Origin of the sequence: Vibrio sp. 99-70-13A1 (assembly GCF_013114625.1) — a bacterium.
In the GTDB taxonomy this organism is placed as follows: Bacteria; Pseudomonadota; Gammaproteobacteria; order Enterobacterales; family Vibrionaceae; genus Vibrio.
Genome location: NZ_VTXD01000001.1, coordinates 115,343 through 346,028 on the forward strand (window position 1 = coordinate 115,343; position 230,686 = coordinate 346,028).

198 protein-coding genes, 1 tRNA gene, 3 pseudogenes and 2 riboswitches (2 of these 204 cut by a window edge) are annotated in these 230,686 nt (G+C 42.0%); of the genes and pseudogenes, 80 read left to right on the forward strand and 122 right to left on the reverse strand.

Annotated elements, in window-relative coordinates:
- From fdhF to cmoM, 5 genes are all read right to left on the reverse strand, one after another.
- A protein-coding gene (gene fdhF / locus F0226_RS00525) for a formate dehydrogenase subunit alpha (protein WP_171733790.1) crosses the window boundary here: on the reverse strand, nucleotides 1-205 show its start. It extends 4,052 nt beyond the left edge of the window; only the first 205 of its 4,257 coding nucleotides appear in the window; the start codon lies at nucleotides 203-205; the stop codon falls past the left edge of the window.
- A 257-nt stretch (nucleotides 206-462) separates the two neighbouring features.
- Nucleotides 463-4,917: a chromosome partition protein MukB gene (gene mukB / locus F0226_RS00530; protein WP_171733791.1), complete on the reverse strand. Its 4,455-nt coding sequence runs from the start codon at nucleotides 4,915-4,917 to the stop codon at nucleotides 463-465.
- Nucleotides 4,914-5,699, reverse strand: a complete 786-nt coding sequence (gene mukE / locus F0226_RS00535) for a chromosome partition protein MukE (protein ID WP_171733792.1) — start codon at nucleotides 5,697-5,699, stop codon at nucleotides 4,914-4,916. Before mukE ends, mukB begins: the two co-directional genes overlap by 4 nt.
- Nucleotides 5,680-7,017, reverse strand: coding sequence for a chromosome partition protein MukF (mukF, locus tag F0226_RS00540; RefSeq protein ID WP_137372483.1), 1,338 nt, complete (start codon nucleotides 7,015-7,017; stop codon nucleotides 5,680-5,682). Before mukF ends, mukE begins: the two co-directional genes overlap by 20 nt.
- Nucleotides 7,018-7,085: 68 nt before the next feature.
- Nucleotides 7,086-7,880 (reverse strand): tRNA uridine 5-oxyacetic acid(34) methyltransferase CmoM, encoded by a 795-nt coding sequence (gene cmoM / locus F0226_RS00545; protein ID WP_171734018.1) that lies wholly within the window; start codon nucleotides 7,878-7,880, stop codon nucleotides 7,086-7,088.
- A gap of 115 nt (nucleotides 7,881-7,995) precedes the next feature.
- Here cmoM and elyC point away from each other — a divergent pair, with 115 nt between their 5' ends.
- Complete coding sequence (elyC, locus tag F0226_RS00550; RefSeq protein ID WP_253820709.1) at nucleotides 7,996-8,832, forward strand: envelope biogenesis factor ElyC; 837 nt, start codon at nucleotides 7,996-7,998, stop codon at nucleotides 8,830-8,832.
- Nucleotides 8,833-8,974: 142 nt separating this feature from the next.
- Here the strand turns inward: elyC and torR are convergent, their stop codons facing one another.
- A complete protein-coding gene (torR, locus tag F0226_RS00555; protein ID WP_171733794.1) occupies nucleotides 8,975-9,688 on the reverse strand; it encodes a two-component system response regulator TorR in 714 nt (237 codons plus the stop codon).
- Between the two features lie 236 nt (nucleotides 9,689-9,924).
- On the opposite strand from torR, the gene torD reads away from it, so the two are divergent.
- The 5 genes from torD to F0226_RS00580 all read left to right on the forward strand — a co-directional run bounded on the left by torD (nucleotide 9,925) and on the right by F0226_RS00580 (nucleotide 13,966).
- Nucleotides 9,925-10,572, forward strand: coding sequence for a molecular chaperone TorD (gene torD / locus F0226_RS00560; protein WP_171733795.1), 648 nt, complete (start codon nucleotides 9,925-9,927; stop codon nucleotides 10,570-10,572).
- A 322-nt stretch (nucleotides 10,573-10,894) separates the two neighbouring features.
- Complete coding sequence (gene purR / locus F0226_RS00565; RefSeq protein WP_171733796.1) at nucleotides 10,895-11,899, forward strand: HTH-type transcriptional repressor PurR; 1,005 nt, start codon at nucleotides 10,895-10,897, stop codon at nucleotides 11,897-11,899.
- A gap of 154 nt (nucleotides 11,900-12,053) precedes the next feature.
- Nucleotides 12,054-12,138, forward strand: a riboswitch (cyclic di-GMP riboswitch).
- Nucleotides 12,139-12,245: 107 nt separating this feature from the next.
- On the forward strand, nucleotides 12,246-12,836 hold the full coding sequence (locus F0226_RS00570) for a TfoX/Sxy family DNA transformation protein (protein WP_171733797.1): 591 nt from the start codon (nucleotides 12,246-12,248) through the stop codon (nucleotides 12,834-12,836).
- 129 nt (nucleotides 12,837-12,965) lie between these two features.
- Nucleotides 12,966-13,646, forward strand: coding sequence for a TVP38/TMEM64 family protein (locus F0226_RS00575; protein WP_171733798.1), 681 nt, complete (start codon nucleotides 12,966-12,968; stop codon nucleotides 13,644-13,646).
- Nucleotides 13,646-13,966: a DUF2007 domain-containing protein gene (locus F0226_RS00580; protein ID WP_171733799.1), complete on the forward strand. Its 321-nt coding sequence runs from the start codon at nucleotides 13,646-13,648 to the stop codon at nucleotides 13,964-13,966. The genes F0226_RS00575 and F0226_RS00580 overlap by 1 nt, the downstream gene beginning before the upstream one ends.
- A gap of 125 nt (nucleotides 13,967-14,091) precedes the next feature.
- On the opposite strand, the gene F0226_RS00585 is transcribed toward F0226_RS00580, so the two are convergent.
- From F0226_RS00585 to topA, 4 genes are all read right to left on the reverse strand, one after another.
- On the reverse strand, nucleotides 14,092-14,889 hold the full coding sequence (locus F0226_RS00585; protein WP_171733800.1) for an alpha/beta hydrolase: 798 nt from the start codon (nucleotides 14,887-14,889) through the stop codon (nucleotides 14,092-14,094).
- A 268-nt stretch (nucleotides 14,890-15,157) separates the two neighbouring features.
- Entirely contained in the window at nucleotides 15,158-16,612 is a 1,455-nt protein-coding gene (glgA, locus tag F0226_RS00590) for a glycogen synthase GlgA (RefSeq protein WP_171733801.1), read from the reverse strand.
- Nucleotides 16,602-17,831, reverse strand: a complete 1,230-nt coding sequence (gene glgC / locus F0226_RS00595) for a glucose-1-phosphate adenylyltransferase (protein ID WP_137372473.1) — start codon at nucleotides 17,829-17,831, stop codon at nucleotides 16,602-16,604. The genes glgA and glgC overlap by 11 nt, the downstream gene beginning before the upstream one ends.
- Nucleotides 17,832-18,351: 520 nt before the next feature.
- Nucleotides 18,352-20,985 carry a type I DNA topoisomerase gene (topA, locus tag F0226_RS00600; protein WP_171733802.1) on the reverse strand — a complete coding sequence of 878 codons (2,634 nt, stop codon included), beginning with the start codon at nucleotides 20,983-20,985 and terminating at the stop codon, nucleotides 18,352-18,354.
- 437 nt (nucleotides 20,986-21,422) lie between these two features.
- Between topA and F0226_RS00605 the strand changes: the two genes are divergently transcribed.
- On the forward strand, nucleotides 21,423-21,677 hold the full coding sequence (locus F0226_RS00605; RefSeq protein ID WP_171733803.1) for a YciN family protein: 255 nt from the start codon (nucleotides 21,423-21,425) through the stop codon (nucleotides 21,675-21,677).
- A gap of 50 nt (nucleotides 21,678-21,727) precedes the next feature.
- On the opposite strand, the gene aroA is transcribed toward F0226_RS00605, so the two are convergent.
- Nucleotides 21,728-23,008, reverse strand: coding sequence for a 3-phosphoshikimate 1-carboxyvinyltransferase (aroA, locus tag F0226_RS00610; RefSeq protein ID WP_171733804.1), 1,281 nt, complete (start codon nucleotides 23,006-23,008; stop codon nucleotides 21,728-21,730).
- 163 nt (nucleotides 23,009-23,171) lie between these two features.
- Complete coding sequence (locus tag F0226_RS00615; protein WP_171733805.1) at nucleotides 23,172-23,627, reverse strand: glycine zipper 2TM domain-containing protein; 456 nt, start codon at nucleotides 23,625-23,627, stop codon at nucleotides 23,172-23,174.
- A gap of 56 nt (nucleotides 23,628-23,683) precedes the next feature.
- On the opposite strand from F0226_RS00615, the gene aat reads away from it, so the two are divergent.
- From aat to infA, 3 genes are all read left to right on the forward strand, one after another.
- Nucleotides 23,684-24,397 carry a leucyl/phenylalanyl-tRNA--protein transferase gene (gene aat / locus F0226_RS00620; RefSeq protein WP_171733806.1) on the forward strand — a complete coding sequence of 238 codons (714 nt, stop codon included), beginning with the start codon at nucleotides 23,684-23,686 and terminating at the stop codon, nucleotides 24,395-24,397.
- Nucleotides 24,394-25,092: an arginyltransferase gene (locus tag F0226_RS00625; protein WP_171733807.1), complete on the forward strand. Its 699-nt coding sequence runs from the start codon at nucleotides 24,394-24,396 to the stop codon at nucleotides 25,090-25,092. The genes aat and F0226_RS00625 overlap by 4 nt, the downstream gene beginning before the upstream one ends.
- Nucleotides 25,093-25,173: 81 nt before the next feature.
- On the forward strand, nucleotides 25,174-25,392 hold the full coding sequence (infA, locus tag F0226_RS00630) for a translation initiation factor IF-1 (RefSeq protein WP_001040192.1): 219 nt from the start codon (nucleotides 25,174-25,176) through the stop codon (nucleotides 25,390-25,392).
- A 272-nt stretch (nucleotides 25,393-25,664) separates the two neighbouring features.
- Here the strand turns inward: infA and clpA are convergent, their stop codons facing one another.
- Together clpA and clpS are read right to left on the reverse strand one after the other, a co-directional pair.
- On the reverse strand, nucleotides 25,665-27,935 hold the full coding sequence (gene clpA / locus F0226_RS00635) for an ATP-dependent Clp protease ATP-binding subunit ClpA (protein WP_171733808.1): 2,271 nt from the start codon (nucleotides 27,933-27,935) through the stop codon (nucleotides 25,665-25,667).
- 42 nt (nucleotides 27,936-27,977) lie between these two features.
- Nucleotides 27,978-28,298, reverse strand: coding sequence for an ATP-dependent Clp protease adapter ClpS (gene clpS / locus F0226_RS00640; protein ID WP_171733809.1), 321 nt, complete (start codon nucleotides 28,296-28,298; stop codon nucleotides 27,978-27,980).
- 508 nt (nucleotides 28,299-28,806) lie between these two features.
- Here clpS and cspD point away from each other — a divergent pair.
- Entirely contained in the window at nucleotides 28,807-29,028 is a 222-nt protein-coding gene (gene cspD / locus F0226_RS00645) for a cold shock domain-containing protein CspD (protein WP_171733810.1), read from the forward strand.
- A gap of 125 nt (nucleotides 29,029-29,153) precedes the next feature.
- On the opposite strand, the gene F0226_RS00650 is transcribed toward cspD, so the two are convergent.
- On the reverse strand, nucleotides 29,154-31,379 hold the full coding sequence (locus F0226_RS00650) for an NADP-dependent isocitrate dehydrogenase (RefSeq protein WP_171733811.1): 2,226 nt from the start codon (nucleotides 31,377-31,379) through the stop codon (nucleotides 29,154-29,156).
- A gap of 340 nt (nucleotides 31,380-31,719) precedes the next feature.
- Between F0226_RS00650 and F0226_RS00655 the strand changes: the two genes are divergently transcribed.
- Entirely contained in the window at nucleotides 31,720-32,400 is a 681-nt protein-coding gene (locus tag F0226_RS00655) for a pseudouridine synthase (protein WP_171733812.1), read from the forward strand.
- A gap of 94 nt (nucleotides 32,401-32,494) precedes the next feature.
- Here F0226_RS00655 and F0226_RS00660 read toward each other — a convergent pair whose 3' ends face one another.
- Together F0226_RS00660 and F0226_RS00665 are read right to left on the reverse strand one after the other, a co-directional pair.
- Nucleotides 32,495-33,193 (reverse strand): DUF2057 family protein, encoded by a 699-nt coding sequence (locus F0226_RS00660; RefSeq protein ID WP_171733813.1) that lies wholly within the window; start codon nucleotides 33,191-33,193, stop codon nucleotides 32,495-32,497.
- 77 nt (nucleotides 33,194-33,270) lie between these two features.
- Entirely contained in the window at nucleotides 33,271-34,263 is a 993-nt protein-coding gene (locus F0226_RS00665; protein WP_171733814.1) for a porin, read from the reverse strand.
- A 506-nt stretch (nucleotides 34,264-34,769) separates the two neighbouring features.
- Between F0226_RS00665 and dinG the strand changes: the two genes are divergently transcribed.
- The 5 genes from dinG to F0226_RS00690 all read left to right on the forward strand — a co-directional run bounded on the left by dinG (nucleotide 34,770) and on the right by F0226_RS00690 (nucleotide 39,587).
- Nucleotides 34,770-36,845, forward strand: coding sequence for an ATP-dependent DNA helicase DinG (gene dinG / locus F0226_RS00670; RefSeq protein WP_171733815.1), 2,076 nt, complete (start codon nucleotides 34,770-34,772; stop codon nucleotides 36,843-36,845).
- A 64-nt stretch (nucleotides 36,846-36,909) separates the two neighbouring features.
- Nucleotides 36,910-37,689, forward strand: a complete 780-nt coding sequence (locus tag F0226_RS00675; RefSeq protein ID WP_171733816.1) for a TSUP family transporter — start codon at nucleotides 36,910-36,912, stop codon at nucleotides 37,687-37,689.
- A gap of 12 nt (nucleotides 37,690-37,701) precedes the next feature.
- Nucleotides 37,702-38,250, forward strand: a complete 549-nt coding sequence (locus F0226_RS00680) for a primosomal replication protein (protein WP_171733817.1) — start codon at nucleotides 37,702-37,704, stop codon at nucleotides 38,248-38,250.
- Nucleotides 38,240-38,410 carry a pleiotropic regulatory protein RsmS gene (rsmS, locus tag F0226_RS00685; protein WP_171733818.1) on the forward strand — a complete coding sequence of 57 codons (171 nt, stop codon included), beginning with the start codon at nucleotides 38,240-38,242 and terminating at the stop codon, nucleotides 38,408-38,410. Before F0226_RS00680 ends, rsmS begins: the two co-directional genes overlap by 11 nt.
- Before the next feature lie 43 nt (nucleotides 38,411-38,453).
- The gene (locus F0226_RS00690; RefSeq protein WP_171733819.1) at nucleotides 38,454-39,587 is read left to right on the forward strand and encodes a cupin domain-containing protein; all 1,134 of its coding nucleotides are present in this window, start codon (nucleotides 38,454-38,456) and stop codon (nucleotides 39,585-39,587) included.
- Nucleotides 39,588-39,747: 160 nt separating this feature from the next.
- Here F0226_RS00690 and F0226_RS00695 read toward each other — a convergent pair whose 3' ends face one another.
- The 24 genes and pseudogenes from F0226_RS00695 to F0226_RS00810 all read right to left on the reverse strand — a co-directional run bounded on the left by F0226_RS00695 (nucleotide 39,748) and on the right by F0226_RS00810 (nucleotide 58,880).
- Nucleotides 39,748-41,865: a methyl-accepting chemotaxis protein gene (locus F0226_RS00695; protein WP_171733820.1), complete on the reverse strand. Its 2,118-nt coding sequence runs from the start codon at nucleotides 41,863-41,865 to the stop codon at nucleotides 39,748-39,750.
- 954 nt (nucleotides 41,866-42,819) lie between these two features.
- Complete coding sequence (locus F0226_RS00700; RefSeq protein WP_171733821.1) at nucleotides 42,820-43,017, reverse strand: hypothetical protein; 198 nt, start codon at nucleotides 43,015-43,017, stop codon at nucleotides 42,820-42,822.
- 1 nt (nucleotide 43,018) lies between these two features.
- A complete protein-coding gene (locus tag F0226_RS00705; protein WP_171733822.1) occupies nucleotides 43,019-43,714 on the reverse strand; it encodes a hypothetical protein in 696 nt (231 codons plus the stop codon).
- Complete coding sequence (locus tag F0226_RS00710) at nucleotides 43,705-44,394, reverse strand: hypothetical protein (protein WP_171733823.1); 690 nt, start codon at nucleotides 44,392-44,394, stop codon at nucleotides 43,705-43,707. The genes F0226_RS00705 and F0226_RS00710 overlap by 10 nt, the downstream gene beginning before the upstream one ends.
- A gap of 13 nt (nucleotides 44,395-44,407) precedes the next feature.
- Complete coding sequence (locus F0226_RS00715; protein WP_171733824.1) at nucleotides 44,408-44,938, reverse strand: adenine glycosylase; 531 nt, start codon at nucleotides 44,936-44,938, stop codon at nucleotides 44,408-44,410.
- Nucleotides 44,939-44,953: 15 nt separating this feature from the next.
- Nucleotides 44,954-47,341 carry a phage tail protein gene (locus F0226_RS00720; RefSeq protein WP_171733825.1) on the reverse strand — a complete coding sequence of 796 codons (2,388 nt, stop codon included), beginning with the start codon at nucleotides 47,339-47,341 and terminating at the stop codon, nucleotides 44,954-44,956.
- A 12-nt stretch (nucleotides 47,342-47,353) separates the two neighbouring features.
- Nucleotides 47,354-47,953, reverse strand: coding sequence for a phage tail protein (locus tag F0226_RS00725; protein WP_171733826.1), 600 nt, complete (start codon nucleotides 47,951-47,953; stop codon nucleotides 47,354-47,356).
- Nucleotides 47,940-49,127, reverse strand: a complete 1,188-nt coding sequence (locus F0226_RS00730) for a baseplate J/gp47 family protein (protein ID WP_171733827.1) — start codon at nucleotides 49,125-49,127, stop codon at nucleotides 47,940-47,942. Before F0226_RS00730 ends, F0226_RS00725 begins: the two co-directional genes overlap by 14 nt.
- Nucleotides 49,120-49,467, reverse strand: a complete 348-nt coding sequence (locus F0226_RS00735; RefSeq protein ID WP_171733828.1) for a DUF2590 family protein — start codon at nucleotides 49,465-49,467, stop codon at nucleotides 49,120-49,122. The genes F0226_RS00730 and F0226_RS00735 overlap by 8 nt, the downstream gene beginning before the upstream one ends.
- Nucleotides 49,467-51,355: pseudogene (locus F0226_RS00740) on the reverse strand (phage tail tape measure protein). The gene F0226_RS00735 and the pseudogene F0226_RS00740 overlap by 1 nt, the downstream one beginning before the upstream one ends.
- A 40-nt stretch (nucleotides 51,356-51,395) precedes the next feature.
- The gene (locus F0226_RS00745; RefSeq protein WP_171733829.1) at nucleotides 51,396-51,539 is read right to left on the reverse strand and encodes a hypothetical protein; all 144 of its coding nucleotides are present in this window, start codon (nucleotides 51,537-51,539) and stop codon (nucleotides 51,396-51,398) included.
- A 41-nt stretch (nucleotides 51,540-51,580) separates the two neighbouring features.
- Nucleotides 51,581-51,844 (reverse strand): putative phage tail assembly chaperone, encoded by a 264-nt coding sequence (locus F0226_RS00750; RefSeq protein ID WP_171733830.1) that lies wholly within the window; start codon nucleotides 51,842-51,844, stop codon nucleotides 51,581-51,583.
- Entirely contained in the window at nucleotides 51,841-52,077 is a 237-nt protein-coding gene (locus tag F0226_RS00755) for a hypothetical protein (RefSeq protein WP_062859693.1), read from the reverse strand. Before F0226_RS00755 ends, F0226_RS00750 begins: the two co-directional genes overlap by 4 nt.
- A 2-nt stretch (nucleotides 52,078-52,079) precedes the next feature.
- Nucleotides 52,080-52,310: a hypothetical protein gene (locus tag F0226_RS00760; RefSeq protein WP_171733831.1), complete on the reverse strand. Its 231-nt coding sequence runs from the start codon at nucleotides 52,308-52,310 to the stop codon at nucleotides 52,080-52,082.
- A gap of 4 nt (nucleotides 52,311-52,314) precedes the next feature.
- Complete coding sequence (locus F0226_RS00765) at nucleotides 52,315-52,737, reverse strand: DUF5675 family protein (RefSeq protein ID WP_171733832.1); 423 nt, start codon at nucleotides 52,735-52,737, stop codon at nucleotides 52,315-52,317.
- Nucleotides 52,734-52,952, reverse strand: coding sequence for a TraR/DksA C4-type zinc finger protein (locus tag F0226_RS00770; protein WP_171734019.1), 219 nt, complete (start codon nucleotides 52,950-52,952; stop codon nucleotides 52,734-52,736). Before F0226_RS00770 ends, F0226_RS00765 begins: the two co-directional genes overlap by 4 nt.
- 26 nt (nucleotides 52,953-52,978) lie before the next feature.
- A complete protein-coding gene (locus tag F0226_RS00775) occupies nucleotides 52,979-53,434 on the reverse strand; it encodes a phage protein (protein ID WP_171733833.1) in 456 nt (151 codons plus the stop codon).
- A 3-nt stretch (nucleotides 53,435-53,437) separates the two neighbouring features.
- Complete coding sequence (locus F0226_RS00780; protein WP_171733834.1) at nucleotides 53,438-54,574, reverse strand: DUF2586 domain-containing protein; 1,137 nt, start codon at nucleotides 54,572-54,574, stop codon at nucleotides 53,438-53,440.
- Between the two features lie 15 nt (nucleotides 54,575-54,589).
- On the reverse strand, nucleotides 54,590-55,246 hold the full coding sequence (locus F0226_RS00785) for a virion morphogenesis protein (RefSeq protein ID WP_171733835.1): 657 nt from the start codon (nucleotides 55,244-55,246) through the stop codon (nucleotides 54,590-54,592).
- Nucleotides 55,230-55,724 carry a phage tail protein gene (locus F0226_RS00790; protein WP_102418081.1) on the reverse strand — a complete coding sequence of 165 codons (495 nt, stop codon included), beginning with the start codon at nucleotides 55,722-55,724 and terminating at the stop codon, nucleotides 55,230-55,232. The genes F0226_RS00785 and F0226_RS00790 overlap by 17 nt, the downstream gene beginning before the upstream one ends.
- Nucleotides 55,721-56,140, reverse strand: a complete 420-nt coding sequence (locus F0226_RS00795) for a head completion/stabilization protein (protein ID WP_171733836.1) — start codon at nucleotides 56,138-56,140, stop codon at nucleotides 55,721-55,723. Before F0226_RS00795 ends, F0226_RS00790 begins: the two co-directional genes overlap by 4 nt.
- A gap of 137 nt (nucleotides 56,141-56,277) precedes the next feature.
- Nucleotides 56,278-56,994 (reverse strand): phage terminase small subunit, encoded by a 717-nt coding sequence (gene gpM / locus F0226_RS00800; RefSeq protein ID WP_171733837.1) that lies wholly within the window; start codon nucleotides 56,992-56,994, stop codon nucleotides 56,278-56,280.
- A 30-nt stretch (nucleotides 56,995-57,024) separates the two neighbouring features.
- Nucleotides 57,025-58,017, reverse strand: coding sequence for a phage major capsid protein, P2 family (locus tag F0226_RS00805; protein WP_171733838.1), 993 nt, complete (start codon nucleotides 58,015-58,017; stop codon nucleotides 57,025-57,027).
- A complete protein-coding gene (locus F0226_RS00810; RefSeq protein WP_171733839.1) occupies nucleotides 58,017-58,880 on the reverse strand; it encodes a GPO family capsid scaffolding protein in 864 nt (287 codons plus the stop codon). The genes F0226_RS00805 and F0226_RS00810 overlap by 1 nt, the downstream gene beginning before the upstream one ends.
- Nucleotides 58,881-59,056: 176 nt before the next feature.
- Here F0226_RS00810 and F0226_RS00815 point away from each other — a divergent pair, with 176 nt between their 5' ends.
- From F0226_RS00815 to F0226_RS22470, 6 genes and pseudogenes are all read left to right on the forward strand, one after another.
- Nucleotides 59,057-60,838: a terminase family protein gene (locus tag F0226_RS00815; protein ID WP_171733840.1), complete on the forward strand. Its 1,782-nt coding sequence runs from the start codon at nucleotides 59,057-59,059 to the stop codon at nucleotides 60,836-60,838.
- Nucleotides 60,835-61,866, forward strand: a complete 1,032-nt coding sequence (locus F0226_RS00820) for a phage portal protein (RefSeq protein ID WP_171733841.1) — start codon at nucleotides 60,835-60,837, stop codon at nucleotides 61,864-61,866. Before F0226_RS00815 ends, F0226_RS00820 begins: the two co-directional genes overlap by 4 nt.
- Before the next feature lie 77 nt (nucleotides 61,867-61,943).
- The gene (locus tag F0226_RS00825; protein ID WP_171733842.1) at nucleotides 61,944-62,507 is read left to right on the forward strand and encodes a hypothetical protein; all 564 of its coding nucleotides are present in this window, start codon (nucleotides 61,944-61,946) and stop codon (nucleotides 62,505-62,507) included.
- Between the two features lie 22 nt (nucleotides 62,508-62,529).
- On the forward strand, nucleotides 62,530-63,474 hold the full coding sequence (locus tag F0226_RS00830; protein ID WP_171733843.1) for a hypothetical protein: 945 nt from the start codon (nucleotides 62,530-62,532) through the stop codon (nucleotides 63,472-63,474).
- A gap of 214 nt (nucleotides 63,475-63,688) precedes the next feature.
- Nucleotides 63,689-63,811: pseudogene (locus F0226_RS22645) on the forward strand (ogr/Delta-like zinc finger family protein); the annotation flags it as partial.
- A 48-nt stretch (nucleotides 63,812-63,859) separates the two neighbouring features.
- The gene (locus F0226_RS22470; RefSeq protein ID WP_253820719.1) at nucleotides 63,860-64,141 is read left to right on the forward strand and encodes an ogr/Delta-like zinc finger family protein; all 282 of its coding nucleotides are present in this window, start codon (nucleotides 63,860-63,862) and stop codon (nucleotides 64,139-64,141) included.
- Here F0226_RS22470 and F0226_RS00840 read toward each other — a convergent pair.
- The 3 genes from F0226_RS00840 to F0226_RS00850 form a co-directional block, all read right to left on the reverse strand.
- A complete protein-coding gene (locus F0226_RS00840; RefSeq protein WP_253820711.1) occupies nucleotides 64,136-64,354 on the reverse strand; it encodes a hypothetical protein in 219 nt (72 codons plus the stop codon). The two genes, F0226_RS22470 and F0226_RS00840, sit on opposite strands and share 6 nt — an antisense overlap.
- A 163-nt stretch (nucleotides 64,355-64,517) precedes the next feature.
- Nucleotides 64,518-64,688, reverse strand: a complete 171-nt coding sequence (locus F0226_RS00845; protein WP_171733845.1) for a hypothetical protein — start codon at nucleotides 64,686-64,688, stop codon at nucleotides 64,518-64,520.
- Nucleotides 64,689-65,130: 442 nt separating this feature from the next.
- Nucleotides 65,131-67,680, reverse strand: a complete 2,550-nt coding sequence (locus F0226_RS00850) for a replication endonuclease (protein WP_171733846.1) — start codon at nucleotides 67,678-67,680, stop codon at nucleotides 65,131-65,133.
- Between the two features lie 40 nt (nucleotides 67,681-67,720).
- Here F0226_RS00850 and F0226_RS00855 point away from each other — a divergent pair, with 40 nt between their 5' ends.
- Nucleotides 67,721-68,101 carry a hypothetical protein gene (locus F0226_RS00855; RefSeq protein ID WP_171733847.1) on the forward strand — a complete coding sequence of 127 codons (381 nt, stop codon included), beginning with the start codon at nucleotides 67,721-67,723 and terminating at the stop codon, nucleotides 68,099-68,101.
- 113 nt (nucleotides 68,102-68,214) lie between these two features.
- On the opposite strand, the gene F0226_RS00860 is transcribed toward F0226_RS00855, so the two are convergent.
- The 7 genes from F0226_RS00860 to F0226_RS00890 all read right to left on the reverse strand — a co-directional run bounded on the left by F0226_RS00860 (nucleotide 68,215) and on the right by F0226_RS00890 (nucleotide 70,667).
- Nucleotides 68,215-68,451 (reverse strand): hypothetical protein, encoded by a 237-nt coding sequence (locus tag F0226_RS00860; protein WP_171733848.1) that lies wholly within the window; start codon nucleotides 68,449-68,451, stop codon nucleotides 68,215-68,217.
- Nucleotides 68,448-68,678: a hypothetical protein gene (locus F0226_RS00865; RefSeq protein ID WP_171733849.1), complete on the reverse strand. Its 231-nt coding sequence runs from the start codon at nucleotides 68,676-68,678 to the stop codon at nucleotides 68,448-68,450. Before F0226_RS00865 ends, F0226_RS00860 begins: the two co-directional genes overlap by 4 nt.
- Nucleotides 68,678-69,079, reverse strand: coding sequence for a hypothetical protein (locus F0226_RS00870; protein ID WP_171733850.1), 402 nt, complete (start codon nucleotides 69,077-69,079; stop codon nucleotides 68,678-68,680). The genes F0226_RS00865 and F0226_RS00870 overlap by 1 nt, the downstream gene beginning before the upstream one ends.
- Entirely contained in the window at nucleotides 69,076-69,393 is a 318-nt protein-coding gene (locus F0226_RS00875) for a hypothetical protein (protein WP_171733851.1), read from the reverse strand. Before F0226_RS00875 ends, F0226_RS00870 begins: the two co-directional genes overlap by 4 nt.
- 109 nt (nucleotides 69,394-69,502) lie before the next feature.
- Complete coding sequence (locus F0226_RS00880; protein WP_171733852.1) at nucleotides 69,503-69,793, reverse strand: hypothetical protein; 291 nt, start codon at nucleotides 69,791-69,793, stop codon at nucleotides 69,503-69,505.
- Nucleotides 69,794-69,804: 11 nt separating this feature from the next.
- Nucleotides 69,805-70,344 carry a phage regulatory CII family protein gene (locus F0226_RS00885; RefSeq protein ID WP_171733853.1) on the reverse strand — a complete coding sequence of 180 codons (540 nt, stop codon included), beginning with the start codon at nucleotides 70,342-70,344 and terminating at the stop codon, nucleotides 69,805-69,807.
- A gap of 110 nt (nucleotides 70,345-70,454) precedes the next feature.
- On the reverse strand, nucleotides 70,455-70,667 hold the full coding sequence (locus F0226_RS00890; RefSeq protein WP_171733854.1) for a hypothetical protein: 213 nt from the start codon (nucleotides 70,665-70,667) through the stop codon (nucleotides 70,455-70,457).
- Between the two features lie 148 nt (nucleotides 70,668-70,815).
- Here F0226_RS00890 and F0226_RS00895 point away from each other — a divergent pair, with 148 nt between their 5' ends.
- From F0226_RS00895 to xthA, 8 genes are all read left to right on the forward strand, one after another.
- Nucleotides 70,816-71,475: a phage repressor protein CI gene (locus F0226_RS00895; protein ID WP_171733855.1), complete on the forward strand. Its 660-nt coding sequence runs from the start codon at nucleotides 70,816-70,818 to the stop codon at nucleotides 71,473-71,475.
- Nucleotides 71,475-71,933 (forward strand): hypothetical protein, encoded by a 459-nt coding sequence (locus tag F0226_RS00900; protein WP_171733856.1) that lies wholly within the window; start codon nucleotides 71,475-71,477, stop codon nucleotides 71,931-71,933. The genes F0226_RS00895 and F0226_RS00900 overlap by 1 nt, the downstream gene beginning before the upstream one ends.
- Nucleotides 71,915-72,106 (forward strand): hypothetical protein, encoded by a 192-nt coding sequence (locus tag F0226_RS00905; RefSeq protein WP_171733857.1) that lies wholly within the window; start codon nucleotides 71,915-71,917, stop codon nucleotides 72,104-72,106. Before F0226_RS00900 ends, F0226_RS00905 begins: the two co-directional genes overlap by 19 nt.
- Nucleotides 72,099-73,013 (forward strand): hypothetical protein, encoded by a 915-nt coding sequence (locus F0226_RS00910; RefSeq protein ID WP_171733858.1) that lies wholly within the window; start codon nucleotides 72,099-72,101, stop codon nucleotides 73,011-73,013. Before F0226_RS00905 ends, F0226_RS00910 begins: the two co-directional genes overlap by 8 nt.
- Nucleotides 73,014-73,222: 209 nt before the next feature.
- Nucleotides 73,223-74,896, forward strand: a complete 1,674-nt coding sequence (locus F0226_RS00915) for a DUF4041 domain-containing protein (RefSeq protein ID WP_171733859.1) — start codon at nucleotides 73,223-73,225, stop codon at nucleotides 74,894-74,896.
- A gap of 105 nt (nucleotides 74,897-75,001) precedes the next feature.
- Nucleotides 75,002-76,726: a hypothetical protein gene (locus F0226_RS00920; RefSeq protein WP_171733860.1), complete on the forward strand. Its 1,725-nt coding sequence runs from the start codon at nucleotides 75,002-75,004 to the stop codon at nucleotides 76,724-76,726.
- A gap of 5 nt (nucleotides 76,727-76,731) precedes the next feature.
- Nucleotides 76,732-77,751 carry a tyrosine-type recombinase/integrase gene (locus F0226_RS00925; protein WP_171733862.1) on the forward strand — a complete coding sequence of 340 codons (1,020 nt, stop codon included), beginning with the start codon at nucleotides 76,732-76,734 and terminating at the stop codon, nucleotides 77,749-77,751.
- 126 nt (nucleotides 77,752-77,877) lie between these two features.
- A complete protein-coding gene (xthA, locus tag F0226_RS00930; protein WP_171733863.1) occupies nucleotides 77,878-78,684 on the forward strand; it encodes an exodeoxyribonuclease III in 807 nt (268 codons plus the stop codon).
- 100 nt (nucleotides 78,685-78,784) lie between these two features.
- Here the strand turns inward: xthA and F0226_RS00935 are convergent, their stop codons facing one another.
- The 6 genes from F0226_RS00935 to F0226_RS00960 form a co-directional block, all read right to left on the reverse strand.
- Nucleotides 78,785-81,505: an ImpA family metalloprotease gene (locus F0226_RS00935; protein ID WP_171733864.1), complete on the reverse strand. Its 2,721-nt coding sequence runs from the start codon at nucleotides 81,503-81,505 to the stop codon at nucleotides 78,785-78,787.
- A 171-nt stretch (nucleotides 81,506-81,676) separates the two neighbouring features.
- Entirely contained in the window at nucleotides 81,677-82,354 is a 678-nt protein-coding gene (locus F0226_RS00940) for an ABC transporter permease (protein ID WP_171733865.1), read from the reverse strand.
- A gap of 2 nt (nucleotides 82,355-82,356) precedes the next feature.
- A complete protein-coding gene (locus F0226_RS00945; protein WP_171733866.1) occupies nucleotides 82,357-83,097 on the reverse strand; it encodes an ABC transporter permease in 741 nt (246 codons plus the stop codon).
- An 89-nt stretch (nucleotides 83,098-83,186) separates the two neighbouring features.
- Nucleotides 83,187-83,957, reverse strand: a complete 771-nt coding sequence (locus tag F0226_RS00950) for an ABC transporter substrate-binding protein (protein WP_171733867.1) — start codon at nucleotides 83,955-83,957, stop codon at nucleotides 83,187-83,189.
- A 122-nt stretch (nucleotides 83,958-84,079) separates the two neighbouring features.
- Nucleotides 84,080-84,850 (reverse strand): ABC transporter ATP-binding protein, encoded by a 771-nt coding sequence (locus F0226_RS00955; protein ID WP_137372448.1) that lies wholly within the window; start codon nucleotides 84,848-84,850, stop codon nucleotides 84,080-84,082.
- Nucleotides 84,851-85,095: 245 nt separating this feature from the next.
- On the reverse strand, nucleotides 85,096-86,580 hold the full coding sequence (locus tag F0226_RS00960; RefSeq protein ID WP_171733868.1) for a flagellar sheath protein A: 1,485 nt from the start codon (nucleotides 86,578-86,580) through the stop codon (nucleotides 85,096-85,098).
- Nucleotides 86,581-87,016: 436 nt separating this feature from the next.
- Here F0226_RS00960 and F0226_RS00965 point away from each other — a divergent pair, with 436 nt between their 5' ends.
- From F0226_RS00965 to F0226_RS00985, 5 genes are all read left to right on the forward strand, one after another.
- A complete protein-coding gene (locus F0226_RS00965; protein ID WP_171733869.1) occupies nucleotides 87,017-88,558 on the forward strand; it encodes a DUF3360 family protein in 1,542 nt (513 codons plus the stop codon).
- Nucleotides 88,559-88,897: 339 nt separating this feature from the next.
- Nucleotides 88,898-91,174: a formate C-acetyltransferase gene (pflB, locus tag F0226_RS00970; RefSeq protein WP_171733870.1), complete on the forward strand. Its 2,277-nt coding sequence runs from the start codon at nucleotides 88,898-88,900 to the stop codon at nucleotides 91,172-91,174.
- A 204-nt stretch (nucleotides 91,175-91,378) separates the two neighbouring features.
- Nucleotides 91,379-92,380 carry a lipid A-modifier LpxR family protein gene (locus F0226_RS00975; protein ID WP_171733871.1) on the forward strand — a complete coding sequence of 334 codons (1,002 nt, stop codon included), beginning with the start codon at nucleotides 91,379-91,381 and terminating at the stop codon, nucleotides 92,378-92,380.
- A gap of 162 nt (nucleotides 92,381-92,542) precedes the next feature.
- Complete coding sequence (gene pflA / locus F0226_RS00980; RefSeq protein WP_171733872.1) at nucleotides 92,543-93,283, forward strand: pyruvate formate lyase 1-activating protein; 741 nt, start codon at nucleotides 92,543-92,545, stop codon at nucleotides 93,281-93,283.
- Nucleotides 93,284-93,557: 274 nt separating this feature from the next.
- Nucleotides 93,558-94,058 (forward strand): YfbU family protein, encoded by a 501-nt coding sequence (locus tag F0226_RS00985; RefSeq protein ID WP_171733873.1) that lies wholly within the window; start codon nucleotides 93,558-93,560, stop codon nucleotides 94,056-94,058.
- A 137-nt stretch (nucleotides 94,059-94,195) separates the two neighbouring features.
- Here F0226_RS00985 and F0226_RS00990 read toward each other — a convergent pair whose 3' ends face one another.
- Nucleotides 94,196-94,969 (reverse strand): MipA/OmpV family protein, encoded by a 774-nt coding sequence (locus F0226_RS00990; RefSeq protein ID WP_171733874.1) that lies wholly within the window; start codon nucleotides 94,967-94,969, stop codon nucleotides 94,196-94,198.
- A 347-nt stretch (nucleotides 94,970-95,316) separates the two neighbouring features.
- On the opposite strand from F0226_RS00990, the gene F0226_RS00995 reads away from it, so the two are divergent.
- Genes F0226_RS00995 through F0226_RS01005 form a run of 3 tightly spaced genes read left to right on the forward strand, consistent with a single transcriptional unit; the run spans nucleotide 95,317 to nucleotide 100,152 of the window.
- The gene (locus tag F0226_RS00995; RefSeq protein WP_171733875.1) at nucleotides 95,317-97,251 is read left to right on the forward strand and encodes a PrkA family serine protein kinase; all 1,935 of its coding nucleotides are present in this window, start codon (nucleotides 95,317-95,319) and stop codon (nucleotides 97,249-97,251) included.
- A gap of 37 nt (nucleotides 97,252-97,288) precedes the next feature.
- Nucleotides 97,289-98,560: a YeaH/YhbH family protein gene (locus tag F0226_RS01000; protein WP_171733876.1), complete on the forward strand. Its 1,272-nt coding sequence runs from the start codon at nucleotides 97,289-97,291 to the stop codon at nucleotides 98,558-98,560.
- An 11-nt stretch (nucleotides 98,561-98,571) separates the two neighbouring features.
- On the forward strand, nucleotides 98,572-100,152 hold the full coding sequence (locus tag F0226_RS01005; protein WP_171733877.1) for a SpoVR family protein: 1,581 nt from the start codon (nucleotides 98,572-98,574) through the stop codon (nucleotides 100,150-100,152).
- Between the two features lie 226 nt (nucleotides 100,153-100,378).
- On the opposite strand, the gene sohB is transcribed toward F0226_RS01005, so the two are convergent.
- Entirely contained in the window at nucleotides 100,379-101,446 is a 1,068-nt protein-coding gene (sohB, locus tag F0226_RS01010) for a protease SohB (RefSeq protein WP_171733878.1), read from the reverse strand.
- A gap of 134 nt (nucleotides 101,447-101,580) precedes the next feature.
- Between sohB and F0226_RS01015 the strand changes: the two genes are divergently transcribed.
- A complete protein-coding gene (locus tag F0226_RS01015) occupies nucleotides 101,581-102,321 on the forward strand; it encodes a YciK family oxidoreductase (RefSeq protein ID WP_171733879.1) in 741 nt (246 codons plus the stop codon).
- A gap of 366 nt (nucleotides 102,322-102,687) precedes the next feature.
- Here F0226_RS01015 and F0226_RS01020 read toward each other — a convergent pair whose 3' ends face one another.
- Together F0226_RS01020 and F0226_RS01025 are read right to left on the reverse strand one after the other, a co-directional pair.
- Entirely contained in the window at nucleotides 102,688-103,629 is a 942-nt protein-coding gene (locus tag F0226_RS01020; protein ID WP_171733880.1) for a chemotaxis protein CheV, read from the reverse strand.
- Nucleotides 103,630-103,798: 169 nt separating this feature from the next.
- Nucleotides 103,799-105,016 (reverse strand): ROK family protein, encoded by a 1,218-nt coding sequence (locus F0226_RS01025; RefSeq protein ID WP_137372435.1) that lies wholly within the window; start codon nucleotides 105,014-105,016, stop codon nucleotides 103,799-103,801.
- 314 nt (nucleotides 105,017-105,330) lie between these two features.
- Between F0226_RS01025 and pyk the strand changes: the two genes are divergently transcribed.
- A complete protein-coding gene (gene pyk, locus F0226_RS01030; RefSeq protein WP_171733881.1) occupies nucleotides 105,331-106,776 on the forward strand; it encodes a pyruvate kinase in 1,446 nt (481 codons plus the stop codon).
- Between the two features lie 197 nt (nucleotides 106,777-106,973).
- Here pyk and F0226_RS01035 read toward each other — a convergent pair whose 3' ends face one another.
- Nucleotides 106,974-108,131, reverse strand: a complete 1,158-nt coding sequence (locus F0226_RS01035; protein WP_171733882.1) for a DUF6363 domain-containing protein — start codon at nucleotides 108,129-108,131, stop codon at nucleotides 106,974-106,976.
- Nucleotides 108,132-108,208: 77 nt separating this feature from the next.
- Nucleotides 108,209-108,298 (reverse strand): YnhF family membrane protein, encoded by a 90-nt coding sequence (locus tag F0226_RS01040; RefSeq protein WP_171733883.1) that lies wholly within the window; start codon nucleotides 108,296-108,298, stop codon nucleotides 108,209-108,211.
- A 145-nt stretch (nucleotides 108,299-108,443) separates the two neighbouring features.
- Between F0226_RS01040 and F0226_RS01045 the strand changes: the two genes are divergently transcribed.
- The 3 genes from F0226_RS01045 to F0226_RS01055 all read left to right on the forward strand — a co-directional run bounded on the left by F0226_RS01045 (nucleotide 108,444) and on the right by F0226_RS01055 (nucleotide 111,251).
- A complete protein-coding gene (locus F0226_RS01045) occupies nucleotides 108,444-109,037 on the forward strand; it encodes an outer membrane beta-barrel protein (RefSeq protein ID WP_171733884.1) in 594 nt (197 codons plus the stop codon).
- A gap of 615 nt (nucleotides 109,038-109,652) precedes the next feature.
- Entirely contained in the window at nucleotides 109,653-111,131 is a 1,479-nt protein-coding gene (locus tag F0226_RS01050) for a sodium-dependent transporter (protein ID WP_171733885.1), read from the forward strand.
- A gap of 18 nt (nucleotides 111,132-111,149) precedes the next feature.
- Nucleotides 111,150-111,251, forward strand: coding sequence for a methionine/alanine import family NSS transporter small subunit (locus tag F0226_RS01055; protein WP_137372429.1), 102 nt, complete (start codon nucleotides 111,150-111,152; stop codon nucleotides 111,249-111,251).
- Between the two features lie 197 nt (nucleotides 111,252-111,448).
- Here the strand turns inward: F0226_RS01055 and F0226_RS01060 are convergent, their stop codons facing one another.
- The 15 genes from F0226_RS01060 to yceD form a co-directional block, all read right to left on the reverse strand.
- Nucleotides 111,449-111,853 carry a hypothetical protein gene (locus F0226_RS01060; RefSeq protein WP_171733886.1) on the reverse strand — a complete coding sequence of 135 codons (405 nt, stop codon included), beginning with the start codon at nucleotides 111,851-111,853 and terminating at the stop codon, nucleotides 111,449-111,451.
- A 173-nt stretch (nucleotides 111,854-112,026) separates the two neighbouring features.
- The gene (ptsG, locus tag F0226_RS01065) at nucleotides 112,027-113,457 is read right to left on the reverse strand and encodes a PTS glucose transporter subunit IIBC (RefSeq protein ID WP_171733887.1); all 1,431 of its coding nucleotides are present in this window, start codon (nucleotides 113,455-113,457) and stop codon (nucleotides 112,027-112,029) included.
- Nucleotides 113,458-113,902: 445 nt separating this feature from the next.
- Complete coding sequence (locus tag F0226_RS01070) at nucleotides 113,903-114,670, reverse strand: YchF/TatD family DNA exonuclease (RefSeq protein WP_171733888.1); 768 nt, start codon at nucleotides 114,668-114,670, stop codon at nucleotides 113,903-113,905.
- Nucleotides 114,661-115,626, reverse strand: a complete 966-nt coding sequence (locus F0226_RS01075; protein WP_171734020.1) for a DNA polymerase III subunit delta' — start codon at nucleotides 115,624-115,626, stop codon at nucleotides 114,661-114,663. The genes F0226_RS01070 and F0226_RS01075 overlap by 10 nt, the downstream gene beginning before the upstream one ends.
- A 6-nt stretch (nucleotides 115,627-115,632) precedes the next feature.
- Complete coding sequence (gene tmk / locus F0226_RS01080; protein WP_171733889.1) at nucleotides 115,633-116,265, reverse strand: dTMP kinase; 633 nt, start codon at nucleotides 116,263-116,265, stop codon at nucleotides 115,633-115,635.
- Between the two features lie 2 nt (nucleotides 116,266-116,267).
- Complete coding sequence (gene mltG, locus F0226_RS01085; RefSeq protein ID WP_171733890.1) at nucleotides 116,268-117,290, reverse strand: endolytic transglycosylase MltG; 1,023 nt, start codon at nucleotides 117,288-117,290, stop codon at nucleotides 116,268-116,270.
- On the reverse strand, nucleotides 117,287-118,105 hold the full coding sequence (pabC, locus tag F0226_RS01090; RefSeq protein WP_171733891.1) for an aminodeoxychorismate lyase: 819 nt from the start codon (nucleotides 118,103-118,105) through the stop codon (nucleotides 117,287-117,289). The genes mltG and pabC overlap by 4 nt, the downstream gene beginning before the upstream one ends.
- 104 nt (nucleotides 118,106-118,209) lie before the next feature.
- Nucleotides 118,210-119,454 carry a beta-ketoacyl-ACP synthase II gene (gene fabF / locus F0226_RS01095; protein ID WP_102486384.1) on the reverse strand — a complete coding sequence of 415 codons (1,245 nt, stop codon included), beginning with the start codon at nucleotides 119,452-119,454 and terminating at the stop codon, nucleotides 118,210-118,212.
- 93 nt (nucleotides 119,455-119,547) lie between these two features.
- Nucleotides 119,548-119,781, reverse strand: a complete 234-nt coding sequence (acpP, locus tag F0226_RS01100; RefSeq protein ID WP_004737381.1) for an acyl carrier protein — start codon at nucleotides 119,779-119,781, stop codon at nucleotides 119,548-119,550.
- Between the two features lie 166 nt (nucleotides 119,782-119,947).
- Entirely contained in the window at nucleotides 119,948-120,682 is a 735-nt protein-coding gene (gene fabG / locus F0226_RS01105; protein WP_167494006.1) for a 3-oxoacyl-ACP reductase FabG, read from the reverse strand.
- A gap of 25 nt (nucleotides 120,683-120,707) precedes the next feature.
- Nucleotides 120,708-121,631 (reverse strand): ACP S-malonyltransferase, encoded by a 924-nt coding sequence (gene fabD / locus F0226_RS01110; RefSeq protein WP_171733892.1) that lies wholly within the window; start codon nucleotides 121,629-121,631, stop codon nucleotides 120,708-120,710.
- A gap of 80 nt (nucleotides 121,632-121,711) precedes the next feature.
- A complete protein-coding gene (locus tag F0226_RS01115; protein ID WP_171733893.1) occupies nucleotides 121,712-122,662 on the reverse strand; it encodes a beta-ketoacyl-ACP synthase III in 951 nt (316 codons plus the stop codon).
- Nucleotides 122,663-122,667: 5 nt separating this feature from the next.
- Nucleotides 122,668-123,693: a phosphate acyltransferase PlsX gene (gene plsX, locus F0226_RS01120; RefSeq protein ID WP_171733894.1), complete on the reverse strand. Its 1,026-nt coding sequence runs from the start codon at nucleotides 123,691-123,693 to the stop codon at nucleotides 122,668-122,670.
- 9 nt (nucleotides 123,694-123,702) lie between these two features.
- A complete protein-coding gene (rpmF, locus tag F0226_RS01125; RefSeq protein ID WP_004737376.1) occupies nucleotides 123,703-123,873 on the reverse strand; it encodes a 50S ribosomal protein L32 in 171 nt (56 codons plus the stop codon).
- A gap of 48 nt (nucleotides 123,874-123,921) precedes the next feature.
- Complete coding sequence (yceD, locus tag F0226_RS01130) at nucleotides 123,922-124,449, reverse strand: 23S rRNA accumulation protein YceD (protein WP_171733895.1); 528 nt, start codon at nucleotides 124,447-124,449, stop codon at nucleotides 123,922-123,924.
- Nucleotides 124,450-124,598: 149 nt separating this feature from the next.
- On the opposite strand from yceD, the gene F0226_RS01135 reads away from it, so the two are divergent.
- A complete protein-coding gene (locus F0226_RS01135; RefSeq protein ID WP_171733896.1) occupies nucleotides 124,599-125,180 on the forward strand; it encodes a nucleoside triphosphate pyrophosphatase in 582 nt (193 codons plus the stop codon).
- A gap of 101 nt (nucleotides 125,181-125,281) precedes the next feature.
- On the opposite strand, the gene rluC is transcribed toward F0226_RS01135, so the two are convergent.
- A complete protein-coding gene (rluC, locus tag F0226_RS01140; RefSeq protein WP_171733897.1) occupies nucleotides 125,282-126,229 on the reverse strand; it encodes a 23S rRNA pseudouridine(955/2504/2580) synthase RluC in 948 nt (315 codons plus the stop codon).
- Between the two features lie 595 nt (nucleotides 126,230-126,824).
- On the opposite strand from rluC, the gene rne reads away from it, so the two are divergent.
- Together rne and F0226_RS01150 are read left to right on the forward strand one after the other, a co-directional pair.
- Nucleotides 126,825-129,962 (forward strand): ribonuclease E, encoded by a 3,138-nt coding sequence (rne, locus tag F0226_RS01145; RefSeq protein ID WP_171733898.1) that lies wholly within the window; start codon nucleotides 126,825-126,827, stop codon nucleotides 129,960-129,962.
- A gap of 254 nt (nucleotides 129,963-130,216) precedes the next feature.
- A complete protein-coding gene (locus tag F0226_RS01150) occupies nucleotides 130,217-131,764 on the forward strand; it encodes a SulP family inorganic anion transporter (protein WP_171733899.1) in 1,548 nt (515 codons plus the stop codon).
- A gap of 60 nt (nucleotides 131,765-131,824) precedes the next feature.
- Here the strand turns inward: F0226_RS01150 and F0226_RS01155 are convergent, their stop codons facing one another.
- The gene (locus tag F0226_RS01155; protein ID WP_171733900.1) at nucleotides 131,825-132,274 is read right to left on the reverse strand and encodes a low molecular weight protein-tyrosine-phosphatase; all 450 of its coding nucleotides are present in this window, start codon (nucleotides 132,272-132,274) and stop codon (nucleotides 131,825-131,827) included.
- A gap of 84 nt (nucleotides 132,275-132,358) precedes the next feature.
- On the opposite strand from F0226_RS01155, the gene cobO reads away from it, so the two are divergent.
- The gene (gene cobO, locus F0226_RS01160; protein ID WP_171733901.1) at nucleotides 132,359-132,964 is read left to right on the forward strand and encodes a cob(I)yrinic acid a,c-diamide adenosyltransferase; all 606 of its coding nucleotides are present in this window, start codon (nucleotides 132,359-132,361) and stop codon (nucleotides 132,962-132,964) included.
- 143 nt (nucleotides 132,965-133,107) lie between these two features.
- Here the strand turns inward: cobO and F0226_RS01165 are convergent, their stop codons facing one another.
- From F0226_RS01165 to apbC, 3 genes are all read right to left on the reverse strand, one after another.
- The gene (locus tag F0226_RS01165; protein WP_171733902.1) at nucleotides 133,108-135,240 is read right to left on the reverse strand and encodes an AsmA family protein; all 2,133 of its coding nucleotides are present in this window, start codon (nucleotides 135,238-135,240) and stop codon (nucleotides 133,108-133,110) included.
- Between the two features lie 107 nt (nucleotides 135,241-135,347).
- Complete coding sequence (gene udk, locus F0226_RS01170) at nucleotides 135,348-135,989, reverse strand: uridine kinase (RefSeq protein WP_137372409.1); 642 nt, start codon at nucleotides 135,987-135,989, stop codon at nucleotides 135,348-135,350.
- A gap of 176 nt (nucleotides 135,990-136,165) precedes the next feature.
- The gene (apbC, locus tag F0226_RS01175; protein WP_171733903.1) at nucleotides 136,166-137,242 is read right to left on the reverse strand and encodes an iron-sulfur cluster carrier protein ApbC; all 1,077 of its coding nucleotides are present in this window, start codon (nucleotides 137,240-137,242) and stop codon (nucleotides 136,166-136,168) included.
- A gap of 155 nt (nucleotides 137,243-137,397) precedes the next feature.
- Between apbC and metG the strand changes: the two genes are divergently transcribed.
- The 4 genes from metG (at nucleotide 137,398) to F0226_RS01195 (ending at nucleotide 143,379) form a co-directional block, all read left to right on the forward strand.
- Nucleotides 137,398-139,473 carry a methionine--tRNA ligase gene (gene metG, locus F0226_RS01180; RefSeq protein ID WP_171733904.1) on the forward strand — a complete coding sequence of 692 codons (2,076 nt, stop codon included), beginning with the start codon at nucleotides 137,398-137,400 and terminating at the stop codon, nucleotides 139,471-139,473.
- Nucleotides 139,474-139,695: 222 nt separating this feature from the next.
- Nucleotides 139,696-140,796 carry a hypothetical protein gene (locus tag F0226_RS01185; RefSeq protein ID WP_171733905.1) on the forward strand — a complete coding sequence of 367 codons (1,101 nt, stop codon included), beginning with the start codon at nucleotides 139,696-139,698 and terminating at the stop codon, nucleotides 140,794-140,796.
- Complete coding sequence (locus F0226_RS01190; protein WP_171733906.1) at nucleotides 140,793-142,697, forward strand: DUF3857 domain-containing protein; 1,905 nt, start codon at nucleotides 140,793-140,795, stop codon at nucleotides 142,695-142,697. Before F0226_RS01185 ends, F0226_RS01190 begins: the two co-directional genes overlap by 4 nt.
- 202 nt (nucleotides 142,698-142,899) lie before the next feature.
- Complete coding sequence (locus tag F0226_RS01195; RefSeq protein ID WP_171733907.1) at nucleotides 142,900-143,379, forward strand: DUF1456 family protein; 480 nt, start codon at nucleotides 142,900-142,902, stop codon at nucleotides 143,377-143,379.
- A 106-nt stretch (nucleotides 143,380-143,485) separates the two neighbouring features.
- Here the strand turns inward: F0226_RS01195 and fadR are convergent, their stop codons facing one another.
- Nucleotides 143,486-144,325 (reverse strand): fatty acid metabolism transcriptional regulator FadR, encoded by an 840-nt coding sequence (gene fadR / locus F0226_RS01200; protein ID WP_171733908.1) that lies wholly within the window; start codon nucleotides 144,323-144,325, stop codon nucleotides 143,486-143,488.
- A 640-nt stretch (nucleotides 144,326-144,965) separates the two neighbouring features.
- Between fadR and nhaB the strand changes: the two genes are divergently transcribed.
- Nucleotides 144,966-146,555, forward strand: coding sequence for a Na(+)/H(+) antiporter NhaB (gene nhaB, locus F0226_RS01205; RefSeq protein WP_171733909.1), 1,590 nt, complete (start codon nucleotides 144,966-144,968; stop codon nucleotides 146,553-146,555).
- Between the two features lie 147 nt (nucleotides 146,556-146,702).
- Nucleotides 146,703-147,221: a disulfide bond formation protein DsbB gene (gene dsbB, locus F0226_RS01210; protein ID WP_171733910.1), complete on the forward strand. Its 519-nt coding sequence runs from the start codon at nucleotides 146,703-146,705 to the stop codon at nucleotides 147,219-147,221.
- Nucleotides 147,222-147,365: 144 nt separating this feature from the next.
- Here dsbB and F0226_RS01215 read toward each other — a convergent pair whose 3' ends face one another.
- Entirely contained in the window at nucleotides 147,366-147,986 is a 621-nt protein-coding gene (locus F0226_RS01215; protein ID WP_171733911.1) for an SEC-C metal-binding domain-containing protein, read from the reverse strand.
- A gap of 221 nt (nucleotides 147,987-148,207) precedes the next feature.
- Here F0226_RS01215 and F0226_RS01220 point away from each other — a divergent pair, with 221 nt between their 5' ends.
- Both F0226_RS01220 and dusC read left to right on the forward strand, forming a co-directional pair.
- Entirely contained in the window at nucleotides 148,208-148,747 is a 540-nt protein-coding gene (locus F0226_RS01220) for a prepilin-type N-terminal cleavage/methylation domain-containing protein (RefSeq protein ID WP_171733912.1), read from the forward strand.
- A gap of 70 nt (nucleotides 148,748-148,817) precedes the next feature.
- Nucleotides 148,818-149,768, forward strand: a complete 951-nt coding sequence (gene dusC, locus F0226_RS01225; protein ID WP_171733913.1) for a tRNA dihydrouridine(16) synthase DusC — start codon at nucleotides 148,818-148,820, stop codon at nucleotides 149,766-149,768.
- A 115-nt stretch (nucleotides 149,769-149,883) separates the two neighbouring features.
- On the opposite strand, the gene F0226_RS01230 is transcribed toward dusC, so the two are convergent.
- The 6 genes from F0226_RS01230 to yfbV all read right to left on the reverse strand — a co-directional run bounded on the left by F0226_RS01230 (nucleotide 149,884) and on the right by yfbV (nucleotide 157,259).
- On the reverse strand, nucleotides 149,884-151,371 hold the full coding sequence (locus tag F0226_RS01230; protein ID WP_171733914.1) for a sensor domain-containing diguanylate cyclase: 1,488 nt from the start codon (nucleotides 151,369-151,371) through the stop codon (nucleotides 149,884-149,886).
- 239 nt (nucleotides 151,372-151,610) lie between these two features.
- On the reverse strand, nucleotides 151,611-153,500 hold the full coding sequence (gene malZ / locus F0226_RS01235; RefSeq protein WP_171733915.1) for a maltodextrin glucosidase: 1,890 nt from the start codon (nucleotides 153,498-153,500) through the stop codon (nucleotides 151,611-151,613).
- A 120-nt stretch (nucleotides 153,501-153,620) separates the two neighbouring features.
- Nucleotides 153,621-154,415: an ABC transporter ATP-binding protein gene (locus F0226_RS01240; protein ID WP_171733916.1), complete on the reverse strand. Its 795-nt coding sequence runs from the start codon at nucleotides 154,413-154,415 to the stop codon at nucleotides 153,621-153,623.
- Nucleotides 154,412-155,410 (reverse strand): ABC transporter permease, encoded by a 999-nt coding sequence (locus F0226_RS01245; protein ID WP_253820712.1) that lies wholly within the window; start codon nucleotides 155,408-155,410, stop codon nucleotides 154,412-154,414. Before F0226_RS01245 ends, F0226_RS01240 begins: the two co-directional genes overlap by 4 nt.
- Before the next feature lie 82 nt (nucleotides 155,411-155,492).
- Nucleotides 155,493-156,458, reverse strand: coding sequence for an ABC transporter substrate-binding protein (locus F0226_RS01250; RefSeq protein WP_171733917.1), 966 nt, complete (start codon nucleotides 156,456-156,458; stop codon nucleotides 155,493-155,495).
- A 348-nt stretch (nucleotides 156,459-156,806) separates the two neighbouring features.
- The gene (gene yfbV / locus F0226_RS01255) at nucleotides 156,807-157,259 is read right to left on the reverse strand and encodes a terminus macrodomain insulation protein YfbV (protein WP_171733918.1); all 453 of its coding nucleotides are present in this window, start codon (nucleotides 157,257-157,259) and stop codon (nucleotides 156,807-156,809) included.
- A gap of 344 nt (nucleotides 157,260-157,603) precedes the next feature.
- On the opposite strand from yfbV, the gene F0226_RS01260 reads away from it, so the two are divergent.
- Both F0226_RS01260 and pta read left to right on the forward strand, forming a co-directional pair.
- Nucleotides 157,604-158,800, forward strand: coding sequence for an acetate kinase (locus F0226_RS01260; protein ID WP_122046999.1), 1,197 nt, complete (start codon nucleotides 157,604-157,606; stop codon nucleotides 158,798-158,800).
- A 147-nt stretch (nucleotides 158,801-158,947) separates the two neighbouring features.
- Entirely contained in the window at nucleotides 158,948-161,113 is a 2,166-nt protein-coding gene (gene pta / locus F0226_RS01265; protein ID WP_171733919.1) for a phosphate acetyltransferase, read from the forward strand.
- 92 nt (nucleotides 161,114-161,205) lie between these two features.
- Here the strand turns inward: pta and F0226_RS01270 are convergent, their stop codons facing one another.
- The 11 genes from F0226_RS01270 to moaA all read right to left on the reverse strand — a co-directional run bounded on the left by F0226_RS01270 (nucleotide 161,206) and on the right by moaA (nucleotide 171,376).
- Nucleotides 161,206-162,144 (reverse strand): glutathione S-transferase family protein, encoded by a 939-nt coding sequence (locus F0226_RS01270; RefSeq protein WP_171733920.1) that lies wholly within the window; start codon nucleotides 162,142-162,144, stop codon nucleotides 161,206-161,208.
- A gap of 215 nt (nucleotides 162,145-162,359) precedes the next feature.
- Nucleotides 162,360-163,352 carry a murein tripeptide/oligopeptide ABC transporter ATP binding protein OppF gene (oppF, locus tag F0226_RS01275; protein WP_301338140.1) on the reverse strand — a complete coding sequence of 331 codons (993 nt, stop codon included), beginning with the start codon at nucleotides 163,350-163,352 and terminating at the stop codon, nucleotides 162,360-162,362.
- On the reverse strand, nucleotides 163,349-164,320 hold the full coding sequence (locus F0226_RS01280; protein ID WP_171733922.1) for an ABC transporter ATP-binding protein: 972 nt from the start codon (nucleotides 164,318-164,320) through the stop codon (nucleotides 163,349-163,351). The genes oppF and F0226_RS01280 overlap by 4 nt, the downstream gene beginning before the upstream one ends.
- Nucleotides 164,321-164,363: 43 nt before the next feature.
- Entirely contained in the window at nucleotides 164,364-165,266 is a 903-nt protein-coding gene (oppC, locus tag F0226_RS01285) for an oligopeptide ABC transporter permease OppC (RefSeq protein WP_171733923.1), read from the reverse strand.
- A gap of 15 nt (nucleotides 165,267-165,281) precedes the next feature.
- On the reverse strand, nucleotides 165,282-166,202 hold the full coding sequence (gene oppB, locus F0226_RS01290; RefSeq protein ID WP_171733924.1) for an oligopeptide ABC transporter permease OppB: 921 nt from the start codon (nucleotides 166,200-166,202) through the stop codon (nucleotides 165,282-165,284).
- A 128-nt stretch (nucleotides 166,203-166,330) separates the two neighbouring features.
- Nucleotides 166,331-167,965 carry an ABC transporter substrate-binding protein gene (locus tag F0226_RS01295; protein WP_171733925.1) on the reverse strand — a complete coding sequence of 545 codons (1,635 nt, stop codon included), beginning with the start codon at nucleotides 167,963-167,965 and terminating at the stop codon, nucleotides 166,331-166,333.
- Between the two features lie 612 nt (nucleotides 167,966-168,577).
- Nucleotides 168,578-169,048 carry a molybdopterin synthase catalytic subunit MoaE gene (moaE, locus tag F0226_RS01300; protein ID WP_171733926.1) on the reverse strand — a complete coding sequence of 157 codons (471 nt, stop codon included), beginning with the start codon at nucleotides 169,046-169,048 and terminating at the stop codon, nucleotides 168,578-168,580.
- Nucleotide 169,049: 1 nt separating this feature from the next.
- The gene (gene moaD, locus F0226_RS01305; protein ID WP_171733927.1) at nucleotides 169,050-169,295 is read right to left on the reverse strand and encodes a molybdopterin synthase sulfur carrier subunit; all 246 of its coding nucleotides are present in this window, start codon (nucleotides 169,293-169,295) and stop codon (nucleotides 169,050-169,052) included.
- Complete coding sequence (gene moaC / locus F0226_RS01310) at nucleotides 169,292-169,771, reverse strand: cyclic pyranopterin monophosphate synthase MoaC (RefSeq protein ID WP_171733928.1); 480 nt, start codon at nucleotides 169,769-169,771, stop codon at nucleotides 169,292-169,294. Before moaC ends, moaD begins: the two co-directional genes overlap by 4 nt.
- A gap of 12 nt (nucleotides 169,772-169,783) precedes the next feature.
- The gene (moaB, locus tag F0226_RS01315; RefSeq protein ID WP_171733929.1) at nucleotides 169,784-170,296 is read right to left on the reverse strand and encodes a molybdenum cofactor biosynthesis protein B; all 513 of its coding nucleotides are present in this window, start codon (nucleotides 170,294-170,296) and stop codon (nucleotides 169,784-169,786) included.
- Between the two features lie 90 nt (nucleotides 170,297-170,386).
- Nucleotides 170,387-171,376, reverse strand: a complete 990-nt coding sequence (moaA, locus tag F0226_RS01320) for a GTP 3',8-cyclase MoaA (RefSeq protein WP_171733930.1) — start codon at nucleotides 171,374-171,376, stop codon at nucleotides 170,387-170,389.
- Nucleotides 171,365-171,517, reverse strand: a riboswitch (molybdenum cofactor riboswitch). (Overlaps the previous gene by 12 nt.)
- A 191-nt stretch (nucleotides 171,518-171,708) precedes the next feature.
- On the opposite strand from moaA, the gene F0226_RS01325 reads away from it, so the two are divergent.
- Nucleotides 171,709-172,593 (forward strand): YvcK family protein, encoded by an 885-nt coding sequence (locus tag F0226_RS01325; RefSeq protein WP_171733931.1) that lies wholly within the window; start codon nucleotides 171,709-171,711, stop codon nucleotides 172,591-172,593.
- A gap of 99 nt (nucleotides 172,594-172,692) precedes the next feature.
- On the opposite strand, the gene luxU is transcribed toward F0226_RS01325, so the two are convergent.
- The 3 genes from luxU to uvrB all read right to left on the reverse strand — a co-directional run bounded on the left by luxU (nucleotide 172,693) and on the right by uvrB (nucleotide 176,673).
- A complete protein-coding gene (gene luxU / locus F0226_RS01330) occupies nucleotides 172,693-173,028 on the reverse strand; it encodes a quorum-sensing phosphorelay protein LuxU (protein WP_171733932.1) in 336 nt (111 codons plus the stop codon).
- 15 nt (nucleotides 173,029-173,043) lie between these two features.
- Entirely contained in the window at nucleotides 173,044-174,441 is a 1,398-nt protein-coding gene (luxO, locus tag F0226_RS01335) for a quorum-sensing sigma-54 dependent transcriptional regulator LuxO (protein ID WP_171733933.1), read from the reverse strand.
- 201 nt (nucleotides 174,442-174,642) lie between these two features.
- Entirely contained in the window at nucleotides 174,643-176,673 is a 2,031-nt protein-coding gene (uvrB, locus tag F0226_RS01340; protein WP_171733934.1) for an excinuclease ABC subunit UvrB, read from the reverse strand.
- 505 nt (nucleotides 176,674-177,178) lie between these two features.
- Between uvrB and F0226_RS01345 the strand changes: the two genes are divergently transcribed.
- From F0226_RS01345 to F0226_RS01390, 10 genes are all read left to right on the forward strand, one after another.
- Nucleotides 177,179-177,254: transfer RNA gene (locus F0226_RS01345), tRNA-Asn, on the forward strand.
- A 277-nt stretch (nucleotides 177,255-177,531) separates the two neighbouring features.
- The gene (rsxA, locus tag F0226_RS01350) at nucleotides 177,532-178,110 is read left to right on the forward strand and encodes an electron transport complex subunit RsxA (RefSeq protein ID WP_137372378.1); all 579 of its coding nucleotides are present in this window, start codon (nucleotides 177,532-177,534) and stop codon (nucleotides 178,108-178,110) included.
- Between the two features lie 2 nt (nucleotides 178,111-178,112).
- A complete protein-coding gene (rsxB, locus tag F0226_RS01355; RefSeq protein WP_171733935.1) occupies nucleotides 178,113-178,706 on the forward strand; it encodes an electron transport complex subunit RsxB in 594 nt (197 codons plus the stop codon).
- Between the two features lie 10 nt (nucleotides 178,707-178,716).
- On the forward strand, nucleotides 178,717-181,551 hold the full coding sequence (gene rsxC / locus F0226_RS01360) for an electron transport complex subunit RsxC (protein WP_171733936.1): 2,835 nt from the start codon (nucleotides 178,717-178,719) through the stop codon (nucleotides 181,549-181,551).
- A complete protein-coding gene (rsxD, locus tag F0226_RS01365; protein WP_171733937.1) occupies nucleotides 181,551-182,597 on the forward strand; it encodes an electron transport complex subunit RsxD in 1,047 nt (348 codons plus the stop codon). The genes rsxC and rsxD overlap by 1 nt, the downstream gene beginning before the upstream one ends.
- 12 nt (nucleotides 182,598-182,609) lie before the next feature.
- Nucleotides 182,610-183,245 carry an electron transport complex subunit RsxG gene (gene rsxG, locus F0226_RS01370; protein ID WP_171733938.1) on the forward strand — a complete coding sequence of 212 codons (636 nt, stop codon included), beginning with the start codon at nucleotides 182,610-182,612 and terminating at the stop codon, nucleotides 183,243-183,245.
- A complete protein-coding gene (locus F0226_RS01375) occupies nucleotides 183,238-183,930 on the forward strand; it encodes an electron transport complex subunit E (RefSeq protein WP_171733939.1) in 693 nt (230 codons plus the stop codon). Before rsxG ends, F0226_RS01375 begins: the two co-directional genes overlap by 8 nt.
- 115 nt (nucleotides 183,931-184,045) lie before the next feature.
- A complete protein-coding gene (nth, locus tag F0226_RS01380; protein ID WP_171733940.1) occupies nucleotides 184,046-184,681 on the forward strand; it encodes an endonuclease III in 636 nt (211 codons plus the stop codon).
- A gap of 32 nt (nucleotides 184,682-184,713) precedes the next feature.
- Complete coding sequence (gene gloA, locus F0226_RS01385; RefSeq protein WP_171733941.1) at nucleotides 184,714-185,130, forward strand: lactoylglutathione lyase; 417 nt, start codon at nucleotides 184,714-184,716, stop codon at nucleotides 185,128-185,130.
- A gap of 170 nt (nucleotides 185,131-185,300) precedes the next feature.
- Complete coding sequence (locus F0226_RS01390; protein WP_137372370.1) at nucleotides 185,301-185,735, forward strand: DUF2753 domain-containing protein; 435 nt, start codon at nucleotides 185,301-185,303, stop codon at nucleotides 185,733-185,735.
- A gap of 115 nt (nucleotides 185,736-185,850) precedes the next feature.
- Here F0226_RS01390 and F0226_RS01395 read toward each other — a convergent pair whose 3' ends face one another.
- Nucleotides 185,851-186,732 (reverse strand): OmpA family protein, encoded by an 882-nt coding sequence (locus F0226_RS01395; protein WP_171733942.1) that lies wholly within the window; start codon nucleotides 186,730-186,732, stop codon nucleotides 185,851-185,853.
- Between the two features lie 187 nt (nucleotides 186,733-186,919).
- Here F0226_RS01395 and rnt point away from each other — a divergent pair, with 187 nt between their 5' ends.
- Together rnt and F0226_RS01405 are read left to right on the forward strand one after the other, a co-directional pair.
- Nucleotides 186,920-187,567: a ribonuclease T gene (gene rnt / locus F0226_RS01400; RefSeq protein WP_171733943.1), complete on the forward strand. Its 648-nt coding sequence runs from the start codon at nucleotides 186,920-186,922 to the stop codon at nucleotides 187,565-187,567.
- 45 nt (nucleotides 187,568-187,612) lie between these two features.
- A complete protein-coding gene (locus F0226_RS01405) occupies nucleotides 187,613-188,938 on the forward strand; it encodes a Na+/H+ antiporter family protein (protein ID WP_171733944.1) in 1,326 nt (441 codons plus the stop codon).
- A 133-nt stretch (nucleotides 188,939-189,071) separates the two neighbouring features.
- Here F0226_RS01405 and F0226_RS01410 read toward each other — a convergent pair whose 3' ends face one another.
- The 8 genes and pseudogenes from F0226_RS01410 to F0226_RS22725 form a co-directional block, all read right to left on the reverse strand.
- Nucleotides 189,072-189,389 carry a helix-hairpin-helix domain-containing protein gene (locus F0226_RS01410; RefSeq protein WP_171733945.1) on the reverse strand — a complete coding sequence of 106 codons (318 nt, stop codon included), beginning with the start codon at nucleotides 189,387-189,389 and terminating at the stop codon, nucleotides 189,072-189,074.
- Between the two features lie 127 nt (nucleotides 189,390-189,516).
- Nucleotides 189,517-191,376: a peptidylprolyl isomerase gene (gene ppiD, locus F0226_RS01415; RefSeq protein ID WP_171733946.1), complete on the reverse strand. Its 1,860-nt coding sequence runs from the start codon at nucleotides 191,374-191,376 to the stop codon at nucleotides 189,517-189,519.
- Nucleotides 191,377-191,601: 225 nt separating this feature from the next.
- Complete coding sequence (locus tag F0226_RS01420) at nucleotides 191,602-191,898, reverse strand: HU family DNA-binding protein (protein WP_171733947.1); 297 nt, start codon at nucleotides 191,896-191,898, stop codon at nucleotides 191,602-191,604.
- A gap of 173 nt (nucleotides 191,899-192,071) precedes the next feature.
- Complete coding sequence (gene lon, locus F0226_RS01425) at nucleotides 192,072-194,423, reverse strand: endopeptidase La (protein WP_171733948.1); 2,352 nt, start codon at nucleotides 194,421-194,423, stop codon at nucleotides 192,072-192,074.
- Between the two features lie 131 nt (nucleotides 194,424-194,554).
- Nucleotides 194,555-195,835 (reverse strand): ATP-dependent protease ATP-binding subunit ClpX, encoded by a 1,281-nt coding sequence (clpX, locus tag F0226_RS01430; RefSeq protein ID WP_171733949.1) that lies wholly within the window; start codon nucleotides 195,833-195,835, stop codon nucleotides 194,555-194,557.
- An 83-nt stretch (nucleotides 195,836-195,918) separates the two neighbouring features.
- Nucleotides 195,919-196,545 carry an ATP-dependent Clp endopeptidase proteolytic subunit ClpP gene (gene clpP / locus F0226_RS01435; protein WP_171733950.1) on the reverse strand — a complete coding sequence of 209 codons (627 nt, stop codon included), beginning with the start codon at nucleotides 196,543-196,545 and terminating at the stop codon, nucleotides 195,919-195,921.
- 104 nt (nucleotides 196,546-196,649) lie between these two features.
- On the reverse strand, nucleotides 196,650-197,948 hold the full coding sequence (gene tig, locus F0226_RS01440) for a trigger factor (protein ID WP_171733951.1): 1,299 nt from the start codon (nucleotides 197,946-197,948) through the stop codon (nucleotides 196,650-196,652).
- A 284-nt stretch (nucleotides 197,949-198,232) separates the two neighbouring features.
- Nucleotides 198,233-198,478, reverse strand: a pseudogene (locus tag F0226_RS22725) (hypothetical protein).
- A 147-nt stretch (nucleotides 198,479-198,625) separates the two neighbouring features.
- On the opposite strand from F0226_RS22725, the gene F0226_RS01445 reads away from it, so the two are divergent.
- Nucleotides 198,626-200,467 (forward strand): ATP-binding protein, encoded by a 1,842-nt coding sequence (locus F0226_RS01445; RefSeq protein ID WP_171733952.1) that lies wholly within the window; start codon nucleotides 198,626-198,628, stop codon nucleotides 200,465-200,467.
- 11 nt (nucleotides 200,468-200,478) lie between these two features.
- Nucleotides 200,479-201,828: a sigma-54 dependent transcriptional regulator gene (locus F0226_RS01450; protein ID WP_171733953.1), complete on the forward strand. Its 1,350-nt coding sequence runs from the start codon at nucleotides 200,479-200,481 to the stop codon at nucleotides 201,826-201,828.
- Between the two features lie 279 nt (nucleotides 201,829-202,107).
- Here the strand turns inward: F0226_RS01450 and F0226_RS01455 are convergent, their stop codons facing one another.
- From F0226_RS01455 to F0226_RS01465, 3 genes are all read right to left on the reverse strand, one after another.
- The gene (locus F0226_RS01455; RefSeq protein WP_137372357.1) at nucleotides 202,108-203,469 is read right to left on the reverse strand and encodes a TRAP transporter large permease; all 1,362 of its coding nucleotides are present in this window, start codon (nucleotides 203,467-203,469) and stop codon (nucleotides 202,108-202,110) included.
- Nucleotides 203,470-203,472: 3 nt separating this feature from the next.
- Complete coding sequence (locus tag F0226_RS01460) at nucleotides 203,473-204,261, reverse strand: TRAP transporter small permease (protein WP_253820714.1); 789 nt, start codon at nucleotides 204,259-204,261, stop codon at nucleotides 203,473-203,475.
- Nucleotides 204,262-204,366: 105 nt separating this feature from the next.
- Nucleotides 204,367-205,362, reverse strand: a complete 996-nt coding sequence (locus F0226_RS01465) for a TRAP transporter substrate-binding protein (RefSeq protein ID WP_171733954.1) — start codon at nucleotides 205,360-205,362, stop codon at nucleotides 204,367-204,369.
- A 345-nt stretch (nucleotides 205,363-205,707) separates the two neighbouring features.
- Here F0226_RS01465 and F0226_RS01470 point away from each other — a divergent pair, with 345 nt between their 5' ends.
- Nucleotides 205,708-206,115 carry a thioesterase family protein gene (locus tag F0226_RS01470; protein ID WP_171733955.1) on the forward strand — a complete coding sequence of 136 codons (408 nt, stop codon included), beginning with the start codon at nucleotides 205,708-205,710 and terminating at the stop codon, nucleotides 206,113-206,115.
- Nucleotides 206,116-206,136: 21 nt separating this feature from the next.
- Here F0226_RS01470 and F0226_RS01475 read toward each other — a convergent pair whose 3' ends face one another.
- Nucleotides 206,137-206,925 (reverse strand): 4'-phosphopantetheinyl transferase superfamily protein, encoded by a 789-nt coding sequence (locus F0226_RS01475; RefSeq protein ID WP_171734021.1) that lies wholly within the window; start codon nucleotides 206,923-206,925, stop codon nucleotides 206,137-206,139.
- A 551-nt stretch (nucleotides 206,926-207,476) separates the two neighbouring features.
- Between F0226_RS01475 and F0226_RS22730 the strand changes: the two genes are divergently transcribed.
- Genes F0226_RS22730 through pfaD form a run of 5 tightly spaced genes read left to right on the forward strand, consistent with a single transcriptional unit; the run spans nucleotide 207,477 to nucleotide 225,176 of the window.
- Nucleotides 207,477-207,668, forward strand: coding sequence for a hypothetical protein (locus F0226_RS22730; RefSeq protein WP_345776498.1), 192 nt, complete (start codon nucleotides 207,477-207,479; stop codon nucleotides 207,666-207,668).
- On the forward strand, nucleotides 207,668-215,488 hold the full coding sequence (locus tag F0226_RS01480; RefSeq protein ID WP_171733956.1) for a type I polyketide synthase: 7,821 nt from the start codon (nucleotides 207,668-207,670) through the stop codon (nucleotides 215,486-215,488). Before F0226_RS22730 ends, F0226_RS01480 begins: the two co-directional genes overlap by 1 nt.
- Complete coding sequence (locus F0226_RS01485; RefSeq protein WP_171733957.1) at nucleotides 215,488-217,545, forward strand: PfaB family protein; 2,058 nt, start codon at nucleotides 215,488-215,490, stop codon at nucleotides 217,543-217,545. Before F0226_RS01480 ends, F0226_RS01485 begins: the two co-directional genes overlap by 1 nt.
- Nucleotides 217,542-223,508 (forward strand): beta-ketoacyl synthase N-terminal-like domain-containing protein, encoded by a 5,967-nt coding sequence (locus F0226_RS01490; protein WP_171733958.1) that lies wholly within the window; start codon nucleotides 217,542-217,544, stop codon nucleotides 223,506-223,508. The genes F0226_RS01485 and F0226_RS01490 overlap by 4 nt, the downstream gene beginning before the upstream one ends.
- 30 nt (nucleotides 223,509-223,538) lie before the next feature.
- Entirely contained in the window at nucleotides 223,539-225,176 is a 1,638-nt protein-coding gene (pfaD, locus tag F0226_RS01495) for an eicosapentaenoate synthase subunit PfaD (protein ID WP_171733959.1), read from the forward strand.
- Nucleotides 225,177-225,273: 97 nt separating this feature from the next.
- On the opposite strand, the gene hflX is transcribed toward pfaD, so the two are convergent.
- From hflX to F0226_RS01515, 4 genes are all read right to left on the reverse strand, one after another.
- Complete coding sequence (gene hflX, locus F0226_RS01500) at nucleotides 225,274-226,641, reverse strand: GTPase HflX (RefSeq protein WP_171733960.1); 1,368 nt, start codon at nucleotides 226,639-226,641, stop codon at nucleotides 225,274-225,276.
- A gap of 197 nt (nucleotides 226,642-226,838) precedes the next feature.
- A complete protein-coding gene (locus F0226_RS01505) occupies nucleotides 226,839-228,011 on the reverse strand; it encodes a PatB family C-S lyase (protein WP_171733961.1) in 1,173 nt (390 codons plus the stop codon).
- A 165-nt stretch (nucleotides 228,012-228,176) separates the two neighbouring features.
- Nucleotides 228,177-229,634 carry a YdiU family protein gene (locus tag F0226_RS01510; RefSeq protein WP_171733962.1) on the reverse strand — a complete coding sequence of 486 codons (1,458 nt, stop codon included), beginning with the start codon at nucleotides 229,632-229,634 and terminating at the stop codon, nucleotides 228,177-228,179.
- A 626-nt stretch (nucleotides 229,635-230,260) separates the two neighbouring features.
- Nucleotides 230,261-230,686, reverse strand: partial view of a LysE family translocator gene (locus F0226_RS01515; RefSeq protein WP_171733963.1) — the 3' portion only. Its footprint extends 207 nt past the window's final position; only the last 426 of its 633 coding nucleotides appear in the window; its start codon lies off the right edge, out of view — the gene reads right to left on this strand; the stop codon is at nucleotides 230,261-230,263.

Below are 230,686 nucleotides of genomic sequence, written 5' to 3' on the forward strand. Positions count from 1 at the left end.
GACCGTTAGATACTTCAATTTCACATGACCTTTGTATCTCGCCATTCTCAAGTTCAACGACGCAAAGATCACAAGGAACTTTATTCGCTGTTTTATTCAAACCACATAGAGATGGGATCTCTAATCCACATGTTTTAGCAGCTTCAAGAACCGTTTGTCCCTGCTCTGCAATTCTAAATTTTCCATCAATAACGATTTGAATCATACCAGCCCCCACCTAACGCAATGACATCACAATGAAGTCAAAATAAAATAGTAATATAATATTATTTATATAATAAGGTGAACTATTAATACCATACAATAATTATGGTTTTGTGCGTGTGACCTCAAACTCGTTCCGTTGATAATACCCATAAAGTATGTGTGACTTTTATTTATGATATTCCGGCATAAAAAAAGCCCCTAACAAGTAGGGGCTTCAATATTTGTGTCTTTTTACTTATTAAGTATCAATAAGTATTACAACTCTTCGATAAGTTCTTGTACCGGTGTCGCAGGTTTATTTTGAGCAAAGCCTCGTAAACCAACCACATGCACATGTTCGTGATCTTTGAAGACCTTACGAACCAACTTATACGTTGTCCCTTTCTCTGGGCTAATGTTTTCAGGCGCTGCAATCAGTAATTGCATTCCTAGTCTGTCACATAGCTCAAACAAGGTTGAGATTGACTTAGAATCCAAACGCGCCGCTTCATCTAAAAACAGTAGACGACAAGGAACAATGTCTTTACTGCGTAATCGGCGTGACTCTTCTTCCCAGCTCTGAATAACCATCAGCAAGATAGATTGACCAGTACCAATCGCTTCACCAGTTGAAAGCGCACCAGATTCAGCTTGTAACCAACCATCAGAGCCACGGTTAACTTCAACACTCAATTCTAGGTAATTACGGTAATCCAGCAACTCTTCACCTAGTACTTGAGGTGAACGTTGCCCCATATCGATATGTGGGTTTACACGTTGGAAAAGTTTCGCCATCGCTTCTGAGAAGGTAAAGCGAGAAGTTTCAAACAAATCTTTATGCTGATCTTGTTGAGAAGCTAGCCCTGTAAGTAAAACTTCGTGACTCTCACGAATCTTCACATTAAGGCGTACACCTTTCACCTGACCAAAGTATATGTTAGACAAACCTTGGTTAAGCATGCGAATGCGGTTTTGCTCTCGCTGAATCGTTTTCTGAATAATACTTGCCACAGATTCAGAACTGATTGCTAAGCGGTTTTCACGCTGAGTCAATTCTTCTGTTAGACGAGCAAGCTCAACTTCCATTTCTTCAATGGCTTCAACAGGATCATCGGTACGGATAATATCCTGGCGAATACGTTCACGAAGATGCTGATAAACCGCGATGTAGAACAAGACTTTACGCTCTGGATGCGCGTTATCTTCAGAGAGTCTTAACGAATCACGTAAATCATCATTACCTGCAACGGCAAGACGAAGTGCACCTAGCGATTTATCCGACATTGAGCGCAGCTCGCCAGCAGATAAATAAGCCAATTCACGTTTGTGTAAACGACGTTCAACGTCATTCTCACGAGCTAAACGTAAAACAGAGCACCAGCCCGCTTTTGCAGCGACCACAAACGTGCGGAGTTCTGCGTATTCTTTCTGAACTTTCTTCAAGCGTTTTGCTAGCCCTTTCATCTCCAATTCAGTCGATGTAATGGTTCGCTCATAACCGCTCTTACGACTACGTGAAGTATGCAAACGTTCTTGAAGTTCATCACGACGACGAACAGCACGCTCTTCTGCACCTTCATCAGCGTTAACACCAAACTCTTGCAGTTCTTGCTTAAACTCTTGAACAGTTTCAAGTTTAGCGTGATGCGAACTCTTAAGTGCAGCCAATACTTGGTTGTACTGGTTCATTTGCTCACGAGCTTGTTTTAAGCCATCACGACCTTTAGTTCTCGCTTGCTCAGCATTAACCAATTTCGCTTTTAACTGCTCACTCAGTTCACTGCTCTTATTAAGAAGAGCCACTGAATCTTCATAAGCAAAGTAATGACGACGTTCAATCAGATCAGATAAAGCAAACAGCTTACCTTTCAATGTTTGAAGCGCTTGATCCGCTTGTTTGTATTCCGCTTCTAACGCTTCAAATTGCTCAGGATCCGCGTCAAGAGCTGAAACAATCTGTTCCAATGCCGTTAGCGCTTTACCATGATTAGATAGGTAAGACTTAGCTTCACCTAAACGCTCAAGTTGAGCTTCAAGATCAGATAAACGTTCTACCAATGTTTCATCTTCGATCATACGAATCATTGGCGCTAATTTATCTAATGTCGCGATTGCTTGCTTGCTTTGTGTAAGCTGGCTGCGTTGCTGCTGTTCTTTAGCTGCGATATCAGTTAATACTCGGCTAACTTGATTACGCTTATCACGTACCGCAACCAAAGCTTGCTCAGGGTCTGCGTCAAAAGCAACTTGCAAATGTTTAGCAACAAACAGGTTATACGCTTGGTATAAACGCTGCAGTTTCTGAGAATCAAACGCCGCTTTAGCGTGGTTTTCTACCACTACATCACGCTCTTCACGCAAATGTTCTAAACGTTGTTCACGAGCAGCACGACCAAACAATGGAATCTCTGGGAAACGCGAGTAACGCATTTGGCGATCATTTAATTGAACGCACACTGCACCTTCCAGTTCGTCGGCATTGAATGAGCTGTCATCGAAGGCATCAACATCGCCTTCAAGGATGTATAAATCTTCAGGGCAATCATCTAAGTCAACTAGCTTCTCTTTGATCCCATCAAGATCTGAAACCACAATCGCATGACGCGCAGGACCATACATTGCACTGAAATACGGAGCATCACCAATGGTAATGTCATCATAAATTTCAGAAAGTAATACGCCGCCTAATGTGTCTGCTAACCCTTTCAATCGAGGATCATTCGAACCACCAGGTGAAGCTAGACGTTCAATTTCTTGATCAAGTTCAGAACGACGTTTTGCTAGCTGTTCTTTCGCGATTGATTGTGATTTCTCGTCTTGCAACACTTGCTGCATTTGAGTCATTACTGCTTGGCTATCTTCTAGCTCAGCATCGCTTTGTTCTCTTAACGCTTCTAATGCATCATTAGCATTAATCCAAGCTGGCGCTACTGCTTCTAGTCTAGAAATTTGTTGAGTATGTTCTTGCTCAATACGGCGCTGTTCACTTTTAGATTCGCGTAACTCTTCTTGAGCAAACTCTAAAGACTCAATTTGCATTGAATGACGTTCACGTTCTTCTTCAAAGATCAGCTCATCAGTCAATTCAGTATTATGTTGCTTCTGATAGTCAGCAGCTAAGCTTTGAGCTTGACGCTGTTGAGCAACATCTCGCTCCATATCACGATGCTGAGCACGCCACTGTTGTTCATTTTGAACAATATGTCTCGACTCTCTGCTTTTCTCAATCGCTTGTTTAGCACTTGCTGACGCATCTTGTCGTTCAACATGACCAACCACACTCTTCACTAATGCCAACGCTTTACCGAACTGTGCAGAAGCCGCTGACGACATATCAAGCTTATGCTTAGTCGCCAGCAATGTTTGAGTGTTGGCTTCTTCTTGAGATTTCAATTCAGAAACCAGCGCCATCGCACTTTCAGGCGTGATCGACTCATCAGCTAATAACTGTTTGGTCTTTTCTAATGCTTGAACAGCTTGTTGATATTGAAGAGCACGAGTTTGCTGAACATCAAGCGCTTGCTGGTAATCCGCAAGTTGCGTTTTCAGGCTATCCACTTCTTCTTCAGTAATGGTTGCCTGCTCTTCAGCTAATAAAACACGTTCTTGTGCTTCTTCAACCACCATCATTTGTTCTTCTAAGCGTTCGCTTAATTCTTCAAGATCATCGCTATAACGGGCGATTTTTTCTTGTTGGCGAAGGGCATTTTGAACAAGCTGTAAATGATCCGAAGCAGCTTGGTAATCCTGCTCAAGCGCAGATTCTTGATCGACTAAGATCTCAAGTTCTTCTTGAACACGGTTCAGTAGGCTATTTTGCTCAACTAAAGTTTCACGAGATCCAAACAACTCACCACGTAGCACCATAGTTTGATCAAGCTTATTACGGCGATCATTCGCATGGCGCATGTAGTCAGCTGCTACGTAATTGGTAGATTCTGTAATCAAGTGTTTGAATAAATCACGATCGGCTTGCGTAGTTTTAATTGCGTCCAATGTCATTCGGTTTTCACGAAGTGCAGATTCCATATCTTGGAACGCTTTCTTCACACCACCATTTTGTGGCAACAAGTAATCACGAAGTGAACGAGTAATTGCGCTTGAAATACCACCGTACAATGATGCTTCGATCAGGCGATAAAACTTAGAACGGTCACTGCTGTTACGCAATTTCTTCGGAACGACACCGTATTCAAACATCTGAGCGTGGTATTCAACAATCGATGAAAACGCTTTAAAGTGAGCGCCTTCATATTGCGCCACAGCTGCTTTTACATCGTTTAATTGACATACGCGCGCGTGGCTATCAGAAACGTTTTCAATTAACACATCGGTTGGTTTCACATGGCTTGGTAAGCCTTGAATAACAAACGGTTTAATATCTACTTTCTTATCACGACCAGCGACTTGTTGAAGCTTAACTGCAAACAGTAAACGCTGATTACGGGAGTTAACAACGTCTAGTGCGGCATAACACGCACCTGGCTGCAACTTACCATAAAGGCCTTTATCTCTTGATGATTGAGAGCTACCCGCTTCCGTTGTATTTCGGAAGTGCAATAAGCTTTGGTCAGGAATAAGGGCTGTGATAAATGCCGCCATTGTGGTCGATTTACCAGCACCATTACCGCCTGAAAGAGTTGTTACCAAACCATCGATATCAAAAGTACGTGCAAAGAAGCCATTCCAGTTGATCATGGTTAATGATTGATACTTACCGCGTTCAATCATAATTCACCTTCCGCAGTTTCTTGCTCGCGGCCATCAGCCTGCTCGCCTAAATTCAGTTGTTCGTTAAAAATGTCTGGCTGTTCATCTTCATGATGATCTTGCTCTGTCTGTTCATTCAGTAAGCTACCTTGGCTCGGTTCAGGTGTGTGTACCACCGCCTCACCATCACGAATAAGACGTAACTGAGCTTCTTTCATGTCATCGCCAATTCGGACATCCGCTCCGAAACGGAAAACCGCTTCACTGATGCGAAACTTACCGGTTTCACCAATAGAGATGATCATACCAATACGACGTAAACGGCGTAATGAAGTTCGAACTTTTTCGAATAGTTTTTCTTTATCTAAATCTGAACCCGAAGCACGGTTAGTCGCCAGCTTCATGAGTTTTGCCTCATCCGCCAGCGCCATTAACTCTTCGTATAGTTCTTGATTCGTAAAAATACCTTCATGAGCTAAACGCTCTGGGCTTAGATATAAGAAACACAATACTTTGCCGACTAGCATATCCAATTCAGATAGCACACTTCGGCTAATCAATGAGGTAGAACGTGGACGCAGATAAAAGAAACCTTCGGGCGCTTTTACAAGTTCAGTATTGTAGCGTTGATAAAACTGTTGAAGCTCTACTTCAAAGTCAGCAAGTAACGCATGGTTATCTAAGTCTTCACTTGATACGTGCTTGCCTGCACGCAACATGCTATCTAACGCAGGGAACAATGGGTTCGCTATCGCTTTTACCAGTTTCTCTGGCATGTAATCATCAGTACTTGTTAATGACATTTGCTTGTACCTTTGCACCAAAATCGTTAATTGCCTGCCAATCAGGTTGAATTGCCTGATAGTCAGATTCGGAATAACCTAAGCGCACGGCTTGGTCGACAACGATTCTAGCTAAATCAAAATGGTGAGTACGAGGGTGTTCTGCGAGATAGTCACGCAGTACAAGTCCAAGATCAATGGCTGCACCCTGCTCTTTATGAACTCTCAACATCGCTGCAATCTTTTCAGAAAGCAGGTCGTTTACTTGTTCGAATTCTTCATATTCAACGTCTAATGGGGCTTGCCCTGTTACTTCGTCATCACGTAAAACCAGAGCTTCATCTCGAAGATCACTTAGTTTCTCTGCATCCGCATAGGTTAAGAACCAAGGTGCATCAAAGTAATCTGTCACAGATTGACGCAGACGCTGACTAAAGGCACGGTTCTTATCCATATCAATAGCCGTTCGAATAAACTTGTGTACATGACGGTCATAACCAATCCACAAGTCTATTGCTTGCTGTCCCCAACTCGTGATTCGGTCGAGCTTCATCTGTAAACCAAACAGGGTTTCACCAACAAACTCTAATTCATCATTCCCGTAAACAACTTCTTGAATATCGAGGATTTGAGTTTGGAGCTCATCACCCGCGGCTTGCAAGGTATCTTGAAGTTCTTTCAACGTAGCTGAGGTTTCTGAAAGTAAAGACTCACAGTTATTAATGGCTTCTCGCCAATCTTTATTTAGTAGATCCGCAATTTGCTGCTTAACCGTTTGCTGCTGCTCGTCCATAACGCGTTGGTTAAGGTCGATTTGGTCGAATATTTCACCGACAGAATACTTCAGCACGCCGTATACGTTTCTCTTCCAGTGTGCTGGCGTTCCGCCTTTTTGGGCAGCTTCTATCGCTTTCGCCATTTCGTCAGCAACCATAGTCAACTGAATCGACAATTTTAGTTTTGAAAATTGGCGGTGGCGTAAATAGTAATCAGTTATGCCAATGGCAAGCGGTGAAAGTCGGTAAATGCTTGCTCCATCTGTCACTTCACTTGTAAAGCGACTGATGAGTTTTTGTTTTACCAATTCATTGATGGCGTTATTCGCGCGAAATGCAGAAGCATCTCCCGTTTCTTCAAACATACGAGTGACAATGATAAATGCATCATGCAGTTCACCTTCACCTAACTCTTCATCAAATCTTTCATTACTCAACACAGCGATAGCAATCAAAAAGGCTAAACGCTCTGGTGAGAGATTCAATGAGAAGTCATGCTGCTTGACCCAGCCCACCAATTCATCAATTGGCTGCTCTTCGGCAGTTTGAGTCATTTCACTCATTGTGGTTCCTGTTATCGTTTCTTATGACATCAATCTAATTTCGATGTCACGCATGATTCTTCGTTATTTTAGCTTTCGCTTTGTGCCGGCTTTTTTGCCCACACATGAATGTATCGTCCTAAAGATAAATACGGCTCTTGGCGACATAATTGTTTTTCAAGCGCGAGTACATCTTCAAATTCATAATCGCCCATGTATTCCATGTTGCCAATGTAATCACTGAATGAACGAATACCAGACTTTCCTTGAATGTCAAAGCCAGCATCTTCAATCCATTGGTAAACATCTTCTGGCTTGAGCCCTTTCTGGGGCTGCAGCTTAAACCGTTTTCTATGTGGCATCCCATCAAGTACGTGAGGAATATTGCCACATATCACATTTTTCAGTACCAAGCCGTGGTGGTTATAAAACATAATCGATGCAATTCCACCGGGCTTGACTTGATCTAGCAAAATATCAAGCGCCTCTTTCGGGTTTGCTAACCACTCCATCACGGCGTGAAACATCACGAAGTCGACCTTATCCTCAAGGTGTTCAGCTATCTTCTGTACTGGAGAATGGATCAGCCGATATTGCTCAAGCAAACCAGCCTTTGCAATATCCTCTTTAGCAAGAGCCAGCATTTCAGAAGATAGATCACACAATGATACATGATGACCTTGTGCAGCTATCTTCTGTGACATTTGAGCAAGACCACCACCCGCATCAAGCACGTGAAGCGGTGCATTTTTATCAGCAAATTCATTAAGAGCAAGCTCTAAATCTTCCCATACGATGATCTGACGGATCTCTCCTTTGTCAGAGCCGTAAATGTTTTTTGCAAATTTGTGGGCAATATCGTCGAAATTACGGTCTTCAGTCACGGTCACTTGAGTTATTATGTCCTATCGTGCCTGCTATTCTGTCACAGGAATTTCAGGAATAAAGAGGCGATGTCTCTTTTTACTACTAAGTGATGTTTTTTCGGACTATTCGGATATGTTTGAGCTGAAAAAAGTCGTGTCATCCCTGTTGATGCCACTACCAGCAATGTTAATTCTCGCTTTTCTAGGCTTAGCCCTAGTGATGTTTACTACAAAAAGAAAGACTGGATGTCTAATTACGTTAACCGCTCTCTGCGGTATTTTCCTTATTGCCTTCCAACCCATCTCTAGTCGCTTACTTATGCCTCTGGAAAGGCAGTACTCTGTATTTTTACCAACCGACAAATCCATAGATTTCGTTATGGTGCTCGGAAGTGGTCACGTGGTCGACGATCAAATCCCGCCGACTTCAGAACTCAGCCGTACAGGTTTGATGCGCTTGAGTGAGGGGATCAGGGTTTTACGTATGTACCCAGGGGCGAAACTGATTCTATCTGGCTACGGTGGCGGCCTAGAAATCAGTAATGCAAGAATGATGGCGAAAGTAGCCTTAGCTTTAGGCGTCTCTAAGCCTGATATTATTTTATTAGAAACGGCAAAAGACACATGGGAAGAAGCACGACAAGCGGCTGCTTTTGTACAAAATAAAAAAGTTGTATTAGTAACTTCTGCAAGCCATATGCAAAGAGCGATTTATGAATTCAATGGCGCGGGTATTCAACCAATTCCTGCACCAACTAATTACTTAGCTCATAAAAACATTGAGCAACCTTGGAATAAATATATGCCCAAGGCGACTTACTTAGAGCAAACAGAACGCTATTGGCATGAAACAATGGGGCTAATGTGGCAGAGATTACGTGACTGGATAGATCATCAAGAAACGACCATCTCTGAAACAACCAACAATGCGGTAGATAAAGTATCAGAAGCTACTAACGAGCTTCTATAACGGAGTACCAGAATACTTCGACCTTACTGGACCAAGCAAACGGCAACAAAATGAACTTATAAAAAAAGCCGAGGTAAACATACCTCGGCTTTTTCATTTCGTCTTTGTGAAGCTTACGAATTATTGTACAAACTAACCGAAATTAGTCTCCAGCAAACATGTAACCTTCACCATGAACCGTCACAAAAATCTGTGGATTCTTAGGGTCAAATTCCATCTTAGCGCGCATACGTCGAATCAAAACATCAATCGTGCGATCATTTGGCGCATCCACTCGGTGACTGATCATATTAAGAATGCGTTCACGGCTTAATACTTGGTTAGGGAACGAAGATAAAGCCACTAATAGCTCATACTCTGCTTTCGTTAGCTTAACTGGCTCACCATTTTTACTTAACGCACGGCGTGGAATATCAAATGTCCATTCTCCGAAACGTACAATAGTCTCATCTTCCGTCTCTTCAACCGCCAACGTGTTTGTCTTACGTGCAGCAGCAATACGCCATAATAAATTTTTCACTCGAACCAATAACTCGCGAAGTTCAAATGGTTTAGTAACATAATCATCAGCCCCCATTTCAAGGCCTACAATTTTGTCGATGCTATCCGTGCGTCCAGTGACTAAAATAATTCCAATGTCTGATTGACTGCGTAATTCGCGAGTTAGCATCAATCCATCTTCGCCTGGTAAGTTGATGTCTAACATAATCAGGTCAACGTTGTTTTGAACCAACACTTCCCTCATCTGAGCGCCACTTTCAGCTTCGCTCACTGTGTAACCTTCATTCTGGAAATAACCTACCAGTTTACTTCGGGTTACCACATCATCTTCAACGACTAATACGTGATAGCTCATCTACACCACTTTTCTTATTTAATAGTTTCATTGACTATTCTATTCATAACTCGTAACAATTCTAGTCGCCAAGAAGATAAAAGCCAGAAACATGGTTTTTTTTTGATGCAAGACAAGCTAAAACCTTGCTATTTACCGCTCAGAGCAATTCAATATAGGCATTACGACTTAAGTTTAAGTCTGTTCACTGAATCTTAGCCGTTTTTGGCGTCACCTTATGAAGGTAGGAATAATTGATGAAAGAAATGAAAGCGTTCAACGAGAAGAGAGCTGAAATTTACTGGTGGCTTTCAAGCTTATTCGCCAGAGAATTAACTGAATCAGAACTAGAGCACTATAAGTCTGTTGAAATTCGTTCATTTCTATCCGGGTTAGGCGAAAACGAAACACTAAAGCCAGCGATAGATAAACTCGTCGATGCCTTGAACCGTTCTCAGAATCGTGACGATGCTCAACTTGAACTTGCCGCTGACTTTTGTGACTTATTCTTAAAGTCAGATAAGTACGCTGCATTGCCTTATGCGTCTTTGTATATTGGTGATACGGGTCTATTAAATGGTCAACCTGCAAAAGATATGGAAACACTGATGGCTGAACATGGTGTTGGAGTTAATGCCGATCTGAATGAACCTGCTGACCATATTGCAATTGAACTCGATTTTCTTGGAAATCTAATCATCCGTTCGAATGAATTAGGGAGCGATGATGAGCTTGAAAGTAGCTTCCTTGAACAAAAGCAGTTCATCGAAAAACACCTGCTTACTTGGATACCAAGATTCCAAGCAAAGTGTACAGAATTCGATAAATTTGGCTTCTATGCAAGTGTTGCAACATTGCTAGTAGCCTTTTGTAAACTTGATCAAGAGTACTTGAGCGGCGAATAAAGCAATATTCTAGTATTGATAGAATATTTAGATGTAAATGTGACAATTCACCCATAATTATGGGTGAATGTTATTGCGGTCATTTTCCAGTCAGTCTAAAATTGTGACCGCAAACGATAAAATATGAAACACCTTCAAAATGTTGTGCTTTACTGATCATGAGCATTTTGAAATTGAAAACAAGCCGCTCTGATTAGCGGTTTTTTGTTTTTTAGCACTTTAATACCATTAGAAAAACTTAACCAGTGCTCTCACTCTGGTAGCTTTACGGCTACTTTGCTGCCCTACTCTCTAGTAAAGTAGCTTTTAACAGGATAAAACCATGGCCACTATAAAAGATGTTGCTCGCTTAGCCGGCGTATCAACAACAACCGTTTCTCATGTCATCAATAAAACTCGCTTTGTTGCAGAAGCGACTCAAGAAAAAGTAAATAAAGCTGTTGATGAATTAAACTACGCACCTAGTGCTGTTGCTCGTAGCTTAAAATGTAATACGACACGTACTATCGGTATGCTAGTTACTCAATCCACCAACTTATTCTTCTCTGAAGTAATTGATGGCGTAGAGAGCTACTGCTACCGCCAAGGTTACACTTTGATCCTTTGTAATACTGGTGGTATTTACGAGAAACAACGCGACTACATTCGCATGCTGGCTGAAAAACGCGTAGATGGCATTTTGGTTATGTGTTCAGATCTAACAGAAGAACTTCGTGGAATGTTAGATCGACACGCAGATATTCCTAAAGTAGTGATGGATTGGGGACCTGAAAGCTCGCAAGCCGATAAGATCATCGATAACTCAGAAGAAGGCGGCTACTTAGCGACAAAATATCTTGTTGAAAAAGGGCACACTAAAATTGCTTGTTTAAGCGGTCATTTAGATAAAGCAGCTTGTACTGAACGTATCGCGGGCTACCGTCGAGCACTAAATGAAGCAAAAATTGAATTGAATGATGACCTAATCATTGAAGGCAACTTTGAATGTGATACTGCCGTAATTGCAGCAGACAAAATTGTAGCGATGGAAGACCGCCCAACAGCAGTATTCTGTTTTAACGATACAATGGCACTTGGTCTAATGAGCCGACTACAACAAAGTGGTCTTAAAATCCCAGATGATATTTCGGTTATTGGTTATGACAACATTGAGTTGGCTGAGTACTTCTCTCCGCCACTCACTACCGTCCACCAACCTAAGCGTCGTGTTGGTAAAAACGCTTTCGAAATATTACTTGAGCGTATTAAAGACAAAGATCATGAAAAACGGGTTTTCGAAATGCACCCAGAGATAGTGGAACGAAGCACAGTTAAATCTCTGAAATAAAGAACATTCATAAAGCGCACATAAAGGTGCGCTTTTTTACAAATCAAACAAATGCACTTAGTTACACATTACGACTATCATTTACTGAATGAATATCACACTTTAAAAATTCAAATGTGAGCTTTGTTCAACAAAATACTTATTCTGTCAAAAGTCACGCACAGGGCAAACCACTTTAAAGAGTGAGACGCAAAGCCTCCGGCCTAAGCCTTTATTGGTATGGTAGCGGGGTTGCCGATGGCAAAATGAAAGATTTACCGCTAACTGACATATTATAGCAACATTTTGCTACTCTCTCGGACCTGCTTATTTGGTGGCATAATTCAAATACACCGAGATAAATAACATGGATAAACCAGTACTAAAGGACTCGATGAAGTTATTTGAGTCCCTAGGAAAAATAAAATCGCGTTCAATGTTTGGTGGATTCGGCCTATTTGCTGACGAAACTATGTTCGCGTTAGTTGTGAATGATCAACTACACATTAGAGCTGATAAAAACTCTGCGGATCAATTCAAACAACAAGGGTTTCAACCGTACGTCTACAAAAAACGAGGGTTTCCTGTTGTTACTAAGTACTTCGCTCTTCCTGATAACATTTTGCAAGATCAGCAACAAACTCTCAATTTAGCAGAAGTTTCCCTAAACTTTGCAAAAGACGAGAAGAAGGAACAATCTTCAGCAAAGCCTGATCGTTTGAAGGATCTCCCAAACCTTCGTCTTGCTACTGAAAGAATGCTTAAAAAAGCTGGTATTGATTCAGTTGAAAGGCTGTATGAATTTGGCTCTGTGAACGCTTACAACGCTATTAGACAGTCTCATTCATCAGATGTAAGTCTTGAGTTGTTATGGGCATTAGAGGGCGCTATAAAGGGCATGCACTGGTCTGTTATTCCTCAACAGCGACGAGAAGAGCTCATCAGCCGTATTAATTAAGTTAATTATTCACTTTCACACCAAAAAGCCACATTCTTTGTGGCTTTTTTTATTTTCATTGAAAGTTAATTGCTTGATTCCCTGTCTAACTATAATAATGAGATGAAGTGACATTTAGAGGAAGTATTCATGAGTAAAAAATTAATTTTAGGAATCGTACTACTGGCAACCATCATCATACTCGGTGTCAATTTTGGTCAGTATTTAACGTTAGAGAATGCTAAAGCTCAGCAAGAGTTATTAAATAACTATATTGAAAGTAACTTCATACTGGCAGCTGCGATATATTTCATTGTTTACGTCATGATTACCGCTTTTTCAATCCCTGGAGCAGCGGTAGTAACTTTATTAGGGGCTGCCTTGTTCGGCTTTTGGGCAAGCCTAGTCTTGGTTTCATTCGCCAGCACCATCGGCGCGACATTAGCTTTTCTAAGTAGCCGATTTTTGTTACGAGATTGGGTACAAAGTAAATTTGGAGACAAACTGGCAACCATTAATCAAGGTGTTGAAAAAGATGGCGCGTTTTACTTATTTTCACTTCGCTTAATACCCGTATTTCCATTCTTCTTAATTAACTTATTGATGGGACTCACTCCTATCTCTATCTCTCGATACTACCTAACAAGCCAACTAGGTATGCTTCCTGGTACTGCTGTCTACTTAAACGCAGGTACACAACTTGCGGAAATTGACTCATTATCAGGAATTGTTTCACCTTCTGTTTTGCTGTCATTTGCATTGCTTGGTTTATTCCCAATTGTGGCAAAATGGGCAATGGCTAAATTTCGTTCAGGTCCGGTGGCTGAATAATGAAAATTTTTATCGCGAACAATCCTGCTGAGGCCCACATCGTATGTGGTCTTCTGCAAAGTGAAAATGTGGAATGTGAAGTAAGAGGTGAAGGTCTATTTGGGCTAAAAGGTGAACTCCCCTTTACCGAAGAAACTGACCCATACGTTTGGCTACCAAACACTGAGTACGCATCTAAAGCTAAAGTTATTGTTGAAGAGTACCGGTTGCAACAGACATCAAGACAATTTGAAGAATGGGTATGCGATAGCTGTGACGAAAATAATGAGCCACAGTTCGGATCTTGCTGGCAATGTGGTGCACTGTCACCACAGGGATAAAATTAACGTCAGACTCTCAAGAAAACTTTCGAATTAGAAGCTCTGAACTGAAGTTTCGCACTCTACACTTCCTTTCGCTTACATATCTCAGGAAACCGATAATAATATATTGAAGCAAATAGCCCCTAAGCTATTTGCTTTTGTATAAAGGCAATAGAACGCTTGTTGAACTCATCAGGTTGCTCAACATTACATACATGTCCACAATTTGGTATTTCCACAAGTTCACTTGCCTTATGCGCCTCAACCATTTCTTTAACCGGCTGAATAAACATATAGTCTCGCTCACCCATCAAATACAATGTTGGGATCGGTAACTCGCGATCTTTAAAGTACTTCATTATAGGGTTTACATCCGCAGTTAGGATGAACCAACGCTTAAACTCTTTTTGACAGAGTTTCTTAGCTTCCCTAATAAATAAATGTCGTGATTCTTTTTGACTTTTCTGCGGCATCACTACATAAGCAAATAAGCTGTATAGCCACATGTAAGGGATAAAATGCTTACTCAGGTTACCGAGCTTAATCAAAATCTGCGATCGAGTATTAAGACGGGTTACAGCTCCTCCTAGAACCATAGAACGAACTCTACTTGCCGCGATTTCAGCGACATTACGTACAATAATCGTCCCTAATGACATTCCCACAAAGTGAGCGGACCGAATTTTTAAATGATCAAGCACCTTCAAAATATCAAGCGTTACAGCTTTGAAGGTATATCGGTTAGCTATCAGCTCTTTTAACAAAGCATTAGATTTACCATGTCCACGTAAGTCGATTAACAGTAAATTAAAGTGCTCTTTGTAAGCTTTTATTTGCTTGAACCAAATAGATGAACTGCCACCAGCTCCATGCACAAAGACCACCCACTCATCGCTGGTCGGGTGTGTGAATGTTTTATGGAATAATAAAGTCTCTGACATATCCTTCGCTTAAATTACTAAAATTATCGTTATGCTCATATTGAGCTTTAAGGGCGCTAGGCTAGCACGCTATTAAACGGGTTAAGTGATGACAATGTCAATCATATCATTAGTTAAATGAATGAATCCGCACTTCATTACTATTAAAAACTAGCTATTTATCAAGCTGTTTGTAATCTTCCGCTATCAGATCTGACCACAAAAAAAGCGCTCTATTAAAGAGCGCCTTAGTTATTCACTATGCTATAAAAAGCCAACAATCAGAAAATCAAAATGCAGTTCTATACATTTCTAGATATTCTTCTGCGGCATGTTCCCAGCTAAAGTTTTGCTGCATTGCATAAAGCTGAACACGCTTGATTTCTTGAGGGTTTTGAGCATAAAGCAATAATGAACGGTGAAGAACGTTAAGCAGTGCTGCTGACGTTGGTTCATTGAACGCAAAGCCTGTGGCTACTTCAGGGTTTTCATCATAATCATTAACACTGTCTTTCAACCCACCAACACTGCGCACAATTGGAAGCGTTCCGTAAGCCATGCTATATATTTGGTTCAAACCGCACGGCTCAAATTCAGAAGGCATTAAGAAAAAGTCCGAACCAGCTTCAACCAAATGAGCAAACTTGTTGCTGTAGGCTTCAATGAAAGAAAACTTATCTGAGTGCTTCGCTTCCAACTCTTTTAATTGACTCGCCAGAACAGGGTCACCCGTACCAACAATGACAATTTGTAGATCATTTTTCAAAAATTGCTCTACGATTGGCAGTAAATAGTGAACACCTTTTTGATGAGTTAAGCGACAAACCATGCCATACACTGCGCAGTTTTTTACAGGTAAGCCAACTTCTTCTTGTAGTTGTTGCTTACAAGCTGACTTTCCTCGAACCATACTATGCTGTGTTGCTTTGAACTTACGAGGTAGAAACTCATCTGTTTCAGGGTTCCAAGCGCTGTAGTCACAACCGTTAAGAATGCCAAATAAATCATCGGAACGATGCTGAAACTCATAAGCCATACCATGGCTGCCAAGTTCAGTTTTCAACTCTTCAGCGTATGTTGGGCTAACCGCATTGATTTTGTCTGCACACAATACACCCGCTTTTAGCATAGTAACGTGAGTGTCACTCACTGCCGCTTCAGCGACATTATAGCTATGCATCTCTGGAAGGTTTTGCAATTCATCATAGGTAAATACACCTTTGAATACCGCATTATGAATTGAAATAACACTTCTAGTTCCAGCAAAGAATTCATGTTCCTGGTAACGAGATTTCAGTAAGAATGGAACAAAACCTGTGTGCCAGTCATTTGCATGAATAATATCAGGCTGAAAGCCTAATTTAGGTAACATGTCTAAGCTAGCTGCACTGAAAAATGAAAACCGCTCACCATTATCACTGTAAGCTTGATTATTTTCTGCGTACATCTCAGGGCGGTCAAAGTACTTAGGGCAATCAATGCCAAAGACTTCAACGCCTTCAACATTTAGCTTCTTAACGCGATAAGCAGTATGAGGCCAATGATCTAATTCTGATTCCAGAATGACTTCGGCAGAATCAACATCAGATATTTTGCTATATGCTGGGATACATACTCGTACATTTTGCTTGAGTGTTTGTAACGCTATAGGCAGTGCCTTGGCTACATCAGCCAAGCCACCACTTTTAATCAAGCCTTCAACTTCAGACGCTACAAAAAGTATTGATAACGACTTAGTAGCCAACACGCGCTCCTTTAGGGATTACTACAATACCTTCGTCTGAAACATGGTAGTGTTTTTTATCTTCTTGCAGGTTTACGCCGATTTGAGTGCCTGGGGCAATATCAGCATCTTTATCGACGATAACACGACGAAGTACACAACCCTCGCCCACTTTTACGTCACCTAAAAGGATACTTTCGCTAATATCACACGTTGATGCGATGTTGCTGCGGAAACCAAGCACACTTTTTTCAATACGGGAACCACGTACGTAACTGCCGCTACAAACCAAACTATCGATGATTTGAACTCGCCCATTATCTGAGTCAGAGAACGTCGCTGGCGGTAGTGGTGGGTAATATGTATGTAAAGGCCACTTACGGTTATATAGCGAGAATGGAGCATCTTTTTTCAAGAGATCCATGTGAGCTTGCCAGTACGCATCAATCGTACCTACATCGCGCCAATACACTTCTTCTTTCTCACCGGTAATGCGGTTGGTGCTGAAGTCATAAACAAAGACATCACCACGAGGAAACATATTAGGGATAATATCTTTACCAAAGTCGTGTGTTGAGCCTTCTTTATCTGCATCTTCAATAAGTTCAGCAAATAAGTCTTTAGCTTCAAAAACATAGTTACCCATTGAAACCAATGCAGATTCAGGGTCACCTGGAATACATTTCGGGTTAGCTGGTTTCTCTTCAAAACCAATCATACGCCCTTCAGCATCAACTTCGATAACACCAAACTCAGATGCTTCTGCAAGTGGCATACGCAACGCCGACACAGTTAATGAAGCTTCTTTTTCTTTATGGAAATCAATCATCTGCTTGATATCCATTTTGTAAATATGATCAGAACCAAAAATACAAACTTGATCAGGCTGCTCCAGCTCCATGAAACCTAAGTTTTGATAGATTGCGTCTGCAGTCCCTTCATACCAACGCTTACCAGTACGCATTTGCGCAGGGATAGGGTCAATGAAGCGGTCTGTAATACCATTAATATTCCAACCCTTTTTCATGTGGTGGAATAAAGATTGAGATTTGAACTGAGTAAGTACGTAGATCTTCATAAGATCAGCGTTTACAAAGTTGTTTAAAGCGAAGTCGATCAGGCGGTAACTACCACCAAAAGGAACAGAAGGTTTACTCCGGGATTCGGTTAAAGGTCTCAAACGTGAACCTTCACCACCAGCAAGAATCATTCCCAATACACCAGCCATTTTATTCTCCATATACTTATAGCTTGTCAAGTTAGTACCCATATATGAGTGACCTCGGGGGTAGGTACTAACAATAGATTTCGGTATTTAGTAAGTATTCATTCATAAATTATGAGAATAACACTAAGCCATACGTTGTTATGTGCGCCCTATTATTGGCACTTTGTTTTTTATAAGGTATCGATTTTCATATCGATTTCAATTTTAAATACAACATTCTGTGTTATGTAACCGATTGCTTTTCTAAGACTTAAACCAGGTCACATTACAATTGTCAGGGGTTACATAAGATTAACAGTAAAAGAACACTTTAAATACAATTATCAATAACCAGTAATGTCATACTAATCAGCATTCATTACAGATACATGAAAATCGAAAATCATTATGCAACAACGATAATAACTCGCTTCTTAGCATTTGCAATTACTCTGCCTATAAAAAGTTCTCTCATTTAATAAATCATACTTTTCATTAAATTTTAGATAAAAAAAAGCAGCGATAGAATCGCTGCTTTTCATTGTTTTAGTGTTTAGTCTTTAGCTTTAGGTTTTTTACGTTTATCCGTAACTTCCCACTTTCCATCTATATACATCGCAGTCCAACCTGAAGGTTTACCATCAGCCTCTGTACGTACATAGTTTTCTTTAGTCTTACGGCTAAAGCGGACAACCGCTGGCTTACCATCTGGATCAGCTTGCGGTGCTGTTGCAAGATATTGGAATTTTGGTGATATACGATCTTTAAAACGAACCAATTCCGACACTAAAGGTGCACGTGTTTCACGTGATTTAGGGAAGTTACTTGCTGCCATAAATAAACCAGAAGCTCCATCACGTAAAACAAAATACGCATCTGAGTTTTCACATGGTAATTCAGGTAAGTGAACAGGGTCTTCTTTAGGTGGTGCAACTTCACCATTTTTTAAAATTTTACGAGTGTTTTTACAGTCTTCACTCGTACAATCCATATATTTACCGAAACGACCATTTTTCAGAACCATATCGCTACCACACTTGTCACATTCAACAAGTGGGCCGTCGTAGCCTTTTACTTTGAACTCGCCGTGCTCAACCACATAACCTTCACAGTTAGGATTATTACCACACACGTGCATCTTACGCTTTTCATCGATAAGGTAAGCGTCCATCGCCGTTTCACAAATTGGACAACGTTTCTTAGCTCGAAGTGCTGCTGTTTCAACGTCTTCTTCAAGAACGTTGATAATGCCGTCTTCATCACCAAGGTTGATTGTTGTTTTACAACGTTCTTTCGGTGGAAGCGCATAACCAGAACAACCTAAGAATACGCCTGTTGAAGCTGTGCGAATACCCATTTTACGACTACAAGTCGGACACTCAATATCGGTTTCAACGATATGGTTTGGCTTCATGCCACCAGCATCTTCATCGAGATCCGCTTGCTCTAAGTCACCAGTGAAGTCTGTAAAGAAGTTATCTAGAACTCCCTTCCAGTTCGCTTCACCTTCTGCGATTTGGTCTAACTTTTGCTCCATACGAGCTGTAAAATCATAGTTCATTAGGTCATTGAAGCTACCGTCTAGACGGTCAGTTACAATTTCACCCATTTTTTCAGCATAGAAACGACGCTGTTCAACTTTCACATAACCACGATCTTGGATCGTCGAAATAATTGATGCGTACGTTGAAGGACGACCAATACCGCGCTTCTCAAGCTCTTTTACTAGCGCCGCTTCTGTGAAACGTGCTGGTGGCTTAGTGAAGTGCTGCTTAGGGTCTAGAGCAATTAGATCAAGCTTATCGCCAATTTGAACTGCAGGAAGAATGGTATCTTCATTCTTACCCATTGGACGTTGAACGCGAGTCCAACCATCAAATTTAAGGATACGACCTTTTGCTTTCAGCGTGTACTCATCCGCTTTAACACTTACTGTTGTTGAATCGTATTGCGCTGGCGTCATTTGACACGCAACGAATTGATTCCAAATCAGTGAGTAAAGCTTGTGAGCATCAGCATCAACACCATTTAAGTCTTCAGACTTCACATCAACACTTGAAGGGCGAATCGCTTCGTGGGCTTCTTGCGCGCCCTCTTTGCTACCATAAACAAGAGCTTTCGGTGGAAGATATTGATCACCGTACTCAGAACCGATGTATTCACGTGCGGCTTCTACAGCCTCTGAACTCAAGTTAGTCGAGTCAGTACGCATATAAGTGATGTAACCCGCTTCATAGAGGCGCTGAGCCAGCATCATGGTTTTCTTTACGCCGTAGCCAAGACGCGTACTCGCAGCTTGTTGCAACGTTGACGTGATGTAAGGGGCAGACGGCTTACTCTTCGTTGGGCGGTCTTCACGTTTACATACTTCGTATTGAGCTTTATCTAAAACACTAACGGCAGCCAAAGTTTGCGCTTCGTTTACTGGTCTGAAAGCAACACCATCTTTTTGTGCAACTTGCAGTCTGAAATCTGTTTTATCTGCTGTTTTCGTATCAGCATGCACATCCCAGAACTCTTCAGGAATAAACGCATTGATTTCACGTTCACGCTCAACCAATAGCTTAACCGCTACCGACTGAACACGACCTGCCGATAAACCACGAGCAACTTTCTTCCAGAGTAATGGTGATACCATAAAGCCAACTACACGGTCCATAAAGCGACGTGCCTGTTGTGCGTTCACACCATCAATATTTAGCTCACCAGGAGTTTCAAAAGCTTGTTGAATGGCATTTTTTGTAATTTCATTAAAAACTACACGTTTGTATCGCGATTCATCACCACCGATGATCTCACGAAGATGCCATGCGATAGCTTCTCCTTCGCGGTCCAAATCGGTTGCGAGATAAACGTGGTCAGCGTCTTTGGCAAGTTTTTGTAGTTCAGCAACCACTTTTTCTTTACCAGGTAGAATCTGATAGTTCGCTTCCCATTCTTGGTATGGGTTAATGCCCATCTTCTTGATTAGAGCTTTACGATCTTTTTCTTTTTTAACACGAGCCTTATCTTCAGGGCTCATATCCTTTGTTGAAACTGCAGCCGCTTTTTTACCAGTACTTTGACCAGCAGTTGGTAAATCACGTACGTGACCCACACTAGATTTAACGACAAAGTCCTTGCCAAGATATTTATTGATAGTTTTGGCCTTGGCTGGCGACTCCACTATAACGAGCGATTTACCCATATTGACTCTAATGTCCTTAATCACGATGCTTCAGCTCCAAGAATTCTATTTGGGCTTTTACGCATGATATTCTAAATTCATTGCTTCTTTTTTTACTATTGTGCGAGATTACTAGAAGATCAACCGCTTTTTTCAAAATTAGATCTGATTGGTCGACAATTCGACGACTCAGCTAAGAAAGGCACACAATAGATGAATGTAACGACATATGCCTGAAAATACAGGGCTAGCCTTTATTGATAAGGCTTTACTGACAAAACGAGCACATACTATGCGCGTAGTTTGCTTGAACGCGAACTTCATGCAATTATTTTTGTCATAAATCACAAAATAATTTACTGATATTAGAAAACTCTCACATCATGTGTAGTTAAATCATTGAAATTATGCGTTCGGTCAATAAACTAGTTTTATTAATTGCCTATCGAGATTAAACCATGAGCACTAAAAACGTTATTGCTGAATTTGACCTATTACTTATCGCCAACCAAGTCATTCAATCTCACGCTGATTACATTGAAGGAATGCGAGCGACAAGCGTTACAGAAAAAGACGAAGTCTTAGTATTTCAAGGTGACTACTTTCTAGACGATAATGGCTTGCCGACACCGAATACAACTGCAGTATTTAATATGTTCAAATACTTAGCTCATCATCTATCTAAAGAATTTACTTTAGAAGATTCAAAATAAAGGCTGAAGAACAAAGAAAAAAGCTTGCCAACTAGGCAAGCTTTTTTACATTACTGACTAAGCATTTTTAGCTTGTCAAAGTAATTAGGAAATGTCTTGGATGTACAACCAGGATCATTAATTGTTACTGGCGTATTACTTAGCGCGACAAGTGAGAAGCACATTGCCATGCGATGGTCATCATATGTATCAATTTCAGCATGCTTTAGCTGCGAAACAGGCTTCACTATAATGTAGTCTTCACCCTCTTCAACTTCAGCCCCGACTTTACGTAATTCTGTCGCCATTGCTGCCAATCGATCTGTTTCTTTCACTCGCCAGTTATATACATTTCGAATAGCGGTTGTACCGGTCGCAAAAAGAGCGGTTGTCGCAATAGTCATTGCAGCATCAGGAATATGGTTGTAGTCCATGTCGATGCCTTTCAGCTCTCCACAACGAGAAATCACATAGTCGTCTCCCCACTCAATTTCAGCGCCCATTTTTTCTAACGCATCAGCAAATTGAATATCGCCTTGAATACTATTCTTACCAATTCCGGTAACTTTAATTTCACCACCTTTAATCGCTGCAGCCGCTAGGAAATATGAAGCAGAAGAGGCATCACCTTCGACAAGGAAATCACCTGGTGCAACATACTTTTGACCCGTAGGGATAACAAACTCTTGATAGTCGTTATTAATCACTTCAACACCAAATTGTTTCATGATGTGCAGAGTGATATCAATATAAGGTTTAGAAACTAATTCACCTTCAATATTGATACGAATTTCGCCTTCAGCCAAAGGAGCAGCCATTAAAAATGCAGTTAAGAACTGGCTGGAGATTGAACCATCAATTGAAACTCGACCGCTTTTTAAACCGGTACCTTTAATTTTCAAAGGTGGGAAATTTTCATTTTCTAAATATTCGACTTCTGCACCTGCGGTACGAAGTGCAGCCACTAAATGTCCAATAGGTCGCTCTTTCATACGAGGTTCGCCAGTCAATACGAACTCACCTTTACCAAGGCACAAAGCTGCAGCAAGCGGGCGCATTGCTGTACCAGCATTACCTAAAAATAGTTCTAATGTTTTATCTGCTTCAAAAACGCCACCTAAACCTTCCACTTCACATACTGTTTTATCTGAAGATAATTGGTAGTTAACACCTAACTGAGTGAGTGCATTCAGCATATGACGAATATCATCACTATCAAGTAGGTTAGTCAGCCTTGTTTTGCCCGAAGCTAGTGCGGCAAGCAACAATGCTCGATTAGAAACACTTTTTGAACCCGGTAGATTGACTTCACCATCCACTTTCTGAATTGGTTGTAACGTTAGGCTTTCCATTAAATTTATTAGTCCTTGTATCACTTGAACATGCGAGTAAGCGCTGAGTTCTCAAGCAATGAATAATTCTTCGTACTAGCAGACTATCGAAATTTAACACCGAACTCCAGAGCTAATCACACCTTTAAAGGTGAATATTTAATCAACTAAACCCACTTTAAATTTAGTAAGCTAAATCTACCCTTACTCCATCTGTAAAATACAAAATTCTAACCGAATCCCCGCGCTCAAATAGCATTGCGCTGTCGACATCTTGAATAATATTAATGAGTTTCCCTTTATCAGTCTCAACCAAAAGTTCTACCAGTTTATATTCAACTTTATATTGCGTATTACCACGATTACGAGCAACACCCGCGCCAGCAACAGCACCAACTGCAGTCGCGACTTCCTTCCCAGTACCGCCCCCAAATTGGTTACCAATTAAGCCACCAACGGCAGCCCCAAGCAGTGTTTCCCAACCGCTACTTTTCGATTGCACAACCTCTTGCTGAGTAATATATCTAACTGAATCAACCTTGCCGTAAACCACTTCGTTCACTTGCTTAGCTTGATTACGGCTGTAACCAGCATTTGCCAACATGGGTAAAACAAGTAAAATCCACAAAAAATTCTTCATTGTTATTCTCCTAAACGCCATTTGAAGATTCGGTAATAATTCTTAACGCGACTATTATGACTATATATTTAACTGAGCTTGATACCAACAATCTAGAATTCCCATCTCCTTTTGATGCATTAGACGACCCAAATGGCTTGTTAGCTTTTGGTGGCGACCTATCCCCGGCAAGGATCTTAAAAGCCTATAGCCAAGGCATATTTCCTTGGTATGGTCCTGGAGAACCCATCCTATGGTGGAGCCCTGCTCCGCGAGCCCTTTTTTATCCTAAGACCTTCAAACCAGCAAAAAGTCTTAAAAAATTTCAAAAAAAGAACCAATATAAAGTCAGCATCAATCAAGCCACTGATAAAGTGATTCATCTTTGTTCTGCATTGCGCCCAGCAGAAGAGACATGGCTGAATAAAGATATGCAAAAATCTTACATTGAGCTTGCCAAACAAAAATATTGTCACTCTGTTGAAGTATGGCAAAACGATCAACTTATTGGTGGGCTTTATGGTCTTATTCAAGGTCATGTTTTTTGTGGTGAGTCGATGTTTAGCACCCAAACCAACGCCTCAAAAATTGCATTGTGGTATTTTTGCCAACATTTTTCTAAGTTTGGCGGTCAGATTATCGATTGCCAAGTCATGAACCCTCACCTTGAATCTCTAGGAGCAATTAAAGTGGACCGTGAAGAGTTTCTCGATTCTTTACTACAATTAAAGGGAAATAAGTTAGAAGATGGTTGTTTTACTCCTCAATGGTTAGAGGCTTCACCTGCATGAATTCAGATTTACAACAAATAAAAATTGGTCTAACAGATAATCACGCATGCAGTTACTTACCTGATTATGAAGAAAGAGTCGCGGTTGCACTTGATGAACACATGCATACACCTGAGAATTATGAAGTTCTATTAGCCAATGGATTTCGTCGAAGTGGGTCTACTATGTATAAACCCCACTGTGATAAATGTAATTCCTGTAACGCGATTCGCCTGTCAATCCCTAACTTTTCTTTCTCAAAAAGTCAGAGGCGACTTCTCAATAAAGCGAAGTCTTTTCATTGGATTTTAAAGGACACGATGGATGAACAATGGTTTGATTTATATAGCCGTTACATAAAAGCTCGTCATCGTACCGGAAGCATGTTTCCACCTAAAAAAAACGAATTTTTTCAATTTTCTAAAAACCACTGGCTTACTACGAAATTTCTACATGTCTACGATCAAGACAAGCTGATTGCAATCGCCGTTACTGATATTATGAGTAAATGTACCAGTGCTTTTTATACCTTCTTTGACCCTGACATTGAGTTATCTTTAGGAACTCTAGGAGTCCTTTACCAGATTCAGCACGCTCAAAAACACCAAAAACAGTGGCTCTATTTGGGGTATCAGATAGATGAATGTCCAGCGATGAACTACAAAGTACGATTTCAAGGGCATCAAAGGCTAGTAAATCAGCTGTGGCAAGGGTAGAATACGCGACAACTTTACATATTTTGATTTTAGCGGCTAATCGAGTCCGTTAAAAACAGCCAAGTTTCGAAAGAGGATTAGATGGCTAAAGAAGACGTAATCGAGATGCAAGGCACCGTCCTTGATACTCTACCAAACACAATGTTCCGTGTTGAGCTTGAAAATGGTCACGTAGTGACAGCTCACATCTCTGGTAAAATGCGTAAGAACTACATTCGTATTCTTACGGGTGACAAAGTAACTGTTGAGATGACTCCATACGACCTTTCTAAAGGCCGCATCGTCTTCCGTGCTCGTTAATTTTTAATTAGCGAATGCAATAAAAAACGGAGCTTATAGCTCCGTTTTTTATTGCTGTTACAAGCACAAACTTGGAATCAAAAACCAGCCTAACTATTTGATTAAAATTAGATTTAAACTTAATTTATAAATCACTAGAAAAAACAGAACCAACACAGTAAATGTCTATTCTCACAACCCTTCAATTAATCTAGATATATAAAAAAACGCCCAGTATGCTTAAGCACCTGGACGTTCCTCATATCAAAAAATCAATCCTACATTAAGTGTATTTAATGCATGACTTCTTCTTTTGCACCTAAGTAATCGAAGTGCAATTTATCTTTCTTAAGTGACACTTTTACAGTACCACCGTCAACCAAACTTCCGAATAACAGCTCATTCGCTAAAGGCTTCTTCAGCTTGTCTTGGATAACACGACCCATTGGGCGTGCACCCATGGTTTTATCGTAACCTTTAGCCGCTAACCAATGACGAGCATCCTCAGCAACCTCTAACGACACGCCACGAGCATCCAGCTGAACCTGAAGCTCTACGATGAATTTATCAACAACTTGATGGATTACCGTTTGATCTAAGTTATTAAACCAAATGATATTATCTAGGCGATTTCTAAATTCAGGTGTAAAAAGCTTTTTAATTTCACCCATCGCATCTGGAGCATGATCTTGCTGAATAAGACCAATAGATTTTTTCTCAGTTTCAGCCACACCCGCATTGGTTGTCATTACTAAAATCACATTACGGAAATCAGCTTTACGTCCGTTATTATCTGTCAAAGTACCGTTATCCATCACTTGTAACAGCAAGTTAAAGATATCAGGATGAGCTTTCTCAATTTCATCAAGAAGTACAACAGAATGAGGATGCTTGATAACCGAATCTGTTAGTAAACCACCTTGGTCATAACCCACATAGCCAGGAGGAGCACCGATTAAACGACTTACCGAATGTCTTTCACCATATTCAGACATATCAAAACGCAGTAGCTCGATACCAAGCAGTTTTGAAAGCTGAACAGTAACTTCCGTTTTACCAACACCAGTAGGACCCGCAAATAAGAAAGAACCAACAGGTTTATTCTCTGCACCTAAACCAGCACGAGTAAGTTTGATAGCTTCGCTTAATACATCAATTGCAGGATCTTGTCCGAATACCAACATCTTCATCTTGTTATCAAGCTTTTGCAGGATATCCTTATCTGATGAAGAAACAGACTTTTCTGGAATTCGAGCCATTTTAGCAACCATAGCTTCAATATCTGCAACGCCAACCGTTTTCTTTCTACGGCTTGCTGGTGCTAAACGACTACGAGCACCGGCTTCATCTATAACATCGATGGCTTTATCAGGGAGGTGACGTTCATTGATGTACTTAGCCGAAAGCTCTACAGCTGCGCGAAGTGCTTTATTTGTATAACGTACTTCGTGATGCGCTTCATACTTAGGTTTCAAGCCAATTAATATTTTGGTTGTGTCATCCAGTGATGGCTCAACAATATCAATCTTTTGGAACCGGCGAGAAAGTGCACGTTCTTTTTCGAAGATAGAATTATATTCTTGGTAAGTAGTAGAACCAATACAACGAAGTTTTCCGCTACTCAGTAAAGGTTTAATAAGGTTAGCCGCATCAACTTGACCGCCAGAAGCTGCCCCCGCACCAATAATAGTGTGGATTTCATCAATGAATAGAATCGCTTCTTCTTCTTTCTCTAGTTGTTTGAGAATCGCTTTAAAACGTTTCTCAAAGTCGCCACGGTATTTAGTACCAGCTAATAAAGAGCCAATATCTAAAGAATAGATAACGCTATCTTTGATGACATCTGGAACTTGTCCTTCAACAATACGCCAGGCTAAACCTTCAGCAATTGCAGTTTTACCAACTCCGGCTTCACCTACAAGTAGTGGGTTATTTTTACGGCGGCGGCACAGTACTTGAATAGTACGCTCTAGCTCTTTATCGCGGCCGATTAGCGGGTCAATATTGCCTTGTTTAGCTACTTCATTCAGGTTTGTAGCAAAGCTTTCAAGACGATCTTCAGAGCCTACTTCTTCTGCACTTTCGGAACCAAAAGAATCAGATGAAGAAAGATCCTCGCTATCACTTCCTGATTTAGTAATGCCATGTGAAATAAAGTTAACAATATCTAAACGACTAATGTCATTCTTTTTAAGTAGATAAGCGGCGTGAGATTCTTGTTCACTAAAGATAGCAACAAGCACGTTTGCTCCAGTAACTTCACTACGACCTGAAGATTGAACATGAAAAACTGCACGTTGAAGCACGCGTTGAAAGCTCAATGTAGGTTGAGTCTCACGAGTCTCATCATTTTCGGGAATAAGGGGAGTGGTTTGATCGATAAAAATATCGAGTTCATGACGCAAGGCGTCTAAATCAGCCTGACAGGCTTGAAGAGTTTCCTTCGCTGCATCATTTTCTAATAATGCGAGTAGGAGGTGTTCGACAGTCATAAACTCATGACGCTTGTCACGCGCGCGAGCAAATGCGCCATTTAAGCTCGATTCTAGTTCTTTATTTAGCATAAGTACCTCCTAAGGGAACAACTTTGTTGTCCAAGCAATTCTTTACGCTTGCTCCATTGTACATAGTAGCGGATGCTCATTTTCCTTTGAGTACATCGTTACCTGCGCTACCTTTGTTTCCGCAATTTCTGCACTAAAAGTGCCACAAATCGCTTTACCTTCATAATGAACCTTAAGCATCACATCCGTTGCTTTTTCGATGTCTAGAGAGAAAAAGCGCTCAAGTATCTCAATTACGAAATCCATCGGCGTGTAATCATCGTTATTCAGTACAACATTGTACAGAGCCGGCGGTTTAACTTTAGTCGTTTCTTTCTCCAGTAAATCTGAGCCTGGAGATGCCCATTCAAAATTTTTGCTCATGTTAGTTTTGCTAGGTTCTTTCTCGGGAAATTACGAAGAGTGTTTAAACTAATTTATCACATCCCTGCAATGCGGTGTACTAAGAAAGGTGCTCAAAAATGCATTCCCTACTAATGAGCCTAATCCACCATTTGCATCGCTGCAAATAAAACCTGTCTATTAACAAGATTAACATATGTGATTGATTAAAAAGACACCGCCACCATTCAAGAAAGCTATGATTCAATAGCTCAGTTATGTACACATTGATGAAAAGTTATCTTTCTCAAGGTTGATTTGTTAGCAATTTTGTTAATTTTTATACCATTTAACTATTGACTGTGCCCGCTCATTAGCTACATTGGTGCTAAGTGGTTTTTTATTCACCACATTGCTCACTAAATATAATACGTTTCGCGACAGGAAAGTCGCTAACTGAGAAGCAATGGGCAACGAAATTCATACCACTAACCTAGTGTTAGTAGAGTAAACACAACATCAGTAACAGAATGCATGAGGGATGTATAGCATGGCTACAGGTACAGTAAAATGGTTTAATAACGCCAAAGGGTTTGGTTTCATTTGCCCTGAAGGTGAAGAGGGTGACATCTTCGCACACTACTCAACAATTCAAATGGACGGTTATCGTACTTTGAAAGCAGGTCAACAAGTTGACTATGAGATTGAGAAAGGTCCAAAAGGCTCTCATGCAAGTTCTGTAGTGCCCGTCGAAGGAAGCGCTGCCAAATAAAAATACAGTAAAATAGATGAACTAGTCATTTTCATCTATTCGTTAGCAAAAGCTTAAAAATAAAAACCCGCCATTTGGCGGGTTTTTATACTCAGTCATTAACGTAATAATTACGCAGAATGAACTTACGCATCAATAAATGCATTCAACGTTGCACTTGGACGCATAAGAGCTGATGTAAGGTTATCATCTAATGAGTAATAGCCACCTAAGTCACCAGCGACTCCTTGAGCACTATTTAACTCAGCAACAATCACTTCTTCATTTTCAGCAAGTTTAGAAGCAATTTCCGTAAATTCAGCAGAAAGCTCGCTATCTACAGACTGTTCAGCCAAAGCTTTAGCCCAGTAAGCTGCCAAGAAGTAATGGCTACCGCGGTTATCAAGCTCACCCACACGGCGAGAAGGCGATTTATTATTATCTAAAAACTCACCTGTTGCTTTATCTAATGCGTCTGCAAGTACTTTCGCTTTAGCATTACCCGTTACAACACTTAGGTGCTCTAAAGATGCAGCTAATGCCAAAAACTCACCTAGCGAATCCCAACGCAGGTGGTTTTCTTTTTCCACTTGTTGTACGTGCTTAGGTGCAGAACCACCAGCGCCAGTTTCAAATAAACCACCGCCATTCATAAGAGGGACAATTGACAACATTTTAGCGGATGTACCAAGCTCTAAAATTGGGAATAAATCCGTTAGGTAATCACGTAAAACGTTACCTGTAACAGAAATTGTATCCAGACCTTCTTTGATACGGACTAAAGAAAATTGCGTCGCTTCTAATGGAGCAAGAATTTTAATCTCTAGACCATCAGTATCGTAGTTTGGTAAGTAAGCCTCAACTTTCTTAATCAGTTCAGCATCATGCGCACGGGCACTATCTAGCCAAAATACAGCTGGAACACCGGATGCACGAGCACGTGTAACGGCTAATTTAACCCAATCTTGAATTGGCGCGTCTTTAACCTGACACATGCGGAAGATATCACCCTCTTCTACTGCTTGTTCAAGCAAAACAGCACCAGAAGCATCAACAACTTGCACTTTACCGGCAGCATCTAAAACAAATGTTTTATCATGAGAACCGTATTCTTCTGCTTTCTGAGCCATCAAGCCAACATTTGGAACGCTGCCCATAGTTGTTGGATCAAATGCACCATTTTCTTTACAAAAATCAATAACAGCTTGGTATACGCTTGCATAGCTGCGATCTGGGATCAGTGCCTTCGTGTCTTTCTGCTTGCCGTCTGGTCCCCACATTTGACCTGAAGAACGTAGCATTGCAGGCATAGAGGCATCAACAATGATATCACTTGGTACATGTAGGTTAGTAATACCTCGATCAGAATCTACCATTGCTAAAGCTGGTTGAGTTTCATATACCGCTAATAAAGCAGCTTCAATTTCTTCTTTCTTCGCTTGAGGTAGAGAGGCAATTTTTGCATATACATCGCCAAGACCGTTGTTCACATCAACACCAAGCTCTTCAAATAGCTCGCCATATTTAGCAAACACGTCTTTGTAGTAAACTTTAACTGCGTGCCCAAAGATGATCGGATCTGAAACCTTCATCATTGTCGCTTTAAGGTGTAATGAAAGTAGAACGTCTTCTTCTTTAGCCGCAGCAATTTCTTTTTCAAAAAACTCAACTAAAGCAGCTTTGTTCAATACAGACGTATCAATGATCTCATTTTCCAACAAACCGAATGCTGGCTTAAGAGTTTTCGACGTTCCATCTGCACCAACGAATTCAATGCTTACTGCTGTCTCGCTACCAATTGTTGTGGATTTCTCACTTCCAAAGAAGTCTTTACCTTCCATGCTTGAAACATGAGACTTAGAATCTGCCGCCCATGCACCCATTGAATGCGGGTTTTTCTTTGCATAGTTCTTAACAGAAAGAGGAGCACGACGGTCAGAATTACCTTCACGTAACACAGGGTTAACTGCACTACCTTTGATTTTGTCATACGTCGTTTTAATTGCTTTTTCTTCGTATGTATTTGCTTCTTCTGGATAATTAGGTAATGCATACCCTTTAGCTTGTAATTCTTTAATTACCGCTTGAAGCTGTGGCACAGAGGCAGAAATGTTAGGAAGCTTAATGATATTTGCTTCAGGCGTTTTCGCCAATTCGCCAAGCTCAGCAAGAGCATCCCCAATGCGTTGTTCTTCTTTTAGGTGCTCTGGGAAGTTTGCAATAATACGCCCAGCAAGTGAGATATCACGAGTATCAACATTGATACCAGAAGAAGCAGTAAAAGACTGAATAATTGGCAGCAAAGAGTAAGTGGCTAATGCTGGAGCTTCATCTGTAATGGTATAGATGATGGTTGGTTTTTCAGTAGGCATGAAATTTCCCTATAGTTCTAACAAGCTCACTCCAAATAGTGAGACCGTGTAAATTGACCGGTAAGTGACGATAACGCCAATGGTATTGTGATATTCGCCATAAAGTACTTACGCGATTATCGCACTCTATCTTATTTTCCATGCTGCCTATTTAAAGCCACATGAACTAAATCCATGAGTGCGTTGTTATAATGAAACACGTTATACTTAAACAAATTTGGCTCGATAGTCCAATAACTTGTTATGTTTTGTGTCTTTTAGGCGCGCAAATGATAGCTCAATTCTGTTTCCGTTAAAACTTTTCGGTACACTTCATTTACATTTTTGCAAGGTAGTTAACATGTCTACTCGCTCACGCAGCGTAAACAACTCTGACAAACCATCACGTACTCGTTCGACTTTCAAACAGGGTGATTCCAAAAGAAAAGCCTCATCAAGTAAGCACAGAGTCAAGAAAGCAAACACCAAACCAAAAGTGTCCTTAGAAGATAGAAAAGTAATCCTTTTTAATAAACCTTTCGATACATTGAGCCAGTTCACTGACGGTGAAGGTAGAAAAACACTGGCTGACTTTATCCCTGTAAAAGATGTTTATGCTGCCGGTAGGCTTGATAGAGACAGCGAAGGCTTAATGGTTTTGACTAACGATGGTATTTTCCAAGCAAAATTAACTGACCCTAAATCAAGATCACCTAAGACTTACTGGGCGCAGGTTGAAGGTAGCCCTTCTGAGGAAGATTTAGAAAAATTGAGAAAGGGTGTCGAGCTAAAAGATGGTATGACGCTACCTGCTGAAATAGAAATGATGGCAGAACCAAAAGTTTGGGATAGAACACCTCCAGTTCGTTTCAGAGCTGCTATTCCAACAACTTGGCTATCTATCACTATTATTGAAGGGCGCAACCGTCAAGTTCGTCGAATGACAGCCAATATCGGTTTCCCTACCCTAAGGCTTATTCGCTTTTCGATGGGAGATATGAATGTTGGAGATTTGCAACCAGGCGAATGGAAAGAGATTTGATCAAGCCTGAATAATATTGCGGAAACATAAAGCAAAAAAGCGAAGTCACTTTAAAGTAGACCTCGCTTTTCTCATTTATGGACGACCGATGCAATTAATCTTGGTCAATCATCCACTTACGGAATTCTTTACGATCTTCTTTTGAAGTCTTTAGATACCAAGCTTTAAGCTGTTCTAAAGATTCAGATTTATCAGTAGCTATAGGCTTTGCAATTACGGCAACTGGCTCTACTTTAGCAACTTCTGTACTCACTGCGTTAGTAACGACTTCTGTACGTGTTTGGTTAGCAACTACTAGGTAACTCATAGCGACAGCCGCCGGGCCACCAACTTTATTATATTCTGTTGCTTCTTCAGAATAACTTCTATTTAGTTGAATACCTTCACCATCTAACACATCTTCAGTTTTAGGCAATGCTTGCCCTTGTTCATCTTTAATTTCCCACTGAAGGTTTTTAATACCTTCTTGAGCAGTACGGAAGTTCTTAAATTTAGGCATAGACAAAGTAAGTTCCTCATCATTAGCCTCAAACTTAGCAATAATGACAGAACTATAAGCTTTTCTTTGATTATCTCTTTCATCAAAAACAGGTTCATATTGAAAAACGATTTGGTTCACACCATCGGGTAAGACTACTGTTTTCTCAGCAGAGAATAACCCTTGCTCAAAATCAGGGCTACTCATGTTAACAGAGAGTAGATCCACATTTTCAGGAACATCGAGTGTGACTTCAGCATTAACAACGGAAGCCGTAACTAACAGCCCCAAAAGAGAATATTTCAAACTTTGCATTATTGTATCCATCCTAATAAACAATAGACAAAAAAAAGCCCAGCACTATGCTGGGCTTTCATTAACAATACTTTAAATTACCAGTAAACGCGAGCACCGATACCAAAGTTGCTTGCTCCGTCTACACTTTGTGGTGCAACTACAGCGTCAGTACCTTGGCGGTTGAAGCCTAGAGTATCACCGTCTGCGTAACCGTATTCTGCGTAAACGCGAGCCCAGCTAGCGTATTTGTATTCAACACCAACGTAAATTACGTCACTGTCTTCAAGAGCGCTGTGATCTTGAGATACGAATTCGTAACCACCGTATACAGTAGTTTTATCAGCAATACCGTACATAGCACCTAAAGTGATACCTGTTTGGTCTGCTTTATCATTTGCAGATTCGATAGAAGAACCAGCAAGAGTAGCACCAAGTGTTAGAGCATCTTTAGAGTACTCAACAGTACCTTCGTAGTATGTGTGCTCAAGACCTTCGTGAGTTGAACCAACAACATCATCATTTACCTGACCACCACCAACGTGAACACTGAAGTCACCGAAAGAAGTACCAGCGTAAACTTCAACTAGCTCTTGGTTTGAAGAATCTTCGTCAAAGCCGTAGCCAAGTTTAACCCAGAAGTTATCAGCATCGTAAGAGTACTTTACTTGTGAATCGTGAAGAGCGCTGTTTAGCGTTGAGTAAAGTAGTGCTGAACCACCAAAGAAGTAAGAGTAATCAGCGCCGTAAACGTCATCTGAAAGTGTCCACTGTTTACCTAACTTAATTGTACCAACAGAGTCGCTGCTTAAACCAGCAATGTGGTTACGAACGTACATGTCACCGCTGTCTTTCAGTGCGAACTCTACTTTACCTAGAACTTTAAGGTCATCAGATACATTGTATTGAGCATCAACACCAGCACGTGAAGAACCAGAACCTAGTGTAGGATCTTTGTCATCTAGGAATTTAAGTTCTGTACGTAGTTGACCGTAAAAGTCTACTGTACCTTCGTCTGTTTTATAAATTTCTGCTGCGCTAACTGAACCTGCTGCTGTAACAACTGCAAGTGCTAATAGAGTCTTTTTCATAATAAATCCACTGCCTTTTCTAAGAATGGGAGATCCTTGCCCGGTTCCCTTTTTATGACTGTGTCTATCAATCTTTGTTGATTAGTCACTGCCACTAAATTTCGTGGTCTAGATTGCAAAAGATTATTCTGCCTGTCAAATAACATAAAAATTAAACCTAAAAATATAAAAATAAATATAAATCAAATACTTACACTACATTACAGCAATTTACGGCTAATATCCCAACAACAAAACATTAACATTTGATAGAATGAAAAGAGTTATATTCAGAATATAAAACCAAAAAATATAAACATATTGGCAATTAACACCTAATAACATGATATTTTAAAGGTTAATTCAGCAACTTACTCCGAAGTAAAAAAATTAATTTTTATTTACCAATAGTTCACTTTTTTTTTGTGAACAAGATCTAGGTTTACTCCAAAAGCAATCAATTTTGCAGAAAATGAACAGGTTAGAGTTATGTGCTACTATCTGTGCTCAGTTACGTAGGTCACAGTATGCTAAGCACTAAAATCCAGAATTCCATTCGCACCAGTTATCAAAACCTTCAATCACAGTTGGACAACTTTGTACCTCGACGAGCACAAAACTACCTCGTTGCTGAGATAGCAAAAACACTCTGCGGCCAATACCATAAGAGTAATCGCATAATTGTCGCTGAAGCTGGCACCGGCATTGGTAAATCCCTAGCTTACTTGATGGCAACCATCCCTGTTGCGGTGCTTAACAATAGAAAAATTATCATTTCAACCGCTACTGTTGCCTTGCAAGAACAACTTGTGAACAAAGATCTTCCTTTATATAGAAGAATTACTGATAGAGAGTTCTCATTTATATTGGCTAAGGGTCGTCAACGTTACTGTTGTGCGGAAAAACTCGCAGCCGCAAGTGGGACTGATGGCGGTCAAATGGCAATATTTGAGTCCAAGCCAAAGAAAAAAGACATAGAGCAATTGCAGACTATGTATACCAGCCTTGCTCAAGGAAAATGGGATGGTGATAGAGATTCATGGCCTAAACCAATAGACAATTCGATTTGGCAAATGATTGTTAGTGATAAGCATAGTTGTAATAACAGCATGCCAACTCACCGTAATTGTCCTTTCCAGAAGGCTCGCTCTGAGCTAGATAAAGCCGATGTCATTATTGCGAACCACAGTTTGGTCATGGCTGATGCAGACCTAGGCGGCGGTGTCATACTTCCTGAACCAGAAAACAGCATTTATATATTTGATGAAGCCCACCACCTCCCGCATGTTGCTAGGGATCACTCCTCTGCAGCTGCGAGTTTAAAAGGTGCGGCTTCTTGGCTAGAAAGATTAAATCAGTCTATTACTAAGCTTTCAGGGTTAGCTGATGAAAAACGAGTTTCTAGATTTAGGAACGAACTGCAAGACTCTGTACAGCAACTTATTCCGACATTGAGCCAACTGAGTAAACGCTTTGATGCGTCTCAGTTTGAAGATGGTATCTATCGTTTTGAATATGGTGATTTGCCTGAATGGTTAGAAAGCGAATCTAAAGATCTCAAGCAACTGACACAGAAAGCAAGCCAAGCCGTTGCGAAAATTGCAGATCTCATAGCGGAAAGAGTCAAAGACGGTGAACTTTCGGCCAAGCTCGCAGAACCAGCATTGGCTGAAATAGGCTTTTATATACAAAGAACCGAGAATTTATCTCAGGTTTGGAAGTTAATGGCAGAGCCCAAACGAGAAAAAGGCGCACCTTTAGCACGCTGGCTTGAAATAAACAAAGAACGTGAAGACGATTTTGTCGTCAGTGTTTCACCTTTGGAAGTTGGTTGGAAGCTTGATCAGCAGATCTGGAGCCGTTGTGTCGGAGCTGTACTTGTCTCAGCTACCATGAGGGCACTCAACTCTTTTAGTTTCTTTTGTCATCAGTCTGGGATCAGCCAAAAACCGGAGAACGGCGTACAATTTTTAGCACTAGCTTCACCATTTGATTATCAAAACCAAGCTGAGCTGATCGTACCTGCAATGAAGTATGAACCTCAGGCGCCTCAGTTTACAGAATATCTTATTGAAATATTGCCTAAGGTAATTGAAGACAAACAAGCGAACCTCGTTTTATTCTCTTCTTATTGGCAAATGAACCAAGTTGCAGAGTCTTTAGCAACAGATTTCGTTAAACGCAGCTGGGCTTTACAAGTGCAAGGCGATACTTCAAGAACTGAAATTCTAAAAAAACATAAAAAGCTTATTGAGCAAGGTAAAACCAGCATTCTTTTTGGTACAGGAAGCTTTTCTGAAGGCTTAGATTTACCCGGTGAACTATTAGAAAATTTAGTGATCACTAAGATTCCATTTGGTGTACCATCCTCGCCTGTTGAGCGAGCGCATTCAGAATATATTGAATCTCGCGGTGGAAATCCGTTCATGCAAATAACGGTACCTGAAGCAAGTAAAAAACTGATTCAGTCCGTAGGTCGATTACTGCGTAAAGAGAGAGATTCTGGTAAAGTCACGATCCTCGACAGGCGCATTGTCACCAAACGCTACGGTCAGTCTTTATTAGACTCGTTACCACCATTTAAAAGAACAATAAAATATTAAATTTGACCTTAATATCGCAGGGTCTAAAACTACAACATTATAATAATGAGAATATAAGAAATTTATGGAAATGATTGAACCAACAATGCTGGTAGTGCTTGCACTCGTTGCGTTTGCTGCTGGTTTCATTGACGCTGTTGCAGGTGGCGGTGGAATGTTAACGGTTCCTGCTCTTCTTTCTATAGGATTACCGCCTCATATTGCGTTAGGTACTAATAAATTAGCTGCGACGTTTGCATCATCAACTGCGGCTTTTACTTATTACCGAAAAAAGCTCTTTAAACCCGAGTGTTGGATTAATGCTTTTATAAGCACCCTAATTGGAGCCACTATTGGCACACTGGCAGTTAATGCGATCAGTACAGAATGGTTAGAGAAAGTTTTGCCTCTCATTATTTTAGCCGCGGCAGCGTATACTATTTTCCATAAAACACCTGACGCTAACCAAAACGTATCTCCCAAGCCTTGCCCAACCCTCAAGAAAAAACAGATTATCCAAGGTTCTATTCTCGGATTTTATGATGGTGTTGCTGGCCCTGGGACTGGTGCATTTTGGACCGTAAGTTCAATGGCTTTATATAAGCTAAATATTTTGCTTGCTTCTGGTTTAGCCAAAGCAATGAACTTCACAAGTAACTTTACCTCATTGATTACCTTCGCTGTTCTTGGTCACATTGATTGGGTACTTGGCTTAACGATGGGTGTTTGTCTGATGGCCGGTGCTTTTGTTGGAGCTCACTCTGCTATTCGTTTCGGTGCCAAATTTATTCGCCCAGTTTTCGTTACTGTCGTCAGTGTTTTAGCGATTAAGCTTGCCTATGAAGCATGGTTCGTCACTCTTTAAGGTGAGAAATCTATGAGTCAGCTTTCCGCACTTAAAACGTTATTAGATACGTTAATCGGTCATTGCTCGCAGGTCGATAAAGCTAGAGGGAGATACCATCAACCTCTTTTCGATCGTACTTTATTTAAAAGCGGTGCGCATTTTCTTCTGCCGTGCGCTTTAGAAACTCAATCAACTTACCAGACGATTTTACGTGAACAGGCGAGCTCTCAACTTACTCCAACAAGAGCGTCTTACTTGTCTGAAAAGTTGATGAATCAAATCGCGGCGATTCAACGTGAGCTTGCTAACCACGATTTAAGACAAGATCGTCCTCTAAAATCGGCGAAAAGCCCAAATCAGCTGTATAATGATCTCGCTCAGCATCAAGATTGGCATAGGCGCTTAACTCAGTTAGTTACTCAAAGGCAACAAGCATGGGCGAACGCTCATAAAAGTCAGAAAGCCGGCGCTGAGAAAGCACTTAATACGGCGAAAGAAAGATTAGAAAGATGTTCAGATTCGATGAAGGATATTGAGCGTTTGATTAACTTAGACAAACCTAGGCGACATGATGACTGATAAAGCTCCTTCTCCGCTAGATGACGCACCTGAAGAGGTCAAACTCGCTGTTGACCTTATCTACCTCTTAGAAAGTAATGAAATCGACCCACAAGTGGCTGTAGCGGCTCTTGAGATTGTCCAACAAGATTTACAATCCAAGCTAGCTCCTAGCTCCTAGCTCCTAGCTCCTAGCTCCTAGCACTCGACTATATAGGATACACATGTACCAACTTAGCTTTTCTATGCCTGAATTCCTTGAAAACTACTGGCATAAAAAACCCACTATTCTAAAAGGTGGCTTCCAAAACTTTATTGACCCTATCTCTCCAGAAGAGCTTGCGGGTTTATCGATGGAAGAAGAAATCGACTCTCGATTTGTTTCTAACTTCAATGATGAATGGACAGCAGAACACGGTCCATTTAGTGAAGAAAAGTTTGGTCAGTTAAATGAAACTCATTGGCAGCTTATTGTGCAAGCTGCTAACCATTGGCATGAGGGCGCGAACCAGCTTACAGAAGCATTTACATCACTTCCTAACTGGTTATTCGACGATCTGATGATCTGCTACTCAGCTATTGGTGGCGGCGTTGGTCCGCACATCGACCAATACGATGTATTCATCATTCAAGGTCAAGGGAAACGCCAATGGCGCGTTGGTGCTAAAGATACAGGTCAGTATAAAGAAACTTGTCGCGCTTCTGCTCTAAGACAAATTGAAGGTTTTGATGCCATCATCGATGAAACTCTAGAACCAGGTGATATTCTATACATCCCGCCAGGTTTCCCACATGAAGGTAATACTTTAGAGCCTTCTATGAGCTACTCGATTGGCTACCGCTCTCCTAAAGAACAGGAGCTTATCAGTAATTTTGCTGATTTCGTTCTAGCTCATGATATGGGTGATGTGCACCTTCATGATCCTGAATTCAAAACTCAAGACACTTACGGAAAAATCCGTACGTCTGATCTTGCGAATTTAACGACAATGTTGAAATCAGCACTAGAGCAACCAGATACTATTAATGATTTTATGGGTTGTTTGCTCAGCCAGTCTCGTCACCAACTCAATATTGTTGCCCCAGAGCCATTATGGAAGCCTGAAGAGATAGCTCAGCACTTAGAGTCTGAAGGTGAAATCTATCGTGTATCAGGACTAAAAGCGCTTTACCATGAGCATGAGAAAAATATTGCTTACATCAATGGTGAAGTTATTAAAGTGGCCGATGAAGATGCTGTATTCCTTAATTCACTTTGTAACCAGACTGTTGTTCACTCTGGCATCGAAATGAGCCAAGCTTCAATATCTCTCATGACGGATTTGGTTAACAAAGGCTATTGGTTTATTGAAGACTAATGTTGACTTCAGCGACTGCCTTTAAGTCTCTTAATAGCAATTAAGCTTAATTTGTGTTTAATCTTCATTGTTAATAAACAGAAAAGGCGAACTTCATAGTGAAGTTCGCCTTTTGATTTATATAGAGTATGTTCGCAGTGTATAAGCTGATATTGAGCCGTTAAACTTTAAACTGATTCACTAAATCTTTCTGTTGAGTGACTAACTGATCGATCTCTTGACCAACTTGCTCAGAAGATCCTGCATGTTCCAAGATCTGTGCACTTAAATCACGAATATTCGAAACACTCTGATTCACTTCTCCAGAAACGGACTGCTGTTCTTCAGCCGCTCGTACAATCTGATTATTCATATCACTGATTGCCGCTATTGATTCAAAAATTGCACTTAAATCTTGAACGGCTTTTTGAACATGTAAAGCCGTATCATTAGCAAGCACATTACCTTCTTGGATGGCTTCTACTACATCTTGAGTACCTGCATGGACTTTGCCAATCACTTCGCGGATCTCACCAACAGAAGACTGTGTACGGCTTGCCAAGTTTCGAACTTCATCAGCTACAACCGCAAAGCCACGACCTTGCTCTCCTGCCCTTGCCGCTTCAATAGCAGCATTAAGTGCGAGTAAGTTAGTCTGCTCAGAGATTCCCTCAATGACAGTTAAGATCTCTGTAATATTACTGTTGTTTTTCGCTAATTCTTCCACAATAGGAACCGCACTCGACATTCTATCCACCAGCTTGATCATCTCTTCTGCTGATAGTTCGATAACTTGCTGTCCCTGCTTCGCAGAGTTGTTAGCTTGTGTTGCCGCTTCAACTGCGACTTCTGCATTTTGTACTACGAGCCCTGAAGTCTGCGTCATCTCTTCTGAAGCAGTAGCCACCAAATCTACTTCTTTAAACTGTGATTCACTGCTATTTCTAGTATCAGAAGCAGTCGATTTTGCTCTAACGGTTGTTTCAGCGACTTGTTCAGTCGTTTGAATAACCTGTTTAATCGTATTCTGAAGTTTATCTAAGAATAAGTTAAAGCCTTGAGAAAGTTGCCCAATTTCATCTTGAGATTTAACATCTAATCGCTGAGTGAGATCTCCTTCACCAGAAGCAATATCATTCAGTCTCTTTACCACTTCTCGAATTGGTTTAACAATAGAGAGCGAAGCGATAGCAATAACCGCTAATCCGATTATCATGAACAAGGAACCCGCGAGAATCTCTGTTTTGATCCCTTCTTCAACTTTGTTGCTAATGATGCCATCAAGTTTTTCCGCATCAGCAATCACACTTGAGCGAGGCATTTCAAATAGCACGCCCCAAATCTGGTTTGCAGAACGAACAGGAGCAAATGAAATCAACCATTGATTATCTTCACTCCATTGTGTCGTCACTTCTTCACCGAAAAGAAGATCCGTCATCACATCAGTTGAGATTTGTTCGCTTAAGAACGGGCTACCCGCTTGAATTGACGTATTATCAGTTGCGATAACTGAGCCATCTAAACTCACTACATAAACTGCGCCACTGCCATTAAATAGGCTTTCATCCGTTTCGCGGATAATTTCAGTCAGCCCATCAAGGCGTAGATCAATCCCTAGAAAACCAATAGAAACGCCATCAACGACAATAGGAACGGATATTGAGGTTGCAAGAATGCGCCCAAGTTCAGTTTCAATAATTTTTGGTGTGCTTACGCAGGTTTCCCCGCTTGAAATAGGACAAAAGAAACGCTCGCTATTAGCACTATCATTAAACGTTTTTTCCGAGATAACATTGGCTAAAACGTTCTCACCGTTATCTGCGATTCTCCAATAAGGCGCAAAACGACCGATCTCATTTGACCCTACATAATCTGCATCAACATAATTATCATCTTCACTATCAAGCATATTCGGTTCAAACACCAAGTACGCACCTTGAATTGAATCGAAATTGATAACAGATTGGCGAACCATCTCATCTAAGGCTGTTCGTAATTCTTCACTCGGAGTGAAATTCTCTTCCGCATTATTCTTTAAAAATAAAGCCGTAGCAGACAACATTTCTGCTCGGTATATAGCTTCATCTATATACTGCTGAACTTCTTTCGAATTTAGCTGAGAAACAGAAGCCAGTAATTGTTGAGACTTGTCGATTACCGATTCAGAACTCAATGTTTTTATGACTTGTTGATTAGAAGTGGCGTTGTATATGGAAAAACCAATAAGGGATAAAGAAGTGATCAGCAGGCAACAGCCCGCCAGTAAGGTAATTTTCCACTGTACCGAGAGAGATCGCATTGTTGTACATCCTTATAATAAGCCAAATGACTTTCATAACCTTATGAATAGCTTAGATCTGATTACACCATATTCATTTGATAGATCATACTAAAGTTTACATAAATGTTAATAAGAGTAACTAACTACGTTGACTATCAATACATATTCCTGCCTTTGTTGTCGCTCTTCACCACTATAAGATGCTAGTATTTCTGAAATTCTCACAGTTTCCATTTAAGGATCTTCATGAAAGTCATCAGCTTTAATATATCTAACGTTAATTAATACTATAAAAACAATAACTTAAATTTATACAACCATCTTAGTGGCGATGAAATGGCGACAGATTGTTATTTTCTCTATTTCTTACACACGAATAAACACTAGCATTTTTCCACGTAAATCCCCTATTTTCTGCCATTGCTCTGCCTTCTTTCCCGTCCACTTTTACCGCTGAATCCCTTGAACAATTTTGAAAAAATATAATTACTATCAGATTGGCGTCAAAGCCTTGCCCTGTCTGGCTTCACCTCCTGAAAAAGAGATCTTTAATTTTATACATTAGATCGTTAAAAACCTGACAGAAAACACCTAGTAACGTTTAAAATCAACAACTTAAATTAGCAACTAAGATCCTTACAGATCGTCATTATTGCAATTTATCGAAAAAAAGCGCAATTATTGAAATTCTATTAGGCGCAATATAAGCCCTATTCAATGGCTTTTCGTATCACTCGAAGCCTTTATAGCAAAAGGCTTTAGCGCATGTTCTGTGCCTGCCATAACCCCGTAGTTTTTCACTAAATCAAAATTGCGAAAAAACCAGATCGAAAACGTCGCAGGTGGGGAGGATGAGTGCGGATTCCGTCACGTGGTTGCTCCTTTCCGTGGCGCTAGCCTGCAGCTATGTCATTGGCTTTAGATATAAGAAAAGCGCCCGTTGTGGGCGCTTGTTGGTGAGATGGTTGGTGTTTACGTTACTTTATAGGTCCCGTTAGAGCTGCCAGTGTTTATGATGACTTCTGCATCCCGCTTAATCACTGTAACCATTGCTGCTGCTATTGCTTCCATCAACGGTGAGTTCTGTGAAAACTCTCCTTCTGTCACAAAGCCTCTTGCTTGCAGCTCTTGAATCAATTCTTGCTTGGTTGCATCGACTTCTAATGCCATGTTACTTACCTGCTTTGACGGTCGCTGAAACGTCTACATGCGGTTTTCCAGTGAACGGACAAATGGATGCACCTGTACATACACCTGTCCCGCCATTCATTGTAATGAGATCTGCTACTTCAATGATTTTCTTTGCCGTAGATGATTTGTTGCCTTTGACGGTTTCACTGTGGTTACCATCAATTTCAGCAATTCGATTTTCCAGTACTTTGATTTGTTGAGTGAGGCATTCAAGCTTGTCGGCTTGGTCTGTCTTACGTTCAAAGTTCCCGTCTTTGTCTACCAATTGGTAAACACCTTTGCGTTGTTGGTATCGGCTTTCACCTTCTTTGATGCCTGGTAACTTGAACCCAAGCGGAAGAACGCAACGAATAAAAGGTTTGTCTGGTTGCCCGAACATAAACCCTAACTCAACAATACTGCCAATAGCCGGTGGTTCTAACCGACCAGCGTGATCACCAAGACCTGGCACTGGAAGTGGTACCGCCTGCAATGGTGGTTTGTCTTCGTATTCCATGCCCTTTTCATCAAGTAGCTGAACATCTACCGCGTAGTGAGGATAAAAGCGATCAGACAAGTCCCCTTCTTCTGGGAGTTCTGGCAAGGCGACCACTTTTCCCCATCTTGGCAAATGCCACTGCCCTGTGAATTCAGGGAACAAACGGAAGATGATGCGCTTGATAGTATTTACATCCATGTGAGCTTTGCCTCCGTTCCTTCAAACTCGACACCGACTAATCGAAGCCCATTCACCACAACACCTGGCTTGAGCCTTGGAATAGCCGGTATCTTTACTGATTTGTTTGCCGTGTGGTTGGTCATGAGTTCGTTAGGTATGGTGATAGGCTTATCAGCCCAATGGGAATCTTGCCAACTGCCTACGTAAATTTGCCCGTTGCCTTGTTGCTGCCAGAACAAGTCTTCAATGCTGAACGCTTGGGCGAGCTCGTCTATGACTCGATAGCCATTGCCATCACTGTAAAAGCAAGGGATGGCAGTTTTACTGTAAGCCTTTTCTGGTAACACAAATTGAAGCCCTGTTTTATTGGTGACTTCGCTTAGCAGCTGCATGAGTGTTGGGTGACGCATGATGATGTTCAGTGGCTTGTAAAGTATTGCTGATAGCTCTCGGCAAAATACGGCAGACCAACCTTTTTCAGCAGGCTGCACCCTTTCGATGTAACCCAAAAAGACTCGGGTAATATCATCGCCCCAACCTAAGTCTACGGCGATGATGGTATTGGGCTCTGGATTACCTTCAACAGTCAGCTCGCAGCGACCTGGCGTATTTTTATCAAAGACGACTCTATGGCTTTTCATCTTGGCTTTATCTTTACCAAGGTAAACGCGGCTAATGAATCGATTGTTTGCACTCATAAATCACCACTAGTTAGAGCTTTTTGCTGTCGTTGAGTACTTTCTGAAATCCTGTTAACTCAACTTCGGTCCCTGGCGGCACATCGTCACTTTGCCCAGCTTCAACCGGTGTATTCACACCTTGTACTTTTTGCTGCGCGGCGGGTTTGTCCGCTTGGCGCTGCTCTACTCGTTCTGGTACCGAAAGATGCTCGATAAGTTCAAATGAAACACTCCATTGCCTGTGAGACTCTTGCTCATCGGCGCGAACGGAACCTTGAAATTTGGCTTGGCGTATTTTTAAGGCTTCTGCCGTTTTGTTACTGATTCGATAGATTTGGCGGGCATCGTTTTCTTGCGCTTCCGCCAAACTGAACAAGTTGGTTAATAGCTGTTTCTTGGTAAATGGGATCACGCCTTTCACGGTCAGAATTTTACCTTTGCTGCCTGTTTCCGCTTGGTCGGTAGCCGAGGTTTGACCGGACATGTCTTGTCCGGCCAATTGCTGACGAACGCTAATGCGTAAGTTCTTTAATGGGAGTTGGGTGCCGTTTAGGGTTAGCATACTAGTATTACTCTATTAGTTTGCTGTAATACTGATGTAAGTATTAACAATAGACTCTGCATTAACTGACAAGCCGTTTTCATCTTTCAAATGGATACGCCATCGCAGAGGATCACCGGCAACAAAAGCTCCTACAGCGACTATCGTTTCTTCAACTCCTATCGTTGCAACTGATATTGACTGACAAGGAGCACTAAATCGCAATAATAATGCTCCCGCTTCAATAACCATATTCTCTATCCCATAAGGTTTACCATGGTCAAAAACTTTCCACCCATTTCCGTCATTCACAATGATTCCAGATGCCATCGCTCCTATGACATCGGGTAACTCTTGTCGCTTAGAAACTTGGCCACTTTTTAGCTTAGAAAAGCACCATACTGCGCCACTCAAGCCACTCCAGTTATTACCGGTTACAGCTTCAGCTTTAGTAATGAACACCGATAACTCTTTTTCATTGCTAACAGAGAAATTTAAGGGTATGGATTGCGTTTCTTGTTCCGAATTAGCATCAACATTAATCCGTTGAGAGCCTACTTGAACTTTATATTCTGACGGTCTCGCATACTTTGTTGGCATCATTTGCGGATCAAGTGAAGTATCGACGACCAAAGAATCTAAACACCAAGGAATTTCCGTACTTTCAACAATGGCCCTAGCCATCGATTTATATCCAACCTTAGAAGGATGAACGCTGTCTTTGATAAGTCTGGGATTCGGTTGAACTAAATCAGGCAAACGACTCCAATCCCACGCATCAAACACCCACACCCCAAACCTAATTAATTCAGTTTGCATCCATGAACGTAGTTCTTGTATTTGCGACTGCTTAACTTCATCTGAAGTGCGATAAGCTGGCGGTGTATTGAATACAGCTAATATCCCGTTCTCACAACAAGACTTCGCCATCGAGATTAAATCGGTTTTCGCCCCCTCAATGCCATGACCATAGCTGATGTTATTTATTCCTACATTAACAACAACAAACGCAGGCTTGCCAGGTAAAGTTCTAGTTCCTTTCCCATCACCAGGGTCATAATCTAACCCGAGAACGTCGCGCTTCCATCTAGCCAGTATTTGAGCCGTTTGTTGTCCGCCAATACCATGGTTATACCAATACAATCCTGTTATTGCGCCAAATTCATAACTTAATTGGCCACTTTCATTCTCATGTGCTAAGTCGACTTGCCCAAGTTCGTTATGAAGCCTCCCATGAAGTTCAGGATGCCCTTCAGCAATAGAATCTCCTATAACAACCCCAAAAGGTAAAGATAGGGTGATGCCTTCGTTACCTGTAAGCTCTGAGATCCAAGCGCCATTATTGTTAACATCTGAACTCGCCACCCAAAGTTCATTATTGAAATGTGGATATGAATAAAAGCTACTCAATGAGGACGTTTCACCAACGGCAAACGCCTTCACTTTTTTAACACTACCCATCGCGTGTGAACGAGTAGTGTCAATGACATCATCCGTGTTTTGGTCACCTGTTTGTAGATATTTACTTTCAATGGCTTCGTCAACACCTCGGAAGTTTTCCCCCACCCACTTTCTATCTGCACTTTCTCGGGCAGGCCTTAAATCAGAAACAGTTCCATCAGCGTGAACCTTTGCTATTTTGCAAACAAAGTGCTGCTTACCTTGCTCATCGTTGTAATCATCTTTCTCTTCTGAAGTCACAACAAACTCGAACTGTGTTTGATATTCACCAGTTGGTGAACCATCTTTATAGAGGTCAACATATATGAATGAAGGCTTTTCAAGAACTTGTAACGTTCGTTCAAAATCTAGGGCCACACGTCGACCAGAAACATAGCCAGAACCTGACTTAACATTGAATGCTGTAGATTTAGGCGTGACCAAAAAAGCATCTTCAATAAACCAATCATTGCCATTTTGGTCAACCATCGCTTGAGCAGTATCCGCATCCATTTGGTTCATCCGCGGTGTAGCATTATATTGCCAACTTTTAGGATCAACGGTGATGTTCGTTATTCCCGAAATATTGTCATACTTAATCACTTGTGACCGGACTAATGTATTTCCCGCGACACCTGGTTCATCCTTCGTTTTTGGTGTTCGAACTGGATGATGGATCGCAATAACAGTGTTGTGTTCACTGCAGTAAAGACCGCGCCAGTTAAAATAAAATGGACCTACGTTACTCGCGAGCGTGGTGGAATAGATGACCATATCCGTAGAAATTCGACCTCGTTCATGTACATCTGACTCGTGAACCACATATTGGGAAGGGGTGGCATCAGTTTCCAAAGGAAAATCTGCTCGGTCTGGTACATCGGCAAAGATAAATTTGTCTATTCTTAATTCTTTTTCTTCAGCCGCAAGTTTAGCCATCAATTCTTTGCCAGCTTTTGTTAATATTTGTGTCGTCGCATTGGTCATTTATTTCCACCTTTACTGTGCTGTCGCGCACTCTAAATCCATATCTAAATTGAATACTGTCGTAAATGAATTCGCTTCCAATGGCGAATCTGCAACAGCCGTCTCATACGCGCCGTCTAAAATTTGGGTTTTCAACGGCATATCAATTTCTACATAAGTCGTATATTGATATCGTCTGCACGTCCGCCCGTATTGACGAACTACGGTATCCAATAAATGTGGGACTTCTGATAAGTCACCGTCTCGAATCTTTAGGCTGACTACATCCCAATCGACATTCACTAGCCTTTCATCTTGGGCAATGTGCGGATAGCCGAGCTTTTCAAACATCTCTTCCCACCCAGACACCGAACCCGCATCACGAGAAAACCCGTAAGCATGCGCCACACGGATTCGAAACAAGTCTTCGGGCTCTTGTCCGAGCTTTTCTACTCCACGTTGCCAAGCCAGAATATTGACCAAAGCAATAGGCGCGGTCAGCGGATCATGCTGTTGCAGCGGCATTTCAAATGCGGCTTTTACATGTTCCCAATAATTACGCATGGCTCGGGCAAACTTGGCGAGTTCACCTCTACCCATCCAATAACGAAGGTTTATCTCAGGTATTTTCAATGGATACCTCCAACGTCTGAATGCGAGGCACCGTTAGGTTGTTAATGATGTCGGCATTCTCAAATTCGAGTGATTCAATCTGTGAAAACTGCCCATGTAGCTCTTGCCCTAATTTGGAGAAGCTAAAGCGCAACACTGGATTGGTCACGGTTGGCGAATAATCGGTATTCTCACGAAATGCCGCGCCAATGAACTTCTCTACTGCGGCTTTAAGCTCTGTTCTTTCATCCATCGTTAATGAGCGTTGCGGCCACACATGACAAACAATATTGCTCTGTGTTTCTGGCATCGCCATCACCTGCAGATCATCACCATGACCGTGTTGCCCTTGATTACGAATGTAGGTGTTCAAGTCGCTGAGCATTTCAGGTGAAGGCTCACCCGTATCAAGCAGAATGTACGCGTTCGCAGTACCAGGCCCACGTGGCGCGTTATGCTCGAAATACACGTTATCGTCGTTAATGCCTGCGCGACTGGTCAGCAATGAACGGTAAGCCGCATCAATGTGCCATTTCGCCACCGCGCTCCATTGGTTACGGATACGTAAGCGAAGTTCATCGTTGCTTTCTTTGTCTGCGCCTGCAGCGGTTAGCCATTCGGCTGGGTTGGTTGCGGCTGCAATGCCTGGTATCGCAGTCGGCAAAATATGGTAGTAACCTTCGCCAAGGTTATAGGCTGCACCTTCACTTTCAGCTTCAACATCGACCATAACCGTGGTTTCGTTTTCTGGCAGCGTGGTATCAGCCCGCACACGAACGCGGTAAATATTGCCGTTAATGACTTCAGTCTGAATCCATGTATTTTGGGGAATGACTAACGCGGGTCCTTTCACGGCAGCACGTTGAAACGCGATAAGCCCAGCGGCTTTGGTGGCTTCTTTACGAGTCAGCTTGCATTGCCAAGCCAGTAGGTCTAACCATTGGTCGACAGCGGTTGCCACAAACATGTTGGGCAGAACGTAACCCACCAATAGAGTCGTGATGAGCCACAAGGTGACATTGACCACTGCCGATTCAATCAAGCGCCAGAACGGAGAGAAAAGCGAATCGTTAGAGATAATGCAGTCTTCCTTTTCCATTTCTTCTTTCAGCACTTTTTTCCAACTGACGGCATCGGTAGGAATACCGGATTGCTTAACCAGCTCGGTATAATCTGGCTTTGGAATATCAGACATTGTTTATCTCCATGGTGACATCACCCTTTGCTAAATCACCAAACTCTGCTGTCGTGGCGAGCACGTAAATCGTGCCTTCTGTTGGCTCTTCTAATTGCACTGTGCCTGGTACTAGGCGAACGTCTTCTTCCACCAATAATTCCAGCTTGGTTCGAATGTCCGCTTTCTTTGATGGGCTGCGCTCTGCAATAAGTTCAACCGCTAAATTGCTTTCAATGATGGCGTGTTTAATGTCTTGGGCGATCACGGCTCGGTCTTGAATCAACACAGGGTTACGACCGGCATCGAGCACTACATCGCCGTTTTCAATCAGTAAGTCTTGGTATTTGAAATTACCCATTAGCCTGCCGCCATTTCTAGTTCACTCGCCATGTCTTGCGGGTTATTCATTTGCTGCACATACATACTTACGCCACCATAATTGGTTGAACTGGTTTGATGATTCGCAATGCTTTTCGCGGCGCCACCTGGCTGAATTTGTGCGTAAGGTGTGGCACTTTTCACAGCCTTTGAACTCACTGGTGCGGTTTCCTCTTCACTGCCAAAACCGGGTAGCCAATCCACTAGCCCTTTCATGGTTTCCCAAATACCCGCTAACTTATCGGTGAACCAACTGAATACACTGCCAAAGATGTTGCGCATCGAGTCCGCCATTTGCCCAATGAAGGCAAAACCACTGGTATCGGTAAAGCCACTCATCACCCATTGCCAACCTGCTTTGATGAACTCAAACATGGCTCTAAATGGCATGGTGATTAATGTGATGGCGCCTTCTAAGACTTGGAACCAGGTTGTGTCGCCAAACGAAGCTTTCAGATCATCCCAGTAATAAATCAGTGCACCGACAGCGGCGACGGCGGCAATCACTGCGCCCACAATCAAAATGATTGGGTTGGCGGCTATCGCAATATTGGCAGCAAGCATTGCCACACGCAGTGCGCCCATGCCTTTGGTGAGTAAGAAGTTCACCCCTGCAAACAGCTTCATGGTGATCATATAAGTCGCCATGACTTGTTTGCTTATGCCCATCATGAGAGTAAAGGCACCACCTGCCGCGACTGCGCCTAAAATGGCGACGGCAGCAAAACCAATGTATTTAGTGACCTCAGGAAAAAGTTGAGTCCATTCAATCAGAGTGGTCGCGCCATCCGCCATACCGCCCACCACTGGCAAGATGGCAGGTAAAAGAACCGCACCAAATGCCGCGCTTATGGCAAATATGCCTTGTTCTAGCCGTTCCCATTGGTCGGTCATTGCACCAGCCATTTTTTCAGCTACATCGAGCCCTTGAACTTTTCCTAGTTCATTAATTGAGCTAGCAAGCCCATCCGTGTTTTGCATCAACAGTTGGATCATGGCGGTGGCTTCTTGTGTGCCAAACGCCTTGCTCAATTCTGCCGCTTCCGCCACGGATATGGTTTCACCGTAACGCCCTTTAATTTGGTTCAAGATATCGACCATTGGCAGCATTTGACCTTGGGCATCAGTAAACTGCATATTCAAGGCTTCTTGTGCTTTGGCGGTACCGCTAAGAACGCGCGATATTTGGTACCGGCTTCACTGCCACTCATGGTGGATTGCAAGGTACCCAGAATCGCCATTTGTTCCGTCATACCCACACCCACAGAGGTAGCCGCAGCCCCTACAGAAGTGAATGCCGAAGACATCCCATCACCTGTGGTCTTAAACATTTGCACTGCTCTTGCAGTTTGACCACCCAACATATTCACCCAATCCGCCTTACCCATTTGGTTGGCTGAACTTTGGAAAATGCCGTACATGGTGCCAACATAATTGGTAATGGTTGACGTATCCGCTTTAGTGGCGGCAGCAAGCACACCCGACGCGCGGGTAAACTCAGAAAGCTCATTACCGCCTAAGCCTGAAATAGCCGATTGGATATCATAAGAAGCCGCTACAAAATCTGAGGCTGACTTCCCGTAATCCACTGCAAATTCAAGTGCGGTATCGCTTAGTTGTTGCAACTGTTCATCCGCCACGCCTAGCGATTTCACTTCACCCAATGCTCTGTCCATTTCAATAGCTGGCATCAAGGCTTTTTGCAGAGCAAAACCAGCACCCACCATGCCAGCCGCACCCGTCACCATGGTTTGTGTACCTTGGCGATAAGTGTTGGTGACATCGGTCATTTGTCGTTGAATATTGCCCAGAGGTTTCGAAATCTGGTCAATCAATCCAACTTGAAATTTGAGTGAATCGGGTAGCATCAAGCATTCTCTATTTAGGGTGCTGATTCATACTTAGCGGCTAACCACTAAAGGCTTTGGCGACACCGTTAGCCGTAACGGCTTGCAGGTTTTCCCAGTGGTCTTTCTCTATCCAAATGGCATAAGCCAGGTTTTGGTCAGTATCTGGTTCATGGGGTAACCACTTTCGTCGCCACGCATACATTTTTTGCCTGTCGCTGCTATCTACTGCCGCGACAAGCGCATCTATTTTTTTACTGAGATAGACAGCTTAGGTGTGTACTCTTTTAGTACTGCGCCATAAATCTGCGTGGCGGCACCTGCGTTATCTTGGGTAATTTCACGCAGTGCGTCTTTTGAACCTTCGGTCACACAGCTCATTAAGAAGTTATGGGCGGCGCTACTGACATCACCTTGCATGGTGGTGTTTTGCGCATCGTCGTATTCGGCTGGCGTTGGGTTGAATTCAAGGTCAACTGCGCCAACGGTTAAGATAATTGCTTTTGTCATGCTGCTTCTCGCTTCAATGATTCGTAAATTCGGGTGAGTCCGGTTTCTAATTGACGCTCTAATCGTTCGAAACCATCTTTCACTTCTTCTTTGGTTGCGTAGCTTTCTGCTACATGGGTTTTATAGTCGGCAAGCTCTTTCGAGAGAGAAAACAGCTTGCCGATCAGTGCTCCGGTTAACATCACCAACAAAGTGGCAAGGGCAACCAGTGCAGATAACCAAGTCGGGTCCATCGCTATTCCTTCTGAGGAATTTCCTTCAAGCGTTTGCCTTGAAGTGATGCAATAACATCGTCAACCGTATTTTGAAGAACATCATTTGTGCTCAGACCTTTTAAAGTCTCTAAGCCCCAAACCACCAAGCGAGTAGCAAAGCGTTCAAGAATGATTTTCCAGCCGATTTGAAAGAACAGACCTTTCAGTACTTCCAGTAAGGTTTTGCCAATAATTCCAGTGAGGAATCCCATAGTATTAATCCTTTAAAATAGTGAGTTTTGCCGTTTCGCCATTAAGCTCTGCCATCAACGCTTTGAAAGCATGACCAGAATTCATAACAGCCCATTCATTACCTACGAAACCAAAGTCAACACCTGGCGCTAGACACCCTTGCAGATCACTCGGCTTATTTGCCTTATGAATCAGCACATGTGTTCGAAGACTTGGTCCGTGACGGGTTACGCCTAACATTGGCTCTTCTACTGCGTAACAGTTGCCAAAACGGGGTGATTCATGTGGTAAAAGGTCGTAAGTGCCTTCAACAATGCAAGATTCACTTGGCTTGTTGTTGAGCATTGGACGTTCAACCATGCAACATACTTTTGAACCATCAGGGCGATAGAGATACGAATAAGTGCCATGTTCAAAGTAACGGCGTTTCATCAAGTAATGTTTCATCGCTTCATTTTCTCCAAGTCACTTTGGCATTGGGTGCAGTATTGGCATCCTGTTACTTGCTGGCGGCGTTCTTCAGGTATTGGGTCGCCACACTCGCCGCATTCTTGTGCGCTTTTCCGTTGTTCATTTTGCTTAGCCCTTGCCAGGTGGTTGGCAAGCGCCACTTCTGTGAATTGGGTTTCAAGGCCACTGGCATGGTCGATAACATCAGACATCATGTCCCCTATCTATTGAGCAAAAGTTACTGAACCAAGTCTTCGGTTTCATCTGGGCGCAAGTAAGGAACGCCGTTGATATTCACAAAGTCAGGGCTTGTCACTTCGAACGGCAGCTTATGAACTAATGCGCTACCACCATTTGAATCGGCATCGAGCAAATCAGAGATTTTGATACGACAACCGAAGGCTTCAATTTTCAGCTCGTCTTTATCAATCTTGCCGTAGAACATCGCATCGAAAGCTGGCATGCCGCGCCATGAACCGGCTTGTTTTGCTGCTTTGCTCAATTGGTTGAACTGCTGCGTGGTGAGTTCCATTTCACCACTTGCTTCTACATCACCATCGACATAACCATCGGGCACACCAGAGGTTTTATTGACGGCAGAATTATCCGTAATAGACAGGCTGACTTTTTGCGCTTTTAGCTTGTAGTCGCCCATTGCAAAGTGCATGTTCTTGCCAGAAATACGCGTACTCATTGGTTACGCCTCCGCATCTGCAGGGTTAGATAGGTCAAGCCCAATGTTCACAACAATGTGTTTCGGGCAGTTATGAGGGCGAACCATTAAGCCAATGTTGACTTTGGTCTTGGTTATCCACTGAATCGACACGTCTTCATCGCGTGGTGCCATGATTTCACCAGGGAACGGAATGCCACCTATCTCGGTGGTTTTCGACATATCACGCATGTCTTTGCTGAAGTAAGTACGGTTGAGTTCAATGCTTGGCGGTGTCGAGTTTAGGATTCGGTCGGCAACGCGGCGAATCGCTTTAATGCGCACACGACGGTTAAGTTTGTGAACAGGGCGAACGTATTCAAGGTATTGATAATCTCCGCCTTTGGCTTCAAGCGTGGTCGCGTCTGTCCAGTAAATGCCTTCCATATCCGCATACCATTGCGGAAGTGAATAACGTGCATCGGCTAACGCTGAAATGGTGCTCATTTCCAGTGGGTTGCCTGCGCTATCCACTGGCATTTCACCAAGACCTAATAGGCTACCCGTCGCCACTCGCATTGGGCTATCAGCTACCGTCACTGCGCGGTCACATAAGCGACCACCAAGCACACCCACGTTATTGCCGTTAAGCTGTGGCACTGGTGTCACCATATTGGCAGACACATCTTTCACTAGAGCTAGCATGGCGGTTTCATAATCCGACCACGTTTGACCACTCTCTCCATCAACACCGGCATCAATGCCAGCACAAGCAACAAGGAAAAATACCCAGCGGCCAAGTTTGCTCGTAAGCTCTGTTGCTTTATCTTGCATCGCAGTGAATTCGGCTTTGTCTGTCACAGCATCAACAATACAAACGCCTTCAAACGAGTCAGTACGGTTGGCAATGTCTACGGCTTCTTGCCAAGTGGCATCCGCCGCTAAACCGAAAATGCCAGCCGTCCAGTTTTGTTTGCCATTTAGCTGCGCCGCTTTGACGTTTGCGCCTAGCGCATCATCTGCCACCACTTCATCAAGGTTGGTCATGTTGTTTACACGTGTAACCTTGCCTTGCAGTTCGGCTTTATCGGTGCGCCCGATGTAGATCAGGTGGCGTTCAATTTCTGGAATCCCGCCTTGCCCTAAATTGAGGTTGTTGACCTCTACCTTTCCGGTTGCCATTGGTTGTTTCCTCGCTTATGTTCGCTTCTTAGCCTTCTCAAGTATTTGTATGAGCTGGCGGGTGACTTCGCGTTCTTTACTGCCTAATATCTGGCGTTCTGCTAATGGGATATCCCAAGCGGACATACTGGGCTGATTACTCAGTTCTCGGATAATTTGCCCCGCTTGACCATGGGTTACGGTTTCCATTAATAAGCGCAGGCTTGGCTTTTTCCGCCCTTTACCGCTTTTTCTCGCGACTGTGTAACCGAGTTCCCTTAGCTTTCTCGCTTGCCCTTTTGAACAAGGCGCTGAATAGTTAGGTGTTCCCCACCGCTTTTGCATTTGCCGCTTGGTCATTTTTTGCTTTTGACCAAGGTGATGCCTTGCTGCAATTTTTGCGGTGAGCTTATTGTTCCAAGTTAGGTCGAGCATGTTGGCGTTTCTTACATAAGGGGTTAACCCTTTCGCCATACGGCGCATCACTTTGCCGCGCTTCTTCCCTTTTCTGGGTGCTAATGCTTGCCCACTAACATCCTTTTGCTGCCTGATTCGTTTGCGAGTATTGGCGGTTTCCCAACGACCTAATGTTTTAAGAATCCAAATTCGTTTTTTGGGTGGAAGGGCTAACATGGCAAGCTTTTCTTGCATGTTGAGCACATCCCTTTTATTAACGCTAACCGTCGGTTTCATTCACCAACTCCGCTTCTTCTGCGGTGTAAATCTCTACGGCTTGAACTCGGTATTTGATGCCACGCCAAGTAATCATTCCCGCTTCTGGGTCTGGCACTAGCTCAATGGGTTCCATCAACTCAAGCTCTATTCCAACATCAGCCACTTCACTGCTGATCACATCAACTGAAAGCGTTGGGTCTTCAAGTTCTTGTTCGTTTCGGTCTTCTTCATGGTCACTTAACCAACAAGCAACCAGTGCCAATAAACAACGCGGGTCTAATAACTGGTGAGGAAATTCCTCAACCGAAATCACCGCGTTGTACTTCCAGTAACACGCGATATAGCCATTATTTCCACGGTCTTCACCACTTGGCACAATTGAGCCGTTCTCTTGCCAAGCATCAATTTTGTTATCCAATACATTGCTGTTTAGGTGGCTAACGATGTAATCCGTTAAGTGCTCAAGCTTGGTTTTGTTGTAAACCGTTTCGCTCATATCGAACTAATCCCATTGGCACTACGACCAAGTAACAAACGCACATCTTTATTACTTTGGGTGGTGAAACGTGCCTCTTGTTCTGGTTCATCTGTTGCGACACTTTCGCCTTCTTTTCGGCGGTCTTGCGTGGCGAATTCTTTTAATAGGTCAGCATGAGCCAAACCATAAACCGCGCGTTTATAAACGGCTGTTTTTGCTGCACCTAGCACTGGCGGGTTGCCATCGACCAACAGGCTTTCAAGTCGCTGCTGAATATTCAAAGCAGCAATGCTTACGGCTGCAGCCATAGAATCGTTATCAAAGGTGTGGGGAATACGGCGCAATTGACGAAATTCATCGGTTGAGAAATCCGGCCAACCTTCACCTAGTAAGGCGGTATTTGATGCGCTGTTAACTTTTCCACCAAAGCTCATTTCGATTCCTTGCTTTTCAATTACGAAATAGGTGCGCCTCTAGCCACTGGGTCAACGAGTCACAATGAGCGTTTGCTATTGCACTCTTGCCAGCCGAGGCGCGGTGGCGTAGGAGTCTTTGTTTTAGTCGTTACTGACTAAAGATTCTTGCCATCTTTAATGGCACGAATGCGTTGTTCGATTTTCTTTACTTGGGTACCCACACCCACTTTCGGGTGCTTATTGTGAGCGTGTTGAAGCAGAGCCAAAGCCTTTTCCAACGTTTCCAAATTGCCGATTGCTGTCGCTTGCGGTTGACCTTCTTCATTTCGAATCAGGTATAAACCTGCGAACTTGTACCACTTGGCGTGAACCTTCTCGTGTAAACGCCACTCTTTCTCTAATTTCTCAAACACCTTTGAAAAATAAGGTTCAATTGAGTTGCCACGTTCTGATTCACGTTCGACCCATGTGAACACTTCATCTGCACAGATAGTCGGCCAATCACGGCGGAAACCTTCAGGTGGTGGCAAGTCGAGTTCAATTGCCTTTAAGCACCACTCAATTGCAGTATCGATTTCTTTAATATCGAATAACCAAATCAGTAAATTACTGAAAATTGGGTTTTCGAACTGCTCACCACTTTCTAAGTAGTTTTGAACATACGGTTTGTATTTCGGGACTAAGACATTGCGCTTATGCTCGACACGATCAGCAATCGCATTGAAAGAGCGTAAATACTTGCGGTCTTCTTCGAAATCAATCAGCTTGATGTGCAAGCTATTGGTGTCCACACCAGAAGTAACTTCTGGCGCAGATTGGTTAGCTTGCATTTCAAGTAATTGCTTCCGCTGTTTTGCTAATGGGCTAACCATTATTCACTCCATAAATCTACTGGTGCAGGATCAAACAACAGTGACAGATTCAATAGCAGCAAACTTTTTAAGGTTGCCCACTGCGTAACCTTCCATACGAATATGGTTAGATTCGAATCGTAGTTCGTCATCGTTGTTTTTCTGGCGGCGTTGCTGGGTATTGGCTTGCGTTAGAACTTGAAGGTTCTTGGTGTTCGTAATCCAAATCTGATCAGCAGGGAAAAACGGTGGTGTATAAGCCTTTTTACCTGCGATGGTTTTCGCTAGTGCTTGAGCGGCTTTGTGCTCTGTTGGTGAATTAGCCGCTTCAAGCAATCGGTGTTGTTCTGCAGCTACCAAATCCGAACCAACCAACACGACAAGATCAGGGTCTTGGCGATGCTCTGGCGCAATAGTTGTATTGATGAGGTCTTGCGCCAACGAATCTAAGTTCTTATATGAATCAGCCGTAGCGCCTGTTGAATCAAGCTTCGCAGATGCTAATACCTGGCTTGCTTTCTTCTCTTTAACAATGGTCAACCAACCTTTGTTAACATCTTGACCTAGTGGGTTTGCATCTGGGTCAGTTGGTGTAGCGATTGAAGTACCGTTAAAACCAACACGTAAAATATCTAAAGCAAAGATGCGAGAAATCGCATTAAGCATTAGTTTTAGCCATTCGCCTTTTTTGCCTGAGTTAGCCCATTGCGTCATGGTTTCCCACAAAAGGTGTGCACCAGAATCGGTTTTCGTCAACTCGTAGGTGTTACCACTTTGTCCCATTTCTCGGCTAAAGCGGCCTGATGACGTTCGACCAGTGGAAAGACCATCATTACCAACATCAACTACTTGACCTTTAATTTGCTGTACGGGCAGCAATGAGATCATCCCAAGGAATTCGTGCGACTCTAGAATCGCTTGGCGAAGTGCCGTTTCCATTGGCGGTGTAATATTGAAAGTACCGTAAGGAACTTCTAGCCCTGCAGCTTGTGCTACTGAAAGGCTAAATTCAGCCAGATACTTAGTTGAAACAGCATTTAGCATTAAAATACCCCTTCCATTTTGTCACTTGCACCCGCGTCACCTGGCTCTTGACCTGGTACTTCTTGCGAAAGCTCGTTAAATTTCTGTTCTAAGCCAGTCACTTGATCAACAAGTGGTTGAAGCTTTTCTTCCAGCGTCGCAGAGAACTGCTCTACTGTTGCACCTTCGGGTTTAACTTCCGGTGCTGGCGTTGGTTTTTGCAAACCAAACTCTTCTACGAGTTCGCCTTTAAGTGCGCCAAATTTTTTATCAAATAGCGCTTCTAGTTGCTCAGGAGTCACGTCAATGTCCTCTGGTTCAGGCTCTACAGGTGTAATTGCTGGCAGTTCCCCACCAGTTTGGAAATGCTTTGCCAAGTCCGAGAAAAACTTAGAAATAGGATTAGTCGTGAAGCACTCAGACACATCTAATTCTTCAAGGTCACTACACTCAATCTTGGTGACTTCACCTTGTTTACGAGAGAATTCAAGACGATCTGTTCCTGTAGAAGCTGGGGAGTCAGTCACAGCTAGGCCCATTAGGTAACAGCGTCCTTCGCCCTTGTAATCGGGGTTCGGTTCAACAGATGTAAATAGCTTCTGCCCATCTTGGTTGGCATCTAACAAATATTGGTTTGGCGTAATCTTGGCGAACAAACGTAATTTGCCGTCTTTTTTCTCAGCTTTGAGTTTCTCGACAACACCCCAGTTTTTACCTTCAAACACGTTCCAATGAGAACGGGCATGTTCAGGCCAAATCATTGCTGTGTATTCAGAAGCCGAATACAGCGATGCCATGTCTTTAATCCATGCTGCTGTAATCTGGCGACCGTCTACGGTTGCGCCTTCTGTAGCAACAATCTTCCAATCACTGGTTTTACTCATGCTTGTCGTTTGCCCAATTAAATTACGTCAAATGAATCTTGTGTACGGCAAACAATACGCCTTTGACTGACTGCTTTCAGCCACTTCAATTCCTAGAAATTCGGATTTTGGCTATATCCGAATTCATCCGAATTTTGGTTAGTCATTTACGAGTTTTCGGGGCGTATGATGCAGATATGGCATATTCAGATGAAATAAAAGAGGCCGCGAAAAAGCTTTATTTACGCGGAGTACCTCCAAAGGAAATTGCGTCGCAACTTAACTTGAATAGCGACCGCATTATTTATACCTGGGCGGAGAAATTCGGCTGGGCTTTGTTGTTGAACGAACTTTCAGTTGAGGAAATGGTTAACCGCCGTTTGGCTGTGTTAATAGATAAAGACGAGAAAAGCGATCAGCAGCTTAAAGAAATGGACAAGCTTATTGACCATCACGTTAAGTTGCTAAAAGCACATGCTGATGCAAAAGCCAAAGCTGAACGAATGCTTTCGCAAGGCAGCTCAAAGGGGAACAACTCCAAATCATCCAATCAAAACCGTGGCAGTAATGGCGGTAGTAAAAAGAAAGGTAAAGGCAAAAACAACATAGAACACCTTTATGAAGGTGACTTTGTAGATTGGCATGAATCGTTGTTCGAGTATCAGCACGTAATGCGTAACAACATTAAACAGCGTATTCGCAATATTCTTAAATCACGCCAAATTGGTGCGACTTATTATTTCAGTGGTGAAGCGTTAGAAGATGCGATTCTGACTGGCGACAACCAAATATTCCTTTCCGCTTCTCGTGCTCAAGCCGAAGTTTTCCGCAGCTACATCATTGCCATTGGTAAAGAGTTTTTAGACATCGAGTTAACTGGTAACCCGATCATTCTTTCTAACGGTGCCGAACTACGCTTTTTATCAACCAACAGTAAAACCGCCCAGAGTTATCACGGTCATGTTTATGTCGATGAATATTTCTGGATACCCAAGTTTGATGAACTAAACAAACTTGCTTCAGCAATGGCAACACATAAGAAGTGGCGTAAAACCTACTTTTCTACCCCATCTTCCAAAATGCACCAGGCTTATCCATTTTGGACGGGCGACTCATGGCGCAAAGGCAAAGAGTCTCGGGAGAAACTAGAATTCCCAACCTTTGCAGAATTTCGCGATGGTGGTCGACTCTGTGACGATAAACAGTGGCGCTATGTTGTCACCATCGAAGATGCCGCCAACGGTGGTTGTAACCTATTCGATATTGAAGAACTGCGCGAAGAATACAGCCAAGACGACTTTAACAACCTGTTTATGTGCATGTTCGTTGATGGTTCGCTTTCTGTATTTAAATTCTCAGACCTTGAAAAAGGCATGGTGGATGCTGAACACTGGCAAGACTTTAAACCGAAGAACAAACAACCCTTTGCCCGCCGAGAGGTTTGGTTAGGTTATGACCCAAGCCGAACCCGAGACAATGCGTGTTTGGTGGTCGTCGCCCCACCAGCCGTTGCAGGTGAAAAATTCCGAGTGCTAGAAAAGCACTATTGGAAAGGGCTCAACTTCCAATACCACGTATCTGAAATCGACAAAGTATTTCAGCGTTACAAAGTTTCCTACATTGGTGTTGATACCACGGGCATTGGTGGCGGTGTTTGGGATTTGATATCTAAAAAATACCCGCGAGAAGCTCACCCTATCCACTACAGCAATGAAAACAAAAACCGCTTAGTGCTCAAGATGATCGACATTGTAGAAGCCAAACGACTTCAGTTTGATGCCGAACACAAAGACATTGCCATGGCATTTATGGCGATTAAGCGAGTACCAACGGCTAGTGGTAACGCTATGACATTCAAAGCAGAGCGTAGCCAAACCACCGGACACGCCGATGCATTTTGGGCTATCTCTCACGCCATTATTAATGAGCCGTTAGACCACTCAACACCAACTAAATCAACTTGGGCAACCGCAGCATGACCGAGCAAATAGAAACGTTAGTCACACAAGAAGAACAAGCACCAGAGTCGGTTTATCACATCGACTCGGCACCGGAAGCCATCGACTCGAATAGTTGGATGACTTCTTACTCAGATTTGTTTTACAACGACACCGACAACTATTGGGAACCGCCCATTTCACCATCTGGATTAGCCGATGTTGCCAGAGCAAATTCATACCATGGTTCTTTGCTAATCGCTCGGGCCAACTACGTTGCAGGGAGATTTAAGCAAGGTGGCGCAATTCGCCGTCGACATGTTCAAGCATTTTGTCGAGATTACTTCACGTTTGGTCATGCGGGGTTCTTAAAAATCCGAGATGGCTTTAAACGTGTTGTCCGTTTACACCCGTTACCTGGAATGTATCTGCGCAAGCGGAAAAATGGCAACTTCATCATTCTAGAACGCGATAACCAACAACGGGAATACCGCAAAGAAGATGTAATCTTTCTACCTCAATACGACCCACAGCAACAAGTTTATGGGTTACCCGATTACTTAGGCAGTATTCAGAGCAGCTTACTGAACAAAGATGCCACTCTATTTCGTCGCCGTTACTACAAGAACGGTGCACACATGGGCTTTATCTTTTACGCATCAGACCCGAACCTAAGTGAAGATGACGAAAAGAAAATGAAGGAAACTATTGCCAGCTCGAAAGGCGTGGGCAATTTCCGCAGCATGTTTGTGAACATCCCGAATGGCAAAGAGAAAGGAATTCAATTAATCCCAGTGGGTGACATTGCCACTAAGGATGAATTTGAGCGAATCAAAAATATTACCGCCCAAGACATTCTTGTAGGGCACCGATTCCCTGCAGGTAAAGGTGGCATGATGCCTCAACCTGGTGCCACGTTTCCCGACCCTGAAAAAGTGGGCAGAGAATACGCCAAAGATGAAATAATCCCAGTTTGTGAACTGATAATGGATGAAGTAAACAATGACCCAGACATATCAAAAAACCTTCACTTACAGTTTGATCTCCTTACAAGAGTCAGCGCCGAATGAGACCGTGTAATAGGGTGTAATAATAAAATTCACGCTTTGAAATACTATTAATTCATCTCAACAATGGTGAATTAATAATGAAAAAAGCAAAACTTCAATTGGTTGCAGCGTTACTTTTATTTCCCCTATTTAGCGCTGCAGACACTTTAGATTCCCCCAATAGAGTAGATGCCGCAATTTACATCATGCATCTGCAGATAAATAACAATCCCGTCATGAATGCCCCTTTCTATGTAGGACAAGCGAGACAACAAAATAAAACTATAGATCAAATGGTTATCAGCCGGGTTAATGCTCATTTATCTGAAGCTAAATTTATTGCAGCACAAACCAATGCTGGTCCAAACGCGATATGGGTCTACAACATCGAAGTTAGTAATAATGCAAATGGTTGGACAGCGCTTGAAACTGACCTAAATGAACAGGCTTACATTACCAATTACTGCAACGCTGGCGCGCTGTTGGCTAATCCCAAACTTTTAAACTCCAGAAACCAAATAACACAAGCAAAAGCCACCAATAACTGGGTCATATCGAATTCAAGTACTAACAATCTTGTCCAGTCCGCATATAACCCTAATACATTCACACCAATAGCAATTAACAACCTGTCAAATTGCTTTACTCCACCTAAAAACTAATATCGTACATAAGGAAATGAACATGAAAAACTCACTACAAGCTTTAGGGCTTCTATCTGAAAACACTCTCAACCGTTATGCAGCAAACCACCCTAGCTACATTCACCACGCAACGTTTTTGGCGTCTACTGAAAGTTTAAGTGCTTTCCTCAACCAAGATCACAAACAATTTATTCCTGGCGGAAGTACACAACCGAATACCTCAACTGACTCTTCAAAAAATGTACAAGCAGGCTCCGATGCTGTGAAAAAATTTCAGGCTATTTCTGCTCCTTCCGAGGCTGAAATAGACGAACTCGCGGACGCATTTTTAGCACACCCAAGTGCTGCTGTATCAACATTACTCAATGCAGCCCGCTCAGAAGCTGGATGGAACCCATTAAGTGGGGACACCAAAGAAAGTGCCGAGGGTTTCTCTCGTTATACTGAAATCCTCGCAAGCATTAAACTGTTTGAAATAGTCGATACCCAAACTAAAACTCTACATTACGAATCAAAAGATTATTCTAGTTTAATTAAGAAAGCATCTTCCGCCCTCAAAAGTATCTTCGATGGTGAACTCGATAAAATTCAAGATTCACTTACTGATTTAGCTATTGCCTGCACTAGCCAATCAAATACTGAAAATACGGCTACAGTGTTTTCTCAAGGCGAAGTTACAACCGAGTCAGCAGGAAAAGATGTATTTTATTCTATTGCTTATTCGTGGATGAAAATGGTCTACAGCGTAAATTCTGGTAAAAGTGCACCAGCTGATGTATTCCAACAAGAAACTCAAACAATGGGTGCCAAGTTCAAGTTCACCACTGTTACGTTCACAAGAACAGTTGCTCGTCAGCTTGCAAACTTGCAACTAGGTGTAAGTACACTAGAGCAATTCATTGCGGACACAACAACACCAAAGGCTCCGGCTGCAACTAGATCATGCCTTAGAAACAAAAAAGCCGAAGAGAAAGCTTTGGCGTAAGTACTAATCAAACTTCATCAATTTGAGCGCGGTATATTTACCGCGCTTTTTGAATCTCATCCAACGCCAATAAACTTCCCTAGCATTACATAAAAATCACAATATTTACCTTCCGCTCTTTGGACTTCCACCCTGATACCACCAGCATTACAACTGTACAAAAGCACAGTGTTTGACCTACTATATCAAGGTCAGTCAGCAAGTTAGGTTAAGTATGCGAGTTTATTGCAAATGCGGTGAACGCGCGATTATTAGCAGAAGCAAAGCAGCGGATGCAAATTGCGCGGAATTATCTTGTTCATGTTCAAACCCAGATTGTGGTCACACGTTTGTAAGTGTAATTGGGTATAAACATTCTTTAAAACATTCAAAAATTCATTTAGGAATGGGAGCAGCCAGTAAACCAAGCTTATCTGGCCGTCGTATTTTTTGCGGATGCGGCGAACGCTCAATAATTACCAAGACTAACCGCCTAAGCAATGATTGCGCGGATTTATATTGTTCATGTAGCGACCCAGAGTGCGGTCATACTTTCGTAATGAATTTATCATACAGCCATACACTTAGCCCTAGTGCTAAAACAGCAACTCAGCTTGCGTTTAATATGGTGAAAGCTTTAACACCAGAGCACAGAAAAGACTTACACCAACAACTTTCAATGTTATAGCTCAAACGCAGGGCTTTCTGTTTCATCAGCCATCCCAATAATAGAGTGGATGGCTTTTTCTTTTTCGGCGTCTATCAAATGCCCGTATTTGATCAGCAACCCTTCAAGTAACACCCTCCCCGCTTCCTGACTACCCTCTTCAGCAGTGCTAACTGCCACACCATCAATAATAACTTCCAGTGCTAATTGAAATAACTGTTTTTCTTTAGACATATCAATATCCTTACAAATCACACAATGGAATATACTGTATATATATACAGCATTCCAGTGTGCATTTTTAGCTGTGAGAGCTATTTAAGGTTTTTGTAATTCGCAATGCTGTCAGTTCGCACTTAACAGCATACGACCACCGCCGTTACCAGCAAATAATCAATTACGCTGCCGTATAAAATGACTCAAATTCTCGTTGGTAAACTGCATCACGCATAGTTCTAAAGTGATTGGTAATTGCGAGCATCTCCTCTAAAGATTGGGCTTTATCCAATTCCTCTAATTCAAGATCTGCAATGTATTGGTAAGTTGTTTTACTGTATGGATTTGACATGGTGCTCTCCTGCTTCTTCGTTTCGTATCAGCATGCTTTGGTATCCAAAGTTTCCTAAATCAAGGTAATTACCTTTGATATCTAATAACCTACGACAGGTTAGAAATCCCGCAAGCCCTGAGAAGTGTGACTTAAGTCACAAATTCATTAACTTTAAAAACTTGCTGAATTAGGAAGCAGTGATAGAACGTAGCTCTGCTTAATTAAAAAGTAAGAAGGGAGACAGAGGGTGAAGAAATAGTGCCAAAGTTTAGATTTGAGTCAACCATTGAATTTGAGCCTATTTTTTAGAAAAACGTTCGTTATGGTTGAAGCTATGTTCTGACTGGGTTGTTAATTTCACAAGCCGGACAACTAAAAAATGTTGCATTCGTTTCATCTAAAAATCGTACAACACTCTCAAAAACTTAGTCATTCATAATCATCGAAACTTAATAAGCCACTACACTAACGGCCAATCATCCACTTCGGTGAAGTGAGACAAATCTGGCTGTTGGTATTCGTGGTCTTTATCTTCTCCGGTTAAAGGTTCTGGGGGTTTAGCCTCAAATTCTTCTAACCAACTTAAATCTTCTTTCGTTTTGTACTCTTCAACAAGTTGGGCCGGGCGAACCGTACCGCATGGGAAGTGCTCCGCAGGGCGGATTCTTATACTCGTTTCATCATCTATTCGTATTGAACTGCCTTTTTGCAGCGCGATTAATGCCGAATCATCAATATTTGGCGGTAAACCACCTCTCATTGAATAAGGTTCTAATAATCGCTTAAGCTGATCGCTAACCTGTACTTTCTGAGGTTGCGTACAGTTATTGACAGAACTCCGAGAGGAGCCAGAGGCTCCAGAAAGAGCAAGAGCCCCCGCTTCACGTTGGGCGTCTAACGTTGACGTAGGCAGTATCTGCCAGTTCTTAGTGCGAGTTTTAACGACCATACCTGCGGCATCAAAGCCTTCAATTTTGCTAACAGTTTCGCCGTGGGGTGAAGCAAACGGTAACTCTTGATAGGTGTTTCTGATCAGCAAGTCGTCACGCTTAACGAATGGTCCACCTTGCCCCATGATGTAGCCTTGCCAATTGCCATTATCTGCAGCGATTAACGTGTCCACGATGCTTGAATCATCGCTATTGATTCGCGATTGGTAGTTATCACCAATTACTTTTAACAGTTCTTCATTAGTGATTAGCTTGCTTGGCTTAATAGGACCAACGAGTTCACGTTGCAGCATCGAGTAGATGGTAAGCAGGTCACTACGCTCTTGCATGAAGAGGTATTCCATAAAGGCTTTTTTGTTTTGACTGGCAAAGCGGCGTAATTCACGGTAAGTCGTAACCGGAGCACCACCAAAGAATTGGAATTGGCGAATGTTCCAGCGAGATTTCCAAGCACTCACATTTTTCGCCATGTCTTTCACTGGCTTGTCAGTTTCATCGGAAACATCATCATCCATGGCATAGCCATCAATGTTTTTAGAAATGTATTTGGCGATGTAACCCGTAGCCGTGCCCAGTTCAGGGTCAATGGCTTGAATATCACAACGGGCAGAAGGGTCTAGCAGCCCTTCTTTGTTAATCAGTTCGTGTTTGTCTTCTTGGATTGCGTAATCTGTAAAGATTTCTTCAATTGCATCTACCTGTTCAGGCTTTGCCCAGATGAGCAAATGCCAGTGTGGTGTGCCATCGTGATGTGGTTCAGCCACACGAACACCAAACCAACGAATTTCTTTGCGACCTAACTTGGCACGAATCTTTGCCCATACATTGGTTAGATAAACTTGGGCATCACGTGGGCTTGCGCCATTCCAGTGACCAATGAAACCACCCTTCTTATAACTGTTATGATATTTGGCTGGTGTGGTCAGGGTTAAAAACAAGCCTTGCAGACCTAACTCGTTGCCAATGTCTTCACAACCACGGCAACGCACCATTAATTCATGGCGGCGAATAGCTGGGTTCGATACGCTTTTTAATACCATATCTTTTAGGCTGGCTTCTTCGCCTGTTTCTTCATCGAACAGAGATGAGTTTTCGATAAACTCCCAGTTCTTTTGGCGCTGTTCTTTATATTCGCGGATGCAATCCCAAGAGGCATAAGGTGAAGCGTGTTTTGATACTTGACCCATGGCAATAGCCAAGTGCTCACGCATTATTTTGCGGCAGCTAACCAAACGGTTGTACCACCACTTTTCGCTAATCATCCGCGAAATGTCTTGCAGCGCGGAAAGCTCTGATTGGTCTTTATATTTACGAGGAGGCTTAATACCAAAGGTATTACTGACAAATTCGGCTGCTTTCTCATAAGAGAATACGACTGCCATTTCTGTTCCTAATGCAGTTTTGGCATGATATTTATCCCCTTCGATACGAGTGAACCCATCAACAATCATGGTAATTTTAAACGCCATGTCTTTGAGTTCATCTGGTTCGAGTTCAGCTAAGATTCGGCTTTTTACTGGCTTGCGGTTTTGCTCTGCTGCCTCGAAATCAAAACTCGCTTGTTTAGCTTTAGGATTGTTTGAGCGTATTAAGTTGCTTTGCTCAGTGTCGTTTTGCTTTTCATCAGCACAATCTTCACTAAGCAAAGCCACCTTTTGAGTGGTTGGGAGTTTTTTGTATTTGGCAAGCACCATGCGAACGCGATCACTTGCAGGGCTCATTCTTTCACGCAGGAAGATGTTAGCCGCAGCTCGACCGCCACCCTTTCCGCTTTTCTTGAAAATATTGATGTAACGAGTCGCAAAGTACTTAACCAAGTACTCTGGCAGTTCAGCAAAGTATTGTTTACGCCATTCGTGGTCGTCTGGATTGATGTCGTAAAGGTTGCGTTCAACAACACTCATGCCTTCCGGTTCACGATCAAACTCTGAGCGGTCTGCCGAAACTTCTACCGCTTTAGGTTTTTGCGGATAAACGTGCAAATGCCCCCATTGCTGACAAGCGATGGAGGCTGCACGTTTTTCAGTGTCGGTAAAGGTTGGTTTAGCTGGATTTTTCATTATGCTAGTCTACTGATTTCATAATTTACAAGGTCTTGAAATGAAAACTGAATTACTTAACGACTCATTCAATCTCAAGTACTTCGACGTAATGCTGCAAGAACACATCGAAGACAACTCACACGAGGTAGATGGTAAGGAAATGACTATTGCTATCCTTCCACCTATCGAGCCAAAGAAATACCTAAATCCACTTCGCCCATATCGTTCAATTACTGCCACTGGGTTGAATGAGTTCATAAATATAACTAGCTTCCTCGAAGAAAACGGACTGGTTTGCATCAACAAAGACTCAGGTTCGATTGATGGCTTCGATTGTGTTTTTTTTATTCCAGAAGAAGAATTCATTGATATATATCCCGAAAATGATCCTGCATATGAACAGAGACTAGACGCCATCCGAGCCATGTTTAGAAAATGATTCAACGACTTTCTTACCCTCTTTTATTGCTCGTTTTACTGCCGTAAACGAGGGTAAGTCCCCGTCCTTAATCTGCTTACGAATATACTTTTTCAGATAAGGGTTTAAGTTACTCATAGTTGAACCCCCAAAGCCAAAGCCCAAAACGGGTTCATATTGAATGGCTTTCTCATACCCACTCGGTTGTTCTTAGTCACACGAACACCACCTCGTTCAACTGGCGTTTCTACCGCTTCAATTAGTGTCATTCCTTTTTTCATTCGGAAGAATATTGTTGAGGGGCACATGCCCATTTCTTGGGCAATTGCGGTTACCCCTTTAATGCCTTTGTATTCATGTTGAACCTTCATAGCTCTGCAAACTCCTGTGTATCCATAACCATGTGACCACCGGTGTGGTTACCTTTGATAATCACGCCGTTCATCACGTGCTGGCAGTTAAACAACTCACAAGCCGTATCAATTGCTGGCTCTGGTGATTCAAATTCACCAAGCCCAATATTCATTACCTCATTCGTTTCAGAATGACGCACAACACCACCGCCACTATTCAGTGCTACCGCTACATAATTCAGCATTAGCCTGCCTCCACTGTTGGGTAACCATGGACTGGTTCGCAATCACGCCACCACATCTGCATGGTTGCGTTTTGGCTTGTACTTTTAGTGCAAGCAGAAACAAAGAAGAGTGCGCGAATTGCGCCTAGGGCTTGGTGATGCGTTGCGTTGTCGGTTGATTGGTTGAACACCACAACCCAGAAAACCCACCACGCTGTAATGAAGTCTTCAAGGCAAAGCCCTTGCTCGGTGCCATTCACGTTCACCAACATTGCGCGAGTTGAATCAAGTTGAAGCATTGCGCCTTGGCTTGAATCAACGCCGTTGAATACACGAATGAACTGCTCAATTTTACGAGTAGTAAAGCCTTCACCGCGAAGACCATGCTCTAAGTCTTTACGGAATACGGTGATGATGCTCATGCTTCCACCTCTGCTTTTGCTTCGGATTCAGCTTCTTCACGGGCAGTGATGATCAACTCTGTCAGTTGGCTTTCTATTGATAGGAGTTTTTCTAGCGCGTTTGGATGATCAAAATAAACATACTCCCTCATCAATCGGTCTGGTCTGACTCCTTTTTCGTAGACAGTACCCTTTGGATCTGCGTCAACTTCGAAGCTGTTAACATGACCAGAAAATCTCGCGAATATTAAAATCACATCTGTATTTGCCATTGCGAGAACATTGATGGCGTGAACAATATCGAACACTGCACGCTCAGTATTAAGACCACTCATATTTAATTCCTCAAATTTTGGATATAAAAAACCCTCCCTCTTTAAATCAAAGAGGGATAAGGGTTGTAGGCAAAACGCCTAGGCTAGGTTGGCTTGGAGTAAATCGGTATTAGGACCAGCGAGATTGAATGTCCATCGCACTGGCATCGATACTTTTAATTTGGCGCGCAAGGTGTAATTGCTGTATGCGGCAATCACTTGAATCATACTTTTCTTGCAACTCTTTACGTTCAAGGCGAAGTGGCTGTAACTGGCGTTCGCCTAACTCTTTCTTTGTGCGTTGCAGAAAAGTGAGCCCACGTACCTTTTGCTCTTGGTTCAAAGACCAACAAGGCAAATCAGGACACGGATTTTCTAGCGGTGGTACTGCGGTTGAATGTTCTACTGTTGCAACTGACATACAAAATTCCTCTAACTTAAGCCGGGGATTGGTGCACCGTTGGCAATAAACTCGAAACCCATACTGATTAAAGGGGTTGTGCCACTTGTGCGGTTTTCTAAATCAGACATAAGCAAAACCAAATTGCCGATAGCGGCTTGAGCTTTTGCAATTGTCTTACGTTTATCGCTTCTGAATAAGCGGTCTGCATTGCACATCTTCAATGCATCGCTAGACAGCTCACCAGACAGAACCGAATTATCTAGAATGCGTTCAACGAACGTCTTGGATTCCTCTTCACTGGGAACCTTGGCTACCACTACGCCTAAATCGGCTAACACGGTATTAATGATGGTGTAGTCACCCGTTTCTTTACTGATTAGCGCCATATCAACCGGCGTTAATTTGTATTGCTGCTCTGGGTTTAACTTGCTGCGTAGCACTGTTCCGCTTAACCCAACACGTTTAGCGACCTTTTCGACATTGTGATTAATCACAAAATCACGGCAAACGGCGTCGAATGCTCGCTGTTTGGGCTCACGTAATTCGCACATGGCATCAATTTCGTCCATGAATAACACTCTCTATAGAAAAGGAGGAACGAGAATGACAACCCAAGCAAACAAATGAAGCCAGCTTGGGCAATAATTCTTAGTTGGAATAAGGGAAGAAACAGCCATGGCTAACCCAACTTTTCTAATGCTTCACGGGATGCAATTTCCATCATGGCGATAACGTTAACCATTGGAATTTCATTCTTCGCTTCTTTAGGGCGGATGATTAGCTTGTTGTTTTCCATATCTTTACGGAGTGTTGAAAGGGATACGCCTGAATATTGAGAGTACTGTTCAATACGCATATATGGGACAGGAGGCGATAGTGCAAATGACAACATAATGATATCCTTACAAGTTACTTTATTAAGGTTCAAACATACTTGGTTAGCTGCCGTGTTTATGTTTGAGTACGAGAAAGATTATTGATCGCCAAACACTGAATTGCAATCAGTATTTAGTAATCAAACTCACCAATGCGAGTTCTAGATGAGCAAAACAGAAAAAATACCTGCTTATAATTATCTTAGCGGTGCTGAATTTACTGAACATTTAAAACGAATCACTAAAAGCAGAACTTTTTCAGATTTATCCGAATTATTGGATGTGAAAAAATCGACATTCAGTACATGGAACCTGCACGACCGTACGTCTCACGAACTAATGGTGAGGCTGCATCTCGCTTTAGGTGTTCCTATTGAAGAGCTTGCGCTATCTGAAGAAGAGCGCGCAAAGCTACCAAATCGACCGCACAAATTTATCTCTCATTCAGAAAAAGACACTCCAATGGTTGAAGGTGCAGTGTCACAGCACAGCACCGTTATTCTGAAGAGCTATTGCCTATCAAATGGCAAGCTGCTTCCTACAGGTGATATGCCTTACGCAAAGCGCATTTTTAATGGGTGGGATTTAAACGAGCTGGCAACGATTGAAGTTGAAACTAATCAAGCGCGTTACTTGGTGGATCAGTCTCAGAACGATGCTGTGAGTGGTGAATACTTAATAGATATGAACGGCAGAATGTCGATAAATCACATTCAGCGTTTACCAAACAAACTTGCGGTTGTCTTTGGCACTTCAACGGTAGAAGTTGCAGACGAAGACATAAAAGTATTAGGTCGTGTGGCTGTTGTGTTGGAGAAAGTGTGATGGGCGAGAACAAAAAACGCTCGGTTTCCAAGTTAACCAAGTGGCTTTGTTACACCGTGATCATAGGGTTAATCCCAATTGGGCTTCGATTCGCTTTCAGTATCTTAATAGACGGTTTTGCGCCAATTTCAGCTAGTGAATACATAGCGCTTGGTTTTGTTTTACATATCTCCATATTGAATGAATTGGAGCACATGACTGGTGATGAAACGTGGAAGTCCGTTAGCAACGTTTTTTCAATATGCGCTATTGTGATGTATACAAGCTTAATGGCAATTCTTCTGGCAGTTGAAGCAGGATTTGATAAGATAAAATTTGAACAGTTAATCCAATTATCTACAACCTTAGCTGGTTGTTCGTTCTTTTTTTGTTTCGTCATATTTTTGAGGCTGACAGCAAAAGCAAATGCTGAAGCGTCAACACCTAATGGAGAAGTCCCATGTCAGCAGACATTTTGATCAACGGTATTACGTTCATAGTAGTAGTTGCGACTCTAATTTTTGCTGTATGGACTTACATCGACACTAAGCGACAGTACTCTCACCAAGAGTTCATTGCGGATACGACACAAAAAAAACAAGAAGCTCACAAACGCTTCAAAGAACGAACAAGGCTAGGAAAACGTGATTAAGAACTTCATTTATTTAGACGAACAAAAACTCTATTCATTCTCATCTCAACTTTTCGAAGGCGTAACAGAGTATTACTTAGATCAACAGGTTTTAGAAGAGACCGAAGAAGACACCCAAAAAGGAAAGCTTACTTCTGGTCGCGCAATCGCCAACGCTATAAAAGAAGCCTCTAGCTCCACATCAAAAAAGTTCCTACATGATTATGCTTTTAACCTACTAGAAGCTGAATTAATCAATAGTGAACTCCTTATTGATGTAGATTCAAACACTTATACACACTCAGATATATGTAACTCCAATAAGTCTTTCATCCGTATACGCGCGAAAGGGAAATTTGTTGACCTAAAAGAAATCCAAGAGCTATTAAGAAATTTTCCTGAAATAGGTGACGCCATAGCGAAAGCTCAATTCGTCGACAAGTACCAAGAGCTTGAGATATTGCAGTCTGAAAAGCAAAATGGTGCAGCGGTAAATAAACTAAAATCAAACATAGACAAATCTGTCAGAAAACTAAAGTCACAAAACCAACAGGCTCTACCCAACGAGTTAAGAAAGAGTATTGATACTATGCTTGAGCAATTTGGTGATGATATCGTTCGGTTTAAACAAACTCTCGGCGATACTGAGTACTCAACGTTTATGTCTCCTGACAATTTTAGAGATTCAATAAAAGCTATTTGTCGAAAATATTCGAGAAAAACAGCAAAAGAATTCGTAGTCTTAGGTACGATTTGCCACTCTCACGAAACCCCTGACGTTGAGATAGAAGAGATCTCAGACGAAGCATCGATGCTGTCTCACATGGTTGGTCTTGCCGAAAACATGTACGACTTGGAACAAACATTTGGTTCAAAGGGGGAAAATGAAATCATCATTGAACCCATAGCTGTATATACCGAACTGTAGTTTCTGCTAACTCTGAAGACAATGGCACACTAGGTAACATGTGTTATCTAGTGTGTGTAAACGTACCTAATTCACCCAAGACATGAAAGAAGCGGTAGGCATAGCCAAATCTCTCAGCGAGCAAACAAAAACAGTTTCACAACGTTTTGGGCGAAAGCCTAAGCAATAAAACCAACAGTGAAACAACTCAACTCAGCTAGGTAAACGTAATGGATAAAAATGCATTAGTAGCTCTCACAATACTTTTTCTACCTCTAATTTTGCTTATTATTTCTCGTTCAAAAAGCAAAAAAGCGCAACAAGAACTTAACTCAAAGTTAGAGTTAACTGAAGAAGCCCTAAAAAGAGCAGAGGCAGATGTAAAAAGGCAAACTTTTGAAAATGAAGATCTAAAGGCACTGTACTCTCCAATCATAGATATGGAAGCACACACGAAAGAACTGTTAAGAAGTGCCGAAGAAAAGATTACACGCTCTAAAGCCGAAGTAGAAAAAACCATCGAAAAAGCCGAAAAGCTTGAAGAGACAGCGATTCTAAAAGTGTCGGAAGCTAAGCGTGAAGCTCAAAAAATTGAAATGACGGCTAATGATGAACGAATCAAAATTTTGGATGAAGCTAAGGTTGAGTCAAAAAACATAACAGCTGAAGCCCGTATAAAGTTAGCCAATTCAAAAGAGAAAGCTGAAGAGATCAAGTTAGAAGCTCGTGAAGAGGCAAGCAAAGTCATTAGTTATGCAGAAGCCCAAGCAAAAGAAATTGCTGGTGATGCGTACGAGGCAAAAGCAAAAGCTGACTCTTATGAAACAGCTATTAAAGCAATGAAAAACACCATCGAAGGCTACAAAGACGATTACATTGTCCCTAACCAATCCGTTCTCGATGACCTTGCTGAAGAGTTCAGCTTCAAAGAAGCAGGCGAAGAGCTAAAAGCTGCACGTAAGCGTGTAAAAGACATGGTCAAAGATAACTATGCCGGTGCATGTGATTACGTTGAAGCTCACCGTAAGACTTATGCTATTCACTTTGCTGTTGATGCTTTTAACGGAAAAGTTGATAGTGCCCTTTCTAAAACAAAGCACGACAACTTTGGGAAAATCCAGCAAGAAATTATCGATGCTTTTGCTCTGGTAAACCACAATGGAGCGCCCTTCCGAAATGCTCGTATTAACCAAGAATTTTTAGATGCTCGCTTAACTGAATTGAAGTGGGCAGTAGCAGCGTTCGAGCTGAGAAAAATTGAAAAAGAAGAGCAAGCGGCAATTAAAGCTCAGATTCGAGAAGAAGAACGCGCTATCCGTGAAATGGAAAAAGCACGTAAAGAAGCAGAAAAAGAAGAAAAGATGCTGCAAAAAGCGCTAGATAAAGCACGAGCTGAATTAGGGCAAGCAAGCGAAGAACAGAAAGCTGAATTCGAAGCTCAGCTAGCGGAACTTGAAGGCAAGCTACAAGAAGCAGAAGAAAGAGGTCAACGTGCCCTTTCAATGGCACAACAGACACGCCGTGGTCACGTTTACGTAATCAGTAACGTAGGTAGCTTCGGTGAAGAAGTATTTAAGATTGGTATGACCCGTCGTTTAGAGCCAATGGATCGAGTGAAAGAACTAGGTGATGCATCAGTTCCATTCTCATTTGATGTTCACGCAATGATTTACAGCGATGACGCCCCAACTCTTGAGAAAGAGCTTCATAGAAAATTCAACGAGCGCTCAGTTAACAAGATTAACCCACGTAAAGAGTTCTTCAGAACTACAGTAGCGGAAGTGAAGCAAGCCGTAGAGCAACAAGGTTTAAATGAAGTTCACTGGACCATGAAAGCTGAAGCAGCTGAATATCGTGAAAGTATTGCTATTGAGAAAGAGCAGCAAGCTGAAGCAGTGGCTTAACACGCTTATCAATAAGTTAATCGCAAACATTGTGCAATAACTAACCGCACCCTTAAGGCTCTACCTCAGAGCCTTATTAATTTCTGACTAAAATAGTAATTGAATATGAAAAAACTTCTACGGACATTTTTCTCACTATCGATGATTTATTGCCTCTTGCTCCCCTTCACTGCAAGCACAAAAGAAACTGGCACATCGATGAAAACAGCTGCCAATGCTACAACTCATGAAATTGCAAAGATTGATGCAAAAGAACTGTTAGTACTTTTGCAGGCTAGCAACGAAGAAAAAGTGATTCTTAAAGCTGAAAACACCTCGCTACAGCAAAAAGTTCAAGACCTCACCAATACGAACTCAACATCTGATAAGCACCTCCAAGATTTAATCATTCAACTCAACAACAGAATTGACAGATTAGAGAACCGTTCGACTGACTACACCACAGCAGTACAACTAGAGCTGCTGGCGACGTCATTCTACGAGCGCCTTCGTTCGACCGATGATAGTGTGAGTTTTTGGGGAATAATTTCTGGCTGGGTTGCCACGTTAATCACCCTTATTTTAGCCACTTTCGCCGTATTCCATTTTGGTAAAATTAGAGACATCGAAAACAAAGCTAAAAACATTTTAGAACAATCGCAACGTGAAACCCGAATGGCGGTTAACGAAGCTATCCGAAATGCTAAAAAAGCTGCAACTGAAATTACCCACAAATGGGTTCAAGAAGAGGGAGCCAAAGAAATAAAAATATTTGTTCAAGATCTAAACACACAGCTAGATGAGGTTCAAATAGCCATATCAAAAGTAAGAAACAGCGAGAAGATAGTTGATGAAGCAGCTCAAAGCATCCAAAATCACGAAAAAGCGCTCGCACAATCACTGCCCAGTAATAAAGAGGATGAGAATAATAGTGCAGTAAACGTAGACTTTTTGCCTAATGAATTAAATAAGCACAGATACAATCTAGTTCAAAAGTCTTGTGGAAGTGAACCCACACAAAAATCAATACAGCTAATTAATGATATTCTTAGCAAATCAAAAGATGAAAATAAAGATATCCTCGCCTTCAAAGTATTTTGCTTCACAATCAGCAGGCAATATAAAAGAGCCATTTCATTCTATGAAAAACATTTATTTTCGTATTATGAAGAAAAAGACATAGATTACCTCAATAAAGTACCCGTTCTATCATCAATAATGGCTTGTCATTACTACTCAAAAAATTACGTAACGATTTACCAAGAGACGACAAAAGCTTTAAGTGCTCTTATCACCCATGGTTCTTATGTATTTCGTGCACACCAAATTGTTCATTTGAACTTATTAGCTCAATTAGAGCTCCAGACGTTAACGGCTGATTCATTAAAAATTTATGAAGAAGTACTCGCACTAGAAGGCAATGATTTTAGTGAAGATGACAAGGATGTAATCCAAAAAGCTATATTCATAGCGGAGCTACACCTAAAACCAGATTCCAAAAGTTCAGAAGATATTCTTAATTTTGTTTGTAACGCGCACACTCTGACCAATGTCATCAAAAGAACAATTACCGTATCCCATGAACTAGGAAAACGCGGCAAATCAAAAGAGTCACTAGAGTTAACTAGTCATATCCGCCAAGTATTATTGAAACGACAAAAAAGAGCACATTTCAATAACTACTTAATTATTACCCTTAATCATGCAAATAGCTTATATAAATGCGGTCACCTAAGGCCCGCTCGTAGATTAGCTAAATTTATTGACAAAAAAGTCAATCAAGACAAAGTAATGTCCCTCGATGAAGCTGGATATAAAGAAATCAATGAAATTCTGGATAGAAAACAATAGATAACATGTCTATTCGTAATCTTAAAGACAGCAGCAAGAAACCATGGCTTTGCGAGTGTTACCCGCAAGGTCGTGACGGTAAGCGCGTTCGTAAACGCTTCGCAACCAAAGGCGAGGCGAACAGCTATGAATTCTACTTAATGAAAGAAGTAGATGACAAACCATGGCTAGGTGACAAAGCTGATCACCGCCGTCTTTCTGACCTTATTGAATTATGGTTTAAGCTTCACGGTCAAAACCTGAAATCAGGCGAACACGCCAAAAACCGCATGCTGCACATTAGCAACGCACTGAACAACCCTATTGCCTCTCATCTTACATCCAGCGATTTAGCGCACTATAGAGCAAGCCGAATCAATCAAGGGCAAGGGCGAGAAGGTCAGCTTGCTGTTAGCTCAAACAATGGCGACATTGCGTGGTTAAAATCGATTTTCAATAAGTTGATAAAACTAAAAGAATGGAGTTTGCCAAACCCTGTTAATGGTGTGGAATCGATAAAACAATCCGAGCCTGAACTTACTTTTTTAAATGAAATACAAATCAGGCACTTATTTAAAGAGATTACTCACAGCCAAGTATGCAAAGAGCTAACTACTATTTTCAAAACTTGCCTAGCTACTGGGGCTCGTATTAATGAAGTTGTAGAGCTAAAAGGTAGCCAACTCTTTCAGCACAAAATCACCTTTACGAACACTAAAGGAAAGCGAAACCGCACCGTTCCAATATCAAAAGAACTTTACGCAGAACTCTATAAGCCAACCAATGATAAATTGTTTAGCTGCGGTTATGGCGTTGCACATAAGTGGCTAAGCAAAGCCCTACCCGACTTACCGAAAGGTCAAGCAACCCACGTACTACGCCACACGTTCGCTTCGCATTTTATGATGAATGGTGGCAATATCTTGGTACTTCAACATATTCTAGGTCACCAGAAGATTGAGCAAACTATGGTTTATTCTCACTTTTCGCCGAACCATTTAAGTGATGCGATTGCCTTTAATCCTATCACTCAATACAACATTTAATATGGCGGCAAAATGGCGACAAAGCTTATTAAGCATGGTTAAATACGATTAACTATGACATTCACCAAATCTACAAACCCTTTATAAACAAGCAATAGCAAGGGTTTACAAGAGGTATAAAAACAAATGAAAGTTATCAGCTTTAATATCAACGGTCTAAGAGCTCGCCTTCATCAACTTCAAGCAGTTATCGATAAACACCAACCCGATGTAATTGGTCTTCAAGAAATCAAAGTCCATGACGAAGCTTTCCCTATCGAAGACGTAGAAGCGATGGGTTACAAAGTTTACTTTCATGGTCAAAAAGCACATTACGGCGTAGCCATGCTTTGTAAGCAAGAGCCGATTTCGGTTCAGAAAGGTTTTCCGACAGATAATGAGGATCACCAAAAGCGAATGATAATGGCGACGTTTGAGGACGAAAATGGTGAGAAAGTCACGGTATTAAATGGTTACTTCCCTCAAGGGGATAATGTTAAGCATGAAACCAAATACCCTTATAAGCGCCAGTTCTACAAAGATTTGATGACTTACCTAACTGAGCATCACACTAATGAAGAACAAGTGATCGTGATGGGTGATATCAACATCAGCCCAATTGATGCAGATATTGGTATTGGTGAACCTAATGCCAAGCGTTGGTTAAAAACAGGCAAGTGTTCATTCCAACCAGAAGAGCGTGAATGGTTGAAAACACTCATGGATTGGGGATTTGAAGATACTTTCAGAAAATTGTACCCAAGCGTAAACGACCAATACTCATGGTTTGATTACCGCTCTAAAGGCTTCCCTGATAACCGCGGTTTACGAATTGATGTGGTATTAGCGACGCCAAAGCTAGCGGAAAAATGTACTGAATCAGGCATTGACTATGAGCTAAGAGGGATTGAAAAACCTTCAGACCATGCTCCTATCTGGTCGACATTCAAATAAGAGTTACCTAGATATAATCACGGTTATAAACATCAAAAGGGAAGCACATGGCTTCCCTTTATGATTTCTATTACCGAGTAGCGTTTAGTTCAATAAACACCTAGTTCAATGGCCAAATATTCGTTCCATTAACACTTACTGGTTTAACTGCAAATTCATCAAGACAGTAACCTTGCTCTGATGAAGCAAAATAATTCAGTGGCATCTCGTTTAGGTTTAAGCTCCCTACTTGCTCTTTTGCTTTATCACTAAAGCTAAAACCCCACATATCTAAGTAGGTACGCATATCGTGCTCAGCTACATAGCTTAACGCGATAAGTTGCCAGTCATCATTATTCAAGTTATTGGCTTCTTCACGAGTATAGTTTGCAAAACCAATTGTTCCTTTTCGAGCATTCCAAAGTTCATCACTCGATTTCAAGCGAGTAAACTCGCGTTCGATTAAGTGTAAACGACCCAATAAATGCCAGCCGTTTTCTAGAACATTTTGATACTGAGCCGACATCATCATTTGGATATAAACTCTTGCTCCCCAGCTCCAACTTGTTTGGTTTTGAGCAGCCATGAATGCATTCGGATCTGCCTCTAATCGGCTTTGTTGTAAGAGCTCGAATTGACCTTTGAAGTCTAAGCTCTGACATGCTGAAATTGCCGCTTCATCAGTATAGTAACGAGATTTACTGTAGTAAGAGTAATAGTTAGTTGTTGCATGACCATCCCACCCAGAGAATCTAAAACGACTTTTTTCTAAGCCGTGCCCTAGCTCATGTAAATCACCATGCCCTAAGGGATCGAATGACCAATAAGCATCGTATGGATTACCGGAACAACCGTAGCCGCAAGTCGCTTGATCCGCATTCATATGTTTTACGATATCAATCGTTTGAATTTCCCAGCCTTGATCTTTCCCGTACTGATGAATTTCATCAATATTGGTTATTCCAGGACCTTCGAAACCCGCTAGCGCGTGAGGTAAGTCATGAACATACTTTTCTGTTGCAGCTGCCATGTCTTCAGGCTTCGACCACTTAGCAGGGCTCACTGATTCTTGCATTTTCTCTAGTTTAGAGTGAACTTCAAACCCTGGAGTCATCAACTCTGCCCAATCAAATTTAGCTTCTGCAAGTTGAGCAATAAAACTTTCATTATCGTTCTCACTACGCCAGATAGGATGCTGAGCTATATTCTCAAACCGTAATTCAACATCAACGTCATTCGTATCAAAATGAACTTGTACTGTGCCTCCATATGCAGACGTTAGTGAAATGGTCTCTCCCGGTTCGACTCGATAGCTTGTTGATGTCAAAAATTTTGGTCTTGAATAGCCGTCCGTGGAGAATTCATGAGTTGCCCCGCTTCTCAAACTATTAATGACAATAGAGGTCGTAACAGAGTTTTGATCAATACGAGTAACCTTAAAGGTTTGCCCTGGAATAACGTATACACCAGCAGAACGGAAGTTACGTTTAGATTCCATTTGTACCGTTTTATTGAACCTTTCTATATCTTCAAACGATTTAGTACTGAAGTTACCTAAATCAGGCTGGGCTGCATTTAGCTTACGACTGTGATACTGAGTGTAATCCGAATAATAAGACTTCAGAAAATCAATGGTACGAGTTGACTCTTTATCCATAGGGAAAGAGACATCTTGGCGGTATCTGTCAGCCAATAAGATTAAAAGCTTTTCATATTGATAATCGCTCGTTGCAAAGAGATCAGTTTTACTCTTGTCTAACACTGTAAGATGCTGCTGTATACTCTGTGCGGCTGGGTAAAACTGCTCTGCCATTAGTGAAGTATCAGAACATGATTTGTCCTCACACTCTTGCAGGTTAACCGTGAAGCTTTCATCATGAAGCTTCTTCAATAGTTCCTGCTGCAATGCTACTGACTCTGGAACCTGCTCGATGAGTTGAGTCGAATCCCAATTGGTTAAACCCAGTTTTCTCCAGTAATTATCACCCACATAGGTAATATTCATCAGCGAAAAAAGTCCATGACCTAACTCAGTCATCCCACCATCTAAGTGAAGATATAAGACAGGAATATTTTGTTCAAAAGCTAAACGCACACCTTCAAGCACAGCATCAACTTCATCTCCAGAATTAAGCTTTTGAGAGATAATTAATAAATCAGGCTTATCCGCAATACATTGAGAAAGCTTTTGCCCGTCACATTGATCATCAACATTAATGCTGGTTTGCCCGAGGTTGTTTGCAGTTAACCAATTGCGAGTTGCTTCATCATCAGGAAAGTAATGAGACTGATCCATTTGAGCAAGGACAATGCTTTGTGGCTTATTACTCGAACCCGAAACCCAAGTCACTAAATTAAGAAGCCATGTTTCCATTTCAGAATTGACTGAACTAGGGAAACGCTGTTGAGTACGGAAAGGGTTACTCGCAAGAGCGGCATAACGAGAGCCATTACTTTGATAGCCCGCTACACCAATCACTAACTCTTGGTCTTCATAACCACTGACCATTGCTTTGTTAGTTTTCAGTATTGCGTCATTAAAACCATATGTTGGAGAAATGATTGCAGTATCGTGGGTAGGATCCCAATGCAGGTTAGATAATGCAGTGCCATCGTTAGCTAAAGATAGCTGACGCTTGATTTCCGAGTAGTCAGCTTTATATTCTTCAACTAAACGCGCACTGGCTTCAATTAGCTCATTTGGTTCCTTAACGAGTGAAGCATCACCCGTTTCAAGGGCTTGTTCCACTGGTGTTTTTGAAACCGAACTGCCACCTCCGTCACTTCCACCACAACCAGAAATAACCAATGCTAAAATGAAAATCAGACCGTATTTATTCATTACTTTTTCACACATTAAAAAATTACGCCGAGTGTAGCCACAGTTTTCATCAGGTCAATCTATAAAGTGCATCGAATCTATATTTCTGAATTAAATTAACAGTTTCAAATGTGGCTCTTAATAAAAGAGGTTTATAAAACGAAAAACAGCGCCAGAAGGCGCTGTTTTTGATTAACTAAGAGGTCTTAAATAAGCAAGGAAGCGTTTCTCTGCATATTTGAAAATCGCAATTATGATGAATGTCAGTCCCATATAGAACAGACCTGCTGTCAAAAACGATTCAAAAGGCGCGTAGTAACGCGAGTTAACTAACCTTGCCGCACCAGTTAAGTCCATAATAGTGACAATACCGGCAACCGCAGAGCCATGTAGCATGAAAATCACTTCGTTGCTGTATGCAGGTAAAGCTCTGCGTAATGCACTTGGTAAAATAATTCGGCGGTAGGTTTTTGCTGTGCTCATCCCATACGCTTTTGCCGCTTCTACTTCACCTTTAGGTAAACCATTAATCGCACCGCGTATGATCTCGGCAGTATAAGCTGAAGTATTTAGGACAAACGCGACCAGAGCACAAAACCAAGCATGTTCCCAAAGCGTATCTTTTACTGGGAAAAACTGATCCATACCATAATAAATTAGGTAGAGCTGCACGAGTAATGGTGTGCCTCGGAAAAAGTAGATAAATGTCCATGAAGGGGCATTAATCAACATGTTCGGGCTATTACGTGCGATAGCTAATGGAATCGCAATCGCTAGACCAAGAACTAAGGCTAGGCATACTAGCCAAGTTGTCGTCCACAAACCATCAAGGTAAATAGGTAGGCTTTCAACTATCAATGAGAAATCCATAGTTACCTCGCGTGGATACTAAATTTGCGTTCAACAAGCTTCAAAGCGCCTGTCGATACACTGGTAAAGAATAAGAAGATCAAAGCAACAGTCATATAGAAGGTGAACGGCATTTTTGTCGAACCAGCAGCTAAAGCACTGACTCGAACCATATCTTCTAAGCCGATAATAGACACTAACGCTGTTGTTTTAAGTAATACCAACCAGTTGTTACCAAAACCTGGTAATGCATGTCGTATCATTTGTGGTAATAAGATTCGGCGAAAAGCCAAAACAGGGTTCATGCCATAAGCTTTTGCGGCTTCCATTTCACCATGATCAACCGCCATGATTGCGCCACGGAAAGTTTCTGCCATATAAGCGCCAAAAATAAAACCAATGGTTAAAACACCAGCGACGAATGGGCTTACATCAATATAATCTGGAAGATAAGACGTCCACTCATGATTTGGGTCACTCGAAGTAAACCACTCATTCAACCACTCATTGATGGAGTACAAACTGTTATTTAAAAGGATTTGTCCGCCAAAAAATATCAGCATCATCAACACTAGGTCAGGAATGCCACGGATAACAGTTGTATAAAGAGTTGCGATTGCACGAGCCCAGCGGTAAGGCGCTAGTTTTGCTAATGCCCCTAGCATTCCAAGAACCATAGCTAAAATTAGCGAAAGAAGGGCAACTTGAATGGTAAGCAGAGCTCCACTTAAGATAGAGGCTTCATAACCTTGTAAATCAAACATAATATTTTCCAACAAACAGCGAAAAAGTTGGTAGAGATATAACTAGGGAGAGGTGCGCCCTCTCCCTATCATAGTTATCACTCTATGTATTATTGACCGTATACATCGTAGTTGAAGTATTTAGCCGCGATGTCTTGGTAAACACCTTTTTCACGTAATGAAAGGATTGCTGCATCAAGTTTTTTAGTTAGATCTTTATCTTGCTTGCGTAACGCAATACCAAAGCCATCACCAAACCATTTTGGATCAGTTAGTGATGGACCTACGAATTCGTAATCTTCACCACCAGCTTTGTTCAATACACCTTCTTCAAGTGCAGATGCGTCGCCTAGAACAGCAACAACACGACCATTAGCCAGGTCTAAATATGCTTCATCAAAAGAACCGTAACGAACGATGCTTACTTTGTCGCCGTAGTTATCTGTTAGGTACTTGTCGTGAGTTGTTGCACGCTGAACGGCAATTTTCTGACCACTTAGGTCGTCAAAGTTAAGACCAGCGCCTTTTTTAGCAATAAATTTGTTCGGGATAAGAGCGTACTTACCTGTGAAGTCGATTTTCTTTTTACGTTCTTCTGTAATCGACATTGCCGCGATAATTGCATCGTATTTACGAGCAAGTAGCGATGGAATAATACCATCCCAATCTTGAGCAACGATCTTACACTTCACTTGCATTTCAGTACAAAGCGCGTTTGCCATGTCAACATCAAAGCCTTTCAGTGAACCATCAGCTTCAGTCCAGCTAAATGGAGGGTAAGCACCTTCAATACCAAAACGAACTGTTTTCCATTCCTTAGCTTGCGCTACGCCCGTTGCAGCTGTTGCAGCAAGTGCCGCTACTAATAACCACTTTTTCATATCCCTATACTCCTGTGATTGAGATTGTGTTTCTTATGTTGTGTTTTATTGTTAGTACAACACTTAATCATTTAAGTATTGCTGTTTTAATATAATGCCTGTTTACAAAGGAGAACGAATCCTTAGTAAATCGACGATATAAATTGTTGTAAGCGTTCAGATTCTGGCTGAGTAAATAGTTTAGCTGGGTCACCCTGTTCTTCCACTAAACCTTGGTGTAAAAACATCACATGGTTAGATACGTCGCGGGCAAAAGCCATTTCATGAGTAACCACTAACATCGTTCTGCCTTCTTCCGCTAAATCTCGCATTACGCCGAGTACTTCACCAACCAACTCAGGATCAAGTGCAGATGTTGGTTCATCAAATAGCATCACTTCAGGGTCAACGGCTAATGCTCGTGCAATTGCCGCACGCTGTTGTTGCCCGCCAGACAAATGGCCAGGGTAATAATCTTTACGCTCATACAAGCCTACTTTTTTCAGTAGTAATTCTGCATTCTCAATGGCTTGGGCTTTAGGTACACCAAGTACATGAACAGGCGCTTCAATGACATTTTCAAGCACTGTTAAGTGAGACCATAGGTTAAAACCTTGGAATACCATGGCAAGACGAGAGCGAATACGCTGAACTTGTTTTTCATTGGAAGGAACAGAAACCCCTTGGCGATTATTTTTCATTTGAATTAATTCACCATTAACCCAAATTTCGCCTGCAGTTGGTGTTTCTAAAAGGTTGATACATCTTAGGAAAGTACTTTTACCTGAACCGGAAGAACCGATGATAGATACCACGTCTCCTTTGTGCGCAGAAAGTGAAATTCCTTTTAACACTTCATTTTGACCAAACGTCTTATGCAGATCTTTTATATCCAGCGCCGGTACATCTTTCATGCGCTTTTTCTCCCAAGTTCTATGATAACTGCAAGGTGCTCCGACCTTTTCATGCGATACAAACTAGCACCCCAAGAAACAACATGCAACAAATTATTAACCTTGAGAAATGAGAATAAATAGCAATTCACTCTGATTGATTATGCAATAGACAGCGTTTTCCTCTCATTTTGGTGAATAGTATTTATAAAAAAGCCCCTATCAAGGGGCTTTAATTAGTTTCAATTATGTTACATCAACACACATTAATTGACGCTATTTTCTAATGCTACAATCGACTCGCTAAGTAACGATATATTTCTATTTTTTACCGGAGTCGGTAATGAGATAGAGCCATTTACATCTGTAAAGTTAGCTAAATCGATGTCAACTATGCTTTGAAGATTGATGTTTTTCTCCATAAACCAAGAAACAGAGTTTGAATTTTCTAAATCCAATTTTGCAACACCAACTTCAATTCTATCCGTTGATACTTGTTGGAATGCCACTACCGAACTTTCCATCAATGCTTGGCTAGTATCTGCTGGGGCAAAGATTGTTTGATAAAAGTCGTAATTAAGGCTGGTAACACCTCTTACGTGAGTTCTTTGCAAATCAAAATCATTAGGTGTGAAACCCACTGAACTTACACAGAAATCAGCAACACAGCTACTATCAACTGCTGTTGATGAAAAATCATTGACTGACGGAATCGATAAATTTAAATCTACACCAGCAAATGGTGTCAAAGTATTTACATCCCACATTCCATTAGTAGATGTACCATTAGCCTTCACTCCCCAGCTATTAGCCGATAAGTTGCTGCTTGTATAAGACAAAGTCGTTGCATTGTCATACAAAGGTTGCCATTGATACACTTCATTCTCATAAGCTAATTCAACGTTACTCGTATTATCAATAGAGAAGCCATTTGGAATAATATTCAAACCATCGATATCGACCATCTCCATAGATACCGATGGCAGGCTTGGTGGTGGGTTGGTTGAGTCATAAATAGAGTTTGAAGGAACAAAAGTGAAATGCTTTAACTCTTTATATTCTTGAGGGTTACTTGCCAATGCATCAAATGCAGTGACCAAAACGCTTTTAGTCCCATTTAATGGTGCTTTTACAGGAATATTTGCAGACAATTCATGTCCAGTAACTCGAGAATCAATATAGCTTGATTGGTAGTAACTTGTGTCAACACTGCTTTGTGCAACTGCTACTGCTGCTGTATCTGACAAAGATAAATTAAATTGTTCACCTTGATAACAATCATTTGAACGATTCGCTTGCTGCCTTACGTTTAGAACTAAATCTGTCATTAGCTCTTTTTGGACAGTAAACATATATACATCATTTCGGCTGCCTAACCCACCAACGACTTCTTCAAGAGAAACATAACCACCATCAGGAATCAGAGCGCTATTGACCGTCACTTTACCAGTAGCTGGAATGTCTGTAATGGTTTCATCTGTAATCACAGAACCATCTGCATTGTGATATAGGATATTGAAACCTTCATCAGCAATTTTTGCGGCAATGACATTACCATCAACAGTTTGATCATCAGAAAAAATGCTACAGCTCGCTCCAACAGTAGTTTTTACATCGCTATATAGATGAACAAATTGCCATGTATAAGTCGGTGCAGCCGGCGCACCGCCTCCACTGCTGCTGCTTCCGCCACAACCTGCCAATAGCCCTGTCATTACTGCCACAAGCGGCAACATTTTTGTTGTATTCATTTTTATATCCCTGTCGGTGGCAACAGCTCGCCAAAATTTAATCACTATCAATAACTAAGCAAATAATACGCCAATAAGTCGCTATTTATTGAGCTATACGCATAAAACTTAGTCTTTCGAGTATAAACGTCAAGTTATGAAAAAAAATTACACTTTTATTCAACGTACATATAACTAATTGAGCACTTATGTAGCTTTCTTTCACATACACTCATAAAGTGATCAAGATCAATCACCCTAAAGGGTAAGCTTGTTAGACTCCAACGCAAAGTTAAGGTACTAAAAAGTACCAGACATTTCTCTCAATTTAGCTATATTAAGCACATGCATGACGTGCAACAGCTATTTGGCGGTTGAGTCATAAAGGAAATACCGCAGGATGCGGGTTTATAGAATTCAGTTTTAGAATTACTAACAATTAAAATATGAGGAATCTATGTCAGACGTTGTCAACAATACGAACTCTGAAGTAGAAGAGAAAAGCTATCAAGAGCTCCACCGACCTGCATCTGAGTTTGAAAACCGCTCAGATTACCTAGACCACGAACTGCAAATCATGAAGCCACGTCGCTTTAAATTGAATTTGCCAGGTCGTGACTTCCGATTCGAACTTGAAGATTTAGTCCCAGCTCTTGCGGGTACCATCGGCATTATCGCGATGTACTCTGCAGTAATGATGTCTTGGGCTGATGGCCTGACTCAAGCCTGGGATCATGTAAACCTTGGTAAAGAGTTTGCAATTGAAGTTGCTCGTGTAGAAATGCTTATCCCTGCACTGCTCTTCTGTATTCTTGCTTCAGGTTTCTTTAACCCGAAAGCGAACCTTGCCGGTAACCACGGCCCAATGATTCCCCTTATCGGTACCATCGCTCTAGCTGGTGCTCACCCTCTTGCATTGGCAATCCTTATCGGTGTCTTCGGTTTAATCCTAAGTTTCCTAAAAGGCGGTTCTAAACTTGTAAACCTCACATCTGAAGGTACGGCAGGTGGCTTGCTCATTTTCTTAGGTCTCACAGGTACCATGAGCCAAATCAACTCTATCCAAGCTTGGGCAGTTGGTCTTCAGTCTTCGACTGTTGAAGCTGGCAGCATGGGTTACGTTGGTTTAATCGTTCTTGCTATTACTATTGCTATCTACGCTTTCTTAGCAAAAGTAAATAAGCGTTGGTTAGCTATCCCAGTTTGTGCATTTACAGGTCTTGCTATCGCATTGGCCCTGGGCGCAGGTTTCGACATTGTATTTGAAACTGAAATGGGTATCCCGAACCTAAACCCAGTTTACTGGTGGGGTTCCACTTCTGAAGGTTGGATGCTTGGTTTACCAAACGTTGAGCACTTCATTGCCTCTCTACCGTTTGCCATTCTTGCTGTTGCTATGTGGTCACCTGATTTCCTAGGTCACCGTATCTTCCAAGAACTGAACTACCCAAGAAAGTCTGAAAAAGTACTGATGGATGTTGATGACACAATGACTATGTGTTCTGTTCGTCAAATGGTTGGTACTGCGGTTGGTGGTGGTAACATCACATCGTCTTGGGGTACTTACATGATCCCTGCTGCAATCGCAAAACGTCCAATTCCTGGCGGCGCAATCTTACTTGGTTCTCTATGTATTATTGTTGCAATCCTTGGTTTCCCAATGGATGTAGCGGTATGGCCACCAGTAATGCGTGTTGCTCTACTTGTTGGTGTATCACTTCCTCTGCTTGAGGCTGGTATGCAAATGGTTAAAGATTCGAAAGATTCTCAAGCCGCAGGTATCTGTATCTTTGGTTCTGCAGTTGTTAACCCTGTATTAGCTTGGGCATTAACCATGCTTCTTGATAATAACGGTCTAATTGGCGACAAAGAACGTGCGAAGCGTCTATCATTTGTAGACAAATTTGTAATCCCAGTTGGTGTATTAGTTATCTGTTTAGTAGCAATGCTTGCTGTAGGTATGCTTGAAGGTCAATACGGTCTTAAAGCTTGGCTATAAATTGCCCTAAGTTGCTTGGCGAATACGTAATATAAGCAAGATTCGCTCAGCAGCTTAAACAATAGTTTGGGTGGTAAAGCCTACCACCCAACTTTTTTAGTTATTTTTCAACTTTTGTTAGCATTTATTGATTTAGTTTAAGTTTTGCAAAAAAATTTTAGCGTAATCTTGAATACATAGAAATGAGACACCATTTAAAGTAATAATGACAATATATATAATCATATGAAATAAATGTGATAATACATATTGTTATTAATAAGAGTGTACTACCCGTCAGGGGCACTGGCTCAACAGTGTTAAAGTACTTTTTTTTTCTACTAAAAAGGTAGGTATGTCATGGCAGAGCAATTTGCTAAAGCTTGGGAAGATTTTGCTGCAGGTGAGTGGCAAAGTGAAGTAAACGTTCGTGATTTCATTCAAAAGAACTATACGCCATTTGAAGGTGATGAATCTTTCCTAGTTTCTGAGGGTACTGAAGCGACTAATACGCTTTGGGCTTCGGTAATGGAAGGTATCAAACAGGAAAACGCAACTAAAGCACCTGTAGATTTTGATACATCTGTTATCTCTACCATCACTTCTCATGATGCAGGCTACATCCAAAAAGATCTTGAAACTATCGTAGGTCTACAAACTGAAAAACCTCTAAAACGTGCAATCATCCCTAACGGTGGTGTACGTATGGTTGAAGGTTCTTGTAAAGCATACGGTGAAACTCTTGACCCAATGGTTTCAAAAATCTATTCAGAATACCGTAAAACACACAATGCTGGTGTTTTCGATATCTACACGCCTGATATCCTAAAATGTCGTAAGTCTGGTGTTCTGACTGGTCTTCCTGATGCTTACGGCCGTGGTCGTATCATTGGTGATTACCGTCGCGTAGCACTTTACGGTATTGATTTCCTAATGAAAGACAAAGCAGCTCAATTCGCTTCTCTTCAAGAGCGTTTCGAAAACGGCGAAGACCTTGCTGCAACAATGCAACTTCGTGAAGAGATCTCTGAGCAACATCGCGCTCTAGGTCAAATCAAGCAAATGGCTGCTACATACGGCTTCGATATCTCTGAGCCAGCTCAAACTGCTCAAGAAGCTATCCAGTGGACTTACTTCGGCTACCTAGCTGCTGTTAAATCTCAAAACGGTGCTGCAATGTCTTTAGGTCGTACTTCGACTTTCCTAGACATCTACATCGAGCGTGATATCGCTGCTGGCAAGATCACTGAAGACCAAGCTCAAGAAATGATCGATCACTTCGTAATGAAGCTACGTATGGTTCGTTTCCTACGTACTCCTGAATACGATGAGCTATTCTCTGGCGACCCAATCTGGGCAACAGAGTCTATGGGTGGTATGGGTATTGATGGTCGTACGCTAGTAACGCGTTCGAACTTCCGTTTCCTTAACTCTCTATACACAATGGGTCCTTCTCCAGAGCCAAACATTACGGTTCTTTGGTCTGAGCAACTGCCTGACGGCTTCAAACGTTTCTGTGCGAAAGTATCTATCGATACTTCTTCTATCCAGTACGAAAATGATGACCTAATGCGTCCTGACCTTGATTCTGATGACTACGCAATCGCTTGTTGTGTATCACCAATGATCGTTGGTAAGCAAATGCAGTTCTTCGGCGCTCGTGCTAACCTTGCAAAAACTATGCTTTACGCAATCAACGGCGGCGTTGATGAGAAGCTTAAGATGCAAGTTGGCCCAGTTGGCGACAAGATCACAGATGAAGTACTTAACTACGATGACGTAATGGGTCGCCTAGACACATTCATGGATTGGTTAGCTAAGCAATACGTGACTGCACTAAACAGCATTCACTTCATGCACGATAAGTACAGCTACGAAGCTTCTCTAATGGCTCTTCATGACCGTGATGTTCGCCGTACTATGGCTTGTGGTATTGCTGGTCTTTCTGTTGCTGCTGATTCACTATCTGCAATCAAATACGCAACTGTTAAACCAGTTCGTGACGAAGATGGCATTGCAACAGACTTCGAAATCGAAGGCGATTACCCTAAATACGGTAACAATGACTCTCGTGTAGATGATATTGCTTGTGAACTTGTTTCTACGTTCATGAACAAAATCCGTAAGCTTAAGACTTACCGTAACTCTATCCCTACACAGTCAGTTCTTACTATTACATCTAACGTTGTATACGGTAAGAAAACAGGTAACACTCCAGACGGTCGTCGTGCTGGTGCTCCTTTCGCTCCTGGTGCTAACCCAATGCACGGTCGTGATGAGAAAGGTGCTGTAGCGTCACTAACGTCTGTTGGTAAACTACCGTTTGCTGATGCACAAGATGGTATCTCTTACACTTTCTCTATCGTGCCAAACGCACTAGGTAAAGAAGAAGATAGCCAACGTGCTAACCTTGCAGGTCTAATGGATGGTTACTTCCACCATGAAGCTGGCATTGAAGGTGGTCAACACCTTAACGTGAATGTTCTTAACCGTGAAACTCTTGAAGACGCAGTTAAGCACCCTGAGAAATACCCTCAGTTAACAATTCGTGTTTCTGGTTACGCTGTACGCTTCAACTCTCTAACTACAGAGCAACAAGCTGACGTAATCGCACGTACATTTACTGAGTCTCTATAAGCTTCACGCTAATTAGACAGTAAAACTAATATTAGCCCTGCCAATGTGCGGGGCTTTTTTATGTTTGGAGAATATTAGTCGATTTAGCTGTACTATTTTAAATATCAGTTTGAGCAAAAAAACACTGTTTCATCCACTTTTTTTTCACATCAAAATTCGAATTACGGTACTATCTTGGTTCATAATTAGAAAGTAAGTTACTGCATGAAATACCTTCGCTGTTTACCATTGATTCTTCTGTCATTCTCATCACTAGCATCAGAACGCTCAACGTTAACCTTCGCTTTAGATAACGATGGTATTTTTGGTGTCGATCAAGACTACACCAATGGTCTTTTCTTCTCTTATACCTCTGCGGGAATTACCCCTTATGAATGGGCAAAACCACTAAGCCTTTCACACTGGGGAGCGTCTTCTTTAGATAAGTGGGAAGTCACTCTCGGTCATAAGATGTACACGCCTTCAGACATCGAAGTTGACACTCCCTTAGCTAATGATCGCCCATATTCTGGTTACCTACATACTGAAATCAACTACATCAGTTTACACCCACAACAAGCACAGCGTTTCAATATTACTTTTGGCACCACTGGTGAAAGAGCTTTATCTGCAGACGCTCAAAAGCTGGTGCATTCCATCACCAAGTCTGACGACCCTCTGGGCTGGGAATATCAAATTGATGATGAATACGCAGGTAGCGTTGGATACTTGACTCACCTTAATCTGCTACGTTCTCAAGCCATTGCGAATACTGATTGGGAAGTTTCCAACATCATCGAAGTAAACGTTGGTAACTTCCGTAGTGATGTTTCTACCGGTTTTATGATGCGCTGGGGAACAGATTTAGGCGGTAACTTTGGTGCAGCAACGATAACAACAGAGAACCCGTTTAGACCAGGTATGATTGGCGCATCGAATAACGGCTGGTTTACTTATGCTGGTCTTGAAGGCCGCTACCGATTTAATGATCTAACGATTGAAGGCGATCGATCTGGTGTTGATAAATACGCACACGATAATGGTCAAAACCCAGCGATTTACGATGTCACATTAGAACATGTTCAAGCAACTGCTGTTGCAGGTGTCGCATGGTATAACCAGCACGTTGGTGCAGCTTTTGCTCTTACCGTAAAAACACCTGACTACGAAGAAGCGAAAGAAAAAATATACACAACAGGCGGCGTGACTTTCTTTACTTTCTTCTAACAGTATTTACGCGACATTAAAGCTGTGATTAATTTATAAATAAAGGCAATAAACCGAAAGGCTTATTGCCTTTATTTTTAGGGGCTTCTGCCGATTTGACCCTATTTTATGTACCGTTTTTGTAATAAAATGACCACATAAATTCCTATACGAGAATAGCTCATGTCTACAATTGGTCGCATTCACTCTTTCGAATCTTGTGGTACTGTCGATGGCCCTGGAATCCGCTTTATTGTGTTCCTTCAAGGGTGCTTAATGCGCTGTATGTACTGCCATAATCGCGATACATGGGATACTCACGGTGGAAAAGAGGTGACTGTCGAAGAGATTATCACTGAAGCCAAATCGTACCGTCATTTTATGAAAGCTTCTGGCGGCGGCATTACTTGCTCAGGCGGCGAAGCGATGCTTCAACCTGAATTTGTACGTGACTTTTTTCAAGCTGCGCAAGCTGAAGGCATCCACACTTGTCTTGATACTAATGGCTATATTCGTAAGCATACTGATGTTGTAGACGAAGTATTAGAAGCTACTGATTTAGTGATGCTAGATTTAAAGCACATGCGTGATGAAATCCATCATGACTTCATTGGTGTTTCAAATAAACGAACTTTAGATTTTGCTCGCTACTTGCATAAGATTGGTAAAAAAACTTGGATCCGTTATGTTGTTGTTCCAGGTTATACAGACACTCCTGAAGATGCTCACCTACTTGGTGAATTCATTAAAGATATGGATAACATCGAAAAAGTAGAACTACTGCCTTACCATAAACTTGGCGCTCACAAATGGGAAGCTATGGGTAATGAATACCCTCTTGATGGTGTTAACCCGCCAAGTAAAGAGCTGATGGACGAAATCGTTACAGTTCTAAAACAATACCATCCAAACGTTAAGTATTAACTTAGCTTGATAGCTTGATAAGAATGAAGCGCCATCAACCTACGTTATGGCGCTTTTTTATTGCACCTTTCCTCACCCACCTTCCCTATCAAAATTAATGCAATGTCTAATAGAAGATAATCTAATTTATCTTCATTTTTTCTTACAAGATTTGTTTATAGTTTCAAATAATCGTATTAAATCCGTGTTGAGATCATGTTTCTGTAAGTGTGATTACTGTTAATCTTACTTCAACAAAATAATATTACATTTAGTTTTTAGTGAGGTTTCCCTTATGGAAATGACCAATGCTCAGCGTCTAATCCTATCAAATCAATATAAGCTTATGTCTCAAATGGACCCTGAGAATTCTGCGAAATACCAACGTCTACAAACAATTGTAGAACGTGGTTACGAGCTTCAAATGAGAGAACTCAACAAGGAATTTGGTTGTTTAACAGAAAGTGAATGTCGTGAAACTATCGATATCATGGAAATGTACCATGCGATGCAAGAGTCAAACAAAATGCTTGCAGACTCAGAACGCCAAGACGTTGATCAACGCCGTCTACAGTTCTTAGGATTTGATATTGCTTCAGAAGCACAATCTGTAAATTACGTGCGCTTCCTTATCGATTCTGAAGGGCTATACCCTCAATTCGATAAAGCTGACCACCACTTTAACAGCCAAATGCCAATGCTAGAAAAATACCGCAGAATGCTTACCACATGGCGCAATTGTCCTCGCCAATACCACTTATGCTCTACAGAGCTAAGCCAAATTTTTAATGCTTAACTAAATCAGTCTAATTGAAATCATACGGTTTAGATTAGGCTTTATCTTTTTGCGAAAGACTCAAAGAAAAGTTAACAGAAAAAAGAAAGGGGTAGATACGTTGGTATCTACCCCTTTTAATATCTGTTCAATAACGCTTAAAAAACGTAAGCAACACCGACGTTAGCGGTAGTATTTACACCACTTTCAATTATCGGGCTTTTCTCAATATCACCTTCAAGATTTGTGTAACGAATGCCACCAGTGACACGAATGTTTGGCGTAACATGAGCATAAGCACTTAAACCAACGAAATATTGACCATCCCAATCGGCATCAAATGAACTGATTGTGCCATTACCATCATTTGCCACACGTTGCGCTTCTTCTTTACTCACACCGTACAAGTGATTATTAAGGCGTTCGCTGTTATATGCGTAACCAATTGCTGGTGTAATAGCCCAGCCTTTGCGGCGAATAGGTAAACGCCAAGCGGCTTCAGCGTAAATACCATTATGCTTAGCACCAATGTCTGAGCCGGCAGTTGCTTCAAACATACCCACCAGCGTAATGACTTGATAACTCACACCACCAAGAATCGATGCTTTTCTCTCATCCAGCAATCGCATATCTGTATTGTCAGAATCACTCGGCTTTAACGTTCTCGGGTCATAGAAAGCTCTGAAAATAATATTTTGCGGGCTGCCTGCTGGCAACAGCCTGTATCCAGCACTAAAACCACGCATGAAAAAGTGCTCACCTTCATAGCCAACTAGTGGAATAACGGCTTGGTTCGAAGGGGTATCAATATAAACAGCTGGTGAATACGATGCAGCAGCACCTAGCGACCACTGAGAGATCTTCGCCTGTGCTGTAGTTGTCATCAATATTGCTGCGCTAATACAGCACGTTTTAAACCAACTATTTTTCATTTTGAGTTCCTATTTCTTTGAGCTATATGAGCAGAGTAATTTTCATTTATTATATGGAACCCTATACCAAAAAACAATGAGACCATAAATATTTATCAAAACATGTAAAAACACACCTTGAACTGTAATTAGTGATCCTTCAAGCATTAACATTTTACATACTTCACTTTTTTAAAATGGCAGCTAACAAGCTACACCTACCCTTTACTCCTCAAGTCACACCTCTAAATACAAATAAATACATAATTGTTAAGCAAAATTGTAGAGTCAGGTCTAGTCTTAAATGTAAGGGAAAATCTATTTTCAACCGCTCGTCAGTATGACTGGTTAACAAGGGGAATGTGACTATGAGTATTTTTGACCATTATCAATCACGCTATGAGGCAGCTAAAGAAGAAGAGCTGACGCTGCAAGATTTTCTTGCACTATGTAAAGATGATAAAAGCGCATACGCAAATGCTGCTGAACGTCTATTACTTGCTATTGGCGAGCCAGAAATCATTGATACCGCACAAGACCCTTGGCTCAGTCGGATTTTTTCTAACCGAGTCATTTCTCGATATAAAGAGTTTGAAGATTTCTATGGTATGGAAGATGCCATTGAACAAATCGTTTCTTACCTAAAACATGCGGCTCAAGGTTTAGAAGAACGCAAACAAATCTTGTATCTACTTGGTCCTGTTGGTGGCGGTAAATCCTCTTTAGCTGAGAAGCTAAAAGCATTAATGCAAAAGATGCCTGTTTACGTACTTTCTGCTAATGGAGAGCGTAGCCCTGTCAATGATCACCCTTTCTGCTTATTTGACGTCAATGAAGATGGCGAGCTATTGAAGAAAGAGTACGGCATTGAAAAACGTTATGTTCGTTCAATCATGTCTCCTTGGGCAGCGAAACGTTTACATGAATTCGGTGGTGACATATCTAAATTCAAAGTGATCAAAGTTCGCCCTTCAATCCTCGACCAATTAGCGATTGCTAAAACAGAGCCAGGTGACGAAAACAATCAAGATATTTCCTCACTTGTGGGTAAAGTAGACATTCGCCAGCTTGAACATTTCTCGCAAGATGATCCTGATGCCTACAGCTACTCTGGTGCTTTATGTAAAGCGAACCAAGGGCTTATGGAATTTGTTGAAATGTTTAAGGCACCGATCAAAGTCTTACACCCATTATTAACCGCGACTCAAGAAGGTAACTTCAATGGTACTGAGGGGCTCTCTGCTTTACCATTTGACGGCATGATCCTAGCTCACTCAAATGAATCTGAATGGCAAACCTTCCGCAATAACAAAAACAATGAAGCTTTCCTTGATCGTGTTTATATTGTGAAAGTGCCTTATTGCTTAAGAGTGTCTGAAGAAGTCAAAATCTACCAAAAACTACTGGAACACAGTGAACTGTCTAAAGCTCCATGCTCACCAAGCACCCTAGAGCTGCTTTCTCAGTTCAGTATTCTTTCTCGTCTAAAAGAGCCAGAAAACTCATCATTATTCTCTAAAATGCGCGTTTATGATGGTGAAACACTCAAAGATACCGATCCAAAAGCCAAAAGCTACCAAGAGTATCGTGACTATGCAGGTGTCGATGAAGGCATGTCGGGTCTATCTACACGTTTCGCTTTTAAAATTCTATCTCGTGTATTCAATTTCGACCAAGCAGAAGTCGCTGCAAACCCAGTTCACTTGTTCTACGTTATTGAACAACAAATCGAACGTGAACAGTTCCCACAAGAACAAGCTGAGAAGTACTTAGAATATCTAAAAGGCTACTTGGTGCCTCGCTACGTTGAGTTTATCGGTAAAGAAATTCAAACGGCTTATTTAGAATCATATTCTGAATACGGACAAAACATTTTTGACCGCTATGTCACCTATGCTGATTTCTGGATTCAAGATCAAGAGTACCGTGATCCTGAAACGGGGCAGTTATTTGATCGCGCCTCTCTTAACGGTGAACTTGAAAAAATAGAGAAAACTGCGGGTATCAGTAACCCTAAAGACTTCCGTAATGAAATCGTCAACTTTGTTCTTCGAGCTAAAGCAAATAACAATGGTCTTAATCCAGTTTGGACTAGCTACGAGAAACTGCGTACTGTCATTGAGAAAAAAATGTTCTCAAACACAGAAGAGCTACTACCAGTTATTTCCTTTAATGCAAAAACGTCTTCAGAAGATCAGAAAAAGCATGACGACTTCGTTGCTCGCATGATGGAAAAAGGTTACACCGAGAAACAAGTTAGGCTGCTTTCTGAATGGTACCTAAGAGTTCGTAAATCCTCATAAAAGTAGGATCACAACGACAATACTTAGAGGGGGATCTATGGCTCAATTTATCGATCGAAGGCTCAATGGAAAAAATAAGAGCGCTGTGAATAGGCAGCGTTTCTTAAGGCGCCATAAAGAGCAAATAAAGGAATCTGTGGCCGATGCAGTGAATCGACGTTCAATTACGAATACTGAATCAGGTGAAGACGTTACGATTCCACATAAAGACATAAAAGAACCAACTTTCCACCAAGGGCAAGGTGGAATGAGAGAACGTGTACATCCAGGCAATGACCAATTCATCACGGGCGATAAGATTGATCGCCCTAAAGGTGGCGGGCAAGGCGGAGGATCTGGGCAAGGTGATGCTAGTCAAGATGGTGAAGGTCAAGATGAGTTCACTTTTCAGATTTCTAAAGATGAATACTTAGATATTTTATTTGAAGATTTAGAGTTGCCTAATCTGGAAAAAAACCAGATGAATAAGATCACCGAATGGAAAACGCATCGCTCTGGTTATAAAACGGCGGGGATTCCTTCAAATATTGCAATTGTTCGTTCATTGCAACAGTCGCTCGCGCGCCGCACAGCAATGACAGCAGGAAAAAGACGTCAACTTAATGAGTTGATAGATATGCTTGACCAAATACAAATGAAAGAGCCCGCGCAACCGTTCGAAGAGACACGTATAAAAGATGAAATAGCCGCTCTAAAAAAGAGAATTGAGAGCGTACCTTTCATTGACACGTTTGATTTACGTTATAAGAACTATGAAAAGCGCCCTATTCCTTCAAGCCAGGCTGTCATGTTCTGTTTGATGGATGTCTCTGGCTCTATGGACCAAGCAACCAAAGATATTGCAAAACGCTTCTACGTGTTGCTGTACCTATTTTTAAATCGAACTTACGAAAATGTAGATGTGGTATTCATTCGTCATCACACTCAAGCCAAAGAAGTGGATGAGCATGAATTTTTCTATTCACAAGAGACAGGTGGCACGATTGTTTCTAGTGCATTGAAATTAATGAACGAAATAATTGCAGATCGCTACCCAGTCGGAGAATGGAACATTTATGCAGCACAAGCCTCTGATGGAGATAACTGGGCTGATGACTCACCAAGATGTAAAGAATTGCTGGTGAATAAGCTCTTACCAAACTGCCAGTATTATTCTTATATAGAAATTACACGCCGTTCTCACCAAACTTTATGGCATGAATACGAGAAGCTAGAAACCAGTTTTCCTAATTTTGCTATGAAGAATATCAAAACGGTCGATGACATCTTCCCTGTATTTAGGGAACTCTTTAAGAAAGAGACAGCGTAAGGAGATTTGCCATGACAACGAAACCAGACGTTGCCGAAAAAGGCAAAACAAACGCACAAGCAGCGCCTAAAACGCGTGATACAAGTAAGCTTTTGCCTGACGGACCAGATTGGACTTTTCAGCTACTAGAGAAATATCACGTAGAAATTAAGCGCGTTGCAGAGCATTACCGCTTAGATACCTACCCAAACCAAATTGAAGTCATCACTTCAGAACAAATGATGGATGCTTATTCAAGCATCGGCATGCCTATCAATTATAACCATTGGTCCTTTGGTAAGAAATTCATCCAAACCGAGCAAAATTACAAACACGGTCAAATGGGGTTGGCATACGAGATCGTCATCAATTCTGACCCTTGTATTGCTTATTTAATGGAAGAAAATACGGTCACAATGCAAGCTCTTGTAATGGCGCATGCTTGTTACGGTCATAACTCATTCTTCAAAGGTAATTACCTATTTCAAACCTGGACAGATGCTAGTTCAATTATTGATTACCTGTTATTTGCTAAAAAATACATCGCAAGTTGTGAAGAAAAGTACGGAGTTTCAGAGGTAGAAAAGCTGCTCGACTCTTGTCATGCTTTGATGAATTACGGGGTAGATCGCTACAAACGACCAGAAAAAATATCTATCGCAGAAGAAACCGCAAGGCAGGAAGAAAGAGAAGCTTACTTACAATCTCAAGTAAATGAGTTATGGCGTACGGTACCAAAGGCAAAAGAAAAGGAAGAAGATCTGAAAGTTCGTTTTCCTTCAGAACCGCAAGAAAACATTCTTTATTTCATCGAAAAACATGCTCCTTTGCTTGAACCATGGCAACGTGAATGTGTGCGTATTGTGCGTAAAATCAGCCAGTATTATTACCCTCAAAAACAGACGCAAGTGATGAATGAAGGATGGGCGACTTATTGGCACTACACCATCTTGAACCATTTATATGATGAGGGTTTAGTTAGCGATAAGTTCATTCTTGAATTTCTACATAGCCACACCAGTGTTGTAGCGCAACCAGCATACAACAGCCCATACTTTAGTGGAATTAACCCCTATGCGCTTGGCTTTGCCATGTTTCGGGATATTCGTAGAATTTGTGAAGAGCCCACAGATGAGGATAAAGAATGGTTTCCTGAGTTAGCAGGAAGCGACTGGTTAGACTCTTTACATTTTGCGATGCATAACTTCAAAGATGAAAGCTTTATAAGCCAGTATCTCTCACCTAAATTAATCAGAGACTTTAAACTCTTTTCCATACTTGATGATGACAGGAAAAACCATATTGAAGTCAGTGCAATTCACGATGAGCCAGGCTATAGATTGATAAGAGAAAAACTTGCTGCTCAATATAACCTCAGTAACTTAGAGCCAAATATTCAAGTGTTCAATGTTGATATACGCGGTGACCGGTCCATGACTTTGCAATATGTTCCACATGACCGCATTCCTTTAGATAAAGGCTATGACGAGGTATTAAAACACTTGTATCGTTTATGGGGCTTTGACGTCATCTTAGAAGAACTAAAAGATACGGGGCACAGAGAAATACTCGCAACTTGCCCTAAACGTAACGACTATGGCGCGAAAATTTAAACTCTGTATTAGGACATGGAAATAGAGAAGCAATTCACCTAAGAAAGCTAAGAGTAGACAATCCTAGTAGCTGTTCAATTATCAATAAAAAAGCGCACAGACTAAACCTGTGCGCTTTTACTATTTTCCAGTTTCGTGAACAGTTATCAATCTCGAAAACAGTTTAAGGATCGTGAACGACTTCAGGATCAAGAATGCCGTAGAAACACAAAACTGACATGTTCAATTAAACGATAGGCTTTTGACCGCGTTCAATTAGCTTCATTAATACGTTGTCTGCCGATTTACCAGCAACACCTGCCAATTTATCAGACAGCTTTTTCTTTTGTACGTAGTTAATGGCCAAAACAGTTTTGTCTTTACAAGCCTCAACCACCAAATCATCTGAGGTACGAAGTTCATCAACAAGACCTAACTCATGAGCTTGTGTACCAAACCAGTGTTCGCCTGTTGCTACTTTTTCCAAATCTAAAGCTGGGCGATGATCTCGAATGAAATTTTTAAACAGATCATACGTTTCTTCTAGCTCTTCTTTAAACTTCTCACGAGCTTTATCGCTGTTCTCACCAAACATGGTCAGTGTGCGTTTATACTCACCCGCAGTAAGCTGTTCAAATTCAATATCATGCTTTTTAAGAAGCTTATTGAAATTAGGTAGCTGAGCAATCACGCCAATAGAACCAACAATCGCAAACGGTGCAGAAACAATTTTGTCTGCGATACATGCCATCATGTAGCCACCACTTGCCGCGACTTTATCAACAGAAATAGTAAGAGGCAGACCAGCAGCTTTAATACGATCTAACTGAGAAGAAGCTAGACCATAACCATGTACCATGCCACCGCCCGATTCAAGTTTAAGCAAAACTTCGTCGCCTTCACGTGCAACCGCTATAACCGCTGTCACCTCTTCACGTAACGAAGCCACTTCTTTTGCATCAATGCTGCCATTGAAATCTAGAACAAACAGGTGAGCTTCACGCTTGCTATCTAACTCACCTTCTTTTGCGGCTTTTTTGATTTCTTTATCACGAGATTTGTTTTTTTCTTTTTCTGTTTTCTTTTCAGCTTTATCGCGAGCTTTAATAAAAGCTTCATCATGCAAATGATGCTCTAACTGCTCAATCGTTTGTTTATGGTGCTCTGATAGGTTAGTGATTTCCAATTCACCTTTTATCGCACTTGATTTTCCACCTACTGATTTAGCAATAACTAAAATAGCAATAATGGCAATTACGACTGTCGCAATCTTGGCTAAAAACAAGCCGTAGTCCAACAAAAATTCCAATGTCATATCCCCTAATGTATGAATTAGTGTATTGTAACGATCTTGTCACGATTACCAAGAATTTCTACTCATTCCTGAGGTTATCTGTGTGATAAAACATCAATGGAATGACTTACATAATTAAAAGAAGGATGCGCACAGTGGATTACCCAATCTCTAAAGATGCCCTCAAAGATAAAGTAATTTTAGTTACAGGAGCAGGAGCGGGTATTGGTCGCCAAGCTGCTCTTAGTTTTGCTCAACATGGGGCAACGGTAATTTTACTCGGTCGTAATGTTAAGAACCTTGAATTCATTTACGATGAAATTGAGTCTGCGGGTTACCCACAGGCGGCAATTATCCCCCTTGATCTAAAAGGGGCAACAAAGCAAAACTATATTGATATGGCAGAAACGATTGAAGGTCAATTTGGTCGTTTAGATGGCTTATTACATAACGCAGGCGTTTTAGGCACGTTAAGTCCATTTGACCAGATTGATGAAGATACTTTTGATGATGTTATGCAAATAAACGTTAAAGCCGAGTTTTTAATGACTCAAGCATTACTTCCTATCATCAAAAAGTCTGAAGCTGGCAGAATTGTTTTTACCTCTTCAACTGTTGGTCATTCTGGTCGCACTTTCTGGGGGACTTACGCTATATCTAAGTTTGCCACAGAAGGAATGATGCAGATTTTAGCCGATGAATTGGAAGATACAGCAATTCGAGTGAATGCTATTAACCCAGGGGCGACACAAACTCGCATGCGCGCGAAAGCGTACCCAGGTGAAGATGCAAATACATTAAAAGCACCTATCGACATTATGCCGCTTTATTTACATTTGATGAACCCTGAAACAACAGATGTGAATGGTCAATGTATTGATGCGCAACCGAAATAACTTGCGATATTGTTAACGGTTATTCCACAGGAAAATTCAAAATAGTCGTTGTAAGATATCTAGATTGAACAACTTCTATTTTATTCAGATAAAGAAAAAGGGAGGCAAGCCTCCCTTTTAAATCAATTCGTTAAGTTAACCCTTAACTTCAGCTTCCATACGTCTTTTCTTAATTTCCTTATACAGTAAAATACTTAAAGTCATGACGACTTTAGATGTTAACCATATCATTGTAGGAACTACCCTAAAATTTAGATGAAAAGTTACGTTAGATAGTTTTACATATTTCACTATGTAAAATATGTATGGTTAATATAACAACTATTTATCAAATCGTCATCAATTCTATATGGAACAGCACCCTAATTATAAAATCTGACGCAGTCTGTCTTGAGCTACTTGAACCAACAAATCTGGCTGGAACTTAGATATGAAGCGGTCACACCCTACTTTTTCAACCATAGCTTCATTAAAACTGCCGCTTAAAGACGTGTTTAACGTAATGAAAAGATCATGCATACGAGGATCACTGCGCACTTCATGTGTCAGCTTATAGCCATCCATTTCCGGCATTTCTGCATCGGTAATCATCAACAGCAACTCTTCATTTATATTCTTACCAGCATCACACCAAGACTTAAGTAAATTCAGCGCTTCTAGCCCGTCTCGGCATTCAATAATATTAAGCCCAAGCTGAGATAAAGTGCCTTTAACTTGATTTCTTGCCGTTGAGGAATCATCCACGATTAGTACATTTCGACCAATCATTTCATTGGCTAACTGCGAATCTAAAATACCTTCAGAGATCGATACATCGTATTCAATGATCTCAGCTAGTACTTTCTCAACATCAATGATCTCAACAATTTTAGTTAACTTCTCTTCTTCGATATGAGTAATCGCAGTTAGATAATTGTTTCGCCCTGAAGTTCTCGGTGGTGGCTGAATTTCAGTCCATGCCGTATTAACAATATTACGGACTTGCCCCACAAGGAAACCTTGAACACTTCGGTTATATTCCGTAATGATAAGATTTTGTTCTTGCGAATCATCTCTTGAAGGAGGAAAGCCAATGGCACTTCGAAGATCGATAACAGGTACAGATTCACCGCGAAGTGAAGCCACACCTGTGATGTGATGATGAGCCCCAGGCAATCGAGTCAAAGGTGGGACTTTTAAAACTTCTTTAACTTTAAATACGTTAATCGCGAAAAGTTGACGACTATTTAAACTAAACAAAAGTAGCTCAAGTCGGTTTTCACCAACGAGCTTAGTTCTTTGGTCAACTGAGTTTAAAACTCCAGACATACAACACCCTAGTAATCACTATAACTATAATTATATCTATAGTTACCATAGCCCAAGTCAATAAGCTTAGATATCAATAAAAGCGTTTCTAAAGATAAACTCTAAAAATGTTAAAGCAAATCACAAGAACTCAGTACACTAAACAGCAGTTAGGTTTGACTAATATTCGTTAACCTTCAATCACTTTCATTAGCAATTGCCCATCAAAAAGAGCTTGTTTGACCAAAGCTGCGCCAGGCATTGTGGCTTGCTTATAAAAACGAGACTCCACTAATTCAAGGTCTTGCTGGTAAACAGGTAAAGACTGCTCTTCAATACACTTTTGAATGACAGGAAACAAAACCTCTTTAGCTTGGTTAATTGCACCACCAATCAAGATTTTTTCAGGGTTAAACAGATTAATCACCATCGCTATCGCTGAACCTAAGTATTGACCAAGTTGCTCAATAACTTCAACTGCGAGAGGATCACCTTGTGCAGCAGCTCCGCAAATATTTTCCAAAGAAATCGTTTCTAACTCACTTAGGCTAGATTGCTCGCCATTAGCAATCCGTTCTGTAACTTGCTCTCGAATCGCTTTTGAGCTCGCAACCGTTTCTAAACAGCCTCGATTACCACAGTGGCACTGCTTGCCATTCTTATCGATTTGGATGTGACCGAGTTCGCCAATGTTACCGTGTCGACCCTGCAATACTCTCCCATCCAGAATAATCCCGGCACCAAGACCGTGGTGGATAGAAATAAGTACCGAGTTTTCATTATTCTGTGAGTTACCAAATAGCTTTTCAGCCAATGCCCACGCTCTTGTGTCATTTGCAATAAATACAGGTAAGCCAGTTTCTTTATAAATCTCAGGGCCAAGTGCCAGGTTTTCCACGTTGTAGTGAGGCATCTGAAGCACAATACCCTCTTCAGAATTGACTAAACCCGGTAACGTAATCGCAATGCTCGTTACCCTGTCTAATTGCTCTGAATAGGTTTGAAAAAACTCGTCGATTTCATGAAGAAGACGAGCTAATACATCGTCTTGATCTATTTCATGAATATCAATTTTTGTATCAATTAAAACATCGCCCCCCAATTCATGGAGTGCGATCGTCAAATACCCTCGACCGAGACGCATCGATAGGAATTGCCATCCTTCGTTATTGGTTTGTAAACCAACAGCAGGGCGGCCTCGACTTGTCGCTTCTTGAACCGTAGTTTCATGAATAAGATGCGCTTCTATGAGTTCACGAGTAATTTTGGTAATACTCGCCGGAGCCAACTGACTTTGCTTGGACAAATCGATACGAGAAATGGGACCTTTAAGGTCTATTAGTTTATATACACGACCAGCATTGACCTGTTTGATATGATCAATATGGCCCGGTTGAGCCATGTACATTTTATGCTCCAGAAATCATTAACAAAGCAATTTTTTTACTTTGCGAAGTAATTGTGAAGTCACTTGGTATATCGCCGTGACAGGCATCACGTATATACACGAATCTTTGTGTATCTAGTCAAATAGTTCAATAAAAATTAACACTTATTCTAACAAATACTGACTTATTTTTTTAAGTAAAATATCTAACCACATACCATTAAATACCTTATTTGCTGATTATTTTCCCTTCGAATTCGCTAATTTGTATGGCCTCCCCAAATAAAATGGTCATTAATGCATATACTTAATTTAGTTGAACACAGGAGACTCCAATGACAGCTGAATTACGGAAAACAAAAATTGTCACAACACTTGGTCCATCGACAGATAAAGACAACGTTCTTGAAGAAATAATCAAAGCAGGTGCAAACGTTGTTCGTATGAATTTTTCTCACGGAACCAGTGAAGATCATATTCTTAGGGCTCAGAAAGTAAGAGCCATAGCTGCAAAGTTAGGGACTCAAGTCGCCATCTTAGGTGACTTACAAGGACCAAAAATTCGAGTTTCAACCTTTAGAGATGGCAAAGTTCAGTTAACCGTCGGTGATAACTTTACACTTGATAGTAGCCTTGGCTTAGGGGAAGGCACAGCCGAGTCAGTAGGGCTGGATTATAAAGAGCTTCCCAATGATGTTTGTTCGGGAGATGTTTTGCTATTGGATGATGGTCGCGTTCAGCTACAAGTCACTGAAGTAGAGGGTTGTAAAGTCCACACCAAAGTTACCATTGGTGGTCCCTTATCAAACAATAAAGGCATCAATAAAAAAGGTGGTGGGCTTTCTGCTGAAGCTCTAACCGAGAAAGACAAAAGAGATATTGTCACAGCGGCTCAGATCAAGGTTGATTTTTTAGCGATATCTTTTCCAAGAAATGGCGCCGATATGGTGTATGCCCGAAAGCTTGCACGTGAAGCCGGTCTTGAAGCGCATTTAGTCGCCAAAGTGGAAAGAGCTGAGACAGTTGCAACTGAAGAGAGCATGGACGACATCATTATGGCATCAGATGTTGTCATGGTTGCCCGTGGTGACCTTGGGGTTGAAATTGGTGATCCAGAGCTTGTTGGAGTACAAAAGCAGCTTATAAGACGCGCTAGGGCGCTTAATCGCACTGTCATTACTGCGACGCAAATGATGGAATCTATGATGTCAGCACCAATGCCAACACGAGCAGAAGTGATGGATGTGGCTAATGCAGTATTAGATGGAACCGACGCGGTGATGCTATCGGGTGAAACCGCAGCAGGTGATTACCCAATTGAAACCGTCAAATCGATGGCTGAAGTGTGTGTTGGGGCAGAGAAGATGGCTTCGGTTAATCAATCCAACTATCGAATTGATCGCACGTTTGTCACGGCTGAAGAAACGGTCTCTATGGCTACTATCTATTCTGCAAACCATATGGAAGGTATCAAAGGCGTTGTCACTTTAACAGAATCAGGTAGAACGGCTTTGATGATGTCACGGCTCAGTGCAGATATGCCTATTTATGCTTTATCTCGAAATGAAGAAACCCTCAATCGTTGCGCATTGTATAGAGGCGTCACACCCATTTATTTTGAAACAGACGAAGAAGATAGCCTAGATATTGCTTTATCAACACTAAAGAATCTAAAAGGCAAAGGTCACTTAAAATTTGGCGATCTCGTCATCATCACTCAAGGCGATATTATGGATGTTGCTGGGTCAACAAACTGCATGCGGATTCTTCCAGTCACTTAATGGTTAATTTGTTAGTGATAGCTTTGCCCGGATAATGACAGCTTTGCCGGGTTAGTGACAAATTTTTCGGAACTCTGAATTTGCAGATCCTGAATTTGCTAGAGAACCTAAAACGAAATGAAGCACTAATCATAGTGCTTCATTTGTCGTTTATTTTTTGATTAAATTATCTAGGTTAGGTTCTGGGCATGACTCATTTAAGAACGGTTAACTGAAGAATAAGCCTCAATAAATCGATACCCGGCTTCCAACCCCAACTCGTAATCATGCAGTAAATCTTCTTTATCACTCATTAATGAGCTTGATTTTAGAGGCTTACTCGGGGCTATTTGCACAATGAAAGTGTCATCTGGCGGGTTATTCAAGAAATCTTGAGTTAGTGAGTACGTTTGATAGTGCACCATCAACATATCAGCTAAACCTGAGTCAAATTTATCACCTACCAAATGGCTTAAGCGGTAGATATCATCGGCACCAAATAGCCAGCGTCCACCATTGAGCAAGTCTAAATTATTTCTTTCTTTTTTTTGCTCTTTGGAGCGTGATATCTGTTGTTGAAAAAAAGAAGTCCAGTCAGTTTTCCATTGTTCAACACGTTGTTGCCAATGACCTTGCACGCTGCTGAACGACTCTCTAAACCATTCAAGTTCCTCTACAGATATCGCTTTGGGAGGACTTGCCCCCACTTCATTATGACCAAAAGGTTCATCTTCTTCGATTACGGGTTCAGTTCTAATCACAACAATTGAGCGAGCTTGCCTACGCCATGCTTCTTGAACAGGTATACAAGCAGAAACACCGCCGTCTACATACGAACGGTCGCCAATTGTAACTTCTCCATTATAAAGTCTTGGGATTGCGCATGTTGCTAGCATAGCTTTGTACCAATCACCACCAAATAGTGGAAAGTAGTGGTCACTCAGATTTTGAGCATCCGTCACGGCTGCGAAAATATTCCGGTTTCCTAATACTTGTCGGCCAAGATCGATATCCAGCTTATAAGGGTAAGAAAAGACTTGTTCAAGCGCCCACTCTAAACCTAGACCTTTATTGTGTCTGATGTAAGAAAAGAGATTAAAGAATTCTGGGGAAGTCGTAAGTTCGGTTATGAATGATTTGCCTAACCCTTGCTCGCGGCAAACAAACGCACAAAGATTTAACGCACCAGCAGAAGTGCCATAGAAATCATCAAAAGGGTCAAAATTAGACAATAAGAAAGAATCTAATACCCCGGAGGTAAAAATCCCTCTCTGCCCTCCTCCTTGAGCAACCAGCGCCGTTCTTCCGATAATGTATTTAGAATAAAAATCTAAATCCATTGCTGACTCTGAGTTAGTTATCAGTGCGCTATTCATAATCAATCAAGGTTTGATTTAGGCAGACGAAAACGCTAATCCCAATAAAGATCACTCGATCTCGCCTACCTGAAAATCTAACTGCCAATAGCGATAAAACCGAAAGTGATGATTATCGATAAAGCAAAAACAACAATTTGTAGAGCATTTTTCAGATTCTGGTCCATAGACACCTCTGTATTTTTTATAAGTTATATTGGGTTCTATTAAGTTGTATCAGCTGTGTGAAGTATCTTCAAGAATCGTCCAAATAAGTCGCACAATATTGGCGTAACCATCACAATTGGAGAGTGTATAGAAAAGGATAAGCTAATGAACACCAAAGCAAATATAGTTGCACTACTCGCTCTTTTTTCAGCTTCAAGTTTGTACGCTGCCCCCGATGTAATTATCACCCCTTTGGTGGGTTATACCGGTGGTGGTAGTGTAGAAGATGAAGATGGTAACTCCTACGACATGGAAGGTTCAGAGAGTTTTACTTTTGCCATAGAAACACCATTAGATAAAGGACGTATCGGGCTCTTTTACTCTAATCAACAGTCCCAGCTTGAAACATTAAACATAGATTCATCTATCCAATATCTGCATTTTCAAAGCAGTATTTATTACCCTGTGAATGAAAAGCTATCTTCTTATTTGGGGCTTGGGTTGGGTGTCTCTTATGTCGATGTTGATTGGGCGAAAGACAAATATGGATTCTCAACATCAGTTTTCGGCGGCTTTGAATACAAACTTGGAGACAATATAGCGTTAAACAGCCAGCTTAGGTGGCTTGGGACTGTGGTTGACAATGATACTTCTGGCACCTGCACCCTACCAACTACAGGTCAATCGTGCATTATAAAGTTTGATACCGATTGGATGAACCAATTTCAAGCAAGCCTCGGACTAACCTTTTATTTCTAATCAAAGCGTCTCTAGTTTCTAATAAAAACGTTTCTAATAAATGAATGTGAGCTACAACCTGTAAATACCGATGCAATGATGAGTTCCCCCGCTTTAAATAAGTGCACTATAAAAGTCGTATATTCTGAAAATTCGCCAGCACAACCTAATGATGTTGGCGAATTTGACTATCATTCGTATATTTTTCAGTCATACACTCCACTTTATCGTAAAGCTCATTCATCTTATAAATCCACCATTAATAGTTAATTAATCTATTTCATAGAACACAAACCATTGTCACATTCCACTCCATGACGAATATAACAAATTTAACACCATGCCAGCACAATTAAACAACATCTTTATTCTATTGATTTAACGATTATTAGTCGTTAATCTCACTTCTATGCCATAGCTGAATATTTCAGCTTATGCAAACACACATCTATATTTAAAGAACTATATTCTGAGTTTTCACTGCACAGTCAACATTATAATCTAAAAAACTGCTTAATCATGGATGATAGAGTAAAGAATCAAACTAAAACTGATCACTTGCCCATTCATTTCAAACATTAAAGCATAGTGTAATGAAAAGCTTCATACCTCAGGGACGTTATAAGGAGTTAACAAATGAAGCGAGAACAATGGGGATCCCGTGCTGGGTTTATACTAGCTGCTGTAGGATCTGCGATCGGATTAGGTAATATTTGGCGTTTCCCATATATGGCATATGAGAATGGCGGCGGTGCATTCTTTATTCCATACCTATTTGCCATGCTAACGGCTGGTATTCCTTTTATGATTTTAGAATTCAGTATGGGTCAAAAGTATCGCGGTTCTGCACCGGCAACTTTAGCTCGTATCAATTCAAAATTTGAATGGCTTGGCTGGTTCCAAGTGGGTGTTGCTGCAGTTATCGCAGTTTACTATGTGGCTGTTATTGGTTGGGCAATCTCTTACTTTGGTATGTCGTTCAACCAAAGCTGGGGTACAGACACCAATGCTTTCTTCTTCAGTGAATATTTAGCTCTGGGTGATAACTCTCCAACCAACCTAGGTAGCATCCAGTGGGGTATAGCTGCTTCTATGCTACTGGCGTGGGCAATTACTTATGCCGCAATTGTTGGCGGTGTTAAAGCAGGTATCGAACGTGCATCTAAAGTAATGATGCCAATTTTGTTCATCATGGTTGTACTACTGATTGGTCGCATGGTTTTCCTACCAGGCGCACTTGATGGCGTGAACTACATGTTTGAACCTGATTTCAGTAAACTTTGGGATGTAAAAGTTTGGGCTGCTGCTTATGGTCAAATCTTCTTCACTCTAAGTATCGGTTTTGCAATCATGCTGGCTTACTCAAGCTACCTACCTGAAAAGTCAGATATTACGAACAACGCCTTCATGACCGTTCTGATCAACTGTGGCTTCTCTATCCTTGCGGGTATTATGATTTTCTCTGTTCTTGGCTACATGGCTCAAGAGCAAGGCAAACCATTAACTGAAGTGGTTTCCGCTGGTGTTGGTCTTGCATTTGTTACGCTTCCAGCCGCAATCAACTTACTTCCAGCGCCTTATATCCTAGGCCCACTGTTCTTCTTCGCGCTGGTTGTTGCAGGTTTAAGCTCTCATATTTCCATCATGGAAGCAGTTACCTCTGCAGTCATTGATAAATTAAACTGGAGCCGTAAAAAAGCAGCAAGTATTGTGATTGGCTCTGGTGTTGTCGTTTCAATGGCATTCGCAACTAATGGCGGTTTGCTACTTCTCGACCTTGTTGATCACTTTGCTAACAATGTGGGCATCATGGTTGGCGGTTTCATTGAAATCTTACTAATGGCGTGGCTACTGAATAAAGTCGGTGATGTACGTGAATACGTTAATAAAGTGTCTGACTTTGCTATCAGCGGTTGGTTCGATATCTGTATTCGCTTTATTACACCAGTAATGCTAGCAGTAATTCTAACGACTAAGCTTCAAGCTCTATTTACTGAAGGTTACGGTGGCTATGATCTCACTCTTGGTTGGGTAATGATTGCTGGTCTATTTGCAGTTGGTGTATTCATCAATATTGCAAGCAGCAAAAATACTTCAAACAACAAGACAGCTTAGAATAAGGAAGCTTATATTATGACAACTAGCGCAATTATTATGATGGTTCTTGGTCTTGGTATTACTTGGGGTGGCGCCGCTATCTGTATCAAGCGAGCAATGGACAAGCAGCAAGATTAAGACTTAGTCTGACAATGAAAGTTTACTTATAAAGGTTCCAACTTTCAGTTAAATAAAAATGCCAGCATAAATGCTGGCATTTTTTGTTTGTCTTGTATGACAACATGTCGCATATGAATAATCTGTCTCTACATGGTTACAATCTTGATTTTTAGAATGGAGGTTTCGAAACAGGCTTATCACTCGAGTACCATGTATTAAAACTTGTAAGTAATACCTAAAGCACCGCTTAATTGTAGTTCGGGACCTTTGTATAAGTTCAACTCAGGATGAACCTGCGCATAAAGGTTCCAGCCATCATAGAAATTTACATTCATCCCTAATGGAACTCTCGCACCGAACTCATCATTCCATTCATTCCAAGCTCCGACCCCAACATACCAACTCATCGATGTCTCAGGATCTATCACACCTCGTTTCAAGATATAGTCGAAAGCCATGCCATCATTGCCAACAGTGACTCTGTATGTATCGTCCATTTCAACTACAACACTTAGCTGTTGATCGAAAGCCATCCCCACTTCAAGCTGCGCCGACTCATTGGCATGCAGCCAAGGTGAGAAAACAAGGAATGACATCCCAAGGAGAATATTCGATTTCATCTAAAAGTACCCAAATACAATAAATAGGTGAATTTTACGATGAGCTTGAATTAGGGTGTCAGAAAGATGTGAGGATACCTTTAGGAAGGTTAAATTTAGCTATCAGTACAGACAAAAGTTACAGGCACAAAAAAAGGAGGCACTAGGCCTCCTTTTGTCGTTTGAATCAGTGTTTATCCGTTGTTACGAATCCACTCATCCATGTCTGTTTTCAGGTTGTCAGACTTTGTTCCGAAGATAGCTTGAACACCACCAGCAACTACTACTACGCCAGCTGCTCCAAGTTGTTTCAGCTTATCTTGGTTTACTGCTTCAGTATCTGCTACAGCAACACGTAGACGTGTGATACAAGCATCAAGACCAGTAATGTTAGCTTTGCCACCAAACGCGGCTACAAGCTCACCAGCTAGCTCTGAACCAGTTGCAGTGCTTGCTTCTTCCGTTTCATCTTCACGACCTGGAGTTTTAAGGTCAAGCGCTTTGATAACAGTGCGGAATACGAAGTAGTAAAGCGCAGCGTAACCAACACCACAAGCCACCATTAGACCCATCTTAGACGCATTGCCAGATAGAACTAAGAAGTCGATTAGACCGTGTGAGAAAGAAGTACCGTGTACAAAACCTAAAGTGTTCGCTAGAACGTATGCAGAACCCGCTAGTAGAGCGTGGATTGCATAAAGAACAGGAGCTACGAATAGGAAAGAGAACTCGATTGGTTCAGTAATACCCGTTAGGAATGAAGTTAACGCAGCAGAAGCCATGATACCCATTACTTTAACGCGGTTTTCTGGTTTAGCAGAGTGTGCAATTGCGATTGCAGCAGCTGGTAGGCCAAACATCTTGAACATGTAACCACCCGCTAGCTGACCGAAGCCATTGCCTGCAGCACGAGTTGCATCATCAGCAACTAGGTAACAAGTAAGAACACCATTTTGAGTTTCGCCAGCAGCGTTGATACAAGTACCAGCTTCAAAGAAGAAAGGTACGTTCCAAACGTGGTGAAGACCAAATGGGATTAGAGAACGCTCAACGATACCGTAGATACCAAACGCCACTTGTGGGTTTTGGTGAGCAGCCCAATCAGAGAATGCTGAAATAGCGCCGCCAACTGGTGGCCATACTACTGCTAGTAAAAGCGCAAGACCAATCGCAGAGAAACCTGTAATGATAGGCACAGCTCGCTTACCAGCGAAGAAGCCTAAATATTCAGGCAACTGAATACGGAAGAAACGGTTAAACGCCCAAGCAGCAACACCACCGACTAGAATACCACCTAGTACACCAGTATCGATTTTTTCAACGCCCATTACACCGGCCATTACACCAAGTGTTGCGGTCATAATACCGTAACCAACGATAGCTGCTAAACCAGCAACACCGTCGTTATTAGTGAAGCCAAGTGCTACACCTACTGCAAAAAGCAGTGCCATTTGACCGAAAACTGAACCACCAGCTTGTTCCATTAGGTTTGAAACAATTTCTGGAATAAAAGGAAGGTCTGCTGCACCGACACCAAGCAAAATACCCGCAACTGGTAAAACTGATACTGGTAGCATCAGTGACTTACCAACTTTCTGCAGGCTAGCAAAAAGGTTCTTAAACATGTTTATGCTCCTGATAAAGATAAAAATAATTATATGGGTTCTAACGGCACACCCCCGTAGCCTAAATGTTAGCACCCTATGAAAATGTAACCATCTGTTGCGTTATATTTTCTGCCTCTAAATATATATTGAGCAGTTACTAACTTACTAGTGAGTTACGAAATTTAGTTTCAAAACAAGTCTTGGATCACATGGAATTTTTAGCAATGCAATCCTTTTCAATTTAATAACCTTTTGTTTTATAACAACTATTATCGACGTCACCTTTATTTTACTAAGTGAATAAAATAGATCGCCATGTTATTTTTAGTAACAAAATTACAAATGGTGCATTTTCCGCTCTCAGGTTCAACATATTCAGTAAACATTAAAATAATGATAATTTATAGTGACCAAATACACAAAAAAGGGAGCTTTCGCTCCCTTTTTATTCGTCATTAATTTTCTATCGCAAAAAAAGTTTCTGGTAATTTTCGGTTGTTTTACGTCCAACCTCAGCAATAGAAATCCCCTTAAGCTGAGCAATATACGCTGCAACCTCTACAACATATGCAGGTTGGTTCTGTTTACCACGATGTGGTACAGGTGCCAAATATGGAGAATCTGTTTCAATTAGAAGCCTATCTAATGGCAAGTTCTTAACAATTTCTTTCAGTTCAGTCGCCTGTCTAAAAGTGACGATACCAGAAATAGAGATATAAAAGCCTAGCTCCATTGCTGCATCGGCAAAATCTTGATCTTCAGTGAAGCAATGAATGACACCACCACATTTATCTGCCCCGCCATTACGTAAAATAGCCAGAGTATCCTCTCGTGCATTACGAGTATGGATAATAAGCGGCTTATTTACATCTACCGCCAATTCAACATGCTGCTCAAATCTTAGTTTCTGTAAGTCAGCCGTTTCTGGTTGGTAATGGTAATCAAGGCCAGTTTCACCTACTGCTACCACTTTAGAATGCTTCGCAAATTCGTGTAACTGATCTAAAGCAAAGTCACTTTCCACATCCAGAGGATGTACACCACAAGATGCATTCACATTATCAAACGGTGAAATCATCTCTAACATATTTTGAAACGAGTCGAGTGTTACCCCAACCGATAGCAATTGATGAACGTTTGCTGCTTTCGCTTTATTAACGACATCTTCTACATTCAGGTGTAGGTCTTCATAATTTAGTTTGTCTAAATGACAGTGTGAATCTACGAACATGCTTCCCCGCAAACTGTGATTAACCAATTCATAATAAGTAATTCTGTATTGAGCCCTGGGTGTTGCTTAAGTTGCTCAATCAAACTCGTCAACGTTTTAGAAAGTTTAAACGCATTCTGATAATTCAGTGCATCTTTTAACTCTTGAGAGCTTGGTATAAATGATTCACTTTCAATGCCAAAATGTATTTTCTGAACATCTGAGAGCAAGTGCCAAATCCAAGTTAAGTGCTTAAGAGGTTCTTTCGATAATGTAGTCGCAAATGACATTAGGTCAACATCACTGCCATCCACGATCTGTACAAATTGGCGAAGAGTTTTATCGCAAGCTTCTACATCTCCATTTTCGACCATGCTTTTCGCAGTAAGTGGGGCATTATTAGCTAAAGACAATACGTAGGCTGGAACTGCTTTGCGTAACTCTTTATCAAGCCATTCAGATGCAGACTTCATACTTGGGCTGGTTACTGTTGTTTGCTGGCAGCGACTGCGGATCGTTGGCATTAGACGACTTATATTTGATGTCGTCAGTACAAAAATACACTTGCTGGAAGGTTCTTCTAACGTCTTTAGCAAGGCATTGGATGATGCTTCATTCATAGCATCAGCAGGGGTGATCATAATTACACGATACCCACCTAGCTGTGATGACTCCAGAGCCCAACGGTTACTCGATCGAATTTGCTCAACTGTGATCGCTTTGCCTTCTTTCTCTGGCTGTATAAAATGTAAATCAGGGTGACTACCAGACTTCACTAGTTCGCAACTATGACAAAAACCACAAGCTTCACTTTCATAGTTAGTACACATGAGCGCTGCACTGAGCTGTTCAAGCAATGTGCTAACCCCCAAACCATCAGGTCCATTGACTAGCATCGCGTTAGGAAAACGTTCTGCATTTAAACTTTTCTGCCAATCACCCCAAATAGGTTCAAGCCAAGGATATAATTGCCCCATCATTACCTACTGTTTTATTAGCCAATTACTTAACGCATCTTTAATATCACTTGCTACATGTTCAATGTCTTGCTGAGCATTAATCACAAGTACAGTGTCATCTTGATTTGCAATTTCTAGATAGCGTTCACGAGTACGATCAAAAAATGAAATGTCCATTTTTTCAATACGATCCAATTCCCCTCTTCCTCTCGCTCTTTCTAGTCCAACTCTTGGGTCTAAATCTAAATAAAGAGTAAGATCAGGTTTAAAATCACCTAGTGTCGTTGATTTTAAAGCTTCCATAGTTGAACGAGGGATCTGACGACCACCGCCCTGATAAGCTTGTGAAGACATATCATGCCTGTCACCAACAACCCAATGCTCATTCGCTAACGCAGGTTTGATGACATTCTCAACAAGTTGTACTCGCGCCGCATACATCAACAGTAACTCAGTCATATCTTGAAGTACTTCGCCTTCATGTTCTTCTTTAACAAGCGAGCGCATTTTTTCAGCTAGGACCGTTCCCCCAGGTTCACGTGTACTTCTAATATTCTTAATGCCAGATTCTTTTAATGTTGCAAGAATTGCATTAATGGCAGTGCTTTTACCTGCACCCTCTAAACCTTCAACAACGATAAACTTTGACTGATTCATAATTATTTCTTTTTATTTTTTCTTAACTGTTTTAAATATGCACGAACCGCTCGGTTATGTTCCGCTAAGTTCTTAGAAAATACATGCCCGCCTGTTCCGCTAGCAACAAAGTAAAGGTAATTACTTTTCTCTGGGTTCAGCGCAGCTTGGATTGATGCTTTACCAGCCATTGCGATAGGTGTAGGTGGTAACCCATTAATAGTGTATGTGTTATATGGTGTCGGCGTTCTAAGATCTTTCTTACGAATATTGCCATCGTAGCTATCACCCATACCATAAATAACCGTTGGATCGGTTTGCAAACGCATTCGCTTGTTTAAACGGTTAATAAAGACTGAAGATACGCGCTCTCGTTCTGAAGCAACTGCCGTTTCTTTCTCAATAATAGACGCTAAAATCAAAGCCTCATATGGCGACTTCAGCGGTAACTTGGCTACTTTGCTGTCCCATTCTCGATTTACGACGTCCATCAAGTTTCTATGTGCACGTTTTAGTAAATCTAAATCCGTTGTGCCGTAAGTATAATGATAAGTCTCAGCAAGGAAGAGTCCTTCCAATTTCTGATTATCAATACCTAATTTCTGTGCGATTTCTTTTTCAGACACACCTTCAAGTGTCTGTTGGATGAAGTCGTTACTTTTCAGTTGAATCATCCACTCATCGAAGCGGCTGCCTTCCACAAAGGTTATTGTAAACTGGTGCTCTTTTCCTTCTACCAGTACCTGTAATGCTTGTTCTAAAGTCAAACCAGGTTCTAGAAGAAAGGTGCCCGCTTTTACATCAACAAGTTCAGGGTGTAGTTTGCGGATCAATCTATCATAAGGTGATGCCGTAAATAGATTTTCATTAACCAGTTGGTTTAGTACGCGGTTAAAACTACTGCCTGAATTGATGGTTATTACTTGAGAGCTTTCTAGCTGAATAACTTGTTTTAGCTGATCTTGCGCTTGGTTATATACGTAAAACGCAGCTGAAGCTGCTAGAATTAAGCACAAGATAATAAAAATAAATAACTTTTTGATCACGAGTTCAATTGTCCTTGAAGGCTACGAGTGACGGGGCCAATTTTAAAATGAGTATTTCTGATGCGAGTAATAGGTGCGATACCTAAAATTGAGTTAGTCATAAAGACTTCATCAGCTTGGATAAGCTGATCCAAATGGTAATCACCGATTTTAACAAATTGTTCTGTAGAATCGAGAGCCATTAATACCTGCTTACGCATCACTCCAGCAACGCCACTTTGTGTCAGTTTGGGAGTGTAAATTTTATCTTGGATTCGCCAAAACAGGTTAGCCATAGTGGTTTCAATGACATGTCCCGAAATATCGAGAACTACGCCATCAACTTCACCAACCTCATCCATCTCACTTTTCATCAGAATTTGTTCAAGACGATTATTATGTTTGTGACCAGCAAGTAGCGGGCTTAAGCCTAAAGCTTGGTTACAAATGCCTAACTGGACACCGTCATGATGCCAATCGTTATAGTGACTAGGGTAGTCAAAGGAGCTAATGGTTACCATTGGCTTTGACACATTCAAAGAGCTATAGCCACGCCCACCCGCTCCACGGCTAATATGTAGTTTTAGACCAAACCTAGAATCATTTGATGATGGTTTACTTTGAATCGCATTGTTAAGCCAAACTGTAACTATTTTCCAATCTATCGGGGAAATCTTCAGAGCTTTCAAACACTCGTCAACTCGATACTGATGATCACTGAAATTTGCAATCTTACCGCCGAGTATTAGCATCGTCGTAAAACATCCATCACCATACTGAAAAGAGCGATCAGAGATTCCGATCGTTTGCTGGCTTTCTCCATCAACCCAAAACATGGTTTTCCCCATAAAAAGAAACGGCTCAATGCTAAAGCATCAAGCCGTTTAATAACAAGTCTAATTGTGACTATCTACGAGTGTTTATGTCTTTAATAAGATGATTAAATCTTTTTGAAGATCAAACAGCCGTTTGTACCACCGAAACCGAATGAGTTACATGCAGCATATTCCATGCCGCTAACTTTACGCGCGGTATGAGGTACTAAGTCAATATCTAAGCCTTCTTCAGGATCATCTAGGTTGATTGTCGGTGGGACAATCTGGTCAACCAAAGACATTGCAGTGATGATCGCTTCAGCAGAACCTGCGGCACCTAGAAGGTGACCAGTCATTGATTTCGTAGAAGAAACCAATACTTGCTTACAGCCTGCTTCGCCAAGAGCACGTTTAATGCCTTTAACTTCGGCAACATCACCTGCAGGAGTCGATGTACCGTGTGCGTTAACATAACCGATTTGTTCACCAGTCACACCAGCATCACGCATAGCCGCTTCCATTGCTAGTGCGCCACCAGAGCCATCTTCACTCGGAGATGTCATGTGGTAAGCGTCGCCAGACATACCGAAGCCAACAAGCTCACAGTAGATCTTAGCGCCACGAGCTTTCGCATGCTCGTACTCTTCAAGAACCATCATGCCTGCACCGTCACCAAGAACGAAGCCATCACGACCTTTGTCCCACGGACGAGAAGCTTTTTGAGGCTCATCGTTACGAGTAGACAGTGCTTTAGCCGCACCAAAACCGCCCATGCCTAGTGGTGTCGATGCTTTTTCAGCACCACCCGCTAGCATTGCATCAGCATCGCCGTATGCAATCATACGAGCCGCGTGACCAATGTTATGTAGACCAGTCGTACAAGCTGTTGAGATCGCGATATTTGGACCACGTAGACCACGCATGATAGACATGTGACCCGCAATCATATTGACGATCGTCGACGGTACGAAAAACGGGCTGATTTTACGAGGGCCTTTTTCAGTTAGAGCCTTGTGACCGGCTTCGATCAAACCAAGACCACCAATACCAGAACCGATAGCAACGCCTACACGAGGAGCGTTTTCTTCAGTAATAGTTAGGGCTGAATCATCTAAAGCTTGAATACCTGCTGCGACGCCGTACTGGATGAACAAGTCCATCTTACGAGCATCTTTTTTAGTCATATACTCTTCGCAGTTAAAGTCTTTAACTAGACCTGCAAAACGAGTTGAGAAATTGGTTGCATCAAAATGATCGATATTAACGATACCACTTTGACCAGCTAGCAGGGCTTTCCAAGAAGATTCTACAGTGTTGCCTACCGGCGACAACATACCCATGCCAGTGACAACTACACGACGCTTGGACACGATATTACACTCCGGGGATTGAGGTGATTTAAGATGAGGATAGATGAGTTAGATAAAACACAGGCGGTCGAGGTGACCGCCTGGGAGAGATTATTACTGAGCGCTAGTTACGTAATCGATAGCTGCTTGAACAGTAGTAATTTTCTCAGCTTCTTCATCTGGGATTTCAGTGTCGAATTCTTCTTCTAGAGCCATTACTAGCTCAACTGTGTCTAGAGAATCTGCACCTAGGTCATCAACGAAAGAAGCTTCGTTTTTAACTTCAGCTTCGTCTACACCTAGCTGTTCAACAATGATTTTCTTTACGCGTTCTTCGAGGTTGCTCATTTTTTCTTTTCCTTTACAGAGTTCGCTTTATGCGATGTTTTCCGTAGTTTATTCAATCTATTGAAAGTTGCAAGGTCAACTTTTCTGGTCAAACCACAATTTTCACGATTTTAACCGAAATTACGTATGATCTTGACTTAAATCATGCACAAATGTTGCACATAATTTACACCATGTACATACCGCCATTGACGTGAAGTGTTTCACCTGTGATATAAGCTGCCGCAGGTGACGCCAAAAATACCACAGCTTCAGCGATTTCGCGAGGGTCACCTAGTCGACCTGCTGGTACATTCGCCAAAGTTGCTGCACGTTGATCATCATTTAGTGCTTTTGTCATGTCAGTTTCAATGAAACCTGGGGCAACAGTGTTGACTGTAATACCACGTGACGCAACTTCACGAGCCATTGATTTCGTGAAACCAATCACACCAGCTTTTGCTGCTGCATAGTTAGCTTGACCAGCATTGCCCATAGTACCAACTACAGAACCTACGTTAACGATACGACCCTGACGCTTCTTCATCATGCCACGCAATACTGCTTTAGACATGCGGAAGATAGGCGTTAGATTAGTATCGATGATGTCGTTCCACTCATCGTCTTTCATGCGCATAAGCAGATTATCACGTGTGATACCTGCATTATTCACAAGAATATCGATTGCACCGAACTCATCGTTAATAGTCTTCAGTGTAGCAGCTATTGACTCAACGTCTGTTACGTTAAGAGCAAGACCTTTTCCGTTTTCACCAAGATACTCGCTGATTGCAGCAGCGCCGCCTTCAGACGTAGCAGTACCGATAACTTTAGCACCACGCTCAACTAAAAGTTCAGCGATTGCACGACCGATACCACGGCTTGCGCCTGTAACTAGTGCAACTTTGCCTTCTAAATTCATCATAACTTCTCTATTAATTGGTTATTTACTTTGCAGCTTCGAGCGATGCAGTGTCATTAACTGCAGCAGCCGTCATAGTTTTTACAATTCGTTTTGTTAGACCAGTAAGAACTTTACCAGGACCTAATTCAAGTAGCTTTTCAACGCCTTGCTCATTCATCGCTTGTACACCTTCAGTCCAACGAACTGGGCTGTATAGCTGACGAACAAGTGCGCTTTTGATTTTTGCAGGGTCTGTTTCAGCAATAACATCAACGTTATTGATAACAGGCAACGCTGGCGTGTTGAACTCTAGAGCTTCTAGAGCAACGGCTAGCTTGTCTGCCGCTGGCTTCATTAGTGCACAATGAGATGGCACTGATACTGGTAAAGGAAGTGCACGCTTAGCGCCCGCTTCTTTACATAGTACACCAGCGCGCTCAACTGCCGCTTTGTTACCCGCAATAACAACTTGACCAGGTGAATTGAAGTTAACTGGAGACACAACTTCGTCTTGTGCAGCTTCTTCACACGCTTTAGCAATCGCTTCATCATCTAGACCGATGATTGCGTACATTGCACCAACGCCCGCAGGAACCGCTTCTTGCATCAGTTGACCACGTAGCTCAACTAACTTGATCGCTTCTTTAAAGTCGATAACACCAGCACATACGAGCGCAGAGTATTCACCTAGGCTATGACCAGCTAGGTTTTCAGGTTGCTCTAGACCAAGCTCTTGCCATACACGCCAGATTGCAACAGACGCTGTTAGTAGAGCTGGTTGAGTGCGGAAAGTTTCATTTAGATTTTCTACTGGACCATCTTGAACCAATGCCCATAGATCGTAACCAAGTGCTTCTGAAGCTTCAGCAAATGTCTTTTTTACAACATCATACTGTTCGCCTAGGTCAGCAAGCATACCGATAGCTTGAGAGCCTTGGCCTGGGAATACGATAGCAAATTTGCTCATTGTAATTTTCCTTTAAGCAAAGCAAAAAATTGAATAAGGCACATAAGTTATGTGCCTTGTTTGTTGATTATCGCTTGAGGTTAGAATTTAACCAACGCAGAACCCCAAGTGAAACCGCCACCAAAGGCTTCGAGAAGAAGCGTTTGACCACGTCTAATTCGACCGTCACGCACAGCCTCATCGAGTGCTGTCGGTACGGTAGCTGCTGACGTATTGCCGTGCTTATCAAGGGTAATCACCACTTGATCAAGCGACATTGTCAGCTTTTTAGCGGTTGCTGAAATAATACGGTAGTTGGCTTGGTGTGGAACTAACCAATCAAGCTCTGACTTATCCATGTTATTCGCCGCTAATGTGTCTTTAACTAGCTTAGAAAGCTGAGTTACTGCCACTTTGAATACTTCATTACCCGCCATGTGCAGCCATTTATCTGAATCACCGCCACGCTCTGGTACTTCTAAACTTAGAAGTTCACCGTATTTACCATCAGAGTAAATGTGAGTCGACAAAATACCTGGCTCTTCGCTTGCGCCTACAACCACCGCACCTGCTGCATCACCAAATAAGATGATAGTAGAGCGGTCAGTCGGATCACAGGTTTTTGACAATGCATCAGCGCCAATCACCAAAACGTTCTTACACATACCCGTTTTGATATGTTGGTCAGCAACAGACAATGCATATACAAAGCCTGAACATGCTGCAGCTAAGTCGAATGCAGGGCAACCTTTAATACCAAGCTTACCTTGTACCTGACATGCAGAAGATGGGAATGTATGGCTACTGCTGGTTGTTGCAACAATGATTAAGTCGATATCTTCTTTGTCGATACCCGCCATTTCAATGGCATTTTCAGCAGCGTAAAACGCCATATCCGCAACGGTTTCGTTTTCCGCTGAAATACGACGCTCTTTAATACCTGTTCTAGCAACGATCCACTCATCGCTAGTCTCTACCATTTTCTCTAAGTCTGCGTTAGTACGCACCTGAGATGGCAAGTAGCTGCCAGTACCTAAAATTTTGCTATACATGAAGACTAATAATGCCTCTCGAGTAAAACCGCTTCCAAACGATCGCTAATGCGGCTGGGGACTTGTCGTTTGACCTCGTGTACTGCTTCACCAATCGCGTTGACGACTGCAGATACATCAGCACTTCCATGACTTTTAATGACAATGCCGCGCAATCCTAACAAACTTGCGCCGTTATACTGGTCGGGGTTCAAGGTTTTTAATTCAGTAAATAGCTCAGAAAACAACATTCTGGCTATCCAACCCTTTATTGTTGAAGCCATCATGCGCGTTTTTAGCTTATCAATAAAGAGTTGAGCTGTACCTTCGCACGTTTTTAAGCAGACATTGCCCACAAAACCATCACATACGACGACATCAGCAGCATCTTGAAGTAATTGGTTACCTTCAATATAGCCTATGAAGTTCACAGACTGAGTATTCGACAACATTTCAGCGCATCGTTTTACAAGGTCATTGCCTTTAATTTCTTCAGCACCGATATTCAAGATAGCGACACGTGGCGCGCGACCTAAATGTTGTTCTGCTAATGCACTACCCATTACGGCAAACTGAAACAGTGAATCTGCATCACTAGAAACGTTCGCCCCTAAATCAAGCATCCATGTTCGGTTTCCAGAAGCGGTAGGCAAAGCTGAAACCAATGCTGGTCTATCAATACCAGGAAGAAGTTTGAGTCTGAAACGAGATAGAGCCATTAGTGCGCCAGTGTTACCACCACTCACGCAAGCATCAGCCTGTGATTCGGCAACAAGATCAATAGCGGCACGCATAGAACTACCCAGACTATTACGTAAGGCTAGTGAAGGTTTTTCAGAATTGGAAATAACTCGATCACAATGCTGGATACTCAAACGAGAATCAGGCATTCGACCTAATGATGATAATTGAGATGTGATCGCGTTTCGATCACCTATGAGAATGACTTTTAGCTCTGGGAAATACGACAGTGCCTGCACGGCGGCAGGCACTGTTACACGAGGACCGAAGTCCCCGCCCATTGCATCAAGCGCAACGGTTAGATTTTGCAAAGGTCAACCTTACTTGTTGATAACCTTTTTGCCGCGGTAGAAACCTTCGGCAGTCACGTTGTGACGTAGGTGAGTTTCACCTGAAGTTGCGTCTACAGAAAGTGCAGCTGTAGTTAGTGCATCGTGTGAACGACGCATGCCACGCATTGAACGTGATTTCTTGCTCTTTTGTACGGCCATTGACCCTACTCCTATGTAAATTCTTAAGGATACTTACTTGTTAATAAGTTAGCTCTTTAAGTTTTTTAAAACATCAAATGGATTCGGCTTTTTATCTTCCTCAATTTCTTTAGGAAGTTCACCAAATACCAAATTATTTGAGTTAACGCTACATTTCGCATCGTCGTGCATTGCTATTTGTGGCAATCCAAGGATGAACTCGTCTTCAACTAGTTTAATCAGGTCTAACTCACCGTACTCGTTCAGATCTACCAAATCATACTCTTCCGGTGCGTCTTCTTCACTTTTCTCGCTGTAAACAGGAGTACAAGTAAAGTGGACATCGCACTGATGTGCGAAAACCTCATTACAACGTTGACACTCTAAATCGACTTCGACGTTAGCTTTACCAGAGATAACGACTAATCGTTGTTCATCAAGCCCAAATGACATTGAGACTTGCGCGTCACGTTTTACGCCTTCAGTTGCTTCAGTTAAACGCTTTAAAAGACTTACTTGGATGATACCATCCATATCAAGTCGTTTTTGAGCTGTTCGTGCAGGATCAACTGTACGCGGTATTTTTTCCTTTTGCATAGGGCGCGAATCTTATCTTCCAAATCATGTTTAGTCAAAGGAAATGGCAAAAAAATTGCACTTTCCTACCTTTCCTATTCAGAGCATTATGAATAGCAGGACAAGTTACGTTATCCTGAGATAAATGCTTCCGTGAATTGTAAATTAAAATGAAAAATTACCAACTAGTTTTGGCCTCTACATCACCATTTAGGCAAGAGATCCTCAAAAAACTACAGTTAAGCTTCGTTACTGCTAAACCAGATTGCGATGAAACACCACTTCCGAACGAAACACCTCAACAGTTAGTAATGCGTCTTGCAGAGATTAAAGCCAAGTCTTGTATTGTTAATCAGTCTAGTTTAGTAATTGGTTCCGATCAGGTTTGTGTCATTGACGGAGAAATCATTGGCAAGCCGCATACTCGTGAAAAAGCAATTGAACAACTGTCACGCCAGAGCGGTAAGAGCATCAATTTCTATACAGGGGTAACCGTATGGAACAGCGATACCAATCAAGCCGACACTCGCTTAGATACCTTTGTTGTGCACTTCCGCGATTTAACTGAGCAACAGATCATTTCTTATGTTGAGAAAGAGAAGCCTTACTACTGCGCCGGCAGCTTTATGTGCGAAGGATTAGGCATTGCGCTATTTAAGAAGATGGAGGGTAAAGACCCGAACACACTGATCGGTTTACCTATTATCGATTTAGTCGACATGCTTGAAGCTCAAGGAATGAGAGTGCTTTAGCTATTAATGATGAAAATGACTAACGAGTAAAATTGAAAAAGGTTGACGAATATCGTCAACCTTTTAAAAGAATCAAGAATAGAGAGTGTCCCTCTCGCATCTTATTTTAATTTGCGTAAGCCGCAGAGTGCTTTTTCCAGCCTAGCTTCCATTGGCGCTGAAATATCCATTTTCTCTTCACTACCTGGGTGAATAAACTTGATATTTGCTGCATGTAAGAACAAGCGATTTAGTCCTACTTTGCCCGTATAAGCATCAAAACGACGATCACCGTAGCGATCATCCCAAGCAATTGGGTGTCCAGTATATTGAGCGTGGACACGAATTTGGTGCGTACGGCCCGTAATAGGACTGGCTTGAACTAAGGTTGCTTCTTGGAATTTTTCTAAAACCTTAAAACGAGTCTCAGAAGCTTTGCCGTTTGGGTTCACACGAACAATGCTGTTCACTTCATTTTTCAACAATGGAGCATTAACAACCTTACAGCTATTCTTCCACTCACCCATCACTAACGCAAAATAATATTTCTGTACTGTTTTTTCGCGGAACTGTGCTTGAAGGTGCCTTAAAGCTGAACGCTTCTTAGCTACGAGTAAAATACCTGATGTATCTCTATCGATACGATGTACTAACTCTAAGAAACGAGCTTCTGCTCGTAACGCTCTTAGAGCTTCAATTGCGCCGAACTTTAAACCACTACCACCATGAACTGCAGTTCCCGATGGTTTGTTCAAAATCAGCATATGATCATCTTCATGAATAATGCACTGCTCAAGCTCCGAGACCTTATTTAATTTGGTGCTCGGAACGTTATTTTCAGCTTTTTCTTCAATCGTTACAGGTGGGATCCTTACAAGGTCCCCTGCTTTCAATTTATACTCAGCTTTGATTCGCTTTTTATTTACACGCACTTCTCCCTTACGCACAATTCTGTAAACCATGCTTTTAGGGACACTTTTTAATTGGTTGCGTAAGAAGTTATCAATACGCTGACCAGCCATATCTTCGTCGATTTCGACAAATTGGACTTTAGTTCTAATTTCACTCATTTGGTTAGTGTACCACTGTCAATGTTGATAATTGAGAGTTTCTTCCAACTTTTCTAGCAGATTTTAGCCGTTCCGCATGATTCGTTTATTACACTTGTTTGATTTTTAGAACAAAAAACAATCAAAAACATGACTTCACACACACATAACCATTTATTTATCTTATAAACAATGAGTTAGTGCTATCAAAAATTAAACAAAACCCTTTTTTTTACCGCATTCCGACAAAGCAGATTGCCGTGTTTAACGACCACTGCTATAGTTCACAGCTGCTATAAGTGGTTTGACTATTATTTAAACAGCTAACCATTCAAAGCAAACAAATGAGTAGATGCCTTAGATTAGATAGTGCTGCAATCGGCGTAAGACACCATCAACTAGGTTCCTTGTCGCTCTACTCACGTAAACTCATGCTGAGTATTCACCGCCACATCGCGGATCATAGACTTTTATCTATGATGACTGACGTGCCCACGAGCATCCCTCTCCAGCCGGGAGGCTGCACTGATAAAGCCATGGGATCAGGCACCATGAGAAACGAACAAAGCGGCAACAATAATTATGAAAATAAAGAAAAGACAATGAGAATTTCTAAATGAAAAGAATGTTAATTAACGCAACTCAAAAAGAAGAGTTGCGTGTCGCTTTGGTTGATGGCCAGCGATTATTCGATCTAGATATCGAAAGTCCTGGACACGAATCAAAAAAAGCGAATATCTACAAAGGACGTATTACACGTATTGAACCAAGCCTAGAAGCGGCATTTGTTGATTACGGCGCAGAACGTCACGGTTTCCTCCCTCTTAAAGAAATTGCCCGCGAATACTTCCCTGAAGGTTATACATACCAAGGCCGTCCTAGCATTAAAGAAGTGCTAAAAGAAGGTCAAGAAGTAATCGTACAAGTTGAAAAAGAAGAACGTGGCAGCAAAGGCGCTGCATTAACAACGTTCATCTCTTTAGCTGGTAGTTACTTAGTTCTTATGCCAAATAACCCTCGTGCAGGTGGGATTTCTCGCCGCATCGAAGGTGATGAGCGTACACAGCTGAAAGCAGCATTAAGCACTCTTGAGCTACCTCAAGGTATGGGTTTAATTGTTCGTACTGCTGGTGTAGGTAAAAGTGCAGAAGAACTTGAGTGGGATTTAAACGTTCTACTGAATCACTGGGGTGCGATCAAACAAGCATCTGATTCAAATTCAGCTCCTTTCTTAATTCACCAAGAGAGTAACGTAATTGTTCGTGCAATTCGTGACTATCTACGTCGTGACATTGGCGAGATTCTAATCGACAGCAATACTATCTTTGAACGTGCACAAGCGCACATTCAATTAGTTCGCCCAGATTTCATGAATCGCGTTAAGAAATACGATGGTGAAGTACCACTATTCAGCCATTACCAAATCGAGAGCCAAATCGAATCAGCTTTCCAACGTGAAGTTCGTCTTCCGTCTGGTGGTTCAATCGTAATCGATCCAACTGAAGCTTTAACATCAATTGATATCAACTCCGCTCGCGCAACGAAAGGCGGTGATATTGAAGAAACAGCTTTAAATACTAACTTAGAAGCAGCTGATGAAATTGCTCGTCAACTTCGTCTACGTGACTTAGGTGGTCTTGTTGTTATCGATTTTATCGATATGACTCCAGTTCGCCACCAACGCGAAGTAGAAAGCCGTCTACGTGATGCCGTTCGTTTAGATCGCGCACGTGTTCAGATTGGTCGTATTTCTCGATTTGGTCTTCTAGAAATGTCTCGCCAACGCTTGAGTCCATCTCTAGCAGAAGCAAGCCATCATATTTGCCCACGCTGTACTGGTACTGGTGTGGTTCGTGATAACGAATCCCTTGCGCTATCTGTACTACGTTTAATCGAAGAAGAAGCACTAAAAGATAACACAGCCCAAGTACTTGCTGTTGTTCCTGTCCCTATCGCTTCTTACCTTCTTAATGAAAAGCGCCGCTCAGTAAACCATATTGAGAAGAGCCAAGAAGTTAAGATAACAGTAGTACCAAACTCAGACATGGAAACACCTCATTTTGAAGTGATTCGTGTACGTGAAGGCGAAGAGTTTGATTTACTGTCTTACCTACTACCTCAAAAACTTGACGCGCTAAAAGAAGCCGAAAGTAAAGAACCTGTTGTTGTAGACGTGAAGCCTAAAAAACTTGAAGAGCCAGCTCTTAAAGGTTTTGCAGCGCCAGCTCAGTCAGCTCCAACACCTGCTCCGACTCCTAAAGCCGCTGCTTCTGAAAAGAAAGCTGAAGCGACAGAACAAGAGCCTGGTCTAATTGGTCGATTCTTTAAAGCAATCAGCAGCTTCATTTTTGGCTCATCTCAAGAAGAGAAAGTCGAGGAGAAAGTTGAAGAGAAACCACAAGAAAATCGTCAACAAGGTAACCGCCAACGTAGTGATAACCGTCGTCGTAATCAACGTGGTGACAGCCGTAATGAAAATCGTGACAACCGCGACAACCGTGATAACAAGCGTCGTCGTAAGCCAGTTCGCGATGAGAAACAGGTTCATGAAGATAAGCCTGAAGAGCTAAAAGAAAATGCTCCTCAGCAAAATCGTCAGCCTCGCAAGCCTAAACAAGATCGCCGCAACAAGCCGCGTGATGAGCAACCGTCGAAATTAGCTGAAGAAGGTCAACAACTTGCTGCTGATGCACAAGCTGATGCTCCTAAAGTAAAAACTGAAGCTAAAGCTGCGAAAATCAAAGAACGCCGTCAGCGTCGTAAATTGAACAAGCAAGTTCGAATCAAAGATCAACAGGCAAGCAGCACTGAAGAAGAACCGCTAGAAACTCCTGTAGTGGTTGCAGAACAAGTTGGGGTTGTAGAGCAAAATGTTGCTGATGCACAACAGGCAAATGCTGTAGATCAAATGGAATCGACTCAAGTTGATGCTGAACAAGCAGAGCAAGAAGAGCCGAAGCAACGTCGCAATCGCCGTTCTCCACGTCACTTACGTGCAAGTGGTCAGAGACGTCGTCGTGGTCGTGATCGCAAGCCAAACCCATTCCGCCTTCGTAAAGGTGGTGTAGCATCTCCTGAGATGGCAATGGGTAAAGTAATGCCACGTTTCATTGAAAAGCCTCATCATAAGCAACAGCCACAAGTTGATGCCGTTGAAGTAGCAGTTCAAGCTGAACCGTTACCTATAGAGGCTGATGTTGTAGCAGATGCAGTAATTCAAGTCGAAACTTCTGTAGAAGTAACTAACACTCAAACGCAAACGGCTGCTGAAACAGTTGAGACTACGGATACTGTGACAGCAGAAGTTGTTGAAACACCTTCAGCTCCTGAAGCTACGACAACTGAAGCATCAACTTCTGTTACTAAAGAAGAAGTGACAGTTGAAAGCACAGCAATTGAAACTGACATTGCTGAAAGCAACAAAGTTGAAGAAGTTGAAACTCAACAGACAGAAGAAGTAATAAAAGACGTTAACGTTGAAATTACGGCTACTCAGACTGAAGAGCTTAAACCAACAATTGAAGTTGAAGCACCTGTTGAAGTTAAGGTATCTACTGACGTTGAAACGACTGTAGCTACCCCTGCGAAGAAACAAGCAGGTTCACCAATGACTAAAGCTCCTGGTCCTCAAGAGATTAAAGAGATACAAGTCGTTGCAGCTCCATTCCGCACAGAGCGATATGTAGCGAAAGGTGCTGGTAGCCAAGCAGCAACAAACTCTGCAGGCTCAGGTATGACTAAACCTCAATACTAATCTCTTAAAGAGTTAGTTCGTCAAAATTAAAAAGGGCTGCTTATAATAAGCAGCCCTTTTTATATCCGCTATTCCTATGGGTAATATCAGATATATTGTCCAAAATAGGGTTCAACCTTGAACTTAGTCACATTTTTGGGTAGCATTCGCGCACTTATCTTTTCGACACTTAGCTATTGCCGCTCTTTTCCATCACTGTTTAGCTTGCAATACAATCGTGTCGGTAAATCCATTTTAAGCATAGCTGAGCACACATGTTCGAATTCCCACAATTTTCAAAGCACTCTGTAAAGAATGACGTGCTTTCAGGTCTTACTGTAGCACTAGCTCTAGTACCTGAAGCCGTAGCCTTTGCATTTGTTGCAGGTGTAGACCCAATGGTTGGTCTGTACGCTGCATTCATCGTAGGTTTCATTACTTCTATTTTTGGCGGTCGCCCTGGCATGATCTCTGGTGCAACTGGTGCAATGGCCGTTGTAATGGTGAGCCTAGTCGCAACCCACGGTGTTCAATACCTTTTTGCTGCCGTTATGATGGCTGGTATCTTACAAATTGCCGCAGGTCTCTTTAAGCTCGGCAAATTCATTCGTATCGTACCGCACCCTGTAATGATCGGTTTTGTGAATGGTTTAGCAATTGTTATCTTCCTTGCTCAACTTGGTCAATTCAAAGCTCCAGATGTTACTGGCGCATTAACTTGGCTACCAAGCGGTCAAATGACGTTGATGTTAGGTCTAGTTGCACTAACTATGGCTATCATCCACTTCCTACCTAAAGTTACAACAGCCATACCTTCTTCTTTGGTTGCTATCGTAACAGTAACGGCGCTAGTAGTAGGTTTAGGCCTTGATACTCGCACTGTTGTGGATTTCCTACGAACAATGTCTGGTGATGAAGCTGCGACACTTGCTGGCTCACTTCCAACGTTCTCAATTCCGGCGGTTCCATTTACGCTAGAAACATTACAGATCATCTTCCCTTATGCGCTTATCCTAGCGGCAATTGGTTTGATTGAATCTCTACTGACTCTGACAGTATTAGATGAAATGACAAACACTCGTGGGCAATCAAACCGCGAATGTGTGGGTCAAGGCATGGCTAACGTTACCTGTTCTGTATTTGGTGCGATGGGTGGTTGTGCGATGATCGGTCAATCGATGATCAACGTAAACTCAGGTGGTCGTGGTCGCCTTTCAGGTATCGTAGCAGCTGTTGCTCTACTGATGTTCATCCTGTTTGGCTCTGCTCTTATCGAAATGATCCCTCTAGCAGCACTTGTGGGCGTAATGTTCATGGTTGTTATTGGTACGTTTGAGTGGGCTACATTTAAACTTGCACGCCGTGTTCCTAAGCAAGATTTCTTCGTTATTATTCTAGTAACCGTTGTTACTGTACTTACCGACCTAGCGGTAGCAGTAGCGGTTGGTGTAATTGTTTCGGCACTAATGTTCGCATGGCAACATGCTAAGCATATCTATGCGGATAAAGCAGTAAACGCTGAAGGCTCAAAAGAATACAAAGTTAACGGTCCAATTTTCTTTGGTTCTACAGCAAACTTCCTAGAGTTATTTGACGCAAAAAATGACCCTCAAGATGTCATCATTGACTTTGCTAACTCTCGTGTAACCGATCACTCAGCTATCGAAGCTATCGATACTATTGCTGACCGTTACGCAGTATTGGGTAAAACACTGCACCTTCGCCACCTAAGCCAAGACTGTGTTGCTATGCTGCATAAAGCAGGTAGCTTAGTTGAAGCTAATGTTGCTGAAGACCCTATCTACAAGGTAATGTCTAAGTAATTAGATATTATTTGTTAGTAAAATGCCGGCTCTATGCCGGCATTTTTGTATCTAAATGATCTAAAACGAATCTAATATCGCGTCACTCGACTCTTCTATCAAATCCAAGACCAGCTCAAAACCATCTCCTTCTCCATAATATGGATCGGGAATTTCCTGATAATAAGATGATCCAAAGCTCAGGAAAAGAGCAAGTTTATATTTGAGATGATCAGGACACTGTTGCTTCAAGTCTGCTAAGTTGGCATTGTCAGCTGCAAGTATCAGATCAAAATTATCAAAATCATCCTGTACAACTTTTCTCGATGTAATGCCTTTAAAGCTGTAACCTCGCTTCTCGCCCGCAGCTTTTGAACGCCTATCTGGCGGATTGCCTTGATGAAAGCCAATAGTGCCTGCGGAATCGACTAATACATCAATGCCAAGTCTCTCAGCTTTATTTTTCAGCACAGCTTCCCCAGTCGGTGAACGACATATATTCCCCATGCATACTACCAGTATCTTCTTCATCCCTAATCACCTGTTCTTCCGATGGTTTTTGCTTGAGTTAACTTAGGCTATGATAAGAACAATCACAAATTAAAAGGATTAGTTATGTCGATTGAAGACAACAAAGAGCAGCGCCACAAGGCTCGCCAGCAAAAAGTAAAAGAACAAGTAGATGCCCGTGTTGCAGCAGCTCAAGAAGTAAAAGGTCTTCTACTCGTAATTACTGGTAATGGTAAAGGTAAGTCCACTTCTGGTTTTGGGACGATTACACGAGCAGTTGGTCACGGTAAGAAGTGCGCAGTTGCCCAGTTTGTAAAAGGAACATGGGACAATGGTGAAAAAAACCTGCTTGAAAAACTTGAGGTAGAGTTTCAAGTAATGGGCACTGGTTTTACTTGGGAAACCCAAAACAAGGCTCAAGATATTGAAGCTGCACAGCGCGTTTGGAAAGAATGTCAACGCATGCTAGCTGATGAATCAATTGATGTGATTCTATTTGATGAACTGACTTACATGGTGAGTTACGGCTATATCGAACTGGATGAAGTAGTAGAAGCTCTGAACAATCGTCCAAAGATGCAGTCGGTGATCATCACTGGGCGTGGGGCGCATCGTACACTAACAGAAATGGCAGACACGGTTTCTGAAGTTCGTAATGTTAAACACGCTTTTGAGTCGGGTGTTAAGGCACTGCAAGGCGTCGACTGGTAATCGCTTAACCACGGAAATAACTACCGTCTTGTATCGTTGCCTCCTAGGGAACAGGTCAGGTCACTCTAATTACATATACAAAAAAGCGTCACTCCCAACAATAAAGGGTGACGCTTTTTTATATCAGCTAAATAATAGAGCGATTAGTTAAACAAGCCTTTCAACAAGCCATTTACAGCCTCTCTAGTCTTTTCGTCTTTGATTTTATCGCCGTATTTTTCGTCAAGTTTTTCTACGCCGCGATCAATCTCTTTCTGCGCTTTTTGCTTTAATACATCATCAAAAATCAATGAAAACTTAGGATCAGCCCATGCACCGGTGATCTGGATTGGGATAGTGACATCTTTTAAGTCATCAATACTCTTACCACCCTGCCCTTCCAACGAACCAACAATCGATGTCCTTACTAAGAAATCTACCGTTTCATTAATGAAGTTAGCTTTACCGTCACCAGTAATGCGAAGGAATGGGGATTGCATAGATAAATCATTGGTTGAAACCCAACCTTTATCCACTTTTAATGTCGCTTTCATCGCACTGAAGTCAGTCTTTTGAGTGCCTTCAGCATCATCAATCTTCTCACCTTTAATTTTGGCGTAGTTTTCTCGAATCAGTTGAGCGACGTTGATGCCGTTAACCGCACCATCTTCAAAGTTAATCGCGATGGTACCAACTAAGTTTTTCTTAATGCCTGTAGGAGTAAGGCTGCTACCTTTAACGTTAACATCGATATTGCCCGTTCCTTCCAGCATATCGTTATTCGCAACATCCACTAATAAAGGCTGAACCTTAACTCCTTTGATCTGCTTCTTCGCCGTGTAAGTCGCTGGTGTTTTTCGAGCGTCTAACTTAGCAGTTGCAGAAATAGAACCTTGATAAAGATTCGAAGTAAATGATGTCAGTTCCGCCACTCCACGATTAACCGAAAATGCTGTTTTTACATTTTGCATCTTCGCATTATTCGCTTTGAACTTATCGATGGCGATATCACCTTTCACATCTAAAGTCTTTAATGCCGATAAATCAGGTTCTACTTCTTTAGAAGCAGTGTTACCTGTATCTGACGAAGACTCCGGAGTTTCTGTAGCCGCGGTTTCTGTTGCGCTGCCTAATCCTAAGAATTCATCTAAATCAATATTTGGGCTATGCAATGAAAAACGCACTTTAGGAATGTCAGATAAAGTCACATCCGCCTTTCCATCCAATGCAATTGAGTTCGCTTGTAGTTTCTCTAACACAAAACTCAAATGGCTTTTGGCTAAATCAAAACTTAAGTCTGACAACATATCCACTTTCATTGGGGACTGAGGAAGAGTATCACCTTTAAATGTCGAATCTAGCGTCAGCTTATTCAATGTTACCTTTGAAATAGCACTATCAACTGTTAGCTCACCACCACCTTTCACGTCTAACTCTAAACCAGCAGCTTGACCAATTACCGCGTAAGACAGTTGATTTACTTTATCGAATTCGAAGGTGTCTAAACCAATCTTGGCAGATTCAATGGAAGTTGATGGATCATTAAATACGGCATCAAGTTCGATATTACGTAATGTATAACTTGCAAAACCTTGCGCCAATTTAAAATCAGCACTGCCCGTTGCTGAGAACGTTTGTTGGTTATTTTCACCCGACGCAGCGAATGTTGCAGTCGTCCAAGTATCCACCGCAAATTCGGACAGATTAAGAGCAACATCATAAAGCTTAGTAAAAGAACCTGTTTGTTTATCACTCATTTCAAACAAGGCATTCGATACAGTGACGCCAGCCAGATTAATAGTCCAACCAGATGCAGCTGAGGATGGCTCTTGTGAAGGCACCTCTTGCTGAGAGGATGAGTCTGTCGATGTTTGTTCTGTAGCGACTTCGTCTTGCGACGTTTGAGCTTGGGTCAAAGCATCAATGTTTTTACGACCATCTTTCAGCGTTTCTAGATAAAATTCAGCACCATCTAATGTAATGTTGCCAATTTCAAGTTGATTACTAAATAATGGAGTAACTGAAACATCAACCCCAACAGTATCAACCTTAAATAAATTCGGTTGTGTAAAACCTTGTGGGTTACGTAATTCGGTTTGGCCGAGTTCGAATCCAATCGATGGAAAGAATTGCCAACTGATATCCCCTTCAATCACAAGGTCTAGGCCTGTGTGTTTCTGAGCTTGTTCAACAATTAATGGTTTAAATTGATTGGGGTTCACTAACAGCACTAGCGCCAGAATTGCTGCAATAACAACAAACACTGGGACAGCTATGAAAATGAGTAGTTTCTTCATCCGCATATTCCTTGCTTAGATTCCAAAAGAAAGTGGCACTATAAAAGTGCCACTGATTCGTTAAAAAATAAAGCTAAGTGAGTCACTTAGGCTAAAAATTTATTCGATTAAGATTTCAAAAGCTTTGCAATGTGTGCTTTTAACACATCAATCGCGATGCGGTTCTTACCACCACGAGGAACAATAATGTCCGCATGCTGTTTTGATGGTTCAATAAATTGCATGAACATTGGGCGAACCGTTTGTTGATATTGCTTAAGAACTGAATCCATTGTACGACCACGCTCTTCTACATCTCGCTTAACACGACGAAGTAAACAGATATCTAGCGGAGTATCCATGAATACACTTGCGTGCATGAGATCACGTAAACGTGGATCTGTCAGCAACAAAATACCTTCAAGGATAATCACTTTCTTAGGCGTTAGTGTCGTTGTTTCAGAAGTACGAGTATGTTCTGAATAACTGTACTCAGGCACTTCGACTGCTTCACCTTTAATCAATTTCTGTAAATGTTCACATAAAAGGTCATGATCTAGAGCACTTGGGTGATCGTAGTTTGTTTTAACACGCTCTTCCATACTCAAGTGACTTTGGTCGCTGTAGTAGCAATCTTCCGTGATAACACCAATTTGATGGTCGCCTACTTTTTCGCGTAGCTCATTATAAATCGTACTAGCAATCAGACTTTTTCCTGAAGCTGAAGCGCCAGCGATACCTACGATTACACATTGATTATTATCAGACATTACTTTGCACCCGATATGGTTTGGTGATGGGATTAGATAAACCGCCTGATTATAGGGGCTAAGCTCTCTAGATTCTAGTCGCCATTGCCCCAATTTTCCTGCAATTAAAGGTTCTGAATAAATTTAACAAAGACAAACGTTTGCGTATAAGTTAAGCCTTAGTTAACGAGTGTCTATTATTCAACCATTGAGAAATTAATTGCCTCTGGCTTTGCTTTTCCAGACCAATACATTTTGCTGCTTAGGGACTCTGCAAGTTCGAGATATTGACGTGTATGTTCACTATCTGGTCGGCGCTCTACTGTTGGCACTCCCGCATCGATATCCTGGCGCATATCGATATGAAGCGGAATTTGAGCAAGAATATCCAAACCATATTCTTTAGACATGGCTTCTCCGCCTCCTTGCCCAAAGATGTGTTCTTTCTCACCACAGCTACTGCAGATATGGTAGCTCATGTTCTCGACAATACCTATCACTGGCACATCCACCTTTTCAAACATCGCCACCCCTTTACGAGCATCGGCAAGGGCCAAATCTTGAGGAGTGGTAACAACAACCGCTCCTGTCACCGGAATTTGTTGAGAAAGTGTCAATTGAATATCACCAGTACCTGGCGGCATATCGATCACAAGGTAATCTAAGTCAGGCCATAGGGTTTCATTGACGAGCTGAGCCAAGGCTTTAGACGCCATAGGTCCGCGCCATATTGCCGCTTCATCTTGTGAGACTAAATAACCGATAGAGTGCGTAAAGATTCCATGGGATTCGATCGGAACCATCCACTTGTTTTCACGAACTTCTGGTTTTGCATCGATTTTACCTAACATCATGGGAACCGATGGTCCGTAGACATCAGCATCGAGTAACCCAACTTTTGCGCCCGACTTTGAAAGTGCTAATGCAAGGTTCACAGATGTAGTTGATTTACCTACACCACCTTTTGCCGATGTCACAGCGATTACATTTTTCACCCCTTTTAAGGCTGTAGGGACAGTTGTTTCTAAAGCAGAAGGCTTCACTTGGATTTTAAATTGGAAATTAGCGACTTGTTGATTTTTAATTTGAGCTTTAATCCAAGTTTCTAATTCTTGTTCAAGTGAACGACATGCAAATGGGACCGTGATATTAAATACACCGTTTGGAGTAACAGTGATAATTGAAGAGTGACTTGCCCAATCAGCAACCAAGCTTGAGTGTTCAAATTCATTCAACCATGAGCAAAAATCTTGCTTAGAATTAAAGTTACGCATATGGACTCCTTTTTTATTTATGCTAACACCCAGTAAAGAAAGACTGAACCCTTAAAAAACTAGGGGATTCAACCCTCTGATACCTTGGCGTATCACACGTTATAAAGTAGTATTACTCATCAAATTTATACCTATCAAAAAGCGAAATATTAAGTATGGCAACTGATCCAAGAAACGTTTCTTCAAGGGAACTGCTGGTAACTTGTGCGCTTCCGTACGCTAACGGCTCTATTCACCTTGGCCATATGCTTGAGCATATCCAAGCTGATATCTGGGTTCGATACCAGCGTCTACGTGGCAACACTGTAAACTTCATCTGTGCTGACGATGCTCACGGCACGCCAATTATGCTTAAAGCTCAACAGATGGGTATCACGCCAGAAGAAATGATCGCTGCTGTTAGTGAAGAGCACCAAAAAGACTTCGCTGGCTTTGATATCAGCTTTGATAACTACCACAGCACACATAGCGAAGAGAACCGCGAACTGGCTTCTCACATCTATCTAGAACTTAAAAAGAACGGCTTCATTTCTAGCCGTACTATTTCTCAGCTTTTCGATCCTGAGAAAGAGATGTTCCTACCAGACCGCTTCGTAAAAGGTACTTGCCCTAAGTGTAAGTCAGAAGACCAGTATGGTGATAACTGTGATAACTGTGGTGAGACATACAGCCCAACTGAGCTAATTAACCCTAAATCAGCGGTTTCTGGCGCAACTCCAGTAATGAAAGATTCTGAGCACTTCTTCTTCGACCTACCTCAGTTCGAAAGCATGCTTAAAGAGTGGACTCGTTCTGGCTCTCTACAGAATGAAACTGCAAACAAAATGCAGGAATGGTTCGAGTCTGGTCTGCAACAGTGGGATATCTCTCGTGATGCACCTTACTTCGGCTTCGAAATCCCAGGCGAGAAAAACAAATTTTTCTACGTATGGCTAGACGCTCCTGTTGGCTACATGGCTTCTTTCAAGAACCTATGTGACAAGCGTGACGATCTAAACTTTGACGAATACTGGAAGAAAGACAGCACAACTGAGCTTTACCACTTCATCGGTAAAGACATCGTTTACTTCCACAGCCTATTCTGGCCTGCAATGCTAGAAGGCGCTGGTTTCCGTAAGCCAAACAACGTATTCGTACACGGCTACGTAACGGTGAACGGTGCGAAGATGTCTAAGTCGAAAGGCACATTCATCAAAGCAAGTACGTACTTAAACCACCTAGACCCTGAGTGTCTACGCTACTACTACGCTGCGAAACTAAACAGCCGTATTGATGACCTTGACCTTAACCTTGAAGACTTCACTCAACGTGTAAACGCTGACGTCGTAAACAAGATTGTTAACCTAGCGTCTCGTAACGCTGGCTTCATCACGAAACGTTTTGAAGGCAAACTTGCTGCTGAATTTGCAGAACCTGAGCTATACAACGAATTCGTTGCTGCTGCTGAGCGTATCGGTCAGCTATACGAAACTCGTGAGTTCAGCCGCGCTATCCGTGAAATTACTGCACTAGCAGATAAAGCTAACCAGTACATTGACGAAAAAGCACCTTGGGTTCTTGCGAAAGAAGAAGGTAAAGAGAAAGAGCTTCAAGAAGTTTCTTCGGTAGGTATTAACCTATTTCGAGTGCTAATTGCTTACCTGAAGCCAGTTATGCCAGAGCTTGCGGCTCGCACTGAAGCTTTCCTAAATGAAGAGCTAACGTGGGAAGCGATTGCGACTCCGCTAACTGATCACGAAATCACTAAGTTCAAAGCGCTATTTAGCCGTATTGATCCTAAGAAAGTGGAAGCAATGATCGAGTCTTCTAAAGAAGATGCAGCAGTAGAGGCAGCAGCGAAAGAAAAAGCAGAAGCTGAGAAAGAACAAGCAAGCCAAACTGAGCTAGACAAAGAACCAATCGCAGACGAGATTGAGTTTGATGCCTTTGCAGCAGTAGATATGCGTATTGCTCGTATCATCTCTTGTGAAGAAGTACCAAAAGCGAACAAGCTGCTTAAATTCCAATTGGATATCGGTGGTGAGACTCGCCAAGTATTCTCTGGTATCAAATCAGCATACAAACCTGAAGAGCTAGAAGGCAAGCTAACTGTAATGGTGGCAAACCTAAAACCTCGTAAGATGAAGTTTGGTATGTCTGAAGGTATGATCCTAGCAGCGGGTCCTGGTGGCAGTGATTTATGGATCCTTGAGCCACACGAAGGTGCCCAGCCTGGTATGCGTGTAATGTAATCTTTATTGCTAAGGTTTACTGTTTAACTTAAATACAAAATGCCCCGCTCAACTAGCGGGGCTTTTTTATGAAAGTGAGAAATTCCAAAAACGATTAATCGATAACGAAACAGAAAACGTACCGTGCGAACATATATAAAATAACGATTATTTTATATGAAACCATTGATATGTATAAAGTAAACATTTAGTTTGGGGGCGAACAATAAGGATTTGCTCTAAATGACTGATATAACAGCTACAATCGAAAGCACAGACTCTCCAACAGAAATCGCAGGAAGCCCAACAGAAAATATAGCGAATCAAGAACCAATCAAACTAAGCCAAACTCGCTCATTCACTTGGGAGTTCTTACTTACTTGCAGCACATTTACTGTTTACTCTGTATTTTATTTAATAGCTCGTACTCACGAATTAAATAAGCTTGATGAAAAGAGATTCAAACCTTGGCTTTGGATATTCTCATTATCCCCTGTTATTTCTCTATTCAGTTTGCCCATCTTACATTCCGCTTTAACTCGGCTAGAAGCAAAGTATCAACCATCTCGTAATAAAAAATGGGATATCGCCATTATCCTTATTATGCTGCTAAGCAACCATTACTTAGCAATATCATCAAAGGTTCTAACCCCAATATGGTTTGACTGTTTAATACTAGTAGTATGGTCAATCAGTTTTGCATTTTTCGCTAAACGTATTTCGGCGCTTAAGCACGCTGTACCTAATATAAGTTGGAAGCGAGAAAACATATTTAAAGTCACTTTTAAATGGTTGCTCTCGATTATTCTCATCCCAATATATATCGTAGCAATAGTGTATGAGGTAACTGAAAGCTACCAACTTAAAGATGTTCCGCGTTTTAATACAAATACTTTTACTGCTGTTTCTTTAGATCAAAGAGCATCTCTGAAGTTTTTTGAACAAGACTGGTATCAAGCTGATATAGGGACTTTTTCTGATGGTAGTACCGAAGCTGAATTCTCTAGCATTAATTCATCTAATTACCTATTACTATTCACTTATAGTGATACATTTGAACTGCTCGATGCACACATGCAGGACAGAAAAAGTTGGATAGAAGAAAGCCTAGGGCAAGCAAAATGCACAAACAATAAGTATTCGATCGGCGACCAATTTTTCATTAAATCGGATTTAATCTGCACAGGACGTACGCTTGGAGATGATTCAATCAAGGTGATAAGTGTGATTGAAACTCCAAACAAAACATATGAACTGCTTGGTGAGTATAGCGCCCCAGAGTATGAATTTGAGAAACAGAATCAAAAGTTCGTGAAAATGGTCAAGGAGTTCAAAGTACAATGAACAAATTAATCACGTTTACTTTAGTGGTCTTTGCAACTAGTGCTTTTGCACAAAATGAAAGTATCCATTGGCACGATGATTTAACCGCTAACCAAGCATTAATCGACCAAACCATTACCTTAAAGGACTCTCTAACTGACACTAAAACCATGACAAGGTTGAAGTACCAACAAGATTTTAATATCCAGTTAGAAGAAGTAACGGAAACCGTAACGATAGTAGATTTTTACCCGAAGTTTTTCGATACTGAAGAATATGGGTCAAAATCTATCAATTTCGACCGACATGATCAGCAAGTAGAAGTCGTTGCCGCAACAACTATTTCTCCTTTAGGGAAAATAGTTAATGTCGATTCTTCACTGACCAAACTGCTCGATGCACACAGTGAAAATACCTTCACTGATCAACAGCAACTACTCATCCCACTCCCTTCCCTTGAAGAAAACAGTATTTCAATAGTCAAATACAAGATAATAACCCAACGAGCTCCAGACGACTTACACTGGGCAGCATCAATCTACACGCAGCGATCATTCCCGATTAAAGAATATTTAGTAAATACTAAATGGGGTGGCGATGAAATAATACAGTGGAGAGCCCATTCTGATGATGTCATTTGCACAGACAAAAAAAATGAGTTGAGTTGTCAAGGCAGAGATATTCAAGCTTATAGTCATGATAATTCTACACGCTGGCAGGATCATATAGGTCGAATAGAGATTTCTAATTTTTCCGATTGGCAACAAGTTATTGAGAAAGCAAGCGAAGCTATGTCTCAAGCAAGCAACGATACTACTGGGCTAAATGAAATATACGTACAACTTACAGCTGGCACTAACAATATTGAAGATAAAATATCCAATATTCTTGAGTTTGTTGCGCGAGATATCCGTTACATTTCTATGTCTGAAGCCGAGCACTCTATCATTCCGCACACGCTGCATGAAACATTAAGTAATCGATATGGTGACTGTAAAGACAAATCAACATTATTGAAATCTCTATTATCTAAAGCAGGAATAGAGTCTCAACTCGTATTAGTCGATACTGACCGATTTAATCAAGATTCACTGTTACTTCCTGCTATGAACCACTTTAACCACGTTGTGGTTTGCTTCGATTTATATAGTAATACTTATTGTTTGGATCCCACAGATTATGTCACTCACTGGCAATCAACACCCAATTGGATTCAAGGTAAAGCGAGCTTAATATTAGAAGAAAGCCAACAACCAAGTACTATCGGTAAAAACCATTATCGATGGCGTTTAGCAAGCGACGTGATGCTGAAATTTGATCCTCAAGGTGGGCAAACTGAGGAACAGGTTCGCATTTATAAAGGTGAATACGCTGCATATTACCGTCAAAAAATGATATCGCGTAATGAAGAGGAACATCTTGAATTTCTCGAAAGTGAGTACGCAAGCGAGGTAACATCGCAAGGTAAACCTAAATTCTCAACGTTTCATGTTGATGACATGAATGCGCATCTTAAAATTGAATCAAATAATGAATATGAATCACTGCTAGACCCAACGCTTAATAAATTAGAATACTCCGAAAATGACGTATGGCTCATGTACGAGCTCAGAGAGATGGAGCTTAAAAATGATTGGTTCAAAGAGTTCTTCTCAGGTATAGAAGTAACCAGTAAGTATGAATTCAATCTTGAGGACAGCCCCTGGACGCTTGAGAATCTACCTTCTAATATCACGTTTGAGCATAAGTACGGCACTATGTCCCGAACAGTAAATCCTTTAGACAAATCTAAATTCAACGTTGTCACTAAAGTTAAGATTCACGCCAAAACAATCCCTGGAGAAGAGATTGAAACATTCAATTTATTCTTGAGGACGTTAAGAGCTCATTCTCCTATTCGGTTTACCGCTCTAAACAATTAACCGCCATTACTTTTACTCAAACCTTCTCCTTATTTATATATGAGGAGAAGCGTTGGCCAGTGATCATCTAGATAAGAGTAAGCCTTCTGGATAATAATCTAATTAAAACTCTGATTACTTCTACCCCCTAAGTCATATCTCTGTTAGAGTCGCGCCAATCAACCCTTTCATAACCACTGACCGCTCTCTTTAGGAATTCTCCGTGACTAACAATGAAATCTTGCGTCGTATTCAACACGCACTAAATTTAAAAAATGCTCAAATCATCAAAGCTTGTGAGCAAGCAGATGTAACTGTTGCTCATGACCAAGTGAATGACTGGCTTAAAGATGAAAGCGAAAAGTCTTTCTCAAAAATGAAAGATAAAGAGCTTGCCGTTTTCTTGAACGGTTTCATCAACCTAAAGCGCGGTAAGAAAGAAGGCGAACAGCCAAAGCCAGAAGTAGAGCTGACGAATAACATGATTTTCATGAAGCTGCGTATTGCATTGAATATGAAAGCTGAAGATGTGCTGGATGTACTAGAAGTGGTAGGCATCAGCCTAAGTAAGTACGAAATCGGTTCTTACTTTCGTAAGCCAAACAACAAGAACTACAAAGTATGTAAAGACCTCCTGCTTTGTGATTTCTTAAATGGTGTTCAGTTCACTAACCGCCCTGATTCTGAAGAATTCGCTGGTTAGTAAAAAGCTAAACTGAAAACGGCGAGATAATCATATCTCGCCGTTTTTGTATCTGTTATAGCTGATTTATACACTTAGTTTTGAGTATAAAACCAGATTATAAATATTAGCTATCGTCTTCAGTAAAGTTCGTTGGAAGCGTAGTTTTCATTTGATTCCAAATGTGTGCGCTTGCAATACCATATTGACGAATAACCACAGGAAGCTGTTCTCTGTCACCCTTTTCACATAGATCAAATAGATCACGATAGAATGCCATCGCTAAATCACGAGCTTCTGGGTTAGAGAAATAGTAGCTACCAACGCGATCATATAGCTTTCTTACACCATTGAAAATCAAACCGTAGATCTGGTTACCAGAATGGAAAGCCAAACGTTGGAACAACATGTAATCGTAAAAGTTGAATGTCTTAGCGACTAAGATAGACTGACGTTTCTCTTCATCTTTTTCACCATCATCTTTTACCGCTTGCTTTATTTTGTCGGCATACGGCGATGACTCAAGAAACTCATCCCAATTCGGTGCTGCTAAAAGAGCTTCACAAGATTCAATCACGCTGGTAATTGTACGTTCAGAATTCTCTTTATTAGATTTAAATGCGTAACGCATAAAAATAGGACTGATGTTTGTACGAGCAGCAAGTAAGTCTTCAACCATTTTACTTGCATTATCAACATCCAAAGTCATCAACGTATCAAGGATATGAAGACCAGAAGTTTCCATGAACTGGTTAACTTTTGTTGGTTTACCGTGTTGGATAGTTAACCAACCATCACGAGCTAAACGTTGTAACACTTCACGTAAAGTGGTTCTCGTTACACCAATCAATTCAGAAAGTTCACGCTCTGCTGGGAGAATAGATCCTGGTGGGAAACGACCATTCCAAATGCTCTCAATAATATACTTTTCTGCAAAGCCTGCCGGGCTCTTAGCCTTAATAACCATCTAAACTTCTGTCCAATTGTAATTGTTTCGCTTTAATAAGACTCATCATACCACTAGTTAGCAATGAGCGGAAACATACTGATACTTTACCTAGCACAATAACGCACTAGAGTTAATGCTCTAACTTGCAGCACACGATTGCAGTCTCACTACACTCTCGAAGTGCACATAAACAGACAAGTCAACAAATGTGCAACATGCATAAAAGCCAGTAAAATCAATGGACCTAGCTCACAAAATGCTATTTTTAAAATGCAATATTAAGTTGTAATAATCGTACATAATTACCTGTTAAGATGTAATTTTTAGTCATCTCAATCAAATATTGATCCTACATAGGTTTTTAAGCATTTTGCATGCTATGCTTGCGCTACTTTGATCGCGTTTCTCGACAAAAAAGTGGTATTTTTAGTGCTACAGAGTTTTTCCTGTTGACTAAATGTTATCTAAGAGTAGAGTTGCGCTCAAAAAAGAGCAGTGCTTAAGTTTCTAAGGGAGTGACTTGGCAAGACCACAAAACAATACATGGATTGTTGTTTTCCTAAGTCACTGTTAGTTATGGATATTCTCCTTTACCATATCTAGAAACTCAATTGTTGTATTGCTTGTCTATTCATCATCAACATAAAAGAGTATTAACATGCCGATGTCTCTCGGAAATGCTTTTATCAAAAACTTCCTTGGTAAAGCACCTGATTGGTACAAGATTGCCATCATCTCCTTTCTTATTATCAACCCAATTGTATTTTTCTTAGTTGACCCATTTGTTGCGGGTTGGCTGCTCGTGGTCGAATTCATCTTTACTCTAGCAATGGCACTTAAGTGCTACCCATTACAACCGGGTGGTTTACTTGCAATTCAAGCGGTTGCAATAGGCATGACCAAGCCCGAAATGGTCTATCATGAACTACAAGCGAACCTACCTGTACTGTTGCTCTTAGTATTTATGGTTGCTGGCATCTACTTCATGAAAGAACTTCTTCTGTTCATTTTCACGAAGATCCTGCTTGGTATACGCTCTAAAGTACTACTTTCAATGGCGTTTTGTGTAGCAGCTGCGTTCTTATCAGCTTTCTTAGATGCACTAACTGTAATCGCTGTTGTTATCAGCGTTGCTGTCGGCTTCTACTCTATTTATCACAAAGTTGCTTCAGGCAAAGTATCTAACTCAGCACACGACCATACTCATGATGAAGAAATTTCTGAACTGACTCGTGAAGATTTAGAAGACTACCGTGCTTTCCTACGTTCTCTGCTAATGCATGCCGGTGTTGGTACTGCACTAGGTGGTGTTATGACAATGGTTGGTGAACCACAAAACCTCGTAATTGCTAAGCAAGCAGGCTGGGAATTTGGTGAGTTTATTATCCGTATGCTTCCTGTCACTCTACCGGTATTCTTCTGCGGCATCATGACTTGTGCATTAGTAGAAAAACTAAAAGTTTTTGGTTACGGTGCGGAACTGCCTAACAACGTTCGCCAAATTCTAGTTGAGTTCGACAACAAAGAACGTGCAAACCGTACTAAACAAGACGTTGCTAAACTTTGGATTCAGGGTGCGATTGCAGTATGGCTAATTGTTGGTCTAGCGCTACACGTAGCTGAAGTTGGTTTGATTGGTCTTTCTGTCATTATCTTAGCGACAGCATTCACAGGTGTGATTGAAGAACATTCAATGGGTAAAGCTTTTGAAGAAGCACTACCATTTACGGCTCTTCTTGCAGTTTTCTTCTCTATTGTCGCTGTGATTATCGATCAATCACTATTTAAACCTATCATTGATGCGGTGCTACACATTGAAGACAAAGGTACCCAACTTGCCTTGTTCTACGTCGCTAATGGTATCTTGTCCATGGTTTCGGACAACGTATTTGTAGGTACTGTCTACATCAATGAAGTTAAAACCGCGCTGGTTGAAGGTATTATCACTCGTGACCAATTTGATCTACTTGCTGTTGCAATCAATACCGGTACGAACTTACCTTCGGTAGCAACGCCTAACGGTCAAGCTGCATTCTTATTCTTACTAACTTCAGCGCTTGCACCATTAATTCGTTTATCTTACGGTCGAATGGTTATTATGGCTCTGCCTTACACTATCGTACTGGCTATTGTTGGTTTTATAGGTATTGTTTTCTTCGTCGAACCAATGACTGCATGGTTTTATGATGCAGGCTGGATTACACACCACGTTGGTGATGCTACTGCCGTAATTTCAGGCGGTCACTAAGATTTAGGTTGCCAATTAAGCAAGCCATAAGTATCGACTCAATAAATGAGTCTCACAAATAAAAAATATTTGTTGATCAAGAAACTTATCCAAGATAAAAAGCTCTGAGTATTCAGGGCTTTTTTATTTTACTGAAAGGATTACATTTTGAGTTTTCTTACCGTCCTCAAGGACTTCTCTAAAACACGTTTATCATGGCTACTTCTACTCATATCCATCATCTTATTTGAGTCCGCAGCACTTTTCTTCCAGCATGTGATGTTACTGGCACCATGTGTGATGTGTATTTATGAACGCGTTGCTATGTTTGGTATTGGTATCGCTGCAGCTATTGGTTTGGTCAACCCGAAGAATCCGGTCATTCGCTGGGTTGGTTTGGCGGCATGGGGAGCAAGTGCTTACAAAGGTCTAACACTTTCGATGCAGCATGTGGATTACCAATTTAACCCTTCTCCTTTTGCGACTTGCGACTTATTTGTCACATTTCCGAGTTGGGCTCCATTGAATGAATGGGTTCCGTGGGTGTTTGAAGCGTATGGTGATTGCAGCAAGGTGGTATGGCAATTCCTAGATCTTTCTATGCCGCAATGGCTGGTTGTCATTTTCGCAGGTAACTTGATTGCATTGGCTGCTATTGTCATTTCACAGTTTGCTAAATCGAAATAAACTGAACTGAATTAATTAAAAAGCCGACATTCATGTCGGCTTTTTTATAGATGCTTTTATGTATGAGCATGATTTACAAGTTATTGATTACAAGAATCCCTATCAGTCACGCCGTAGAGTTATTTAAACTTGCTCTTCTTCAACCTAACTACTCTTTCCACAGCATTGCTTGAATTTTTTACCACTTTCACAAGGGCAAGCTTCGTTTCGACCGACACCTTTGAATGGATTCACGCTTTGAGATTTATTCCCGTGCATGGCTTCATCAGCCGCTAAAGCCACTTCCGACACCATTAAATCAATTTGGCCAATAAGATCATTCAAAGAAGGAGGATTTTGAAAACCAGATGCTTTCATTTGCTGCTGTGTTTGCTCTTCATCTATCGCAAGCATCAAAGTCGTCAGCAGTGCCTGCAACATTCTGAGAGTGCCATCTGCCATTGTGACTGTTTGCCACTGCTCTTCAACCGCTGGCCATACCGCCATAAAGCCTTCCGAGAAATCAGCGAATTGCTCACTAAATCCATCTTCAGATAATGTTTCTACCACAGAGTATTCACTTCGTTGAATCAGATTATGTTGGCGATTAATCTGCTCCGTTACGATTGGTAAAAACTTATCCACTTCATCTGAAACTATACCAGGTAGCCACTCTTGAGGGTCTAGCGGCTTAGTCGCAAGGTTAGAGGCAAGTATTGCACCTTCCATAAAAGAAGGGGTCACACCTTCCAATGAGCCTTCAAGGCTTAGTAATTGATACTTCATTTAAAATTCTAGCCAGTCAAAACAGTTGGCAGCATTATAACTCTTACTGGATGAAATAATAGAATGTATACCTTCGAACCACCTTCTATTTAACTTTTATGATACGCAACCCTTTGCCTTTTCCTTTTTAGATATTTACCACTTATTTCGCTTTGAGGTTGATTCATTTCAAGGCACAACCCAAACAGAAACATTTTGTTACACCAATAGGTAATTTAACAATGAAACACAAAACTGGTTTTACCTTACTTGAATTGGTCATCGTTATTGTTATTTTAGGTATTCTTGCCGTTACTGCCGCTCCCCGTTTTTTGAACTATCAAAGAGATAGCCATGAGGCTGTTTCTCAGGCATCTTTTTCTTCATTTACTGCTGCAGTTAACATGTACCATTCTCAATGGTTAATTGAAGGCGAGCCTAATTTTGACCAAACCGTTAATTATGGTGTTGAGGATATTTATCCATCTATTACTGGCTACCCAATAGCTGTTAACCAGTTACCACTAAGCTCAGGGGCAAGTTTACGCGGCAGTGACTGTGTCTCTTTATGGAATGCGCTTATGAATACTGATTTGACGATAAGAGCACATGGCGCGGATGTATTCCCTTCAGATCATGACATCGTCGCTTGGTATACCGCCGCACCTAGTTGTTACTATTACTATACGTCTGGTTACTCGCTCGGTGAACCTATTCCAAGGCTAGATTACTTCCCACTTACTGGAGAATTAGTCACAAGTAATCGAAGACCAAGTTCATAAACACCACTCATAGTGACAATTACTCTATCAGCCCGTACAATCACGCCTCCTGATTCTACGGTAGAAAAACATGCGAGTAATTTTAGGCCCAATGGAGGGTGTTCTTGACCATTTAATGCGAGAAATTCTGACAGAGATTAATGATTATGATCTCTGTGTGACTGAATTTGTACGTATCGTTGATCAGCTGCTTCCTCCTCATGTATTTCACCGTATATGCCCTGAATTACACCAAGGTTCTCAAACCATGGCTGGTGTTCCTATTCATCTACAACTTTTAGGTCAGCACCCTAAGTGGATGGCTGAAAATGCCTTTCAGGCCGCGAGTTTAGGTGCGAAAGGAATCGATATTAACTTCGGTTGTCCTGCTAAAGCCGTAAATAAGAGTAATGGTGGCGCTTCTCTTTTAAAAGAACCTGAGCTGATTTATCAAGTCGTTAAAGCTTGCCGAGAGGCTGTTCCTAAGCACATTCCTGTATCAGCAAAAATCCGTTTAGGCTGGGAGCACCCGGAAGAATGTTTCGAAATTGTCGATGCCATTGAACAAGCTAAAGCCGATGAACTCACAGTTCATGCCCGAACAAAAGTGGGTGGCTATAAAGCAAGTGAGATCAAATGGAACTACATCAATCAGATAAGAGAAAAAACCTCATTACCTTTAATCGCTAATGGTGAGATCTGGAATTACCAAGATGGTCAGGATTGCATAAAGACCACAGGTGTCGATTCACTGATGGTTTGCCGTGGTGCTTTCAATATTCCGAACCTAGGTAACGTGGTGAAATATGACCACCAGCAAATGCCATGGGAGAAAGTGATTGAGCTATTACTTCGTTACTCTGAATTTCAGATTAAGGGTGATAAAGGCATGTACTATCCAAACAGAGTGAAGCAGTGGTTTGTGTATTTGAGTAAAGGCTACCCTGAAGCAAACGAACTATTCAAAGAAATACGCACCTTTAAAAAGTCGCCACCAATTGTCGAGCGCTTAGAACGCTACCAAGAAGAGTACTTCCGCTAACTTAGCGTATCAAAGCACTTCACTAATTGTGGAGAGTCATTATATTTATAGGGAGCTATTATAGTTAACTCCCTAAATCCAAAGACTGAACAGTGCTTTGGTTCCTTTCTCCTGGTTAAAAGACAATGGAATTCTTCCCAGAATTTTTTGCAGAATATAACTTTTCATCAGCTACCTTAAAGATCTCTTCAAAATCCCCAAGTGTTTCTGAGTTCCCTTCTTCAGCTTTATTTGATGAATAAACCCCACCAGAAATAGTGAAGCCATTAGGCAGTACAGAAATCGAATCATCACATATCTGTTTTTTCACTCTTTCCAATGTTTTGTGCATTTGCTCGATATTATCGCCACGTAAATATACGACAAACTCTTCACCACCAAAACGAGCTGCAACGTCAGAGTTACGGACACTATTTTTAAGACGCTTTGCCATATATCGAATGACTTCATCACCTTTATCATGCCCATAAGTATCATTCACTGATTTAAAATCGTCGATATCAAAAACAGCTAAAACAAACTGCTGAGTATGCTTTTCGATCGTCCAAAAGGCTTCAAGCCCTCGCCTATTCAATAATCCGGTCATCGGATCTTTCGCCGCTAGCTCTTTAAAGTAGCCACTTTCCACATTGGAGTTGATATAGAAAAGAAATGTCATAAAAAACAATGAAATAATCACTATCATGATCAAACTATTTTTTTCTGAATATAAAAAACTTTTCAGTTCGCCCGCGTAGTTCAATTCATAATAAAGGGCGTGGTTTGAAACAATGCCCTCAATTTCGATCTTGTGAGTTCTAACCGCATTTTCCGGAAAAGGCTTCGAAGAATAGTTAATGACACTAAAACGACCAGATAAGTTGGCGTCTTTAGGGTTAAGTAAACGCTCACTATCGATAGAAACAGCTAACATGCCTTGATGTTCTCCCTTAAAGAACACGGGAATAGTCATACTGATTTGCTTACCCGTCGCTTCGCCTACCATGCTTAAACTGGGACCACTCAATGTCACTTTATCTGGGTTGTTAGCGGTTAACTGCCAGTACGGGCGAGCTTTAATTGTGCTGAGGAGGGGCTTGGTCAAGGATAAGGCTACAGACTCCGGTGAAGAAATCACATAACCCGATTTATGGATGAAATACACGCTGTCATGGTATTCATCGATATCGAAAAGAAAAGATAGAATCGGAGCGAAGGCCATTTTCTCAGAAGCACTTTTGTATAGTTCACTGGATGTATCACACATCTCCTCTGAGCCTACCACCATATAATCTATATCGACTGATGGGATTTCTAATGCTTTTCCTTTTGCTAACAGTAAAGCGTCAATAGGCCAAATTTGACATACACCATCAACCACCCTGTGCTGGTGATCTAAGTACACTACTTTTCCAGATTTGTATTGGTTGGTAAAGCTATAATCTAAAGCTCCAATAACTTTAGTTGTTCGTTGAATCGCCTCTTCAATACGTTGGTATTCATTATCGATACCGCGGTTCACAACGTTGATATGGCTTTTTACAGTGAAAATAAATACCGCAATAGCGAATATTAAGGGTAAACCAAGAATAAATCTAAGGCTAAAATGCCTCTGTACTTTCATGCAAAAAAACCTTTAACCTAACTTATCGGTGTAATCACACAAAGCCTATCAATTTACTTTGAACACAGCGCTTAAATATTTAAAATTTAACAGAAAAATGACATTTGGCACGTCGATTAGTAACGAACGGTAAAATTAATTTTATTCATTTAAGAAATGATTGAAGCCTAATTAGAACAGCTTAACTACAACAAAGCTGTTCTAATTTCTAACTTATTATCTAGCCTTACCCTGAGAACTTAAGGTTGCGAAGTGATACTGAAGATCCCACATTCTTCAGAGCCCATAGTAAGGTTAATCTCACCTTCGATAACGTTAAGTTCGTTTGTAACAGTAAGCTCATTTGCTGAATCTTGGCTTTCTAGCCCATCACCAATGAGAGCTTTAAGTTGACCAACTTCAATACCTAGTTTCCAAAACGGAATGGAAACTGCTTTTTCTTTATCAGCTAAATTAATGACCGATAGTGTATGTTCATTACCTAAGCTTCTAGCGAATACCAATGTTTCTTGGTCACAGTAAAGTTCAACAAAACTGCCAACCTGTAAGCTTGGATTTTGCTTTCGAATTTGAATCAGAGACTGAGTAAACCCAAACCATGGAGACTGCTTTTCTTCTCCCCAGGGGAAAGAGCGGCGATTATCAGGATCTTGCCCACCTTCTAATCCAACTTCTGTTCCGTAATACAAGCATGGAGCACCCACATACGTCATGAGAAACATCAAGGCAATTTTCTGGCGAGCGGTATCACTGCCTAATAACGTAATAAATCTTGCTGTGTCATGACTATCAAGTTGATTCAATTGAGACAGTTGATTCTGCCAAGGAATCTTAGACCTTGATTCCGCAAGCCACTTTGTAAACTCAAGCATATCAATACTAATTGGTTGATAGGCGATATCTTGATTTGCAAGTAATGCGCGGATTGGGTGAGCAAAACCATAATAGTTCATCGACCCATCCTCTTGCTCACCTTGCAACCAAGAAGTCGCTTCAAAAAAGTGCTCCCCTAATACATACGCATTGGGGTTTTGTTGCTTAGTTGCCGAACGGAAGGCTTTAACATAATGAGCGTTATTTTTTGCTCCCTCCCCTTCACCAAGCATATGAATAACGTCAAAACGCCAACCATCAATATTATAGGGTGGCTTTAACCAATGCTTGATTACTGAGTCCTCTGACTCATAGATGTATTCCCTTACTTCAGAGTTATCGAAATTCAGTACAGGTAAAGATTGAATGCCTTTCCACCCCACATAACTTTCCGACTTATCGTCATTGAAGAAATAATAATCAGAGTATGGGGATTCAGGGTTTAGGTAAGCTCCTGTTTGCGTTCTTTGTAACTTATCCAACCAAGGATGTTCTGAAGACGTATGATTAAACACGGCGTCCAGCACAACTTTCATTCCTCGTTGGTGAATATCCTCACTCAACTCAACAAACTTTTGGTTACTTCCTAAATGTGGGTCAACATTCAAGTAATCCGTGGTGTCGTATTTATGGTTACTTGGAGAGCAAAATATTGGATTAAGGTATAAAGTGGAGACACCAAGCTCTTCTAGGTAGTTCAGCTTCTGGCGTATGCCTGCCAAATCACCACCAAAGAATTCAGCTGCACTGGTACCGTTATAGCCTCCAATGTCGGAGCCCCATGGCTTAGCTACCGCATCAACTTTGCCATCTTTTAACTTATATTCACCTGTTTTTACGCTTATCTCAGGATTTCCATTACAAAAGCGATCGGGGAAGATTTGGTAAAATGTCTGCTCAGCAATCCAACTTGGTGGCTGATTTAGTACGTTAAATTTAAAATGCCCTTCGCGACCGGGCATCCGAGTATGAATCCCACTTCCATCCAGCCAAAACTGCGCTTTTTCACTTGTCACTTTGAAAGCATAATGCGTCACAGGTTGGTCTTGGTTAATCGGGAAAGTACCTTGCCAGATGGTCAGCCGACCTTCTTCACCAACTTTAATCAAGTCGGCTAGATATTCTTCGTTATCAGGTTCGTGACGAACTTGGATACTTTTCCAGTCTGACTTATCAGTTTTAAGGAGAACAGTTAGATGAGCATTCTCAAATGTCACCCCATCTAGAGTTTGAGAATGAAATAGAAATGGCAACATACAAAAGACTCACTAATGAATAATATTGCCTAAGATAATAAAAATCCCTTTGGTCACAAGCGCAAAAATACGGTATGACAAAAGGGATCACGGTTTGTAGGGCTACATAACTAAAAAGATTTAATTAAGCAATAAGCTGTCGTCTGCAAGCTCTTCTCCACGTACCTTCGAGAACATTTCGAGTAGATCAGGTACCTGCATATTCGCCCTTTGATTCCCAGACACATCGAGAACTATTTCACCTTGGTGAAGCATCACGGTTCTGTCGCCACAAGCAAGAGCATCTTTCATTGAGTGCGTCACCATCATTACCGTCAGGTTAAATTCTTCGACGACCTTCTTAGTTAAATCAATGATGAAAGCTGCCATTCTTGGATCAAGCGCAGCGGTGTGCTCATCCAGAAGCAATAGCTTACTATCTGATAGAGTCGACATAATTAAGCTCACTGCTTGGCGTTGCCCACCAGAAAGTAAACCAATGTTATCTCCGAGCCTATCTTCAAGACCAAGCCCTAAAATGCTTATCCGTTCTTGGAAGATTTTTTTCCGCTTGGATGAAATAGAAAAACTCCACCCTCGCCTTTTGCCTCTCATATACGCAAGAGCCATATTCTCTTCTATAGTCAGATCGCCACATGTACCTGCTAGCGGGTCTTGAAACACTCGAGCACATTGAGCAGCTCTTTGGTCAACAGTTTGCCGAGTAACATCCGTACCATTAATGATGACTTGCCCACCCACCATAGGTGTTTCACCGGTTACTGCCCCCAAAAGAGTTGATTTACCTGCACCATTAGAACCAATTACCGTTAAAAACTGATGCTCCGGAACCTCAAGGCTGACACTTCTTAACGCTCGATTTTCCAAAATAGTACCGGGGTTAAAAGTAACTTGAATGTCTTCTAAGTTGATCATGTTACTTCTCCCGTTTTTGTCACTGTACCTGCTGTTTTTTGCCCTGCTTGCTTAACTTGATTTTGACTTTGATTTTGGGCTTGGGCTTGGGCTTGGGCTTGGGCACCGCTATGGCGCTTTTTTGCCTTTAGGTTCCCTTTAATTTTGGGTGCTATCAATGCAACAGCAACCAACACCGCCGTCACTAAATTAAGATCAGATGCTTGTAGTCCGAACATGCCCGAGCTGAGTGCAAATGCAACCGCTAGACGATACAGAACAGACCCAACAATGACAGCCGTCACTGCCACCCAAATTTTACGCCCGGGAATAAGTGTTTGCCCTAAGATCACGGCAGCTAAACCAACCACAATAGTACCAACGCCGGAAGTCACATCCGCAAAGCTGTTTGTTTGTGCAAAAAGTGCCCCTGAAAATCCAACAAAACCGTTGGATAGAGCAAGACCAAAGTATGTGTAGAACGAAGTGCTGCCACCTTGAGCTGACACCATTCTCGAATTAACACCAGTTGCCCTCAAAGCAAGACCAAAATCGCTGTTTAACAGACGAACAATGAACCAAGCTGATATTAAAACCAGCACACCGACCACTAATGGGCGGATATACATAGGGTCGCCAAGCATTTCAAATGGTGTCAGGATGGTTTCCTCTCCTAATAATGCAATATTAGGACGCCCCATAATTCGAATGTTGATAGAGAAAGCGGCGATCATCGTTAAAATTGACGCTAGCAGGTGCAAAATTCCACACCGCACGGCCAGAAAAGCAGTAACCCAACCAGTAGCGGCACCGGCAGCAATCGCCATACCTGTGGCTACCCAAGGGTCAATTCCAGCCACAATAGCCGTAGCCGCGACAGCCGCACCCATAGGGAAGCTGCCATCAACACTGAGATCCGGAAAGTCGAGAACACGAAATGTGAGGTACACTCCAAGGGCAACAAGACCATATAGCAGCCCTATTTCTAATGCTCCAAAAAATGCAAAAGCAGACATATCTACTCCTTTACTTAGAAAGTAAAAAGCCAACAGCGTATTTATTCAAAGTAACAAATGCCTGTTGGCTCAGATAAGCTCATTATTTAGCGCTAGTTGCACGCTCAGTAACTGATTTAGGAATAGAAATACCAAGCTTCTTTGCTGCTGTTGTATTCACGACAAGATCAGACCCTTTTGCAACTTTTACATCTAATGTTCCCGGTTTCTCGCCGTCCAAAATTGCAGCTACATAATCAGCAGTTTGCACGCCAACTTGGTAATAATCGAAACCTAGACCAGCAATGGCACCTTTTTCTACATAAGAAGTCGCACCAGCAAATACAGGTGTTTTTGCTTGGTTAGCCGCCACAATCATCCCTTCAATTGCGCTGGCTACCGTATTATCTGTAGGTGCATAAATTACGTCTGATTTCGCTACAATAGCTTGAGTGGCAGACTTAACATCAGCGCTCTTAAGAGCTGTAGCTTCAACAACAATCAAACCTTGCGCTTTTGCTGCATCTTTAAGTAGTTCTACCAACGTAACGGCATTCGCCTCACCAGGGTTAAACACAACACCAATCGATTTAGCATTAGGTAAGATTTCTTTAATCAAAGAAACATGCTGGCTTACCGGTGACAAATCAGAAAGCCCAGTAACATTTTTTCCAGGCTTCTTTAATTGCTTAACGAGCTTCGCTCCAACAGGATCGGTTACCGCTGTGAATACTACCGGGATAGAGCGAGTCGCAGAAACTAATGCTTGCGCAGTAGGAGTGGCAATCCCGACCAGTACATCTGGGTTTTCACCCACAAATTGACGAGCAATTTGTACGGCAATAGCTGGATTGCCCTGAGCAGTTTTATAGTCAAATTCTAAGTTTTTGCCTTCTTCGTATCCTTTGGCTTTAAGACCATCTAACAACCCTTGACGAGCGGCATCTAATGCGGGGTGCTCTACTATCTGTGACACAGCCACTTTTGCCGTTTTTGCCATAATACTGGTAGAAGACAGCAATGCTGCACTTACAAGAACGGCGGTTGCGATAATTTTACCTGCTTTCATCTTAACTCCTTGATTTAAGCAATTTGATTATTTGATGTTGTGGTTGTCTTTCTTGACGTCAAACTCTGTGCACTTTTTGTGCATCTAATAATATTATTACCAGTTACGCCGGAACAAAGGAAGAAAGAATTAACATAAAATCAACAAAAGGAGATCGAGGTGGTTATGTTCAATTTAAAGATGCGAAGATGCGAAGATGCGAAGATGCGAAGATGCGAAGATGCGAAGATGCGAAGATGCGAAGATGCGAAGATGCGAAGATGCGAAGATTATTTTTAAAGGAGCAAGTTAAGTCAAACTTTACTTACTCCATTTCTTGATAAACCTATCCACTTTGTAACAAAGGATTTAGAACCAACGTTCCATTGAAGATTTATCTAACTGACGAAATGCTCTGTTCAAAATAATCGCCAATTCTTTGTAACGTGGACGTGGCTTCATCGGCTCCAATGCAAAACCCGATTCACTGATCTTCTCATGCAATTCTCGATACCAAGAAACTAATGCCGGTGGAAGTTTAGTGTTCGAACGGTTACCTAACCACCACATGCCTTGAAGTGGCAAGCTAATCGCAAACAACGCCATAACTACAGCTTGTGGCATCGCTTGGTAGTTGTTGAAGACCATTTGCGTAAGAACACTAATAGCAGCTATCGCAGGCATCACTTTTACACCAAAACGTGTGGCTTTAATGATGCGCTGCTCAGGGAAGATAGCGTTTAACTCTTTTCGAACAGGCCAGAGATCCATATACTTTTGGCCATCTTTTAAACTGCTAGCTAAACCAACTCTATTACTCATATGAGTCTCCCATTAAAAAAAAGTTGAAATCATCAACTAAAAACACAAAAAATTGACGAAAAATAATATTCTTTCAAATTTTTTTGTTATATTTGCACAATATCGCTATTATTTGCAGACCTCAATCTCATTGTTGCCCTTATTTACAATTTAAGCAACTTTGGGACGACTTCTGCAAGGAATGCATAAGCCTCTTTTCCTCAAAAAGTGCGCTTTCAATTTAATACGGAAATTAACGTTTTTTTGACCAAGGTTAGTACGCAAGCCACATCGCTTCGTCTATTCTTGAGATTAATTTTCATCCTTAACTGATTTCGATCAGAAAAATAAACAGGTAGTCATTAATGTCTAAGCTAGTTTTAGTTTTAAACTGTGGTAGTTCTTCTCTTAAATTTGCTGTTGTTGATGCAGAAACAGGTGCTGAGCACCTAACTGGTCTTGCTGAGTGTCTTGGTCTTCCAGAAGCTCGTATGAAGTGGAAACTTGATGGCAAGCACGAAGCTCAACTAGGTGCGGGCGCAGCTCACGTAGAAGCACTATCTTTCATGGTAGAAACTATTCTTGCTTCTAAGCCTGAGCTTAAAGCTAACCTTGGCGCTATCGGTCACCGTATCGTTCACGGTGGCGAGCAGTTCACTTCTTCTGCACTTATCACTGATGAAGTTCTTAAGGGTATTCAAGATGCTGCAACTTTTGCACCTCTTCACAACCCAGCTCACCTTATCGGTATCGAAGCGGCTCAAAAGAACTTCCCTGGTCTACAAAACGTTGCTGTATTTGACACTGCGTTCCACCAAACAATGCCTTCTGAGTCTTACCTATACGCTCTACCGTACAACTTGTACAAAGAGCACGGCATCCGTCGTTACGGCATGCACGGTACTTCTCACCTATTCATCACTCGTGAAGTTGCAGGTCTACTAAACAAGCCAGTTGAAGAAGTTAACATCATCAACTGTCACCTAGGTAACGGCGCTTCTGTATGTGCTATCAAGAACGGTCAATCTGTAGATACTTCTATGGGTCTTACTCCTCTTGAAGGTCTTGTAATGGGTACTCGTTGTGGTGACCTAGATCCTGCGATCATCTTCCACCTACATGACGCTCTTGGTTACTCTGTTGAAGAAATCAACAATATGCTAACTAAAGAGTCTGGTCTAGCTGGCCTAACTGAAGTGACTTCTGACTGTCGTTTCGTTGAAGACAACTACGGTGAGAAAGAAGAAGCAACTCGTGCAATGGACGTGTTCTGTCACCGTCTAGCTAAGTACGTTGCAGGTTACACAGCAACTCTAGAAGGTCGTCTAGACGCAATCACTTTCACTGGCGGCATCGGCGAGAATTCTGGTCCAATCCGTGAAATGGTTCTTAACCGCCTAGGTATCTTCGGTATCGAAGTTGACGGTGAAGCTAACCTTAAAGCTCGTTTCGGCGGCGAAGGTACTATCACTACAGCTAACAGCCGTATCCCTGCAATGGTTATCTCTACTAACGAAGAGCTAGTAATTGCTGAAGACACTGCGAAACTAGCAGGTCTTTAATTGATTTTTCTGACTAGCTTCACTCGAAGCTAGTCAGTTTTTCATGCTACGAAAATGGGGCTCAACTTCTATTCCTACCCCAATTTAAATATCGGTGGGAATAGCAGTTGAGCTTTTTTTATTTCCAATAGTTAAAGGTGTCCGTCAATGTCCCGTACTATTATGCTTATCCCTACAAGCGCTGGTGTTGGTCTTACTAGTGTTAGCATGGGTGTTCTTCGCGCTATGGAGCGTAAGGGCGTAAGTGTTTCTTTCTACAAGCCAATCGCTCAACCTCGCAGCGGTGGCGATCAACCAGATCTAACGTCTACTATTATCAGCGTAAACAGCGACATTAAGATTGGTGAGCCAATCGCAATGACTAAAGCTGAAGCTTTGATCGGTAGCGAAAAAATGGACGAGCTTCTTGAGTCTGTTGTCGAGCAATACAACAAAATCAACAAAGACGCAGAAGTAACGCTTATCGAAGGTCTAGTACCGACTCGTAAGCACCCATTTGCTAACCAAGTGAACGCGGAAATCGCTAAAACACTAGGTGCAGAGATCGTATTCGTTGCGACTCCTGGTACATACAACCCTACTCAGCTTAAAGAGCACATCGAAGTAGCATGCTCTAACTTCGGCGGCACTAAGAACAAGAACATCAAAGGCGTGATCATTAACAAGCTTAATGCCCCTGTTGATGATGCTGGTCGTACTCGCCCTGACCTATCTGAAATCTTTGACGATGCAGATAGCGCTCAACAAGCGAACGTTGAAGTAATGCAAATCTTCAACTCTAGCCCTATCCGTGTTCTTGGCTGTGTGCCATGGAGCATCGACCTAATCGCAACTCGTGCGGTTGATATGGCTAAGCACCTTAACGCTGAAATAGTTAACGAAGGTGAAATCTCAACTCGTCGTATTAAGAGCATCACTTTCTGTGCACGTTCACTACCGCACATGATTGAGCATTTCAAACCAGGTTCACTGCTAGTAACTTCTGCAGACCGTCCTGATGTTATCGTTGCTGCGGCTCTTGCTGCGAAAAACGGTGTTGAAATTGGCGCAATCCTGCTTACTGGCGGTTACGACATTCCAGAAAGCATTGCTAACCTTTGTGCACCAGCATTCGCTTCAGGTCTACCGATCTTCAAAGCTCAAGGTAATACTTGGCAGACGTCTCTTAACCTACAGAGCTTCAACCTAGAAGTACCTGCAGACGATAAAGAGCGTATCGAATTCGTTAACGATCACGTAGCTAGCCACATTGATGGTCCTTGGATTGATTCTCTATCTGAAGGCACTCAAGGTATTCGTCGTCTAAGCCCACCAGCGTTCCGTTACCAGCTAACTGAATTTGCTCGTAAAGCGGCTAAGCGCATCGTTCTTCCAGAAGGTGATGAGCCACGTACAGTTAAAGCAGCGGCTATCTGTGCTGAACGCGGTATCGCAACTTGTGTACTTCTTGGTAACCCAGACGAAATCCGTCGCGTTGCTGCACAACAAGGTGTTGAGCTAGGCGCTGGCGTTGAGATCATCGATTCTGCATCAGTTCGCGAAAACTACGTAGCTCGTCTAGTAGAACTCCGTGGCGCTAAAGGTATGACTGAAGTTGTCGCTCGTGAGAAGCTAGACGATTCAGTATTCCTAGGTACTATGATGCTTGAAGCTGGTGAAGTTGACGGCCTAGTTTCTGGTGCTGTTCACACAACGGCGAATACAATCGTTCCTCCGTTCCAGATCATCAAGACGGCTCCTGATGCTTCTATCGTATCTTCAATCTTCTTCATGCTTCTGCCTGATCAAGTGCTTGTATACGGTGACTGTGCAATCAACCCAGATCCAACAGCTGAACAGCTTGCTGAAATCGCTATCCAATCTGCAGATTCTGCTGCGGCATTCGGTATTGACCCACGCGTTGCTATGATCTCTTACTCTACTGGTGAATCTGGTAAGGGTGCAGACGTAGATAAAGTACGTGAAGCAACGAAACTTGCTCAAGCGAAACGTCCTGATCTAGTGATCGACGGTCCTCTTCAGTACGATGCCGCAATCATGGAAAACGTAGCCGCTTCTAAAGCACCTAACTCTCCAGTTGCAGGTAAAGCAACAGTATTCGTATTCCCAGACCTAAACACTGGTAACACGACTTACAAAGCGGTACAACGTTCAGCTGACCTAGTATCTATTGGTCCAATGCTTCAAGGCATGCGCAAGCCAGTAAATGACTTGTCTCGTGGTGCTCTAGTAGACGATATCGTTTACACAGTAGCTCTAACAGCTATCCAAGCGGACCAAGCAGAACAAGCTAAAGAGAAAGTAGTTAACTAATTTTCTTTTATAGAAAACAAAAAACCCTAGATGTCTGTCTAGGGTTTTTTTATGTCTAACACTAAAAGAAATTTGAAGCTTTTAAGGTTAACCTAACCTCGCCCATGGGCTGATTCTAAATCTAATTCAGGTCCTTTAGGGACAACTTGGGTTGGGTTGATACCTGTGTGGCTGTAATAGTAGTGACGTTTGATATGATAGAAATCCGTCGTCTCTTTAATGCCCTCTACTTGGTACAACTCTTTTAAATAACCTTGAATGTGTGGGTAGTCGGAAATTCGCTGCTTATTGCACTTAAAGTGACCAACATACACTGCATCGAATCTAACCAGAGTGGTAAACAATCTCCAGTCTGCTTCTGTAATGTCATTACCCGCTAGATAACGATGTTCACTGAGATGTGCCTCTACTTTATCCAGAGCCTCAAATAACGCGTCATACGCTTCTTCATAAGCTTCTTGTGTAGTTGCAAAGCCAGTACGATAAACGCCGTTATTAATGCTCGGATAGATGTAGTCATTCCACTCATCAATCTTTTTAACTAATTCTAATGGGTAATAATTATCCGTATTTCCAGTTAACTCATTAAACTCCGAGTTAAACATGCGAATAATTTCTGATGATTCATTACTTACAATGCTGTTTGTCTTTTTGTCCCATAACACAGGAACTGTCACTCGACCTGTATAGTCTGGTTTTGCTTGAGTATAAATTTGATGCATTCGTGTATGACCAAATAAAGGCTCAGGTAGTCCCATTTGCCAGCCTTCATTCATCATATCAGGGCAAACAACCGTGACATCAATATGGTCGGTTAGGTCTTTTAACTCACGAAACACTAAAGTTCGATGCGCCCACGGGCACGCTAGTGAAACATATAAATGATAACGTCCAGACTCAGGCTGATACTTTGCTAGCGGGGTATTTTCAATCCAATTTCTAAACCCAGCGTCTTCACGTATAAATTTTCCACCGCTTTCTTTGGTGTCATACCAAACATCGTGCCAAACACCTTCAACTAACTTTCCCATATTGATCTCCAATCTTTGAACAAACGGCTATACCGAGTTAGATCATTATAAAAAATGCTTAATAATTAAAAACCACAATAAATTGGCTCTATTGTTCAGAAAATTTGAATAAGAGTTTGCTGACTTGCCCACTATTTTTATATAAAAAAAGCGCGACCCTAAAAGAATCGCGCTTAAGCCTGTCACAGGCTGAATCGATAATTGTACGTTAGCTATTAAATCTCAACATGTAGGCAAGAAACAGCATGTACATCACTGCCTTCAATATGAGGCTTATTTTGCGCACAAGCTTCCGTAGCTTGCGGGCAACGAGTACGGAAAACACAGCCTGAAGGCGGGTTAATTGGAGAAGGTAGATCTCCTTCCAACATCTGAATTTTCTTTTTACGTTCAAGACGCGGATCAGGGATCGGTACAGCCGACATCAGTGCTTTGGTGTATGGGTGCTTAGGATCTGCAAAAAGAGCATCGGACTCACCAAGCTCAACAGCATTACCTAAATACATGACCAAAACACGGTCAGAAATGTGCTTCACAACAGACAAGTCATGCGCAATGAAAACCAACGAAAGACCAAGCTCTTTTTGAAGTTCTTTCAATAAGTTAACTACTTGAGCTTGAATAGAAACATCCAAAGCTGACACTGGCTCATCACAGATGATCATACGTGGCTTCAGAATGAGAGCACGTGCGATACCAATACGTTGACATTGACCACCAGAAAACTCATGCGGGTAACGGTTAATTACGTTAGGTAACAAACCTACTTTCGCCATCATTTCTTTAACGCGATCTTTTACTTCGGTTTTAGAAAGCTCTGGGTAAAAAGTCTCTAAAGGCTCAGCAATGATATCGCCAACGGACATTCGCGGGTTCAAAGACGCTAGAGGGTCTTGGAAAATCATCTGAATGTCTTTACGTGTTTCACGACGTTGAACTTCTTTCATTTTAGTTAAGTCTTGACCTAACCAAAGAACTTCACCTTCAGTCGCTTCAACGAGACCAATGATTGCACGAGCAAAAGTGGATTTACCACAACCAGACTCACCAACAACACCTAACGTTTCGCCTTCAAATAAACGCACGTTAACGCCATCTACAGCTTTAAGGTTCGATGGTTTAGCCCAAGGCCAAGCCGATTTTGATGCAATACTAAAGTGAACTTTTAGATCACTGATATCTAATAATAGCTTCTTATCTACACTCATTTTGTCCAAGTCTCCCAGTCAGAAAAACAAGCACGCTGACGGCCATCGCCAAATGGCTGAAGAATAGGTGCTTCCTGCTTACAACGATCTACTACACGATGACAACGGTCTTGGTAAGGACAACCAGTCGGCAAGCGTAATAAGTTAGGCGGGTTTCCCGGAATAGTTGGTAGAATTTCACCTTCTGTATCCAAACGCGGAATCGCTTTAAGAAGCCCTTCTGCGTAAGGGTGGCTTGGCTCGTAGAAAATCTCATCTACTGTGCCGTACTCCATTGTACGACCAGCGTACATAACGAGTACTTTGTCACAAGAACCAGCAACAACACCTAGATCGTGAGTAATCATGATGATTGCAGTATTGAACTCATCTTTAAGTTCATTCAGCAAATCCATGATTTGAGCTTGAATGGTTACATCAAGCGCCGTAGTCGGTTCATCTGCAATCAAGAGCTTTGGACGGCATAAAAGTGCCATAGCAATCATTACACGCTGACGCATACCACCTGAAAACTCGTGCGGATACATAGTTATACGCTTACGAGCTTCAGGGATTTTTACCGCTTCAAGCATTCTTACTGATTCTTCAAATGCTTCTGATTTACCCATGCCTTTATGTAGCATAAGTACTTCCATTAACTGATCACATACTTTCATGTAAGGGTTCAGTGAAGTCATCGGATCTTGGAAGATCATTGCGATCTGTTCAGCACGAACTTTATTCAGTGCTTTTTCTGGAAGGTTAAGAATTTCTTTACCTTCAAACTGTGCGCTTCCTGAGATAATACCGTTTTTAGCCAGTAGACCCATTAATGCGAATACAGTTTGTGATTTACCTGAACCTGACTCACCTACAATACCAAGGGTTTCACCTTGCTCTAGCGAAAAGTTCAGGTCATTAACTGCGGTTACGGTACCATCTTGCGTGGTAAATTCGACGCGCAGATCTTTGACATCTAATAAGCTCATCATTGCTTCCTTAATCTTTTATAGCTATTTTTGCTATTTTTAGTTATCTGTCTTTTGGATCCAGCGCATCGCGCAGGCCATCACCAACATAGTTGAAGCAGAACAAAGTGATTACCATGAATGCCGCAGGGAAAGACAATTGCCATAATGCAACTTCCATCGTTTGCGAACCTTCTTGTAATAACGCGCCCCAACTTGTCATAGGCTCTTGAACACCAAGACCAAGGAAAGATAAGAATGATTCAGTAAGAATCATACTTGGGATTAGTAGAGTTGAGTAAACCGCTACAATACCTAATACATTAGGAACGATATGACGTGTAATGATCTTCCATTTACTTACACCACATACATGGGCAGCTTCAATGAACTCTTTACTACGTAAACTAAGCGTTTGACCACGTACAATACGAGCCATATCTAGCCAAGCAATAGCACCGATAGCAACAAAAATTAGTACGATATTACGACCAAAGAATGTTACTAAAACGATAACTAGGAACATGAATGGAACAGCGTAAAGGATTTCAAGGATACGCATCATCACTCGGTCAGTACGACCGCCAATGAAGCCTGAAGCCGCACCGTAAAGTGTACCAATCAGTACAGCAACAAATGCACCTAATACACCAACCATTAATGATATACGACCACCAATTAGGGTACGTACATACAAATCACGCCCAAGGCTATCAGTACCAAACCAGTGGTCAGCATTTGGACCTACGTGCATTGCATACCAGTCAGTATCATCATAAGCATACTGCGCAATCATCGGTAAGAAAGTAACAGCTAACACCATTAGTGTTAAAATAAATAGGCTCACCATTGCCGCTTTATTACGCATAAAACGAATTCGGGCGTCTTGCCACAAGCTACGACCTTCAATTTCTAAATTTTCAGAAAATTTTTCAATCGCATCTAAGTTTTCTTTTTTCGTCAACATAACCATACGTCCCTGTTAGTAGCGAATTTTCGGGTCAATTACTGCTAGCAAAATATCAACAATTGCGTTGAATAAGATGAATAGGAAACCAATTAAAATGGTTACACCCATTACTAGCGAGTAATCACGGTTAAATGCTGCATTTACGAATAACTTACCAATCCCTGGAAGACCAAAGATAGTTTCAACAACAACAGAACCTGTGATGATACCTACGAAAGCAGGTCCCATGTAAGAAACAACAGGAAGCATTGCAGGCTTAAGTGCATGCTTTAATACGATATATGGGTAACTTAGACCTTTTGCACGAGCAGTACGGATAAAGTTACTGTTCAGCGTCTCAATCATGCTGCCGCGAGTAATACGTGCAAATGTAGCTACATATAATAGAGACATCGCAATAACAGGTAAGACTAGATACATATAGGTTCCGCCATGCCAGCCACCAGCAGGGAAGATATTCCAATACAAGGAGAATAAGTAGATGAGTGCAGGTGCCAATACAAAGGACGGCATTACCACCCCGAGCATGGCGGTAGACATTATAGTGTAGTCCACCCAGGTATTATGCTTCAGTGCTGCAATGGTTCCGACCGATACCCCCATAATAATAGTGAAGAGGAAAGCGATTGAACCTATTTTGGCAGATACAGGAAGTGCTCCATAAATCAATTCATTAACCGAGTAATCTAGGTATTTGAAAGATGGACCAAAGTCGCCCTGAACGACATTTAATAGATACGTTGTGTACTGTTCGAATACTGGCTTATCTAAGCCATATTTTGCTTCAATGTTAGCCATTACTTCTGGCGGTAATGGTTTTTCACTTGAAAATGGGTTTCCTGGCGCAAAGCGCATAAGAAAGAAAGATATAGTAATCAATACCAACATAGTTGGAATCGCTTCAAATATCCTTTTTGCGATGAATTTAAGCATAAACTCACTCTTTCAGTCTGTGACAATAAATTAATGAAACCAATCTAAATATTATAGATTGAATAAGTACTGCATGTGATGAATCACATACAGCACTTGGATTTTTTATAGTTTTATAAGCTTAGAAGTTACTTAGCTTTGATATAAAGATCTTTTGAGTAGATCTTCTCTTCAGCGTTGTTAGCAGGGAAGCCACCAACTTGAGGAGATAGCAGTCGAGCACGAACATACTGGTAGATAGGCGCAATTGGCATATCTTTAGCAATTAAATCTTCTGCTTGCATGTATAGAGCTGTACGCTCTTCTTCAGATGTTGAAGACAATGCTTTGTCAATGATTGCATCATACTCTGGGTTAGCCCAGTGCTGACCAGCCGTTGTATTCTTACTAACCATTAGAGTTAGGAAAGAAGATGCTTCATTGTAGTCACCACACCAACCAGCTCGTGATACTTCGAAATCACCTTGGTCTTTAGAAGATAGGTATGTTTTCCACTCTTGGTTTTCAAGAGTTACTTTAAGACCTAATGTTTTCTTCCACATAGAACCAAGTGCTACTGCAATTTTCTTGTGGTTTTCGTTTGTGTTGTAAAGAAGGCTAAACTCTAGAGGGTTATCCTTACCAAAGCCTGCTTCTTCAAGTAGACGTGCCGCTTCTGCATTACGCTCTTTTTGAGATAGTTGAGCGTAAGCTGGAAGCTCAGGGTTGAAGCCAGCTGTGATTTCAGGCGTTAGGAAGTAAGCTGGTTTTTGTCCTTGAGCAAGAATCGCGTTAGTTACGATTGGACGGTCGATAGCATATGAAATTGCTTTACGAACACGTACATCATCAAAAGGCTTCTTCTTAGTGTTGAATGAGTAGTAGTAAGTACATAAGCTACCTTCAACAGAAACTGATTCTGGGTATTCTTTCTTTAGACGTTTGAAGTGTTCAACTGGAAGAGCTGAAGAAGAGAAGTCTAATTCGCCAGAAAGGAAACGGTTCATTTCAGCAACTTGGTTCTCAATAGGTAAGAACGTAACGCTGTTTAGAACTGTTTTATCGTTGTCCCAGTACTGTTCATTACGTTTAAGAACTAAACGCTCATTAAGAACCCACTTATCTACTGCAAATGCGCCGTTACCAACGTAATGCTCAGGCTTAGTCCACTGGTCGCCGTACTTTTCAACAGTAGCTTTATGTACAGGCTTAGTCGTTGTGTGACCTGTCATCATTACGAAGTAAGGTACTGCTGTGTCTAGTTCTACAACAAGAGTCTTAGAATCTAGTGCTTTAACACCTAGCTCGCTCTTGTCTTTTTTACCTGCGATGATGTCTTTCGCGTTAACCATCTTAGTATATTCCATATACCAAGAGTAAGGCGATGCAGTTGCAGGGTCTACAGCACGTTGCCAGCTGTATACAAAGTCTTCTGCAGTAACTGGGTCACCGTTAGACCATTTAGCATCATCACGAAGGTGGAATGTGAAAGTTTTGTTGTCTGTCGTTTCCCAGCTTTTCGCAACGCCAGGGATGGTGTTACCATCTGCGTCTTGGTTCACTAGTCCCTCAAGTAAATCACGAATTACGTGTGATTCTGGTACACCTTGAGATTTGTGCGGGTCAATTGTCGCTACCTCAGTACCGTTACCACGAACGAGATCCTGAGATTTTGCCAATTCTGTACCAGCAGGTACGTCAGCTGCGATTGTTGTTGTAGAAGTGGCAGCCATTGCCAAACCAGCACCTAGAAGAAGGGCTTGAGTGATTTTATTCTTGTACATGCATTAAACTCCAAGTTTTTATTTTGCATCCATGACTTCTTTGTTCGGCTTACTAAACGGATAGTGATTTAGATTTATTTTGCTTAAAATTTAAGCATAAAAATCTAAAACCTTACAAAGATTGCGGAACACACTAGCAATCATTGAAGTAATTTTCCATAAAAAACTGGCATGGAATCGGATAACGCCCCGAAAACATCAATAAGTTAGTGTAATATTCCGCCAAAACAAAGATTAATAGTGATTTAACAAGCAGCAAACAATGGTAAAAAACCATTAATGTTAATAAAACTAGCTTGATTGTTGTTTATAGCATCTTATGCTAAAACACGACCAAGAAATTAACATTAATGACACATGAAATCTAATTCTGACTCACATATATCCTATCCAAGTTCCTTTAAGTGTGAGAAATATCACTCTATAAAAAACAGAGTAAAAGCCTATAAATATAAGCGCATAATACCGATTGACTATACACTCACAACTTATGCATAACGAACCATAATAAGCTACACATCCTTCATTAACTTTAATAGTTACAAAACGTAAAAAGGCCGACAATGATGTCGACCTTTTAAGTTTGATTTACTGACACAGTCTTGAGAGAGGCTACTTTTCCCAGCGTTCCGCAGCTTGCGTATCTGAGTCACGAGATTCGACCCAACGAGTTGATTCTGTCGTCCGCTCTTTCTTCCAAAATGGAGCTTTGGTTTTAAGAAAGTCCATAACAAATTCGCAGGCTTCAAATGCTGCGCCTCTGTGAGCACTTGAAACACCCACATACACGATTTGGTCGCCAATATCTAAGTCGCCTACACGGTGTATGACACGCATTCTTTGAATTGGCCAGCGAGTTTCAGCTTGGTCACAAATCTCACTCAATGACTTCTCTGTCATACCTGAGTAATGCTCAAGCGATAAACCAATGACGTTATCACCCAAATTCATATCTCGAACTTTACCGACGAAAGTCACAACAGCACCGGCAGAAGTACCTTCACCTAGGAAGTCGTATTCTTTACCTACACAAAAGTCATCTTTTGTAACTAAAACTCGCGGGTCTAGATCTTTTGAATCCATGCTAACCTCCCGTTACCGGCGGAAAGAATGCCACTTCATCGCCATCTTTCACTTCAGTCGCCAGTGGCACAATAGCTTGGTTAAGTGCAGCCAATAACTTGCCCTCTTCCAATGCGATGTCCCATTTACCTTCTTGTTGCGAGAGGTGAGAACGAATTGCTTCGATAGTTGTGAATTGAGCGTCAACTTGCACGCTATCAACGCCAACCAGTTCGCGTGTTTGAGCAAAAAATAAAACTGTTATCATGCGTCCGCCTTAAAGTGACCTGATTTACCACCGGTTTTCTCTAACAAGCGCACATTCTCGATAACAATGTCTTTCTGAACCGCTTTACACATATCATAAATAGTTAAAGCAGCAACCGATGCAGCAGTTAAAGCTTCCATCTCTACACCAGTTTTACCTGCAAGTTTACAAACTGATTCGATACGTACTTTATTTTCATCAACTAAAGCTTCAAGTTGAACTTCAACCTTAGTTAATAGAAGAGGATGACAAAGAGGAATCAAGTCCCATGTCTTCTTCGCCGCTTGAATTCCTGCAATACGCGCTGTCGCAAAAACATCACCTTTGTGGTGGCTGCCATTCATGATCAGTTCTAGTGTTTCAGGTAACATTTGAACGAATGCTTCCGCTCTCGCTTCACGAACCGTTTCAGCCTTAGCCGATACATCCACCATGTTTGCTTCGCCAGATGCGTTAATGTGTGTAAATTGACTCATACTCAGACCACCTTATACAGAAAGATGTGGCATGAAATTACAAGGACGGTGGCTAGCATCCATCTGCTGCTTGATGATCTTAGTCCAACCTGTGCGGCAAGCACCTGTAGAACCTGGCATCGCAAAAATAACGGTATGGTTAGCAAAACCCGCGATCGCACGAGATTGAATTGTCGATGTGCCAATCTCTTCGTAAGACACCTGGCGGAATAGCTCACCAAAGCCTTCTACTTCTTTGTCGAATAGTGGCTTAAGTGCTTCTGGCGTGCTGTCACGAGAAGTAAAACCGGTACCGCCAGTAATCATGATAGCTTGAACGCTTTCATCAGCGATCCACTGAGACACAATCGCACGAATCTTATACATGTCATCGATAACGATTTGCTTATCAACTACATTATGACCCGCCTCTTTAGCATGATCAGCTAGGTAACCACCTGATGTGTCGTTTTCTTCTGTGCGAGTATCTGAAACGGTTAGTACTGCAATGTTCGCTGCTTGAAATTTGCTTTCTGCGTGACCCATTTGTTCACCTATTTAAATTTTTCAATGATTAGACTGATTCGCCCAGCCTAAATAAGCTGAGCGATAAAATACTTTAGAGTATATAGCGGGTTAACCGCCGATTGATGCCAAGTTTGGAGTCATGCCGCTGTTGCCATCATGCAAGAAGTGGCTAACGGACTTAGTTTGAAGCTGAGCCTGAATTCGATCAATGAGCTCTTGCTCTTGTTGATCTTCTTGAATCAGATCTCTCAGCTCAACACCGTGGTCGCCAAACAGACATAGATGAAGTTTACCGATCGCAGAAACACGCAGTCGGTTACAACTCTCACAGAAGTCTTTCTCGTAAGGCATGATCAAACCAATTTCACCCTTGTATTCCGGGTGAACAAACACTTGTGCAGGGCCATCATTAACGGCTTTGATTTTTAATAACCAACCATTAGCAATAAGCTGATTGCGAATCGCAACGCCAGATACATGGTGTTTATCGAACAACTCGTCCATCTCGCCAGTTTTCATCAACTCGATAAAACGTAATTGAATGGGTTTGTCTTTGATCCAATTAAGGAAGGCTGGTAATTCCTGACTATTGAGGTCTTTCATCAATACTACGTTTACTTTGACTTGTTCAAAGCCAACCTCAAACGCTTTATCGATGCCTCGCATAACCTCAGTAAATTTATTCTCACCAGTGATCTGATGGAACATACGTGAATCTAAGCTATCCACACTCACGTTTATATGGGTTAAACCCGCATCACGCCATTGCCCTACTTGTTTATCCATGCGGTAGCCATTGGTTGTCGTGGCCACTTTTTCGATGCCTGGAGTAGAAGCAACAGTATGTATGATTTCAGGAAAGTCTTTACGCAGACTCGGCTCTCCGCCTGTAATACGGATCTTTGAGGTACCACAATCTGCAAACGCTTTTACAATGCGTTTGATCTCGGGAACACTTAAAAAAGACGAGTTTTTTTGCCCTGACGGTTTATAACCATCTGGTAAGCAGTAAGTACATTTAAAGTTACAGACGTCTGTAACCGACAAACGCAAGTAATAAAACTTGCGCTTGAATCTATCTTCGAATTGTTGCGCCATGGAACACCTTTCCAAACACGGGAGGCATAATCATTTCCAATTAAGCCCTTGTGACAACATGTCACTGGCTCTTAACGCGTATCGGTACAGCAAAAACCACTGTGCGACTTAGCATAGAAGAGCTCGGAGTTATGGCAACTACGGCATAAAAACACGCGTAGTAGCTGACTAATAAAATACTTAATATTTGTACGTGAATCTAGTTTTGTATCAAAAAAACGCGTGATTTAAGCAAAAAAACCATATCAACTCGGCAAAATAACACCTATTGAGTATATGAGCGTAAGCATTTACCATTAAATATAGTTGGTATTAATCTAATAAGAAAAATAATGAAACTCTACTCTACAAAAAAAGTTGTCGCCATCGGCGGTGGTCATGGTTTAGGTCGTATTCTAGCGGCACTCAAAGATTTTGGAAAAAACGCAACTGGCATCGTTGCGACAACGGATAATGGTGGTTCAACAGGTCGGATCCGAGACTGCCAAGGCGGGATTGCTTGGGGTGATACTCGAAACTGTATTAACCAACTAATTACCGATCCTTCGATAAGTTCAATGATGTTTGAATACCGATTTAAAGGTCAAGGTGAACTGCACGGGCATAATTTGGGGAACCTTATGCTCACGGCATTAGATAACCTTTCTGTTCGACCACTTGATGCTATCGACCTTATTCGCGATATGTTGAAGGTTGATGTAAATATCGTTCCAATGTCTGAACATCCTTCAGACTTGACCGCTCTTTCAGTCGACGGACGCTGGGTAACAGGAGAAACCAACGTTGATGATATGGAAGAAGATCTACGCCGCCTTGATCTCTCCCCTGAAGTGCCGGCAACGACAGAAGCCGTTACTGCAATTGAAGAAGCGGATTGTATTGTATTAGGTCCTGGAAGTTTTTTAACCAGTATTATGCCTCCATTACTTTTACCTGAAATAGGAAAAGCAATCGCGGGCAATACCCAAGCAATAGTAATCTTCGTTGAAAACCTTTCTCCAGAATTTGGCCCTGCAGGGCGAATGACATTAAAAGAGAAAATTGAATGGTGCGAACGAGCTTGCCAGGCTAGAAAAGTAGATGTCATTCTTGGTGAACAGCCCCACCCTGAAATAGCTGATCTATGGAACTGCGTAACGACAGACCTAGCCTCACCAAATAGAGACTGGCGACATGACCGAGTCAAATTGCAAAAAGCCATTGAATCACAGCTATAAAACACCATCGAATCACAAATAAAAAAGGAGCTAAATGCTCCTTTTTATCACTTCAAACTACCACTAGTTAATTACGAACATTAATTGACTACGAAGCTCTCACTTACATAGGTTTTGGTATTCAACAAAGGTCTGTTTCAATAGGTTTTGCATCTCACTAGAATCTATATCTGTCAGTAATACCTTTTGTTTCACTCTTGAATCAAAACTCACTGCAAGTTCGCATAATTGATCCGCCCCAAAGCTTGCCGCGCTGCTTTTCAAAGCATGACTGATTTCAGCGAGATACTGATTTGTGTCTTCCAATTGACCAGAAGATAATTGTTCGTTGTAACCCGACAGTTCACCAAGGAAGATGTCCAATAATACTGGTACATTTTCTTCCCCAATTTCCCCTGCTAGTTCATTAATTTTATTTTGATTTAGTAGACTCATACTTTCATCTTATTTTTATTGTGTTTGTTCTTTCGCATTCCAAGCTTGCAGCTTTCGATAAATAGTTGAAGGGCTAACATCCAAAAAGCCAGCCGCTCTTGGTATATTGCCATCACACGCTTTAATAGCTTGTTCAATTGCTGTCTTTTCAGTTATCCATAATGGAAAAATATCTTTTACAGTAATGTCTTCATTCTGCTTTTCTTTCAAGCGGATACTGTTTTCAATAGGTTGATTAAGCGGAGGTGGAAGCATATTAATTGCAATCTCTTTACCGTTATTCAACACCACAACATTTCGAAGTACATTTTGTAGTTGGCGAACATTTCCAGGCCACTCATACTGATTAAAGCGGTCTAATACTTCAGGTGAGAAACGTACGAACGCTTTACCCTCTTCATTAGACATATAACCCAATAAAGAATAGGCAATCTCAATAACATCCTCCCCTCTTTCTCTCAAGGGAGGTAGATGCAAAGGAATCACATAAAGTCGGTAATATAAATCTTCTCTAAAGCGCCCTTCTTGAACTTCTTTCCACGGGTCTCTATTCGTTGCACATACAAATCGAACATCAACGCTCTTCATTTTTGAAGAACCTACCTTTTGAAAAGTACCCGTCTGTATAAACCGTAAAAGCTTAGTTTGAAGCTCAAGATCCATTTCACAGAGTTCATCTAGAAATAGTGTGCCACCATCAGCTAATTCAGCAGCTCCTTGCCTATCGGTTGCAGCTCCTGTAAATGCACCTTTGACGTGACCAAACAGTTCACTTTCAATGAGATCTTTAGGGATTGCCGCACAGTTAATTGCAATAAAAGGCTTATCACCTCGCTTACTGGCTGCATGAATCGCTTCTGCACATACCTCTTTACCCGTACCACTTTCTCCTGTGATAAAGATACTTGCTTTACTAGTGGCTGCTGAGTCTATGGTTCTATACACCTGCTGCATCGTTTGGCTACTGCCAATAAAACCCTGGTAGTTCTGACTTCCTGGGTGTTCTGCACTATTTTTTAATTTTGTCGCTTTACGAATAGCATTATTGACCGTGATACGTAGGCGATCTGCTTCACAAGGTTTTATTAAGAAATCTTGAGAGCCATGGCGCATCGCTTCAACCGCAGTATCGATTGACCCGTGAGCAGTCATAAAGATAACCGGCACTTCCGGGTACTTTTGCTTCACAGCAAAAAGTACATCCATACCTGTCATATCTGGCAGGCGAAGGTCGAGTAAAATGAGATCAGGAATCCGATGAGTAAGGCTTTCGATAGCATCTCGACCTGTACCTACAATATTGATATCGATTTCAAGAGGAGTGAGGTAAGAGCGATATAACGCGGCAACAGAAGCCGTATCCTCGACCATTAACAAATATTTTGATTTGTTATCTAAAGCGTTTGATTGCATATCCCAGCCATTTTTGATTGCACTAATATAATAGTCGCATTCCGATTTGCATTATGCAAATAAGTAATTCTATTTACTTAGACTCAATAGCTTTTCCACAATAAATAAAGCCAGTAACAGGTATTACTGGCTTTGAAATAGACATGTATTTAGTTTCGAGTAATTAGGAATTTAGGCGGCTATCAATAACAGCCATCTGTATTAGCTGTTTACGATAAATTGCTTTCTTAGCTGCTCAATTTCATCACGCTTTTGCGCTGCTAATTCAAATTCTAAGTCTTGAGCATGCTTATACATTGCCGCTTCCAACTTACCAATTTCCTTATCCAATTGCTGAGGCGTAAATACTTGATAAGTTTGAGAAGGCTCTGCCACTTTTGATAGTGGCACTTGCTTAGATTCACGTTGCTCTCGTGATTTGGTCATATCGCCCAATTCCATAATATCTTTGATATTACGCTTAAGCGCTTGTGGCTGAATACCTTGTTCTTCATTGTAAGCTTGTTGCTTTATTCGACGTCGAGCTGTTTCATCTATCGCTTTTTTCATAGACTTAGTGACTTTATCACCATACAAAATCGCTTTACCTTGCAAGTTACGCGCTGCTCGACCAATCGTTTGAATAAGTGACCTTTCTGAACGTAAGAAGCCTTCTTTATCTGCATCTAGAATCGCGACTAATGACACTTCAGGCATGTCTAAGCCTTCACGAAGTAAGTTGATGCCGACTAACACATCAAACTCACCTAACCTTAAGTCTCGTATAATTTCAACTCGCTCAATAGTATCAATATCAGAGTGGAGGTATCTCACTTTAACGCCATGTTCCGTCAGGTATTCCGTTAAGTCTTCCGACATTCGTTTAGTTAAAGTGGTAACTAATACCCTTTCATCTTTAGCTGCACGAATTCGAATTTCAGACAAAAGGTCATCAACTTGTGTTGCCACGGGGCGAACTTCAATCTCCGGATCAAGCAACCCAGTAGGTCGTACGACCTGATCTGCAATTTCTCCATCAGACTTCTCGATTTCATAATTACCAGGAGTAGCAGAAACGAAAATGGTTTGTGGGGCGATGGATTCAAACTCTTCAAACTTCATAGGACGGTTATCAAGTGCAGAAGGTAAACGAAAACCGAATTCCACTAACGTTTCTTTTCGAGATCGGTCACCTTTGTACATCGCGCCGATTTGAGGCACTGTTACATGTGATTCATCAATAATGAGCAAGCCATCTGCAGGAAGGTAATCGAATAGTGTAGGAGGAGCCTCTCCCGCATTTCTCCCACTTAAGTAGCGAGAGTAGTTCTCAATGCCTGAACAAAAACCAAGCTCGTTCATCATTTCAATATCAAACTGTGTACGCTGTGTAATTCGCTGCTCTTCAAGCAATTTATTGTTGTCTTTTAAATACGTTTGTCTGTCTCGCAAGTCGTCTTTAATATGTTCGATTGCTTCAAGAATTTTTTCACGAGGCGTTACATAGTGAGTTTTAGGATAAATCGTGTAGCGAGGTAAATCTCTCTGCTTTACTGCACCCGTTAACGGGTCGAAAATACTGATACAATCAATCTCGTCATCAAACATTTCAATACGAACAGCATCTTGCTCAGATTCAGCAGGAAAAACATCAATCACTTCACCGCGGACTCGAAACTGACCACGCTCAAAAGCAACATCATTACGCTTGTATTGTAATTCAGCCAACCTTCTGATGATGTCCCTTTGATCAAGTACATCACCACGGCACACATGCAGCATCATTTTTAGGTAAGATTCGGGATCACCCAAGCCATAAATGGCAGAAACTGAAGCAACGATAATCGCATCTTTACGTTCGAGTAAGGCTTTAGTTGCCGACAGTCGCATTTGCTCAATATGAGCATTAACAGAGGAATCTTTTTCTATGAAAGTATCGGTAGTTGGGACGTAAGCTTCAGGCTGATAGTAATCATAATAAGAAACAAAATATTCCACCGCATTGTTGGGAAAGAATGATTTCATTTCCCCATACAACTGAGCAGCCAATGTTTTATTAGGCGCAAGAAATATGGCTGGTCTTTGTGCTTGAGAAACAACATTCGCTAAGGTGAACGTTTTACCAGACCCTGTTACACCGAGTAATGTCTGATGAGCAAGCCCTGAATCTAATCCATCTAATAACCTTGCAATGGCAGTAGGTTGATCGCCTGAAGGGCTATAATCTGATACTAGGTCAAATAGTTTACTCATGTGCACCTTTCCATACTGTGTTTATATTCAGGTTATTGTCGCTCTAGCAGATAGTTTGTTGCAACCTTTATCTAACAATAATCACTTTAACTCGTGGCATTAAACATAGATTTATATCTAAAACATTGATATTATTCGTGACCGCATAAAACTAACATTGAAAACACACTTACCTTTTCATCCACTAGTTTTCCCCAAAATATCCAAATTTTCGTCTAAAACACCGACTTCGTTACTAATCGAAATAAGTTATACCCATTCGTAAAAATCAATAACTTCTTTAAAATAAACAACTTAAACCTACACTCTCTAAAACCATTGGTTTCCTCTTAATGTTGTTAAAGTTTAACTCACACAGTTATCCACAAATTTAGTGGATAAGTATAGCTAAGCCAAATCCAACAAGGGCTGCAAAAAAGTAAAGAAATTTCACTGCGATTTTTTCTGTTTTTTTTATTGACATAATTTCTGTGAATCTTTAAAATTCTGCTCGCTTTAAAGCAATTCCCCTTTAGTTCAGTTGGTAGAACGGCGGACTGTTAATCCGTATGTCGCAAGTTCAAGTCTTGCAAGGGGAGCCAAATTTAGAAAAAGCCCAATCTTAGGATTGGGCTTTTTCGTTTTTAATTTTTAGCGACAAGCAAATAGAACCCAACTAAGTATCATTTGCACTGAAGAATCGATTTAAAGAAAACAACTCGCATAACAACTTCCATCACTTTGCCTTTAATCCTTAAATACTCACTTAATTGTTGGTCTTTTTTTCATCTTGCGTATAAAACCTTATCGATCCTTGGTTGTTATTAGTGTGACAAAGCAGGATAATATTAAGATCGGAATCTCAAAAATAAATCCATTATGACCGAATATCTTTTGTTGTTGGTTGGCACAGTGCTGGTCAATAACTTTGTACTAGTTAAATTCTTAGGCCTATGTCCATTTATGGGGGTTTCCAAAAAACTGGAAACTGCTATTGGTATGGGGCTAGCGACAACTTTTGTACTTACACTGGCATCAGTTTCTGCATACCTTGTTGAAACCTATATCCTTGCACCATTAGGCATTGAATACCTGCGCACAATGAGTTTTATTTTAGTGATTGCAGTTGTCGTGCAATTCACTGAAATGGTTGTGCACAAAACCAGCCCTACTCTTTACCGTTTACTTGGTATTTTCCTGCCCCTGATCACTACAAACTGTGCCGTTCTAGGTGTGGCTCTTCTCAATATCAATGAGAACCATAATTTTATTCAGTCGATTATTTATGGTTTCGGCGCTGCGGCAGGCTTTTCATTAGTTTTAATTCTCTTCGCTTCAATGCGAGAGCGTATAGCTGCTGCTGATGTCCCTATGCCATTCAAAGGCGCCTCCATTGCTATGATCACTGCAGGTCTTATGTCTCTAGCATTTATGGGCTTCACAGGGTTGGTGAAATAAGAATGAGTACCATCCTAATTGCAATTATTGCTCTTGTAGTTTTAGCTACTGTATTTGGCGCGATATTAGGTTTCGCTTCTATTCGTTTCAAAGTCGAAGCTGATCCCGTTGTGGATCAAATTGACTCTATCCTGCCACAAACACAATGTGGGCAATGTGGTTATCCAGGTTGTCGCCCTTATGCCGAAGCCATCGCCAATGGCGATAACATCAACAAGTGTCCACCAGGCGGTCAAGCTACGATAGAAAAATTGGCTGACCTTATGGGGGTTGAAGTCGAAGATTCAGCCCACGACCTCGACAACAAAGTAAAAACGGTTGCCTACATTCACGAAGACATGTGCATTGGTTGCACAAAATGCATCCAAGCATGCCCAGTAGACGCCATTGTTGGCGGGACGAAAGCACTGCATACCGTCATTAAAGATGAATGTACAGGGTGCGACTTATGTGTTGCTCCATGCCCAACCGATTGTATTGAAATGATTCCAGTCGCAACCACGACTGAAAACTGGAAATGGCAGATGAACTCCATCCCTGTTATAGACATCACTCACCAATTCACTGATGCCTCATCATCAGATAAAAAAGCATAAAAGGATTGGTATGATTTCTCTTATTGAACAAATTCGTACTGGCTCTCTTTGGAGCTTCCCTGGTGGGGTTCACCCTGCAGAAAATAAAACTCAGTCTAATAGCTCGGAGTTAGTACACGCACGCATCCCATCTGAAATCGTGCTACCAGTTAAACAACATATTGGTAAAGCTGGAAATTTATTAGTTGCAGCGGGTGACACGGTCAAAAAAGGTCAGCCGCTTACAAGCCTTGATAGTGGGTTTACTTTACCTGTACACGCGCCGACATCCGGTCATATTATTGCTATAGAGCAAAGGGTCACCGCTCACCCTTCAGGGCTAACTGAACTCAGTGTCATCATTAAACCTGATGGATTAGATACTTGGTGCGATAAGAAGCCAGTGGATGACTTCACCTCTAAAACATCTGACCAACTGCTCGACACCATTCGTGAAGCTGGAATTTCAGGTATGGGAGGGGCTGGTTTCCCTACAGCCAAGAAAATTCAATCTGGTCTAGGTCGCACCGACATACTGATTGTGAATGCTGCAGAATGTGAACCTTACATCACTTCTGATGACAAGCTTCTACAAGAGCATGCTGATGAGATATTGCAAGGCATCGAAATTGTTGAGCACATTCTTAAGCCAAAGTTAACTGTTATTGGTATTGAAGATAACAAACCAAAAGCTATCAAAGCTTTAGAAAAAGCAGCAATCAATAAAGATATTGTTATCCGAGTCATCCCGACAAAGTACCCCTCGGGCGGCGAAAAACAGCTGATAAAAATACTCACTAATAAAGAAGTTCCTGCTGGCGGCATCCCTGCCGACATTGGCGTATTAGTCCAAAATGTCAGTTCATTATTTTCGATAAAGAAAGCGGTTATCGATGGAGAGCCCGTCATCAATCGCGTCGTCACATTAACTGGTAAAACATTCAAGCAACCTCGTAACGTTTGGGCTCTTCTGGGCACTCCGGTACATGAGTTGCTCGAAGAATTCGATTATAAGGCAGATAAAAAGCTCCCTAGGCTGATTCTAGGCGGCCCTATGATGGGTTTCACTCTGCCAAGTTCAAGTGTACCTATCACCAAAACCTCTAACTGTATTCTTGCACCGACTCGCAAAGAAATTTCTCCAAATCAATATGAGATGGAATGTATTCGATGTGGTCAATGCGCTGAAGCTTGTCCTGCTTCTTTACTGCCTCAACAATTACAGTGGCATGCAAAAGCGAATGAGTATGATAAGTGTGAAGAACTTAACCTTAAAGATTGTATTGAGTGTGGTGCTTGTGCTTATGTTTGCCCAAGTGAAATACCACTCGTTCAGTATTACAGACAAGCGAAAGCTGAGATAAAAAATCGTAAAGATGAAGCGGTATCAGCTGAACGCGCCAAAGTTCGTTTTGAAGAAAAAAATGCTCGTATGGAGCGTGATAAAGCTGAACGAGAGAATCGATTTAAGAAAGCGGCTGATAATCGCCGTAAAGATTTAAAAACCTCTGATGGCGACGATGCAATTGCTGCAGCGATCGCTCGAGTTAAAGCGCAAGAGTCTAACGCTGACTCGGATAAACCAGCGGTGAAGCCCGCTGTTGCTGCCGCTATCGCGAGAGCTAAAGCGAAACAAGCAGAAGCTCAGAGTAACAATAGCGACCAACCTGATAATTCAGAGATGGCAAAATTACGTGAAGAGCGGAAAAAACAAGCTCGAGAGCGTAAAGCAAAATTAAACTCAGAATCTAGCGAGCAAAATAGCTCTGCGAAAAATAACACTGCGCCAGATCATAACACCTCAGATAAAAAATCTGCAGTCGCAGAAGCTATTGCTCGTGCTAAAGCGAAAAAAGCGCAACAGGCTGAAGCAAGTAATAATGATTCGGCTATGGATTCAAAGTCACCTGATGAAACGACTGATACGAAAAAATCAGCGGTTGCTGCTGCCATTGCTCGTGCTAAGGCTAAAAAGGCGCAGCAAGCTGAAGCGAATAATGAAAGCTCAGAGACAAGTTCAGTAATTTCAGAAGCACCTAAACAGGAAAATGAAACCAAAGTTGACCCGAAAAAAGCAGCGGTTGCTGCTGCCATCGCTCGCGCCAAGGCTAAAAAGGCGCAGCAAGCTGAAGTAAATAATGAAGAGTCAATGACAAGCTCAGTAGTTTCGGATGCACCTGAACAAGAAACTGAAACCAAAATTGATCCGAAAAAAGCAGCGGTTGCTGCTGCAATTGCTCGCGCTAAAGCTAAAAAGGCGCAGCAAGCTGAAGCGAATAATGAAGAGTCAACGACAAGCACAGTAATTACGGATGCACCTGAACAAGAAACTGAAACCAAAGTTGATCCGAAAAAAGCGGCGGTTGCTGCCGCAATTGCTCGCGCTAAAGCTAAAAAGGCGCAGCAAGCTGAAGCGAATAATGAAGAATCAACGACAAGCACAGTAGTTTCAGATGCGCCTGAGCAGGAAACTGAAACCAAAGTTGATCCGAAAAAAGCGGCGGTTGCCGCAGCCATTGCTCGCGCCAAAGCTAAAAAGGCGCAGCAAGCTGAAGCGAATAATGAAGAATCAACGACAAGCACAGTAGTTTCAGATGCGCCTGAGCAGGAAACTGAAATTAAGGTTGATCCTAAAAAAGCAGCAGTTGCTGCCGCGATTGCTCGCGCTAAAGCTAAAAAAGCGCAGCAAGCTGAAGCAAATAATGAAGAATCAACGACAAGCTCAGTAGTTTCGGATGTGCCTGAACAAGAAACTGAAACTGAGGTTGATCCGAAAAAAGCAGCGGTTTCTGCCGCGATTGCTCGTGCTAAAGCCAAAAAAGCACAAATAGCAAAAGACAAAAAGAATAACGAGGAAACAGAGTAATGGCTTTTTTTATTGCTAGCTCACCACACGCTCATAGCCGCCGAAGCACTCCTGACTTAATGAAGTGGGTAGCCTTATGTGCAATGCCGGGTCTGCTCGCTCAAACCTATTTCTTCGGTTGGGGCACTCTCATACAACTTTGTTTTGCTTTAACACTCGCGGTTACCTTTGAAGCAGTCATCATGCTGCTAAGAAAGCGCCCTCCAATTATGGCTTTAAGAGATTACAGTGCCATAGTCACTGGGTGGTTAATTAGCATAGCAATTCCCCCCCATTCCCCTTGGTGGCTACTTGTTATTGGCGTATTTTTCGCCATAGTGATTGCTAAACATTTGTATGGTGGCATCGGACAAAACCCATTTAACCCGGCAATGGTCGCTTATGTTGTCCTTTTAATATCTTTCCCAGTTCAAATGACGAGTTGGAATGCACCTATATCTTTAACAGCTGAATCTACTAGCTTTATTGATTCTGCACTTATGATATTCACTGGGTTTAATAACGAAGGGCTTTCTTTACAACAAGCACGTTTAGGCATTGATGGCACCACAATGGCAACTCCACTGGATGCTTTCAAAACATCATTACTTGCAGGAAACACCCCTTCGGAAGCATTAAACCAACCTCAATTTAGTTGGCTAGCTGGGTTAGGTTGGGAGTGGGTTAATATCGCCTACCTTCTTGGAGGTCTCGTTCTCATTAAGCAGCGAGTAATTCAATGGCACATTCCAGTAGCGTTTTTATCCAGCCTTGTTTTGTTTAGCTTAGTTTTTTCCATTTTTACACCTGGTGAAACAGCATCACCAATAATTCACCTCCTTTCCGGCGCTACAATGCTCGGCGCATTCTTTATTGCGACAGATCCTGTTTCGGCTTCAACAACAGTGAAAGGACGTTTAATCTTTGGTGCTCTGATCGGCGGTTTAGTCTTTATCATTCGTAGTTGGGGTGGCTTCCCTGATGGTGTCGCCTTTGCTGTTTTACTGGCTAACATGTGTGTACCTCTTATTGACTACTACACAAAACCAAGAACTTACGGACACTAAGGGAGCATCACAATGTTAAATGCCATCAGAAAAAATGGGCTAACACTTGCGATTTTTGCCTGTGCTTCCACGGGTTTAGTCGCTGTCACCCATTACTTAACGAAAGACACGATCAAACAGCAAGAACAAGCTCAGCTATTATCTGTGTTAAACCAAGTTGTTCCACATGACCTACATGACAATGAGCTTTTTTCATCTTGTATAATGCTGAACACACCTGAACTTGGCACAGAACAATCTATGCCAGCCTATATCGCGACACTAAATGATCAACCTAGTGCCATTGCTATAGAAGCAATTGCACCAGATGGCTATAACGGTGAAATAAAATTGATTGTCGGTATTCAGCAAGACGGAACAATTTTAGGCACACGTGTGCTTTCTCATAAAGAAACCCCTGGCTTGGGGGATAAGATTGATTTACGAGTAACTGACTGGATTACCTCATTTAAAGGTAAACAAGTCACTGAAAGCAACGTCTCTCGCTGGGCAGTTCGAAAAGATGGTGGTGATTTCGACCAATTCACGGGCGCAACCATTACGCCTAGAGCGGTTGTAAAAGCAGTCAAAAAGGCTGTGCTATACGTAAATACGAATAAAGACACACTTTACTCACAACCCTTCAATTGTGGTGAAAATAATGAGTGATCATAAAACGCTAATCAAAAATGGAATGTGGGCAAATAACCCAGCCCTTGTGCAACTACTTGGGCTTTGTCCACTACTTGCCGTTTCTTCAACAGTGACAAATGCTTTAGGCCTAGGAATTGCAACTCTACTGGTTCTAGTAGGATCGAACGTTGTTGTTTCTCTTGTTCGTAATCACGTACCTAAAGAAGTTCGAATCCCAGTTTTCGTTATGATTATTGCCTCTTTAGTTACCTGCGTTCAGTTATTGATGAATGCGTACGCTTATGGGCTGTACCTATCACTTGGTATCTTCATCCCTTTGATTGTGACGAACTGTATCATCATTGGTCGAGCTGAAGCCTTTGCTTCTAAAAATAACGTTTTACCTGCCGCTCAGGATGGTTTCTGGATGGGCTTAGGCATGACGGCTGTACTTGTAGTACTTGGTGCTATGCGAGAAGTGCTAGGTAACGGAACCTTATTTGATGGCGCGGATTTATTACTTGGTGATTGGGCAGCATCACTACGAATTGAAATATTTCAGTTCGACAATAGCTTCTTATTAGCACTTCTACCACCAGGCGCTTTTATCGGTGTTGGCTTCTTAATCGCACTGAAAAACATAATCGATCATCAAGCAAAATCGAAGCAGCCAAAACAAGAAAAGCCTGCAATCGAGCGAGCTAGAGTAACCAACGCGTAACTAGCTTTACCAGCCAACAATAAGCTAGTTAGCCGCTGATAATTGATACCATAAAAAGATTAAATAGACGCTGTAAAAGCGCGTAATCTACACAACAACTGAAAGTAATGTCGCCATGAATAATGTAAAACGAATTGAGATTTTAACGCGCCTTAGAGATGACAATCCAAAACCACAAACTGAGTTGAATTGGAATTCTCCTTTTGAGCTTTTAATTGCGGTACTTTTATCAGCGCAAGCTACAGATGTGAGTGTTAATAAGGCAACGGATAAGCTATACCCTATCGCGAACACCCCTCAAGGGATTTTCGATTTAGGTGTGGATGGGTTAAAAGAATACATCAAGACCATTGGGTTGTTTAACTCCAAAGCTGAGAACACAATCAAAACATGTCGCATGCTGCTCGACTTGCATAATGGTGAAGTTCCTGAAGATCGTGCTGCGTTAGAAGCGCTACCCGGTGTTGGTAGAAAAACAGCTAACGTAGTGTTAAATACCGCTTTTGGATGGCCAACGATTGCAGTAGATACTCATATCTATCGTGTATCAAACCGCACTAAGCTAGCAATGGGCAAAACGGTTGATGATGTAGAACAAAAGCTTTTAAAAGTAATACCCAAAGAATTCAAACTGGATGTGCACCACTGGTTGATACTTCATGGACGTTATACATGTGTGGCGCGTAAACCACGCTGTGGTAGTTGCATGATTGAAGACTTATGTGAATTCAAAGAAAAAACCGAAATTTAACGAATTATAAATACTTGAGCTAGGAGCTAACTATGTCAAATGGTCGAATTCTTCACACTATGCTACGTGTCGGTGATTTAGATAAATCTATCGAGTTCTATACTGACGTGATGGGTATGGACTTATTACGTAAAAATGAAAACGCAGAATATGAATATACGCTTGTTTTTTTAGGTTACGGTGATGAGTCACAAGGCGCTGTGATTGAGTTAACTTATAACTGGGGCACCACTAAGTATGAACACGGCTCTGCATTCGGTCATATTGCTATCGGCGTAGACGATATTTATTCAACATGTGACGCAATCAAAGCAGCAGGTGGTAACGTCACTCGCGAACCAGGCCCTGTAAAAGGTGGCAGTACTGAGATCGCGTTTGTAAAAGATCCTGATGGCTACATGATCGAACTGATTCAAAGTAAACAAGCAACCGCTGGCTTAGAAGGCTAGAAAACGGCTAATAACCATTCTAAAAACGAGCTCTTTGCTCGTTTTTTTATATCTTTTTCCTAATCTACCTTCCAATAAGTAAGAAGAATTGCCGTTCACCGTTACTAAACTTTACTTGAGAATAATTATCGTTTAGATTGTTAGCCAGATTTATAGAGTGAGAGTTAACAATGATAAGCGAATGGGAAAAACACACGTTACTTGCCGATACCGCGTTGCAACTCGACGACCCTGTACGAAGTATTCTTCACTATCAACAAGCTTTAACGCTAAGTGAAAGAATCACTGAGCGCACTGACATAGAAGCTGATGAACGATTAATAATATCGGTTGTTTCATGTCACAACCTTGCTCAATTCTGGCGCTGGGCAGGAGAAGCTGAATATGAACTCAAATATCTACAGCTTGCGTCTGAGAAGGTATTAACATTAATCCCTCAGTGTCCTCATACTCAATGCTCTAGTTTTATTGATTCGATAGGATGCTGTAAAAAAGCCTTAATTGATTTCATGAAACGCCACCCAAACCCGAAAATCGCTTCGATGGTAGAAAAAATAGATACTGCAACCAATTGCGAGATCATTGCAAAATTCCGCTTAAACTAAGAATTCTATTAAAAAAGCCAGTCTGATAACTGGCTTTTGATAAAAACATAAATCTAATAAAATAGCGCTCTTTCAACTCTGTCTATTGAGCTAAATCCACTTAGTTCGCTAACCTCTAAATTTGAGTTCTTCCAAGAGAAATCACAACACGACGGTTTTTATCTTTACCTATAGGAGAGCTGTTATCAGCAATTGGCCGGCGCTTACCGTAACCTTGAACTTGAATCCTATCTTCTGCTAAGCCTAAAGATTTAAAGTAATCCCTCAAAGATTCTGCTCGTCTTTCAGATAAGTTCTGGCTGATACCCTTGCTATCAATTGAGTCTGTATAAGTCGCCACTAGAACAAGATCGATATCTTGATTATAACGAATATATTCCGCTATCTGCCCTAAACGCTTACGTGATGACTTATTCAACTGGTCGCTATTTCTATCATAGTGAAGAATGGTAAAAGAAATATCTTCAAAACTATAGGGTAACAAGTTCGCAATGCAGTCACTAAACACATTGTATTTTGATTGGAACAATACTGATGACAAAGTGACTTCAATTCGCTGATCACGACTTTGCCATTCTTGGTAACTAAATGTCGGGTAACGTCCCTTTTCTAGCTCACTTAACATCCCCCAAGCTGTTTGCCCCCCAACATAGCCATCAAACTGTTGGAAGAACTTAATGGTTGTCATGCGATCTGCACTTTCTCCTGGTCTCCAAGGAGGAGGCATAGAAATCAAACTTACGTTTCGGGTAGCGCCCATCGGTCTGCGCATTTTAAGCTCAAAATCTAAAATAACTTTCTTGCTCGCACGAGACGAAAACTCAGCATCACCAAAATTTGGAATTGGGTGGACTAAACGACATTCTAATGGTGTATTTGCCACCATCTCCCACGTTGACTGCTGAGGTGTCGCTCCGTACCGCTTATCTTGCATAGCGATGGCAGACGAAGACATCAGCGACAATAAGATTGAACCTATGATGAGTCTTGTATTCATAAGATAGAATATCTCTTAAGCAAATCGTTTAACAATGCAGCCAATTGCCGCCTATTTCTAACGATATTATCATGCAAAAATCTAGCCAGTTCAAAATGTGTCTTTTGTTAATTTTTAAATTTCTTTAGTTTTTATCACTGCTATTATCTGCAATAATGCAGCCCCTATCACACTAATTTTGGCTAACATGACTGTAGAAAATGAAGCTCTGACCCTTAAAAAACGCTTTCGTGGCTATTTCCCAGTAGTTATCGACGTAGAAACCGCAGGATTCAATGCGAAAACCGATGCGTTATTGGAGATTTGTGCTATCACATTAAAGATGGATGAAAATGGTGACTTACAACCAGCATCTACTATTCATTTTCATATAGAACCTTTCGAAGGTGCCAATTTAGAACAAGAAGCGCTCGATTTTAACGGAATAAAAGACCCGTTCAGCCCTCTTCGCGGAGCCATTTCTGAAGGTGAAGCTTTAAAAGAAATCTACAAACTTGTACGAAAAGAACAAAAAGCTTCTGACTGTAGCCGTGCGATCATGGTTGCACACAATGCAACATTCGATCTTAACTTTGTGAATGCTGCAAGTGAACGTTGTAAGCTTAAACGCGTCCCTTTCCATCCTTTTGCTACTTTTGATACTGCTGCTCTTAGTGGGCTTGCTTATGGCCAAACCGTTTTGGCTAAAGCATGTAAAACAGCAGGGATGGATTTTGACAATAAAGAAGCGCACTCCGCTTTATATGATACTCAAAAAACCGCTGAACTCTTTTGCGGCATTGTAAATAAATGGAAAGCTCTTGGTGGCTGGCCTCTTATTACAGAAGAAAAATAAGTATCAATTAATAAAAATAAATAAACACAACATTCCGAGAATAATATGAACCCAGTTGTAATTTCTGTATGCATCATGCTTGTTTTAGCATTGATGCGTGTAAATGTAGTGGTGGCACTTACGTTCAGTGCCATCATTGGTGGTATTGCTTCAGGCATGAGCCTTAACGATGCTGTTTCTGCATTTGAAAGCGGCCTTGGTGGCGGTGCGACCATTGCTTTAAGTTATGCGATGTTAGGTACCTTTGCTGTCGCTATTTCAAGGTCTGGCATTACCGACTTACTTGCTCAAAATGTCATTAAACGCATCCACGGCAAAGAAAATGAGACGGCATCTACTGGTTTAAAATATGGCATCTTAGCTTCTTTAATACTAGTAACCATGTCGTCTCAAAATGTCATTCCTGTCCATATCGCCTTCATTCCAATCTTAATTCCACCTCTACTTGGCGTATTTGCAAAACTCAACCTAGACCGCCGACTTGTTGCGTGTGTACTTACCTTTGGTCTAATTACACCATACATGGTTCTACCTATTGGTTTTGGTGGCATCTTCCTTAATAACATTCTACTGAAGAACTTACATGACAATGGTCTTGAAAGTGTAGTCGCTAGCCAAGTACCTATGGCAATGTTACTGCCAGCAGTTGGGATGATTTTCGGCTTACTAACGGCGGTTTTCTTTACTTACCGTAAACCTCGTCAATATAAAGAAACCTCTCACACGGTTGTTTCTACCGAGACTAAAACCATCAACAAAAAACACATCATCGTCGCAATGATTGGTATTGTCGCAGCATTGACGGTCCAATTATCTACTGGTTCGATGATTATCGGCGCCTTAGCAGGTTTTATGGTGTTCACGTTTGGTGGCGTTATTGCTTGGAAAGAAACTCAAGATGTATTCACCAAAGGTGTTCACATGATGGCAATGATCGGCTTCATCATGATCGCAGCCGCAGGTTTCGCTGCTGTGATGAAACAAACAGGTGGTGTTGAATCTTTAGTTGAAGCACTTTCCACCAGTATTGGCGACAACAAGCCACTTGCTGCACTATTTATGTTAATCGTTGGTCTTTTAGTGACAATGGGGATCGGTTCATCATTCTCGACCATTCCAATTCTAGCCACTATTTATGTACCACTTGCGGCAGCTTTCGGTTTCTCACCTATGGCAACAATTGCACTTGTAGGTACAGCAGCAGCTCTGGGTGATGCTGGTTCTCCAGCCTCTGACTCAACATTAGGTCCAACATCGGGTCTAAATGCAGATGGTCAACATGAACACGTATGGGAGACGGTGGTACCGACTTTCTTACACTACAACTTGCCATTGATAGCATTTGGTTGGTTAGCCGCTATGGTTCTATAAGGGTTACAGTTTTTTAGATTCTAGGTAATCTTGATACTCTAAGTAATTCTGAGACTAGCCTCTACAGCCAGTGTTCTATAAATACAAAAAACCGCCTCAATTAGGCGGTTTTTTTATTTTCCCAATCCGTAAACTAGTCTAGTAAGATTCGTTCGACATTCTTCTCTATCGTAGCCTGCCCAATCCCTTTCACGTTTTCTAACTCCTGAATAGAAGCAAAGTCACCATGAGCTTCTCTATATTTTACAATTTCTCCTGCTTTCTTAGTGCCTACACCAACAAGCATCACAGCTAACTCTTCTGCAGAGGCAGTATTAACGTTAACTGTTATTTCTATGCCTTCGTAAAGCTCCTCTTTCGTAGGACTAGATGCATTTGCAAAGCTCATAAACAGCAGGATAGGTAGAATTATTGATAGGGACTTTGATAAAACTGATTTGAAGCTAGACATGAGTTACTCCTTCTTAAAACACTAAGATAATGAGCAACTTGTTCATAGAGAATTTACTTTCATAAAAAATAAAACGGGTCACCTAAGTGACCCGTTGTGTGTTACATATCATTTTCAGATGAATAGCCTATTGGCTCACAACATAATATTCAACATCAGCATTACTACGTAAAACGCTTAACACATTCGATAAATCTTGTTGGTTTCCAACTCGCTCAAGCTGAGCACCAATCTGAGTGCTGTAAACAGGATTAATATCTGCGGTTACATTAGAAAGTTCTACAACTACAATATTACCGTCTAAGTCTTTAGACTGACCAAATACAGCTTGGTCATCGATAGGCTTAGCTAAAGCAAACACTGAAGAAGCAAGTGGTGAGTTACGGTCAATAGTTTCTATTTCTGTAAACTCAAGGTTGTTTTCAGCAAGAACCGCTTCATTACCTTGTCCAAGTTCATTAACAAGAGAAACACCCAGCTCAATTGCTTGCTGTTCTGCTTTAACTGTAGAAAGTGCAACAACGACTTGGTTTTTCACTTCTTCTAGTGGCAGTACCATTTCATCACGAGAGTCTTCAACACGAACAACAATAATATGCTCTGGTGCAACTTCGATAACTTCAGAGTTTAGCCCGTCTTCTTTTACTTCAGGGCTTAGAATTGCTTGAATAATCGCAGGCGCTTTTAGTAGCTCAGGCGCATCGATATGAGATATGAAATCTGTCGTTTGAACCTTTACATTAATAGCTTCAGCTGAATCAATTAAAGAATCAGGGAATTCAAACGCTACTTTTTCAAGCTCGGTTTGCTTCTCATAGAACTGATCTACCGCCTCTTGATCAAGAATCTCCAACTTAATTTCAGCAGCAACATCTGTTAAAGGTTGAGCCTGTGATGCTCTAACGTCATCAAGTTTGATGATGTGGTAGCCGAATTCCGATTTAACTAAACCCGTTTTATCACCGACAGTCTGAAGGGCAAACGCTGCGTCTTCAAATGCAGGGTCCATCACGTCGCGTTCGATCCAACCAAGATCACCGCCAACATCTGAACTACCAAAATCATCAGATTTCTCTTCAGCTAAAGTAGCAAAATCAGCACCAGCATTTAACTCATCTAAAATAGCTTGAGCTTTTGCTTCGTCATCGCCTTGAACTAGGATATGACTCACTTTACGCTGCTCTTCAGTTGAGTACTTATCTAAATGCTCATCGTAGTACTGTTGTACCTGCTCGTCAGAGATTTGGATAGTTTGTTTTAACTGCTCAGCTGAAAGTTCAATATAAGCTACCTGAACCTGTTCTGGACGAGTGTAGCTCGCAGAGTTATCTTGGTAGTATTGTTGAACTTCTTCATCAGACAGCGTGATTCCAGCTGCGATATCACTAACGTTTAATGTCACGGTACGCACGTCACGAGTCTGAGCAATTAGCTTGCTTTGAACATCGATCTCACCTTGAAGTACAAACTCACTACCTTGTAGTGCTGTCACTAGTTGATTGCGCATTAAATCGCGACGCATGTATTCAGCAAAGCTTTCTGCACTAAACCCAGCACGACGAAGTGAAGACTGGTAGATCTCTTGGTCAAATTGACCAGCAGTTTGGAACTGAGGCATTTCAAGGATCATAGTACGAATTTGTAAATCACTAATACGTAATCCTAGCGCTTCAGCTTGCTGCTCTAGTAAGACATCATTGATCATTCGATCAAGTACTGATTTACGGAAAGATTCTACATAAGCTGGATCTGCCAGCATTTGAGAAAAGTAATCGCCAAGCTGTGATTGCATGCGGTTACGTTCGTTTTGGTAAGCTTGTTCAAACTCACCACGGCCAATTTCTGTATTACCTACTTTCGCGGCTGCATTATTGCCACCACCTGTGATGTAACTGCCGACACCAGCAAAAACAAATGAAAGGATAATCAAGACAAGGATAATTTTAACCGCGATGCTGTTCACGCCTTCGCGTAATCGATCCATCATAATTTAACTGCTCTCCGGGAAAGAAGCCGATGCTTCAAAATAAATATTCTATTCACGCGATAGTATCAGAAAAAGAAATGCGCATCAGTAGGATGCGCATAAATTAAATAAGTTCAGTTCGCTTAACACAAACTCGACTTGAAAGATGAAACAGCATGTTTCAAGTCGCTCAGGTTGTGCCAGTAACGACGATTGCCTTAGTAGCAACCCCCCAACAAAGGATAGTTATTGGTTACATGCGTCTTTAAGAGCTTTACCTGCTTTGAAACCAGGTACTTTAGCTTCTGCGATTTGGATTTCTTCACCAGTCTTAGGGTTACGACCTGTGCGAGCAGCACGAGTACGCACGCTGAATGTACCAAAACCAACAAGTGCAACTTGATCACCTGATTGTAGCGTTGTGCCAACCGCTTCAATGAATGCATCTAGAGCGCGACCAGCTGAAGCTTTTGAGATATCTGCGTTTTCTGCGATTGATTCTACTAATTGTGTTTTATTCACTGTGTTTCCCCTTTGTGCCATCTTTGAATATTTTTATAGACGACGTTTCGATCCATTTTGGTTTTAAAGTAGCCGCAAGCCTTGTGACAAAAGGGCTTGAAGCTTTAGTCGAATAACTTAGCGTCCAAAAAAAACGCTGACAAGCCTTTTCGGGTCTATCAGCGTAATTCTTTACTTATTTTTGCTACGCATCACTATTTTTTAGCGTCAAACTCAACACCTGAAGGGTCTCGCTCTAGCGCAACTTCCAATACTTCATCAATCCACTGGACAGGGATGACCTTAAGATCGGCAATCACGTTATCTGGAATTTCTTCTAGATCGCGTTCATTATCTTTTGGAATCAGTACTGTTTTAATGCCGCCACGGTGTGCTGCTAACAGCTTTTCTTTCAAGCCGCCGATAGGCAAAACTTCACCACGTAAAGTAATTTCACCCGTCATGCCCACTTCCGCTTTTACAGGGTTACCTGTTAGGCTAGAAACTAATGCCGTACACATTGCAATACCAGCACTTGGACCATCTTTAGGTGTAGCACCTTCAGGTACGTGTACGTGGATATCACGTTTCTCATAGAAATCAGAGTTAATACCCAGTTTTTCAGCACGTGAACGAACAACGGTCATGGCAGCTTGGATTGATTCTTTCATCACATCACCAAGCGAGCCAGTTTGCGATAACTTGCCTTTACCCGGCATTGACTCTGTTTCAATTGTCAGAAGATCACCACCAACTTGAGTCCAAGCTAATCCAGTCACTTGACCAATACGGTTACTTTCATCAGCTTTACCAAAATCATGACGTTGAACACCTAAGTACTCTTTTAGGTTATCTATGTTAACTGTCACTGATTTGAGGCTGCTATCTAGAAGGATGTTCTTAACTGCTTTACGACAAATCTTAGAGATTTCACGTTCTAAGCTACGTACACCTGCTTCACGAGTGTAGTAACGAATAATGCCGATGATCGCCGAGTCTTCAATAGTGATCTCATTCGCTTTCAAGCCATTGCGCTCTACTTGTTTATCCAACAAGTGGCTTTTAGCAATATTCAGTTTCTCATCTTCTGTATAACCAGACAGACGGATAACTTCCATACGGTCAAGCAAAGGACCTGGAATATCCATTGAGTTAGACGTTGCGACAAACATTACATCAGACAAGTCGTAATCGACTTCTAGGTAGTGATCGTTAAATGCATTGTTCTGCTCTGGGTCAAGAACTTCTAGAAGCGCTGAAGATGGGTCGCCACGCATATCAGAAGACATCTTATCGATTTCATCTAATAGGAATAGAGGATTTTTCACACCAACTTTAGACATCTTCTGAATTAGTTTACCCGGAAGAGAACCAATGTAAGTTCGACGGTGACCACGAATTTCAGCCTCATCACGAACACCACCTAAAGCCATACGAGTGTATTTACGGCCGGTAGCAGCTGCGATAGATCGACCTAGAGAGGTTTTACCTACACCAGGAGGACCAACAAGGCAAAGGATCGGACCTTTAAGCTTGTTAATTCGGTTTTGAACCGCCAAGTACTCAAGAATACGTTCTTTCACTCGCTCAAGACCATAGTGGTCTTCGTTCAAGACTTCTTCAGCCTTCGCTAAATTTTTCTTAACTTTTGAACGTTTTGCCCAAGGCACGCCAACCATCCAATCAATGTAACTACGCACTACTGTTGCTTCAGCAGACATAGGTGACATCATTTTAAGTTTTTGCAGCTCTTGCTCTGTTTTTTCACGAGCTTCCTGAGGCATTTTTGAATCTTCGATTTTCTTTTTCAAAGCTTCAAATTCATCCGGAGCATCATCCATATCGCCAAGTTCTTTCTGAATAGCTTTCATTTGCTCATTCAAATAGTACTCACGTTGGGATTTTTCCATTTGTTTCTTAACGCGACCACGGATGCGCTTTTCAACTTGTAGGATGTCAATTTCTGACTCCATCTGCCCCATTAAGAATTCTAAACGTTCAGTAACATCCAAAATCTCTAAGACATGCTGCTTATCGACAAGTTTAAGTGGCATATGAGCCGCAATGGTATCAGCTAAACGTGCAGCTTCATCGATACCATTTAAAGATGTCAGTACTTCTGGTGGGATCTTTTTATTCAGCTTGATAAAGCCTTCAAATTGATTGATCGCACTGCGTACAACAACTTCTTGTTCTTTTTCATCAAGTTCAGAGGTGACTACATATTCTGCGTCTGCAAGGAAAAACTCACTCTCTCTAAACTGGTGAATTTTCGCACGCTGCTGACCTTCTACAAGTACTTTAACTGTACCATCTGGTAGCTTGAGTAGCTGAAGAATTGTGGCAACAGTACCTACTTCAAATAGGTCGTCAATTGAAGGCTCATCGGTATCAGCCTGTTTCTGCGCAACTAGCAATACTTGTTTGTTGGCTTCCATTGCCGATTCTAGGCAAGAAATCGATTTTTCACGACCAACAAATAGTGGAATAACCATATGTGGGTAAACCACTACATCACGTAGAGGTAGTACGGGGATTTCTATACGCTCGGAACGTTCCAAGTTCATATTTTTCTCTCTTCCGCTTTAACTTATAAAGCAGTATATGGGGCTTAAATGACTGGATTCAATGAAAGAATAAAAAAAAGGAGGTAATTGCTTACCTCCTTTTTTAATTTAAGCGTTCCGTATCAAAACGGTTACTCTGCACCAGCAGCTTGATTGTCAGAATTACTGTAAATCAGTAACGGCTCAGATTCACCGTTGATTACAGATTCATCAATCACAACTTTACTCACATCTGTGGAAGATGGCAGCTCGTACATAGTTTCCAACAACACACCTTCAAGAATTGAACGTAGACCACGTGCACCAGTTTTACGATCCATTGCTTTCTTAGCAATAGCACGTAAAGCATCATCACGGAATTCCAATTCTGTGTCCTCTATATCAAACAATGCTGCATACTGCTTAGTAAGTGCATTCTTTGGCTCACAAAGGATTTGAACTAAAGCTTCTTCATCAAGTTCAGTCAGTGTCGTTGTTACAGGCAGACGACCGATGAATTCAGGAATTAGACCGTACTTCACCAAATCTTCAGGTTCAACTTGAGTGAATAATTCACCTACAGTTTTTGCTTCGTCTTTTGAACGCACTTCTGCGCCAAAACCAATGCTCGAACCTTTTTCTACACGTTGTTCAATCACTTTATCTAGACCAGAGAATGCTCCGCCACAGATAAATAAGATCTTAGATGTATCAACCTGTAAAAACTCTTGTTGTGGATGCTTACGACCACCTTGTGGTGGAACTGAGGCAACAGTACCTTCAACAAGTTTAAGTAATGCTTGCTGTACACCTTCACCAGACACATCACGTGTAATAGATGGGTTTTCAGCTTTACGAGAAATCTTATCGATTTCATCGATGTAAACAATACCGCGCTCTGCTTTTGCTACGTCGTAATCACATTTTTGAAGCAGCTTTTGAATGATGTTTTCTACATCTTCACCTACATAACCCGCTTCGGTTAGTGTAGTTGCATCAGCCATTGTGAACGGTACATCTAGGAAACGTGCAAGCGTCTCTGCAAGTAATGTCTTACCGCTACCGGTTGGACCGATAAGCAGAATATTACTTTTACCTAGCTCTACGCCTTCAGCCGTAGTATCGCCATTACGTAAACGCTTGTAGTGGTTGTATACCGCTACTGCTAGCACTTTTTTCGCGTATTCTTGACCAATTACATAATCATCAAGGTGCTCACGAATCTGACGTGGCGTCGGTAACGCTTCAGATTCTTTCTTAGGAAGAACATCTTTGATTTCTTCACGAATAATGTCATTACATAAATCGACACATTCGTCACAAATGTAAACAGAAGGACCTGCGATTAACTTGCGAACTTCGTGCTGGCTTTTGCCACAGAAAGAGCAGTAAAGCAGTTTACCACTACTACCCTCTTTGCTTTTATCTGTCATTCGCTAACCTCTTAGCCTTTACTTACTATGATTTGAGTGTATATCAATTTTAACCAATTTGCGTTAACAATTGCGCAGTGCAATTACTGACCGCGGTGGTTAAGAACTGAATCCACTAAACCGTATTCTACTGCTTGATCAGCAGACATAAAGTTATCACGATCGGTATCTTGCTCAACAACTTCTAGAGGCTGACCAGTATGTTCCGCCAATAGCTTGTTCAACTTTTGCTTGATCGTTAGAATTTCTTGCGCGTGGATTTGAATATCAGACGCTTGACCTTGGAAGCCGCCAAGAGGCTGATGAATCATTACACGTGAATTAGGAAGCACATGACGCTTACCTGGTGTACCACCTGCAAGTAAGAAAGCACCCATAGAACATGCTTGTCCCATACATACTGTACTTACGTTCGGCTTAATGAACTGCATTGTGTCGTAAATTGACATACCCGCAGTTACGCTACCGCCCGGAGAGTTGATGTATAGGTAGATGTCTTTATCTGGATTTTCTGATTCCAAGAAAAGTAGCTGAGCCACGACAAGATTTGCCATGTGGTCTTCCACTTGACCTGTTAAGAAAATGATTCGTTCTTTTAATAGACGAGAATAAATATCGTAAGAACGTTCACCACGGGAAGTTTGTTCAACCACCATTGGAACTAGTGCGTCCATAATAGATGGCATTGTATTTTTTTCTTGGTAGCTCATATTCTTATGTCCCTAAAATAAATGGCCCGAATGATAAATCATACGGACCATTGTTAGCAGAATTATCGACAGTACGTCAACCTTCTACATCAGATATTACTATATTAAGCAGGTTGCTGATTCATTAGCTCGTTGAAGCTAACTTCTTTATCAGAAACTTGAGCTTTAGCGATGATTGCATCAATAGCTTGCTCTTCTAGAGCAACATTGCGCATGTTGTTCATCATTTGCTCGTTTTGCTCGTAGTAAGCAATAACTTCTGTTGGATCTTCGTATGCTGTAGCCATTTCTTCGATGATTGCTTTAACTTTCTCATCGTCAGCTTTTAGCTCTTCAGACTTGATTACTTCACCAAGAAGAAGACCTACAACTACGCGACGTTTAGCTTGCTCTTCGAACAGCTCACGTGGAAGTTGGTCAGCAGCTTCAGTGTTGCCACCGAAACGTTGTGCAGCTTGCTGACGTAGAACACCAATTTCTTGATCAACTAGTGCAGAAGGTACATCGATGTTGTTTTCGTTAACTAGTCCGTCAAGAGCTTGCTCTTTGATGCGGTTTTTAACAGCTTGCTTAAGCTCACGTTCCATATTCTTACGAACTTCAGCTTTAAGACCTTCAACGCCATCAGTTGCGCCGAACTTAGAAACGAATTCTTCGTTTAGTTCTGGAAGCTCACGAGACTCAACTTTGTTTAGTTTGATTGTGAACTTAGCTGCTTTACCTTTTAGGTTTTCAGCGTGGTAATCTTCTGGGAAGTTTACGTCGATTTCGAATTCCATACCTGCAGTTTTGCCAACGATACCGTCTTCAAAACCAGGAATCATACGACCAGCACCCATTTCTAGTGGGAAGTTCTCAGCTTTGCCGCCTTCAAACTCTTCACCGTCGATAGAACCGATGAAATCGATAGTTGCACGAGAACCAGCGTCAGCAGCAGCTTCAACTTCAGTCCAAGTTGCTTGTTGCTTACGTAGAGTTTCGATCATCTCTTCAACGTCAGCTTCGTTAACTTCTACTGCTGGTTTTTCAACAGTGATGTTTTCTAGGCCTTTTAGCTCAACTTCTGGGTAGATTTCAAAAGTTGCGTTGAATACTAGGTCTTCACCTTCTTTATTTGCAACAGGTGCAAATGTTGGTGCGCCAGCTGGGTTGATCTTTTCTTTAACGATTGCTTCGATGAAGTGACGTTGCATTACTTCGCCCATCACGTCTTGACGTACTGCTTTGCCGTACATTTTAGCAACCATCTTCATTGGCACTTTGCCTTTACGGAAACCATCGAAACGACGGTTTTTCGCGATGTTGCGTAGTTCAGCTGTAACTGCATCTTCGATGTTAGCAGCAGGAACAGTAATATTAAGACGGCGCTCTAGGCCTTCTAGCGTTTCAACAGTAACTTGCATTATATAAACCTCAAAACTGGCTCAGGTTATCTGAGCATATGAGCCGTAACTTAGCTTTCTAAAAAGCGGCGTTGTTGGCTGCATTCTTGTGTAGTGCTCTATCCGAACACTTAATTTAAAATCGAGCATTGATACTAAGATTGAATATCAATCTCGTACCAGACTAATCAGTGATATCTTTCGAGATTACCACTCAACAAAATTCATTGTCGATAGAGTAATTAAAGGTATCTCCGATTAGCCTCAGGACAGAAATTTAGACGCGACATTCTAGCGATCTGTTATCACGCTGTCGAGCCGAACCCTTCTGCTAGGCAATGAATGCTCTTAATTCTCGTTCTAAGTGGTATAAAAGTAATCAAAACACCACAAAGCACCTTAGAAATGGGGACAATAGCGACTTTTTCAAGGTAATCGAGACCTTTTTTACTCAAAAATCTTAAAAAGAGATCTTGCTCTTGTTTTACCCCTCAGAGTCGATAACTTTTTCAACAATCCTCGTTACAACCCCTTAACCTATATTTTGCCATCTCTAGCTGTTTATAAAAGTCGCCGATCAAAAGCACACCTAAGTTCAACTCTTAAAGTCAAATCGCGGCTAATAAACAAAGAGCCAGTTTCAGCGGTTGGCTAAACAAGAACCATAAATCAACACAGTAATAAGCACGGAGTAAGTAATGACCAGAATTCAACGTTTTTCAGGGTTGTTATTGTTAGTTTATGGCTTATTTTGTGTGCTAGGTGGCCGTTGGGTTTGGCAATATAACCACCAGCAATTACTCTCTGAGCATCAGTCTCAACTTGACCGTTTTTCAGCCCACATCACCAGCCAATTAGATAAATTCGCCCATATTCCAGAGTTATTATCTAAAGACAAAGAGCTGATAGACGCTTTACTTGCCCCTGAAAATTCAGCTCAGATAGAGCTAACCAACCGCTACCTCAAACATGTAAATAGCGTTATACACGCATCAGATACTTACTTAATTGATAAGTACGGTACGACGTTAGCATCAAGCAATTGGCAAAAAGAACGCTCTTTTGTCAGCAGAAACTTTGCATTCCGCCCTTATTTTAAAGAAGCTATTCAAGGTAACGAAAGTCAGTATTTTGCACTGGGTTCGACTTCAGGCCAGCGTGGATACTATTATGCTTATCCGGTCTCTTACGCGGCTGAAATTGTAGGTGTGGTTGTGGTAAAAATGGATTTATCCTCCATTGAAAAAAACTGGAAAGGAAAACAGAGTTATTTCGTTGCAAATGACAAAGATCAGGTCATCTTTATGTCGAGCAATCCTAAATGGTTATTTAAAAGCCTCCAGACTCTTGAATCTCCCGTTTTGCAACGTATAAAAAACAGTAGGCAGTATTTAAATACTGAAATAGAAAGCTTGAACTTATCAGGCAATCTCGAAAAGACATCTTCAGTCCTCACTTCGAAAATATCGCCAGCACAAGGCAAATTTTTTGTTTCATCTCGGCAACTTGAACAACCGAAATTAACAATTAGAGTGCTTACCCCTACCCATTTAGTTTGGTGGGACCTTGTGGGTTACCTTGTCATTCTCAGCCTAGTATTTGCGGTTTTATTCCTCATTTTTCAATTACTCGAACATCGCCGCCAAAAACTTATCCAGATTGAAAAAGTACAAGAAATCACGAGGCAAAAACTAGAGTTTCAGGTGCTGGAAAGAACCTCTGAGCTTCATGCAGAAGTCCATCAAAGAGCCAAAACAGAACAGGCTTTAAGGCAGACACAAGACGAGTTGATTCAAGCTGCTAAACTTGCTGTATTAGGGCAAATGTCTGCAAGTATTAGCCACGAACTTAATAACCCCTTGGCTGCCATCCGTAGTTACGCGGATAACGGTCGATTGTTTTTAGAAAAAGGAAAAGCTGAACGAGTTGATGACAATCTATCTCGCATCTCAGGCTTGACCGAACGTATGGCTAAAATTAGCCAGCAGCTCAAATCTTTTGCTCGAAAATCGTCGACGAATGAATTAAACCTTGTTCAGTTTCAGCCGATTGTAAGCTCAGCAAAGGAGCTAATGAAACCTCAACTGAAAACTGAACGAGTCACACTTGAAGAAACACCTCTAGACATGCACGTTTCGTTACTTGCAAACCCAATTCAACTGGAGCAAGTGCTCATCAACTTACTGACTAACGCTATTCAGGCTATGGAAAATCAGAATGATAAGCTGATTGTCATTTCCCAAGAAATATCTACAGATAAACAGTTACTCATTCACATCGATGACAATGGTCCGGGTATTGAATCCAGTAAGATTTCAACCTTCTTTGAACCATTCCATACGACAAAGAAAAATGGGCTCGGACTAGGCTTGTCCTTATCACAACAAATTGTGGAAACAATGAATGGGCAATTAACAGCATGTAACAGCTCACTTGGTGGAGCTCGTTTCACTATTTCACTCCCTACAGTAAAGCCTGATGATGTTAATAGCAGCGAAATGCCCAACGAAAAAACCAGCGACTCCCAAAAGAATAATTAAAAGGAAATTGCATGTGCCATGTTTACTTTATTGATGATGAATATGATCTCAGAGCAGCAGTTGAACAAAGCTTCGAACTCGCCGATATTGATGCTCAATTTTTCCCGGATGCGGAAAGCGCTTTATTAGCGATACAAGCAGATGGGCTGCCGCATGTAGTCATCACCGACATTTGCTTACCCGGAATCTCAGGGCATGATTTGCTTAATACAATTATTAATAAAGACCCCGACTTACCCGTTATAATGGTTACTGGCCACGGTGATATTTCTATGGCGGTAGAAGCAATACACCGCGGTGCCTATGACTTTATTGAGAAACCTTTTTCAAATGACCGTTTGCTAGAAACGACAAAAAGAGCAATCGAAAAACGTACTCTAACGATTGAAAACCAAGCGCTCAAACGCTCTTTAAAAGCCAGCCAAACCCTTGGTCCACGGATCATCGGCGACACTCCAAGCATTCAAGAACTCCGTGCTACCATTTCTCATATCGCCGACACCAATGCTGATATTTTGTTATTTGGTGAAACAGGCACAGGCAAAGAACTGATTGCCAGATCCCTTCACGAACAGAGTAGCCGAACAGGACAAAACTTTGTCGCAGTTAACTGTGGTGCGGTTCCAGAAAACCTTTTAGAAAGTGAACTTTATGGTCATGAAAAAGGAGCATTTACAGGCGCTGATAATAAGCGAATAGGCAAGTTTGAGTTTGCACAAGGCGGCACCTTATTTTTAGATGAAATTGAGTCGATGCCTATGCAGGCTCAAATTAAATTATTACGTGTCCTGCAAGAACGATTGATTGAAAGAGTTGGTTCTAACACACTTATCCCGCTTGATATTCGTGTAATAGCAGCAACTAAAGTCGATCTAAAACAGGCAGCTGAAGAAGGTTCATTCAGACAAGACCTTTATTATCGCTTGAATGTTGTAACTCTCGATTTGCCACCACTGAGGAGTCGAAAAGAGGATATTCCAGCTCTATTCCATCACTTCCTCTTAGTAGCAGCGGCTCGATATGGGAAAACGGCAACTGCGTTGCCAAAAACTGAGCTACACACTTTACTCGCTCACGATTGGCCAGGGAATGTTCGTGAACTTCGCAATACGGCTGAACGCTTTGTACTGTTAGGGAAGATCGCTCAACTAGGCGATCAATGTGCACAAACAAATGCCGATTTATCTCTAACTGAACAAGTTTCTGAATTTGAAAAGCGAGCTTTAGAACACGCCTTGATCGAATGTAACGGCAGTATAAAAGACACCATGGACAAGCTGAATATTGCACGTAAAACCCTTTACGACAAAATGCAAAAACATGGTTTAGATAAAGACAAGTATAAAACTGAACTTGAATAAAAAATTCACAATTCATTCATCTTATCTGCTCTATGATTAATACATCATTTAGATGTCACTGCCTTAGACGCATAATGATAACTTGGCTTTATATTTCTCGTGAGTTGCCCCTCCTTGAATTGAAAAGCCAAAAATTAAGACCATGTAAAAAGCCCTAACAAGAAACGAATCTTGTCAGGGCTTTTTTATGCCGTTAACCGAATAATAGCTTCCGCTATTTCACCGCAATAATTTAGCCTCGGGAATGTCACCTCGAACATCTCACATCAAACAAAGTGCTTATTTAGTTATTATCTCCGGCCCCATCAAGGTGGTTGGTAACCACGTTGAAACCCAAGGCACATACGTTACGATGATCAAGAATAAGAACATGACGCCGACCCAAGGTAAGGCTGCTTTCACTACATTCATCATCGACATCTTGGCGACCCCGGCGGTCACAAATAAGTTGAGCCCAACAGGCGGGGTTATCATCCCTATCTCCATGTTCACCACCATCATGATACCTAGGTGAATTGGGTCGATACCGAGTGCAATCGCAATTGGGAAGACCAAAGGTGCAACGATGATCAACAAACCTGATGGTTCCATGAACTGACCACCAATGAGCAAAAGAACGTTCACCACAATCAGGAAGGTTATCGGTCCTAAACCTGCAGAGAGCATGGATTCTGTGATCATCTGAGGAATACGTTCTTCCGTCAGTACGTGCTTAAGAATCAGAGCATTGGCAATGATAAACAACAGCATGATGGTCAGCTTACCTGCGTCATAAAGCGTGTCTTTTGTATCTTTATGAACAAAGGTTTGGAATATTTTAACCAGCGCTGGCTTCTTGTTTGCTTTATCAGCAAATGGACCCATATCTTTGTAGATAAAGTTAGCAATAAAGAATGCATAAACCGCAGCTACTGCCGCCGCTTCTGTAGGTGTGAAAATACCGCCGTAAATACCGCCCAAAATGATGACGATTAACAGTAAGCCCCAACTTGCATCTTTTGCTGCAGAAAACATTTCTCCCCAGCCAACAAACGGCTGCGCTGGAATTTTTTTAATACGAGCGGCAATGTAGATAGCAATCATCAACATTACACCAGCCAGCAAGCCCGGTATTACACCACCAAGGAACATACGACCTACCGACACATCTGTCGCCGCCGCATACACAACCATTACGATTGAAGGTGGTATCAAAATACCTAACGTACCCGCGTTACAAATAACCCCTGCTGCAAACTCTTTTGAGTATCCATTTTTCACCATACCTGCAATAACAATACTACCGATTGCCACTACCGTTGCGGGTGAAGATCCTGACAGCGCTGCAAACATCATACATGCCACAACTGAAGCCATCGCTAGACCACCTCGGAACCAACCTACCATTGCGATGGCAAAGCGAATAATACGTTTCGCTACACCACCAGTAGACATAAAGCTCGACGCTAAAATGAAGAATGGAATCGCTAATAATGTGTAATGACCAGCAAACGCGTTAAACAAAGTTTGAGCGACAGAAGCAAGAGAAGCATCTGAGTGCATGAGAAGAAATATGATACTGGATAAACCCAGAGAAATAGCAATTGGCACACCCACCAGCATGAACGCAATTACCATCAAAAATAGAAATAACATTGCCATGATCTAGTCTTCCTTACTTGTTGGCGTGTTGGTTGTTGGTGTGTTAGCTGGCTTTTCCTTTGCCTGTTTATCCTTAGTGGGCTCAGATTGAGAATACTGAGTTAAAGGAGCCGTTGCATCATCGTCTGAGCCTTCCAGAACTGACGCTTTTAAAGCATCTAAATCTTCTTCAGCTTCATGACCTGCAATCATTCGATCCAATTTTCCGGTAAAGACTTGATAAGCAATTTGAAGAAATCTAAAGGTCAGCAGTGCCATACCTATCGGTAAAGCCATATAAGGAATAAAACGCGGCAATTTTTCATATCGCTCACCTTCATTCAACCAATCAGACATGAACTGCAGCATTTCTGGCATCGGAATATCATCCGTCTCATACCATGCTCGCTCAGTCGCAAATGGGTACCAGTAATTCCACGACCCAATAAAAAGTAAAATGGAGAAGGCTAAACAACTGGTGACTGCAATGACTGCAAATGTTTTACGTAATTGTTCTGGAGCCATATTAATGATGACATCGACACCAATATGAAAATGCTTTTTCACGCCATAAGAAGCGCCCACCAGCACCATCCAGGCAAACATAAATACTGTTAGTTCCAATGCCCATAAAATGTTGTCATTGAATGCGTATCTGAAAACCACATTCGCAAAAGTGAGTAAGGTCATTGCTCCTAAGAAAAACGCAATCAAAGATTCTTCAATCGCATCCGTAAATTTTCCGACTTTAGAGAAAAAAGAGAGTTCTTCTAACTGTTCTGTTTTGGACTGTTCCACTTGAGGCTGTTCCATAATCTGCTCCGTTTATAATTTCTATTGTCGGAGTGGTAAAATCAGGAGTGGCAAAGAAAGCCACTCCTCTACTCGTCCCTATATCAATGGGAAAGAAGTGTTCTATTACTGATTAGAAGCTAAAGCTGCATCAATAAGATCAGAACCAATATCTTTCTCAAACTTCTTCCATACAGGTTGCAAAGCAGTAACCCAAGCTTGGCGCTGTTCAGGCGTTAATGTACGAACTTCACCACCGGCTTCGATGATGTTGTTTTTGTTCGCTAGGTTCACTTTTGAAGATTCAGCATTACGTGTTGCTGACACTTCTTTTACGATTGTACCAAGCTGATCACGTACATCATCTGGCAGGTTTTTCCAGAAATCATTTGATGTCACAACCAAGTAATCAAGAATGCCGTGGTTAGTTTCTGTTACGCCATCTTGAACTTCGAAGAACTTTTTACCGTAGATGTTTGACCAAGTGTTTTCTTGACCATCGATAACTTTTGTTTGCAAACCGCCATACACTTCTTTAAATGACATTTTCTGTGGGTTCGCACCAAGCTGTTCAAATTGAGCAACCAATACGTCAGACGCTTGAACACGGAACTTTAGGTTTTTTGCATCTTCAGGATTCAGCAAAGGTTTATTTGCCGACATTTGCTTCATGCCGTTATGCCAAAAATCCAAACCTACAAGACCACGACGTTTCATCGCATTCTTCAGTTTTTCACCAGATTCTGAGTTTTGGAAACGATCAACAGCCGCAACGTCTTCAAACAAGAAAGGAAGGTCAAAAATGCGGTATTTCTTAGTGAACTTCTCAAATTTTGACAGCGATGGGGCTGCCATTTGAACATCACCGTTTAAAAGGGCTTCCAGTACCTTGTTATCATCGTAAAGTGTTGAGTTAGGGAAAACTTGCATACAAGCTTTACCATTCATCTCAGTGTTTACACGCTCTTCTAGCAATGAGGCAGCGATGCCTTTCGGGTGCTTATCTGTATTCGTTACGTGACTGAATTTAATCACGATTTCACCAGGGTCACAGTTTGCAGCAGCATTAAAACTCGTAACAGCCAGAATCGATACAGACAATAGGGTAAGAGGCTTAAACATTATTATTCTCCTTATTAAACAAAACAGTCCCTTCTATGGGTACTGCACGTTTTCTATAGAGCAATTAGCAAGCCAACAGGTAACAAAGTATTAACAGCCCTTTAACTATAAGGGATCGCAGTTCTAAATAGCGCGCCATCGAAAATGATGAGTAATGTGAATGGGTGGGAAATGACACATAGATAAATCTTAAATGGGTGGAAGCCCACCAACATATAGTGAATACATGTGGTCAGACCAAGAGGTATATCAGAGTTGATGTCTTGAAGTACTTTCAATTGTTACTGTAGAGTGCTGGCTTAATTGACATTCTTAGTCCTATTTCATTTCGAAGAGCCCAAGTTAATGAGTAAGATCTACCATCACCCTGTACAAATTTACTATGAAGATACCGATCACTCAGGCGTGGTTTACCACCCAAACTTTCTGAAATACTTCGAGCGAGCGCGCGAGCATGTATTGGGTAGCGATAAACTAGCGGAGTTATGGAATGAGCACGGATTAGGCTTTGCGGTGTATAAAGCCAACATGACTTTCCAAGATGGGGTTGAGTTTGCAGAGATTTGCGATATAAGAACTTCTTTTGAACTTGATGGAAAATATAAGACTTTATGGCGACAGGAAGTTTGGCGTAAAGATGCGGTCAAGCCTGCAGTTATCGGAGACATTGAAATGGTTTGCCTAGATAAAGACAAACAACTTCAGCCTGTTCCTGCTGAAGTATTAAAAGCGATGCTTGGAGAGACGAGCTAGCTTTAGTCTCACCAGACTAGCTTAAAAGAGATGAGACGACGAAAAGACTCTCATCTCTATTTGCATTGGAAGCTTCACCCCACCAAGCGTAACGGCAAAACGATACTGATCATCCAATCTTCCTAAGCAACATTGCCAATTTGTAGAAACATCGCCTTGCTCAGCAGAATCCAAATCCAACCCAATCCCACTATATAGCCTGATTTCGCGATTCAACTTTTGCTTAGCATATGATGAGCCGAGTTCCGCTGATTCCTTGCTCAACAATATTTGCTTGGTCAAATTAGAGAAGTCGAACGAAAAACTTTTTAACGATGTGGCTAACCCTTTGCCTGTCGCTTTGATGTATGACTCCTTCAAAGCCCATAAATCAAAGAAACGCTCTCTTTGCTTTTCTGTATTTAGTCCAAGTAAATCCGTGATCTCTTTATCTGAAAAGTAATGCTTCATGATCGCATCAATGTTCGTCGACGTTCTCGCATGTTCGATATCAACACCCAATTGAACTGGCTCTCCTTCCCTTTGGAAAACCGCAACTAACAAATGAGCTTTGCTATGGCTAATATTGAAATTCAGCCCTGTTTTTTTATGTTGTTCGGCAATCAAACTTGGCTTGCCTTTTTCGCCATATTCAAATCGCCATTCTTCGGGCTGATAAAAACCGTAGTTTGATAAAACCGTCCGTAAATAATTACGCACATATAAAGCTTGAAGCTTAGATGTAGGCATTCGATACCGCTCAACTTTCGCCACTTCATCTTCAGGTAGCCGCTTTTTTAAATAAGCAATAACGTCCGATTCATCATTCATTTCTTCGAGTGGGCACAACCATAAGTCAACAGTTTGAATGCTATTCAAGTCAAATTCTCATTTATAAAAAAACGCGAAAGGCGAACAAAACATCACCGGCCACCTTTTTATGTATATCAGCCAAAACAAAACGATAAATACCATTTATATTTCAGACAAAAGTTAAGACTAGGGATCATAACAAATTTAAAATAAATATGTATTTTTCCTTATGGAACAGATCACTATTAAAGATTGATTACAAAAACCTGACATAGATCTCACACACCTAAAAAATAGAGTATAAACACTAATTATCAAAGATAAACCATTATTAATCATATATTTAGTAAAATAATAATCACAAAAATATATTTTTCGAGCTTTCCAACTGGTCTGAAGAGAATGTCATGAGCCTTGGGGGCATTGTAACCACTAGTCTCCTCGGGTAGCCTGCTCAACCATTAAACAAATTCACACGTTTTCTTTGCGGATACCGATTTGTCATTTAGTCAGACTTTGAACAGGATTTTAATGGACATCGCCTCAACATTTGAATGCCACCGTCGCGTATGAAACACCTCCCCTACTCTCGTAAGTCAACGCACTTCGAAAGCCTAATTTCTATCTGGTTGCCGCCACTCAGCAACCTGAATTTTCAGCTGTGCTTCCCTAAATCTGTTTCAGATTTTCTTTCTATAGCTTTAAAAGCGCAGCCTCAAAACACGACATCACTTTCTGTGATTTCTAGTGGAGACTCATAATGAGCCAACCCGAGACAAATACCCCGGAATCAGTAGATGATTCTCGACTGAATAAACGCCTTAAAGATATGCCTGTCGCTATCGTTGGTATGGCGAGCATGTTTGCAAACTCTCGTTACCTGAATAAATTTTGGGACCTTATCAGCGAAAAAATCGATGCGATTACTGAAGTGCCCGATACGCATTGGCGTCCAGAAGATTACTACGACTCAGATCGTACTACGCCAGACAAATCTTACTGTAAGCGCGGTGGTTTCATCCCTGAAGTGGACTTCAACCCAATGGAGTTCGGCCTTCCGCCAAATATCCTAGAACTGACGGATACGTCACAGCTGCTTTCTCTGATCGTAGCAAAAGAAGTTCTTGAAGATGCCAAGCTGCCTGAAGGCTACGATCGCGATAAGATCGGTATCACGCTAGGTGTTGGCGGTGGTCAGAAGATCGCTCAAAGCCTGAATGCTCGTCTTCAATACCCTGTTTTGAAAAAAGTCTTCAAGAGCAGTGGCATCAACGACGAAGACAGCGAAATGCTGATCAAAAAATTCCAAGACCAGTACATCCACTGGGAAGAGAACTCATTCCCTGGTTCATTGGGTAACGTAATTTCAGGTCGTATTGCTAACCGCTTTGACCTTGGTGGCATCAACTGTGTAGTAGACGCTGCTTGTGCAGGCTCTCTAGCTGCAATGCGCATGGCTCTTAGTGAGCTGGTTGAAGGCCGCAGTGAAATGATGATCACAGGTGGTGTGTGTACTGATAACTCGCCAACCATGTACATGAGCTTCTCTAAAACGCCTGCATTTACCACCAATGAAACCATTCAACCTTTCGACATCGACTCAAAAGGCATGATGATTGGTGAAGGTATCGGCATGGTTGCTCTTAAGCGTCTTGAAGATGCAGAGCGCGACGGCGACAGAATCTACTCAGTGATTAAAGGTGTCGGTTCTTCTTCGGATGGTAAGTTCAAGAGTATTTACGCCCCTCGCCCTGAAGGACAAGCAAAAGCACTAAAACGTGCTTACGATGATGCTGGTTTCGCACCGCACACACTTGGCCTTTTAGAAGCGCACGGCACAGGTACAGCTGCAGGTGATGTTGCTGAATTTGGCGGCTTAAACTCGGTATTTAGTGAGAACAACGAAGAGAAGCAACACATTGCGTTAGGCTCTGTGAAATCTCAAATTGGTCACACCAAATCAACCGCGGGTACTGCTGGCTTAATCAAAGCTGCATTAGCATTGCACCACAAAGTACTGCCGCCAACGATCAACGTATCGGCTCCGAATCCTAAGTTGGATATCGAGAACTCACCGTTCTACCTAAACACACAAACGCGTCCTTGGATGAAACGCGTCGACGGCACACCACGCCGTGCAGGTATCAGCTCATTTGGTTTTGGTGGCACTAACTTCCACGTTGTATTAGAAGAGTACACGCCAGAGCACGCTCGCGGTGACAAATACCGTCAACGCCAAGTGCCGCAAACTCTGTTATTCAGCGCAGAATCTCATCAAGCACTGATCAATGAACTTAAACAGGTTTCAACTCAAGCTGCAGATGCAGCGTTCAAACTGGAAGCGCTTGCTGAGCAACACGCTCTGCGCGAAGTTGACGCTAAGCATGCTCGTATTGGTTTAGTCGTGACTGACCAAGCAGACCTTCAAGCGCAACTGACTCAAGCGGTTTCAATGCTTGAGAGCCAAACAAAAGCACATTGGCAGATGCCAAACGGTACTAGCTACCGTGAGTCGGCACTGATTGCTGAAAACGGCGCAGGTAAAGTGGCAGCGTTATTTGCTGGTCAAGGTTCACAATACCTGAACATGGGTCGCGAGCTTGCTTGTCATTACCCTGAAATGCGTCAACAGCTTGCTCAAGCGGATCAAGTATTTGGTCAGCACAAGAAAACGGCTCTGTCACAAATTCTGTTCCCAATTCCAACCTTCACACCAGAAGCAACCAAAGCTCAAGAAGCTGTGTTAACCAACACGGCCAATGCGCAGAGTGCGATTGGTACTGTGTCTATGGGTCAGTTCGACATCATGACTCAAGCTGGCTTCAAAGCAGACATGGTCGCAGGTCATAGCTTTGGTGAACTAAGTGCACTATGTGCATCGGGTGTTATCTCGCAAGACGATTACTACCAATTAGCTTTCGCTCGTGGCGATGCGATGGCAGCAACACCTGAACAAGGTGACAGCGGTACTATGTTTGCGGTCATCTTAGACGCAGACAAACTTCCAGCCATTGAAAGCTGCATCAGCCAATTTGAAGGCGTGAGTATTGCTAACTACAACGCTCCGACTCAACTGGTTATTGCAGGTCCAACTGCGACGGTTCAACAAGCAGCACAAGCGCTAACTGAACAAGGCTTCAAAGCGATTGCTCTGCCAGTGTCTGGTGCTTTCCACACACCGCTTGTTGCTCACGCTCAAAAACCATTTGCTGCTGCAATTGATAAAGCTGCATTCAGCGCTCCAACGCTGCCGCTTTACTCAAATGCAACGGGCAAACTGCACAGCAAAGACGCTAAAGCAATCAAGAAAGCGTTCAAGCAACACATGCTGAAATCGGTTCGTTTCAGCGAGCAAATTGAAGCGATGTATGAAGCCGGTGCACGCGTATTCGTAGAGTTCGGTCCGAAAAACATTCTTCAAAAGCTGGTTGAGAAAACATTGGCTGATAAGAACGAAGAGCTTTACGCAATCAGCATCAACCCAAGCCCTAAAGGCGACAGTGACCAACAGCTTCGCTTAGCTGCGGTTCAACTGTGCGTGGCTGGTGTTTCATTAGACAACATTGACCCTTACCAAGCTGACATTGCTGAACCTGCAAAGGCATCACCAATGAACATCAAGCTGAATGCAACCAACTACATCAGCCCTGCTACTCGTAAGAAAATGGATCAATCATTGGCTTCGGGCAACGTCACCGAAAAGACTGAGATTGTTGAAGTGAAAGTTGAAGTCGAGAAAATCGTGGAAAAAGAAGTGATCAAAACAGAAATCGTTGAAGTACCTGTTGCTGCTCCTCAAGCTTCAAATGTACAACAGTCAGTTGCTCCAGCACTAAGTGCACAAGTAGCTCAGCAACCTCAAGTGGCGCAAGCTGCACCAGCGACTATTCAACCAGCAGCTCACGTAACGGTTGATGAATCTTCACTGCAATCGTTCTTCAATGCTCAACAACAAGCAGCAGAAGTACATCAGCAGTTCCTTGCGATTCCTCAGCAATACGGTGACACGTTCAACACCCTAATGTCTGAGCAAGCGAAAATGGCAACGGCAGGCGTAGCAATTCCTGAGAACCTGCAACGTTCTATGGAGATGTTCCACCAGCACCAAGCTGAAACGCTAAAAGCTCACGCTCATTACCTAGAAATGCAAGCGCACAGCAACAGCTCTGCACTTAATATGCTGACGCAAGGTTCAGCACAAACGGCACAACCAATCTTCGTTGCGCCAGTAAATACTCAGCCAGCGATTCAAGCTCCAGCTACTCAAACTACTCCAGCAGCTATCGTTCAACAGTCTGTAGCTCAAGTACAAGCAGCACCTGCTCAAAATGTGGTAGCTCAGAAAGCTCCAGTACAGAAAGCCGTTCCTGCACCACAAGTAGCAGCTCAAGCAGCAGCGCCTGTTGCAGCCCAACCTGTACCAGTTAAAGCACAACCAGCTCCTGTGGCTGCACCAGTAGCAGTACAAACAGCCGATGCTGAAAAAGTGATGCTAGAAGTGGTCGCTGAGAAAACGGGTTACCCAACGGAAATGCTTGATCTAGAAATGGACATGGAAGCAGACCTAGGTATCGACTCAATCAAGCGCGTAGAGATCCTTGGTACCGTTCAAGACGAAATGCCAAACCTACCAGAGCTGAACCCTGAAGATTTAGCTGAGTGCCGTACTCTTGGTGAAATCGTTACTTACATGAACAGCAAGATGCCTTCTGGAGTTTCAACTAATGAAGCAGCACCAGTTCAAGCAGCTGCTGTAGTTAATGGTCTTGATGCAAAAGTCGTTCAACAAACCATGCTAGAAGTGGTTGCTGAGAAGACAGGTTACCCAACGGAAATGCTTGATCTAGAAATGGATATGGAAGCAGACCTTGGTATCGATTCAATCAAGCGTGTTGAGATTCTTGGTACGGTTCAAGATGAACTGCCTACTCTTCCAGAGCTAAACCCTGAAGACTTAGCTGAGTGTCGTACTCTGGGTGAAATTGTTGACTACATGAACAGTAAACTTCCGGCTTCTGCACCAGTTGCAGCACAAACGGAAGTAGTGGCTCCAGCAGCAGCTAACAACGGACTAGATGCTGCTGTCGTTCAAAAAACCATGCTAGAAGTGGTAGCAGAGAAGACGGGCTACCCGACTGAAATGCTAGACCTAGCAATGGACATGGAAGCTGACCTTGGTATCGACTCAATCAAACGTGTTGAAATTCTAGGTACGGTTCAAGACGAGCTACCGACTCTTCCAGAACTAAACCCTGAAGATCTCGCTGAGTGTCGTACTCTAGGTGAAATTGTTGACTACATGAACAGTAAGCTTCCAGCTTCTGCTCCAGTAGCTGCTCAAATATCTGCACCAGTGCAAGCAGTATCAAACGGTTTAAACGCAGAACAAGTTCAAAGCACAATGTTGAGCGTAGTAGCGGATAAAACGGGCTACCCAACAGAAATGCTAGACCTAGCAATGGACATGGAAGCAGACCTTGGCATCGACTCAATCAAACGTGTTGAGATCCTTGGTACGGTTCAAGACCAGCTACCAACATTGCCAGAGCTGAATCCTGAAGACCTAGCTGAGTGTCGTACTCTGGGCGAAATCGTTGACTACATGAACAGCAAACTAGGCGCTAATGAAGCTCCTAACGCAGCAACTGCGACAGTAGCAGCTACAGCCGCTGCAGAAAGCATAAGCAACGACCTAAACCCTGCTCACGTTCAATCAACAATGATGGAAGTGGTTGCCGACAAAACAGGTTACCCAGCAGAAATGCTCGACCTAGCGATGGACATGGAAGCAGACCTTGGTATCGACTCTATCAAACGCGTTGAAATTCTAGGTACGGTTCAAGACCAGCTACCAACACTGCCAGAGCTAAACCCTGAAGACTTAGCTGAGTGTCGTACTCTTGGTGAAATCGTTACCTACATGCAAAGCAAGCTATCCGCGGCTGCACCCGTAGCGACTCCAAAAGCTGATTCAGTAACGCCTATCGCAGAAACAGCGACAGCGGAACTTCCTCCACACAATGAGGTAGCGCTAAAAAAGCTACCAGCGGCAGATAAACTCGTCGATTGTTTCTCAAAAGACGCTTGTGTCGTGATCACAGATGATGGTCACAACGCCGGTGTTCTAGCAGAAAAGTTGACCGCTAACGGCATTCAAGTTGCTGTAGTGCGTAGTGCTCTTTCTGCCGCGTCACCTTTAAACAGTGAAATCGCAAGCTACACACTCAACAGCGTCGATGATGCGGGTGTGACTGCGGTGATTAACGACATCGAAGCAGACCTTAAAACGTCGAACAAAGTGATTGCTGGCTTCATTCACCTACAAGCTATCGTTGATGCTAAACAAAGCAACGAGCAAGCGGTTAACTTGAATGCAGACTCAAGAGCTTCACTGACGACAGCGTTCTTATTCGCCAAGCACCTAAATGGCCAACTGAATGCCGTTTCTGGTCGTAGCGTGTTCTTCACACTAAGCCGTATCGATGGTGGCTTTGGTTACCTAGATGCTAAGCAATTAGCGAATGCAGAACTTAACCAAGCGGCGCTGTCTGGTCTAACTAAGACACTAAGCCATGAATGGTCAAACGTGTTCTGCCGTGCATTGGATGCTGACGCTTCTATTGATGCTCGTCACCTAGCTGAAGCTATCACAGGCGAACTGTTCGATATCGATACCAACACGGTTGAAATCGGCCTTAGCCATGCAGAAAACGGTGAATCTGGTCGTGCAACATTGATTGCTACAACACCAGGCGCTGCACAAACTAAAAACACAGGCACTCAACTCACCAAGAGCGACAAAGTTCTGGTGACGGGTGGCGCTAAAGGCGTGACGTTTGAATGTGCACTGACGCTTGCTAAGCAATGTAAGTCTCACTTCATTCTTGCAGGTCGTAGTAAGCATATTACTTCAGCTGAGCTACCTCAGTGGGCACAAGGCAAGCAAGAGAAAGAGCTAAAACCAGCGGCTATCGCTCACCTACAAGCGACGGGTGATAAGCCAACGCCGAAAAAAGTTGATGCCTTGCTAAAACCGGTATTGAGCAGCCTTGAAATCAACGCAGCACTTGCCGCTTTCAACGAGATTGGCGCGAGTGCTGAATACCTAAGCCTAGATGTATCGAACCATGAGTCAGTAGCAAAAACGCTGGCGAATTTCGAAGGCATCACAGGTCTTATCCACGGTGCAGGCGTACTGGCTGACAAGCACATTCAAGATAAAACACTTGATGAACTGAACATGGTTTACGGCACGAAAGTGGGCGGACTAGAAGCGGTTCTTGGTGGTCTTGATAGCAGCAAGCTAAAACTGATTGCGATGTTCTCTTCGGCGGCGGGTTTCTACGGAAACACAGGCCAAAGTGATTACTCGATGTCTAACGAAATCCTAAACAAAGCGGCTCTGCAGCTGTCTGCTCGTAACCCTCAAGCAAAAGTGATGAGCTTCAACTGGGGACCGTGGGACGGTGGCATGGTCAACGCAGCACTGAAACGTATGTTTACAGAGCGCGGTGTGTACGTGATTCCTCTTCAGGCGGGTGCAGAGCTATTTAGTTCTCAACTACTGAACGAAACTGGCATTCAATTGCTGGTTGGTACGAGCATGCAAGGTTCTGACAACAAGGAAGCTGCTGTAAAAAAGCTTAATGCGGAGTCTGTGCATCTTGCAAAGAGTCCGCTGAATACAAGCATCACTGTGACACGTCATCTTGATCCAAAGGCATTGCCTTTCATTCAAGATCACTGCATTGCCGGTAACCCAGTGTTACCGACAGTGTGTGCCATCCAATGGATGCGTGAAGTCGCAGAGCAACTGTTAGGGGTGAACGTTAGCGTTCACAACTACAAACTGCTGAAAGGTGTGATTTTTGATACCGATGAAGTGCAAGAGCTGAAACTGGTTCTTTCTTCTGATGCTAAATCAAAAGGTCAGCTAAAAGCAGTGATCAGTTGCCAAGGGCGACCACAGTATCAAGCTCAGTTGCAAGTGGCCTCTGTGCAAGTGTCTGAAGATGTTCAACAAGCGTCAGTAAAACGCTTTGAAACCAACACTTCAGCACCTGTAACAACGGCACAAGTTCTATACAGCGACGGCACTCTGTTTCATGGACCAAGATTGCAAGGTATTACCTCAGTCGAACGCTTTGACGACTTAGGTTTATTGGCTCAATGCCAGTTGCCCCAGATTGAAAACAGCGACTGCGGAGCATTTATTCCTAAGCAAGGCTTTGGCGATAGCCAGCCATTTGCTGAAGATTATCTTTTGCAAGCCATGTTGGTATGGGCTCGATTGAAATACGGCGCGGCAAGCCTACCGTCTGCAATCGGTGAGTTTATTTGTTACGCACCGATGCACGATGGTGACCAAGGTTGGCTAGAGCTGAGCGTGATAAAAAGCACGGCTCGTTCGCTGCAAGCTGATATCTCGCTTTACCACCAAGATGGTCGTTTAAGCGCAGTAATGAAAGGTGCAAAAGTCACCATCAGCAAGAGCTTAAACGACGCATTTTTGCCGAAATCTAGCTCAGCAGTATCGAAGAAAGAGGCGACTAAGAACGCAGAAAAGGAGCAATTGTCATAGTGACTGTTCCTACGAATAAAGCGATGCCATTGCGCATCGCTCTTTTAGCTCAGCCAGCAAACGCGGCTGAGCTTTCTGCCGACTTATTCCCCTCGTTCCCAGACATGATAGCTGTTGTGGTCGATGGCAATTTTAATCAAGCACTTAGCCGTGCGATTGAGACTGTAAATCAAGGCACTGCTGTTAAACTCTGTTTGGATTCTCACTCACCATCATTGTTAATGTTAAGTGCGCTGAATGCTGCTCAGAATAAGATCCACCCACACGCCAATTTAGCGGGCTTTGCCGAAACTCTCGATCTAGATAATGGAGATAGCGTTCAGCTTGCTCTAGAGATGTCACGCCGCCCCGCTTCAGATTTAAGCCATCAACAACAATACTCCACGATCTCTGCTTCGCAGCAGTTTGATGAATTGTTGAATATGGTTAATGCGATATCGAGCCGTTCATTGCCGAGCCATTCATTACCTAACCATTACTGGTTCACTGAGCCGAACAAAGCACGTGTTGCTGCGTTAACCTTCAGCGAGGAAAACCAGAAATCCACCAGCCTGATCTTGACTCAAGCGACCGGTTTGCAAGAACCAAAGCCACTGCTATCGAGCGAGCGTTTGATGTTTGTGGTTTCTGGCAATGACCAAGCTCAATTGGTTTCTCAGTTGACCTCACTAAGAGCTGAGCTTAAATGCGTTAACGAATCGGCAGACCGTGAACTTGCTATCGCCACCTTGATGCATTCAAACCTAAGCAACTTCCAAAGCGCTCAACACAATGTTGACCTTGGCGCGAACATCGTGATTCAGTCGGCTTCAATCGATGCTGCACTACAAGAGATCACAGCGCTAGAAAATGCGTTGCCAAAAGTAATGGCTGACAATAGCCAATACAAAACGCCAGCGGGCAGTTGTTTCTCACCGATGCCTCAAAGCAAAGGTGGCGTTGCATTTGTTTACCCTGGTGTTGGCACGGTTTATCCCGGCATGTTGCGCGAGTTTCACCACCATTTCCCACAGTTATTCGCTCGTTTAGAACGTGAAGGTAACTTGAAAGAGATGCTGCAGGCTGACAAAACCTACGCCGAAGACTCGCAAGAAATGTCGCTCAGTGAGCTGGCAATTGCCGGTGTGGGCAGCAGTTATCTGTTAACACAACTGCTGTGTGATGAATTCAAAGTACAGCCAGATTTCGCTTTGGGTTACTCCAAGGGTGAAGCTTCAATGTGGGCCAGCTTAAATGTTTGGAAGAACCCACATGCGCTGATTGAGATGACTCAAACTAGCCCTATCTTCACCACGGCTATTTCTGGCGAACTCACCGCAGTGCGTCAAGATTGGCAGTTAAACAGCGACGAAAGCATCCAATGGAATAGCTTTGTGGTTCGCAGTGATGCACAAACGATTGAGGCTCTGCTACCAGAGTTTTCACGTGCTTATCTCGCTATCATCCAAGGTGACACTTGCGTACTGGCGGGTTGTGAAAGCACATGTCGTGCACTACTCAAGAAACTGGGTAAACGTGGCATTGCCGCGAATCGTGTTACCGCAATGCACACCACACCAGCATTGAGCCAACATAGCCAAGTGCGTGACTTTTACACGCAACCACTGTTCGACGAATTGCCAAAGCATATCCGCTTTATCAGCGCAGCAGGTCTACCGACGGGCGCACCAATCAATATCGACAGCGACAGCATCGCCATTTCGATTGCCGACACTTTCTGTTCGACGCTGGATTTCACTGCGTTGATCCAAAGTGCGCGTCAGCAAGGTGCTCGCCTGTTTGTCGAAGTAGGTGCCGATCGTCAAACCAGCACATTGATCGACAAGATCAATCGTAGCGACGACGTAGCCGACCAGTACTGCACAATCGCTTCCAATGCTAAAGGCGGTGACGATGTTGTCACGCTCATCAAATGCATTGGTCAGCTCATTACTCATCAAATTCCACTGTCTGTCGAGCCCCTTATTCAAGGGCTAGAACAACAGATCACCGCCGCTAAGCAATTACGTGGTGTATCTCAAGGCAGCCCAGTGAATCATCAAGGAGAGCTAGTATGAGTTCTCAATCGAACCAGTATCAGGCTCAGAACAAACAGCAAGTGAAGTGCAATAAGATCGCGATTGTCGGTATTGCGAACCAATACCCAGAAGCTGATACGCCAAAAGACTTTTGGCAAAACTTGCTGAATAAAAAAGATTCTCGAACCACATTAAACGCTGAAAAGTTAGGTGCTAAACCTGAAAGCTATCAGGGCGTTCAAGGTGAATCAGACCGCTTTTACTGTGACAAAGGCGGCTACATCGAAAACTTCAATTTCGATAGCGATGGCTACCGCTTAACAGCAGAATCATTTAACGGCGTAGATCAAAGCTTCCTATGGGCTTTGGATACCAGTCGTAAAGCGTTAGTCGACGCAGGCATTCATTTAAATGCCGATGTTTTAGAGCGCACAGGCGTGATCATGGGTGCCCTTTCGTTCCCAACCACACGCTCAAACGACCTATTTCTGCCGATGTATCACTCAGTGGTCGAGAAAGCACTTAAAGATAAATTGGCTAATGACCAGTTTTCACTGCTACCAACCAATGAAACCGCTCAAGACCTCAACCCGATCAATGGTGCAGCGGCACATAATGCCTCTAAGTTAGTGGCTGATGCATTGGGTCTAGGCAACGTGCAACTTAGCCTAGATGCAGCATGTGCAAGCTCAGTGTATTCATTGAAGTTAGCGTGTGATTACCTGAACACAGGCAAAGCCGACATGATGTTGGCAGGCGCGGTATCCGGTGCTGACCCATTCTTTATCAACATGGGTTTTTCGATCTTCCACGCTTACCCAGACCACGGTGTATCGGTTCCGTTTGATAGCAACAGTAAAGGTCTGTTTGCTGGCGAAGGTGCCGGTGTTTTAGTCCTAAAGCGTTTGGTTGATGCAGAGCGTGATGGCGATAATATTTACGCAGTTGTCAGCGGTATTGGCTTGTCGAACGATGGCCGTGGCCAGTTCGTATTAAGCCCAAATAGCAAAGGACAAGTCCAAGCCTTTGAACGCGCTTACGAGGCTTCAAACCTAACACCAGACAGCATTGAAGTGATTGAGTGTCACGCAACCGGCACACCATTAGGTGACAAGGTTGAGTTAACCTCAATGGAGCGTTTCTTTGCTGACAAATTGAATGATTCTAACCCACCATTGATTGGCTCTGCGAAGTCAAACCTCGGTCACTTACTGACTGCGGCAGGTATGCCAGGGATCATGAAGATGATCTTTGCGATGAAAGAAGGCGTGCTTCCTCCAAGTATTAATTTGGACAAGCCACTGTCTTCACCAGAAGGTTTATTTGGATCACAGACTCTGCCAACGCAGGTTCAACCTTGGCCAAGTAAAGCAGGTAACCAAGAGCGCTGCGCGGGTGTTTCTGTATTTGGTTTCGGTGGTTGTAATGCTCACTTACTGCTTGAAGCGTATTCAGACACCTGTCATGTAAACCGGACTCTAGAGTCAGCGTCTCCAAGCCTACAGCCGTCTAATTTAAGCATTACTGGTCTCGCGTCTCACTTCGGCTCTCTGCAAAGCATCAATGCGCTAAGCACTGCGATTGAAACCAACAACGATGCTTTCATTGCCTTGCCTAAGAAGCGCTGGAAAGGCTTAGACCAACATCCAGAGCTACTGAATCAGTTTGGTTTACACGGTATTCCAAATGGAGCGTACATCGAACAATTCGATCTCGATTTCCTACGCTTTAAAGTGCCGCCTAATGAAGATGACCGTTTAATCTCTCAGCAGTTGCTACTGATGAAAGTTGCAGACGAAGCCATCAAAGATGCCAAGCTTGTAGCAGGCCAAAAGATTGCAGTACTGGTAGCGATGGAAACAGAGCTTGAGATGCACCAATTCCGTGGACGCGTAAACCTGCATAGCCAATTGGCTGACAGCTTTGCCAACATGGGTATAGAGCTAACACAAGACGAATACAAATCACTAGAAACCATCGCGATGGACAGTGTGATGGACGCAGCCAAGCTGAACCAATACACCAGTTTCATCGGCAACATCATGGCTTCGCGCATCTCTTCATTATGGGACTTTAACGGCCCTGCCTTTACGATTTCAGCCGCTGAACAGTCGGTTGCACGTTGTATTGATGTCGCGCAAAACCTGATGTCGCAAGAATCGATGGACGCCGTTGTGATTGCAGCCGTTGACCTTAGTGGCAGTGCAGAACATGTGATTCTGAAGAACAGCGTCAGCCCAGTGTCGCTTGCTCCAAAATTCGGACAACCGCAAGACGGCAGTTGGAATGTAGGTGAAGGCGCAGGTGCGATTGTTCTTGTGGAAGAAGGTCGAGTAACTAGCAACCAAGATACGGCTTACGGCAGCATCAACGCACTAGCCTTTGGTTCAAGCGAGAATAACAACGCCGTTTCTGATGAGTTACTGACTCAAGTCGGTATGAGCTCGAACGATGTTTCTCTGCTTGAGCTTAACCATGCACCTAAGTCTTCGTCATATCAGTCTTCGTCTCTAAGTTTAGCGAGCACAAGGACGACTCAAGCGAGTCAACGTGTTGGTCACTGCTCTGCAGCTTCTGGCATGGCAAGCCTGCTACACGGCCTGCTCAACCTGAACCTTGAGTCTCTGAATCCAAATGTCAGATCTAAGAACGCGATTGTTGCCAACATCAGCGAAGGACAATGTTCACAGCTGCTACTAAGCCAATCGAGTGTTGAATCTCAGTCACTTTCCGTTCGTTTAAGTAATGGACTGGCGAGCGATGCTAAACGTCAATTGGTTAAGCAAGTGACTCTTGGTGGTCGCGATATCTATCAACATATTGCCCAAACCCCAGTGACCAACTTGGCTGCGATTCAGCAGAAAGCTTCTGGCAAACAAGCAGCAAGAGTGGCGTCGATTCCAACGACAGCAAGCATTCAAGCAACCCTTGCGCAAAAAGAGTTAAAGAAGAAAGCATTAGCGCAAAGCGCGGTAGAGCCAGTAATCGAAACTCCTACATCAGTATCCCCTACTCTGGCGCCAACTCGCCACAGTCAGCTAACAGGTAACCACAGCAATATGACTCATGTCCTATCCGCTAAAAATGGCGCGTCTCAAATCGACGCTAATACGGACGCAGCATTACAGCCGTCTGTAACACCACACAATCAAGCTTTTGCTCAGAACCAGCAAGCAGCGCAGCAAGTACATAAAGCATTCCTGCATACTCGTGCCCAAGGCATGCAGATGGCTGATGCACTATTAAAAGCACAGCTAAACGCAGTTACGTCTGGTTTAGATAGCTCAAGTTTAGAGAACAATGCCCTTATTCAACAAACGAATGGTCAACAAACGGCTGGTCAACAAACATCGGCTCAGCCTGTTCAAGCTCAACCGACTCAGGTTCAGTCAACACAAGTAAATGCACTTGCGACGCCAGCACCAGTAAAACCTATCCGTAAACCATGTATCTGGGATTACGATGATCTGGTTGAATACGCGGAAGGCGATATCGCCAATGTATTTGGCCCTGATTACGCGATCATCGATAGCTACTCGCGCCGCGTTCGTTTGCCAACTACCGATTACCTATTGGTTTCTCGTGTGACTAAGCTGAACGCGACAGTGAACGAATACAAGCCAAGCACAATGACTACTGAATACGACATCCCAGTTGATGCACCGTATCTTGTTGATGGTCAGATCCCTTGGGCTGTAGCGGTAGAATCCGGTCAGTGTGACCTAATGCTGATCAGCTACCTAGGCATTGACTTCGAAAACAAAGGCGAGCGTGTTTATCGCTTACTTGATTGTACGCTGACCTTCCTTGGCGACTTGCCTCGTGGTGGCGATACGCTGCGTTACGACATCTCAATCAACAACTTTGCTCGTAATGGCGACACGCTGCTGTTCTTCTTCTCGTACGAGTGTTTCGTTGGCGACAAGATGATCCTGAAAATGGATAACGGCTGTGCGGGCTTCTTCACTGATGAAGAGTTAGCAGATGGTAAAGGCGTGATTCACACTGAAGATGAAATCAAGACTCGTAAGCTGGCGACTAAGCAACGCTTCGACCCTATGTTGCACTGCCCTAAAACTCAGTTTAACCACCAAGAACTGCGCCATCTACTGACTGCCAACATTGCAGAGTGTTTTGGCCCGACTCACCAATCCAATAGCCACCAGCCTTCTTTATGCTTCAGCTCAGAGAAGTTCATGATGATCGAAAAGGTTAGCCGTGTTGAACCGCAAGGCGGCACATGGGGACTTGGTCTGATTGAAGGTCATAAGCAGCTAGAGCCTGAGCACTGGTACTTCCCTTGTCACTTCAAAGATGACTCAGTAATGGCTGGCTCTTTGATGGCGGAAGGTTGTGGTCAACTGCTGCAATTCTTCATGATGCATCTAGGCATGCACACGCTTGTTCAAAATGGTCGTTTCCAACCGCTTGAAAATGCCCCTCAACAAGTACGCTGTCGTGGTCAAGTTCTACCACAATCGGCAGAACTGACGTACCGCATGGAAGTGACCGAGATTGGTCTAAGCCCTCGCCCATACGCGAAAGCTAACATCGATATTTTGCTGAACGGCAAAGTGATTGTTGATTTCCAAAACTTGGGTGTGATGATCAAAGAAGACGACGAATGTACTCGTTACCTGCCTTCTTTAGAAACAGCTGTCGCGACCCCTGTTATCGAAAACTTGAACCATAAAAGCTTGGGTCATACGCCAGCAGTGAACCAACAAGCTTCAGCAAATGCGCCACTTATGGCTCAAAATGAAGACCTAGAAACTGCACCAAACAAAGGTGTCGTTCCTCTTCAACACGTTGAAGCTCCGGTGACTCCAGATTACCCAAATCGCACACCCGATACGGTTCCGTTCACGCCTTACCACATGTTCGAATTCGCAACCGGCGATATCGAGAAATGTTTCGGTCCTGACTTCTCTATCTACCGTGGCATGATTCCACCACGTACTCCGTGTGGCGACCTACAGCTAACTACTCGTGTTGTTGAGATCGACGGTAAGCGTGGCGACTTCAAGAAGCCTTCATCGTGTATCGCAGAGTACGAAGTGCCAGAAAATGCATGGTACTTTGATGAAAACAGCCACCAAACCCTAATGCCTTACTCGGTATTGATGGAGATTTCACTGCAGCCAAACGGCTTCATCTCAGGCTACATGGGCACCACGCTTGGCTTCCCAGGTGAAGAACTGTTTTTCCGTAACCTAGATGGTAGTGGCAAAATGCTGCGTAACGTCGACTTGCGTGGCAAAACGATCACCAATGATTCTCGTCTGCTTTCAACCGTAATGATGGGCACCAACATCGTACAGAGCTTCAGCTTCGAACTGAGCACTGACGGCGTGCCTTTCTACCAAGGTACAGCGGTATTTGGTTACTTCAAAGGCGCAGCACTGAAAGACCAACTTGGTTTGGACAACGGTAAAGTGACTCACCCTTGGCACGTTGATAACAACCGCACGCCGGATGTAAACATCAACCTACTAGACAAAACGACGCGTTACTTCAATGCACCTGTTTCTGCTACTGGTGAAGTGCAAGAGCACTACCAACTGGCTGGCGGTCGTTTGAACTTTATCGATACAGTGCAGATCACCAGCGATGGTGGTAAAGACGGTCTTGGTTACCTATACGCTGAACGTACGATTGACCCAAGCGATTGGTTCTTCCAGTTCCACTTCCATCAAGATCCGGTAATGCCAGGTTCTCTAGGGGTCGAAGCGATCATCGAACTGATGCAAACCTATGCGCTAAACAAAGACCTTGGCGCTGGCTTCCGTAATCCTAAGTTTGGTCAAATCCAATCTGAAGTGAAATGGAAATACCGTGGTCAGATTAACCCTCTGAACAAGCAAATGTCTCTTGATGTCCACATCACTGCGATTAAAGACGAAGACGGCAAACGCATCATCGTTGGCGACGCAAACCTGAGCAAAGATGGTCTGCGTATTTACGAAGTGAAAGACATCGCGATTTGCATCGAAGAAGCATAAGCCTGACACGGGACTAGGAAAGAAATAATTATGACAACTCAAACTACAATCAATAACGAAAAGCTATCTCCGTGGCCTTGGCAGATTAAAGAGAGCACAACTCACTTTGATAACGCGACAATGTCGACAATTTTGAAAGATTTAAGCCTTGCTTGTTACGTAGTAAACCACCCAGAAAAAGGCTTAGGCGTAAGCCAAAAATCCGAGATTGCATCGGGCGATTCAGCAAGCTCAGCGAACAGCCAACCTGTTAGCGCCTTTGCTCCTGCTCTTGGTACACAAAGCCTAGGCGACGAAGATTTTCGTCGCTGCCACGGCGTGAAATATGCTTACTATGCGGGCGCAATGGCAAACGGCATTTCATCTGAAGAGTTGGTGATTGCGCTTGGTCAAGCTGGCATTCTTTGTTCATTTGGCGCGGCGGGCTTAATCCCATCTCGCGTTGAACAAGCGATCAACCGTATTCAAGCAGCACTGCCAAACGGACCTTACGCATTTAACCTGATTCACAGCCCAAGCGAACCCGCTCTAGAGCGCGGCAGTGTTGAGCTGTTTTTGAAGCACAAAGTGAAAACAGTTGAAGCTTCAGCATTCTTAGGTTTAACACCGCAAATCGTTCACTACCGTGCTGCAGGTCTTAGCCGCGATGCACAAGGTGAGATTCAGATCGGCAACAAGGTAATCGCCAAAGTAAGCCGTACTGAAGTTGCGAGCAAGTTCATGCAGCCTGCTCCTGTGAAAATGCTGCAAGCTCTAGTTGATGAAGGTCGAATCACAGCAGAACAAATGGAACTGGCACTGCTGGTTCCTATGGCTGATGACATTACCGCAGAAGCCGATTCTGGTGGTCACACCGATAATCGCCCACTGGTAACTCTGCTGCCAACGATTCTTGCCCTAAAAGAGCAGATTCAAGCACAGTATCAATTCAAAACTCCACTGCGTGTCGGTTGTGGTGGTGGCGTAGGTACGCCTGACGCTGCTCTAGCGACGTTTAACATGGGCGCGGCATACATTGTTACTGGCTCTATTAACCAAGCGTGTGTTGAGGCTGGTGCGAGCGAACACACACGTAAGCTGCTTTCAACAACTGAAATGGCTGACGTGACTATGGCTCCGGCAGCAGACATGTTCGAAATGGGTGTGAAACTGCAAGTGGTTAAACGCGGCACTTTATTCCCAATGCGTGCCAACAAACTGTATGAGCTATACACACGTTACGACTCGATTGAAGCGATTCCAGCTGAAGAACGCTTAAAGCTTGAGAAACAAGTCTTCCGTTCAACACTAGATGATATTTGGGCAGGGACTGTGGCCCACTTTAACGAGCGCGACCCTAAACAGATCGAACGTGCTGAAGGCAACCCGAAACGTAAAATGGCGTTGATTTTCCGTTGGTACTTGGGTCTTTCTAGCCGTTGGTCAAACACAGGTGAACAAGGTCGTGAAATGGATTACCAAGTATGGGCTGGCCCTGCACTTGGCGCATTCAACGCATGGGCAAAAGACAGCTATCTAGATGATTACCAACAGCGCAATGCCGTTGATCTTGCTAAGCACCTAATGCACGGCGCTGCGTATCTAGCTCGTGTTAACCTGCTGACTTCACAAGGCATCAAGCTTGATCCAGAACTAGCACGTTGGAAGCCGACGCAGAGAATGGCATAGGCATTTCAATACAGAGTTAATTATGCTCAACGAATAAAAAAAGCGACCTCAACGGGTCGCTTTTCTTTTGGTCATTCTTATTAAGCTAGCTAAAAGATTAAGATTTCTGCATACGCTTTTTCAAACGCGCTAAATCAATCGCACTTGAACGAACCGTTAATTTGATATATTCGTAGTCGTACTCTTCTTTAACCACACTCATGTTTGAGCGAATCTCACCGATGATACCTTGTCCAGAATAAGGGATGGTGATCTCTTCTTCGATCATGCCTTCTTCTGCAACACCAACAATGTATTTGTGCAGTTTAGTGATATCTAACGGATCACGAGTTGACGTCAGCATCGCGTCTGGGAATTCTTCAATAAGCGCTAACTGATCTTCTTCACTCAGTCTATCGCACTTATTCAGCACTAATAGTTTTTCGCTGCCTTCAACGCCCACTTGTGCTAATACATCGTGTACCACATCAAGCTGAGCTCGGAATGAAACGTCAGAAGCATCAACCACATACAAAAGCAGTGAAGCATCATGCGCTTCTGCTAGCGTTGAGTGGAATGAAGCAACCAGATCGTGTGGCAGTTTCTTGATGAAACCAACGGTATCTGAAACCAAGATACGCGGTTGAGTAATTGGCTGAAGTGCACGAACCGTAGTATCTAGTGTTGCGAACAGTTTATCTTCACCCACCACTTCGGTTGCGGTCATTGCACGCATCATCGAAGATTTACCGGCATTGGTGTAGCCAACTAAAGCAACAGTGAAAAGCTCCGCGCGTCTTGTGCGTCGGGTCTTCATTTCATCTTGTACGCTTACCAACTCACGCTTAAGCGCAGCAATTTGGTCACGTACGTTACGACGGTCTAGCTCTAGTGAAGTTTCACCTGCACCCTGACCCATTTGACGCTCTTTATCACCCTCAGCCGTTTCACGAAGTCGTGGCACTAAGTAGTTTAGACGAGCGATATCAACTTGCAGACGAGCTGTACGAGTACGGGCGTGACGGCTAAAGATTTCGATGATGATGCCAGTACGGTCAAATACTTCCACCCCCAAACTCGCCTCAACAGTGCGCATTTGAGATGGGCTTAAATCACAGTCAAATACCACAACATCAGCGGCACCGTATTGGAAGTTGCCCGTTGGAAGATCATCAAAATCTAGCTCATCGATTTCAGCATTAAAATCAAACGACTCATCAATAAAGTCTTCATCTTCTGCTTCTTCAATAGAGCCTTGATAACCGGTTAGGTGTGCAATTTCGGCAAGCTTACCTGCACCCAACACATTCTGTCTTTGAGATGAGTTATGGTGCTGCGATTGAGTACCGACGACTTTAAACCCTAGGGTTGTCACTAAGCGAGCAAGTTCGGCAAGAGACTCTTTTGCTTCGTCACCTTTAAAATCCGGTGTCGTAATGGAAATAAGTAAAGCGTTATTCGCCGCTGGTTTTGCTGTTAGTTTCATGTTTTATTCTGTCTATGCACCGGAGTGCAACCTAGTATTTGATCTAAAGTAGCTGAATCCTACGCTGTTATGGTTCAGCTTTATAGAGCCTTTAGAAGATTTATATCGACAGTTACTGTCAACAACAACTCTTTGAGGCTCTATAAACGAGTTAACCTCTCTTATTATTTCTCAACTATGCCTTCAAATATTGCCTTTTAAAGCTTATTAATTGCAGATTCCAGCAAAGTAAAAGAGGTTTGTATTTGTTCTAACGGTGAAGCAAAGTTCATTCGATAGAAGTTTTCATTAGGCTCACCGAACCACGTTCCAGGCGTCAGTGCCATTTTTGCTTGCTGGGTCAATAATGTTTTTAAATCATCGGGCTCCAAGCCTAACCCTGAGAAATCAAACCAAACCTGATTCGTCCCATCAGGAGTGTATGCTTTTACTTTCGGGAGCTGTTTCTCGACAAAATCAACAATCCAGTTGCGAGTGTTTTGAGTGTACTTTAAATATTCATCAAACCACTGCTGACCATGTTGATAAGCCGCTATCGTTGCATATGTCGTAAAAGCATTTCCATGGTCAATTGACATAGAAGTCGCCGTTGTTTTTATTTTCTCACGAAGTATTTGGTTGTCACTGTAAATATAACCATTTGAGATACTATTCAAACCAAAGTTTTTAGCAGGCGAACCGATAATAGTTAAGCTGTTGTCATAACCTAATGTGGTCATGCTAGTAAAGGTTGAACCTTCAAAAACTATGTCACCATGCACTTCATCACTGATGATTAGTGTTTGGTACTTTTTCGCTATCGATACTAATCGCTCTAGCTCTTCTTTAGTCCACACTCGACCCACTGGGTTGTGCGGGTTACAAAGCAGCACCATTTTGACCTCACCGCTCTGTAACTGCTGTTCAAACTCCTCAAAGTCCATTACATAGCGGTCGTCTTCAATTTTTAACGTATTATTGACTGTTTTACGCCCTGCCGACTCAATCAATCGACGGAACTGATGGTAGACCGGCGTTTGTATCAAGACACCTTCGCCTTCTTGGGTAAAATCGCGAATCAATAAAGCTATCGCACTTAAAACACCAGGAACCTGCACAAAATGTTCAGGGTTCAACGAAATATTATGACGCTGTTTATTCCACTCTGAAATCGAGTTGAACACCGTTTTAGAATCAAATTCATAAGAGTACGTTTCACGGTTTACCAATTGCTGCATGGCTTGTGTAACCGGTGATGCTATAGGAAAGTCCATATCGGCAATCCAGTAAGGAACCAGATCTTCACTGCCATATAGTTGATTCAGCATTTGGCTGTCATGCTTAATGAATTTATCGCTGATATTCTTATCACTAGGTGTTACTGCAAACATGGTCTTCTCCAATCAAAAATCTTTTATACTAGTTAAGACGTCATTCGCTGAGAAAAGATGCAAAATTAAACACAATTATCAAAACTTTCGAAATAGCGAGTTCGACGCAGTAAAAGATATCAACAAAGTAAAAGTGTTCCATAAGCTAATCGCACAAGAGTTAGATTAAGAAGAACAGCTGATCTCCATCCCTTTGCCCCATTCAGGTGGTAGCGCGGCTAGGTATTCATAATCAGGGTGCTCACTGTATGGATCGGCTAGTACCACCATCAGCGCTTCAATATCACTGGTATCACCTTGCTCAGCTTTATCAATCGAAAGCTGTGCCAAATAATTACGCAATATGTACTTAGGGTTTATTGTCCTCATTACTTCACAGCGTTCTTGGGTTGAACTGTCTTCTAATTCGCAACGCTTTAAGTAATTTGCCAACCACATTTTGGCAGCGTCTCGGTCTAAGACGAGATCGATGACTTCCTGAGAATCCACAGTATCTAAATTAGACAGCGTTCTAAAGAACCTTGGGTAATCGACTCTGTTTTGCGACATCAACTCGAACATAGATTCAAACAAGCGGCTGTCACCTTCTTGCTTAGAGAGTAACCCTAACTTACGACGCATCAACTGGCTGAAATAACCATTCATTTGTGGTTCGTACTGTTCTAACGCCGCTTCAAGATCAGCTTTATCAATTAATGGTGACAATGAATGTGCCAGGGCAGACAAGTTCCACAAGCCAATTCTTGGCTGCTGATTAAACGCATAACGCCCTTGATAGTCTGAATGATTACAAATTAAACGAGGGTCATACTCATCAAGAAACGCGAATGGTCCATAGTCAAAAGTCTGCCCTAATATAGACATGTTATCTGTGTTCATTACACCATGTGCAAAGCCATTCGCTTGCCATAATGCAACCATTTCAGCCGTTCGGTCGACAATGACATTAAACATACTGGCATAAGGTTTTTCGTCTTCAAGACATTCAGGAAAATGCCATTCCAAAACTTTATCTGCCAATAGCTTATGCTCGGCAATTTGATTGGTATAGAAAAGGTGTTCGAAATGCCCAAAACGTATATGAGACTCACTCGCCCGAACCAATAACGCCCCTTTTTCCTGTTTTTCACGGTAGACAGGCGTATCACTGCTCATCATTGCTAGCGCACGAGTGGTAGGGATATTCAATCCAGCCATTGCTTCGCTGCATAAATATTCTCTTACTGTTGAACGAATCACCGCTCGCCCATCTCCCATTCGAGAATAAGGGGTTTTACCCGCACCTTTGAGATGTAAATCGAAGGTTTCACCGCTTTTCGCAACCACTTGTGTTAATAACAAGCCTCTTCCATCACCTAAATCAGGGTTATAAGAACCGAACTGATGACCTGCGTACTTCATCGCTAGTGGGAAAAATGGAGCGGGTTCACTTGTGCCTGAAAGGGTTGAAAGCAACTCATCCGAACACGGGTCAAACTCAGGAAAGCCTAGCTCTAATGCTAACTTTTGATTCCAAGCAAGCCATTGAACATTGATGAGTGGAGTGGGTTGAACTGGAGTGAAAAAGGAACGTGGAAGTTCACTGAATCGGTTATTAACAGAGATAGAATCCCAGATAGACATGAGTAACACTCTTGATGAAACAATTCGTGCCAGACTATCACATTTTAATAACAATTATTGAAGCCGTCATTCTTGAAACCGCTAAAGAGGCTAAACTTGAAATAGATAGAACCTAAAATTGATAGTGCTTGAAATTGATAGTGCTTGAAATAGTTAAGCTTGAAGTAACTTAATTCCGACTGCTGGGTGTGAAATTTACGAGGTGAAAGCGGGTAAGGTTAAAATGAGTAGAATCAGGCTAGATAAATGAGAAGTGGCTAACCTAGTGAGAGAAGCCACATCGATGAGAAAGGTTGGAAAATGTATAAAAACTAAATTGAGATGGTAATACGCGTATAAATCGAAAAATCATCATAATTACATTGTCGTTGTTACATTATGTCTGATTACATTAACGCCAGAATGCCTACAAGAGACAAAGTTGCGAAAATCCAAGTGCGGCTAATAACGCCAAAATTACTATGTTGAATCATTTCTTGATGCTGCATATATCTCTCCTAGAGAATTGAGTAAGTAACTATAATATATCGGCATAACGCTCAAACCAGCAAGCATATAAATATTAACCTTTTATTACAGCATCAAGAATTTTCTGTCACATTAGCAATAATTTCTCACTTTCATAGCTAAGTGCGACTCGTCGTTGATAACAAAGCACCAGCACTGATGAACACCCCACCTGTCACTCGATTGAAGATTTTGGCTCTGCCTTGTGCAAATAACCAATTGGAAGACTTCGCACCTAGATAGGCATAAAGCAATAACCATGAAAGTTCCATTACAGCAAACGTTGTAGCAAACACAATAAATTGAGGCATTAGCGCTAAAGTGGGGTCGATGAACTGAGGAAACAACGCGGTAAAAAATAGAATCGCTTTTGGGTTGCTTGCACCAACAATAAAACCACTAAGAAAATGCTGCTTGCTAGTGCCTTTCGAGGGAGTATCTTCGGAAGAAAGTTGATCATAGCTTTGCTGAGAAGAACGCAAAGACTGCCAGCCAAGATAAATAAGATATGCCGCGCCCGTCCATTTAATGATATTAAACACCAA

Excerpts from the sequence above, each read along its gene's own strand:
- sohB (WP_171733878.1), bottom strand. The coding sequence starts at position 101,446 with ATGACATTGGAATTTTTGTTGGACTACGGCTTGTTTTTAGCCAAGATT.
- F0226_RS00945 (WP_171733866.1), bottom strand. The coding sequence starts at position 83,097 with ATGTTTGATTTACAAGGTTATGAAGCCTCTATCTTAAGTGGAGCTCTG.
- F0226_RS01460 (WP_253820714.1), bottom strand. The coding sequence starts at position 204,261 with ATGGAACAGCCTCAAGTGGAACAGTCCAAAACAGAACAGTTAGAAGAA.
- F0226_RS01230 (WP_171733914.1), bottom strand. The coding sequence starts at position 151,371 with ATGAAAGTACAGAGGCATTTTAGCCTTAGATTTATTCTTGGTTTACCC.
- yfbV (WP_171733918.1), bottom strand. The coding sequence starts at position 157,259 with ATGAGTAATAGAGTTGGTTTAGCTAGCAGTTTAAAAGATGGCCAAAAG.
- F0226_RS00665 (WP_171733814.1), bottom strand. The coding sequence starts at position 34,263 with ATGAAAAAGACTCTATTAGCACTTGCAGTTGTTACAGCAGCAGGTTCA.
- F0226_RS00880 (WP_171733852.1), bottom strand. The coding sequence starts at position 69,793 with ATGTCAGTTGCAACAGTAGAACATTCAACCGCAGTACCACCGCTAGAA.
- F0226_RS01060 (WP_171733886.1), bottom strand. The coding sequence starts at position 111,853 with ATGAAATCGAATATTCTCCTTGGGATGTCATTCCTTGTTTTCTCACCT.
- F0226_RS00770 (WP_171734019.1), bottom strand. The coding sequence starts at position 52,952 with ATGTCTGATGTTATCGACCATGCCAGTGGCCTTGAAACCCAATTCACA.
- F0226_RS01490 (WP_171733958.1), top strand. The coding sequence starts at position 217,542 with ATGAGTTCTCAATCGAACCAGTATCAGGCTCAGAACAAACAGCAAGTG.
- F0226_RS00750 (WP_171733830.1), bottom strand. The coding sequence starts at position 51,844 with ATGACAAAAGCAATTATCTTAACCGTTGGCGCAGTTGACCTTGAATTC.
- gpM (WP_171733837.1), bottom strand. The coding sequence starts at position 56,994 with ATGGTTAGCCCATTAGCAAAACAGCGGAAGCAATTACTTGAAATGCAA.
- ptsG (WP_171733887.1), bottom strand. The coding sequence starts at position 113,457 with ATGTTTAAGAACCTTTTTGCTAGCCTGCAGAAAGTTGGTAAGTCACTG.
- oppC (WP_171733923.1), bottom strand. The coding sequence starts at position 165,266 with ATGTTGACGAAAAAAGAAAACTTAGATGCGATTGAAAAATTTTCTGAA.
- aat (WP_171733806.1), top strand. The coding sequence starts at position 23,684 with ATGACTATATATTTAACTGAGCTTGATACCAACAATCTAGAATTCCCA.
- F0226_RS01035 (WP_171733882.1), bottom strand. The coding sequence starts at position 108,131 with ATGAATAGCGCACTGATAACTAACTCAGAGTCAGCAATGGATTTAGAT.
- tig (WP_171733951.1), bottom strand. The coding sequence starts at position 197,948 with ATGCAAGTTACTGTTGAAACGCTAGAAGGCCTAGAGCGCCGTCTTAAT.
- pta (WP_171733919.1), top strand. The coding sequence starts at position 158,948 with ATGTCCCGTACTATTATGCTTATCCCTACAAGCGCTGGTGTTGGTCTT.
- pfaD (WP_171733959.1), top strand. The coding sequence starts at position 223,539 with ATGACAACTCAAACTACAATCAATAACGAAAAGCTATCTCCGTGGCCT.
- F0226_RS00700 (WP_171733821.1), bottom strand. The coding sequence starts at position 43,017 with ATGGCATTAGAAGTCGATGCAACCAAGCAAGAATTGATTCAAGAGCTG.
- F0226_RS00995 (WP_171733875.1), top strand. The coding sequence starts at position 95,317 with ATGAGTATTTTTGACCATTATCAATCACGCTATGAGGCAGCTAAAGAA.
- pyk (WP_171733881.1), top strand. The coding sequence starts at position 105,331 with ATGACAGCTGAATTACGGAAAACAAAAATTGTCACAACACTTGGTCCA.
- uvrB (WP_171733934.1), bottom strand. The coding sequence starts at position 176,673 with ATGAGTAAACTATTTGACCTAGTATCAGATTATAGCCCTTCAGGCGAT.
- F0226_RS01510 (WP_171733962.1), bottom strand. The coding sequence starts at position 229,634 with ATGTCTATCTGGGATTCTATCTCTGTTAATAACCGATTCAGTGAACTT.
- F0226_RS00870 (WP_171733850.1), bottom strand. The coding sequence starts at position 69,079 with ATGAGCATCATCACCGTATTCCGTAAAGACTTAGAGCATGGTCTTCGC.
- F0226_RS00820 (WP_171733841.1), top strand. The coding sequence starts at position 60,835 with ATGACCGAGCAAATAGAAACGTTAGTCACACAAGAAGAACAAGCACCA.
- F0226_RS00795 (WP_171733836.1), bottom strand. The coding sequence starts at position 56,140 with ATGAGCTTTGGTGGAAAAGTTAACAGCGCATCAAATACCGCCTTACTA.
- F0226_RS01455 (WP_137372357.1), bottom strand. The coding sequence starts at position 203,469 with ATGGCAATGTTATTTCTATTTTTGATGGTAATTGCGTTCATGCTGGTG.
- malZ (WP_171733915.1), bottom strand. The coding sequence starts at position 153,500 with ATGTTGCCATTTCTATTTCATTCTCAAACTCTAGATGGGGTGACATTT.
- F0226_RS00875 (WP_171733851.1), bottom strand. The coding sequence starts at position 69,393 with ATGAGTGGTCTTAATACTGAGCGTGCAGTGTTCGATATTGTTCACGCC.
- F0226_RS00895 (WP_171733855.1), top strand. The coding sequence starts at position 70,816 with ATGAGCAAAACAGAAAAAATACCTGCTTATAATTATCTTAGCGGTGCT.
- moaD (WP_171733927.1), bottom strand. The coding sequence starts at position 169,295 with ATGATAACAGTTTTATTTTTTGCTCAAACACGCGAACTGGTTGGCGTT.
- F0226_RS00570 (WP_171733797.1), top strand. The coding sequence starts at position 12,246 with ATGGATAAACCAGTACTAAAGGACTCGATGAAGTTATTTGAGTCCCTA.
- F0226_RS01450 (WP_171733953.1), top strand. The coding sequence starts at position 200,479 with ATGTGCCATGTTTACTTTATTGATGATGAATATGATCTCAGAGCAGCA.
- F0226_RS00825 (WP_171733842.1), top strand. The coding sequence starts at position 61,944 with ATGAAAAAAGCAAAACTTCAATTGGTTGCAGCGTTACTTTTATTTCCC.
- F0226_RS01045 (WP_171733884.1), top strand. The coding sequence starts at position 108,444 with ATGAACACCAAAGCAAATATAGTTGCACTACTCGCTCTTTTTTCAGCT.
- lon (WP_171733948.1), bottom strand. The coding sequence starts at position 194,423 with ATGAACTTGGAACGTTCCGAGCGTATAGAAATCCCCGTACTACCTCTA.
- torD (WP_171733795.1), top strand. The coding sequence starts at position 9,925 with ATGAAAGAAATGAAAGCGTTCAACGAGAAGAGAGCTGAAATTTACTGG.
- F0226_RS00855 (WP_171733847.1), top strand. The coding sequence starts at position 67,721 with ATGAAAACTGAATTACTTAACGACTCATTCAATCTCAAGTACTTCGAC.
- clpA (WP_171733808.1), bottom strand. The coding sequence starts at position 27,935 with ATGCTAAATAAAGAACTAGAATCGAGCTTAAATGGCGCATTTGCTCGC.
- pabC (WP_171733891.1), bottom strand. The coding sequence starts at position 118,105 with ATGTTTTGGGTTGATGGAGAAAGCCAGCAAACGATCGGAATCTCTGAT.
- F0226_RS01240 (WP_171733916.1), bottom strand. The coding sequence starts at position 154,415 with ATGATCAACTTAGAAGACATTCAAGTTACTTTTAACCCCGGTACTATT.
- F0226_RS01185 (WP_171733905.1), top strand. The coding sequence starts at position 139,696 with ATGACTGATATAACAGCTACAATCGAAAGCACAGACTCTCCAACAGAA.
- F0226_RS01245 (WP_253820712.1), bottom strand. The coding sequence starts at position 155,410 with ATGTCTGCTTTTGCATTTTTTGGAGCATTAGAAATAGGGCTGCTATAT.
- F0226_RS00990 (WP_171733874.1), bottom strand. The coding sequence starts at position 94,969 with ATGAAAAATAGTTGGTTTAAAACGTGCTGTATTAGCGCAGCAATATTG.
- F0226_RS01390 (WP_137372370.1), top strand. The coding sequence starts at position 185,301 with ATGATAAGCGAATGGGAAAAACACACGTTACTTGCCGATACCGCGTTG.
- moaC (WP_171733928.1), bottom strand. The coding sequence starts at position 169,771 with ATGAGTCAATTTACACACATTAACGCATCTGGCGAAGCAAACATGGTG.
- F0226_RS01465 (WP_171733954.1), bottom strand. The coding sequence starts at position 205,362 with ATGTTTAAGCCTCTTACCCTATTGTCTGTATCGATTCTGGCTGTTACG.
- F0226_RS01405 (WP_171733944.1), top strand. The coding sequence starts at position 187,613 with ATGAACCCAGTTGTAATTTCTGTATGCATCATGCTTGTTTTAGCATTG.
- aroA (WP_171733804.1), bottom strand. The coding sequence starts at position 23,008 with ATGGAAAGCCTAACGTTACAACCAATTCAGAAAGTGGATGGTGAAGTC.
- udk (WP_137372409.1), bottom strand. The coding sequence starts at position 135,989 with ATGTCTGATAATAATCAATGTGTAATCGTAGGTATCGCTGGCGCTTCA.
- F0226_RS01050 (WP_171733885.1), top strand. The coding sequence starts at position 109,653 with ATGAAGCGAGAACAATGGGGATCCCGTGCTGGGTTTATACTAGCTGCT.
- F0226_RS00715 (WP_171733824.1), bottom strand. The coding sequence starts at position 44,938 with ATGCTAACCCTAAACGGCACCCAACTCCCATTAAAGAACTTACGCATT.
- F0226_RS01470 (WP_171733955.1), top strand. The coding sequence starts at position 205,708 with ATGAGTAAGATCTACCATCACCCTGTACAAATTTACTATGAAGATACC.
- cspD (WP_171733810.1), top strand. The coding sequence starts at position 28,807 with ATGGCTACAGGTACAGTAAAATGGTTTAATAACGCCAAAGGGTTTGGT.
- clpS (WP_171733809.1), bottom strand. The coding sequence starts at position 28,298 with ATGAGCAAAAATTTTGAATGGGCATCTCCAGGCTCAGATTTACTGGAG.
- F0226_RS00845 (WP_171733845.1), bottom strand. The coding sequence starts at position 64,688 with ATGTCAAATCCATACAGTAAAACAACTTACCAATACATTGCAGATCTT.
- glgC (WP_137372473.1), bottom strand. The coding sequence starts at position 17,831 with ATGGAGAATAAAATGGCTGGTGTATTGGGAATGATTCTTGCTGGTGGT.
- mukB (WP_171733791.1), bottom strand. The coding sequence starts at position 4,917 with ATGATTGAACGCGGTAAGTATCAATCATTAACCATGATCAACTGGAAT.
- F0226_RS00960 (WP_171733868.1), bottom strand. The coding sequence starts at position 86,580 with ATGAATACAACAAAAATGTTGCCGCTTGTGGCAGTAATGACAGGGCTA.
- topA (WP_171733802.1), bottom strand. The coding sequence starts at position 20,985 with ATGGGTAAATCGCTCGTTATAGTGGAGTCGCCAGCCAAGGCCAAAACT.
- F0226_RS00940 (WP_171733865.1), bottom strand. The coding sequence starts at position 82,354 with ATGGATTTCTCATTGATAGTTGAAAGCCTACCTATTTACCTTGATGGT.
- F0226_RS01395 (WP_171733942.1), bottom strand. The coding sequence starts at position 186,732 with ATGAATACAAGACTCATCATAGGTTCAATCTTATTGTCGCTGATGTCT.
- F0226_RS01215 (WP_171733911.1), bottom strand. The coding sequence starts at position 147,986 with ATGAAGTATCAATTACTAAGCCTTGAAGGCTCATTGGAAGGTGTGACC.
- F0226_RS01165 (WP_171733902.1), bottom strand. The coding sequence starts at position 135,240 with ATGAAGAAACTACTCATTTTCATAGCTGTCCCAGTGTTTGTTGTTATT.
- F0226_RS00860 (WP_171733848.1), bottom strand. The coding sequence starts at position 68,451 with ATGAAGGTTCAACATGAATACAAAGGCATTAAAGGGGTAACCGCAATT.
- F0226_RS01000 (WP_171733876.1), top strand. The coding sequence starts at position 97,289 with ATGGCTCAATTTATCGATCGAAGGCTCAATGGAAAAAATAAGAGCGCT.
- fabD (WP_171733892.1), bottom strand. The coding sequence starts at position 121,631 with ATGAGCAAATTTGCTATCGTATTCCCAGGCCAAGGCTCTCAAGCTATC.
- nhaB (WP_171733909.1), top strand. The coding sequence starts at position 144,966 with ATGCCGATGTCTCTCGGAAATGCTTTTATCAAAAACTTCCTTGGTAAA.
- F0226_RS00925 (WP_171733862.1), top strand. The coding sequence starts at position 76,732 with ATGTCTATTCGTAATCTTAAAGACAGCAGCAAGAAACCATGGCTTTGC.
- F0226_RS01135 (WP_171733896.1), top strand. The coding sequence starts at position 124,599 with ATGAAAAATTACCAACTAGTTTTGGCCTCTACATCACCATTTAGGCAA.
- rpmF (WP_004737376.1), bottom strand. The coding sequence starts at position 123,873 with ATGGCCGTACAAAAGAGCAAGAAATCACGTTCAATGCGTGGCATGCGT.
- F0226_RS00775 (WP_171733833.1), bottom strand. The coding sequence starts at position 53,434 with ATGAGTACGCGTATTTCTGGCAAGAACATGCACTTTGCAATGGGCGAC.
- F0226_RS00675 (WP_171733816.1), top strand. The coding sequence starts at position 36,910 with ATGGAAATGATTGAACCAACAATGCTGGTAGTGCTTGCACTCGTTGCG.
- F0226_RS00730 (WP_171733827.1), bottom strand. The coding sequence starts at position 49,127 with ATGTCTGATATTCCAAAGCCAGATTATACCGAGCTGGTTAAGCAATCC.
- xthA (WP_171733863.1), top strand. The coding sequence starts at position 77,878 with ATGAAAGTTATCAGCTTTAATATCAACGGTCTAAGAGCTCGCCTTCAT.
- F0226_RS01040 (WP_171733883.1), bottom strand. The coding sequence starts at position 108,298 with ATGGACCAGAATCTGAAAAATGCTCTACAAATTGTTGTTTTTGCTTTA.
- dinG (WP_171733815.1), top strand. The coding sequence starts at position 34,770 with ATGCTAAGCACTAAAATCCAGAATTCCATTCGCACCAGTTATCAAAAC.
- F0226_RS00920 (WP_171733860.1), top strand. The coding sequence starts at position 75,002 with ATGAAAAAACTTCTACGGACATTTTTCTCACTATCGATGATTTATTGC.
- F0226_RS00965 (WP_171733869.1), top strand. The coding sequence starts at position 87,017 with ATGTCAGACGTTGTCAACAATACGAACTCTGAAGTAGAAGAGAAAAGC.
- rsxA (WP_137372378.1), top strand. The coding sequence starts at position 177,532 with ATGACCGAATATCTTTTGTTGTTGGTTGGCACAGTGCTGGTCAATAAC.
- F0226_RS00985 (WP_171733873.1), top strand. The coding sequence starts at position 93,558 with ATGGAAATGACCAATGCTCAGCGTCTAATCCTATCAAATCAATATAAG.
- F0226_RS00765 (WP_171733832.1), bottom strand. The coding sequence starts at position 52,737 with ATGAAACATTACTTGATGAAACGCCGTTACTTTGAACATGGCACTTAT.
- F0226_RS00690 (WP_171733819.1), top strand. The coding sequence starts at position 38,454 with ATGTACCAACTTAGCTTTTCTATGCCTGAATTCCTTGAAAACTACTGG.
- purR (WP_171733796.1), top strand. The coding sequence starts at position 10,895 with ATGGCCACTATAAAAGATGTTGCTCGCTTAGCCGGCGTATCAACAACA.
- elyC (WP_253820709.1), top strand. The coding sequence starts at position 7,996 with ATGTTTGAGCTGAAAAAAGTCGTGTCATCCCTGTTGATGCCACTACCA.
- clpX (WP_171733949.1), bottom strand. The coding sequence starts at position 195,835 with ATGACAGATAAAAGCAAAGAGGGTAGTAGTGGTAAACTGCTTTACTGC.
- mukF (WP_137372483.1), bottom strand. The coding sequence starts at position 7,017 with ATGAGTGAAATGACTCAAACTGCCGAAGAGCAGCCAATTGATGAATTG.
- F0226_RS01150 (WP_171733899.1), top strand. The coding sequence starts at position 130,217 with ATGTTCGAATTCCCACAATTTTCAAAGCACTCTGTAAAGAATGACGTG.
- F0226_RS00605 (WP_171733803.1), top strand. The coding sequence starts at position 21,423 with ATGAGCACTAAAAACGTTATTGCTGAATTTGACCTATTACTTATCGCC.
- F0226_RS00915 (WP_171733859.1), top strand. The coding sequence starts at position 73,223 with ATGGATAAAAATGCATTAGTAGCTCTCACAATACTTTTTCTACCTCTA.
- F0226_RS00785 (WP_171733835.1), bottom strand. The coding sequence starts at position 55,246 with ATGAAACCGACGGTTAGCGTTAATAAAAGGGATGTGCTCAACATGCAA.
- F0226_RS00710 (WP_171733823.1), bottom strand. The coding sequence starts at position 44,394 with ATGAGTGCAAACAATCGATTCATTAGCCGCGTTTACCTTGGTAAAGAT.
- F0226_RS00890 (WP_171733854.1), bottom strand. The coding sequence starts at position 70,667 with ATGTTGTCATTTGCACTATCGCCTCCTGTCCCATATATGCGTATTGAA.
- rsxD (WP_171733937.1), top strand. The coding sequence starts at position 181,551 with ATGGCTTTTTTTATTGCTAGCTCACCACACGCTCATAGCCGCCGAAGC.
- F0226_RS00745 (WP_171733829.1), bottom strand. The coding sequence starts at position 51,539 with ATGTATGCGTGGCGACGAAAGTGGTTACCCCATGAACCAGATACTGAC.
- F0226_RS00885 (WP_171733853.1), bottom strand. The coding sequence starts at position 70,344 with ATGGACGAAATTGATGCCATGTGCGAATTACGTGAGCCCAAACAGCGA.
- F0226_RS00585 (WP_171733800.1), bottom strand. The coding sequence starts at position 14,889 with ATGTCAGAGACTTTATTATTCCATAAAACATTCACACACCCGACCAGC.
- fadR (WP_171733908.1), bottom strand. The coding sequence starts at position 144,325 with ATGGTTATTAAGGCTAAGAGCCCGGCAGGCTTTGCAGAAAAGTATATT.
- F0226_RS01445 (WP_171733952.1), top strand. The coding sequence starts at position 198,626 with ATGACCAGAATTCAACGTTTTTCAGGGTTGTTATTGTTAGTTTATGGC.
- F0226_RS01375 (WP_171733939.1), top strand. The coding sequence starts at position 183,238 with ATGAGTGATCATAAAACGCTAATCAAAAATGGAATGTGGGCAAATAAC.
- F0226_RS00655 (WP_171733812.1), top strand. The coding sequence starts at position 31,720 with ATGTCTACTCGCTCACGCAGCGTAAACAACTCTGACAAACCATCACGT.
- F0226_RS01260 (WP_122046999.1), top strand. The coding sequence starts at position 157,604 with ATGTCTAAGCTAGTTTTAGTTTTAAACTGTGGTAGTTCTTCTCTTAAA.
- F0226_RS01410 (WP_171733945.1), bottom strand. The coding sequence starts at position 189,389 with ATGTCTAGCTTCAAATCAGTTTTATCAAAGTCCCTATCAATAATTCTA.
- apbC (WP_171733903.1), bottom strand. The coding sequence starts at position 137,242 with ATGCGTAACTTTAATTCTAAGCAAGATTTTTGCTCATGGTTGAATGAA.
- F0226_RS00865 (WP_171733849.1), bottom strand. The coding sequence starts at position 68,678 with ATGCTGAATTATGTAGCGGTAGCACTGAATAGTGGCGGTGGTGTTGTG.
- F0226_RS00760 (WP_171733831.1), bottom strand. The coding sequence starts at position 52,310 with ATGGGATTCCTCACTGGAATTATTGGCAAAACCTTACTGGAAGTACTG.
- rsxC (WP_171733936.1), top strand. The coding sequence starts at position 178,717 with ATGATTTCTCTTATTGAACAAATTCGTACTGGCTCTCTTTGGAGCTTC.
- oppF (WP_301338140.1), bottom strand. The coding sequence starts at position 163,352 with ATGAGTGTAGATAAGAAGCTATTATTAGATATCAGTGATCTAAAAGTT.
- F0226_RS00815 (WP_171733840.1), top strand. The coding sequence starts at position 59,057 with ATGGCATATTCAGATGAAATAAAAGAGGCCGCGAAAAAGCTTTATTTA.
- F0226_RS00955 (WP_137372448.1), bottom strand. The coding sequence starts at position 84,850 with ATGAAAGATGTACCGGCGCTGGATATAAAAGATCTGCATAAGACGTTT.
- F0226_RS00905 (WP_171733857.1), top strand. The coding sequence starts at position 71,915 with ATGTCAGCAGACATTTTGATCAACGGTATTACGTTCATAGTAGTAGTT.
- F0226_RS01280 (WP_171733922.1), bottom strand. The coding sequence starts at position 164,320 with ATGAGCTTATTAGATGTCAAAGATCTGCGCGTCGAATTTACCACGCAA.
- rluC (WP_171733897.1), bottom strand. The coding sequence starts at position 126,229 with ATGAGTGAAATTAGAACTAAAGTCCAATTTGTCGAAATCGACGAAGAT.
- F0226_RS01020 (WP_171733880.1), bottom strand. The coding sequence starts at position 103,629 with ATGTCTGGAGTTTTAAACTCAGTTGACCAAAGAACTAAGCTCGTTGGT.
- rne (WP_171733898.1), top strand. The coding sequence starts at position 126,825 with ATGAAAAGAATGTTAATTAACGCAACTCAAAAAGAAGAGTTGCGTGTC.
- F0226_RS00810 (WP_171733839.1), bottom strand. The coding sequence starts at position 58,880 with ATGAGTAAAACCAGTGATTGGAAGATTGTTGCTACAGAAGGCGCAACC.
- luxO (WP_171733933.1), bottom strand. The coding sequence starts at position 174,441 with ATGCAATCAAACGCTTTAGATAACAAATCAAAATATTTGTTAATGGTC.
- F0226_RS00755 (WP_062859693.1), bottom strand. The coding sequence starts at position 52,077 with ATGGACCCGACTTGGTTATCTGCACTGGTTGCCCTTGCCACTTTGTTG.
- acpP (WP_004737381.1), bottom strand. The coding sequence starts at position 119,781 with ATGAGCAACCTCGAAGAACGCGTAAAGAAAATCATTGTTGAACAGCTA.
- F0226_RS00680 (WP_171733817.1), top strand. The coding sequence starts at position 37,702 with ATGAGTCAGCTTTCCGCACTTAAAACGTTATTAGATACGTTAATCGGT.
- rsxB (WP_171733935.1), top strand. The coding sequence starts at position 178,113 with ATGAGTACCATCCTAATTGCAATTATTGCTCTTGTAGTTTTAGCTACT.
- dusC (WP_171733913.1), top strand. The coding sequence starts at position 148,818 with ATGCGAGTAATTTTAGGCCCAATGGAGGGTGTTCTTGACCATTTAATG.
- torR (WP_171733794.1), bottom strand. The coding sequence starts at position 9,688 with ATGAGCTATCACGTATTAGTCGTTGAAGATGATGTGGTAACCCGAAGT.
- cobO (WP_171733901.1), top strand. The coding sequence starts at position 132,359 with ATGTCGATTGAAGACAACAAAGAGCAGCGCCACAAGGCTCGCCAGCAA.
- F0226_RS00935 (WP_171733864.1), bottom strand. The coding sequence starts at position 81,505 with ATGAATAAATACGGTCTGATTTTCATTTTAGCATTGGTTATTTCTGGT.
- F0226_RS01295 (WP_171733925.1), bottom strand. The coding sequence starts at position 167,965 with ATGTACAAGAATAAAATCACTCAAGCCCTTCTTCTAGGTGCTGGTTTG.
- clpP (WP_171733950.1), bottom strand. The coding sequence starts at position 196,545 with ATGAGCTACCAAGAAAAAAATACAATGCCATCTATTATGGACGCACTA.
- pflA (WP_171733872.1), top strand. The coding sequence starts at position 92,543 with ATGTCTACAATTGGTCGCATTCACTCTTTCGAATCTTGTGGTACTGTC.
- F0226_RS00735 (WP_171733828.1), bottom strand. The coding sequence starts at position 49,467 with ATGGGTAATTTCAAATACCAAGACTTACTGATTGAAAACGGCGATGTA.
- F0226_RS00660 (WP_171733813.1), bottom strand. The coding sequence starts at position 33,193 with ATGCAAAGTTTGAAATATTCTCTTTTGGGGCTGTTAGTTACGGCTTCC.
- F0226_RS00830 (WP_171733843.1), top strand. The coding sequence starts at position 62,530 with ATGAAAAACTCACTACAAGCTTTAGGGCTTCTATCTGAAAACACTCTC.
- F0226_RS01250 (WP_171733917.1), bottom strand. The coding sequence starts at position 156,458 with ATGAAAGCAGGTAAAATTATCGCAACCGCCGTTCTTGTAAGTGCAGCA.
- F0226_RS00615 (WP_171733805.1), bottom strand. The coding sequence starts at position 23,627 with ATGAAGAATTTTTTGTGGATTTTACTTGTTTTACCCATGTTGGCAAAT.
- F0226_RS01190 (WP_171733906.1), top strand. The coding sequence starts at position 140,793 with ATGAACAAATTAATCACGTTTACTTTAGTGGTCTTTGCAACTAGTGCT.
- F0226_RS01475 (WP_171734021.1), bottom strand. The coding sequence starts at position 206,925 with ATGAATGATGAATCGGACGTTATTGCTTATTTAAAAAAGCGGCTACCT.
- rnt (WP_171733943.1), top strand. The coding sequence starts at position 186,920 with ATGACTGTAGAAAATGAAGCTCTGACCCTTAAAAAACGCTTTCGTGGC.
- F0226_RS01325 (WP_171733931.1), top strand. The coding sequence starts at position 171,709 with ATGAAACTCTACTCTACAAAAAAAGTTGTCGCCATCGGCGGTGGTCAT.
- F0226_RS00790 (WP_102418081.1), bottom strand. The coding sequence starts at position 55,724 with ATGAGCGAAACGGTTTACAACAAAACCAAGCTTGAGCACTTAACGGAT.
- F0226_RS01420 (WP_171733947.1), bottom strand. The coding sequence starts at position 191,898 with ATGGCACAAAGGGGAAACACAGTGAATAAAACACAATTAGTAGAATCA.
- F0226_RS22730 (WP_345776498.1), top strand. The coding sequence starts at position 207,477 with ATGAAACACCTCCCCTACTCTCGTAAGTCAACGCACTTCGAAAGCCTA.
- infA (WP_001040192.1), top strand. The coding sequence starts at position 25,174 with ATGGCTAAAGAAGACGTAATCGAGATGCAAGGCACCGTCCTTGATACT.
- hflX (WP_171733960.1), bottom strand. The coding sequence starts at position 226,641 with ATGAAACTAACAGCAAAACCAGCGGCGAATAACGCTTTACTTATTTCC.
- rsmS (WP_171733818.1), top strand. The coding sequence starts at position 38,240 with ATGATGACTGATAAAGCTCCTTCTCCGCTAGATGACGCACCTGAAGAG.
- F0226_RS01075 (WP_171734020.1), bottom strand. The coding sequence starts at position 115,626 with ATGGGGCAATTATATCCTTGGCTTGAACCTATTTGGGGTGATTGGCAG.
- F0226_RS00580 (WP_171733799.1), top strand. The coding sequence starts at position 13,646 with ATGAAAATTTTTATCGCGAACAATCCTGCTGAGGCCCACATCGTATGT.
- F0226_RS01070 (WP_171733888.1), bottom strand. The coding sequence starts at position 114,670 with ATGTTCGTAGATTCACACTGTCATTTAGACAAACTAAATTATGAAGAC.
- F0226_RS00695 (WP_171733820.1), bottom strand. The coding sequence starts at position 41,865 with ATGCGATCTCTCTCGGTACAGTGGAAAATTACCTTACTGGCGGGCTGT.
- F0226_RS00705 (WP_171733822.1), bottom strand. The coding sequence starts at position 43,714 with ATGGATGTAAATACTATCAAGCGCATCATCTTCCGTTTGTTCCCTGAA.
- metG (WP_171733904.1), top strand. The coding sequence starts at position 137,398 with ATGGCAACTGATCCAAGAAACGTTTCTTCAAGGGAACTGCTGGTAACT.
- F0226_RS01055 (WP_137372429.1), top strand. The coding sequence starts at position 111,150 with ATGACAACTAGCGCAATTATTATGATGGTTCTTGGTCTTGGTATTACT.
- mukE (WP_171733792.1), bottom strand. The coding sequence starts at position 5,699 with ATGTCATTAACAAGTACTGATGATTACATGCCAGAGAAACTGGTAAAA.
- pflB (WP_171733870.1), top strand. The coding sequence starts at position 88,898 with ATGGCAGAGCAATTTGCTAAAGCTTGGGAAGATTTTGCTGCAGGTGAG.
- tmk (WP_171733889.1), bottom strand. The coding sequence starts at position 116,265 with ATGAATCAGTCAAAGTTTATCGTTGTTGAAGGTTTAGAGGGTGCAGGT.
- nth (WP_171733940.1), top strand. The coding sequence starts at position 184,046 with ATGAATAATGTAAAACGAATTGAGATTTTAACGCGCCTTAGAGATGAC.
- F0226_RS01155 (WP_171733900.1), bottom strand. The coding sequence starts at position 132,274 with ATGAAGAAGATACTGGTAGTATGCATGGGGAATATATGTCGTTCACCG.
- F0226_RS00575 (WP_171733798.1), top strand. The coding sequence starts at position 12,966 with ATGAGTAAAAAATTAATTTTAGGAATCGTACTACTGGCAACCATCATC.
- F0226_RS00780 (WP_171733834.1), bottom strand. The coding sequence starts at position 54,574 with ATGGCAACCGGAAAGGTAGAGGTCAACAACCTCAATTTAGGGCAAGGC.
- F0226_RS00840 (WP_253820711.1), bottom strand. The coding sequence starts at position 64,354 with ATGTCTAAAGAAAAACAGTTATTTCAATTAGCACTGGAAGTTATTATT.
- F0226_RS00805 (WP_171733838.1), bottom strand. The coding sequence starts at position 58,017 with ATGCTAAATGCTGTTTCAACTAAGTATCTGGCTGAATTTAGCCTTTCA.
- luxU (WP_171733932.1), bottom strand. The coding sequence starts at position 173,028 with ATGAGTCTACTAAATCAAAATAAAATTAATGAACTAGCAGGGGAAATT.
- F0226_RS01270 (WP_171733920.1), bottom strand. The coding sequence starts at position 162,144 with ATGGGAAAGTTAGTTGAAGGTGTTTGGCACGATGTTTGGTATGACACC.
- fabG (WP_167494006.1), bottom strand. The coding sequence starts at position 120,682 with ATGAATTTAGAAGGCAAAGTTGCACTAGTTACAGGCGCAAGCCGTGGT.
- F0226_RS01025 (WP_137372435.1), bottom strand. The coding sequence starts at position 105,016 with ATGTACATGGCTCAACCGGGCCATATTGATCATATCAAACAGGTCAAT.
- F0226_RS01220 (WP_171733912.1), top strand. The coding sequence starts at position 148,208 with ATGAAACACAAAACTGGTTTTACCTTACTTGAATTGGTCATCGTTATT.
- yceD (WP_171733895.1), bottom strand. The coding sequence starts at position 124,449 with ATGCAAAAGGAAAAAATACCGCGTACAGTTGATCCTGCACGAACAGCT.
- ppiD (WP_171733946.1), bottom strand. The coding sequence starts at position 191,376 with ATGATGGATCGATTACGCGAAGGCGTGAACAGCATCGCGGTTAAAATT.
- rsxG (WP_171733938.1), top strand. The coding sequence starts at position 182,610 with ATGTTAAATGCCATCAGAAAAAATGGGCTAACACTTGCGATTTTTGCC.
- F0226_RS22470 (WP_253820719.1), top strand. The coding sequence starts at position 63,860 with ATGGGAGCAGCCAGTAAACCAAGCTTATCTGGCCGTCGTATTTTTTGC.
- F0226_RS00850 (WP_171733846.1), bottom strand. The coding sequence starts at position 67,680 with ATGAAAAATCCAGCTAAACCAACCTTTACCGACACTGAAAAACGTGCA.
- moaB (WP_171733929.1), bottom strand. The coding sequence starts at position 170,296 with ATGGGTCACGCAGAAAGCAAATTTCAAGCAGCGAACATTGCAGTACTA.
- F0226_RS00650 (WP_171733811.1), bottom strand. The coding sequence starts at position 31,379 with ATGCCTACTGAAAAACCAACCATCATCTATACCATTACAGATGAAGCT.
- F0226_RS01505 (WP_171733961.1), bottom strand. The coding sequence starts at position 228,011 with ATGTTTGCAGTAACACCTAGTGATAAGAATATCAGCGATAAATTCATT.
- F0226_RS01005 (WP_171733877.1), top strand. The coding sequence starts at position 98,572 with ATGACAACGAAACCAGACGTTGCCGAAAAAGGCAAAACAAACGCACAA.
- F0226_RS00625 (WP_171733807.1), top strand. The coding sequence starts at position 24,394 with ATGAATTCAGATTTACAACAAATAAAAATTGGTCTAACAGATAATCAC.
- F0226_RS00950 (WP_171733867.1), bottom strand. The coding sequence starts at position 83,957 with ATGAAAAAGTGGTTATTAGTAGCGGCACTTGCTGCAACAGCTGCAACG.
- moaA (WP_171733930.1), bottom strand. The coding sequence starts at position 171,376 with ATGGCGCAACAATTCGAAGATAGATTCAAGCGCAAGTTTTATTACTTG.
- F0226_RS00975 (WP_171733871.1), top strand. The coding sequence starts at position 91,379 with ATGAAATACCTTCGCTGTTTACCATTGATTCTTCTGTCATTCTCATCA.
- F0226_RS01480 (WP_171733956.1), top strand. The coding sequence starts at position 207,668 with ATGAGCCAACCCGAGACAAATACCCCGGAATCAGTAGATGATTCTCGA.
- F0226_RS00720 (WP_171733825.1), bottom strand. The coding sequence starts at position 47,341 with ATGACCAATGCGACGACACAAATATTAACAAAAGCTGGCAAAGAATTG.
- oppB (WP_171733924.1), bottom strand. The coding sequence starts at position 166,202 with ATGCTTAAATTCATCGCAAAAAGGATATTTGAAGCGATTCCAACTATG.
- F0226_RS01115 (WP_171733893.1), bottom strand. The coding sequence starts at position 122,662 with ATGTATAGCAAAATTTTAGGTACTGGCAGCTACTTGCCATCTCAGGTG.
- F0226_RS00900 (WP_171733856.1), top strand. The coding sequence starts at position 71,475 with ATGGGCGAGAACAAAAAACGCTCGGTTTCCAAGTTAACCAAGTGGCTT.
- moaE (WP_171733926.1), bottom strand. The coding sequence starts at position 169,048 with ATGGATTCAAAAGATCTAGACCCGCGAGTTTTAGTTACAAAAGATGAC.
- gloA (WP_171733941.1), top strand. The coding sequence starts at position 184,714 with ATGTCAAATGGTCGAATTCTTCACACTATGCTACGTGTCGGTGATTTA.